Raw genomic sequence first — 197151 nt, forward strand, 5'->3', positions numbered from 1 at the left:
GAGCTGGGCGTTCTGCTCGACGACGACCACGGTGGTGCCTTCCTCCTCGTTGACGGCACGGACGATTTCGAACAGCTCACGGGTGACCAGCGGCGCGAGCCCGAGCGACGGCTCGTCCAGGAGCAGCAGCGAGGGCCTCAGCATCAGCGCCCTGCCGATGGCGACCATCTGCTGCTCCCCTCCGCTGAGGCTGCCTGCGGCCTGACCCGACCGCTGGCGCAGCTTGGGGAAGTAGCCGTAGATCCGCTCCAGGTCGGCCGCCACCGCCGCGCGGTCGGCACGGCCCCGCTGCAGGCGACCGGTGCGCAGGTGGGCGCCGATGCGCAGGTTCTCCTCGACGGTCAGGTCGTTGAAGGTGCCCCGGCCCTCGGGCACGTGTGCCACCCCGAGCCGGGCTGCCTGCTCGGGCGAGCGGCCCAGCAGCTCCGCACCGCTCAGGGTGACCGAGCCGCGGCCGCGGACCATGCCGCACAGCGCCCGCAGCGTCGTGGTCTTGCCCGCGCCGTTGGGTCCGAGGATCGCGCACACCTCACCGCGGGCGACGGAGAGGTCGAGGCCCTGGAGCACACGGGCCTGGCCGTATCCGGCGTGCAGGCCGGAGACCTTCAGGAAGCCCGGCTCCGCACTCGCCACGGCCTCGGTGCGGTCGGTGGTGGGCTCGCTCATGCGGCCACCCCCAGGTACGCCTCGATGACCGCGGGGTCGCGCTGGATGTCCTCCGGTGAGCCGTCGGCGATCTTGCGGCCGAAGTCGAGGCAGACCACCTTGTCGCACAGGCCCATCACGAACCCCATGTGGTGTTCCACGACCACGAGGGTGAGGTCGAAGTCCTGGCGCACCGACCGGACCAGATCCGCGAATTGATCGACCTCGCCGTGGCTGAGCCCGTTGACGGGTTCGTCGAGCAGCAGCAGTCGGGGCCGTACCGCGAGCGCCCGGGCGAGTTCGACCCGTTTGAGCGTGCCGAACGGCAGGCCGGAGGCGGGGTGGTCGGCGACGTCCGCCAGGTCGAGCCGCCGTAGCAGGTCGTCCGCCTGGTCACGTAGTTCCCTCTCCTCCCGCCGGACGCGGGGCAGCCGGAGCGCCGCGGCGAGGTGTCCGGTGCGCCCCCGGCTGTGGGCGCCGACCATGACGTTCTCCCGGACCGTGAGCCGCGGGAACAGGCCGAGGTTCTGGAAGGTGCGGGCGATGCCGCGCCCGGCCACGGCGTGCGGCGGAAGGGCGAGCAGGTCCTCACCCTCGAACTGCACCGTTCCCGCATCGGGGGTGCAGCGCCTGGTGAGGCAGTTGAACAAGGTGGTCTTACCGGCTCCGTTCGGACCGATGAGCCCCACGGCGGTGTCCGGCTCAACGGTGAACGCGACACCGTCCAGTGCCGTGATCCCGCCGAAGCGCACGGTGATACCGTCGACCGCGAGCATGAGTGACGCCCCTTCCGAGGTGCTGGGGGGTGGGCGAGCGTCACAGTAGGTGGGGGCGTTCCAGGCGCACATTGGGTGTGAGCACCCAACTTCTCGGTCGCCGAACTGTGCGCCGCGCACAGGTGCGGGGAGATGTCTCACGCCGAGCCTGTTGACGGAGCACGAGGCGGGCGGCGACGATCGGCGCCATGCCTCGCGGTCCCGCCTTGGGCGCTCCTCAGCTCTCCGAACCTCTCCGCCGCCAGCGGTGGCGGATCCTGCACGCCGTCCACGACCGGGTCGAGGAGGTGGCGGAGACCGCCGTCGAGGTGATGCGCGCGGAGATCCCGTCGTACGCGCTGCAGGACGAGCGGTTCTTCGACGAGGTACGGGAGCAGGTGCTCGAGCACTACCGGATGCAACTGGCGGCGCTGGCCGGCGACCGCGACATGGCTGCCGAAGACCTGGTCTTCAGCCGCGGGGCAGCCATGCGCCGAGCACGCGCGGGGTTCGCCCTGGAGGACTGGATCAGTGCCTTCCGGGTCGGCCGGCAGGTGCTGTGGGACGCGCTGCTCGACTGCGCGGGCACGTCCGCCGAGGCCCAGCAGGCCGCGCTGTCCCTCGTCACGCCCCTGATGCGGTACGTCGACTACGCCAGCACCCACGCCGCACAGGCCTACATCGAGTACCAGCAGCATGTGGTGGCGGACGCGGACCGGGAGCGCCGGGATCTCCTGGACCAGCTCCTGGCCGGCGTGGCACCGACGCGCGGTCCGCTGTGCGCCGCGGCACAGGCGTACGGCATCGGACCGCGCTCGCCGATGATGGCGGTCGTGGCGGTGTGCGTCGGCGACACGCGCACCGGGGACCTCACCTCGGCCGAGAACGGGTATGCCACCAGCGCGTCGATCAGCGTCGCCGGGCCCTGGGCCGGCAGGACCCTGGTGGTCGTGCGCCACGGCGAGGTGGTGGCCGTGCCCGTGGTCCGGGCCGGCATGAACGCGGAGGACATCTGCGCCCACTTCGAGGCCGTGCAGCAGCGGCTCGCGCGGGGCGGGACCATGCTCTCCATGGGGATCAGTACGGTCGCCCAGGGCGCATCCGAACTGCCGCGCGCCTACGCGGAGGCGCGTGCCGCCCTCGACCTGGTGCCGGGCGGGGGCGGGGTGGCGGCACTGCCGCGGCTGTCCCCGTTCGACTACCTGGCGCTGCGCGCCGACGACCTCGCCCGGCAGTTGGTCGATCCCCGCGTGCGGGTGCTGCTGGAGGAGGACCGCAGACGGGGCGACACGCTGGCCGCCACCATACGGGCCTTCGCGGAGGCGGACCTCAATCTGCGGCTGGCCGCCGACCGGCTGCGGGTGCACCACAACACGGCGCACTACCGGTTGCGCCGGATCGAGGAACGCACCGGCCGCAATCCGCGCCGGATCGCCGACCTTCTGGAACTACTGGTCGCCCTCGCCATCCGCGACGGCGCCGGAGATGGTGGGGATTGCCAGTGAGCGGCATCGTGGAGTCGGAGTCCGCCGGGACCGGGGCGGCCCGTGGGCTGCCGGGCGGGCCAGAAGGCATGGGCCTGCCGGAGGGGCACGCCGGACAGGACCGAACGGTCCGGCGTGCGCTGCTGGACGCCGCACTGGAGGTGTTCACCGAGCGCGGTTACACCGACGCCGGGCTCACCGAGATCGCGGCGCGCTCCGGCATTCCGGCAGGCGCCCTCTTCCAGCACTACGGCGGAAAACGCGGCCTCTATCTCGCCCTGTGGGAGGAGTTCCGGGAGGAGCAGGAGCACCGGACCGCGGCCACGCTGACCGCCGAGCGCAGCCGTGGCGTGGACGACCCCCTCGCCCTCTTCGTGGCGGGAGCCAGGGCGTACCTGGAGGGCGTCTGGGACAACCGGCGGCTCGGCAGGCTCCTCGCGGAGGACGACAACCCCGCGGGCTTCGACACGCTGCGCCGCCAGTGGGACCGCGCTTGGGTACGGCGCAACGCCCGGCTCCTGGAGGTGGACGAGCGGCGACGCGCCGGCCGGGTCCGGGTCAGCGTGCTGACCACCGTCATCGGAGGGGCGGCGCGCGAGCTGGGCGAATGCGAGGACGAGACGGAGGCCCGGGAGATCGTGGACGAGGTGTGCGGCATCCTGGTCCATCTGTCGGCACCGCCCGGCTGACGCACCTGGGCCGTCGCGGCCGCCGGCCGCCACGACACCGGGCTGCCGGCCGGCGGAGGCTGCGCGACTTCGACCCGGCGCACGGCAGGGTGCTGCACCACGTCGTGGGCGGAGAAATCGGTCGCGCGGGGTGAGGTGTAACCGTCAACTTCCGCCTGAGCACGGCGAGATACGAGGCGCACCGGCACATGCCGGGCGTGGACACCGAGGGCGCGCGGACCGGCCGTTTGGGCTTGCTGCTCGACCAGTTCGACCCCGCCAGGGCGATGGCCCAGGTGCGGCTGGCGGGGCTCGGTGACGAGGAGTACCTGTGGGAGCCGGTGCCCGGTTGCTGGTCGCTCCGGCGCCGGGGCGAGGCGGCGACGCCGAGTGGTTTCGGGCCGGCCTAGTGGGTGCTCGACCTGGGCGTCCCGGACCTCCCGGCGAACGAGTACGCCGAGGTCGCCCGGCAGGCCGCCGACGGCATGACCGTCGACAGGATCGCCGATGACTGGAGCGCCGGTGTCGAGCGGGTCGAGCAGATCCTCGCCCACACCGGTGCGCCGGATCCGGACGAAACGCCGGTCACGACCATCGCGTGGCGGCTGGGGCACCTGCACTTCCCCTTCGCGGGCGGATGGGAGTGGACCTGCGGTGAACGGCGGCAGGAGCCGGAGCCGCTGGTCGCCTTCACCCCCTCCGCCGCCCTGGCGCTCGAGCGGTTCTGGGCGGTGATCGACCGCCGGCGCGACACGTCGCGGCCGTCACCGTCACCGTCACCGACGAGCAACTCGACACGGTCGGCTTCTCGCGATACCCGTACAGCAACGACTCCGACCACCCCTACGTCGGCGTGCTGTCGGCGACCCACCTCGAATTCATCCACACACGGCCGAGATCGCCTTGTTCCGCGACCTGTGGCAGGCCCGCTTCCCCACGCCCGGGTAGGCCCGGCCGCGCCGCGAGGGTGCTTCACTGGGTGCTGAGCATGCCCTCGCGCAGCCGGGCCAGCAGGCGCGTGATCAGACGGGACACGTGCATCTGCGAGACCTGCAGGCGTTCGCCGATCTCCTTCTGGGTGAGTTCCTCGACGAACCGCCAGTGGATGATCTTCCGGTCGCGTTCGTCGAGTTCGGCGATCATCGGTGCGAGGGCGTGGAAGTCCTCGACCAGCCCGAGGGCGGCGTCCTCCTCGCCGACGAAGTCCGCGAGCGCGGCTTCGCCGTCCTCGCTGCCGCTGATCGCCGCGTCCAGGGAGGCCGACTTGTAGCCGTTGGAGGCCAGCCGGGCCTCGACGACCTCGTCCTCCGGCAGGCTCATCAGCTCGGCCAGTTCCCTGGTGGTCGGGGTCCGCCCCAGCCGGCTGCGCAGTTCCTCGGTGGCGCGGGCCAGCTGCACGCGGGCCTCCTGCAGCCGGCGCGGCACGTGCACGGCCCAGGAAGTGTCGCGGAAGAAACGCTTGATCTCACCGACGATGTAGGGCACGGCGAAGGAAGTGAACTCCACCTCGCGAGACAGTTCGAACCGGTCGATGGCCTTGATCAGGCCGATCATGCCGACCTGGACGATGTCCTCCATCTCCTCCGGACCGCGGCTGCGGAACCGGCCGGCCGCGAACCGGACCAGGGACATGTTCATCTCTATCAGCGTGTTGCGCGCGTACTGGTGCTCGGCCGTCCCTTCCTCGAGCACCGCCAGCTGGTCGAAGAACAGCCTGGACAACTCCCGGGCGTCCTTGGGCGCGACCTTGGACGGGTCCGCGATCTCCGGCAGGTCGGTGGCCGGCCCAGCAGCCTGCACGGTCGTCGTCGTCATGATGCGCCCCTCGCGATCGGTCAACGTAGTCTCCGTCGGCGCAGTGGCCGACGACCGGACGTCTACCCCGAGTCACAGCCGGCATGCCCGGGCATGTCCGAGTCGTGGTGACCGTGCCGGTGTTCGGCGATGCCCTGCCGACCGGTCGGCAAGGGTGGGGGGCTCTGCGCGAGGCGCTGAGGAGCCTCCGTCACAGTGGCGAGCGGCTGCGCGGCACCCGGGCCAACGGGCCGACCACCCCGTACAGTTGGTCGAAGGCGTCGCGCAACACGGGGCGGTCCGGCAGCGGGGCCGTCACCAGTGTCTGTTCCAGAAGCTGCCGGCGGCGTTGACGCGTCGCCTCCAGTACACACTTTCCGGCACCGGTGAGGCGGAACTCCCCGGACGGGACACGGCGTACCAGTGTGCGCTGCTCCAGCAGGTCGAACAATCTCGTCATCGACGCGGGGCTGACGCCGAGGTGCCTGGCAATCCTGCCCGGGCCGGCCGGCTCGTTCTCCAGGGCGAGCAGGGCGCGCATCTGCTCGTGGGAAATCGTCGGGGCGACGTCTTCGTGTGCCCGCTGCCACAACTCGATCATCGATTCGGCGACGCGTTCTGCCGCCGGCGTCGCTTCGGCAGGTTCGGGATGCACTGACATGGCTTTCCCCTTCCTTGATGCCGTTGAGTACACGGGCATACCCACCCGACGGCGCGTCAGCCCCGCCCGCTCGTTCGAAACGCCTCTGACCTGGGGCAGTGGGGGAATACAGCGCCTCGTTGGTCGGCCATCCGGGTGACGGGTCCGGGACGATCCCGTAGGGCTCCGGTGACCTTCTCCGACGGTCTGCCGGGTGCGCGCCCCTATCGGGGCGATATGCCCGGTTCGGGGCTGGTTTCAGTGAGTTCGGGTTCCAGTCCCTCACTCACCGGGGTGCGGCTTCGACCAACGTCGGCGCGCCATGCCTCGAAGGCCCAGGCGGTAAGGGCGACGACGGCCAGGCCGAGGAGCCACCCGCCCAGGACGTCGCTGAACCAGTGCACGCCGAGGGCAACCCTGGTGAAGCCGACGCCGAGTACGGAGCACACGGCGACGCACCAGCACGGCACCCGGCAGGCCCGCGGTACGAGCGGCAGCAATACCAGCAGGAGAATCGCGAAGGACGTGGTGGCCGTCATCGCGTGGCCGGACGGGAAGGAGTAGCCCGGGGCGTGCGCCACCGGGTCCTGCAGAGCGGGTCTGGCCCGCTCCACCACAGCCTTGACCAGCAGCCCGATGAGCCCGCCGGCCACAGCGGTCACCGCCGCCCAGGCCGCCAGGCGCCACGCCTTGCGGTACAACAGCCAGAGGGTCAGCACCGCGACAGCCGCGCGCAGGGTGACGGGATCCCACACCCGGTCGGACAGCAGGCGGAGCGTGCCGGTCCACGCCGGGTGGTGGAGGGCGACCGTGTGCAGGCGTTGGGCGGCCGCCGAGTCCAGCCGCCGCAAGGGCCCCCACTGGCCCTCGACCAGGATCAAGAGCAGCCCGAAGCACACCGCGGTCACGGCAGCGACGGCGGCTGAGGCGAGCAGCCGTACGCCGAATCTGCGGTCCGCCCGCAGGCGACGCTCGCGAAGGTGCCGCAGGGCGGCCCACGTGACCATTCAGACTCCTGGATCGGCTTGGACGGGGCCGGGACGCCGGCCGCGCGCTGCTTCCAGCTGTGCGGCGAAGGACAGCCCCAGGAACAGGGCGATGGATGTCAGGTAGGCCCACAGCAGCAAGGACATGAAGGCGCTCAGGGGCCCGTAGACGGTGTCGAACGAGCCGCTGATGTTCAGGTAGAGGCTGAGCAGCCAGGTCAGTGTCATCCACAGCACCAGGTACACGGCCGCGCCGAAGGCCAGCCAGGTGTAGCCGGGTTGCTTACGACGGGGTGAGCGGCGGAAGACGGCGCTCGCGGAGATGAGCGCGAGCAGCAGCCCGAAGGGCCAGCGCAGGATGTCCCAGGCCTGCTGGGCGCTGCCCCTGAGGTGGTAGACGGTCACCGCCGCCGAGGCGAGGTCGTCGCCGGCGACCATGACGACGAACCCGAGGCCGAGCGGGAGCCCTGCGCTGACGGACATCACCAGGCCGCGCAGGTACTTGAGATGGAAGGGGCGGTCGCGTTCGTTGCCGTAGATCCGGTTGGCGCCCCGCTCGATCTGGCACATGGCGGTGGTGACGTTGACCAGGGAAAAGGCGGCACCGAGCCAGAGGGCGACCGCGGCGCCGTCGCCCGCCTTGCGCCGGCTGCGGTCGAGCGCGTCGTCGACGACGTCGGCGCTGGGGCCCTGGGCGATCCGGTGGATCGTCAGTTCCGCCATTTTGCCGACGTTTTCGGTGTGCAGGCTGGTCGACAGGCCCACGAAGGCGATGGCCAGGGGCACGACGGCCAGCACCGTCTGCAGAGCGAGGGCTCGGGAGTGGCTGAAGCCATCGGCGTAACGGAAACGGATGAAGGCGTCCCGCAACAGGGACCAGCCGCCGTAGCGGCGCAGTGCTGCCCACGCCTCGTCGGCGGACAGTTCCTCTCCGCTCATGTCACGTGTCTCGGGAACCTTCGTGGCGGTACCCATTCACTTCCCCCGTGCGGGCCGTGCGGGCAGCATCACCGTCAGGGCGCCCGGCCTCACCTCTACGGTCAGGCGACGTCCGGGAGCCACTGGATCACCGTCCAGTTCCCGGGGCTGCGGGGCGTCGAAGGTGAACTCGGCACGCCGGAAGGTGAAGAACTCCATGGGCACGCCGTCCTTGCCGTCCCGCTCGCGGACGGTGTCCGCGGCCGGCCGCGGTGTCGTCGTGCGGCCTCGCAGCACCGTCCATACGGCACCGATCCAGCCACTCGGACCGCGCGGGTCCAGGATCAGCAGGTTCAGCCGACCGTCGTCCGGGCTGGCATCAGGGAGCAGCGTCGTACCCCCCTGAACGGTGCCGATGTTGCCGACGAGCACCATGCGAGCGGTGCGGCGCAGGGCGGGCGCGTCGTCGAGGCGGACACTCAGCCCCATGCGCGGGGTGCCGAGCACGCGAAGGGCGGCGATCACATAGGCGGGCCAGCCCAGCAGGGACTTGATGCGATCGCTCGCGTTGGCGCGTTGCACCATCGCGGCGTCGAGACCGGCGCCGGACATGGCGGCAAAGTGTGTGGGGGGCAGCCCGTCGCCCTCCATACGGCCGAGGTCCACGCGGTGGGCCGTGCCGCGCAGCGCGGCGTCGAGCGCGTCGGCCGGGTCCGGCGGCAGGCCAAGGTTGCGGGCGAGGAGGTTGCCGGTCCCGCAGGGCACCAGGGCGAGCGGGACCTCACTGCCGGCCAGGGCGTCGGCGGCCGCGCGGAGCGTACCGTCGCCGCCGCAGACCACCACGAGTCCCGCGCCGTCGCGGACCGCGCCGGCTGTCTGTCCGCCGCCCGGGTCGTCGGGGGTCGTCTCGATGAACGCCGATGCGGGATGGCCGTGTTGCTCCAGCACCCGACGCAGCGCGGCGAGGTCGGCCTGGTCGGTGACCGTGGGATTGAAAATCACGGCGGTGTGGCCGGGGAGCCGCGTCGAGCGGTCGGCCACGGCTGCGGAGCTGGGCCCTGTCGTGGAACTCCCGTCGTCCGCCCGGAGCGTCGCGGGGCGGACAGGAGTCTGACGGCAGCGGGCGGGGGGAGCAGTCACGAATCCGTCGGTGAGTACCGCGCGCCCCACGATCAGCAGCGACAGGCCGCCGTTCACCAGGCCGCCCACGACGTCGGTGGGGTGGTGCATCCCCCGGTAGAGGCGGGCAACGCCCACGACCAGGGGCATGACGAGGAGCAGCCCGGCCACGACGCCGCGCCAGGGCCCGCGCAGCCGCGACAGCGCCAGCACCGCCAGGCCGCCGTAGAGCGCGGTGGCCGCGCCGGTGTGGCCGGAGGTGTAACTGGACGTCGGCAAGGAGCCGTCGAGACGGTGCACGTCCGGGCGGTGGCGGTCGACCGCCACCGTGATGACGAGGAAGACCAGTGACTGCAAGGACACGGCGAGGGCGAGGAAGACGGCCTGTCGCCACATCGGAAGCCGAGGTATCAGGATCAGGCTAAGACAGCTCACGAGCGTGATGGCGATCACCGTGAGGGTGTTGCCCGCCTCCGACGCGACCGAGGACAAGGCGGTGAGGAGGCCCGTACGTGCCCGCTCGAAGCCCGTGTCGACGTGGTCCTCGACCGTCATGGGCCACGCGCCGCGGGCCGGGCCGGTGATCAGCAGGCCGAGGCCCACCATCAGCGCTGCCTGACAGACGGTCAGCGCACTGATCCACCCGGCGGACCACCCGATTCCACGCGGCATCGCGACGCGGCCGTCCCCGGCGGCGCGGGGTTCTTCTCCGGACCTCTCACCGGGCAGCTCGGCAGGTCTTTCCGGCACGGCGGTCGACATCGGTACCCCCTGAACAGCGTTTGACGGCGTTGTGGTGCCGGAGGTCGTCCGCTCCGGCTCACCGCCGTATGCCCGCTCAGCCGAGGAGCAGGCCGGGCGCGCCCGGGTGCGGATTCGGGGAGTGAGGCGGTGACGGCCGGGCATCTGCTCCTTCGGGCTCGTCCGGCAGCCCGCAACGATCCGGCTTCATTGGTCCAACGGGAGATTCGGCGTGACCCTCGACGGCATACCGGCACCCCTTGCTCGCGGCAGCGTGCCCGTGGCAGAAGCGCGCAAGCAGCGCCTGCGCCGCCGCCTGGAGCGACTGATCGGCATTGCCGCCACCGAGGGCAACGACCTGCTACCCCTGCGCAACGGCGACGAGATCTTCCCCGCGATGCTCGGGGCGATCCGCTCGGCTCAGCACACGATCGACATGATGACGTTCGTGTACTGGCGTGGTCAGGTCGCCCGCGACTTCGCCGTCGCCCTCGCCGACCGCGCCCGCGCGGGCGTGCGGGTGCGGCTGCTGCTCGACGGCTTCGGCGCCAAGAGGATCGAACAGCAGCTGCTGGCCCTCATGGAGGCAGCGGGTGTGCAGGTGGCCTGGTTCCGCAAGCCCGTCTGGCTGTCGCCGTTCAAACAGAACCACCGCTGTCATCGCAAGGCCCTCATCGTCGACGAGCAGACCGCGTTCACCGGCGGCGTCGGCATCGCGGAGGAATGGTGCGGTGACGCCCGAGACCCCGGCGAGTGGCGCGACACCCATGTCCGGGTGAGCGGCCCGGCCGTGGACGGTATCGCGGCCGCGTTCGCGCAGAACTGGGCCGAGTGCCACGACGAACTCTTCGACGACCGCGACCGCTTCACCGAGCACCCGCAGGCCGGCACGTCGGTCGTTCAGGTCGTTCGCGGCTCCGCAAGCATCGGCTGGCAGGACATGCAGACCCTCATCCGGATCATGCTCACCTCCGCCGAGGAACGATTCCGCCTCACCACCGCGTACTTCGCCCCCGACACCTACTTCATCGACCTGCTGTGCCAGACCGCCCGACGCGGCGTATGCGTGGAGATCCTGCTTCCCGGTCCCTACACCGACCAGCGTGCCTGCCAGCTGGCCGGCCAGCAGCACTACACCCGTCTGCTGCAAGCAGGCGTGCACATCCGGCAGTACCAGCCGACCATGATGCACGCCAAGATCATCACAGTGGATTCGGTTGCCACCCTCATCGGATCCACCAACTTCAACCGCCGGTCCATGGACCACGACGAAGAGGTCATGCTCGCCGTCCTGGACGAGACGTTCACCGCCTCACTCGACCGCGACTACGAAGCCGACCTGAAGCGCAGCGTGGACATCGACCTGGCCCGATGGAGACGACGGACCGTACTCCAGCGCGCCAAGGAAGCCGCCGTCACCCCGATCCGACGCTTCCTCTGACGGAACCGCCGCCGTCCGCTCCGGCCACGGAGGACTCCGCGGCCGGGAGGCGACGGGGCAGAGGGAGGTGCTCCGGACCGGCTCCGGGACGCCCTGTCCCCCGACGCCGGGCAATCTCCCCGGTGAACGCCCGCCGCCGCAGGGGCGCCCGGCCGGTTCCAGCCCGCGCGGCCGTACCGCCCGAACGGGATTCCGGCGTGCGGGAGATCCAGGACCGCCTTGGCCAGGCCGGAGGCGCGCTCCGTTGGCGTCAGGGCGGACGCTGCTGCACGTTCCCACGCATCCCGGGGTCCTCGGCGAAGGCAGCCTGTCGGGGTGCCGTCGAGAAAGTGCTTCGGGCCCAGTCGGCGAACGACGTCCAGCGCAGTTCGGGGCGGGCGGCGTGCAGCGCCGGCAGGTCGACGCCTTAGCCGACGCTGCGCAGGAACGCCCACATCGCTCGCATGTCGTCGTTGCCGATCTCGTCGAGCTGCACCTCGTTGTGCCGAACGGTCCCACCGAGCGCCGCGCTCAACACGGCGGCCATGTCACCGGGCGTGGGGGCGTGGCCGGCGAGCTCGATGCGCCGACCGACGAACGCGTCGGGTGCGGCGAGGACAGCGGCGGCGAACCGCCCAGGTCGGGGCGCGCCAGTTGCTGCAGGGGGCGGTCCGGTGGCAGAGGCAGATCGAGCATCCCCTGGCGGAGCCGCTCCTCCGCGCCGAGAGCGTTGTCGAAGAAGTAGGCGGGCCCCAGGATCGTATAGAGCACATCGCCTGCGGCCAGTTCCCGCTCGATGACCGCCTTGGTCTCGAAGTGCGGTACGCCGGTGTCCCGATCGGCGCCCGCGACGGAGCTGAAGACCAGGTGTGGCACACGGGCCTGATGCGCGGCCGCGAGAAGGGATCGGCCTTGTGAGATCTCGGCGGCCGGTCCTGACTCGGAGGGCGTGGTCATCGCAAACACACCGGCTACTCCCCGCATGGCCGTGGCCAGGGACTCTCGGTCCTCGAGGTCTCCGCCCACGACCTCGACGTCCTGGGCGGCCAGGCGCCTGGCCGAGGCGGATCGAGGGTTGCGGACCAGGCCGCGGACGGCGGCACCGCGGGACAGGCAATGCGCTGACGACGGCCCCGCCCTGTCCCCCGGTTGCCCCGAGTACCAGGGTCGGCTGGTCAAGGCTCGTGCTGAAAAGTCCTTCCGCATCGACTCCACAGGGCCTCACCGCCGCCAGTGGGACCCTGGCGCTTGATCGGTGTGCCTGCGATGCCGGGTTGCCTGATTCTTCGACCGAGGGCACCGTGGTCAGTATCTGTCATATTGTCCCGGAAGGAGCTCGCTGTGGCCGGGGCTTCCCACCAGGTGTCGCGGACGATGTGGCCGCAGCTGCGGGTCGCCGACTGGACCGAGACCCGGGACACCCTGCACATGTGGACCCAGATCGTGGGCAAGATCCGGCTGGCCCACGCACCGCTGGTCAATCACTGGTGGCAGGTCACCTTGTACGTCACCCCGCGCGGCCTGACGACGTCGGCGATCCCTTACGGCTCGGGGGTGTTCGACATCGAGTTCGACTTCCTCGACCATCTGCTGCGTGTCCGCAGCAGCAACGGCACCGACCGCAGCGTGGCTCTGGAACCCCGACCGGTGGCCGACTTCTACCGCGAGACAATGCGTGCCCTGGGCGAGCTGGGAATCGAGACAAAGATCCAGGCACATCCGAACGAGGTGGACCCGGCGATCCCCTTCGACGAAGACCGCCGGCACACTTCCTACGACCCGAGCGCCGCACAACTGTTCTGGCGTCAGTTGCTGCAGGCCAACCGGGTGCTGGGGGAGTTCCGCTCATACTTCGTCGGCAAGGTCAGCCCGGTGCACTTCTTCTGGGGCGCCATGGACATGGCCTGCACGAGGTTCTCGGGACGAACGGCCCCGCCGCATCCCGGCGGCGCCCCGCACTGCGGTGACTGGGTGATGGTGGAGGGCTACTCCCGCGAGTTGAGCAGCTGCGGGTTCTGGCCCGGCGGCGGTGAAGAAGGCGCCTTCTACTCGTACGCCTACCCCGAGCCGGATGGCTTCGCCGACCATCCGATCAGCCCGGCCGACGCGTTCTACAGCCCCGACTACGGCCAGTTCCTCCTGCCCTACGAGGCAGTGCGCACCGCTGCCGACCCGGACAGGGCGGTGGCCGACTTCCTGCACACGACCTACGAGGCTGCCGCGGAACACGGCGCCTGGGACCGACCGACCCTGGAAGAGGACCCGAACCGGTGGCAGGAGCGCAGGGCGGACCGTCACCCGCGATGAGGGCACCCCGCGGGCCAGGCGCTCGCGATGTCGGAAGCTGCGGACACGGGAGCGCACCCTCGAAGCCCACAACGGCTCGTCACAAGCGAAGATCACATGGACTCCCGGGGCACGGAGCTGTCGCGGACACCGCCACCGCCAGGCCGCCGCACTGCGGGATCCGAACAAGGCGAAGCAGGTGCGGCTGACGGGCGGGATCACCCGGCTGTCGCGCTCCCGTGACCGCCGGGGGCTGACGGCGGTGATCCGCAACCAGGGATCGGCGGTGGTCGCCATGGTCCGCCTCTGGCTGCCGGAGGACCCGCACGGCCGCCGGGTGCCGGCGACGCTGTACAGCGACGACTACCTGTGGCTGCTGCCCGGCGAGACCAGGACGGTCCGGCTGTCCTGGCCGACGGGGCCTGCTCGTCACGGCACCCGGTGCTGACGGCGGAGGCGTCCAACAGCCCGGTCGCAACGCTGGACGGCTGACACGCCCCATGCCCAGGAGCCGGCTGGTCCGGGGCCGCGGTCGATCAGGTAGGGCCGGTGGAGTCGTGACGCCGTGCGACGAGCGGTACGCGGGCGATGGCGATCGCGCACAGGACCAGGGCCACGGGCGGGAGCGCGGCCCAGGCGCGCGCCTCCTTCAGCAGCGCGGCGGAGACGGCGGCGCCGACGATGAGGCCGACCAACCGCAGCGGTACCCAGACGCCCGGGCGGCCGGTGCCGATGCCCTTGACGATGTAGGTGGCCAGCGTGCCGGTCAGATAGGTGGTGGGCGCGGCGGCCCGCCCGGCGGCCACCATGGCGGCGGACTGCGTTCCCATGGCGAGGGCGGCACCGAACTGCATGGCGTCCCGGGTCGCCTCGCCGGGCGTGCCGCCGGTGAGCCCCCAGACCAGCGCGCCCACGGCAAGGAGGGCCGCCTCGACGCCGAGGACCACCATGACGCGCCGGGGCCAGTGGGTGGCCGCCGTGAGGCAGCCGCGGGTGCACCGGGCGACGGCCAGCGCACCCACGCCGAAGCCGGCCAGCGCCAGCACGGCCGCCGTCACACCGGCGGCCTCGCCCCGGCCGCCGGCCATGCCCAGCAGCGCGAGGTTGCTCGTCACGACTCCCGCGAAGACCCGGTCAAGGCCCAGGAAGGAGACGGATTCCAGGGCTCCGGAAGCCGCCACCAGCAGCACCACGGCGATGCGCAGAGACCGTCCCGGGCTGATCTTCGACTGCTCCTGCTGCTCCACGCGTCCCCCGGGCCGGGATCGTAACGTCTGGTGGGCAATCGTAGCTCCGCACCACGGAACGTACCGGGCGGCGCGGCCTACCCGCGTCCGCGCCGGGCGGGCACAGTCGTGCTCGGCGCGTGTGGGCCTTGTCGGGGCGCGTGGTCACGGGCCACTGGCACCGGCTTCCTGCCGCCGAAGGAGGTGCAGGCCCACAGCAGGGACGGGCCGCCGCGTCGATGTCGTGGACGACGCGCTGGTTGAGCACGTGCAGCCCCGCACTCCGATGCCCAGGACCGGCACGCCCGCGATGATGCCGCCCAGGGTGCGGCCGGCGGCCGACAGCACGGCGCAGGCGACGGCGATGAGGACGACGGCGACGGCGGTGGGCATGGGATGGGTGTGCCGCTTGACGCGGCCGGTGAGGTTGGCGGCCATCGCGCCGGCGGCGCCGAGGAGTCCGAACAGGCCGATGACGGCGGGCGAGCAGTGGAACGGGTCCCGGCTGAGCTGCAGGGCGGTGGTCGACCAGAAGATGCTGAACGCGGCGAAGCTCAGGGCGCCGTACGCGGACCGGCCCCGGACCGGGGGAACGCCTGCCGGGACACCGGGCGGGCGCACGCGAGGCCCGTACCCCCACGGCGCGCCAGTGATGTCCCCTGCAGCGGGCCGCCCTTGCCTATCAGGCGTCAGAGCCCCGCCGGCGTGGGCCACTTCGCCTCGCTGGACCTGCCCGACATCGACCGCGCGCCGGCGGAACCGGCGTACGCGCTGGACCAACTCGGAAGCGCCGGGGGCCCCGTTCGCGACCAACGCCCACGGCATGTACCTGGGAGACGCTCGTCGACTCCTCGGGTAGGTGAGACCGCCCATCCAGCGTGCCGACGCCGGCGTCCGCCGTGCGGGCTCTTCAGCCCCTCGGCAGCCGCCGCTCAGCGATCCCCCCGTAGGTTCACCGACACGCCGGATCACATGGACCTAGGAACCGGTGCCGGCTCCTCGACGGAACGGGAGCGCGTCACCGAGGAGTTGCCCGCCGTCGATCACCATCGTCTCGCCGGTGATCCAACTCGCGGCGTCCGATGCGAGAAACGCGACCGCCGAGGCGATGTCGGCAGGCTCCCCTATGCGACCGAGTGCCGTCGCGTCGGACACGGCCTGCTCGTGCTCCTTCCACAGAGCCTCGGCCAGCTTCGTGCGCACCACACCCGGTGCAACCGCGTTGACGCGAACCTTCGGCGAGAGTTCCAGGGCCAGTTGTTTCGTGAGGTGGATCAGTGCGGCCTTCGACGCGTTGTACAACCCGATGTTCGCCTCGAAGGCCATGCCGCCGACCGACGCGGTGTTGACGACCACGCCGCCGTGCTCGCCCATCCAGGCCCGCGTGGCCAGACCCGTCCACAGGACGGGAGCCCACAGGTTCACGTCGAAGGTCTTGGCGAAGCGGCCGTGGTCCTGGTCGATGACGGGCCCGAAGGCCGGGTTGGTTCCCGCGTTGTTGACGAGGATGTCCAGGCTTCCGAAGCGCTCGAGCGTCAGGTCGACACAGCGCCGGGCCGCTTCTTCGTCGACCGCGTGCGCACCGACGCCGACCGCCGTGCCCCCGACCTGGGCCGCGGCGGCGTCGGCCGCCTCCTGGGACCGGGAGGTGAGGACGACGTTTCCGCCGGCGGCGGCGATGGCCTGGGCGATCGCCAGCCCGATCCCGCGCGAGGCACCCGTGACGACGGCGGTGCGACCGGTGAGATCCAGTCCTGTCATGTCAGTTCACCACTGCCTTGTGGCCGTCGGCGGTGACCGTGCCGGTGCCCCCGTCGCGGTACTGCCGCAGTTCGTGCCTGGCGATGGCCCGCTTGTGGACCTCGTCGGGACCGTCCGCGAGCCGCAGCGTCCGCAGCTGCGCGTACATCATCGCCAGCGGGAAGTCCTCGGTCACTCCTGCCGCTCCGTGCACCTGGATCGCACGGTCGATGATCTTCAACGCGATGTTCGGAGCGGCCACCTTGATGGCCGCGATCTCGGTGCGGGCCTCCTTGTTCCCGACCGTGTCCATCAGGTACGCGGCCTTGAGCGTGAGCAGGCGGATCATCTCGATGTCGATCCGCGCTTCCGCGATCCAGTCCTGGATGTTGGACCGTTCGGCAACCGGACTGCCGAAGGTCACCCGTGACTGCGCGCGCCGGCACATCAGCTCCAGCGCCCGCTCGGCCGCGCCGATGGCCCGCATGCAGTGGTGGATACGACCGGGCCCGAGCCGGGCCTGGCTGATCGCGAACCCCTCTCCCTCCCCCTTGAGAACGTCCTTGGCCGGCACCCGTACGTCGGTGAAGTCGATTTCGGCGTGTCCCTCACGGTCCTGGTAGCCGAACACCGGCAGGCCGCGCATCACCGTGACCCCGGAGGCGTCGATCGGGACGACCATCATCGACTGCTGGCGGTGCGGAGCAGCGGTGGGGTCCGTCTTCCCCATGACGATGAGCACCTTGCAGTTGCGGTGCAGGGCGTTGGACGCGAACCACTTGCGGCCGTTGAGCACGTACTCGTCGCCGTCGCGCTCCATCCGCAACTCGATGTTGGTGGCGTCGGAGCTGGCGACGCGCGGCTCGGTCATCGCGAAGGCCGAGGCCATCGTCCCGTCGAGCAGGGGCTTGAGGTACTTCTCCTTGTGCTCGTCGCTGCCGAACAGCGTGAGCACCTCCATGTTGCCGGTGTCGGGAGCGTTGCAGTTGCACGCTTCGGAGGCGATGTGACTGCGCCCCATGATCTCCGCCAGCGGCGCGTACTCGAGGTTCGTCAGCCCGGGGCCCCACTCCGGGTGCGGGTGGAAGAGGTTCCACAGTCCGCGCCCCCGCGCCTCCGCCTTGAGTTCCTCGATGATCGGCGGGTGGAAGTGCGGGTCACCCGACGCGCGCATCTGCTCGTGGTACACCGCCTCAGCGGGGTAGACATGCGCATCCATGAACTCGAGCAGCTCCGCTTGGTATTTCCTGGCGCGGTCCGACATATCGAACAGGGACATCTGAACTCCTGACGGGTGGGGAGGGAACGGTCGGCGGCCACTTGTCGAGGTGACTGGCCATGCCTTCGACGCCGTCAGACCCCGCGGAAGGCCTGGCACGAGGCCTTCCGCCCGGGCCACCAGATGGTGCGACCGTACGCTTGCCCTACTTTTATAATTGAATCCGACGTCAAGTTCAACAGGTGGCCGCGGCACAACACGGATGAAGGCCGCCCGGCCCACTGAACTCGGGACGGGGAGATCACGGTGGTGTCGCCGGATTCAAGGCGAGGAGGAAAGAAGCACCCGGGGTTACCGGGTGCGATGCGGCAGCGTTCGAGCGTGCGCTCGCGCCCGCTGGTCGTGCCGATGCGGCCCCGGGGTCGTCGAATGCCCGTGAGCGGCCGGCTTCGTCCCGGGCCAGGCTGCCGGATCAGCGGTGGCCGGGGAACCGCAGGCGGATCAGCGGTGGCCGGGGAACCGCAGGGCGTTCGCCCAGAGCCGGGTGACCGTGGAGACGAGCTCCTCGAAGTCCACCGGCGCATCCTCCGCTTGCCGTTCGCCCAGCACGAAGGCGTTGTAGGCCATGACACTGACCATGCCCGACAGTGCACGGGAGGCCATCATCGGATCGAGCTCAGGATCTGCGACACTCCGCGCCTGCAGGTCGGCGATGCCGCGGGCATTGCGCCGGATGAACGCGTCAGCGCGCTGGCTGCGGAACTTGCGGAACTCCGGCTCCACCTGTGCGACCTGCTCGAGCAGGGCCATCAGCTTCGCATTCCGTTTGTACGCCTTGAGATACGCGCGATTGCTCGCCTCGAGTACCGCATAGGGATCGTCGGTGCCCTGCACCCGGCCCATGCCGGGGTGCATCATGTCCTCCTGCGCCTCCAGGAGGACGGCGGCAAGCACCTCTTCCTTGTTGGCGAAGTACGTGTAAAAGGATCCCGCCGCGCATTGGGCCTCTTTGGTGATGTCGGTCAGGCGGGTGTCGAGGTAGCCGTCCCGTTCGAACACCTTCCGCGCGGCCTTCACCAAAGCGGCTCGTGTCCGCGCACCGCGCTTCGTCGCAGGCGGCTCGCGAAGGTGCGAGAGGGGCGCCATGGGCGGTGCCTTCTCGCCGTCGATCCCCTCGGGAGCAGTGGTGTCCATCCCGGAAACTGTACTTGAATCCGACGCCACAGTCACAAACCTGCGAGGCGCCCGGGGCCCACGGGCGGCGCCGGTTGAGTCCTGGTTCTCCGAAGTCCACGGCGGACGGATCGGATCCCGGCCGTGCGGCCGGTCAGCGCACGTGGCCACTGCCTCTCGTCCGCCTCAGCGGGGAAGTTCACTGGGAGGCGGCAATGTCGCCGGGCGCCGTGTCGCGGGTCAGAGCGGTCCGGTCGATGGACCGCTTGAGTATCTTCCCGGACGGGCCCTTGGGCAGCTCGCCGACGAACCGGACGATGCGCGGGATCTTGTAGGCGGACAGCCGCTCTCGTGCCCAGCTCGACACCTCCGCGGCACCGATTTCCGAACCGGGCCGGGCGGCGATGACCGCGGCGACCTCCTCGCCGTAGTGCTCGTCGGGAACGCCGATCACGGCTGCCTCGACGATGTCCGGATGCTCGTAGAGAACTTCCTCGACCTCACCGGGGTAGACGTTGTAACCGCCGCGGATGATCAGGTCCTTGACACGGTCGACGATGCGCAGGTCGCCCTCCGTGTCGAAGGTGCCGAGGTCGCCGGTCCGGAACCAGCCGTCGGCCGAGATTGCCGCGGCGGTGTCCTCGGGACGGTTCCAGTAACCGCGCATCACCGTGGATCCCTTGATGTGCACCTCGCCGACGGTACCCGGCGGGCACTCATGGCCGTCCTCGTCACGCACCTGAACCTGCAGCCGCGGGACTGCCCGGCCGGTGTACCCGGTCTTGCCGCCACGGTCGATGTCGTTGAAGGTGCCGAACGCGGTGGTCTCGGTGAGCCCATACCCTTCGAGGATGGTGCACCCGAAGCGGGCCTCGAAGGCTCGGGCGATCTCCCCGGGGAGCGACGCGCCGCCGGAGACGGCGACACGGAGCCCGGCGAAGTCCGACGGATTCGCATCACCCGCCGCGTGCAACAGCGCGTTCCACATGGTCGGCACGCCGGCCATGATGGTGAGCCGGTCGCGGCGCAGCATGTCCAGCATCGACGCCGGGTCGAATCGGGCCAGCAACGACATCGAGCCGCCCACGGTCAAGGTCGCCATCATGACCGATGCCTGGCCGAACACGTGGAACAACGGGAGACCGGTTCCGGTACGGTCGGAGCTCGAGGCGCGGCTGCACTCGGCGCCGATCTCCCCGGCGGACAACAGGTTCCCGACAGTGAGTTGGGCCCCCTTCGGCCGCCCCGTGGTGCCCGAGGTGTACAGGATGGCCGCGGTCTCGTCGCGGTCCCGCTCCACTACGCGGGCAGGGATTGCTCCGGTGACCGATGCGCCCGGGGACAGCGTCCAAGCGGGCACCTTAAGCGCCGCTGCCGCCTGCGCGACGGCCGGGCCGAGGGCGTGCCATGTAATCGCCAAGGAGCACCCGGCGTCGCCGAGAACGTACGCGGCCTCGGCCCGGGTGACCATCGTGTTGACCGGCACCACGACACAGCCCGCGGCCTGAATCCCTAGGTAGGCCACCACGAACTCGGGCACCGACGGCGCCGCGAGCAGCACCCGGTCCCCGGGGGACAGGCCCGCGGCGGCCAAGGCGCCCGCGTACCGCACACTCGCGTCACGCAACTGGAGGTACGTCCACTGGTCCCTGGCGCCGCGCAGCGCGATGTTGTCGGGAGTGGCGGCCGCGTGGCGGCACACAGGATCGAAAACGCTGGTCATGGATGATGCCTTCCGGGATGTGAGGAGGTGATGGCGCGGGTATCTCCCTCGCCGATCAGTTGACCTGGCCCGGCCCCGACAGGGTCCTTTGACGGTGTGGCCGGATGACCGGCGCCGCTGCCCCGGTCGGCCGATCGGTCGACCGATCGGTCAGGCGGTGATCCCGAAGCGTTCTGCGAGTTGGCGGCGGGTGTCGGCGGCGCAGGTGTGGAGTACGCCCCCGATACCGATCCGTGCCGCTCCGTCGAGATTCTGCTGCAGATCGTCGATCATGACTGCCTCCTCGGGGTCGACGCCGAGGCGTTCACATGCGATCGCGTAAATCCTCCGGGAGGGCTTGCGGATCCCGACCTCGGCGGAGATGACGACCACATCGGCAACAGCGGCGAGGTCGACGCCGTCGTAGGTGCCGGTGCCGAACGAATTGGATACGAGCGCAACGGGATGGCCGGCGGCTCGAAGGTCACCGAGCAGCGCGAGCATGTCCTGGTCGATCGACATTCCCGCTTGCATCCGGGCCGTGAGCCCCTCGGCCGGTACGTCGGCGCCGTGCGCGCGAAGGCGTTCGGCGAATCCTCGTTCGAAGGTTTCGGCGTCGATACGGCCGCACTCGTGGTCGGCCAGGAGGGTGCGTGAGGGCTGGTCCCGGCCGAGGAGGTCCAGCGGCAGGCGCGGGTCGCCGCCGAGCGAGGCGCCGAAGTCGGTGAAGGCCCGCAACACACTGGAGGTGAGGACCCCGCCGAAGTCCACCAGGACCGCGGTTCGGGTATTTTCCACCACGTTCGACACGGTATCCACGCCTCTCTCTCGCGGTCGGCTTGCCGCCGTACCATGCGGCGGCAGCCATGTTTCGTCGGCTCTCATGAAGTGCCCCTGGTACCGCGCCCCGGCCGGTCCTTGCGTCCAGCAGGGATGCGGAACTCAGCAGACCTCGAACAGTCCGGCTGCGCCCATGCCCCCGCCGACACACATCGAGATCACCACATACCGGACGCCTCGCCGCTTGCCCTCGACAAGGGCGTGCCCCACCAGCCGGGCACCGGTCATTCCGTACGGATGACCGACCGAGATCGCGCCACCATTGACGTTGAACCGCTCCGGGTCGATGTGCAGTTCGTCGCGGCAGTACACCGCCTGGGAAGCGAACGCCTCGTTGAGTTCCCAGAGGCCGATGTCGTCAATGCTGAGGTTGTGCTGCTTCAGCAGTTTCGGAATGGCGAACACCGGACCGATGCCCATCTCGTCCGGCCCACAACCGGCAACGGTCATACCCCGGTAGACGCCCAGCGGTTCCAGTCCGCGGCGCTCGGCCTCCTTCGCCTCCATCAGCACCGCCGCCGAAGCGCCGTCCGACAACTGCGAGGAGTTGCCCGCCGTCACGCTGGAAAGCTTGCTCACCTGACCGTTGGGCAGCACCGGCGCCAACCCGGCCAGGCCTTCGAGCGTCGTCGACGCGCGGTTGCCCTCGTCCCGGGTCAGGGTGACCTCCTCGTTCCGCACCTCCCCGGAGTGCTTGTCGAGCACCTTCTTGACGCTGGTGAGTGGGACGATCTCCTGGTCGAACCGGCCGGCCTCCTGCGCCGCCGCGGTGCGCTGCTGTGACACCAGCGCGAACTCGTCCTGGCGTTCCCGGCTCACGCCGTAGCGTTCGGCCACGATCTCAGCCGTCTGCAACATCGGCATGTAGATGCTCGGCTTGTGCTCGACCAGCCAGGGATCCGCCATGCGGTGGGTGTTCATGTGGTCGTTCTGCACCAAGGAGATCGACTCGACACCGCCGCCGACAGCGACGTGCATACCGTCCGTGACAATCTGCTTGGCGGCCGTCGCAATGGCCATCAGGCCCGACGAGCACTGCCGGTCGATCGACATCCCCGACACGGTGTCCGGAAGTCCGGCGCGAAGAGTGGCCTGACGTGCGACGTTGCCACCAGTGGACCCCTGCTGCAGGGAGCAGCCGAAGATCACATCCTCAACCTCACCTCCCTCGAGCCCGGCGCGCCGCACCGCGTGCGAAAGGGCATGGGCGGCGAGTTCCTGCGCCTGGGTGTCGTTGAACGCGCCGCGGTACGCCTTTCCGATCGGCGTCCGTGCCGTCGAAACGATGACTGCTTCCCTCATGTCGCCTCACTGTTCGCTGTTGGTCCGAGTGTCCGGGAGCTTCGGGGGCCGCAATTGAGGGCTCCGCGAGCCGGGATCGATGCTGATAGGCGGTGCTGAGCGCCAACTGCTGCGCGGCGCGGGCTCATGGGCGTCTCTTACGGTGACCGAGGACATGAGCCATGACCGGGGGGCGACGGGAGTCGGCCTCCCGGTCGGTTATAGTTGAATTCGGCGTCAGGTTCAACCACAGTTCACCTGATGGGCGACACCGCTCCGGGGCTTGACAGTCCGCCTCCCTCCCTGAAGGGTACCGACCAGTCGGTATGGGAGGTGGATCGTGATCCAGCTGGGCATCTCCACAGGTGCGCGGGTATTCGACGCGATCGTGGCGGGCCCGCCCGGGGGCCGCCCGGTGCTGCTGCTGCACGGCTTCCCTCAGACGGGGCTTGTGTGGCAAAGGCAGATCGCGGCGTTGGCCTCGCACGGCTACCGGGTGGTGGCGCCGAACCAGCGCGGGTACTCCCCCGGCGCCCGGCCCCAGCGGCCCGAGGACTATCGCATCAGCCTTCTCGTCGACGACGTGGTCGCGATCAGCGAGGAGCTGGGCTGGGCGGCGTTCGACCTGGTCGGCCATGACTGGGGAGGCGCGGTGGCCTGGTGGACCGCTCACACCCACCCCGGCCGCGTACGGACGTTGACGGTTGTCTCGACCCCGCACCCCGGCGCACTGGCCGGCACCCTGCGCACCGACCGGGATCAGCGCACACGCTCCCGCTACATGATCGACTGGCGCGAAGCACCCGCGACCGAAGAGCGCATGCTTGCCCACGATGCCCGAGAGCTTCGCAGCCTCTACGCCGGAAAGGTTCCGCACCACAGTGCCGAGGCCTACGTGTGCCACCTGTCCCAGCCGGGCGCTCTCACCGCGGCGCTGAACTGGTACCGGGCGGGCCGCCCCGACGGCGCGATCGGCGTCATCGACGTGCCCACGCTGTACGTCTGGAGCACGGAGGACAGCGCGTTCGGCCCGGCCGCCGCCCAGGAGACCGGTCGGTGGGTCAACGGGCCCTACCGGTTCGAGACCCTCCAGGGCGTCAGCCACTGGGTCCCCGAGGAGGCACCCGAAACGCTGAGCCGTCTGCTGCTCGAACACCTGCGAGCGCACGGCGAGTACTGAGCCCGCAGCGAATACCCCGCTCGTCCACTCTCCGTAGAGGTGACCCCATGAAGACAGCGCGCGCGGCCTGGCGCCGCCTCGAGCCCGTACACGCCATGATCTACTTCGCCCCCGAGGCAAAGCGACGGTACGCGGACCTCGGACTGAGCGGACGCGCCGGGTACTTCACCTCCCGGAGCGCCGCGTTCGGCCGGCCCTCCGCCGAGCTGGTCGTCTCGACCTTCTACAACTTCAACCCCGCTTTCGTACGGCGGGCGGTCGACGGAGCCTGGGACGCAACCACGCCGCAGCAGGTGCTGGACGCGCGGTACGCCGCTGCGGGCGAAGCCCTGCGGCGGGCGGGAATCCACGAGCTGCCCGACTTGGACGAGGTCCTGGTGCTGACCCGCCGGGCCGCCGAGGCGGCCTGCGAACACGCGCAGGGCCGCCCGCTGTTCGCCGCGCATGCCGCACTCCCTTGGCCGGAGGAGCCGGTACTGCGGTTGTGGCACGCCCAGACGCTGCTTCGGGAGTTCCGTGGAGACGGCCATGTCGCGTGCCTGCTGAGCGAGGGCATCGGGGGCCTGGAGGCCCTGGTTCTGCACGCCGCCACCGGTGAGGTTCCCGTCGACTTCCTCAAGGCGAGCCGCGCATGGCCCGAGGAGGAGTGGGCCGAGGCCCAGGAGCGCCTGCGCAAGCGAGGTCTCCTCGACGGTGACTCCCTCAGCTCGGAAGGCGTACTCCTGCGCCGGCACATCGAGGACCGCACCGACCGCCTGGCCCTTCCCGCCTACGCCGCCCTGGGCGACGCCGACTGTGAGCGTCTCGCCGAACTCGCGAGTCCCTTCGGCCGCGCCGTCGTGGAAGCCGGCCTCCTGAAGATCGGCTGACAGGGCCTCGCGCATGATCTGCTCGAACTGGTGGGTACTCCGGTACCGCGGGCCGCACGGACAACCGCGAGCACGATCGTGGAGCCGACCGCGGCTGCCCGAAGTCCAGGTCCTCGAACGCCGAACAGGAGTGGACGTCGGACACCGGCCGCCGGCTCACCCGCATCCCGGCGGACGTCACACACCGCGAGGAGTGGCGCCTTGCCCTGGACATGCTCGACACACGCGCCGGCTGGGGCATGAGGCCGCCGGTCGTGGGGGCCCGCGCCGCCCATGGCACCAACGCACCCCTGAGGACAGGTCGAGGTTTTCTGTGCGCTGAGGAGCCCGGCCAGTGACTCAGCCACCGGCTTCCCCTTTGCCGCTCGGTGAGCCACTAATGGTGGGAGAGGCGCTGATGCTGCCGGAAGGACTGGCGGAGGGCGTCGCGGAAGGGGTTGCCGTCCGCGAGGGCGGGCTGGGGCGCCTACTGGAGGCTCGGGGGGTTGGCTTCGCCTTCCCTGGTGGCGGCGCACTGGTGGTGGCGGCGGGAGGCCGGGAGGCCGGTGACTTGCTGCGAGTTGCCGTCGGCAGAGGACGCCGGATGCCGTCACTGTTTCCGTCCCGGACGCCCTTTCGGGCCGGGTGCGTGGTCACACGCTCCGGTGAAGCCGCTGAATCGGTGACGCGTGCCCCTGGCTCCTCAAGGGATGGCTGTTCCGGGATCGAGGCTGCTCGAGGGGCTGTCGGCTGGGAAAGCACCGATGCAGTGGCCACGCCTCCGAGGAGGGTGAAGGCGGCCGCGGCAAGAGACCGGACGGCGTACTTCTTCAGCCGCGACGGACGGCCGTCTGCCGACGGGTCCTGCGAGGGAGTTGGTGCCCCGGGAAGGGGGGACCCGGAGGAGCCCGGCCCCTCACTGAGGCGGATTTCCGGCATCGCGGCGTCGACGGCCGGAGCACCGTCTCTCCGCTCGCTCAACTGGGCCATGTCGGGGTCGTATGCCCCACACTCCGGGCAGGTTACGGCGCCGTTGAGCGTGCGGCTGCACGGGATGCAGTAGTCCATGAAGCGACCGATCTCAGTCCTTGAGTTGACGGGAGAGAAGGTGCCCCCAAGCCGGGCAGCAGACAGCGGCGGGGAGACGCCACTTGGTTTGTTTCGGACCGATCTTTGACATGTGTGAAGTCCCTTTCTCACCGGCCTGCAGGCGGGTCACCGGTTACCGGGGTCAACGGGGCGGATCGAAGGAGTGCTCAGCCGCCATCCGAAAAGTGGGGTAGGTAACTCCGCTGGATGCACCGTTGATGACCGGGACGGCGCGGCAGCCTCGGCGTACGAGCCGACGGTTGCGGCTCGATCCGGACCGAGTACCACTCTCTTCCCACGGCCTGACGTCTCTGCGCGCGACGACTCCCTTCGCTCCTGCAATGCCTTGGGACAGGGTTCCGCGCATCGGCGGTCCGGCCCATCCGTCCCGGTCCGCCACCGCCATGCCCGTGGGGCACAAAGGCGCACCCGGCTCACAAGCGGCTCGGCAGGCCGGCCGGGCCGCGCGGTCGCGTCCCGCGAAGTGGTGCAGCGATGTGGAGTTCACGACTCCGCAGGTCACACGCTCACGCAGGGCTGACGTCCGGACGGAGGCCGATCTGGTGGCCTGGAACAGCATCGACACCGACCGAGGAACCTCAATGGTGATCGCCGTGGAGGCGGTCGCCGGAGCGAGGCGGTCCGGATCCCTACACCACTTGGCGGGACACCATCGGCCGCCGCAGCCGCACGGCCCGGCACCCTTCGGCCATCCAGCGGTGCTCGTTGCCGCTGCCACCGTCGATCACGTCGTTGCCGGACCGCCGTTGATGACGTCGAGCCGCCGCGTCCCTCGATGGAGTCATCGCGCCCACGCCAGGGGCAGAGCGAGTTGACTGGTCTACACCCTTGACTGGTACAGACCAAAGCGGTTGAGTGTCCCTCCACACCCCCCACCACGGCCGCGCCCACGCCGTGGCCGGTCCGACCGGCACGTGCGCACAAGGCCCGGCTTCGCGCTGCCCTTGTCCGGGTGCGGCCGTGCTCCGCAAAGGAGTTGATCCTGTGTCGAAGCGCCGTATCTCCGCCGTGGTCACCGCACTCGTGCTCGGAAGCACCGTGCCTGTCCTGCTGCCGGCGGCGGACGCATCCGCCGCCGCGTGTTCGAGCTACCCGAGCTGGGTCGCCGGAAGGCCGTACTCGACCGGCGACATCGTGCGTTACACCGACGGCAAGGCCTACATCGCCGAACACGACAACCCGGGCTACGACCCGACCATCAGCACCTGGTACTGGGAGCCCTACGCCTGCGACAGCGGCTCCGGGACCCCTGTCGGCACCTTCGTGGTGAGCGAGGCCCAGTTCAACCAGATGTTCCCGAACCGGAATTCCTTCTACACGTACAGCGGCCTCACCGCCGCTCTCAGCGCCTACCCCGCCTTCGCCAACACCGGCAGCGACACCGTGAAGAAGCAGGAGGCCGCTGCCTTCCTCGCCAACGTCAGCCACGAGACCGGCGGTCTGGTGTACGTCGTCGAGCAGAACACCGCCAACTACCCGCACTACTGCGACTGGAGCCAGCCGTACGGCTGCCCCGCCGGTCAGGCGGCCTACTACGGGCGCGGCCCCATCCAGCTCAGCTGGAACTTCAACTACAAGGCCGCGGGCGACGCGCTCGGCATCGACCTCCTGGGCAACCCGTGGCTGGTGCAGAACGACGCCGCCGTGGCCTGGAAGACGGCTCTCTGGTACTGGAACACCCAGACCGGGCCCGGCACCATGACGCCCCACAATGCCATGGTCAACGGCGCCGGCTTCGGCCAGACGATCCGCAGCATCAACGGCTCCCTCGAGTGCGACGGCAAGAACCCGGCGCAGGTGCAGAGCCGCGTGGACGCCTACCAGCGGTTCGTGCAGATCCTCGGTACGTCACCCGGCGGCAATCTCTACTGCTGACCGCCGTACCCGAGTCGTCAAGTGGATACGGCGGCTCACCGGACGTGTGCCGGACTCCGCCGATGACCCCGCCGGCTCCGGCGGCGTCACACCAGTGCCCCGCGATTCCGGAAGACTAGCGGCAACCTGCGCCGCCCCCAACGATACAACCACCGCCTCCAACGGGTCTTCTGCTCCTCGGCGTTGTTCAGCATCCGGCACTGCGAGGAATCACGCCGGTTCTACGACCGCAAACGCGCCGAGGGCAAGCGCCATACCCAGGCGGTCGTCGCCCTTGCCCGCCGCCGCGTCAAGGACGTCCTCTGGGCCCTCCTCCGCGACGGGCGATGCGACGAACTCACCCCGCCCAGTGCCCTCGCGGCTTGACAGACCGCATGAGGAATCACTGAGTGGGTGTGTGAACCCGAGGTTGCTCGCAGCGAAGTGAGCGATGTCCGTACGCATGAGATCAACGGGCATACGTTGTGCACCGCAGCCGCGCGATGGTTCCTGGCCGCCACCCAGGCATTCCTGACGTCAGCGGTTTGGCGGCGTGCGCCTTAGTCTGTTACTGCGTCAGGTGGCCCCATGTCTGGGGTCCGACGATGCCGTCGACCGCTATGGCGACGCGTTGCTGGAACTCACGCACCCTGGCATCGGTGACGGGGCCGAATCGGCCGTCGACCACGAGCTGCAAGTCCGGAAGGTGATCGTTGAGCAGCCGCTGGAGCTTCCGTACGGCCGGCCCATGAGAACCCTGTTGCAGGGTGGGAGTTCCCGCGGCGGCTTCCTCCGACTGCTCTCCACCGGAGAGCATCCCCCAGGTCTGCGGGCCCACCACACCATCGACAGTGATGTCGACACGCCGCTGGTACTCACGCACCCGGGCCTCCGTCACAGGCCCGAAATCCCCATCCACGGCCAGAGAAAGCAGATCGGGCACATGCTCGTTCAGCAGCCGCTGCAGCTTCCGCACCGCTTCACCCTGAGAACCCTGAGAAAGCGTGGGAGTGCCGACACCGTCCGAGACGGTGGCGAAGACAACGTTCCAGTCGTAAAGGAGCTCGTAGTCGCCCCCGTGTTCCTTGATCCTCAGTGACTGCTGGCTGCCGACCCCGGCCTGGCCGGCGATGGACGCACGATCCGGAACGGTCAGGATCACGGGGACGGGAGTGAAGATGTCATCGGCCAGACCTTCGCGGATCAGGTCGACCAGCCCGTCCCAGGCCGCCCCGACAAGTGCGCCGACAGTGAACCCGACCAGGGTTCCGATACCGGGCACAGCCGATCCGATGGCCGCGCCGGCCGCCTCGGCCGCGGCCGAGGCGGCCGCGGTCTGGACAGCCGCCTCGATCTTGGAGCCGATCTCGTCCTGCAGTTTCTGGAAGTCGTCGGCGAGATCACCGTGGTCCTTCTCCACGAAGAAGAGGGTCACCGTGTACGTGCGAGGGAAGTCACCTGGCTGTTGCAGGTCGAAATCCATCAGGACGTGCGGATGGTCCTTCCACGCTCCGCGAATGGCATTGTCGGAGACGTCTCCAATGCGTGGTGTGCGGATGAGGTTCACGACAGGCTTCCTGTCCGGGCCGATCGTGACGGACGAGGAGTCGAGTCCGGTGGCCGACATGAAGACGCTGTCGTCGGCCCCTTCGAGAAAATCATCGGTGGAGTCGTGCTCGATGAAGTAGCGCAGTCGGAACTGAAGGCGCTGCGGTGTGTCAGCCATGGACTTCCCCTTTCGCACAGGCTGTTGCGTGCGCCACCCTGCTACCCGCATGGCTTTTTACCTGGGAACCATGCCGCTCGGTTCCCAGGGCATGACGGGCATGGCGAGCTGAGGGCCGTTTTACTGCGTCAGGTGGCCCCATGTCTGGGGTCCGACGATGCCGTCGACCGCTATGGCGACGCGTTGCTGGAACTCACGCACCCGAGCATCGGTGACGGGGCCGAATCGGCCGTCGACCACGAGCTGCAAGTCCGGAAAATGATCGTTGAGCAGCCGCTGGAGCTTCCGTACGGCCGGCCCATGAGAACCCTGTTGCAGGGTGGGAGTTCCCGCGGCGGCTTCCTCCGACTGCTCTCCACCGGAGAGCATCCCCCAGGTCTGCGAGCCCACCACACCATCGACAGTGATGTCGACACGCCGCTGGTACTCACGCACCCGGGCCTCCGTCACAGGCCCGAAATCCCCATCCACGGCCAGAGAAAGCAGATCAGGCACATGCTCGTTCAGCAGCCGCTGCAGCTTCCGCACCGCTTCACCCTGAGAACCTTGAGAAAGCGTGGGAGTGCCGACACCGTCCGGTGTACCGGGCGTGCCGCCCACATCGGGATCACTGGTCAGCATTCCGGCTGTTCGATATATCGACGCCAGATATTCCTGCCCTGCTTCGGTGAGGCTTTCAAGCAAGGGGGTGTCTTCTTCTTGCTCGAGCGCCCGATGTTCGATATAAGGAGTTGCAGTAGCCTGAGGAGCAAGAGACTCAAAGTGAAGAGATTCAAGCGCGGTGACACCTGGGCCGTGCGGATCGAACCGTCCATCAATGATTCCTGTCACGCTCTGCTGGAAAAGCGTAATCGCACCGATGGTCTTAGGACCTACCAGGCCGTCAACCTTGAGGAGGGGGGAAATTTCACTCCGCCCCCTCCAATCGTTCAGCATGAGCTGCGCGTACGCAACATCCCACTTCGAGTTACTTCCCTCACTTCCAACGGACTGCTGAAGCGGGGACTCGGCCGTCGAAGCAAAGACGCTAGCGAAAGCAGGGACAAGTACAGGCCCAGTTGTCAGAATTATGTAAACCAAGGCTGCCACAACAGCCCTGATGAGGAGCTTCTCCAGCAACTCTCCCAGAGCTCTATCCAGGCAGATCTGCCGGCCGCCGCCGAGGAGGCCGTCTTCCCCTCGTGCGGCTCTGTGGGGCTGGGGGCTGGGGGCTCAATGACGAGCGGGCTCAGCACTGCTGGACGCTGCCCGCCCGAAACTGGGGCAGGCCCGTTCGTTTGACGGACCCCCTAATACGCGCGTCCCGGGTTGAGGAGGCCCTCGGGGTCGAAGACGGCCTTGATACCGGCCATCAACCCCCGCTCGGTGGGACCGAGTTGTGCGTCGAGGTAGCGCGTCTTGAGCGAGCCCACGCCGTGCTCGCCGGTGATCGTGCCGCCGAGAGCGAGCGCCGCTGCCACGATGTCGTCGAAAGCGGCACCGGCACGGTCGGCGGCGTCACGGTCGGTGGCGTCGTAGACGAGGGTCGGATGCAGGTTGCCGTCGGCGGCGTGGCCGAAGGTGCCGACCAGCACGTCGTGGTCGGCGGCAATTCGCTCGATCGCGGCAAGCAAGTGAGGAAGGTCCTGGACCGCGACGCCGACGTCGTCGAGCAGCGTGGTGCCCAGCCTCTCCAGAGCCGGGTACACCGCTCGTCTGGCCTGCATGAACATCTCGCCTTCCGCCGGGTCGGCGGTGTGCAGCGCCTCGGTGGCGCCACCGGCCTCGGCCAGCCTGGCACAGGTCGCGGCCTCCTGATCGGCGGACGGCCCGTCGCACTGGACGAGCACGAGTGCCCCGGCCGACTCGTCCAAGCCCATACGTGTCAGGCGATTGACGGCGCGAATGCAGGTGCGGTCCATGAGCTCCACCGCCGCCGGGTCGGCGACCGCCGCGATCCGCAGCACGGTGTCGACAGCCTGTTGAGGGGTCGGGAACGCGGCCACTACGGTCGCGGTGGCCGCCGGGAAGGGTCGCAGTCGCACGGTGGCGTCCACGATCACTGCCAGGGTGCCTTCGGAGCCGACGAGGAGCCGGGTGAGGTCGAGCCCGGTGACGTTCTTGCGGGTCGGCGGACCGGTACGGATCACGCGACCATCGGCGAGTACGGCCGTCAGCGAGGCGACATGGTCGGCGGTGACCCCGTACTTGGCGCAGCACATGCCGCCTGCGTTGGTCGCCAGGTTGCCGCCCATGGTGGAGATCGCCTTGCTTCCCGGGTCCGGCGGATACCACAGACCGTGCTCGCGGGCGCGGGCGTCGAGATCGCCGGTGAGCACGCCCGGCTCGACCGTTGCCGTGCGGCCAGGCACGTCCAGGGCGAGGATCCGGTCCATCGCGGCGAGCGAGAGTACGACGCAGCCGTCGATCGCATTGGCCGCGCCGGCCAACCCGGTGCCGGCCCCCCGGGTCACCACCGGGGCGTGATGGTCGCCGGCTGTGCGCAGCGTGGTGACCACGTCATCGGTCGAGCGGGCGCGCACCACCGCCGCCGGGCGCCCCGCGGGAGCCAGCAGGCACTGGTCACGGCGGTAGGCCTCCATCGCGTCCCGGTCGGTGATGACCCGGCCCGGCAGCGCCGCGGCGAGAGCGGTGGCGACGTCCGCGACCACCTCGGTCATGGCGTCTCCGGCTCGTAGAAACCGCGGACGTGAGCCACGACCAGTTCGGCGGCACGGGCGGTCTCGCCCGCGTCCAGCGCGTCGACGATCGCCTGGTGTTCGGCCAGCAGACGGCCGAGCACCGTGCCCCGGTCGGCCACCGCGGCGAGCGCGTCGAGTAGGTAGCCTGCGATGCAGTCGCGCAGCACGCCGATGACGAATCCCAGCGCCTGATTACCGCCGGCGTAGGCGAGTTGCACGTGGAAGTCCACGTCAGCGGCGTGGAAGGTGTGAATGTCGGCGTTCTCCACCGCTGCCGCCATGGTCACCAGGCAGGTCCGCGCCGCATCCGGCACGGACGTGGTCTGCCGTACCGCCTCCGCCTCCAGCAGCGTGCGCAGCGCCACCAGGTCTGCCAGCGGGATCGCGCCGACCTGCAAAGCGGTGCTCAGCGCCAGGCCCGCCGCGTCGGCCGTGCGCTCGTGGGTGACGCGCGGACGCGCGGTGGAGACGGTATCCGCGCCGCTGATCAGACCGTGTGCCTGCAACACCCGCAGCGCCTCGCGGATGGTGGACCGTCCGACGCCGAAGGACTGCGCGAGGTCGGTTTCCGTGGGCAGCTCGGTGTCGGCGGGGAATGTGCCGTCGAGGATGGCCGCCCGCAGGCGCTGAGCCACGTCGAGGCTCAAGGGCACGCGCGATACCGGCGAGATCGTCATGCCGCACACGATAACTCCTTGTCTGTTTGTCGGACAAGCAGCTATCGTGCTTCTCGCTGCCTCAGGACACAAGGGCCTTTACCTCAAAGACGCGGAAGTCAGGTGTCGCCATGACCGAGAAGCTCGAGCTCGACCCGGCCAAGACCGCAATCGTGCTCATCGAGTACCAGAACGAGTTCACCAGCGACGGCGGCGTGCTGAACGGGGCGGTCGCCGACGTCATGCAGCGCACCGGCATGCTTGCCAACACCGTCGCCGTGGTCGACGCCGCCCGGCGGGCCGGAGTGTCGATCATGCACGCGCCGATCACGTTCGCGGAAGGCTACGGCGAGCTGACCCGTCACCCGTACGGCATCCTCAAGGGCGTCGTGGACGGGAAGGCGTTCGTCAAGGGCACGTGGGGGGCGGCCATCGTCGACGAGCTGGCTCCGGTGAACGGGGACATCGTCATCGAGGGCAAGCGCGGGCTCGACACCTTCGCCAGCACGAACCTCGATTTCATCCTGCGCAGCAAGGGCATCGACACGATCATCCTCGGCGGCTTCCTCACCAACTGTTGCGTGGAGTCGACCATGCGCACCGGCTACGAGCACGGCTTCCGGGTGATCACCCTGACCGACTGCGTCGCCGCCACCTCGCAGGAGGAGCACGACAACGCCATCTCCTACGACTTCCCGATGTTCTCGCTGCCGATGACCTCGGCCGACGTCATCGCCGCCCTGTAGTCCCGCCGTCGCCCCGCCCCGGCGACTTGGTCGGCCAGAGCTCTCTCCTTCGGCTTCGGTCGCCCCGCCGTCGGCGGCCCTGACGCGACGGCAGTTGACATCGCCTGGAGCGAACGGTGCGAGCCCCATCGGCGCTCGTGCTCCAGGCGGTGTCCGACCGTCTTCCCGGGCATGTGGGGCGGGGCGGGCGGGGGAAAGGTCACGGCAGGGTGATCAACGGCATTCCGGTGCGTCGGCGGTCCAGGTCCCGCGGCGGGGTCCGCCACCAGCGTTCGGGAAGTGGAACACCGTCCGCCGTCAGCACTGCGCAGCCTCGCCGGCCGATGTGAGGCGGCCATCGCAGGCCGACCGGCAGCCGATCCGCACAGCCGCCCACCCTTGTGCACCTCACTCACGGAGCGCGACATGCCATCTGACCGGATACGTGAGCTGATCAGGCGGGGCGCCGCGGTGGCTGCGCGCTCTCCGGAGGAGTGGCTGCGCGAGGTCGAAGACGCCACGTTGTCGGCGGAGTACCTGCAAGCCCTGACCGATGACCCGGAGCTCACCGCTCAGATCCGCCGCACCAGCCGCGCCAACGTCCTGCACTGGGCGACGTGGAACGTGCGCAGCCCAGGTGCTCCGGTGCCGGCGAACGTCGGCCCGGAAGCCTTGGCCACCGCCCGGGAACTGGTCCGCCGCGGGCTGAACGACTCGGCCCTGCAGTCCTACCGCAGCGGTCAGAACGCGGCCTGGCTGCGCTGGATGTCCATCGCCTTCGAGCTGACGTCCGACCCCACAGAGTTGCGGGAGCTGCTGGATGTCTCCAGCCGGTCGATCTCGGCGTTCGTCGACGCCACCGTCGCCGCGGTCTCCGCACAGATGCAGGCGGAGCGCGATCAGCTGACCCGCGGTACGAATGCCGAGCGACGAGAGGTGGTGACCTTGCTGGTCAACGGGGCGCCGATCCACCCGGACAGGGCCTCGGCCCGGCTCGGTTACCAGTTGGAGCAGACCCACACCGCGGCCGTCGTCTGGAGTGACGCCGCGGAGTTGGACCTGGGCGATCTGGAGCGCGCGGTCGACGCCCTGGCCAAGGACGCCGACGTGGCCCGCTTCCTCACTGTGACGGTCAGTGCGGCGATGCTGTGGGTGTGGCTGCCTTCTGCCACACCGCCGACGACGAACCGGCTGGCGCAGCACCTGGACAGCCACCCCACTGCCCGGGCGGCCCTCGGCAGTACCGGGCACGGCGTAGAGGGCTTTCGCCGCAGTCACCTCAACGCCATGACCACGCAGCGCATGATGGCGCGCCTGCACACCGTCCGCCCTGTGGCCCGCTTCGAGACGGTCGAGATCGTTGCCCTGGTGACGCAGGAACCGCAGCAGGCCGACCAGTTCGTCCGGCGTGCCCTGGGCGGACTCGCCACGGCCGCACCGGAGCTGCGTGAGGCAGTGGCCGCCTACATCCACGAGGAATGCAACGCCACCCGGGCGGCAGCCCGCCTCTTCACCCACCGAAACACCCTGCTGCGCCGGCTCGAACGAGCCCAGCACCTCCTGCCCCACCCTCTGGCGGGGAACACGGTGCGCATCGCGGTCGCCCTGGACGTCCTGCACTGGCGCGGCGACGGATGAACCGGGCTTGGGCCCGTGCCCGCCCGCTGGGACGAAGGAGCGAAGCCATGGTTCCGTCGTGCGGCACATCGCCGGGTGCACAGTGCACCACCTGTCCCGAAGACGGGTGCTGATTACACCTTCCGACGTCCTGCGTGCGGCCGCAGCATGGAAGGGCGACGACGATCAGACCACTGGAGGGCCGCTCATGTCCGTCTCCGAGGCACCGCCAGGTACCGAGCACATCGATGTGCTGATCGTCGGTGCCGGCATCTCCGGCATCGGGGCGGCCCACTACCTGCAAAGCGAGCACCCGCAGCGCAGCTACGCGATTCTGGAGACGCGTGGCGCGCTGGGCGGGACCTGGGACCTGTTCCGCTACCCGGGCGTCCGCTCGGACTCCGACCTGCACACCTTCGGCTACGCCTTCAAGCCCTGGGAGGAGGAGGCCATCGCACGCGGCGACAGGATCCTCGCCTACCTGCACGAGACCGCTGCGGAAAACGGCATCGACAAGAAGGTGCGCTTCCACCACACGGTGCGCAGCGCTGCCTGGTCGAGTACCGAGGCTCGCTGGACGGTCCAGGTCGAGCGCACCGACACCGGTGAAGGGCTGAGCCTGTTGTGCAAGTGGCTGTTCTGCGCCGGCGGTTACTACCGCTACGACCAGGGGTACACCCCGCCCTTCGAGGGCATCGAGCGGTTCGAGGGCCTGATCGTGCACCCGCAGCACTGGCCCGAGGACCTCGACTACCGCGGCAGGCGGGTCGTGGTGATCGGCAGCGGCGCCACGGCGGTCACCCTCGTGCCGGCCATGGCGGGCACGGCCGCCCATGTGACGATGCTGCAGCGCACCCCCACCTACGTCTTGCCCGTCCCTTCCACGGACAAGATCGCCGCCCTTCTGCGCAAGGTCCTGGGCCGACGCCACGGGTATGCGTGGACACGGCGCAAGAATGTCGCCCAGCAAGCCGCGGTCTGGCGGTTCTGCCGGCGCTTCCCGCGCAGCGCCCGGCGACTGATCCGCTGGGTCAACACCCGCCAACTGCCCAAGGGCTATCCGGTCGAGGAGCACTTCAACCCGCCCTACGACCCGTGGGACCAGCGTATGTGCGTGGTGCCGGACGGCGACCTGTTCGAGGCGCTGAGCAACAGCAGCGCCTCGATCGTCACCGACCGGATCGCCACCTTCACCGAACGCGGCATCCGCCTGTCCTCCGGTCGCAGGCTGGAGGCCGACATCATCGTGACCGCGACCGGGCTGAACGTGCAGGCACTCGGTGGTATCCAGCTCACCGTCGACGGAACGAAGGTGCACCTGCCGGACAAGGTCGCGTTCAAGGGCATGATGCTGTCCGGGGTACCCAACTTCTCGTTCGCGGTCGGCTACACCAACTCCTCCTGGACACTGAAGGTCGGCCTGCTGTGCGAGCACTTTTGCCGCCTGCTCGACTACATGGACGCCCACGGCCACACCATCTGCTGCCCGGAGCTGAGCGACCCCGACATGCCCACCCGCCCGCTACTCGACTTCGAAGCCGGCTACATCAAACGGGCCATCGACCACCTGCCGCGCCAAGGCACCAAGGAGCCGTGGCTGATGTCGATGGACTACCAGGCCGACGTCAAACTCCTGCGGGAAGACTCCGTAGAGGACGAAAACCTCCGCTTCTCCTCCCCTACTGCGGCCGCCCGCACGGCGCGCGGCCTGCAGGCGAGGGCACACCAGGGACCATGAAGGGTCGACGCCCGCGGCTCGGAGATGCTGTGGGCCGACTCGGCCACCGCTGCTGCCTCGCCGGGCCAGGTACGCACCGCGATGGCCACGACGAGGGCTGTTCCGGGCGGCTGGACCACCGCCCGGGCCTTGCATGAGGCGTGGGTTACACACCGGCCGCGGGATGAAGACAAAGCCGCGCGGCATACGTATGTGCCTCCGAGAGGAGAAGAAGGGGAACCCGCCACCAGGGCGCCCTGCGCAGAGGCCCTCGTCACCATCCGCCCCCCGGTACGTGGCCGCCGCTGACGAAGGAAATGGCCCGTCAGAAACGAGACAGCTGAGGAGGACCCGGTGGGTCGCAACGACGCCAACCCTGAGCGTACTCCCGCCCCAGGCCCTGACATCGCGCAAGAGATCAGGGACTCCTTCCAAGCCGTGCTGGACGCTTTGGACGCCGCACGCGCCGACCTCCTGCGCGACGAGCAGCAGGAACACGCCGAGGGCCCGTCTCAGCCCCGGAGCCGGCCCGATGACCCGACCGCGGATGCCCGCTTTCCCCAGCCGACCGCGTCCCCGTCCTCGGCCCCGGCTTCCTCCCCCTCCGGCCGGGCGCTGCCGGTCGGACGTGTGTCGTCGGGCACGCAGCCAGAGCGTCCTGGGCCGCACCGGCCAACTGCCGTTGAATCGCTGCCGACTGGCGACCTGCGCCACACCGACGCCCCGCAGGCTGTCGTGGCCGAGTCACCGGGGTTGCCCAGAGGGCTGGAGGCCGTCCCGCCCCCGTCGGCGGGAAGGCCGCCGACGGCCAGTGGACCGGGACCGGAGGCTGTCGCACCAGTCGTGGCTTCCCCAACTCCGATTCCCTGGCAGGAAAGCGCGCGGAGTCGGAGCCCCGGGCCGGGCACCGATTGGTCGGATGTCCCCCACTGCCCGGCCGTCCCGTTCGACCAACTCGCCACCGCGCCCTCGCAGGGATCTGCCCCATCCGTCCGCGCGCACAAGAGGAAGACCAGTGGCAGACGGCGGCGATCCACCAACCGCAGGAACCTGCGAGTCGCCGGCATCTCCGGGCTGGGTGCGGCGAGCGGATTGATCCTCGCCTCTTGGCTGCTGGCCTACCACAACGCCGAGCCTGCGACCTCCTCTTCGCCTCCCGGGCACGTGGAGACCCCACGGCCGGCGAGTCCCGCGCCGAAGGACCCCGCTCACCCGACTCCAGGGCAGACGAACCGTCCACAGCCCGGCACCCCGGACCCGCCGCTCCCCGAAATCCCGGGCACGGGCCTCCTGCGCCAAGGCGACAGCGGCCATGGGGTCTACGAATTGCAGGTACGTCTCCAGCAGATAGCGCACATCTACGACGGCGGCGCGATCGACGGCCATTACGACGCGGACGTCCGAGCGGCCGTGGCCCTGTTTCAGGAGCGGTACGGGGTCCGCGGCGATGAGAGCGGGGTCTACGGCGACAACACGCGTTTTGCCCTCATGCTGCGGACCAAATAATGCACGGGCGTTGGTTCTCCACACGCGGCCGGCAACCGGCGTGAGCCAGGCTGATGCCACGTGACGTATGGAACTCGGCCGGGGCCGGCAGCTCGCCGGGTGCGGTGTCACGGCGTGGCGGCCATCACCCGCAGGGCCCCACGACGGATCCGCCCTGCCATCCGCGCGACCGGGGCCGGGCCCTGTCCCGGTCCACGCTGTGGGGTCGGCGGGCCGGCGACGCCGAGCAGGCGCCGCACGCCGCGGCCTGCGTGCCGGAACGGCCCGTCACGTCAGGCTCGACGGAACGAGCCCGTAGCGGCGCATCTTGCGGTACATCGTGGCTCGGGAGATCCCGAGCCTCCCGCGCGGTCCGCTGGACGTTGGAGTTGCGGTCCCTCAACCCACGCAGCATGGCGTCGCTTTCCAGTGCCTCGATGGTGGTGAGGACCTTGTTCGACGACACGCGGCATTCCGGCGGTAGGTCCTCCGCGTCGATCATCCGGCCCGAAGGCCGCCGCGCCAGGCCCGGATCACCGACGCCGGCTGCCGGACGTTCTCCGGCCAGGGGCATCGCCGCAGCATGGTCGGCGCATCCGGGGAGGACCTGCTCTCGCCGCTCGGCCGGTACGTGCGCAGGAAGAACCGCGCCAGGTGCTCGATGTCCCCATGGCGGTGACGCAGGGCAGGCACCTCCACCGAAGCGCCACAGAGCTGGTCGAGCCGGCCGTCGGCGCTGACCATCGACGGCTGGCTGGTCATGACAGCGGTCAGTGGGTACTCCGGTCGTAACAGTCCGTCGGGCAGGCCCGCGCCACCTACCCGCTCCATCGCGGCCGGCCGCGGCGAACGAGGGGCCGCGGCCGTACGGCGGAATGCCGCGACGCGTGGGCTGTCGTGGGGTCGGCGAGCCGGCGACGGCAAACCGAGGTCGTACGATCCGCCGTACGCAACGCCCGTTCGATGCAGAACGCACACACGTCAGCGAAGGAATCCCATGATCTTCATTACCGCCAAGTTCCGAGTCCGTCCCGAGCACGCCGACCGCTGGCCCGAGATCACCGCCGACTTCACCCGGGCCACGCGCGCCGAGCCCGGCTGCCTGTGGTTCGACTGGTCACGCAGCGTGGCGGACCCGACGGAGTACGTCCTGGTCGAGGCCTTCCGCGACGACGAGGCCGGCGCCGCGCATGTGCAGTCCGCGCACTTCAAGGCTGCGCAGCAGACGCTGCCGCCCCATCTGGTCGAGACGCCGCGCATCATGAACGCGACGGTTCCGCAGGACGACTGGTCGCTTCTTGGGGAGATGGCCGTCCCCGGACAGGAGTAGCTCCCGGTCCGTACCCGCGTCAGCGAGCAGCGCGCTCACGGTGGGACCGCTGTGCCTCCCCGCTCCGTCCGCTGCGGTTGAGGGGACACGGCAGGACACGGCAGGACGAGTGCGGTCATTCCGAGCGCAAGGCCGAGCAGATTGCTTGCGATGTCCTGGGCGTCGGCGGCGCGCAGCAGCCATGGGACGGCGTACTGAGTGGCCTCGACCGCGAACGGCAGCGCGACGGCGGCCGCTGCCATCCTGCCACGCAGTTTGCGGCGGGCCCGCTGGTCCTTCGGCTCCGGGATCGTGTGTTTGCTTTGCTGCTCGGCGTCTGCGCGGACAGCGGCGGTTGCGGCCGGAGCTGTATGCCTTGTCACCGCTGACGTGGTCGGGCTGGGCGTTACGCGGAGGGCCACTGACGTCTCGGCACCCACCGTGCTTCCGCGACCGTCGGACGGACCACCGTGGGCGGGCGGTGGGCGTAAGGGAAGGGGACCCGTGGCGTGGGCGTGTCCACGAGCGCCTCAAGAGCCGGGCGCGGTGCGGCATGAAAGGAGCTCCGCCACCTGTCACGCGCTGATCGTCAACCACGAAGTCGGCCATCGCCTCGGCCACGGCCCACGGGCGGCCGGGCCGTCGGCTTCGGCAGCGAGATCCACAAACCGTCGCAACGAGGTCGAGCGGACGACCAACCGGCTCAAGAACTCTGAGCTGCCCTGGCTGCCTCGTGGGTAATATACGGACCCCGAGGCAGCCAGGTGCGCGGCCGGGCCGGTGGATCAGCCGTGGACGACGAACGTCTTCGCCTTACCGGAGCGGCTGGAGCAGGACCGCTTCTCCTCAGCGGTCATCCTCCTGGACTTGACGACCACGGCGTTGCTCTGACCGTCCGTCCCGTTCGGGGCAGGCCCGGTGATGACGTCGGGGACGAACCAGAAGTAGTGACCCCACTTCCGGTCGTCGTAATGCGTCTGCCATGTGCCGGAGACGGTCTGCATCACCTGCGCACGGGAGATCCATCCGACTTCACCGGGTTTCACCGTCATGTTGACGGAGCTGGTCTCCGAGTGTGTGCTCGACCAGGTGTGGCTGTAGGTCGCCGTAACGCTGAGGTCGATGATTCCCGCTATCTTGCCGCCGGCGGTCACGGATACGCCCGCCGAGTCCGTGGAACCGACCGTGTCGGACCAGGTCATCGACTGGGTGGCAGGCGAGGTGCTGCAGTTGTAGAGCGAGTCGGAGACCCGGTGGAAGCCTCCGAGATACGCCTGGCCCAACTGCGGTTCGTTGAAGGTGCACTTTCCTTCGCCCGAGTCACAGTCCGCTATGAGCTGTGCCCGCGCAGGCTGGTCATCGGCCGAGGCCGGAACGGCTATCGCCGCGACCATGCCCAGGGCAGCCGCTGAGAGCGCCAGCAGCCGTCCGCCGTAGCGCATCCTGCGGTTGTTCGCCATACATGTGCCTTTCGCTGTGCATGAGGGGGGTCGGCGATCACAGGAAGAGCGACTGAAGTTACCGCGATCACCGCCTGTTGCAATCCAGGAGACGCAACAACTGACTTATCTACACCACCAGTTGATGGAATCCCAGCCGTGCGCGATCTCCCGCCTGCAAGTGATCGGCGGGACCTGCTCCACCTCCGCTACGACGTGTCGCTCTCCCCGGCCGACGACCACGGCCGGCCGCCCGACCGGCCAGACGCCGTGTGCCGCGTGGATGTCGGTGTGGCACAGCCCGGAGGCCTCGACACGGATGCGGACCTGGCCGGGCCGGGCTCGGGTTGGGGCGCTCCTCGATGACCAGGGGCTCGCCGAAGGCTCGTACGACCGCTGCCCTCATGCTCTCCTCCCTGCAGTGGTGCCCAGGGGTGCGTCGGTCGTGTGCGACGACGGCCACGGGCGCGGTGGCGTGGTGCAGGAGGGCGTGGGTGAGGGTGTCGATGGGGGTGCCGAGGAGGAGCGACGCCACCGTCCAATGAGCGGAGTACCCCGGCAGACTCGCCGGCCGGTCGCCGGCCCGGTTATCGGGGCAGCTTCACGTTCGGGCGCGCCGGTCCAGCAGCGCAGCAGGTCCCGGGCTGCTTCCAGGACCCGGCAGAGGGTCAGGTCGGCTTGGGGTTCCCCTTCCTCTTCCCTGCCGAACGACGTCCACAGCAGCGGGGACCCGATCACAACGGTGGCGCTGGAGGTTCCCAAGGCCCTGCTGCCGCTGCCGCGCGACATGGCTGGCCGGATCGTCGGAGCAGCCGGCGTCGGGCCGGGAGGGAATGGGTGCCCTCCTGGCGGGGTTCCTCACCCGGCCGACCGCGGATGCCGCCGCGTTCCAGCATGCCGACCGGCCCCGGCGCATGGTCCTGGTCGACCTGGTGACCGCGCTCTTCGTTCCCACCTGCTCGGACCGGCGACAGCCTTCCCCCAAACACCCACCGACGGGCCCTCACCCTGGGCAGCCCCTTCCACCCCATACACGATGCCGTCCCTATCCGGTCATTCCCCTGCCGATCAGTAGACACGGAAGTCCGTGAATGGAACGCTCCCTACAGAGCGCGGACGGTCCACACCCCGTTCGCAGCCCACCAGCCCCTGCTCCGGCCCGCCTCGCCGCTCGAGCGCCACACCCGAAGGCGCCCGGCCGCGTTTCTCACACGAGCCGCATCCGAACCAGCAGGAAGTCCTCGCATCAGCCGAATCCTCCCCTTCTCGCCGAGAGGAGTGCACTGATGAACGTCCGGACCAGCCCGGCGGCACTCGCCGTCGTCCTCACCACGGCCGTGGCACTCGCCGCACCCACAGCCAGGGCTGCCGCGACACCCGCAGCCGTCGGACCGACGGAGTTCACTGTGGACACCACCTCCGACGCGGTCGATGCCGACCCGTCGGACGGACTCTGCCGCACCGCGTCGGGCGCCTGCAGCCTGCGCGCCGCGGTGATGGCCGCCAACGTCCGCCAGGGCAGCACCATCACACTCTCTCCGGGCCGCTACCGGCTGACCATCCCGCCCGATCCCCGCCTGATCATCGGAGACCACCCCGACCCGACCACGGGTGACCTGAACGTCACCGCGCCCACCACGATCCGCGGCTCCGGCGCACGGACCACCGTCATCGACGCCAACCACCTGGACCGCGCCTTCCGCATGCAGGCGGACACCCGGCTTTCCGATCTGACCATCACCGGGGGTGTGGCCAAGGAGCGCGAACTGCCCATCACCGACACCGGTGGTGGCGGCATCGCCAACGGACACCGCATGACGCTGCGCCGGGTCGCCGTGACCGGGAACTCCGCGGGCTACGGCGGTGGCATCTTCAACATCCCCGGCTCGCACCTGGATCTGATCGACGGCACCGTCAGCGGGAACGTCGCGGGAGAGGCCGGGGGCATCAGGTTCGACGACACCGGCACCGTGACCAACTCGACGGTCGCCGACAACCGCGTGACGAACCCGGGCGACCGCCCCGGCAGCCTTGCCGGCTACGGCGGCGGGATCGACATCCGTGGCCGGGGACCCGTGGATATCCTCAACTCGACCATTTTCGGCAACAGTTCGAGCGACGGCGGAGGCGGAATCAACATCGCCCCCGCCTACCTCGACAGCCTGCCCTCTCCGATCCCCGACGTCGTCGATCTGCCGCTGGGACGACTGACGTTGCGCAACTCCGTCGTCGCCGGCAACACGGTCGACGACAAGGCCGCCAACTGCAAGAAGGCCTTCGCCACCATCGCCTCGGAGGGCCACAACCTCGACGGCGACGGCAGTTGCCGACTCACCGCCGCGGGCGACCTGCCCAGCCGTGCGCCGCTGATCGGCCCGCTCGCCGACAACGGCGGCCCCACGGACACCGCCGCGCTGCTGCCCGGAAGCCCCGCCATGGACGCGGCGGCGGACTGCCCGGCCACCGATCAGCGCGGTGTCGCCCGCCCCCAGGGCGCCGCCTGCGACATCGGCGCCTACGAGCACACGCCATGACGACACCGCTCGCACCGGCATCAGGAGATGCGATGAGATTGCCGAGCCTGTGCAACACCCTGGCCCGCACCATGATCGCGATTTTGGCCCTGCTGCTGTCCTCCCTCGCCGTTCCCCCGCCCACGGCCCGGGCCGATGCCGCTCACGACTCCCTGGTCGTGCGCACCGACCGCGGCTGGGTGCGCGGCGCCGCCCAGCGCGACGGCGGCCGGGTCTTCCAGGGCATCCCCTTCGCCGCCCCGCCGACGGGCGAGCTGCGCTGGCGTCCCCCACGGCCGGCCGAGCGATGGCCCGGCGTGCGGGACGCCACCGTACCCGCCCGGCCCTGCCCCCAACTGCCGCTGACACTGCTCCCCGACGGCGGCCCCGTCCTGCCCGGCGAGTCCAACCACACCGGCAGCACGACGGAGGACTGCCTGTACCTCAATGTGTGGACACCCGCCCGCACGGGCGGCCGGCCCCTGCCGGTGCTGGTGTGGCTGCACGGCGGCGGCAACGCCTACGGTGCCGGCAGCGACTACGACGGCTCGATGCTGACCGCGCGCGGCGTGATCGTGGTGACCGTCAACTACCGCCTGGGAGCACTGGGGTTCCTCGCCCACCCCGCCCTGTCGGCGGAGAGCGAGGACCACGCCTCCGGCGACTACGGCTTGATGGATCAGCAGGCCGCGCTGCGCTGGGTTCGGCACAACATCGGCGCCTTCGGAGGCGACCACAACCGAGTGACCCTCGGCGGCCAGTCCGCCGGATCGGTGGACACCTGCGCCCACATCGCCTCCCCCACCGCCGAAGGCCTGTTCCAGCGGGCGATTCAGCAGAGCGGGAGCTGTGCCTCGGACGGCGGTCCGACACCGCTCACGCTCGGCGCGGCCGAGCGGGGAGGCAGCGACTTCGCGGCCTCGGTCGGCTGCGCGGACCCGACGACCGCGGCGACCTGTCTGCGCGCCCTGACCACCACCGAGCTCCTTCGCGGCACCGGGACCGGGACAGCCTCCTTGTGGGGCCCGAACACCAGGCCACGTGTCCTCCCGCGTGCTCCGCACAGGGCATGGGCCGAGGGACGAGTCAACGCCGTCCCGACACTGAACGGCAACACCCATGACGAATACCGGTACTTCACGGCGCTGTACCTGGATCTGCTCGGCGACGGCCCCCTGACCACGGCCTCTTACGCCGCCCTTATCAGGCTCCAGCACGGCGGCCGCGCAGCGGCGGTCCTGCACACCTATCCGGCCTCGGCGTATCCCTCCCCGAACCTAGCGTATTCCGCCGTCAACACCGACCAGCGGTTCGCCTGCCCGGCACGGGCCGACAGCCGACTGTACGGCACCCGGGCGCCCGTCTACGCCTACGAGTTCAACGACCCCCAGGCACCACCGTTCATCCCGGCACCGCACACGCCGCAGGGCGCATTCCACGCCTCCGAACTGGCCTATCTCTTTCCCATGGACTCCCTGCACCTGACGCCCGCCCAGCGGCGGCTGTCCGCCACGATGACCGCCTACTGGGCACGGTTCATCGCCACCGGCGACCCCAACGGCTCCCGCGTCCCCGCCTGGCCTCGCTACACGGCCGAAGGGGACCGCATCCAGGTGCTGGCGCCGGACCGGGTCGCCTCCACCACCGGCTTCGCGACCGACCACCACTGCGCGTTCTGGCTCCCCTCCCCCACTTTCCTGGGAGCCGTGCGATGACGCCGACGCACCTGCGGCCGCAATGAGCCCTCACTTCCTGGGATCGGCTGCCCGCGCGAATGGCCCTGCGATCAAGATCCATTGCTGTGCGGCCGACCTGATGTCCTTGCCGCACAGGGAACGGCGGCACGGTCCGTATGGTGCCGGAGGGCTTCGAGAACGTTGTGGTGAGCATCCCGGACATCGGCCTGTTCCCTGTCGTCCAGGCGTCGCCCACCCTGTGCACCTGAGGTTCCGGCCGGCTGGGGTCGAACGCGCCTATGAACCGCCCGATCCCGGGGCGGCACACCCGGTCGTCATTCCCTGTCCGTGACGTCAGGCGACAGGGCGCCCTCGCCCGAGGTACGGCGCACCAGAACGTCGTGGTGAGCCGCGAGCGCCAGCAAGGCGACGTGCAACGGCCCGGTCTCCAGGACGGCGCCCGGTTCGAACCAGCGGGCGACCGCGGTGCCACTCGCCATTCTGAGTGTGAAGCGCGCCATTTCGTCCGCCACCTCGGGGCGGTCACTCAGCCCGAAGACGGCGCTCAGCGCATCCTGAGCCCAGGCCACCAGCGCGTCACGGTAGTGGTGCACCTCGGCCACGGCCGCCGCGCTGGCGTCCTCCTGGACCATACCCAGCCCCAGCAGCAGTTTCAGCCCGTGCGGGTGGCGCCGGAAAGCGTCCTCGACCTCCGCGAGGAAGGCGTCCAGGCGCTGCGCGACGTCGGCGCCCGGCACCTCGGCCGGGGGCAGGGCTGCCAGCAGCGCGGTCCTGGCGCGCTCCAGCACCGCGACATAGATCCCGTCCTTGCTGCCGAAGTGCCAGTAGAGGGAGCTGGCCGGCAGGCCGCACTCGGCGGAGATCATGGAAATGGACGTAGCGGCGTAGCCGTACCGCGACATCAGTTCGCCGGCGGTGTCGAGAATCGCGTCACGGGACCGCGCGCCGCGGTCCTGGGCCGGTGCCTCCGTCATACACCGACTCTAGGCGAGAAGCTGGTGTGCGCTCGGCCTCGCACCGCTTCTCGGCATTGCGCGAGGATGCCACGGCTTGAGCCGGTGCGGGGACGGGACCCGACCGGACCGCCTGACCGCGTCACGCATCCTCGGCTGCCTGCACGTAGGTGCAGCCGCGGCGTACGTTTCCGGGTTCCCGGCAGTCGACGCGAGTCATCCGCTGCAGGTGGCGTGTCAGGCGCGACTTGGGACACCGGGCGCGTGTGGACCGACCGCACACATGAGCCACACCTCGCACCGGGCCCCTTGTCTCCGGCGGCCCGGCACCCGTACGCTCACCGTCCATACCAACTGGACGGTATGCGTCGCAGGGCGTCGGTACACGACACGACAGTCTGCCGGGCGTGCCGACCGCCGATCCAACGCGACCGTCGGAGGAGCCGCCGGGGATGAACAGAAGCAACCGCCAGGTGCGCCTGGCCGCACGTCCCGGGGGAGAGCCGCGGCCCACCGACCGGGAGCACGTCGAGGAGCCGACCGGGCAGCCGGACGGCGGGGAATTCGTGGTGCAGGTGCTCTGTCCGTCGACCGACCCGGAGGTGCGCGGCTGGATGAACGCGGGCAGGTCCTACCTCCGCCCGGTGGGGACCGGCGAGGTGATGCGCGCCGGCACGGTGGGAAGGGTGACCGCCTCCCGGCGCTCCGGGTCCTCGGTCGACAACCACGTGCCGGGCGCGTTCGGCGCGCACGAGCGCTGCGTGCCGGACCGGCGCGGCGTGACCAAGGTCGACCCGGCGGCCCCCTTGCCGACGGTTTTGAAGATCGCGGACTGACTGGACTGAGGAGAGAGAAATCCGGTGAAGGCACTGACCTACCACGGCCGTCACGACATCCGCTATGGGGATGTCCCCGACCCGGCCGTCACCAGCCCCACCGACGCGGTGGTGCAGGTGACCGCGGCCGGCATCTGCGGCAGCGACCTGCACATCTACCGCGGCAACCCGTTCAGCCCGGAACTGGGGTACACACCGGGGCACGAGTGCGTCGGCGTGGTCGTCGACACGGGCGGCCAGGTCACCCGCTTCAGGCCCGGCGACCGGGTTCTGGTGCCCGCCTCCGTCGGATGTACCCAGTGCCGGTCGTGCGCGGCCGGGTTCACCGCGCGGTGCGAGCGCGCCACGTCCAGCACGGAGCTCTGCTACGGGGTGAGCCCGCAGCGCCCGGGCAGCCAGGCCCAGTCCCTGGCGGTGCCCTACGCCGACGTCAATCTGGTGCACTTGCCCGAGGGCATCTCCGACGAGGCCGCCGTCGTCCTGACGGACAACGCCCCCACGGCCTGGTACGGCTGCCGCCGTGCCCGCATCCGGCCCGGTGAGACCGTCCTGGTCATCGGCCTCGGCCCGGTCGGCCTCATGGCCGCCCAGTCCGCCTTCGCGATGGGCGCCGCGCGGGTGCTGGGCGCGGACCTGGTCGCGGAGCGTCGCGCCTTCGCCGCCACCCTGGGTGTCGAGCCGGTCGAGGGCGAGGACGCGCGGACGGCCATACGGGACATGACCGGCGGACGCGGGCCGGACGCCGTGGTGGAGGCCGTGGGCTCGGACGCCACCATCCAGCTCGCGCTCAAGGCCGTACGACAGGCCGGCCGGGTCAGCGTCGTCGGGGTCAGCCAGAGCAAGGCATTCCCCTTCCACATGGGACTGGCGCAGGTCAAGGAGTTGGAGTTCGCCATCGGGCTGTGCTCGGTGCACTACGAACTACCTCCCCTGATCGCCCTCGCCCGTGCCGGCCGGATCAACCCCGAAGTCGTGGTCTCCCACCGCTTCCCCCTCTCCGAAGGCCCGGCGGCGTACAAACTGTTCGCAGACCGCTCCGACGGCGTCCGCAAGATCCTTCTCGACCCCACCCGCTGACCCTCCTGTGCAGGTCCGACTCTCACCGCCGCTCCGAACGCGCAGGGCCAAGCGAAGTGCCCCAAGGGTTCCTTGAGCTCCGCAGCGCCGCTCACGCCTGGCCGCTGCGGGGTGGCTGCGGGCCAGGCGTCGGCCCCCTGGGAAGAGCACGTGAGCGGCGTCGGGAATCCCTTGCCGGGTCGCGTGCGCGCGGCCGCAGTCCGAGCGCGGTCAGCGCAGGTGGCGGGGCTCGGCTGAGCCGGCTCAGCCGAGCAATTGCGCGCTGCTGACCGGTTCGCGCCGCTGTTGTCCGTTGATGCGGTGCCGTTCGATGGACGAGCGCCGGTACACCTCCTGCCGCACCCGCTGGATCTCGCCGATGGGCCGGTGTTCCTCGCGTGATCGCCACGGCGTGATCGACGTGGCGTCGGCGGCCGCCAGGTTGTCGTCCCCGCCGATGTCCTGGCGCGGGAGATCCACCCGGGCAACCGTCACCCAGGGGGACAGGTCCTCGGGCCACTTGACGGACGTGTTGTCCACCGGCATGCGGGCCAGATCGGTGTTGAGCTGGACCTGGAGCTCGAAGGAGTGGTCTCGCTCCGCGGCCTCGGCCACCAGGGTGCGGCGGAACGCCTCGTTGTCCGCGCGCACGTCGACGATCTGGTGCGTGAGCAAGGCCAGGGACGCGGCGGTCGGCACGGTACGGATCTTGGCGATGTGGTCGCCGTACCGGAAGGCGCCCATGCTGTTGTAGGTGTACGACAGCAGGTTCCTGCGCGGGACGGCAGTGAACGACAGCATGGCGAGCAGTTCGTCCCACAGCCAGCTGCCGGGATCGGTGAGCGTCTGCCGGCGGGTCAGGAACTCCGCCATCCAGGTCTTGCGGCGGGCTGGGTCCACGAGCGCCTCGGGCAGTTCGGCGAACAGATCCTCGATCACCATGTAGTCGTAGGCGGTGTTCGCGAAGAAGACGTCGTTGTTGATCAGGTTGAGGTCGAACGTCCCGGTGTCTCGTTCGTCGTCCAGCAGCGAGGGGCCGGCAACCCCGAACAGCTTGACGCCCATTCCGCATGCCGCGCCGAGCTGGTGGTCGGGGCGCTGGTGGCCCAAGCCGTTCGAGTAGCGGACGACGGCGTCGTGCACGGCCGGCCGGGCGAAGATGCCCTGTCCGTAGAAGCCACGGTTGTCACCAATCGTGACCGTGGCCCTGAGGAGGCCGTAGGTCTTTCCGTGGGCGGTGCGCACAGCGCGGCCGACGGCCTCGCGCTCGACCGAGGCACGCGTACGACGCGCCACCTGGGCGACGACTGCATCCAACTCCTCTTGGTAGCCCGGACGTTCGGTGGGGCGGTAGTCCTCGTAGCGGACGGGATCCATGGTGTTGCCTCCCCTGTGCGGTGATGTCTACCCCTGACGCTAGCGAGCAATTAAATTGTGCACAACATAACCGACTGTGGCGAATCACACGGAGACATAGTGCAACCGCGTCGGGGGCACCGCGCCCACAGGGTCGACGCATGCCGAGCCCGTAGGCGGACCGGGCTGCCGGGTCGACCCTCCCCCTGCTGAACACGGAGCCCAGCTCATCCGAGCACAAGGGCCGGAGCGAAGGAGACAATTCGCTGACCAGCACGTGGTGCACGAGACGCAGTACTTCGCCGACCCCTTCGGCGCGCCGGCCTGGCGGGCCGCGCTCGCGGAGCCGATGCCAGGCCGGACCATCGCCGGAGCCTGATTCTTGGCCTCGCTCGGTCACCGGGTGACCAGCCTGTCACTTTGTTGGAGTTCCAAGAACTCCTCTTGCGACGGCTTCAAACGCCCCCAGCAGATGAGCTGGTGCGCGACGTTGAAGACTCGCAGGAAGGCGACCTGGCCACTGTCGATGAAGCAGCGTGAAACAACCCCGGCGGCCGCCGGGCCGCCCGGCCGCCGGGAGAGATGGGCCTCGACCCATGCTGCCGTGATCGTCTTGCCGACGCCCTTCAGACGGAAACCGAGACGGCACGGCGGATGGGCTGCTCGCTCCTCACCAGGTGGAATGACGCAATCGGCGCTGTCCGCGTTGTCCACGTACTCGGCGTCATCTACGGGTGATCGGATTAGTTGACCCCTTAATGAAAGCCCGGCGCGCGGGTGCAGCTCTTCTGACGTCGTGAGCCTCGCGTCAAGGGGCAAGGCTGCTTACGACAGGACAGCGCTCGGGAAGGAGCGCAGGCTGGGAGGAGTGCAGGGGTGGCACCTGGCGATCGATCAGGCGAGGCGAGCTGTACACATGGCGTCGAGGGCCGCCGGAGGTTGCGTCGTTCCTGCCCAGAACATCCGCCGAGTTCGTCGGGTGCTGAGAGACGAAAGGTCACTCATGCCGCAATTCATGCGCGCGCTCGTCGCCAGAGAGGTCGGCGAGCCGGCCGATGTCCTGCGGCTGGAATCCCGGCCTGTTCCCACGCCACAAGCCGGCCAGGCGTTGATCCGTGTGAAGGCGAGCCCGATTCACGCCAGTGATCTGCACGTGCTGCGTGGTCGCTACGGTTTCTCCCCCGAGTTTCCCACTGTCGGGGGTCACACGGAATGCGTAGGCCGCATTGAGGCCCTGGGGCCGAAAACCGAGGGGCTGAAGATCGGCGAGCGTGTGGTGGTCGTTGCCGTCCCGGCCGTACCCGGCCCGCGGGTGGCCGGCACCTGGCAGGAATACCTTGTTGCCGATACACATAGGCTCCTGCCGGTCCCCGACCGTCTGAGCGACTCCAGCGCCTGTCAACTCGCTGTCAACCCGCTGACCGCGCTGCTCCTGGTGGCGCGCGAACTCGACGTACAGCCGGGTGAATGGTTGTTGCAGACGGCGGCGGGCTCCACCGTCGGCCGGCTCGTCGTTCAGCTGACCAGGCACCTGGCTATTCGCACGATCAGTGTGGTGCGGCGGCGCGCTGCCGTGGAGGAGATCAAGGCGCTTGGTGGTGAGGAGGTCATTTGCACTGAGGACGAGGACCTGTTGCAGCGTGTGACGGAGATCGCAGGACCGGCCGGCGTGCGCGAGGCCATCGACTGTGTCGCCGGCGACGTGGGTGCCCAGGTGTCCCAGGCATTGGCTCCGGGAGGAGAAGTTGTGGTCTACGGCGCGCTCTCTACCCATCGGCAGACTGACCCGGCGGCGCTGACGATTCCGCTCCTGGCGCGCTCGGTCATCTACGAGACCAAAGTGGTCCGTGGCTTCTGGCTGAACCGCTGGTTCGGCACGGCCACACCTGCGGATGTGCTGGACGCGCTGTCCGAGGTTCGCACTCTCGTCGCTGATGATGTGCTGACCATCCCCGAGGGCCGGCCGTTCCCGCTCGAACGCTTCGCTGAGGCCATCTCGCTCGCCGAAGCACCTGCTCATGGCGCCAAACCGCTCCTCGTCTTCGACGATGGCCGGGACAAAGACGCCGAGTAGGACGCGGTATTCGGATAGCGGTGGCCTGCGGCGGGGGTGCCGGCCTGTGCGGCCGAGGGCCGCCTCTCGGGCCCCCCTCGCTGAACGCATTTCAGCACACGTCAGGACGGGAAACCCCGTGAACACGACATAAGCGCCCGCCACGACCGCCGCGATCTCGTCAGGGCTGTGCGTCTCGCCGTAGGCGGCCTCCAGCCGCTCGTTGACGCCACGAACAGCCTCGTCCTCGCGGGGGTCGGTCGCCACGGCTCCGCCTCGCGTCACCTGGTGGTCCTGTGTGGTCCAGATCATTGTCGCGGTCCAGCACCGTGACGCGGCGGAAATTGCACACCGCGGGCGGTGCGTCCACAAACGGACGCACCGCCTGATGGGCCTGCAGCGCGATGCTGACCAGGCTTACCAGCAGGTCGACGTCGCCGTCACAGTCGAGGTGCACGGTGACCCACCGTGAACCGGGCACAAGCCGAACAGCCGTCGTCCCCTTGAGGTTCTCCGAGAAGCGCTGAATGACACGCGCCGTGAGGTGCAGGTCCACGTCATGATCCGAGTGGAAGTGCACTATCTCGTCGTACGGGGAGCGCAGTGCCCGACCCGTGCCGCAACTGGCCGACCGCCTGCGACTCTGCCACGGCAAAGGACACGCACCCGGCCGCGACGGCATCCCGGGCCAGTGCAACCGCATCCGCTACGGCAACGGCCGTTGCCCGGCCGTCACTTCACATGGTCACCAACAACGGGCACAAGCTGGCCTTCTACGTCACGCCTGGCCGTCTCCCGGCCATCGTCCTCGACGCCCATCGTCCTCGACGTCGGCGGGGGGCTCGACGCGTCGTACTGGAAGAAGATCGTGCCCGTCCTCGCGAAGAAGACTGGGTCCGAGATCATCACCTATGACCGCACCGGACAGGGCAGAAGCAGTGACGTGCGCGGGCCGTGGAGGGCGCAGAACGCCGCCTCCGATCTCGCGGCCGGCCTGACGCAGCGGGGGCCACGAAGAACGTGGTCCTCGTCTCCCACTCGCTCGCCGGGGAGATCGCCACCTATTTCGTCAGGCAGTACCCGCACTGGGTCACCGGTGCGGTCCTGGTGGATACCAGCCTCCCCGAGTTCTACACCGAGAGCGAAACGGCCAAGCTCGTCGCCGCCAACGAGCAGCAGATCGCAGCGCTCGAGACTCAGCCGCAGAGGCGGGCGACCCGTCAGCTTCTCGCCGAGGCCGACAACTACGGGTCCGTACACCTCGCTTACCACAAGCTGGCCTGGCCGCAGAGCGTTCCCGCCACCGCGATCGTGTCGTCCCGCACGCCTTTCACGACTGCCGCCGACGCACAGCTGTGGCGGCGGGCCCAGCAGGAGTTCGTGAGCGCCGTACCCGACCGGCGCCTGGTGGTGGCGCAGCACAGCTCGCACGACATCCCGATCGGCCGGCCGGGCGTGGTCATCAACGCGGTGCAGGAGATGGTGCATGGATCCGCTCTCCGCCGAGAGGATGGTCAGCCAGAGCCAGCGGCGCCGTAACGGGGCAAATGCTCCTCCAGCACGACACGGACGATCCTGTACGGGACCCAGACCGGTCCGCCCGGCGCGCACTTGGTGTGAGCGTCTGCGCGTTCCTGCAGTTCGCTGTTGGCGGCGATGACCGCTCACTCCCGCTCGCCGTACGACGGCCGCTGACACGCCGACCCGCATCGCGACACTCGCCCGGGGCAAGGCAGCCGCTTCTAACTCCGGGGCTTCGCGTGAACCACGGCCCGAGAACTGCGCACCCCGCAGGCCAACCCGACCCCGCGACGCCCGATCTGCGGCCCATGCCGGACTTCTACGCTGCGTAGTCAGCACCAAGTCAGCACGGGAGCGGCGACGACACCCCGGCACCGCCTCCATGGTGGACGCGCGCACTCCCCCGCCCGAAACTATGGGGCCCTGCCACATACGCATCCGACCTGCGCGTTCCTACGGTGTGGCGACACGCAAACGTCCCCGTTCAACGCCAGGAAGTGGTGCCGATGTCGTCGCCCGCAAGCGCTCCACCAGCCCCGTCCAGCCTCCCCCGCATCGTCGCCGCCAGCCTCATCGGCACCACCATCGAGTGGTACGACTTCTTTCTGTACGGCTCTGCCGCCGCGCTGGTGTTCAACAAGGTGTTCTTTCCGGATTCCGATCCGCTCGTCGGGACCCTGCTGTCGTTCCTGACGTACGCCGTCGGGTTCGCGGCCCGCCCGCTGGGGGCGCTCGTGTTCGGGCACTACGGTGACCGGCTGGGGCGCAAGAGGCTGCTGGTGCTGAGTCTGGTGATGATGGGCGGGGCCACCTTCGCCATCGGGCTGCTGCCGACACACGCGGCCGTCGGCTCCCTCGCTCCGGTGCTGCTGACCGCGCTGCGCCTGGTGCAGGGCTTCGCGCTCGGTGGTGAGTGGGGCGGCGCCGTGCTACTGGTCTCCGAGCACGGGGACGCGCGACGGCGTGGGTTCTGGGCGTCGTGGCCGCAGACCGGGGCGCCGGCGGGGCAGCTCCTCGCCACCGGTGTGCTGTCGCTGCTCACCGCTGTGCTCTCGGACGACGCCTTCGGCAGCTGGGGGTGGCGCGTCCCGTTCCTGCTCTCCGGTGTGCTGGTGATCGTCGGTTTGTGGATTCGTCTCTCCGTCGACGAATCGCCTGTCTTCAAGGAGGCCTTGGAGCGGTCGGAGACCCGGCGCGGGGACGGCGACGCGGAGAAGCTGCCGCTCGTGTCCGTCCTCCGGCACCACTGGCGGGACGTGCTCGTCGCGATGGGCGCCCGCATGGCGGAGAACATCAGCTACTACGTCATCACCGCCTTCATCCTCGTCTACGCCACCACGTCCGCCGGCGTCTCGAAGCAGACCGCGCTCAACGCCGTGCTGATCGGCTCCGCCGTGCACTTCGCCGTGATCCCGGCCTGGGGCGCGCTCTCCGACCGGGTCGGGCGACGGCCCGTGTACCTGCTCGGCGCCGCCGGCATCGGCCTGTGGATGTTCCCCTTCTTCTCACTCGTCGACACCGGCACGTTCGGCTGCCTGGTGCTGGCCGTGACGGTCGGACTCGTGGTGCACGGGGCCATGTACGCGCCCCAGGCGGCCTTCTTCGCCGAGATGTTCGCGACCCGGATGCGCTACTCCGGCGCCTCCATCGGCGCCCAGTTCGCCTCGGTGGCGGCCGGTGCGCCCGCCCCGCTCATCGCCACCGCGCTGCTCTCCGCCTACGACAGCTCCACACCGATCGCCCTGTACGTGATCGCGGCCGCCGTGCTGACACTGATCGCCGTGGGCGTCGCCCGGGAGACGCGGCACCGGGATCTCGCCCAGGTCGAAGCCGAGGACGGCGATCGCACCGCGGCGAGTCCGGCGGCCGAGGCGCGGACGGTCTGACCGGCGCGACGGCTCCCGTCGCTGACCGGCCCCTCGTGCGGGGGCCGGTCAGTGCCGTTCCGGTGCCGCCAACCGGTGCAGGCGCAGGGCCAGTTGGATCTCCAGGGCGCGGGCGGGGGTCTGCCAGTCCCCGCCCAGCAGGCGGCCCACGCGTTCCAGTCGCTGGGCGACCGTGTTCACGTGCACATGAAGTGCGTCCTTGGTACGAGCCGGACTCATCCCGCAGGCGAAGTACGCCTCCAGAGTGCACAGCAGCTCCGTACCGCGGCGCTCGTCGTACGTCACCACCGGGCCGATGGTGCGGTCGACGAAGCCGCTGATGTCCCGCTCGCCCGCGAGGAGCAGGCCGAGGAAGCCGAAGTCCTCGGCCGCCGCGCCGTCTCCGGGACGGCCCAGAAGGTGCAGCGCGTCCAGGCAACGGCGGCCCTCGGCGTAGGCGGCGGCCACCGTGTCGGGGTGGGTGGCGAGGTCGGTGACGGGGGCGGAGGCGCCGACGGTGACGGGCTGGTGGACGGCCGTGCCCAGGTGGCGTGCGGTGCGGCGGGCCATGTCCGTGGCGGTGTCGCCGGTGGTGAGCGGGAGCAGCAGGACCGTGCCACCGTCGCGGGCGGCGGCCAGGCCCTGCCGGGTGGCGGCCAGGTGAGAGGCGGCGGACCAGAGGCGGCGGCGGGCGACGGCTTCCTCGTCGGCGTCGGGCGCCGGGCCGTCCAGGCGGGCCGCCAGGACGACGTGAGTGGCGTCCAGGTCGGCGCGCAGGCGGGTGGCGCGTTCGCGCAGCAGGCGCGGATCCCGGTCGCGGGCGTCCAGGAGGTCGTCCAGCAGCTCGCCCCGTACGCGTTGCTCGGCCTCGGCGGCGGAGCGGCGGGCCAGCAGGAGCAGCGAGGTGACCATGGCCGCGCGCTCCAGCGTGCGCTGGTCCACCGGGTCAAGGCCCGGGTGGCCACGCAGCACCAGTGCGCCGAGGAGTTCGCCGCCCGCAGCCACCGCGGCGATCCAGTCGCCGCCGTGCCGCACCGCGTGCCCCTCGGCGCGGGAGGCCTCCAGCGCCTCTCCGGGCGCCGTACCGGCCTCGGCGAACTCCACCGTGCCGTCGAGGACTTGGGAGACGGCTGCGGCCACGTCGTGCACTCCGCCGCCACGCAGGACGAGTTCGGCGAGCCGGTCGTGCACGTCGGAGGCGCGCTCGATGACGGCACTGCGGTCCTGGATGATCTCGTTGGCGTGCTCCAGTCCGGCCAGGGCCGAGCGGGTCTCGGTGAGCAGGTTGGCGGTGTCGATGGCGGCCGCGGCGAGCGCGGCGAAGGAGCCGAGCAGGGCGATCTGCTCGCGTTCGAAGACGCGGGCCCGCCGGTCCGCGGCGAAGAGGACACCGATGACGTGCGGGCCGAGCATCAGTGGCACGCCGAGGATGGCGACCAGGCCCTCGTCGCGGACGCCCGCGTCGATGGTGAGGGTGTGCTGGAAGCGGGCGTCCTTGAAGTAGTCGTCGGTGACGTACGGCCGCGCGGTCTGGGCGACCAGTCCGCCGAGCCCCTCGCCCATGCCCAGCCGCAGTTGCTGGAAGCGGGCGGAGACGGAGCCCTCCGTCACCCGCATGTAGGTGTCGCCCCGGGCCGGGTCGTTGAGGCTGAGGTAGGCGATGTCCGTGCCGAGCAGGGAGCGGGCCCGCTGCACGATCGCCTGGAGGACGGCGTCCAGGTCCCTGAGTCCGGCCAGGTCGTGGGCGGTCTCGAAGAGCGCCGACAGTTCCGCCTCGCGGCGCCGGCGCCCTTCCAGTTCGGAACGCACCCGCAGAGCGAGGAGCTTGGCGCGCTCCAGCGCGGCGATCCGGTCGGCCGGGGCGCCCTCGGCGCGGGCGAGCAGCACCGGCTGCTCGTAGGCCTCCACTGAGGCGTCACGGGCCAGCAGTTCGAGGTACGGGGCCTCCGCGCCGCCGTCGGACACGCCAGCGGTGCCCCCGGTGGCGGGGCGCCCGGCTGACTGGACGTGATCGCGAGACATGGTCACAGGATTCCGCATCGGGCGCCCGGCCCGTCGGGCCTGTGGAAAACTCCCGGGGCAGGCGCGGCCGGGCCGCTCAGTGGGCCGTCCATCCGCCGTCGAGCACCAGCGAGGTGCCGGTGACGAAGGACGCCTGCGGGCTGCACAGGTACGCCACGGCCTCGGCGACCTCCTCCGGTTCGATGAGCCGCTGGACGGCGCTGTCCTTCAGCAGGATCTCGGACAGGACGCGCTCTTCGGGGATGCCGTGCGCCTGGGCCTGGTCGGCGATCTGCTTCTCCACCAGGGGGGTGCGCACATAGGCCGGGTTCACGCAGTTGGAGGTCACCCCGTGAGGGGCGCCCTCCAGGGCGGCCGTCTTGGAGAGGCCTTCGAGGCCGTGTTTGGCGGCCACATAGGCGGCCTTGAAGGCCGAGGCGCGCAGTCCGTGGACGGAGGAGACATTCACGATCCGGCCCCAGTCCTGGGCGTACATGTGCGGGAGGGCGCCGCGGATGAGCCGGAAGGGCGCCTCCAGCATGACGGTCAGCACGGTGTGGAAGACCTCGGGCGGAAACTCCTCCAGCGGGCGCACCAGTTGCAGTCCGGCATTGTTGACCAGGACGTCGGTGCCGGCGGCGGCGCGCTCGGCCGCGTCGAGGTCGGTGAGGTCCAGGACGTGGGGCTCGACCGTGCCCGCGAGATCCCCGGCCCGCTTGGCGAGTTCCGCCAGCTCGGCCAGGCCCGCCGCGTCCCGGTCGACGGCTCTCACCTCGGCCCCGGCGGCGGCGAGCCGCAGCGCGCAGGCGCGGCCGATGCCGCCGGCGGCGCCGGTGACGAGGGCGGTGCGGCCGCCGAGGTCGAGGGAGGAAGGTCGGGCAGGAGGGTGGGACCCGGGCAGCGGGCTGGACGAGGTCATGGTTCGACCCTAAGCGGAACCCACCCATCACCACATGTGGTGATCACCCATACTTCAGCCAAGACTCATAGGGTCAAACCATGTGGGTGCCTCGGACATGGCCTGCTTGATCCGGAACAGCCCGAACTGGTTCAGATCGGGCAGGGCGTCCACCGCGAACCAGCCCACCTCCAGCGACTCGTCGTCGTTGACCCGCGCCTCGCCGCCCACGGCACGGCAGCGGAAGGTGATGTCCATGTACTGGCAGATGTCCTGGTTGGCATAGGTGACCGGCTCCAGGGCCTGGACGAGGACGACCCGCTCGGCGACGCAGTGCACCGCCGCCTCCTCGAAGACCTCCCGCACGGCGCAGGCCGCGGGCTGCTCGCCCGGCTCCGGGATGCCGCCGAGCACCGACCACTTGCGTGTGTCGGACCGCCGGTTCAGGAGCACTCTGCCCTCGTCGTCGAAGACGATCGCGGTGACCCCCGGGAGCCACAGCCGCTGGTGACCCGCGGAAGCCCGGAGCGTGCGGATGAAATCAGGAGTAGCCATGGGCCGACCCTAATGGGTCGGCCCATGGCTCCATGCCTGTTCAGGGGGCGTACGACGGTCCTACCGCTACGCGCCGCCGACTCGCCGCCCGCGCAACCCTGATCCGATCGCCCAGCCCAGACCGCCCGCTGCGACCAGCACCAGGACCATCTCCGGCAGGATGCCCAGCTCGGTGGCGGGCGTCTTCGAGGTGCGCAGCGGCACCTTCTGGACGAGGTAGGCGGGCACGAACATGCCGGTCTTCTGGGTGATCTTCCCGTCCGGCATGATGACCGCGCTGACGCCGCTGGTGACCGGCACGGTCACGGTCCGGCTGTGCTCGACGGCGCGGATGCGGGACATGGCGAGCTGCTGATAGGTCATCTCGCTGCGGTCGAAGGTGGCGTTGTTGCTCGGCACGGAGATCATCTCCGCGCCGTGTGTGACGGTGTCCCGCACGGCCCAGTCGAACGCGGCCTCGTAGCAGGTCGCGAGGCCGACCCTGGCGCCGTCGATGTCGAACACGCCCGGCTCGCTGCCCCGGCTGAAGTCCTGGCGGACCATGCTGGTCCAGTTCTTGTTGATCGCGCCGACGAGCCCGCGCAGCGGGAGGTACTCGCCGAACGGCTGCACCTGCCGCTTGTCGTAGGTCTGGGTCGGTCCCTTGACCGGGTCCCACAGGATCTGCTCGTTGAGCAGCCTGCCGTCCTTCTCGACCACCCCGCCGACCGAGACCGGCACCCCGACCGCCTGGGCGGCGCCATTGATGACGGCGGCCGCGTCGGGGTTGGTGAAGGGATCGATGTCGGAGGAGTTCTCCGGCCACAGCACGTAGTCGGGCTTGGCGGCCCTGCCCGCCTTGATGTCGGCGGCGAGTTTGAGGGTCTCGCGCACGTGATGGTCGAGGACGGCCCGGCGCTGTGCGCTGAACTCGAGGCCGGAGCGCGGCACGTTGCCCTGGATGACCGCGACCGTCGCGGTGCCGTCCTCGGCCTTGTCGGTCACCAGCGGCCGGGCGGCGACCGCTCCCGCCACCGGCACGGCGAGGCTCAGCAGTGCGGCGGCCGCGGCCCCGCGCCGGAGGACCCGCGTGCGGCGCCGCTCGGCGATCAGGCGCCCCGCCTCGTACAGGCCGAACCCGCACAGGACGACCGCGAAGCCGAGCACCGGGGTGCCGCCCACCGCGGCGAGCGGCAGGAAGACACCGTCCGCCTGGCCGAAGGCGATCTTGCCCCAGGGGAAGCCACGGAACGGCACGCGCGCGCGTACCGCTTCTCCGGCGATCCAGACGGCGGCCGCCCACACCGGCCAGGCCGGCAGCTTGGACACGGCGGCTGTGCCCACGCCGACGAGGGCGACGAAGACCGCCTCGATGGCGACCAGCGCGAGCCAGGGACCGGGACCGACCTCCACACCGGTCCACACCAGCAGCGGCAACAGGAAGCCGAGCCCGAACAGGTAGCCGAGGCCCAGAGCCGCCTTCCAGGTGCGGCCGCGCAGCACCCAGGCGAAGCCCGCGAAAGCGGGCAGCGCCAGCCACCACAGGGGGCGCGGCGGGAAGCTGACGTAGAGCAGCACTCCGCAGAGCGCGGAGGCGACGGCCGGGACCAGACGCAGAAGCCGTCGACCACGCGCAGACGGCGCGGCGGTCGGCTGGAGCCGGTCGGACTGGTCCACGGAAGTTGCGGTGACGGTCACCCGGGGAGTGTACGGCGGCTGACGTTGATGCCGACAGCGCGGGCTGAACGGGCGCTGCCCGCACCGGACCGCGCCGGAAGCACGACGTTCCTGCGCGACTCGTCCACAAGTCGGGCATCAGCCGTTACGGTGTGTCCAGCCTCAGCGGTGCGGCCTTTCCCAGCGCGCGGCCGGGGACTGCCACAGGTCGGGGGACCGGGGTGCGAGGGGCGACGGGTGGGGTCGACGGGGACTGGGTCCGTGACCGGTACGGACGGAGCGGACGCCTACAGCGTCAGACGAAACGTTTCTGACGGGGCGGGCATGATGCTGCTGGGAGCCTGCGCCGCATGGTCGCTGGTCACGGCGGCGGCTCACGAGGGGCGCCCCGAAGGGGTGTTCTCGCGGTGCTCGCCGTGGCCGCCGGTTACGCCGCGGGCCGGATCTCCGGCGCGCTGCTTCCGGTGGCCGCGCCCTGCGCCGGCGCGTCGGCCGGCCTCGTTTTGGCTGTGGCGATGCCGGACCTCTCCCCCGGCCCCCGGTACGCCGCCCCACTCGGGCACGACGGTGCCGTCGCCGCCCTTTTGGCGCTTGCCACCGGCGCGGCGTGCTGTGCCGCCTGGGCCGCGCGCGGACCCGCGCTGCGGCTCGGGCTGCGGCTGCTCGCCGTCACGATCGCCCTGGCCGGGGCCGCCGTGGGCTCGACCGCCGGCTGTGCGGCGAGTGCCGCCGTACTGTCGTGCTCGCTCGCTGCGGGCGTGATGCGTCACCGGGGCCCCGCCATCGCGGGTCTGGCGCTCGCGGCGGCTGCGGTGGCGGCCACGATCTGGGCGGTCGCCGCGGGCACGCTGCCCGGCGGCCTCACCGAGGCGCTGGGGAGCCGGTTGGCGCCGCACCGGGTCCAGCTGTGGCAGGACGCCCTGCGGCTGGCCGACCGGAACACCGCCCTCGGCGTCGGCCCCGGCCTCTTCGGCGAGCCGAGCGGTACGCCGCCGCGGGGACCGACGGCCGACGGCAGACCGCACTCGGCCCCGCTCCAGCAGGCGGCCGAACAGGGCCTCGTCGGCGTGCTCCTGCTGGCCGCGGCGTTCGGCTGGGCCCTGTGGGCCCTGTGGCGCACCCCGCGCTCCACTCCGATCGCCCTCACCGCGGGCGCTGCCCTGACCGCGCTGGCCGTGATCGCCTCGGTCGGCAACGCGCTGAGCTTCGCCACGGTGACGGCGGGCGCGGGGCTGCTGGCGGGGTGGGCGACGGCGCGACCGTTGACCCGCGACAGCACGGAGCCGTAGGGAGACGCTCCGGCGCCTGCCGGGACCTCGGTGTCAGGAGCGTGCGAGGGAGCGACGGGCTCGGGGCGTTCCCGGTCGGAGGTGAGGGCTTCCGACGCAGCTCGGGGTCGCGGCGTCCGGGGACGCGGACCCCGTACCGCTCCGGTCGCCAGGGCGCGGCGTCCGGGGATGCGGACCCCGTACCGCTCCGGTCGCCAGAGCGCGACACCCGGGGACACGGACCCCGTACCGGTTCGGTTGCCGAGGCGGCGGCGGGACTCTTGTGGAGCGTCGCGTCGGGCACGCTCAGTTCTTCCCGGCGTCCGGCGTGGCACCTGACCGTGTCAGTTGGCGGTGCCAGAGGTGATCGTCCGCAGCCGGGCCCTGATGACCCGGACCGCCGACTCCGCGTTGTCCACGGTGATCGTGAAGGTGTGGCCGTCCCACAGGCGCAGCACGATGCCCTCGCCACGCCGCACGACGACCGCGGTCCCCTTCTCGGGGCGCCAGCGATAACCCCAGCCGCCCCAGTGGCGCGGCGTGACAACCGGCGTGAAGTCGGCGCCGACGACCTCGGAGAGCGGGATGCGGCGACGTGGCACGCCGATGTGACCGCAGCGGACCTCGAGGCACTCCTTGTCGAGCTTGAGGTCGACGTGCACGAAGGCGAGCGTGCCGAACAGGACCAGCAGGCCGGCCGCGATGCAGCCCACGACCGACATCGCCAGCGGGGCGATGCCCGAGGTCCAGGCCGAGTCCACGGCCAGGTCGATGCCGAGCGCCAAGCAGGCCGCTCCGACCAGCGCCAGCAACCACTGCACCCGGTTGGTGGCGCGTCCGGTCCAGACGTCAGGGTGCGAGGCGTCCTCGGCGCGGCGGTGCTCCCTCATGTCTACGAGGTTACTCAGGTTTCGCTTCGCGAGTACCGGCTCGCGGAGGGTGACTGCTCCGGGCGGCCCAGGCGAAGCGGCGGGCGCCCCAGGTCAGCGCCGGTCGGCGAGCGGGCCGGCGGCGGGCAGCAGCCTGCCTTCGGCGTAGTGCAGCGCGGCCGTGGGCAGCGTGCCCTCGCGCCCGCTCAGCAGCACCGTCAGCGTGCCCTCGGCCGGGGCCTCGGGGGCGGGCAGTTCGCCGAGGCGGCGCAGGGCCTGGGCGGCCACGGCCCCGGCAGAGCCGTGCAGCACGAGCGGGGCGGCGCCGGGCCGCTGGACGGCGGCGCGGATACGTTCCGCCACCAGCTCGTAATGGGTGCAGCCCAGGACGACGGTCGTTACGTCCTGCGGCGTCAGCGCGGCCGCTGCGGCGACCGCCGCGTCGATGGCCGCCTCGTCCGCGTGTTCTACGGCCTCGGCGAGCCCCCAGCAAGGCACCTCGGTGACCTGGACGCCGTCGGCGAAATCCTCGATGAGACCGCGCTGGTAAGGACTGCCGGTGGTGGCCGGCGTCGCCCAGATGGCGACGGGGCCGCCGCCCGCCGCGGCCGGCTTGATCGCCGGGACCGTTCCGATCACCGGGATGCCGGGTTCCAGGCGGGTGCGCAGGGCGGACAGGGCGTGCACGGTGGCGGTGTTGCAGCCGATGATCAGGGCGTCGGGCCGCCGGGCGGCGGCGGCCTCGGCGACGGCCAGGGCACGCCGGGTGAGGTCCTCGGGCGTGCGCGGCCCCCAGGGCATGCCGTCGGGGTCCAGCGAAAGGACGAGATCCGCGTCGGGCCGCAGGCGCCGTACCGCGGCGGTGGCCGCCAGCAGACCGATTCCGGAGTCCATGAGCGCGATCTTCACCCGGCCACGATAGACGATAGGACCTTGCGGGCCGGTCGGGTGGGGCAGACTGCGCCCGTGAGCGCGATCGTGTGGACCACCGTCGTATCCCTCGCCGCCTGGTGCTGGCTGCTGTTGTGCCAGGGCTTCTTCTGGCGCACGGACGTCCGGCTCCCCCCGCGCAGGGATCCCGGGGAATGGCCGTCCGTCTGTGTCGTGGTCCCGGCCCGTGACGAGGCCGCCGTACTGCCCGCGAGTCTGCCGTCGCTGCTCGCGCAGGACTATCCGGGCCGGGCGGAGGTGTTCCTCGTGGACGACGGGAGCACGGACGGCACCGGGGAGCTGGCCCGCGAGCTGTCCCGGCGGCACGGCGGGCTGCCGCTCACGGTGGGCTCCCCCGGCGACCCGCCCGCGGGCTGGACGGGCAAGCTGTGGGCGGTGCGGCACGGCATCGGCCTCGCACGCGCGCGGGCACCCGAATATCTGCTCCTGACGGACGCCGACATCGCGCACGCGCCGGACAGCCTGCGCGAGCTGGTGGCGGCGGCCCGTACCGGGGACTTCGACGTGGTGTCGCAGATGGCGCGGCTGAGGGTGGAGAGCCTGTGGGAACGGCTCGTGGTGCCGGCGTTCGTCTACTTCTTCGCGCAGCTGTATCCCTTCCGGTGGATCGGCCGGCGGGGATCACGGACGGCGGCAGCGGCGGGCGGCTGTGTCCTGCTGCGCGCGGAAACGGCCGACAAGGCGCGGATCCCGGACGCCATCCGGCACGCCGTCATCGACGACGTCGCGCTCGCGCGCGCGGTGAAGGACACCGGCGGTCACATCTGGCTGGGCCTGGCGGACCGGGTGGACAGCGTGCGTCCCTACCCGCGGCTGCACGACTTGTGGCGGATGGTCTCGCGCAGCGCGTACGCCCAGCTGCGGCACAACCCGCTGCTGCTGCTCGGCACGGTCGCCGGGCTCGCCCTGGTGTACCTGATGCCGCCCGCGGCCGTGGTGGCGGGCGCGGTCGCCGGCAGTACGGTGACGACGGTCGCAGGCGCGGCGGCGTGGGCGGTGATGACAGGGACGTACATGCCGATGCTCCGCTACTACCGGCAGCCGCTGTGGCTCGCACCGCTGCTGCCGTTCACGGCGGTTCTCTACCTCCTCATGACGGTCGGCTCCGCCGTGCAGCACTGCCGGGGGCGCGGGGCGTCCTGGAAGGGCCGCACGTACGCGCGTCCCGATGCCGTGCCCGACGAGGGCTGAGCCGGCTACTTGCGCCCGGGCGTCCAGTTCATGCCCCACCCGTAGGCGCGATCCACGGTCCGCTGAGGGCTCACCCCGCGCTCCGGCACCAGGTACCGCGCCTCGCGCTGGACGACGAGGTCGCCGCCGGTGTGGGTGATCAGGGCGAGTGCGCACACCGTGGAGGGGACCGTGCACTCGTCCAGGGAGAAGTCGATCTCGGCGCCGTGCCGGGGCTTCAGGGTGACCGTGGCGTGCAGATCGGCGAAGGAGGCGGCGCCCTCGTAGATGGTGACGAAGACCAGGATGCGCCGGAAGTCCTGCTTGTGGTCGAGATTGATGGTGAGGTTCTCACCGCTCGTCACGGCGCCCGTGCGGTCGTCGCCGTCGAGGTGGATGTACGGCGGCCGGTGCAGGGACCCGAAGGCGTTGCCGAGTGCCTGTACGACGCCCTTGCGGCCGTCGGCGAGTTCGTACAGGGCGCACAGGTCGAGGTCGAGGTCCCCCGGACCGGCGCCCCAACGGCTGCCCCGGCCCGGGAACCGCTTGCGCGACTGCCAGTTGAGGTTGACCCGCATGGCACCAGAGGTGCCGCCCTGCTTGGCCAGCGAGACGGAGGGGGCCGCCTTGGTGAGGGTGACCTTGGAGAGCCGCACCGGTGCGGCCGGCGGGGCTGCCGGGGGCGGCGGCAGGGGAGCGGTGGTCGGCGGCGGCATCGTGAGTGGAGGGGGGACCGGCGGCGCGGCGGCGGGCGCGGGTGACGGTGGGGTGGGGGTGAGAGGCGGTACGGCGTGCTGCGGTGCGGTGGGGGTGAGAGGCGGTACGGCGTGCTGCGGTGCGGTGGGGGTGAGAGGCGGCAGGGCGTGCTGCGGTTCGTCGACGGTGATGCCGAAGTCCGTTGCCAACCCTTCGAGTCCGCTGTTGTAGCCCTGGCCGACGGCGCGGAACTTCCAGCCGCCCTGGCGGCGGTAGAACTCGCCGAGCACGAAGGCCGTCTCCACGGTCGCGCCGGAGCTGTCGAAGCGGGCGACCACATCCCCGCCGCCGTCGGTCACTTCGATGTAGAGGCCCGGGAACTGCCCGAACGTCCCGCCGTCCGCCGAGGCCGCGAGGACGATCCGCTCGATCCCGCTCTCCACGCGCGCGAGGTTGACGAAAAGGGTGTCGGTGACGTGATCCCCGGCCGTTCGCTTGCCCTCGTGACGGACCGCGCCGGAGGCGTGCGCGGGCTGGTTGTAGAAGACGAAGTCCCCGTCGGAGCGGACCTTTCCGGCCGCCAGCAGCAGGGCCGAGGCGTCCGCGTCGGGCACCCCGGGCCCCGACCGCCAGCCCAATTCGACGCGCAGGGCCGTGGTCGGCACCGGCGCATTCGATCCTTTCGGCATTGACATGTCCGCCCCCATCTCTCGGTGCCCGGACGTCCCCGGGCTCCCCGATCATCCCTACCCGCACAACCTATTCCCGGGGCCGGCGAACTCACCTGAGCGGCTCAGGAAGATCGCCGGTCAACCGCCGGTAACCCCGCAGGAGCTCGCCTTTTACACGATCCAACCGTTGATCGACGTCCTTTTTTGCCGAGTTCGCTCGGATTAGGGATCCCCAGTCACTGAGGACACGGAAAACAACCCTCTTATCGGTCTCCCCAACCAGCACATCGTGGGCTTAACTTATGTGCCATGACCTCCCCCCGCTCCACTTATGGCGGCGGCTACTACTCCGCCTCCTTCCCGGACACTCCGATCTACGACTCGCTCGTGGCCGAGCGGGGCACCCCGCAGATCGCCCCGATCCGGGTCCCCGCCGCGTACGACACGGGCAGCAGCCTGCCCGCGCTGCCCTCGGCACTCCCCGCCCTCCCGGCGGCCCCGTCCCCGCAGGCCCCCGCCTACGGCTACGGCTACCCCCAGGCCCACCAGCCCGCCCCGCTGCAGCAGGCGCCCACGGCGTACATCCCGCAGCAGGCGAGCGCACCGCGCGGTTATCCCGGGCCGCAGGCCCCGCAGCAGCCGCGCCCGATGACGGGCGGCACGGGGTACGAGGCCATGCGCCCCGCCGCGCCGCGGCCCGCACCGGCCACCTACCAGGACCCGTACAACAACCAGCAGTACCGCGGCGGCTACTGACCGGAGGCCGGTCGGCTACTGACCGGCGTCCGGTCGGCTACTGACCGGCGTCCGGTTGTCGGTGCCGCCTGGCACGATGGCCCCATGGGGAATTCAGTACTGCGGTCGATCCACGTCCATCCGGTCAAGGCGTTCCGGGGCATCGCGCCCCAGGAAGCCGTGGTGGAGCCTTGGGGCCTGGCCGGAGACCGGCGCTGGACACTCATCGACGACGGGGGAAAGGTCGTCACGCAGCGCGAGCAGCCGCGCCTCGCACTGGCCGCCGCCGAGCCGATGCCCGGCGGCGGCATTCGTCTGTCCGCACCCGGACGGCAGCAACTGACGGTCCCCGTTCCCGAGTCCGTCCCCACGGTGCCGGCGAACATCTTCGGCACGAAGGTGGAGGCGGTCCCGGCCTCCGACGCGGCCCATGACTGGTGTTCCGCCTATCTGGGCACCGATGTCCGTCTGGTCCACATGGACGATCCGGCCACCCGCCGCCCCGTCGAACCGGACCACGCGCTCCCCGGGGAGACGGTGAGCTTCGCCGACGGCTACCCCCTGCTGGTCACCACCGTCGCCTCGCTCGACGCCCTGAACTCGCTCATAGCCCAAGGCGCTCACGCCGGCGAGGGCCCGCTGCCCATGAACCGTTTCCGGCCGAACGTGGTCGTCGCGGGCACCGAGGCATGGGCCGAGGACCACTGGACGCGGATCTCCATCGGCGAGGTGGTCTTCCGGGTCGCCAAGGCCTGCGGGCGCTGCGTCGTGACCACGACCGACCAGGACACCGCGGCACGCGGCCGTGAACCCCTGCGCACGCTGGCCCGGCACCGGAGGGTCGGCCAAAAGCTGCTCTTCGGCCAGAACCTCGTGCCCCTCGCGGCCGGCACCATCCGGGTCGGGGACCCGGTGCGGGTCCTGACGTAGCACGCGGGGACGGCACGGTCCGAGCGGCACGACGGGCCGGAGGTGAGGGCACTGGGCGGCGATCCGGACGCGGGCGGGAAGGCGACGGCCGCCCCGGCGCACCGGCGTCGGGGAATGGCTCGACGACCGGGAACCGGGCGACGGGTGCCGGTCGTTGGGGAGGACGACTGAGAAATCCGTGAGAGACCCCGGCCGGGGGTGATCTCGCTCTCTCTTGGCCCGGGCCGGAGATGAGCGACTCCGCCGGGGGCTATGACGGAGCGGAAGGGGGTGGGGGACGTGCGAGCAATCAGCGGCCTCTGGCGCTGGCGGCGCAATCCGCTGCGCCGCGCGACCGATCTGAGCGAGGCCTGGGTGGCCCTGGTGGCACTGGTGCTGGTCATCGTGGCCGCGCCGGTGCTCGGCTCCCTGGTCGGCACGGCGGCCCAGGACTCCCTGCAACAAACGGTGCGGGAGCAGCGGCACTCCCGGCACCTCGTCACGGCCACCGTGGTCCGCAGACTGGGCGGCGCCCCGTCGGAGACCGACCCCGACACCAGTGCCGCGCACGACGCCCGCAGCCGCGTCCTCGCCGACTGGACGGCACCGGACGGCACCCGGCAGCACGGACCGGCACTGACGAACCTCAAGTCTCCGCACCGAGGAGACCGCTTCAGGCTCTGGACGGATCCGCACGGCCGCATAACGACCCGCCCGCTGGACTCACCGACCGCGACGACGCACGCGGTGCTCGCCGGGTTCGGCGCGGCCCTGCTGACCGCGGGCCTGGTCGAGAGCGGTCGGCGCCTGATCGTCTGGCGCATGGTCCGCCGCCGGTACGCGCGTTGGGACCAGGCCTGGGACCGCGCGGGCCCGGACTGGGGCAAGGCGGGCACCGGCAGCTGACGGCCTTGCGGCTCTGGTCAACCCACCACCCGCGCGCACGCTACGGTGGACCGGCCGACTCGCTTTCGGCATCGACCCGCGTTCAACGAGGTGGGGGCACAGCAACGCCATGGCACAGGGCACGGTCCAGGTGACGCACACCGGTACATCGCGGTGGCGGCGCCGCACGGGCGAGTACGCATCGCTCGCCGCCGCCCTGGAGGCCGCCGCCGACGGTGACGTCCTCACCATCGCCCCCGGCACCTACCGGGAGAACCTCGTCGTCCAGCGGGCCGTGACCCTGCGCGGCCCCGAGGGCTCGCCGGGCTCGGTGCGGATCGCACCCGCGGACGGCGTTCCGCTGACCGTCCGCGCCTCCGCCGTGGTCCAGGACCTGCACGTGGAGGGCCAGGACGCGGCGGCACCCGCCCTGTTGGTGGAGGAGGGCACGCCCGAGCTGCTGGACGTACGGATCGTCACGCGGTCCGCCGCGGGCATCGAGGTACGGGGCGGGGCGCGCCCGACCGTGCGACGCTGCACCGTCGACAACCCGGCCGGCATCGGCATCGCCGTCCTCGACGGCGGTGGCGGGGTGTTCGAGGAGTGCGAGGTGGTGGCGGCCGGGCAGGCGGGCGTGGCCGTCCGCGGCGGTGCCCACCCCCGCCTGGAGCGCTGCCGCGTGCACCACGCCTCCGGCACCGGACTGTCCGCGACCGGGGAGAACTCCGCCCTGGAGGCGGTCGGTTGCGAGGTGTACGAGGTACGGGGCTCCGGGGTGCAGGTCACCCAGCGGGCCACGGCACACCTGACCGACTGCGATGTGCACCGCACCACGGCCGACGGTGTCACGCTCGACACGGACGCGGTGCTCACCCTCGCCGACTGCCGGATCCACGACATCCCGGAGAACGCGGTCGACCTGCGTTCCCGTTCGGTGCTCACGCTGACCCGGACGACGGTCCGTCAGTTCGGGCGCAACGGCCTGTCGGTGTGGGACCCGGGCACGCGGGTGGACGCCAACCAGTGCGAGATCTTCGACAGCACGGGCGACTACCCGGCGGTGTGGGTGAGCGACGGCGCCACCGCGGTGCTCGACTCCTGCCGGGTGCACGACGTGCCGGACGCGCTGTTCGTGCTGGACCGCGGCTCGCGCGCGGACGTCGTGGACAGCGACCTGTCCCAGGTGCGCAACACGGCCGTGTCGGTGAGCGACGGCGCCACCGCGCAGCTCGACGACTGCCGGATCAGGGAGGCGGCCACCGGCGCCTGGTTCCGCGACCACGGCAGCGGCGGCACGCTCAACAACTGCACGATGGACGGCACCCAGACCGGCGTGATCGTCACCAAGGGAGCCGACCCGACCATCGAGCGGTGCACGGTGGACTCCCCCGCCGAGGCGGGCTTCTACGTCTCCGCCGGCGGCCGGGGCAGCTTCCTGAACTGCCGGGTCACCGGCAGCGGCGGCTACGGCTTCCACGTGATCGACGGCTGCCGTACGACGCTCAGGAAGTGCCGTACGGAGCGGTGTGCGCGCGGCGGCTACGAGTTCGCGGACCCCGGGCCGGACGCGGGGGCCGGGACGGGCCCGGTCGTGGAGGACTGCACCAGCGACGAGAGCGGCAGCCTCAGGCCGCCGGCCGTCCACGAGACGGCCGTGCAGACGGTGTCCCACTCGCCCGGGCTGCTCGGTTCGATCCCCGGGCAGCGCACCACGGAGCAGGAGCCGCTGATCACTCCGTCCGAGCCGGACCAGCCGGCCCGGACGTCGAAGGCCGTGCTCGGTGAGCTGGACGCACTGGTGGGCCTGGAGAGCGTCAAGCACGAGGTGCGGGCGCTGACGGACATGATCGAGGTGGGCCGCCGTCGGCAGCAGGCGGGTCTGAAGGCCGCCTCGGTCAAGCGGCATCTGGTCTTCACCGGCTCCCCCGGCACCGGCAAGACGACCGTCGCCCGGCTGTACGGCGAGATCCTCGCCTCCCTCGGGGTGCTGGAGAAGGGCCACCTGGTGGAGGTGTCCCGGGTCGATCTGGTCGGCGAGCACATCGGCTCCACCGCGATCCGCACCCAGGAGGCCTTCGAACGGGCGCGCGGAGGCGTGCTGTTCATCGACGAGGCCTATGCGCTGTCGCCGCAGGACGCCGGGCGCGACTTCGGGAAGGAGGCCATCGACACGCTGGTGAAGCTGATGGAGGACCACCGGGACGCGGTGGTGGTGATCGTCGCCGGATACACGGCCGAGATGGAACGCTTCCTGTCCGTCAACCCCGGTGTCGCCTCCCGCTTCTCCCGGACCATCACCTTCAGTGACTACGGCCCCGAGGAGCTGCTCAGGATCGTGGAGCAGCAGGCCGACGAGCACGAGTACCGGCTGGCGCCGGGTGCTGCGGAGGCGTTGCTGAAGTACTTCACGGCGATCCCGAAGGGCGCCGCGTTCGGCAACGGCCGTACGGCACGCCAGACCTTCGAGGCGATGGTGGAACGGCATGCGAGCCGCGTCGCCCAGCTGGAGGATCCCAGCACCGACGACCTGACCCTGCTGTACGCGGAGGACCTGCCGGAACTGCCCTGAGGCCGCCGGCTCTCCCTCCGCCCGACGGACGACCTGGAGATCACGGATGAAGGTGCTGGCGACGCTCGCCCGGCTGTACGTGGACGACCTCGACAAGGCGCTGCCCGCGCTGCGCGCCCTCACGGGTGAGGACACCCGGACGCGGTTCGCGCACGCCGGAGTGGAGGTGGCCGTCATGGGTGGCTCCCTGCTCGTCGCGGGCAGCGAGGAGGCGCTCGCGCCGTTCCGGAGTGTTCAGAGCACCGTGCTCGTCGACGATCTCGACGGGCTGCGGGAGATCGTGGCCGAACACGGCGGCGAGATCATCGACGGTCCGAACCAGGTGCCCACCGGCCGCAACGCCACCGTGCGGCACCCCGGTGGCATCGTCCTGGAGTACGTCGAGCACACGGCGTAGGCGGTAGGCGGCGTCACACGGGCGTCCCGCCGTCCGGGCGCTGCCCCGGGAGGTCCGGGTGCAGGCGGGCCAGCAGCCGGGCTCGCTCCCGTGCGAAGGCGGGGTCCGCCTGGTAGTCGGAGTGGCCGAGGATCGGGGCCGGGAGGGGATGCTCGGGGCTGCGGCCGTAGGCGAGTGGATCCCTCAGGGGCACGTGGTCCACTTCCGGGCCGCAGTCGCCGGGAAGGCGGACCGGGCCGCCGATGGGATCGGTGGCGCGGTGGAGGTTGCGCCAGCAGGCGACGTCCCGGTGCAGGGCGGCCAGGGCCGGCGGGCCGAAGTGCGCGGGGAACCAGCGGCCGTACAGACGCTCCAGCGGGGAGCCGTACGTGAGCAGGGCGACCCGCTTGCGTACGGACGGCGTCAGTTGCCAGGCCGCGGCCGCGGCCAGGATGCTGCCCTGGGAGTGGCCGGAGAGGACCAGACGGCCGCCGGTGCGCCGGGTCCAGGTCGCCATCCGCCAGGTCAGGTCCGGCACCGCACGCTCGGCGTAGCAGGGCGGGGCGAAGGGGTGGGCGGCGCGCGGCCAGAACGTGCCGACGTCCCACAGGATGCCGATGGTGCGCCGGGCGGAGGCGTCCTTGTAGGCGCGCCTGCCCCAGGTGACGAACAGCAGGAAGCCGAGTCCGACCAGCCAGGAGCCGAGCGCCTGCGAGGTCTCGGCCATTGCCTGGACGATGTCGTACGTCCGCCGGGCCGCGCCTTTGGGGGTCTGGCCGGTGGCCAGGGCGCCCGCAAGCGCGGCGGCGCCCAGGAACAGGGTGGTGGCGGAGAGTACGGCGACGATCAGCGGTGTCCGGTCGGTGAGCGTGGCCATGGCCCGGGCGTGCGCGATGCTGCGGGTGCGGGAGGGGTCCTCGGGCTCGCCGGGATGCTCGTGGCGTACGCGTTCGCGTTCGGCGCGGGCGAGCCGAGCGGTGCGCAGGGCCAGTGCGCCGGCCAGGGCGAGGAGCACCAGCAGCAGCGCTGGGATCAGGGACGACTGCCAGGTCAGCAGTACCGGTGGCCCGTCGAGCAGGACCCGGGTGCCGTCCAGCCAGTCGGCGACACGCTGGGCGAGCCCGCCGGACATCACCCCGCCCAGCGCGCAGGCGAGCAGCGCGACCGCCGGGCCGCCGAGACCGCGCATCCCGGCGCGCGGGTCCGGGTGGCGGCGGTACAGGTCGTGGGCGACGACGGCGAGGACGACGACGAGCAGGCCCTGGGCCAGCATGAGCGCGCCGAACGCCGGGTCCCCGGGCAGCCGCCCGGCGGACCGCCAGCCGGGTCGCGACCAGCCGGCGTACAGCAGCGTGAGCAACAGCAGGCCGAGGGCGCCGAGGGGCAGGCGGCGTACGAGGTGACGGTCGAGCTTCTGGTCGAGGCGGTTCTCGCTGCGGCCCCGACTGCAGACGACGCCCACCACGGCGGCGGCGCACCCGAGCAGGGCGGCGGCTAGGAGCCGGCTGAGGGCGTCCAGGGCCGCGGGGCCGCCGGCGCGATGGTCGAAGCGGGCCGCGGGCGTGGCGACGGCGGCGGCGACGGTGAGCAGGCCCGCGGCGGTGTGGGCCGCGCGCAGCCGGGCCACCAGGCGGCGGCCGTACCAGAAGCCGGGCCGGGCGAGGGCGCTGCCGTCGGTTTCCGGCTCGGAGTCGCGGGCCATCGGCCGGTGGGACTCGTACGCACTCCAGGTGCGGTGCGAGAGGTACCAGAGCAGGGCGGTGAGCGCGGTCGGGACCGACGCGGCGAGGGCGAGCCGGCGGCCGGGCAGGCTCCACCAGGCGTCACCCGAGGCGGCCGGTGAGAGAAAGCCCAGCCAGGAGTGGCGGCGGGCGCAGGCGGTGACGCCCGCGCACTGCCAGGCCACCAGGTCGAGGGCGACTTCGCAGGCCGCGGCCACCAGCAGCACCGTGAGGGTGAGGGCGGCCAGGCGCACGAGGAGGCCGTAGAACCGGACGGTGCGTCTGCGGCCGCGGGCGGCGGGACGCATCCAGTGGGCGAGGTTGACCACCATGAAGGGCAGTAACAGCAGCCACAAGGCACGGCTGCCGTCGCCGGAGGTGAGGTTGCACCAGACGTACGCCTCCCGCACCGGTTCCTGTCCGCCCGGGGCGTCCTCGGTGTGATCGGCGCGCCGGAAGACCGCGGCCGTGTCGTCGCCGGTGATCCGGACGGTTCTCGGGTCGCCGAGCATCTTCTCCGGGGTGGTGCCGCCGACTCCGTGCACCAGGAGTTCCAGCTCGGTCCCCGGCTCCGTGGGCCGCGGGGCGGGACCGTCCGTGTCCCGCCCGGCGACGCGTTCCTGCGCACGTTCCACTGTTCTCGCACTTCCCCCGTGACGCGTCCGAAGGCCTGTGTGCGTGCGGGCATCAGGATCTCCGTTTCCGGGCCGGCGTACACCTCTCGTCACGGAATCTCCCCGATCCGTGTGACGGCGGGCCGCAGGCGCGATGCCCGTGATGCGCGGGATGGCATGTGCGCGTCGTGACAGGTAGTGGCGCAACCGGTGCCCTCCCGTGAAAAGATGGGACGCCCGCACATCGAAGACGGATGGAACGTCCAGGTCGGAGCCGGTGCGGCGGGCGTGTCGGACGACGGATTGTGGCGAAGGGACCGGAGCGTACGTGAGCGAGAATCAGAACCTCCTCGCGGAGCAGCGCCGCGCCCTGATCCTGGACGAGGTCCGGCGCCGGGGCGGCGTCCGGGTCAACGAACTGACCCGCAAGCTCGGGGTGTCCGACATGACGGTGCGCCGCGATCTCGACGCGCTGGCCCGCCAGGGCGTGCTGGAGAAGGTGCACGGCGGCGCGGTCCCGGTGGTCGAGGCGAGCACGCACGAGCCGGGCTTCGAGGCCAAGTCGGGGCTGGAGCTGACCGCCAAGGAGGACATCGCGCGAGCCGCGGCCCGGCTGGTCACCCCGGGTACGGCGATCGCCTTGTCCGGCGGTACGACGACCTACGCGCTCGCGCAGCACCTGCTGGAGGTGCCCGACCTGACCGTGGTGACGAACTCGGTGCGGGTCGCCGACGTCTTCCACTCGGCGCAGCGCACCTCGGGACAGCGGCAGGGCGCGGCCACGGTGGTGCTGACGGGCGGGGTGCGCACCCCGTCCGACTCGCTCGTGGGCCCGGTGGCCGATCAGTCGATCACCGCCCTCCACTTCGACCTGCTCTTCCTCGGCGTGCACGGGATATCGGTCGAGGCGGGCCTGTCCACCCCCAACCTCGCGGAGGCCGAGACCAACCGTCGTCTCGTGCAGTCGGCGCGCCGGGTCGTGGTGGTGGCGGACCACACCAAGTGGGGCACGGTGGGCCTCAGTTCGTTCGCCGCGCTGGAGCAGGTGGACACGCTGGTCACCGACGCGGGCCTGCCCACCGAGGCCCGCACGGAAATCTCCGAGCACCTGCGGCGTCTCGTGGTGGCGGGCGAACCGGAGGACGACGAGGACATCTGACGCGACGTCAGTTACGCTGCGGATGCAACGCCCCGATTCTCCGAGGGACGTCACGAGAGGGTTCGCCGCCATGGCTCATCGCCTGCGCCCGGTGGACATCGAGTTCGTCGGGACCGCCCCCGTACGGCTCGTGTTCACCCGGGACATCGCGGCCGCTCCGGACGCGGTCTTCCGGGCGCTCGCGGAGGACGTGTCCGGCTGGCCGGGGTGGTTCTCGGCGGTCTCGTCGGCCCGGCCGACCGAGGGCGGCCGCGAGGTACGGCTCCGGGGCGGGATCCGCTTCGAGGAGTCGGTGCTGGTGGCGAAGGCACCCGAGGTGTACGCCTACCGCGTCGACGTGACGAACACTCCCGGGGCCCGCGCATGGATCGAGGAGTGGCGGCTCACCCCGGCCGGTGCCGGGACCCGGATCCGGATGACCTTCGCCCTCGACGGTACGGCCGCGTTCCGCCTCGTGTGCCGCCTCGTCCGCCCGGGCGTGGGCCGCGCGTTCCGGGGCGCCGTGACGGCGCTGGACCGGCACCTGTGCGGATAGCGGACCCGCTCGCGCGTTTCTGCTCCACGGGCCCGGTGACCGGCACGGACGGTGACCGCTTGGCCGTGTCCTGCCCGCATGCCACGGATGCGCGTCCAGCGGGCCGGACCCATGCTGGTGAGGGGTAGGCAATCCGGACCAACGCAAGGGATGTGCTCATGACCGTCCAGCCCGCAATCGGCGAAGTCGTTCTGGAGCCGGCCTCCCAGGAACTGGCCGACGCCACCTCCCAGCCGCCGTTCCTGTACGAAATCGGTGCGGAGAAGGCCCGCCAGGTGCTCGACGACATCCAGGCGCAACCGATCGAGAAGCTCCCCGTCGACGAGGAGTGGATCACCGTGACCGCCGACGTCGGCGACGTACGGGTGCGCATCGTACGACCGCAGGGCGCGGCGCAGCCGCTGCCGGCGGTGCTGTACATGCACGGGGGCGGCTGGATCCTCGGCAACGCGGGCACCCACGACCGGCTGGTGCGCGAACTCGCCGTGGGAGCCCGGGCCGCCATCGTCTTCGTCGAGTACACGCGCTCGCCCGAGGCCCAGTACCCGGTCGCCCTGGAGCAGGGATACGCCACCGCCCGGTGGATCGTCCAGCACGGCGCCGAGCACGGGCTGGACTCCGCCCGGCTGGCGGTGGCCGGGGACTCGGTCGGCGGGAACATGGCCGCCGCCCTGGCCCTGCTGGCCAAGGAGCGCGGCGACGTCCGCTTCGTCCACCAGTCGCTCTACTACCCCGTCACCGACGCCGCGAGGGACACGCCCTCCTACCAGCAGTTCGCCCAGGGCTACTTCCTCACCGCCAAGGCGATGGAATGGTTCTGGGACGCCTACCTGCCGGACGCCTCCCAGCGCTCGGCGATCACGGTCTCCCCGCTGCGGGCGAGCCGGGAGCAGGTGGCCGGACTGCCGCCCGCGTTCGTGGTCGTCGACGAGGCCGACGTGCTGCGCGACGAGGGCGAGGCCTATGCGGCCAAGCTCCGGGCCGCGGGCGTGCCCGTCACGACGGTCCGCTACGACGGGATCACGCACGACTTCATGATGCTGAACCCGCTCAGCGGCACGAACGCGACCCGCGCGGCCGTGGCCCAGGCCAGCGCGACACTGCGCAAGGCCCTCGGCACGGAAGAGGGCTAGGACGCGGAGGGCCGGGGCCGCTCAGTCCCGCCACACGCCCGTGGCCAGCAGGGACTCGATCGCCGTCGCGTACGGGGCGATGTCCAGGCCCTGCTCCTCGAGCCAGCTGTCCGAGTAGTACTTGTCGAGGTAGCGGTCCCCGGGGTCGCACAGCAGGGTGACGACGCTGCCCGTGCGGCCCTGGGCGACCATCTCGGAGACGATCTTCAGCGCGCTCCACAGGCCGGTGCCCGTGGAACCGCCCGCCTTGCGGCCGATGGCCCGCTCCAGGGCGCGTACGGCGGCCACACTGGCCGCGTCCGGGACCTTCATCATCCGGTCGACGGCGCCGGGTACGAAGCTCGGCTCCACGCGCGGCCGGCCGATGCCCTCGATGCGGGAGCCGCAGTCGCAGGTGACGTCCGGATCGCCGGTGGTCCAGCCCTCGAAGAAACAGGAGTTCTCCGGGTCGGCCACGCAGATGCGGGTGTCGTGCTGCATGTAGTGGACGTAGCGCGCGAGGGTCGCCGAGGTGCCGCCGGTGCCGGCCGTGGCGACGATCCAGGCGGGCTCCGGGAACCGTTCCAACTCCAGCTGCCGGAAGATCGATTCGGCGATGTTGTTGTTGCCGCGCCAGTCGGTGGCCCGCTCGGCGTAGGTGAACTGGTCCATGTAGTGTCCGCCGGTCTCCACCGCGAGGCGGGCGGACTCCTCGTACATCTTCCGGGAGTCGTCCACGAAGTGGCACTGACCTCCGTGGAACTCGATCAGACGGCACTTCTCGGCGCTCGTCGTGCGCGGCATGACGGCGATGAAGGGCACGCCGATCAGCTTGGCGAAGTAGGCCTCGGAGACGGCCGTCGAGCCGCTGGACGCCTCGATCACCGGGCGGCCCGGGCGAATCCAGCCATTGCACAGGCCGTAGAGGAACAGGGAGCGGGCGAGGCGGTGTTTGAGGCTGCCGGTGGGGTGGGTCGACTCGTCCTTCAGGTACAGGTCGATGCCCCACCGCTCGGGCAGCGGGAAGCGCAGCAGGTGGGTGTCCGCCGAGCGGTTGGCGTCGGCCTGGACCTTCCGGACGGCTTCTTTCAGCCAGTCGCGGTAGGCGGCGTCACTGCGGTCGACGTCGAGGGTGGCGCCGGTCCGGGTCTGTGGGGTGGTGCTCACGGCGGGGCTCCTTACGGTGGGCGCCGACGGCGACCCGCGCGGCCGGCACCTTGAGCATAAGCATCTTCCACACCACTTCCCACCTGCATAAACGCATCTTTGAGCCACCCAAAGACACGCTGGGGCACACCCGTACGAGGCACACGGGGGCGCATGGTCGCGAGTGCTCCGCGCGCCCGTCGCACACGCCGCGTGCGCACTGGTGCTCCCGCCCGCACCGGGGCAGACTGCACCGGACGGGACGATCGTCCCGAACGGGGGCGCACGCTGGGTCACCAGAACCGGTACGACCCCGGGCGGTACGACCCGACACGGGCCGGACGCGGACCCATGCGGGCCGGGGTCCGGCGAGCGACGCAAAGGGGGCGGCGAGGGATGGCGGAGCCGGAGTTCACGGCCATGGGCGTGCGGATCGGCAAACGGCTGCGTTCACTCACCCGGGCCGGCCAGGTCCGGATCAGCGACGGCAGGCTGGAGTTGCTCACCAGTTACGGCAGTGAGATCGACAGCGCGCCGGTGCAGGCCGTGCGCGCCTCCAAGCCGTGGTTCGCCCCGGACGACCGGGCGCTCGCGGACCTCAACGGCAACCGGTACCTGCTGACACTGGGTGAACACGACCCCGCCCCCGGCGAGCCGGGGCCGCCCGCGGCACGGCGGTTCATCGAGGCGGTGCGCCGGGCGGCGGGACGCGGCGGCTGACCTGCGTCTGGCGCGGCGAGTTGCGGGAGCGCATCCGCTGCGTCACGCTGGTCTCACGTCACTCTGGGTTTACCGGCGATAACGCTGCGAACCAGCCCGCCGGCCACGACAGCAGGCGGACGTTTGGACGCAAGCACCCTGCTGGATCCGTTGTTCTCCGTGTTCTTCCGGTTCCTCCGGACCTCACATCGGGGAGTCGCAGCCGTGATCAGTCACCCAAGCAGGCACTGCACGGTGGAGCTACAAGCCCTGCCGTCGCGGATCGGCCAGGTCCGCAGAATCGTATCTGCACAGTTGCGCTACTGGCATCTGGACCCGTTGATAGACCGGGCCGCGCTCGGTGTGACCGAGTTGCTCAGCAACGTCCACCGGCACGCCCGGCCGGACAAGTTGTGCACGGTCGAACTGGAACTGCTGCTCGACCGGCTCACGGTCTCGGTGCGCGACCACGATCCGCGCCTCCCTGCGGTGGCCGATGTCGCCGACGCGGCGGACGTCGCCCCGCTGTCCACCTGTGGCCGAGGTCTGGCCATGGTGGCCGCGATGAGCGAGAGCTGGGGGGCACGCCCGGACGGCGACAACGGCAAGGTCGTGTGGTTCACGCTGCCCGCGCCCTCCACCGCGCGACTGCAGCCGGCCCGCCCGCGCCGCCGCACGGCCGAGCAGCAGCCGGCACCCCGCCTCACCGAGGTACAGCCGGCCCCGACACCGGTCGCCCTCGCTCCGACCCCTGTGGTGGCCCATGCCTCGGCCGCCGCGCCCGCTCCCGCCCGGTCGGCCGTCCCCGGCTGACCGGGCGGTGACCTCGTGGATACGGCGCACGGGCGGTGGGTCACAGCGACCCGCCGCCCGTGCGCGATATCGCCGCGCTGTCACCGCGGCGTGCCATGCGGTGGACGTGGCCCGGTCACCCTCTGGGGCGGCGTGGCGTCGTGCCGACAAAGGCGCGTGGTCGGCCGGTGTCCAGCCTGCCGGGCGCAGCCCGACGACGTCCACGAGCGCGTCGATCCCCTCCCGGTCGTCCCGCTTTCCGGCGACGTCCGGGGGCAGGGTGATGTTCTCCGCGACCGTCGGCGTCGGTACCAGGTGGAACGCCCGGGAGACGAAACCGACCCGGTCGCGGCGGAGCGGGGTCAGGCGGCGGTCGTCCAGCGCGCCCAGCCCGGTGTCACCGATGAAGGCGGCGCCCGAGGTGAGCGCGTCGAGGCCGGCCGCGCAGTGCGTCAGGATGGACTTGCCGGAGCCCGAGGGGCTCATGGACCGCGGTGAAGCGCCCGGCGGGGAAGTCGACGTCCACGCCGTCCAGGGCGCGCACGGCGGTGTCGCCACCGCCGTGCGCCTTCACCGCGCCCACCACGCGGGCCGCCGTACACAGTGCGGTCGTCGTGGTCATGCGGCACCGCCCTTGCCGATGCGACCGAACTGCTCCTCCAGGACGGAGAGACGGCGCCAGTACTCGTCCTCGTCGATCTCGCCGGAGGCGAAGCGGCGGCCGAGGACCGCGAGCGGCGAGTCGCCCGCCGGGCGGCCGCCGCCCGGCCCCCGCCAGGGGCCGCCGCGGTCGCGCCGGACGGTGCGGCGCAGGAAAGTGACGGCGCCGATCACGACGAGCGCCCAGATCAGCGGGAGGAACAGGATCCACGGGCCGGGTCCGCCGTCCCAGTTCGCCAGCGTTTGCATGTCGGTCGGTCTCCCTTGTCGGCAGGGTCTTCGGCTGATGGCACGAGGCTCCCCCCGGCAGGGGGCCGGGGCCGTCGCGCGGCCGGCGGCAGTGCGCGTACCTCCCCGGGAGTACACCCGGGCGGCACAGCTGCTCCCTGCGGACCAGCCGACTGTAACTGCTATGTCCTGTGAGGTGAGAAGAGCCCCGATTGTCCCCGGACGCTCACGGATCCCTGCTGCTGCGCGCCGCCCCATGCCCTTACGCGCTCCTTGTGCTTCCGTACCGACTAGGCCCCACTGGGGCGAGGTCTTACCTTGTCTTCAACGGAAGCGGGGACCCAACCACCCCCGGGGCGAGTCGGCGACAGGCCGCAGGAGGCGGAGAAGTCGCCGTAAGGCGAGAGTCGTCTGAGCCCGACAGCTAACCCGCCAGGCGCCCGCCAGAAGCCGAGTCCGTCAACAACGTGAGCCACACGTGTCGATGAGACTTGGAGAAGCCCACATGCTCGCGTTCCCTGGGCTGCCCCTCAGGGCAGTAGCCGCGTTGACGGCCATCCTGTGCGCTGCCGGCCTCATCTGCATGATCCTGCTGATGAGCCCTACTTGGCTTCTGTGGCCTCTGCTGTCGACAGATCGTCGCTCCGATCTCTTACGGCTGGTCACCACCTGGACCACCTGGGTGGCTGCTGTCATCGGCGGATGTCCGCAGCCCGAGGCCACGCCCCCTACGTCTTGCGAACGTCGTCGGTAACGGGTTCGGCGGTAGTCACGTGATCCTCGGGCAGCTGAACCGCTTCCCGGAGCCTGCGGGGCGGCGGCCCGCCACTTCGGGCTGCCGGCCTGCCCCGACGGGTCGTCCACCGCCCATGGCGCCACCGTGTTCGCGGTCCACTGGAGTGGACGGGCGTGGCCCGGTCCTGTGGCTCTGTGGCCCATGGGACCGTTTCGGTGGCGGCCGTTGTCCGGAGGATGGGAGACGGAGACCACCGGTACCCGACCCGAGGAGAGGAGATGGCCATGGCTCTGGAGATGCGTGACCGGTGCGAGCGTTGTGGGACCACCGAGTTGCCGGCGGACGGTCCGGTGCGCATCTGTTCGTACGAGTGCACGTTCTGCCTGGCGTGCGGAGAGGCGATGGCGCAGGTCTGTCCCCACTGCGGTGGGGAACTGGTCGCCAGGCCGCGCCGCGCGGGAGGTGGCGCGTAGGCCTTGTGGGGCCGGGGGCGGACTCGCTCCGGCGACTGACCAGAGGTGGGGACCGAAGGCTCAGGTCGAGGTGCCGGTGTAGTGCCGTACGACCGGTTCCAGGTAGTCGACCGAGGGGCCCGTCAGCCTCTTCAGATCGGCCGGTGAAGCGATCAGGTCGATCCGGTCGAACTCGGGATCGCGGCCCCGGGCGGTCTCCGTCCTCACCAGTCTCGCGTACCGCTCGCGCAACTCCTGTGCCGGGCGCGGCGGGGCGCTGAACATCACGCCGACGTTGCCGTTCGCGCCCCGGGTGGTCAGCCCCAGGGTCAGGGCGTCGGCCGCTGTGTCGGAGCCGATCTCCTCGGCCAGTTCGCGGGCCGCGTGCCGGCGCAGCCCGGCGAGGTCCAACTCGCCCTCGCCGTCGGGCGGTTCGATGGTCCCGCCGGGCAGCTGCCAGCGCCCCGGAGCCGCGGTCGAGGGCGACATCCGGCCCACCAGCAGACGGCCGTCGCCGGACGGCTGCACCACGGACACGAACAGCGAAGAGCACGCGGGCGCGTCCGGCACGCGGCGCAGCGCGCGAAAGCGGTAGCTCGCCCGTGCCCACGTCAGCACCAGACCGTCCCGCCCGTCCCGCTCCAGCCGGGTCAGCGCGGCCACCGGGCCGTCGAACAACGCCGGGTTGGCCCGTACCGCCTCCTCCCAGAGGCGGTCCATCGCCGAGCGCTGCCCCGAGGTCAGCTCGGGCGTCGCCGTCTCGACGAGCCGGATGCGCGGCGCGTGCCAGAGTCGCACCGCGGGAACCGTCACCGGAGCGCCCCCAGCGGGTCGTCCAGCACCGGCTGCCACGCCAGCTCGGCCGCGCCGACCAGGCTGTTGTGGTCCAGGGTGCAGGCCAGGATGGGGACGCCGCCGCTCTGGCCCCACAGGCTGCGGTCGGCGACGACCGCGCGCAGACGCTCGGGGTCGGCGTCGAGGAGGGTGCGGTGCAGGCCACCGAGGATGATGCGGTCGGGGTTGAGGATGTTGACCAGGCCGGCCAGGCCCAGGCCGAGGCGGTCGATCAGGGTCTGGGCGGCCGCGCGGACGGCCGGGTCGGCGTACCGGGTGCGCAGCAGGTCGTTCGCCTGCTGGAGCAGGGAGACCTCGGGGCCCGGTGCGCGGCCCGCCTCGATGAGCAGGGCCAGCGGGTCCGTCTCGATGTCCAGGCAGCCCCGGCTGCCGCAGTGGCAGGGGCGGCCCTGCGGGTTGACGGTGAGGTGGCCGACCTCCAGGGCGAGGCCCGAACTGCCCGTGTGGAGGCGGCCGTCGAGGACCAGGGCCCCGCCGACACCCCGGTGTCCGGAGGCCACGCACAGCAGGTCCCGGGCGCCCCGGCCGGCGCCGTGCCGGTGCTCGGCGAGGGCGGCGAGGTTCACGTCGTTGCCCGCGAAGGCGGGGCCGGTGATGCCCGCGGCGCGCACGCACTCCGCGAAGATCCGGCGGACCGGGGCGCCCACGGGCCAGGCCACGTGGAGGGGGTTGAGGGCGAGGCCGTCGGGTTCGGCGACGGCCGAGGGGACGGCCAGTCCGGCACCGACGCAGCGGCGGCCCGTCGTGCGCAGGAGGTCGGCGCCCGCCTCCACCACGGAGCCCAGCACCTTCGCCGGATCGGCGTCCACCGTCTCGCAGCCGGGCGCGGTCGCCACGATCCGCCCGCCGAGGCCGACCAGCGCGGCCCGGAAGCCGTCGGCGTGGACCTGCGCGGCGAGCGCCACCGGGCCGTCCTCGGCGACCTCCAGCCGGTGCGAGGGGCGCCCATGGGAACCGGCCGCCGCCCCCGGCCGGGCGTCGACCCGGATCAGCCCGAGCGCCTCCAGTTCGGCGGCCACCGCACCGGCCGTCGCCCGGGTGACCCCGAGTTCGGCGGTGAGCACGGCCCGAGTCGGCGCCCGCCCGGTGTGCACGAGCTCCAGCGCGGGTCCGAGCGCACCGCGCCCCCGATCCAGCCGCGCTCTCGAGGTGGTCCCTTCCCCCGCCTGCCGGGGGTCCGCCTTGCCGCTCATGAGGGCGAGTCTCCCATGATCCGCGGCCGTCGTGGCCTGCACCGCGATCTACAGCCCGCTCACCCGCAGGGTGATGTTCAACCGCCCGGCCAGTCCCAGCTCCGCCGGCGCCGTACCGGGCCGCACACGCGGCACACCGTGGTACGCGAGCCGGGACGGGCCGCCGAAGACGAACAGGTCCCCGCTGCACAGCTCCACATCCGTGTACGGCTTCGTACGGGTCCGTGTGTCGCCGAAGCGGAAGACGCACGTGTCGCCGAGGCTCAGCGACACCACCGGCGCGTGCGACCTCTCGTCGCTGTCACGGTGCATGCCCATGCGGGCGTCGCCGTCGTAGAAGTTGATCAGCGCGATGTCGTACGGCTCCGCCGGGACCGCCTGCGGGCCGAGCGCGTCGGCGACCGCGCTGCGGCCCAGCTCGTCCAGCCAGGCCGGAAAGGGTTTCACGGGGGCGCGGTCGCCGTCGACGACCGTGCGGGCGTAGGCGTACGGGTACCAGTGCCAGCCCAGGCAGACCTGCCGGGCGGTCATCGTGCCGCCGCCCGGGGTGCGGACGGTGCGCAGCCCGGCCGGGGGCCGCGCCCACTCCCGGCAGGCGGCGAGCAGCGCGCGCTGCCGCTCGGCGTCGAGCCAGTGCGGGACGTGCACGGCGCTCGGCGCGACCTCGGCCCGCCCCCGCGAAAACAGTTCCACGTCCATGCGCTCCATCCTGCCCGAGCCGCGTCCGACCGGCCCTGAGCTGCGGCTCGGCTAGCCTGGAGCACGATGAACGACCGTATGACGACTCCGTGGGGCGAGTTCGAGCTGTCCCGCTACCCCGAGGATCCCCGCGACCGGCTGCGTGCCTGGGACGCCTCCGACGCGTACCTGCTGCGCCACCTGGCCGAGGAGGGGGTGCCGCTCACGGGCACGGTCGTGGTGGTCGGCGACCGCTGGGGCGCGCTGGCGACGGCCCTCGCGCGGCACCGGCCGACGCAGATCACCGACTCCTTCCTGAGCCAGGAGGCGACCCGGGCGAACCTGGCGCGGGCCGGCGTCGAACCCGGTGCCGTACGCCTCCTCACCACCCAGGACCCGCCGCCGCAGCGGGTGGACGTGCTGCTCGTCCGCGTGCCGAAGAGCCTGGCGCTGCTGGAGGACCAGTTGCTGCGGCTCGCTCCCGCTGTGCACGCCGACACGGTGGTCGTCGGCGCCGGCATGGTGAAGGAGATCCACACCTCCACGCTGCAGTTGTTCGAGCGGATCCTCGGGCCGACCCGGACCTCACTGGCGCGGCAGAAGGCCCGGCTGATCTTCTGCGCCCCGGACCCGTCGCCGGCGCGGCCCGCCAACCCGTGGCCGTACAGCTACGCAGTCCCGGACGGCGTCGGCGCGGTCTCCGGGCGCACGGTCGTGAACCACGCGGGTGTCTTCTGTGCCGACCGGCTCGACATCGGCACCCGGTTCTTCCTGCAGCACCTGCCGACCGGGCCCGGCGTCGGGCGGGTGGTGGACCTCGGCTGCGGCAACGGTGTCGTCGGTACGGCGGTGGCGCTGGCCGATCCGGAGGCCGAGGTGCTGTTCGTCGACGAGTCGTTCCAGGCGGTTGCCTCGGCGGAGGCCACGTACAAGGCCAACGGGGTGCCCGGGCACGCGGAGTTCCGTGTCGGGGACGGCCTGGCCGGGGTGGCACCCGGCAGTGTGGACCTCGTCCTGAACAACCCGCCGTTCCACTCCCACCAGGCGACGACCGACACGACGGCATGGCGGATGTTCACCGGGGCGAAGCGCGCGCTGCGCCCGGGCGGCGAGCTGTGGGTGATCGGCAACCGGCACCTGGGCTACCACATCAAGCTCAAGCGGCTGTTCGGCAACAGCCGACTGGTGGCGAGCGACCCGAAGTTCGTGGTGCTGAAGGCCGTCAAGAGGGGCTGAATCACCAGCGTTGTCGACGCCGGCCGGGCTCGATCACGGCCCTGGCCCTGGCCCGGCGCGGCCGGCCGGCCGCCCGCCCGACGGCCGGCCGGCCGCGGACCGACGGCCCTGTCGAACGCTTCGACCGCACCCTGCTCGGGGAGTGGGCTGATCAGCGGCAGCACGCCGACCCGGCGCGCTCGGCTCAGGCTCGGTCGCGGCCGAGGACGCCGATGATGCGGGCCACCTCCCGGGCCATCGCCTCCCTGCCCACACTGAGGTACTTGCGCGAGTCGACGGCCTCCGGGTGGGCGGCGAGGAAGTCCCGGACGGCGCCGGTCATGGCCGCGTTGAGAGCGGTGCCGACGTTGACCTTGCCGATGCCGCCCGCGACCGCCGCGACCAGGCCGTCGTCCGGCACGCCGGAGGAGCCGTGCAGGACGAGCGGGACGGACAGCGCGGCGGACAGCCGCTTGAGCAGGCCGTGGTCGAGGGTGGCGGTGCGGGTGGTCATGGCGTGCACGCTGCCGATCGCCACGGCGAGCGCGTCGACCTCGGTGCCGGCGACGAAGTCGCGCGCCTGGTCGGGATCGGTGCGGGCGCCGGGCGCGTGGGCGTCCAGCGGAGGCCGACCGCACTTGCCGCCGACCTGTCCCAACTCGGCCTCGATCCAGAGCCCCTGGGCATGGGCCCAGTCGGCCGCGGCCCGGGTCGCGGCGAGGTTCTCGGCGTAGGGCAGGCGGGCGGCGTCGTACATCACCGAGCTGAACCCGGCCTCGGGCGCCTGGCGCAGCAGGTCGTCGCTCTGGACGTGGTCGAGGTGCAGGGCGACGGGGACGTCCGCGCTTTCGGCCGCGGCGACGGCGGCACGGGCGAGCGGCAGGAGCCGTCCGTAGCGGAATTTGACGGCGTTCTGGCTGACTTGGAGGACCACGGGTGCGTCGGCGGTCTCGGCGCCGGCGATGACGGCCTCGACGTGTTCCAGGGTGATGACGTTGAAGGCGGCGACGGCGGAGCGGGCTTCGGCGGCAAGGCCGACCAGCTCGCCAGTGGTGGCGAGGGGCACGACTTGTCTCCCTTCCGGGCGCAGGTCAAGAAGCGAGGATCACCGAGCGGGTGAGGTGACGCGGCCGGTCCGGGTCGAGTCCGCGGCGGGCGGCGACGGCGACCGCGAGGCGCTGGGCGCGGACGAGTTCGGCCAGTGGATCGAGCGTGCCCTCGATCCACAGTCCACCGGTGGCGCGCACCTGTTCGGCGAGGTCGGCGGGTGGCTCGCCGAGCATCCAGGTCGCGGTGCCCTCGGTGGTGATGCTGATCGGCCCGTGCCGGTACTCCATCGCCGGATAGGCCTCGGTCCAGGACAGCGAGGCCTCGCGCATCTTCAGGCCGGCCTCGTTCGCGAGTCCCACGGTCCAGCCTCGGCCGAGGAAGGTGAACTGCGCGCAGTCCAAGAGCCCTTCGGGCAGGGAGGCGGAGAGGGCCGTGCGGGCGTCGGCGACCACGGCGTCGGTGTGCAGGCCGAGGTGGGCGCGCAGGAGAGTGAGCGCGGTGGTGGCGAACCGGGTCTGGACGACGGATCGTTCGTCGGCGAAGTCGAGCACGACGAGGTCGTCGGCGGCCGTCGTCACGGGGGTGGCGGGGTCGGCGGTGACAGCCGTGGTCCGGGCATGCCCGCTCAACTGCCCCAGCAGGTCCAGCACTTCCGTGGTGGTGCCGGAGCGGGTGAGCGCGAGGACCCGGTCGTAGGAGCGGCCGCGCGGCAACTCGGACGCGGCGAAGGCGTCCGTCTCCCCGAGCCCGGCGGCCTCGCGCAGGGCGGCCGCCGCCTGCGCCATGAAGTACGACGTCCCGCAGCCGACGATCGCGACCCGCTCCCCCGCGCCCGGCAGCGCGTCGGCGTACCGCCCCGCCTCCTCGGCCGCTCGTATCCAGCACTCCGGCTGGCTGTTCAGCTCGTCCTCGACATGGCTCATGCCACACCCTCCCCTTGCTGATTGTTCTTGCAAGATATAGCGACTTTTCGAGCACAATCAAGCATTCGAACGCAGAGCGAGGTGCGCTAAGGTCGCCGGGAAGACGGAGAACGGAGGCTGCGGATGTCCCGGGACGCCCGCTGGAAGGCGCTGCTCGAACTGCTCGTCGACCGCGGCCGGCTGGAGGTCGAGGAGGCGGCGGCCGAGCTGGAGGTGTCGGCGGCCACGATCCGCCGGGACTTCGACCAGCTCGCCGAGCAGCAGATGCTGGTGCGCACCCGGGGCGGGGCGGTGGTGCACGGGGTGTCGTACGAACTGCCGCTGCGCTACAAGACGGCCCGCCGCGCCTCCGAGAAGCAGCGGATCGCCAAGGCGGTGGCGGATCTCGTGGCTCCGGGCGAGGCGGTCGGGCTGACCGGCGGCACGACCACCACGGAGGTGGCCCGCGCGCTGGCCGTGCGCGGCGACCTCGGCACCGGATCGCCCGCACTGACGATCGTCACCAACGCGCTCAACATCGCCAACGAGCTCGCGGTACGGCCCCAGTTCAAGATCGTGGTGACCGGCGGGGTCGCCCGCCCGCAGTCGTACGAGCTCATCGGCCCGCTCGCGGACGGCGTGCTCGGCCAGGTCACCCTCGACGTCGCCGTCCTCGGCGTGGTCGCGTTCGACGTCACGCACGGCGCGGCGGCACACGACGAGGCGGAAGCCGCCGTCAACCGGCTGTTGTGCGAGCGCGCCGAACGGGTGGTCGTGGCCGCCGATTCCAGCAAGCTGGGGCAGCGGGCGTTCGCCCGCATCTGCGCGGCGGAGCTGGTGGACACGCTCGTCACGGACACGGCGGTGGGGCAGGACACCGTGCGCCGCTTCGAGGAGGCGGGCATCCGGGTCCTCGCCGTGTGAGCCGAAGGCCCGGTGGTCGCCGGCGTTCGGCAAGCGCCGTTCGGGGGCGCGTCCGGCATGTGGCTCAGATAGCGCCGTGGTCCGCCTTCACGAACCCCGCCCCGCGCTGGTCGTTGCAGCCGAGCACCGCCCGGTCGGCCGGGTCGGGCCAGGCCTGCGGGGCCTGGAGTGCCACGCTCACCAGGGTCAGCAGCAGGTCGACGTCGCTCGCGGCGTCGAGCCGGAGGGTCACCCACTGCGAACCCGGCACGATCCGGATGGCACCCGAGCCCTTCAGGTCCTTGGCGAACCGCCGGATGGCCCGGTCGGTCATCCGCAGGTCGACATCCCGGTCCGAGTGGAAGTGGGCGATCTCACCCTGGACCGAACGCACGGCCTGCCCCAGGCCGCAGCTCGGGACGGCCTGTCTCAGGTCCGGCCAGGTCGCCAGTTGCGCGAGCGCGCGCGACGCCAACGTCATGGGCCCATCATGGCCCGCTCACCCGTCGGCAACCAGCTCGTGAGCAAGCATTAACCGACCTGTATCCGTCGGCGACGCGGCGCACCGGTACAGGTCCACACACCGAACGGGGCCGCTCCGAAGCCGGGTTGACCACCCCGGATCCGGCGGGCGAACGGAAGTAAGCACTGGTCAAAGGCGCTTCAGGCACACGTTCCGCCCAAAGAATGCCGTATGACAAACAGCCTCGTGCGTGACAAACCCGCGCAACTGTTCTAAAGCGCGGGTACGCCGAGCCTTCGCCGGGGATCCCCCGCCCATCCGCTGCCGCCTCACTGCCCCCGTCGGACCCCCTTGCCCAGTCCGGCACCCACCTCTAGCCTGACTTTGTGCCGCAAATAAACAAAACCCGAACGCACAGCGTCGTGCCGGGCAACGACCTCAGCCGGTTGCGCGCGGCGATCACCGCCTTCTTCGCCCTCGACGGCTTCGTCTTCGCGGGCTGGGTGGTCCGCATCCCCGACATCAAGCACCAGACGCACTCCTCGGTCGGCTCGCTCGGACTCGCCCTGCTCGGGGTCTCCGCCGGGGCGGTCGTGACGATGACGCTCACCGGGCGGCTGTGCCGTAGCCTCGGCAGCCACCGGGTGACCGTCGTCTGCGCGGTGCTGCTGTCGCTCAGCGTCGCCCTGCCCCCGCTCACCCACTCGGCTCTGGCACTCGGCGCCGTACTGCTCCTGTTCGGAGCGGCCTACGGAGGTATCAACGTGGCCTTCAACAGTGCCGCGGTCGACCTGGTGGCCGCTCTCGGCAGGCCCGTGATGCCTAGTTTCCACGCGGCGTTCAGCCTGGGCGGGATGCTCGGCGCGGGGCTCGGCGGGCTCGTCGCGGGCACCCTCTCCCCCGCCCGGCACCTGCTCGGCCTGACGCTCCTCGGGGTGCTGGTCACCGTGGTCGCGGGACGCGCCCTGCTGCGGCACGAGCCGCCGGCCCCGCCCGACCGCCCCCGCCCGGAACCGGGCGGTGCGCCCCGCACCGGGACCCGAGCCCGAGGACTGGTCGTCGTCTTCGGGCTGATCGCCCTGTGCACCGCCTACGGCGAAGGCGCCATGGCCGACTGGGGCGCCCTCCACCTCAAGCAGGATCTGCGGGCGTCACCCGGGACGGCTGCCGCCGGGTACGCGTGTTTCGCGCTCGCCATGACCCTCGGCCGGCTGACCGGGACGCGGCTGCTGGAACGCCTCGGGCGCGCCCGGACCGTGATCGCCGGTGGCACCACCGCGGCGACCGGCATGCTGCTCGGCTCGCTCGCACCGTCCGTGTGGGCGGCGCTGATCGGCTTCGCGGTGACCGGGCTCGGGCTGGCCAACCTGTTCCCTGTCGCCGTGGAGCGGGCAGGTGCGCTGGCGGGCCCGTCGGGCGTCGCCGTCGCCTCCACCCTGGGATACGGCGGCATGCTCCTCGGCCCGCCCACGATCGGCTTCATGGCCGCCTGGTTCTCCCTGTCCACGGCACTCGTCAGCGTCGCCGCACTGGCCGCGGTCGCCGCGCTCATCGGGGTGATGACGCGGAGGGTGATGAGCGCCTGACGCTGCGCCGGGGAAGCGGCGCGTCGCCATACCCTGCGACCGAGGCCGGAAGCAGCACCACCTCGCCTCGATGTGCGACGCCGGAGCTGCCCTCGGCAGCAGGGCACTGACCGGCACACGGCTGCCGCCGGCCGGATGACCCGCCAACTGCCCCCGCGCCGTGTCGAGGGCGTCCGCAGAGGCGCGCCGAGCGACCACCGCGGGTCCGTGCCCCGTCGTCGTCTCGCCGCGGGGCGCGGCGGCGCGCACGCGGTCGGCGGGCGGGAGGGGTTTCAGGCACCGCCGTCGACCGGGGCCGGAGCGATCCGCTCAAGATCCGCCGGGTACGGGCCCGAGAAGGTCTCGGTGAACCTCCCGGCCCCGTCCGCTCCCACCAGGACGTGCCCCGCGGGCCACTGCACACGGCGCGAAAATGCGGGGCCTTCGAGCGCGTCCATCCGGCACACTCACCCCATGGAGACTGCCGAATTCCTGACGACCCTGGACCGGGAGGGCCGCCTGCTGGCCGCGGCCGCCGCGGCGGCGGGTACGGACGCCAAGGTACCGACCTGCCCGGAGTGGCAGGTCGGGGACCTGCTGCGGCACACGGGCGCGGTGCACCGGTGGGCCGCCGCGCTCGTCGCCGAGGGGCACACCGCTCCGCGGCCCCTCAGCGATGGTCCTGACCTGGACGGCGCCGAGCTGGTGGCCTGGTACCGGGACAGCCACCGTCTGCTGGTCGACACGCTGGCCGCGGCGCCGGCCGATGTGGAGTGCTGGACCTTCCATCCGGCGCCCTGCCCCTCACCGCTGGCGTTCTGGCTTCGGCGGCAGGCGCACGAGACGGCCGTCCACCGCTACGACGCCGAGGCGGCGCGGGGCGGCACGGCGTCCTCGATCGCCGCCGACTTCGCGGCCGATGGCATCGACGAGTTGCTGCGCGGCTTCCACGCCCGCGCCAGGAGCCGGGTACGCACCGACCGGAAGCGCGTGCTACGGGTCCGGGCGGTGGACGCGGGGGCGGACGCGGTGTGGACCGTGCGGCTCTCCGAGGAACCGCCGGTGACCTCGCGGGACGCGTCCGGCGAGGCCGAGGCCGAACTGGCGGGCCCGGCTGCACAGTTGTATCTGGCGTTGTGGAATCGGGCGCCCGTGCCGAGCGTGACGGGTGATCGCTCGCTCGAGGCGCTGTGGCGGGAGAAAGCGGGGATCTGACGCCGGTCAGTCGGCCTCGGCCAGCATCCGGGCCAGCACCGCGCGCTGCAGGGGCCGCACCTCACCGTGCAGCGCGCGCCCCTTGGCCGTGAGCGCCACGCGGACCCCGCGCCGGTCCTCCGGGCACATGGCCCGCTCGACGAGCCCGTCCTTCTCCAGCCGGCCGATCAGCCGCGACAGCGCGCTCTGGCTGAGATGGACCCGCTCCGAGATCTCCTGCACGCGGTAGGCACAGCCGCCGTCCGCAGCCGTGCCCTCGGAGAGCAGGTCCAGGACCTCGAAGTCACTGGCGCACAGGCCGTGTCCGTGCAGGACCCGGTCCAACTCGCACTGGGTACGGGCGTGCAGGGACAGGATGTCCCGCCACTGCTCCACGAGCGCCTGCTCGGGCCGGTTCGACGCCATGGGCGCACCGTAGCAGAGAAGGGGTTTTGTTGCGTCGTAATTAAATGCTCTTGCATTGAATGCATACGCATGTAGTCTCATCGCCATGACCTCTCCGCTCACCACCCACGCGGCCCCGTCCGCAGCGGTTCGCTGGACTCCCCGGCTGTGGGGCACACTCCTGGTGCTGTGCGCCGCCATGTTCCTCGACGCGCTCGACGTGTCGATGGTCGGCGTCGCGCTGCCGTCCATCGGCTCCGATCTCCACCTGTCCACGTCGACGCTGCAATGGATCGTCAGCGGCTACATCCTGGGATACGGCGGGCTGCTCCTCCTCGGCGGACGCACCGCCGACCTGCTCGGCCGGCGCCAGGTGTTCCTGGTGGCGCTCGGCGTCTTCGCGCTCGCCTCGCTGCTCGGCGGACTCGTGGACTCGGGACCGCTGCTGATCGCCAGCCGTTTCGTCAAGGGCCTGAGCGCCGCGTTCACCGCGCCCGCGGGTCTGTCGATCATCACCACGACGTTCCCGGAGGGCCCACTGCGCAACCGCGCACTCTCCATCTACACCACCTGCGCCGCCACCGGCTTCTCGATGGGCCTCGTCCTCTCCGGGCTGCTCACCGAGGCCAGTTGGCGCCTCACCATGCTGCTGCCCGCACCCATCGCGCTGATCGCCCTCGCCGCCGGTCTCCGGCTGCTGCCGCGCAGCGCCCGCGAGGAGAACCACGACGGCTACGACATCCCGGGCGCCGTCCTCGGCACCGCGTCGATGCTGCTGCTGGTCTTCACCGTCGTCCAGGCTCCCGAGGCCGGCTGGGCATCGGCCCGGACGCTGCTGTCCTTCCTGGCCGTCGCCGCCCTGCTGACCGCGTTCGTCCTGGTCGAGCGGCGCTCGCCGAGCCCGCTGATCCGGCTCGGCGTCCTGCGCTCTGGCAGCCAGGTCCGCGCCCAGCTCGGCGCGGTGGCCTTCTTCGGTTCGTACGTCGGCTTCCAGTTCCTGACGACCCTGTACATGCAGTCCCTGCTCGGCTGGTCGGCGCTGCACACGGCGCTCGCCTTCCTGCCGGCGGGCGCGCTGGTGGCGGTGTCGTCGACGAAGGTCGGCGCGATCGTCGACCGGTTCGGCACCCCGCGGCTGATCGCGACCGGCTTCGCGCTGATGGTCGCCGGATACGCGCTGTTCCTGCGAGTCGACCTCGACCCGGTGTACGCGGCCGTGATCCTGCCGTCGATGCTGCTGATCGGCGCGGCCTGCGCGCTGGTCTTCCCCTCCCTCAACATCCAGGCCACCAACGGGGTCGAGGATCACGAGCAGGGCATGGTCTCCGGGCTGCTCAACACCTCGGTGCAGGTGGGCGGGGCGATCTTCCTGGCCGTCGTGACCGCCGTGGTGACCGCGGCCACCCCGGCGCACGCCACCGCGCAGGCCGTCCTCGACAGTTACCGGCCGGGCTTCACCGTGGTCACGGGCATCGCCGTGGCCGGCCTGCTGATCACCCTCACCGGCCTGCGCAGCGGTCGTACCCGGCCGTCGATCGTGGTTGCCAGGTCCACCGTGGCGGAGGCGGAACGCGTGGCGGTCCGCGACTAGAAGACTCGTAAAGGTCTTGGGGTTCTGGCCCCGCCGCGCGAGCGGCGGGGCCAGGCTCGTTTCGTGGTGACGGGGGAATGGGCCCGGGAGACGGTCGGGCCGGAGGTGCAGGAAACCTGCCGGGAGTTGATCCCGGCAGGGAGTGTGTTGGCGTTTCTGGCCGAGCACCGTGGTGCGCTGTTCCCGGCGGAGATGTTCGCGGACATGTACCCGTCTGCGAACGGACGACCGAGCATGCCGCCGCAGATCCTGGCCGCGGCGATCACGCTGCAGGCCCTGCACGGACTGTCGGACTTCGAGACGGTCCAGGAACTGCGGTGTGACCTGCGGTGGACGGCCGCGTGCGGGCTGGGCCTGCACGATATGGCGTTCGATGCGTCACTGCTGGCCCACTTCCGTCGCCGTCTGTCGCGCTCGGCGCGCCCGGACCGCGTGGTCGAGGTCGTGCAGGCCACCGGCGTCCTCAAGGGCAAGCACCGGCGGCGCTGGACTCCACGGTGCTGGACGACGCGGTCGCCACCCAGGACACCGTCACCCAGATCATCGCTGCCGCCCGCGCGGTGATCCGCGAGGTCCCCGGCGCGGCCGAGGTGGTGCCGTGAAAGTCCCGCCTTGCGTCCGGCGGGGGTTACTTGCCCCGCCGGACACACGCCTGTGACACTGACGGAATGTGTGAATACGGGGGACGGCGCACCAAGGCCGAGCAGGACGCCGCGACGGTGGAGATCGGGTACGCGCTGGTCAGCGCCGCCTTCGCGGCGGCCGTGGTGTTCGGGGCCGTCGCCGGGCCGGCGCTCCTCTTCCACCTGCCGCATCTGCTGTCGGCGGCGCTGCTGCGGCTCGGCCTGGTGCTCGCTCCGGTGGTCTTCATGGCCCGGGTGATCAGTGTGCTGGTCCGCTTCCGGCGCGAGGCTCAGCCCAGCCAGCCCGGTCGCACCAACCCCGACTCGTAGGCCAGGACCACGAGTTGGGCGCGGTCCCGGGCGCCCAGTTTCACCATCGTACGGCTCACACGGGTCTTGGCCGTGAGCGGGCTGACCACCAGGCGGCGGGCGACCTCCTCGTTGGACAGGCCGATGCCGACCAGCGCCATCACCTCCCGCTCCCGCTCGGTGAGCCGGGCGAGGGCGCCGGCGGCCACGGGCTCCTTTGAGCGGGCCGCGAACTCGGCGATGAGACGGCGCGTGACGCCCGGGGACAGCAGCGCGTCGCCCTCGACCACCGCCCTTACCGCGCGCACGAGTTCGTCGGGGCTCGGTGTCCTTCACCAGGAACCCGGAGGCGCCGGCACGGATCGCCTCGAAGACGTACTCGTCGAGTTCGAAGGTGGTGAGCATGACCACCTTCACGTCCTTCAGCTCCGCGTCCTCGGTGATGCGCCGGGTAGCGGCCAGGCCGTCCAGCCGTGGCATGCGGATGTCCATCAGGACGACGTCGGGGGGGCAGTCCCGAACGCGCGTCGGCCGCGGCGCGGAAGGTGTCCGCCAGGCTGCGGTAGGCGTCCCTGACCAGCTCGGTGATCAGGTCGTCCCGACCGCCGAAGTACCGGTACAGGGCCGGGGCGCTCATGCCCGGTTCCTTGGCGATGGCGTTGAAGGAGAGCCCCGAAGCCCCGGCCGTGGCGATCTGCTCCCAGGCCCGCGCCTGGGGACGCACCAGGTCTCGGGCCGTCAGGGAAGGACCAGCCCGACGCCGTGGGCGAGTCGGACGGCCGCATGCCGGAAGAACGTCTCACGGTCCTCCACCACCCGGTGGAACTGCCCGAACAGCTCGAATCCGACCAGCCCGAACAGCTCGGCCCAGGCCGCCACGAGGGCCGCCGCCGCCTCGGGCGGCAGGTCGGGGGCCAGGTCGGCCGCCATGCGCTCGGCCTCGGGGCGCAACTCGGCGGGCAGCGGCAGGTCGGCGAGGCCCGGACCCCGGTGAGCGTCGCGGAGGACGCCGATGAGGAGCAGGCCGACGCGGGAGGCGGCCGGCACGGTGGTCTGGGGGGCGGCGTAGCCGGGCACGGGGGAGCCGTAGATCAGCGCGTACTCGTGCGGATGGGCGAGCGCCCAGCCGCGCACCGCCTCGCACACCACCCTCCAGCGCTGGACGAAGTCCCCCTGGGCGACGTCCGCATGTGCCGTTTCCGCCGCCTCGCCGAGGGAGTTGTAGGCGTCGATGATCAGCGCGGTCAGCAGCTCGTCGCGGCTCGGGAAGTAGCGGTAGAGCGCGGAGGAGACCATGCCCAGTTCGCGGGCGACGGCCCGCAGGGAGAGCTTGGCGGCACCCTCCGCCGCGAGTTGTCTGCGCGCCGCCTCCTTGATGGCCGCGGTCACTTCGATCCTGGCTCGCGCGCGGGCGCCCTGTGCGGTGCTCATGGCAGCAGTGTGCCACGCGTGCAGAGCAGTGCACTCGAACAAGAGCGGCGAACAAAAACGAGAGCAGCGCTCTTGCCTGGAGCGTCCGTCTCCCTCACACTGAAGTCGAGCGAGAGCACCGCTCTCCAAAAAATTGTGGGGGTCACCATGGCGTCGTCTTCGCCGTACTACTACAAGGGCAGCGCGATGACCGTGCGCATGAACAGCATCGTCGGCTGGCTCGCCCGGCACGGACTCAGCCTCGCGGGAAGCGCCGAGCTGTCCGTGCGCGGCCGCAAGAGCGGTCGGATGCAGCGCGTCCCCGTCAACCCGCACACCCACGAGGGCGAGCAGTACCTCGTCTCGGCGCGCGGCCACTCCCAGTGGGTGCGCAACATGCGCGCAGCGGGCGGTGGCGAGCTGCGGGTGGGCAGGAAGGTGCGCGTGTTCACCGCGGTGGAGCTTCCCGACGAGGAGAAGCTCCCGCTCCTGCGGGCCTACCTGGAGAAGTGGGGCTGGGAGGTCAAGCAGTACTTCGAGGGCGTCACGGCCAAGTCCTCCGACGAGGAGATCCTCGCGGCCGCCCCCGACCACCCGGTCTTCCGGATCACCGTCACGAAGTGACGGGGTCCTCCGCGGCGCCGGCCGGCCCCCGGTCCAGCGCGGTCAGGGCGCGCTGGGCGATCGGGTGGGACCGGACCAGTTCGCCCAGGGAGGTCGAGCCCTGCGTGATGTCCCTGAAGGCCCTCCAGGCGGGACGGAAGCCGGTGAGGGCCGCGTGGAAGAGACCGGGACGGCGTTCGAACGCGGCCAGCATGCGCTTGCCGACGCTCATCTCCACGCCGAGCCCCGCCTTGACCGCGAACGCGTAGTTCAGGGCCTGGCGCCGGGTGTCGACGGCGTCGTGCGCCTCGGCGATCCGGACGGCCCACTCCCCCGCCAGCCGGCCCGAGCGCAGCGCGAAGGAGATGCCCTCGCGGGTCCACGGCTCCAGCAGCCCCGCCGCGTCACCGCAGACCAGCACCCGGCCGCGGGAGAGCGGGGAGTCGTCGGCGCGGCAGCGGGTCAGGTGCCCGGAGGAGATGCTCGGTTCGAAGCCGGCCAGCCCGAGCCGGGCGATGAAGTCCTCCAGGTACCGCTTGGTGGCGGCGCCTTCACCGCGGGCCGAGATCACGCCCACCGTGAGGGTGTCGCCCTTCGGGAACACCCAGCCGTAACTGCCGGGCATCGGGCCCCAGTCGATGAGCACCCGCCCCTTCCAGTCATCGGCGACCGTTTCCGGGACCGGGATCTCCGCCTCCAGGCCGAGGTCGACCTGGTCCAGCTTCACACCGACGTGGGCTCCTATCCGGCCGGCGCTGCCGTCGGCGCCGACGACCGCGCGGGCCAGCACCGTCTCCCGGCCCTGGAGCACCACGGCGACCGTACGGCGGTCCGGCACCGCGGAGCCGTGCTGCTCGACGCGCTGCACGGTGACGCCCGTCCGCAGCTCGGCGCCCGCCTTCTGGGCGTGCTCGACCAGCTGCTGGTCGAACTCTGGCCGGTTGATCAGCCCGAAGAGCATCTGCTTGGAGCGGCGGGTGCGCGTGAAGCGTCCGTTGTTCGAGAACGTGACCGCGTGCACGCGGTCCCGGAAGGGCAGCTCGAAGCCGGGCGGCAGCGCGTCGCGCGAGGGGCCGATGATGCCGCCGCCGCACGTCTTGTAACGAGGCAGCTCGGCCTTCTCCAGCAACAGCACACGTCGCCCCGCGACCGCCGCCGCGTAGGCGGCCGAGGCTCCTGCGGGTCCCGCGCCCACCACGACGACGTCCCACACCCGCTGCACGTCGTCCGCCGAAGAGTTCTCGCTGCTCACGATGGCTACTGCTCCGATCAAGCCGCTGCCGCACCTGTCCCTCGCATCCTACGGCGGCGATCGTCGCAGGCCCCTGTGGGAGGATCGGTGCACTCAGCTGTACAACGTCGCACCCACGAGGAGCGTGCCCATGTCGTCGAATCCGGTCGCCGAGACCGTCGCCTCGCTGCTGCCCCGGGCGAAGGCGGAGCTGACCGAACTGGTCGCCTTCAAGTCGGTGGCGGACTTCGCGCAGTTCCCGAGGAGCGAGAGCGAGGGCGCCGCGAACTGGATCGCCGACGCGCTGCGCGCCGAGGGCTTCGTGGACGTGGCCCTCCTCGACACCCCCGACGACACGCAGTCGGTGTACGGCTATCTGCCGGGCCCGGAGGGCGCCAAAACGGTTCTGCTGTATGCGCACTACGATGTGCAGCCGCCGCTGGACGAGGCCCGCTGGACCACCCCGCCGTTCGAGCTGACCGAGCGGGACGGCCGCTGGTACGGCCGCGGGACCGCCGACTGCAAGGGCGGCCTGGTCATGCACCTGCTCGCGCTGCGCGCGCTGAAGGCGAACGGCGGCGTCCCCGTGCATGTGAAGGTGATCGTCGAGGGCTCCGAGGAGCAGGGCACCGGCGGCCTGGAGCGGTACGCCGAGCAGCACCCCGACCTGCTGGAGGCGGACACCATCGTGATCGGCGACGCGGGCAACTTCCGCGTGGGCCTGCCGACGGTGACCACCACCCTGCGGGGCATGACACTCGTCCGGGTCCAGGTCGACACCCTCGCCGGCAACCTGCACTCGGGCCAGTTCGGCGGTGCCGCCCCGGACGCGCTCGCCGCGCTGATCCGCGTCCTGGACTCGCTGCGCGCCGAGGACGGCTCCACCACGGTCGACGGGCTGGACGCCTCGGCGCGGTGGGAGGGTCTCGAGTACGCCGAGGAGCAGTTCCGCAAGGACGCCAAGGTGCTGGACGGGGTCGGTCTGATCGGTGACGGCTCGGTTGCCGACCGCATCTGGGCCCGTCCGGCGGTCACCGTGCTCGGCATCGACTGCCCGCCGGTGGTGGGTGCCACCCCGTCGGTCCAGTCGAGCGCCCGGGCCCTGATCAGCCTGCGGGTGCCGCCGGGCGTGGACGCGGCCGGGGCCACCAAGCTGCTCCAGGCCCACATCGAGGCCCACACGCCATGGGGCGCCCGGGTGACCACCGAGCAGATCGGTCAGGGCCAGGCGTTCCGCGCCGACACCTCCAGCCCGGCCTACCAGGCGATGGCCGACGCGATGGCGGTCGCCTACCCGGGCGAGACCATGCAGTACGCCGGCCAGGGCGGCTCCATCCCGCTGTGCAACACCCTCGCCGGTCTCTACCCCCGGGCGGAGATCCTGCTGATCGGCCTGAGCGAGCCGGAGGCGCAGATCCACGCGGTCAACGAGAGCGTGTCCCCCGAGGAGCTGGAGCGGCTGTCGGTTGCCGAGGCGCTGTTCCTGCGCAACTACGCGGCGGGCTGAACCCTTCTGCCGACGGCAGAGCGCCCTCGCCCACGGGCGGGGGCGCCGCCTAGCGTCGGCGCATGGACGTCGTCGAACTGCTCCCCCGCCTCCACCTGCTGCGCTTCGCCGTCGGGCAGGCCTACCTCTGGCACGACGGCGAGGAGTCGACGCTGATCGACGCGGGCGCGATCGGCTCGGGCCGCGCGATCGCCGACGCGATCACGGCGCTGGGCCGCGCACCCCGGGACGTGCGGCGGATCGTGCTGACCCACTTCCACGAGGACCACGCGGGCGGGGCGGGGGAGTTCGCCGCGCTCAGCGGCGCCGAGGTACTGGCCCACCACCTGGACGCGCCGTTCGTCCGGGGTGACCGCCCGGGCCCGTCGCCGCGGTTCGAGGACTGGGAGCTGCCGATCCACGCGGAGGTTTCACAGCGCCTTCCCAAGGGCGAGCCGGTACGCCCGCCCGGCGTCACGCCCGTGTCCGGCGGTGACGTGCTCGACTTCGGCGGCGGTGCGCGGGTGGTGCACGTCCCCGGTCACACGGACGGCAGCATCGCCCTGTTCCTTCCCGGCGAGGGCGTGCTGTTCACGGGCGACACGGTGGCGGCCTCGCCGGTCGACGGGGCAGTGATGCCGGGCGTGTTCAACCTCGACCGGCCCCGACTCCTGGCCGCCTTCCACCGGTTGGCGACCCTCGACGTCGAGGTGGCGTGCTTCGGGCACGGTGCCCCGGTGGTGGGCGGGGCCTCGGTGGCACTTCGGCGAGCGGCGGACAGCCATCCGGCCACCGGCTGATCCACTGGCACGCACCGCACGACGATTCCCGGCGCGTCCTGGACCGACTGCCCGACGCGGCACGGGATGCGGCGGCCCACGCCCGGAGCCGTCCCCGGCCCGTCCCGGACGAACTGGCCGACGCGGCACGGGACGCGGCGGCTCACGCCCGGAGCGACTCGATGCTCCCAGCTGCTCAGGCAGCCTGTCCCGCCACCGGCACGCCCGCCTCCAGATAGAGCGCGGCACCGCGCTCCCGGGCCCGCAGCGCCCAGCGCAGCCGCTCGTAGCGGACCGGCGGCAGCATGTCTGCGGCCTCCTGCTCGGTCGCGAAGCGCCACTCGCGCAGCTCCGGCCCCGGCAGCAGCACATGGGCGGCCTCGGCGGAGTCCAGCCGGCCGCCGTCGAATAGCAGGCGCAGCCCGCCGAAGCCGGGGGGTGCGGGCCGCTCCCAGTCGACGACGAGCAGTTGGGGCACCGCCCGCAGCCGTATCCCGGTCTCCTCGGCGACCTCCCGCATACCGGCGCGGGCGGGAGCCTCGCCCCGCTCGACCACACCGCCGGGGAACTCCCAGCCGGGCTTGTACGTGGGGTCCACGAGCAGCACCCGGTCCTGCTCGTCGAAGAGAAGCACTCCGGCGGCGAGGGTCTCGGCGGTGGGCTCGGGGGTCTGCACGATGTCGCACGGGGGTACGGCGCCGCTGCCGACGGCGCCGGCGATGCGGACGGCGGTGTCGTACGGGGTGAGGGCGCTGGTGTCCATGAGGTGGGCGTCGCCGGTGAGCCAGGAGGCCAGGGCGGCCCGGTAGGCCTCGATGTGGTCGTACGCCCACTGTCGTACCCGCATCTCGCCGTCCGGCAGGTCGGGCGGGATCTCCCGCCCGGCTATCCGCTCGCGCAGGATCGTTTCCGCCGGGGCGAGGAGCACGTGCCGTACGGGGATCCGGCGGGCGGCGAGGCCGCCGAAGATCTCGTCGCGATACTCCTGGCGCAGCAGGGTCATGGGAACCACCAGGGTCCCGCCCAGCTCGGCGAGCATCGCGGCCGCCGTGTCGATGACGAGTCGGCGCCAGATCGGCAGGTCCTGGAAGTCGCCGACGTCGGCGAGGCGTTTGGGCGGCAGCAGGTGCGAGAGCGCTCCACCGATGACCTCGGGGTCGAAGAGCGCGCTGTTCGGGATCAGTTCGATCAATTCCCGTGCGGTCGTGGTCTTTCCCGCACCGAACGCGCCGTTGATCCAGACGACGGTCACGGACTCCCCCTCTTCTGTTGGCCCCCTGTGGCTTGCCCGTTCCACCCTGCCACGGAAACCACATCCCGTTGAGGGCGCCCACACGGCAGTGCCGGTGCCCCCTGGCGAAGGGGACACCGGCACGGCCGCTCCGGGCTACTCCTGCCCCAGCGCGTGGTCGTCCGCGGCGAGGCTGTCCTGGCTGACGAGGTGGTCGACGTTGTCGAGGGTGCCGGAGACGTTGAGATCCTTCAGGGGTCCCTTGTCCGCGGCGTGGGACGGGGTGAGGGCTGCCACGACGAATCCGGTGGCGAGGGTGGCGATGGCGAGCATGCTGCGCTTCTTCATGCCCTGATCAACTGCGCAGCCGTCCGGGGGTCACGCGGTTCACGGCGATTGCGTTCCTCACCCTCGGGCCGGCCACGGGGAAACCTCGTGGCCGCTGTGATCAACAGGCCGGTATGGTCCGGGTTCCGGCCTGCCGGAACCCGGCGGACCACGACGAGGAGAGCCACCGGCATGACCAGCCACCGCCCGACCACCACCCTTTGGCGCCCCACCGGCCCCATGGAGCTGGACCTGGTCCGGGAGCTGGACTGGAGGGCATGGCCGCCGCGGCTGCCCGAACAGCCGATCTTCTACCCGGTCCTCAACGAGGACTACGCGCTCAGGATCGCCCGCGACTGGAACGTGAAGCACGACGGCGCCGGTTTCGTGACGCGCTTCGAGGTCGACACGGAGTTCCTCGGGCGCCATCCCGTCCGCCGCGCCGGCGGCGAGACGATCCTCGAACTGTGGGTCCCGGCCGAGGAGCTGGACGAGTTCAACGCCCACATCGTCGGCCGGATCGAGAGCGTGCACGAGTTCCGGTGAGACCACGGGAGGCCGGGCGAACCAACACAACCGAACGCCCGGCACCTCCGTCATCCGGCATATGGCCCAGCCGGCAAGGGCGGTGACGGTGTATCGACGAACCCGGACCCTTCCCTTCCAACACAGTCCGACACGTCCTACCGTAAACGCGCACCGGTGACACGTACATGCCGTCATGCCGTCATTCCCGCTTTCGCGAGTCGGAGGAACGTCAACGATGCGTCACCCTCACACCCGCACCACCCGCACCACCTGCCGAAGAGTGGCCGGAGCGCTCACCGCAGGCCTGCTGTGCACGGCAGGCCTGGCCGCCCCCGCCGTCGCGGCCCCCGCCCCACACCCCCTTGCCGCGCCCTCCCTGGCCGACGGCCTCGCCCTCACCCCGCCCATGGGCTTCAACAACTGGAACTCCACGCACTGCCGCGCGGACTTCAACGAGGCCATGGTCGAAGGGATCGCGGATCTCTTCGTGGACAAGGGCCTGAAGGACGCCGGCTACCAGTACGTGAACCTCGACGACTGCTGGGCCCTGCCGAGCCGGGACGCCAACGGCAAGCTGGTGCCCGACCCGGCCCGCTTCCCGAACGGGATCAAGGCCGTCGCGGACTACGTCCACTCCAAGGGCCTCAAACTCGGCATCTACACCAGTGCCGGCACCAAGACCTGCAACAGCGCGGGCTTCCCGGGCGCGCTCGGGCACGAGTACAGCGACGCCCAGCAGTTCGCCGACTGGGGTGTGGACTACCTCAAGTACGACAACTGCAACAACCTCGGAGTCGACGCAAAGACGCGGTACAGGACGATGCGCGACGCGCTGCAGGCCGCCTCCGAGAAGACGGGCCGGCCCCTCGTCTACAGCATCTGCGAATGGGGCGAGAACAGGCCCTGGGAGTGGGCCGCGGACGTCGGCCACCTGTGGCGGACCACCGGTGACATCAGCGACAGCTGGAGTTCGATGCTGTCGATCCTCAAGCAGAACCTCCCGCTCGCACCGTACGCCGGACCTGGCCACTGGAACGACCCCGACATGCTGGAGGTCGGCAACGGCGGGATGACGGACACCGAGTACCGCTCCCACTTCTCCCTCTGGTCGGTCATGGCCGCACCCCTGCTCATCGGCACCGATCTGCGCAAGGCATCCCGGGCGACCTTCGACATCCTGGACAACAAGGAGGTCGTCGCCGTCGACCAGGACCCGCTGGGCAAACAGGGGACCGTCGTGTCCTCCGCGGGCGGGCGCTGGGTCATCGCCAAGGAGATGAAGGACGGCAGCCGCGCGGTCGCCCTGTTCAACGAGTCCGGCACCGCCCAGCGGATCGCCACCACCGCGGGTGCCGTGGGTCTGCCCGATGCCCCCGCCTACACCCTGCGCGACCTGTGGCAGCACCGCGTCTACAACACCGCCGGCACCCTCGCGGCCACCGTCCCGGCCCACGGCACGGTCCTGCTGCGGGTCTCCGCCGACCCGGACTGGGCCGCCAACCCTCCGGCCGCCGAACTGGGCCTGGAAGGGAGCCCGTTCGTACAGGCGGGCGTCCCGGCCACGCTGACCACCGCCGTCACCGACCTGGGCCGCACGGCGGCGCGCCGGGTGTCGGTGTCGCTGACCGGCCCGGACGGATGGACCGTGCGCGCGACCTCGGCGACCACGGCCGCCACCCTCTCCACGGGCAGGTCCCTGCGTACCGGCTGGACGGTGACCGCTCCGGCCGGGACGCCGACGGGATCGTACGGCCTTTCTCTGCAGGCGAGTTACCGTTCGCCCACCGGAGAGAGCGTGACCAGCAGCCTTCCGCTCACCGCGACCGTCGTAGTGCCGCCGCCCACCGGGACGTCGTACCTCGGCGATCTGCCGTGGCTGTCGGCGACCAGCGGCTGGGGGCCGGTCGAGCGCGACACCAGCAACGGGGAGAGCGCCGCGGGCGACGGCCGGCCGATCACCCTGGGCGGTGTGGTGTACGCCAAGGGGCTCGGTGTCCACGCGGAGAGCGAGGTCTCCCTCTACACCGGCAGGGCCTGCGAGAAGGTGACCGCGGAGGTCGGCGTGGACGACGAGAAGGGCACGAAGGGCACCGTCGCCTTCGAGATCTGGGCGGACGGCGCCAAGGCCGCCTCGACCGGCGTGCTGACCAACGCGGAGCCCGCCCGGCCGCTCACCGCCGACATCACCGGCGCCCAGGTGGTCCGCCTGGTCGTCACCGACGGCGGGGACGGCATCGACTCGGACCACGCGGACTGGGCGGACGCGCGGATCAGCTGCTGAAACGATTCTGAGGGGCTTGCGGGCGCCCGCTCGGTGTCCTCAGACCCCCGCCGCGGTCGCATCCGGCCTCCGGGCCAGCGCGGCCGCGGCGGCGCCTACCAGTCCGGCGTCCGTGCCCATCTGCGCCGACGTGACGGTCAGCCGCTGGACGAAGGAGAGGGTCGCGTAGTCGGCGAGGGCCTTGCGCAGAGGCGTGAAGAGGATGTCGCCGGCCTTGCCGACGCCCCCGCCGATCACCGCGATGTCGATCTCCACCAGGGTGGCGGTGGCCGCGATCCCGGCGGCCAGAGCCTGCGCGGCCCGCTCGAAGGAGGCCACGGCGACCGGGTCGCCCTGGCGGGCGGCGGCGGCGACCGCTGCGGCGGAGGTGTCGCCGTCCGGGCCCGACCGCCAGCCCCGCTCCAGGGCGCGGCGGGCGATGTTGGGGCCGCTGGCGATGCGCTCGACGCAGCCGCGTGAGCCGCAAGGGCACGGGTCGCCGTCGAGGTCGACGCTGATGTGCCCGATGTGCCCGGCGTTGCCGGTCGGGCCGGGATGCAGCTGCCCGCCCAGGACCAGGCCGCCCCCGACGCCCGTCGAGACCACCATGCACAGCGCGTTGTCGTGACCGCGGGCAGCGCCCTGCCAGTGCTCGGCCGCGGTGATCGCCACCCCGTCGCCGATCAGCTCGACCGGCAGGCCCCCGGTGGCCGCGCGCACCCGCTCGACCAGTGGGAAGTCGCGCCAGCCGGGCACGTTCACGGGGCTCACCGTGCCCGCCGAGGCGTCCACCGGGCCCGCGCTGCCGATGCCGATCGAGCCGGCGCGTCCCCACAGGGGTGACCCGGCGAGGTCGCCGAGCACCTCCTCGACGGCCCGCATGACCGTTTCGCCGTCCTGCCGCGCGGGCGTCGCGCGCTGGGCGCGGGCCTGGATCCGTCCATGAGCGTCCACCAGTGCGCCGGCAATCTTGGTGCCGCCGATGTCCAGGGCCGCCACGAGGTCGGTGTGCATCAGAGTCAGATCTCCCCGTTGAACCTTGAGAACCAGAAAAAAGCGGGCCGGTCGAGCGGTGGGGGCGCAGGCCGGAGACAGCGGTGGACAGTCTCTCGCGCTTCTGACAACGTTGTCCAGGCTCTATGCTCGACGCCACATCCTCATACAACCCGATGGATCGCCGCACCACCCCAGTGGACAACACGGACGACAGGACAGGACGCCGCATCGTGCCCGAGACCACCCGCCGCGCAGAGCACCTCCCCGGGAACCGTTACGGCAACCGCCCGACGATGAAGGACGTGGCGGCGCGGGCCGGGGTGGGCCTGAAGACGGTGTCCCGGGTGGTCAACGGAGAGCCCGGTGTCACCCCGGACACCGAGCGCCGCGTCCAGGAGGCGATCGACGCGCTCGGCTTCCGCCGCAACGACAGCGCGCGCGTCCTGCGCAAGGGCCGTACCGCCAGCATCGGCCTGGTCCTGGAGGACCTCGCGGACCCCTTCTACGGCCCGCTGAGCCGCGCGGTGGAGGAGGTGGCCCGCGCGCACGGCGCCCTGCTGATCAACGGCTCCAGCGCCGAGGACCCGGAGCGGGAGCAGGAGCTCGCGCTGGCGCTGTGCGCACGGCGGGTGGACGGTCTGGTGGTGATCCCGGCCGGCGACGACCACCGGTACCTGGAGCCGGAGATCAGGGCGGGCGTGGCCACGGTGTTCGTGGACCGCCCCGCCGGGAAGATCGAGGCCGATGTCGTCCTGTCCGACAACTACGGTGGTGCGCGCGACGGCGTCACCCACCTGATCGCGCACGGCCACCGCCGGATCGGGTTCATCGGCGACATGCCCCGCATCCACACCACGGCCGAGCGGCTGCGCGGCTACCGGGCCGCCATGGAGGACGCCGGGATACCCGTCGAGGAGCAGTGGATGTCCCTCGGCGCGACGGATCCGGTGCGCGTGCGCCGGGCGGCCGAGGAGATGCTCTCGAGCTCCTCCCCCGTCACCGCGATCTTCGCGGGCAACAACCGGGTGACGGTCACCGTGATCCGGGTGCTCGCCGAGCAGTCCCGCCCGGTCGCCCTCGTCGGCTTCGACGACATCGAGCTGGCCGATCTGCTCCAGCCGGGCGTCACGGTCGTCGCCCAGGACGCCGCCGCTCTCGGCCGCACCGCCGCCGAGCGTCTCTTCCGCCAGCTGGACGGCAGTCTCGTCGCGCCGGAGCGCATCGAGCTGCCGACCCGCCTGATCACCCGCGGCTCCGGCGAGCTGCCGCCCGCCGGATGAGGCGCCCATGACCGGCCGCACGCTGGAGGAGCTGGGCCTCGCCGGGGCTCCGAGCGAGCATCCCCTGTTCTATCCGGGTGCCTGGCCCGCCGACTCCGGGCTGTTGCACGGCGACCGCATGCTTCCCCTCGACCGCCTGGTGTACGACGACCGGGTGCCGGTTATCGCGGTCGGCTCCAACGCCAGCCCCGCCCAGCTGCGCCACAAGATGACGGAGTGCGGGATCTCTTCCCCGCTGCCGATGGTGCGGGCACGGGTGCGCGGGGTCGACACGGGCGTCTCGGCGCACGTCAGCCGTCTGGGCTACGTCTCCGCCTCGCCCGTCAAGTATCCGAGCGGGCTGCGTGAGTTGTTCGTCATCTGGCTGGACCCCTGGCAACTGGCCGTGATCGACGCCAGCGAGGGTGCGCCACTGCCCGACGGCAACTTCCGCAGGGCCTGGCTGCCCGCGCCGGACGTCCACATCGAGCTGGCGGACGGACAAGTGCTGCCCGGGGCCTACGCGTACGTCAACCGGCACGGGGTGCTGCACAACGGCGCCCGCGCACCGCGTCGGCACCCCGGCGACCAGCACACCCTCATCACCGAACTCCTGGTGGCGTCGGCTCCGTTGAGGGAGTTGTTCGGCCTCACCCCGGAGGAGTTCTGCGCGCGGGCCCGCGTGGACGTCGCTCTGTGCGCGCGGGGCACCCGGCTGTTCGCCGAGCAGAAGTGGGTGACCGCGTCCGGGCTCGAGCCTTACGCCGCCGGGTCGGCAGACGAGTAGACGAGGAGACGAGTGGTCCGGGGCACCGGTGCGCCCGGCGACACCGCCGCCCAGTCCCCCGTACGCCGTGTCGGTGAAGGGCGTTGGGGGTAGGGGGCGGCGGTGCGGGCCGGGTCGTCGGTTACTTGGCCGAGGCCGTCAGGCCGCCGCGCCGCGGGGCCGCGAAGCCCTCCAGGTCGGCCCGGGTCAGACCGGTGAGCCGGGCGACCTCGGCGATGTCGAGGGCGCCGCAGTCCAGGCCGCGCAGCAGGTAACCGCCGAGGGCCTTGGCGGTGGCGGGCTCGTCCATGACGTCGCCGCCCGCGCGGTTGGCGTAGCGGGCGAGCCGGGCCGCCGCCTGCTCGAAGCCCTCGCGGTAGAAGGCGAAGACGGCGGCGTAGCGGGTCGGGATGTGACCGGGATGCATGTCCCAGCCCTGGTAGTAGGCCCGGGCGAGGGCGCGGCGGGTGAGGCCGTAGTGCAGGCGCCAGGCGTCGTGGACCTTCGCGGTCGGGCCGACCGGGAGGACGTTGGTCGAGCCGTCCGAGACGCGTACGCCGGTGCCCGCGGCCGCGACCTGCATGATGGCCTTGGCGTGGTCGGCGGCGGGGTGGTCGCCGGCCTGGTAGGCGGCGGAGACGCCGAGGCAGGCGCTGTAGTCGAAGGTGCCGTAGTGCAGGCCGGTGGCCCGGCCCTCGGCGGCCTGGATCATGCGGGCGACGGTGGCGGTGCCGTCGGTGGCCAGGATGGACTGGCTGGTCTCGATCTGGATCTCGAAGCCGAGCCGGCCCGCCTCCAGGCCGTGGACCTTCTCGAAGGCTTCCAGGAGCCGTACGAACGCGGTGACCTGCTCGGCGTACGTCACCTTCGGCAGGGTCAGTACCAGCCCCTCGGGCAGGCCGCCCGCCTCGATCAGGCCGGTGAGGAAGACGTCGAGGGTACGGATGCCCCGGTCGCGCACGGCGGCCTCCATGCACTTCATGCGGATGCCCATGTACGGGGCCGCCGTGCCGTTCCTGTGGGCCTCGGCGATCAGGCGGGCCGCGCGGGCGGCCGCCTCGTCCTCCTCGGCGTCCGGGCGGGGGCCGTAGCCGTCCTCGAAGTCGACGCGCAGGTCCTCGATCGGCTCGCGCTCCAGTTTGGCGCGGACGCGGGAGTGGACGGGCTCGGCGAGGTCGTCGGACAGACCGAGGACGGCCGCGAACGAGGCCGCGTCCGGGGCGTGCTCGTCGAGGGCCGCGAGGGCCTGGTCGCCCCAGGAGCGGAGGGTGTCGGCGGCGAAGGCGTCACCGGGGACGTACACGGTGTGGACGGGCTGCCGGGTGCCGGGGTCTCCGGGGTAGCGGTGCTCCAGTTCCGCGTCGACCGGCGCGAGGGAGGCGCTGATCTCCTCGCTGACGGCACCCGCAAGGCTCGTCGCCACCATCTGCTGCTGACCCATCCCACACCCTCCATTTTCCGCTATACGGAATCAACAATCCGTAGAATGAAGTTATCCGGGGTGGTTCCCGCCGGTCAACACCCTCCGGTGCCGCGGTCACGGCCCATCGGGGACGCATCCAGGATGCACCGAGGCCCCTGTGACCGCGCCGGTCACAGGGGCCTCGTACCGCTCCGAGGGGGTTCAGCCCTTGCGGGTCTTGATCTCCTCGGTCAGCTGCGGGACGACGTCGAAGAGGTCGCCGACCACGCCGTAGTCGACCAGGTCGAAGATCGGGGCCTCGGCGTCCTTGTTGACGGCCACGATGGTCTTGGACGTCTGCATACCGGCGCGGTGCTGGATCGCACCGGAGATGCCGTTGGCGATGTACAGCTGCGGGGAGACCGACTTACCGGTCTGGCCGACCTGGTTGGTGTGCGGGTACCAGCCGGCGTCCACCGCGGCACGCGAGGCGCCGACGGCCGCGCCGAGGGAGTCGGCGAGCGCCTCGATGATCGAGAAGTTCTCCGCGCCGTTGACGCCACGGCCACCGGAGACCACGATCGCGGCCTCGGTCAGCTCCGGGCGGCCCGTCGACTCACGCGGCGTACGGCCGGTGATCTTCGTGCCGGTCGCCTTGTCCGAGAAGGACACGGACAGGGCCTCGACCGCGCCCGCGGCCGGGGCGGCCTCGACGGCGGCGCTGTTGGGCTTGACGGTGATGACCGGGGTGCCCTTGATGACGCGGGACTTGGTGGTGAAGGACGCGGCGAACACCGACTGGGTGGCCACCGGGCCCTCGTCGCCGGCCTCGAGGTCGACGGCGTCGGTGATGATGCCGGAGCCGATGCGCAGCGCCAGACGGGCGGCGATCTCCTTGGCCTCGGCGGAGGACGGGACCAGCACGGCGGCCGGGGAGACGGCCTCGTAGGCGGCCTGCAGCGCGTCGACCTTCGGCACGACCAGGTACTCGGCGTACTCGGACGCGTCGTGGGTGAGGACCTTCACCGCGCCGTGCTCGGCGAGCGTGGCGGCGGTGTCGGCGGCGCCGTTGCCCAGCGCGACGGCGACGGGCTCGCCGATGCGGCGGGCCAGGGTCAGCAGCTCCAGGGTGGGCTTGCGGACGGCACCGTCCACGTGGTCGACGTAGACGAGGACTTCAGCCATGGGATTGCTCTCCTGCGTAACGAAGTTGAGGGGCGGTCAGCGGGGGCGAGCCCTTAGATGAACTTCTGGCTCGCGAGGAACTCAGCGAGCTGCTTGCCGCCCTCGCCCTCGTCCTTGACGATGGTGCCGGCCGTACGGGCCGGACGCTCGGCCACGGCGTCGACCTTGGTGAACGCGCCGTCCAGGCCGACCTCCTCGGCCTCGATGTCCAGGTCGGACAGGTCCCAGGACTCCACCGGCTTCTTCTTGGCCGCCATGATGCCCTTGAAGGACGGGTAGCGGGCCTCACCCGACTGGTCGGTCACGGAGACGACGGCCGGGAGCTGCGCCTCGAGCTGCTCGGAGGCGGCGTCGCCGTCGCGGCGGCCCTTGACCGTGCCGTCCTCGACCGAGACCTCGGACAGCAGGGTGACCTGCGGGACGCCCAGACGCTCGGCGACCAGCGCCGGTACGACACCCATGGTGCCGTCGGTGGAGGCCATGCCGGAGATGACCAGGTCGTAGCCGGCCTTCTCGATCGCCTTGGCGAGCACCAGGGAGGTGCCGATGGCGTCGGTGCCGTGCAGGTCGTCGTCCTCGATGTGGATGGCCTTGTCGGCACCCATGGACAGGGCCTTGCGGAGCGCGTCCTTGGCGTCCTCCGGGCCGATCGTCAGGACGGTGACCTCGGCGTCGTCCGCGTCCTCCGAGATCTGCAGCGCCTGCTCGACCGCGTACTCGTCCAGCTCGGAGAGCAGACCGTCCACGTCGTCGCGGTCGACGGTCAGGTCATCGGCGAAGTGCCGGTCGCCAGTGGCGTCGGGCACGTACTTCACAGTGACAACGATCCTCAAGCTCACGCCGGCTCTCCTACTGCATCGTCATTTCCGGGCTGCCTCTTGCAGGCAGCATAGGCGCCTGAAGCGGCCGATCCCGGTCGGGGCGTCCGCGCGCTCCGACCGAAACATTACTCGGCAGTACACCCAGTTCCTGCCCGCTAAGCAAGCGCTTTGAACTGTGACCTTCGCAACGCAGCGTAACCGGAACTCGACGGCTTCGCAGAAGGGGCGGGCGTGATCAATCCCGCAGGCCGTTGAAGCGGCCCTGGTGGTAAAGGAGGGGGCGGCCGGCGCCCGTGGAGTCGCCGAGGAGCACCTCGGCGAGCACGATGCGGTGATCCCCGGCCGGCACACGCCCGACGATCCGGCAGACCAGCCAGGCCAGTACGTCGTCCAGGACCGGTACGCCGTTCGGGCCCTCGCGCCAGGCCGTGGGCGCCCCGAAGCGGTCGGCGCCGCTGCGGGCGAAGGTGGCGGCCAGATCGCTCTGGTGCTCACCGAGTATGTGGATGCCGACGTGCTCGGTCTCGGCCACTGCGGGCCAGCTGGAGGCGCCCGTGCCGATGCCGAACGAGACGAGCGGGGGTTCGGCCGACACGGAGGTGAGGGAGGTGGCGGTGAAGCCGACCGGGCCACGGGCGCCGCGCGCGGTGATCACCGCGACACCGGCGGCATGCCGACGGAAGGTGGAGCGCAACAGGTCCGGGGAGGCGAGCTGGAAGGTACCGAGGTCGGGCGTGGCCGTCATGGAGTTGTCCTTCTGCGAGGGGCGGGGCACAGGTCCGTGGCTGCTCAACGGCCCGGACAGCGCGCGCTCGCGGTGCGGGCCAGGTCGACGTGGACCCGCCCGAAGAGAAGGAGTTGGATCGGCATACGGTCAGGCTGACGATAGGTGGCCCGCGCAGTCAAGTTGGGTCCGGCATCTGGGAGATGCCTCACCGTGCCCCCAAGTGTCCTCACACCGCCTCCCCCAGGGCCGCGATGACGTCGGCCTTGCGCGGCTGCCCGGTGGCGCGCCGCACCACCCGGCCGTCCGCGTCGAGGACCAGCACGGTGGGCGTCTTGAGGACTTCCAGCTCGCGTACGAGGTCCAGACGGGCCTCGGCGTCGATCTCGACGTGGGCCACGCCCGGGACCATTCCGGCGACCTCGCCGAGGACGCGCCGGGTGGCCCGGCAGGGCGCGCAGAAGGCACTGGAGAACTGCACGAGCGTGGCCCGCTCCCCGAGTTCGCCGCCCAACTCGGCCGCACCGAGCCGCTTGCCTTCGTCCCGCACGCGCACCCGTACTCTCCCGCTCCGCCGCTGGTGCAGCACTCCGTAGGCGCTCGCCATGACGAGCACCGCCACGCACACCACCACTCCGGTCATCATCTGCACAAGCTTTCATGAGACTGCAAAGATTCCCGTCTCCCGGATCAGGGTCCGCCGCGGAATGCTTGATTCATGGACATCGATGTGAGGGGGCCGCGCTTCGGGGCGGCCGTGACGACCGTCGTGCTGGCGGTGGCGCTCATCACGCAGAACGCCTGGCTACTCGCCTGGCAGACCGTGGTGTTCGCGCTCGGCGCGGCGGGCGGGGTGGCCCGGTCGCCGTACGGCCTGTTCTTCCGGACGCTGGTACGGCCGAGGCTGGGGCCGCCCACGGAGTTCGAGCCGCCGGAACCGCCGCGGTTCGCGCAGGCCGTGGGGCTGGTGTTCGCCGGGCTCGGGCTCGTCGGATTCTCGGTGGGGCCCGCCTGGCTCGGGCTCGCGGCGACCGGGGCGGCACTCGCGGCAGCCTTCCTCAACGCGGTGTTCGGGTACTGCCTGGGGTGCGAGATGTACCTGCTCCTGAAGAGGGTCACGGTACGGGTGGAGTAAGGGGTAAAGGGAGCACGGAGGCGGGGCACTAGGCCGACGTGACGAGGATCTCGCCGCCGCGGGGCACCAGGACTGGCTACCCGTCCGTTCTTCGGGCACGATCTGCGAGACGCCGTAAACCTACGGCTGCGTAACCTCCCGCCGGGAGCCCGCTTTCCCGAGCAGAGCAGAAAGGGCTCACCCCGCCCATGGCAGAGCTGGTCTACCGTCCCGTCATCGGTCTCGCCAAGACGCTGTTCAAGGCCTGGGACCTGAAGATCGACTGTCAGGGGTCGGAGAACATCCCGCGCTCGGGCGGCGCCGTGCTGGTGAGCAATCACATCAGCTACCTGGACTTCATCTTCAACGGCCTGGCGGCCCTGCCGCAGAAGCGTCTGGTGCGCTTCATGGCGAAGGAGGCGGTCTTCCGGCACAAGGTGTCCGGACCGCTGATGCGCGGGATGAAGCACATCCCGGTCGACCGCACGCGGGGCGAGGCGGCCTTCGCGCACGCGCTGGACTCGCTGCGCTCCGGCGAGGTCATCGGGGTGTTCCCGGAGGCCACGATCTCGCAGTCCTTCACCCTGAAGAGCTTCAAGTCGGGCGCGGCCCGCCTCGCCCAGGAGGCGGGCGTCCCGCTCGTCCCGATGGCGGTGTGGGGCACGCAGCGGCTGTGGACCAAGGGCCAGCCCCGCAACTTCAAGCGCAGCCACACCCCCATCACCATCCGGGTCGGCGAGCCGGTCGAGGCCCCGAGCGACCAGTACGCGGGCGCCATCACCCGCCGCTTGCGCGAGCGCGTCCAGGAACTGCTGGAGGCCGCCCAGCGCGCCTACCCCACGCGCCCCAAGGGACCGGAGGACACCTGGTGGCTGCCGGCCCACCTCGGGGGCACGGCCCCCACGGCGGAACAGCTGCGGACGGCCGAGGCCCACTGACACCCGACGACGACCGGACGTCCGCCGTGACCCGGCGACCGTCTCCTTGGAGAGCCGGGTACGGGGCCTTGGCGCCGGTACCAGCGGCAAAGGTCATGCCGGCGTCGTCGAGCCACATCACCTCGCCCGCATTGGGGTGTTCGACCACCTCCTCGCCGCCCCCGACCGTCACGAAGTCGTCCTTGCCCGTGACGCGCACCGGCCGCATCCCCCGCCTGGCTGCCGCCGTCGGGGAGGAGGGGGGCCGACGCCGAGGGCGTCGTAGAGGTCCACAAGCAGGTTGATCGGGGGCAGCCCCGCGTCGGAGAGGGCCCGCTTGCCGGCGCCCCGGCCGAGTCAAGAGTGCGCGACGCCCCCCAGACGTACGGGCGAGACGGCGGGCCGCCCCGTCCAGCCCGAACTCGCTTCCATACTGGGCCCATTGGCGAGGTCGTGCTCCCGATCGCCACATGGGTGAAGCCGGGCGCGAGCGCGCGCACCTCGGCAGACACGGTGAGTGCAAGCGCCCCGCCTCGTGTCAGAGGGTGCTGGGGAGCGTCTTCCACAGGTGCGGCCGGTTCGGGGCGGCCTTCAGTGCGCCGAGGACGGCCGGGTGCGGTTCCGCGTAGAGGGCCGGATGGTCCAGCTCATCGGCCGCGGGATCGGGGATCCAGGCCAGCCGCTCGCCGTTCAGGGAGAACTGCGCGTCCACGCCCGGCTTGTTGCCCCGCGGGTCCTGCCGGTGCCATGCCCCATGGAAGCGCACGGCTACCAGGCCGTGCAGAGCGTGGCCGCTGCCGTCGTCGTGCATCAGCCGTTGGTAGCACAGGGCGGTGGGGATGTCCTCGGCGCGCAGCAGGGCCGCCAGGGCGTGGGCCTTGGCATGGCAGATGCCCGTGCGCCGCTCCAGCACGTCCGAGGCGCGCCAGGTGACGCGGAGGTCGCCGACGTCCGCGGAGTGCGGGATGGAGTCACGCACGAATTCGTAGGCGGCTCGCGCATAGGCATACGAGTCCGCGACCCCGTCGGCCAGCCGGGCGGCCGTCTCCCGCACCACCGAGTGGTGGTGGTTGATGGCCTCGTCGGCGGCCAGGTACGCGGACAGATCGGCGGTGTTCTGGATCAGCTCCATGCCCGCAGAGCATAGGAATGCGATCACCCGAACGTCAATGACTTTTCAAGCGATCGCATATCTATGCACGGCTGGGGACTAGCGGGCCATCTCCTCCTTGAGCGCCGCCACGAACGTGTCGACGTCCTCCTCCGTGGTGTCGAAGGAGCACATCCAGCGCACCACCCCGGCGCCCTCGTCCCAGAAGTAGAACCGGAACCGCTTCTGCAGCCGCTCGCTCACGTCGTGCGGCAGCTTCGCGAAGACGCCGTTGGCCTGCACGGGATGGAGGATCTCCACACCGTGCACCGCGCGCACGCCCTCGGCCAGCCGCTGGGCCATCTCGTTGGCATGCCGGGCGTTGCGCAGCCACAGGTCCTTGGCGAGCAGCGCCTCCAGCTGCACCGACACGAAGCGCATCTTGGAGGCGAGCTGCATGGACAGCTTGCGCAGGTGCTTCATCCGCCGCACCGCGTCCGGGTTGATGACCACGACGGCCTCGCCGAACAGGGCGCCGTTCTTCGTCCCGCCGAGCGAGAGGATGTCGACGCCGACCGCGTTGGTGAACGTCCGCATGGGCACGTTCAGGGTCGCGGCCGCGTTGGCTATCCGGGAGCCGTCCAGGTGCACCTTCATGCCGTGCGCGTGGGCGTGCTCGCAGATCGCCCGGATCTCCTCGGGCGTGTAGAGCGTGCCCAGCTCCGTGCTCTGGGTGATCGAGACGACCTGCGGCATCGCGCGGTGCTCGTCCTCCCAGCCCCAGGCCTGCCGGTCGATCAGCTCGGGCGTGAGCTTGCCGTCGGGGGTGGGCACGGTGAGCAGCTTCAGGCCGCCCATGCGCTCGGGCGCCCCGCCCTCGTCCACGTTGATGTGCGCGCTCTCGGCGCAGATCACCGCGCCCCAGCGGTCGGTGACCGCCTGGAGCGCGACGACGTTCGCGCCCGTGCCGTTGAAGACCGGGAAGGCCTCCGCGGTGGAGCCGAAGTGGCTGCGAATGATCCGCTGGAGGTTCTCGGTGTAGTCGTCCTCGCCGTACGCCACCTGGTGGCCGCCGTTGGCCAGGGCCAGGGCGGCCATCACCTCCGGATGCGCCCCGGCGTAGTTGTCACTGGCGAAACCGCGGACCTCCGGGTCGTGATGGCGACGCGCGTCGGTCCTGGGAGGGTTCACGGCTTCTCGGTCAGCCACAGACGGTTTCCGTTCACTTCGGCGGCGGGCTTGTTCCAGACACCCTCGATGGCCTCGGCCAGGTCCTTGACGTCCGTGAAGCCCGCGAACTTCGCGTTGGGGCGTTCGGCGCGCATCGCCTCGTGCACCAGCGCCTTCACCACCAGAATCGTAGCCGCGGACGTCGGCCCCTCGGGGCCCCCCGCCTTCCGGAAGAAGTCCGCCATGGCCAGCGTCCACGCCTCGGCGGCGGCCTTGGCCGCGGCATAGGCGGCGTTGCCCGCGGTGGGGTTGCTCGCGCCGGCGGCGCTGATCAGGACGTAGCGGCCGCGGTCGCTGCGCTGCAGCGCCTCGTGGAAGGCGAGGGAGGTGTGCTGCACGGTCTTGACGAGCAGCATCTCCAGGAAGTCCCAGTCGTCGAGGCTGGTCTTCGTGAAGGTCTCGCTGCCGCGCCAGCCGCCGACCAGATGCACAAGGCCGTCGACCCGGCCGAAGTCCTTCTCGATGTGCGTGGCCCAGTCGCGGGTGGACTGCAGATCGAGCAGGTCCACCGTGTCGCCGGTGACGGTGGCGCCGCCGGCGGCGTACCGGGCGGCGTCCACGGCGTCCGAGAGCCGCTCGGGGTCGTTGTCGGCCCCTACGACGGTCGCCCCTGCCTCGGCCAGGCGCAGCAGCGCGGCCCGTCCGGCGGGTCCGCCCGCGCCGGCCACCGCGATCACCGCACCGCTGAGAGACCCGTTCCCCATGTTCTTCCCCTCTGAAGCAGTGTTCTGGACGCGGTCGCTCACGCGGCGAGCCGCTCGGCGCTGTCCGCCGTGATGCCCTTGGTGGAGGCGATCACATTCTTCAGCTTCTTGGACAGGGCCTCATAGAACATGCTCAGCGGAAACTCGTCCGGAAGCACGTCGTCCACGAGCTTGCGCGGCGGCTGGGTCAGGTCCAGGGCGTCGGGGCCCTTGGCCCACTTCGAGCCGGGGTGCGGGGCGAGGTAGGTGGAGACCAGCTCGTAGCCGGCGAACCAGTGGACGAGCTTGGGGCGGTCGATGCCGTCCTTGTACAGCTTCTCGATCTCGGCGCACAGCTGGTTGGTGACCTGCGGGGCGCGCTCCCAGTCGATGGAGAGCTTGTTGTCGGTCCAGCGGACGACGTCGTGCTTGTGCAGGTAGGCGAAGAGCAGCTGACCGCCGAGGCCGTCGTAGTTGCGGTTGCGGTCGCCGGTGACCGGGAAGCGGAACATGCGGTCGAAGAGCACCGCGTACTGCACGTCACGGGCCTGCGGGACGCCGTCCGCCTGCAGCTTCACGGCCTCCTTGAAGGCGGTGAGGTCGCAGCGCAGCTCCTCCAGGCCGTACATCCAGAACGGCTGGCGCTGCTTGATCATGAATGGGTCGAACGGCAGGTCGCCGTGGCTGTGGGTGCGGTCGTGGACCATGTCCCACAGCACGAACGCCTCTTCGCAGCGCTTCTGGTCGTGGACCATCGCGGCGATGTCCTCGGGCAGCTCCAGGCCCAGGATGTCGACGGCGGCGTCGGTCACACGGCGGAAGCGCGCGGCCTCGCGGTCGCAGAAGATGCCACCCCAGGAGAATCGTTCCGGCGCCTCGCGCACGGCGATGGTCTCCGGGAAGAGGACGGCCGAGTTGGTGTCGTAGCCGGAGGTGAAGTCCTCGAACGTGATGCCGCAGAAGAGCGGGTTGTCGTAACGGGTGCGCTCGAGCTCGGCCAGCCAGTCCGGCCAGACCATGCACAGCACGACCGCCTCCAGATTGCGGTCCGGGTTGCCGTTCTGCGTGTACATCGGGAAGACGACCAGGTGCTGCAGGCCGTCGGCGCGGCCCGCCGCGGGCTGGAAGGCCAGCAGGGAGTCCAGGAAGTCCGGCACCTGGAAGCCGCCTTCGGCCCAGCGACGCAGGTCCTTGACGAGTGCCTCGTGGTAGGCGGTGTCGTGCGGCAGGAGCGGGGAGAGCTGCTCGACCGCCTCGGCGACACGGCCCACGGCGGCCTCGGCAGCGGCACGCTCCGGTGCGCCCTCGGCCTCGAAGTCGATCGATCCGTCCTTGGACTGCCATGGCCGGATCTGCTCCACGGCATCCTTGAGCACGGGCCAGGCCGGGTGCTCAACCACCCTGGTCAGCGAAGGAACCTGCTCCTCCGAACCCGCCTGCACAAGAATTTCCGTCATGTCCCATCCTTCACGGGAGAACCTCGCGTATGGACACCGTATGCATACCCGGTTTCTCTCAGCAAGAGGCAGTTCGGGAAATCTTTCTGCCGACCCGCATGGTCACCGCTGTTTTTCCTGTAGCAAACCGTGACGACGGTCACTTTCGCCGCAGTGGCGGGGTCGTACGGAGGCAGGTAGGAACCCATCGGATCCGGCCGGTCAATGTCGGGGGGACGCGCCCACGTCCGGGTGACCGAGGGGGTGGATACGAGCCAGGTTTCGCGCGCGCCGCGCCCCGATCCCTCGCGCAGGTGCGGGTCCATAGCGGGACCAGGCCATTAGGCTGCGAGCCTGCCGCGCGGACGACGACGTCCGGTCGGGTCCGCCGGCGCCGAGCCGCCGTCGACGGAAGCGAGTTGAACCTTGAACTTCCTTACCATCGGTCACCGCGGGGTCATGGGTGTCGAGCCCGAGAACACCCTTCGTTCCTTCGTCGCCGCGCAGCAGGCCGGCCTCGACCTGATCGAACTCGATCTCCATCTGAGCAAGGACGGCGCCCTGGTCGTCATGCACGACGCGGAGGTGGACCGCACGACCGACGGCTCCGGCCCGATCGCCGAGAAGACCCTCGCGGAGCTGCGTACCCTGGACGCGGGCCGCGGGGAGCGGGTGCCGCTCTTCGAGGAGGTCCTGGACGCGGTGAAGACGCCCTTGCAGGCGGAGATCAAGGACGTGGCGGCGGCCAGGGCGCTGGCCGAGGTCATGCACCGGCGGGACCTGGTCTCGCGGGTGGAGGTGTCCTCCTTCCACGACGAGGCGGTCGCCGAGATCGCCCGGCTGGTGCCGGGCGTGCGCACCGCGCTGATCGCGAGCCGCTACGGCACCGACGTGGTGGAGCGCGCCACGGCGGTGGGAGCCGCGACCGTCTGTCTCAACATCCGGCGGCTGACCCTGGAGATCGTCGAGCACGCGCGCGCGGCAGATCTGAAGATCATCGGCTGGGTGGTCAACACTCAGGACCACCTGCGGCTCGTCCGCGCGCTCCAGCTGGACGGCGCGACGACCGACTACCCGGAGATCAAGCGCACCGGCCGCTTCACGGCGTGAGGCCGCGTGGGCCGGCGCGTGATCTCCCGTACGAAAGTCGTACCGGTGAGCGTCACACCAGCGGCTTGACCAGCAGCTCGAACTGAAGGTCGTCGCGCTGCGGGATGCCGAAGCGCTCGTCGCCGTACGGGAAGGGCGTCATCTGTCCCGTACGGCGGTAACCGCGGCGCTCGTACCAGGCGATCAGGTCGTTCCGGGCCGAGATCACGGTCATGTGCATCTCGGTGGCGCCCCAGGTCTCGCGGGCCTGTCGCTCCGCCTCCGCCATGACCACCTTGCCGAGGCCCCCGCCCTGCAGGGCGGGGCTGACCGCGAACATGCCGAAGTAGGCGTGGTCGCCGCGGTGTTCGAGCTGGCAGCAGGCGACGATCCGGCCGTCCTGCTCGACCGTCAGCAGCCGGCTGCCGGGCGACTTGAGGACCTGCAGGACACCCTCCGGATCGGTCCGCTGCCCCTCGAGGATGTCCGCCTCGGTGGTCCACCCGGCCCGGCTGGCGTCGCCCCGGTACGCCGACTCGATCAGAGCGACCAGCGCGTCGACGTCGGCGTCGGTGGCGTCTCGGAAGGTCGGTTCGGTAGTGGTGGTGGTGTCCATGAGGCGGTCTCCGATCTCGGGCGCGGCTGAGCCAGGGACGAGGGTAACTGTGCCACTAGGCTCCGGATGCATGGTGCACGTACTCAGCAGCCGGACACTTCTCCACCCCACGGACCCCGAGCGCTCCCGCGTCTTCTACGGGGAGCGACTGGGCCTGCCCGTCTACCGGGAGTTCGGCACGGGCCCGGAGCGCGGGACCGTCTACTTCCTCGGCGGCGGCTTCCTGGAGGTCTCCGGCCGCTCCGAGACCCCGCCGTCACCGGCGGTACAGCTCTGGTTGCAGGTCGCGGACGTGGCCGGCGCGCATGAGGAACTGCGGGCCGGGGGCGTCGAGATCGTGCGGCCTCCGGTGAAGGAGCCGTGGGGCCTGATCGAGATGTGGATCGCCGATCCGGACGGCACCCGGATCGTCCTGGTGGAGGTCCCGCCGGACCATCCGCTGCGGTACCGTCCCGGCATCTGACGGGCGTCTCCCACGCCCCCCACCTGTTCCGGAACTCCCACGCCCCCCACCTCTTCCGGAAAAGGTGCTCTCAGCTCCTGCTGCCCGCAGTGAGCGGGTGGCCGCTGACGCCGAGCAGCGACGGCACGGACTCCGTCTGCCGCAGTACGCGCAGGACCGGCTCCCGGCGCTCGGGGCGTCGAGCCGACGGCACGCGTCCGGGGTGGAAAGACCGGGGACACCTCGCAGGGACACACGGGCCGGCCACCGAGGCACGGCACCGCGCACGCCCGGCGCCTTCGCCGCCAGGGCATCGGTCTCCGGATGGCCCGTGCGGGCGGCCGGGGCTAGCGTGCCAGGAGGGGGCCCGCCCGCGCGCGGAGATCCCCTGCTCGCCGCGGCCACGCCGGAAGGAGCCCTCATGAAGTTCGACAAGCCGGTGATCGGCGGCCCCTGCTGGACCGAGCTGGGGACCAGCGATCTGGAGGGGGCGAAGCGGTTCTACGCGGAGCTGTTCGGCTGGCGGCCGGAGACGGATCCGCGGCAGGAGGCGGGCGGATACACGATGGCGCACCTGGGGGACGCGGCGGTCGCCGCGCTCAGCCCGCTGTACCAGGAGTCCCAACCGGTGGCCTGGAACGTGTCGTTCGCCGTGGGCGACGCGGATGACTCTGCGCGGCGGGTGGAGGAGGCAGGAGGGACGGTGGTCCTCGGCCCGATGGACGTTTTCGACGTGGGACGCTTCGCGGTGGCCCTCGACCCGACGGGCGCCGCGTTCCAGCTGTGGCAGGCGCGGGCCTTCCCGGGTGCCGGTCTGTTCAACGCGCCCGGCACGCTCGGCTGGGTGGAGCTGGCGACCCGCGACCCCGACCGGGCCCGGGACTTCTACACCACCGTTTTCGGCTGGAGCGTCAACGCCTCGCAGTGGTACACGCAGTGGGGCATCGGCGGGGAGGACTTCGGCGGCATGGCCGACATGGGCGACCGGTTCCCGCCGGAGGTGCCGCCGCACTGGCTGCCGTACTTCGCGGTGGACGACGTGGACGCGACGGCGGAGGTCGCCGAGCGGGCGGGCGGCGCCGTCGTCATGCCGCCCACGTCCGTACCGGACGGGCCGCGCATCGCGGTGCTGCGGGACCCGCAGGGAGCGGCGTTCGGCGTGCACAAGGCAGGCGAGGAGGGCTGAACGGCCGGCTGTGGGCGGCGGCGGGAAGACGGCCGCATGTTCTACGGGGTCTCAGCCCTTACATGTACGGGGACGGAGGCGATCACTTCGGCGACCTCATGGACGACATGCGTTCGTCGGCTTCCAGCCGCGGCGGCGAGGCGTGACGCCCCAACCCGGTGGGCCCGACGCAGTCCGGCGCTCAGGCGCGCAGTGCGCCCATCCGGCCCTCCAGGCGGCTGAGCAGGTCGGCGAGCAGGGCGGCCAGCTCGGTCTGGCCCTCGGGGGCGAGGACGGACAGCACGGCGGTCTCGTAAGCGAGTTGGTCGGGGAGGACGCCGTCCACGAGATCGCGGCCGGCTTCGGTGAGGCGGAGGTGGGCGACACGGCGGTCACGGGGGTCGCCGCGCCGCTCGACCAGTCCGCGTTCGGTCAGCTGCTTGAGCCGCTTGGTGACGGCGGCCCCGGACGAGAAGGTCTCCCGGGCCAGCTCCCCCGGGGTCAGCTCGTGACCGGTACGGCGCAGCGCGCCGAGCAGGTCGAACTCCGGGCGGCTGAGACCGGCCCGGCGCAGCGGCGCGTCCTCGGCCTGCTGGAGGAGCGCGGCACAGCGGTTGATCCGGCCGATGACCTCCATGGGCCCGGTGTCCAGCTCGGGGTGCACGGCCCGCCACTGCCGGACGACGGACGCGACGGTGTCGGTCCGCGCCGCATCGCTCCCGGCCTCGGGCCGCCCGTTCCCCGCCCCATCCCCGGCCTCCGGCCGCCCGCTCCCCGCAGCACCGCCGGCCTCGGTACCCCTGGCCGGCGGTCGTCCGTTCGTCGGCGTCATGGCCGTGCGTCCTCCGTCGTCCTGCCCGTGTCCTGCGTCAGGGGTGCGAGCCCCTGGCGTCGTACCGTCGCGGCGAGCGTACGGTGTCCGGACTGCTCGGCGAGCACGACCCGCTCCTCGGGCAGGGCGCGCTGCCACCACTCGCCGGCGGCCGCTTCCGCCGTGGCGCGCAGGTCGACCAGGGCGGCGGCGAGGGAGCGGCGGGCGGTCTCCACGGCGCGGGGTTCCGGCTGCGGCTCGGCGAGCAGCCGGACGGAGTGCTCGCGGGCGCGTTCGACCGTGGTCAGCGCGTGCTCGATCCGGTCCCCCGCGCGCCGGTTGGTGACGGCCACGGCCGCGACGAAGCCGACCAGCGCGCCGACGAGGGTGTCGGCGACCCGCTCGGTGATGAGCCGGCCGGGGTCCTGGGTGCGCGCGAACTCGGTGATGAGCAGGGCCATCGGCGTGACGCACACGCTGCCGAGCCAGTAGTTGCGGCCGATCAGCGCCTCGGCGCCGAAGTTGAAGGCGAGGCAGCACAGCACCAGGGCCGCCGGGTGGAGATGCGCCAGGGGCGCGACCGCGGCGAAGACCAGGACGCCGACCAGGTTGCCGACGACGCGCTGGATGCCCCGGCTCCAGGTGAGGGTGACGTTGGCCTGGTAGAGGGAGGCCGCGGTGACCAGGGCCCAGTAGGGGCGGCCGACGCCGAGGGCCAGGGAGGCGTAGCCGGCGAGGGCGCAGCCGATCGCGGTGCGGGCGGCGAGCGGGGCGAGCCGGTGCCGCAGCGGGCGGTCGGGAAAGGCGAGTTCGGTGTCCACACCAAGCAGTTCGTCGGCCGACTCGCCCGGGGACCCGGCGCGCGGGATGCGGCCGGTGCCGCGCAGCTCGCGGGCCCAGGCCCGCAGCCGCTCGGCTTCGGTGTCGGCCGGGGCGGCGAGGGCGACCTCGGCACGGACCAGGAGTTGTTCGAGGGCGCGTCGGGTGCGGTCGGGGCGGGCGCCGGCGGCCAGCAGGGACTGCCAGGCGGCGTGGATGGCGGCGGCGCTCGTGACGCGGGCCTTGGCGTGGCCGTCGGCGGTGCCGCGCGTGTCGGCGTACACGGCGGCCGCGTTCAGGGCCTGCGCGGTGGCGCGGCGCTCGGGACCGTGCGGGCGGAGCAGACCGGGCGCCATGCCGACGAGCCAGGCCCAGGCGCCCGCCGTCAGGGCCAGTCCGACGTGGCCGGGGACCTGGCCGAGGCTTTGTGGCGCGAACAGGGAGGCGGAGCTGATGAAGGTGAGCACCACGTTGCCGGGCGGCCCGATGCGGGTGGCGTCGCACACCGTCTTCTGCACGGCCGCCATGAGGGCGCCGACGGTGACCAGCACAGCGGCGTCGGTGGTGAGCGAAGCCGCGACGAGGGCGACGGCGAGGCCGCCGACCATGCCGAGCACCACCAGGACGAGAGCCCGGGCCCGTGCGGCATAGGGCCGGTTGTGGCCGTAGAGCGCGCACAGGGAACCAGCCATCGTGTACATGGCGAGATCGAGGCGGTCGAGCGCCAGCAGAGTGAGGTTGGGCGGAGCGACCGCGGCCACCACGCTCAGTGCGGGCTTGAACCAGATGTCGGAGGGCCGCCCGAGGCGGAGCACACCGGTGAGGGGGAGACGGAGACGGGTGGCACTGCTCATAAAATTAATTTAGCATGTATTTTACTCGTAAAGCATATTGCTGGACCCTCCCTCACCTGCCGTGCTCCCGTGAATGCTCCCCGTGCACCCCCTTGCGCTCGCGTGTGCCCCGAGCCCCGTGGGCATCGCATCCTCGACCGACCGTCGGGAGGGGGTGGCACGCGTGCATGGTCCGGCCTGGCCGGCCTGGCTGCTGGTCGCGCTCTGCGCGGCGACCGGGGCCTACTGCCTGCTGCGCATGCGCAGCGGTGTCGAGGAGCAGCGCCGGGCCGCCGGCGGCGAAGCGCTCATGGGATTCGGTATGGCCGCGATGGCGGTGCCCGCCACGGTGTTCACTCCGCCGGGATGGGCGTGGCCCCTGTACGCGGCCGTGTTCGGCGCGGCGGCGCTGCGCGCCCTGTGGGCCGCACGCGGCGAACCCCACCATCTGCACCATCTGGTGGGGACGGCGGCGATGGTCTACATGTCCCTCGTCATGGCGGCCTCCCCCACCGCCCACCACCACCCGCGCGTCGGCGGCGGAGTGCCGCTGGTGACGGGCGTGCTCCTGCTCTACTTCACCGGCTATGTGCTGATCTCCGGCGCCCGCCTGGTGCCCGCCGCGGTGGCGGCGGGCGGCACGGCGGCGGTGCGCTGGGGCGACCGTCCGGAACTCGCCCGGGCGTGCCGGTTGTCGATGGGGATCGGCATGGTGGCGATGCTGCTGACGATGTGAACCGCCGGGCCCGGCAGGGAAGCGGGCGTTGCCTGCGTCACTTGGGCACCGGGGACCGTACCGGTGGGCGGCTCGCCGCTCGTAGGGTGCTGCCCATGATGGTCCCCGTGGCACTGCTGCTGCTCGGCGCTCTGACCGCCGTCGTCGCCCCGCGGCTGCTCGCCCGGGCCGACTGGGCGGACCGTGAGCCGGTGGTCGCCCTGTGGGTGTGGCAGTGCGCGGTGGCGGCCGTGCTGCTGTGCTGTGCACTGTCGATGACGCTCAGCGCGGCCGCGGCCTGGCACGCGGTACGCGGGCATGTGTTCGGTACGGCTCCTCGCGCGGTGGTGGACGCCTACGCCCTCGGCGCGGCCGGACCGTGGGCGCCGACGACCGCGGTGACGCTCGCCTGCGGCGGACTGTGGAGCCTGGCAATGCTGGTGCGCGAGGTCGTACAGGCCCGGGCGCTACGGCACCTGCGGCGGACCGAACTCCTCGTGCGCGCCCCCTTGTTGCCGGGCGAGGAGCCGGCCGGCGGCCGGATGCTGGCGCTGGAGGGCGAGCGTCCGGACGCCTGGTGGCTGTCCGGTTCGACGCCCCGGCTCGTCATCACCACCGCCGCCCTGCGTCGGCTGAAAGGGCGGCAGCTGGACGCCCTGCTCGCACATGAGCAGGGACACGACCGGGCCCGGCACGACTGGCTGCTGCGCTGCTCGGCCGCCCTGGCCGGCGGGTTCCCTCGGGTGCCCGTGTTCGCCGCCTTCCGCGCCGAGATGCACCGGCTGGTCGAGTTGGCCGCCGACGACATGGCCTCCCGGCGCTTCGGCCGGCTGACGACCGCCCTGGCACTGGTCGAACTCAACAAGGACCGGGGCGTGTTCGGTCCCTGCCCCACCCCCGAGGCGCATGTCCCCCAGCGCGTGCGCAGGCTGCTGACACCCCCGGACCGCCTCCCGGCACTGCACCGGCTGCGCCTGACGGCGACCGCCGCTCTGATGCCGCTGATCCCGGTCCTGGTGGCGCTGGTACCCGGGCTTCGGGCTCTGGGGTGACGAAGCCCGCCCTCGGGGGCTCGACGAGACCGCGGGTCCCGCGCCGATGGGCGCCGATGCCCCCGTACCGGTGGGGCTCGCTCCCGGCCCAGGCCCTCGGGCTGGCGAGAGCGGCAGTCCGCGGCCGGTGGCGGCAGTGCTGAGGCAAGGGCCTTGGCCGACGAAAGTCCAGGTCATGGGCCAGTACCGCCGCGCCAGTAGCGCCGACGCCGGGCCCCATGGCGCTGGCCCCCCCGCCCAAGGACTCGGGCGCAGACGAAGGCGCAGGTCCGAGGCCAGTAGCGTCGGTGCCAGAGCCAGGGCCTTGAGGCAGTGAGAGCGCCAGTCCCGGGAACAGTACCGCCAGTGACGGTGGCGTCGATGCCAGGGCCAACGGCGCTCGCGCCCCGCCCAAAGGACTCGGGCGAGCGAGTGCGGGAGTCCGTGTCAGCGGCAGGGCGACGGTGTTCCCGCGCTTCGGGCCCGCGACCGGCTGCACCCGGAGCCCAGGGTGCTGGCCCTCGGCCCGTTCCCTCGACGAAGATCGCCGCATGCACCACCGGCCCGCCGAGTCCCCGCCCCGCGCGCCGGCCCACCGCACGGCGGCCGTCGTGGCCGCCGTACTCGCCGTCTGTTCCGCGCTGCTGCTGACGCTCGTGGCGACCAGGTGGCGTCCTCTGCTCGTCGTGGACGGCGACATCTCCCGCCGCACCCACCGCTCGGCCGTCCGGGAGCAGGCCCTCACGCACGCCGTCCGCATCCTGACGGACTGGGTGTGGGGTCCGCTGACCATGCGTCTGGTGTGCGCGGCGGCCACGGTCTGGCTGATGTGGCGCCGCGCGGACCGGTGGACGGCGGTGTGGGTGGCGGTCACCATCGCCCTGGCCACGATCGTGCAGCAGTCGCTGAAGGCGGCCGTCGCCCGGCCCCGCCCGATCTGGCCGGATCCCGTCGACAGCGCGCGCTACGCCGCCTTCCCCTCCGGGCACGCGATGACGGCGACCGTGGTCTGCGGGCTCCTGCTGTGGCTGCTGCACCGCTACGGCGCCGGCCGCGCCCTGTGGGGTCCGGCCGTTGCCGTGGCCGCCGTCTCCGTGGTGGGCGTGGGCCTGACCCGGGTGTGGCTGGGCGTCCATTGGCCCTCGGACGTGGTGGGCGGCTGGCTGTTCGGGGCGCTGGTGGTGGCGGTGGCCGTCGTGGTGCACGAGTGTCGGCGGGGCCGTCGGCCGCACCCGGAGCCCGGGTAGAGTCCCGCGCATGGCTGCCGTGCTCTTCGATTTCTCGGGAACCCTGTTCCGCGTCGAGTCCACCGAGTCCTGGCTGCGTGACGTACTGAAGGAGGCGGGTCTGACCCTGCCGGAGTCCGAACTGGCCGACAACGCGAGGGCCTTGGAGGTGGCCGGGGCGCTGGCCGGCGGGGCGGCTCCGGTCGAGCTGCCGGAGGACCTCGCCGAGCTGTGGGCGGTGCGGGACGAGAGCGCCGAGCTGCACCGGGCCGCCTACACCGGGCTGTCGCGGCGCGTCCCGTTGCCCGACCCGGCTCTGCACGACGCGTTGTACGAGCGGCAGATGTCCCCGGCCGCCTGGGCGCCGTACCCGGACACCGCCGAGGTGCTGCGCACGTTGCGCGAGCGCGGGATCGGCGTCGGCGTGGTCAGCAACATCGGCTGGGACCTGCGCCCCGTCTTCCGCGAGCACGGTCTCGACGCGTACGTGGACGTCTACACGCTCTCCTACGAACACGGCGTGCGGAAGCCGGACCCACGGTTGTTCTCGGCCGCCTGTGCGGAACTGGGCGCCGATCCACGGCAGGTGGTGATGGTCGGTGACAGCAGGACTGCGGACGGCGGTGCGGCCGCGCTGGGCTGCCGTGTGCACTTCGTGGACCATCTGCCGGTGGCACAGCGGCCGGACGCGCTGCGGCCGGTGCTGGCCATGGTGAGCTGAGCGGAACTCCGCCCGCTTCAGCCCCGGTAGTCCTCGACCTGGGCCGACGGTCGCGCCCGCGCCTCGTCCGGGTTCTCCCCGAACTCGGCCTTGGCGCGGCGCTGCCGCAGCAGGACCCAGCACTGGTCGAGTTCGCGTTCCAGCTGTCCGAGCCGCTGCTGTTCGGTGTCGCTGTCGATGGCGCCGGAGGCGACCGCCTCACGCAGCCTGCGCTCGTCCTCGATCATCTCCGTGATCCTGGTCAGGATCCGCCGGTCCTGTTCCATGTCGCAGGCCTCCTCGGCTGGGCACCCGTGTCCACTCCAGGGACGCGACGACCGGTGTACGACAGCAGCGTCGCAGGTGCCCCGGCGCCGTCCGTCTGAGACGATCCCCCGCGTCGCCCCAGACGAACGGCAGCTTTGAACGGGCCCGCGCACAGCGGAGCCACTGCGTTGAGTATAGTTGGCTGGCAGCCAGTCAACGCAGGAGTTACAGGATGTCCCCGCGCAGCGCCTCGGTCAATGAAGAGTTGCGCCGGCGTTCCCGGGAGCGGCTGCTCCAGGCCGCGGTCGAGCTGGTCGACGAGCACGGGTTCGAGGCCACCACGCTGGCCGACATCGCGGACCGGGCGGGTTCGGCGCGCGGCTTGGTGTCGTATTACTTCCCCGGCAAGCGCCAGTTGGTCCAGTCCGCCGTGCACCGGCTGATGCACCGCACGCTGGAGGAGGCGCTGGAGCGGGAGCCGCACAGCGAGGACGGCCGGGAGCGGCTGGCCCGTGCCATCGACGCGATCCTGGGACTCGCCCGGGACCGGCCGGTCCTCATGCGGCAGCACATGGCGGGGCTGCTCCAGGCCGAGGGTTTCGTGCAGTGCCCGGAGCAGCGGCGCCTGTCGGAACTGCTGAGTGACACGGTCGCCCGGTACGGCTCCGATGACGTGACGGCCGCCTATCCCCTGCTGCGCGCCCTGCTGATGGGGGCGGTGTACGCGGCACTGGTGCCGGGGGTGCCGATGCCCGTTCCGGCGCTGCGGGCCGAGCTTTTCAAGCGGTACGGGCTCGAGTGGGACATGGGCGCGCCGCCGGGGAGCGAGGCGGACGCCGAGGCGGGGCGGGAAGACGATCTGTCGCGGTTCTTCGCGACCGAGGAGCGGGCCGAGTAGCGACCACCGGGCCGCTCGTCACCCAACTCGGCTGCTGGGCACTTTGCTGGCGAGGTGTCAGGAATCCGGTGTCCCGTGGCCCGCGCGGTCCCCCTCGCACCTCCCCTTCACCACTACCCCGCAGGACCCCACCGCAACTGCCCCGCCCGATCCCTCCGCCACTACCCCGCACGCCTCGAACAGCGACCCGGCGTGCAGTGTGATCGCATGATCACACTTCATGCGTACAGGTATGCGTCCACGTCACCCCACCGGCCCCTGCCGTCGGAGGCCCGGCAGTGCCATGCTGGAGCCGTCCGCACACTCTCCTCCTTCGGGCAAGGAGTACCGCCGTGCTGCGTGTCGCCGTCGTCGGATCCGGGCCGAGCGGGTGTTACACCGCCCAGACCCTGGTCCAGCTGGATCCCGAGGTACGCGTGGACGTGCTGGACCGGCTGCCGTGCCCCTACGGTCTGGTGCGCTACGGCGTGGCCCCCGACCACGAGAAGATCAAGTCCTTGCAGGGCAGCCTGCGGACGGTGCTGGAGCACGAGCGGGTGCGCTTCCTCGGCGGGGTCCGGGTGAACGGGCCCGGCGGCCTGTCCGTGGAGCGGCTGCGGGCGCTGTACCACGCGGTCGTGTACTGCGTGGGCGCGGCCGCCGACCGCCACCTCGGGATCCCCGGCGAGGAATTGCCGGGCAGCTGGTCGGCCACCGAGTTCGTGTCCTGGTACAGCGCGCATCCGGACGCCGTCGACGCCGGATTCGTGCACGGTGTCCGGTCGGCGGTGGTGATCGGCGTGGGCAATGTGGCCGTGGACGTCACCCGGATGCTGGCGCGGGGCGCCGGGGAGCTGCGTCCGACGGACATGCCGCAGGCGGCGCTGGACACGCTGGCGGCCAGCGGGGTCGCCGAGGTCCACATGGTCGGCCGGCGCGGCCCCTCGCAGGCCCGTTTCACCACCAAGGAGCTGCGCGAGCTGGGTGGCCTGCCCGGCACCGAAGTGAGCGTGGATCCCGCCGAGCTGGCGCTGGACCCGGGATACGCCGACCCCTCGGCGCTGCCCGCTGTGCAACGGCGCAACGTGGAGGCGCTGCGCGGCTGGGCGGCCGCCGCGCCCCGGCAGACGGAGCGCCGGATCCGGCTGCGGTTCTTCCTGCGGCCCGTGGAGGTGCTCGCGGAGGGCGGCCGCGTGGGTGCCGTGCGCTTCGAGCGGACGGCACCGGACGGACTCGGCGGTGTGAAGGGCACCGGACAGTACGAGGACCTGCCGGCCCAGCTGGTGCTGCGCTCGGTGGGCTATCGCGGAGTGCCGCTGGAGGGGCTGCCGTTCGACGCGGGGAGCGGCACCGTGCCGCACCGGGAGGGCCGCGTCCTGCGCGACGGCGCCGTGTCTCCGGGCGAGTACGTCGCCGGCTGGATCAAGCGCGGCCCGACGGGTGTCATCGGCACCAACCGGCCGTGCGCCAAGGAGACGGCGACCTCCCTGCTCGTGGACGCGCCCGCGCTCGTACGCGAGGGGGTACCGGACGACGCGCTCCCGGCGCTGCGGGCGGCGGGCGTCGAACCGGTGCCGTGGGCCGGCTGGCAGGCGATCGAGCGCGCCGAGGCCGAGCTGGGAGCGCGGCTGGGCCGGGGCGTGGTCAAGCTGGCCGACTGGGGCGCGCTGCTGGGGGCGGCGCGGACGGGGTAGCCGAGTCGACGGCTTCCAGGTGGGCATGACACACACCGGCAACACACCGGACATCAACAAACTGTTCAAGGCGCTTACGGTCACGTGCTGTTCGGATGCCACTCCCCCACCGCCGCTCTGGAGTCCCCATGCCCACGACCGCACAGGTTCACCCCGTCGACGAGACACCACCGCTACGGCAGCTGGCGGCCTTCGGTCTGCAGCATGTGCTCGCGATGTACGCGGGCGCCGTCGCGGTACCGCTGATCGTGGGCGGTGCGATGAAGCTGTCGCCCGCCGACCTGGCCTATCTGATCACCGCCGATCTGCTGGTGTGCGGCATAGCCACGCTGATCCAGTGCGTCGGGTTCTGGCGGTTCGGCGTACGGCTGCCGATCATGCAGGGCTGTACGTTCGCGGCCGTGTCACCGATGGTGCTCATCGGGACGACCGGCGGCGGGCTGCCCGCGATCTACGGCTCGGTGATCGTCGCCGGGCTCGCCATCGTGCTGCTCGCACCGGTCTTCGGCCGGCTGCTGCGCTTCTTCCCGCCGCTGGTCACCGGCACGGTGATCCTGATCATCGGTGTCTCGTTGCTGCCGGTCGCGGGCAACTGGGCCGCGGGCGGCGCCGGCGCGAAGGGCTTCGGGGAGCCGAAGAACCTGGCGCTGGCGGCCTTCGTGCTGGCGGTCGTACTCGGCGTGCAGCGGTTCGCACCGGCCTTCGTCAGCCGGATCGCCGTGCTGATCGGCATCGCGGTGGGTCTGGCGGTCGCCGTGCCGTTCGGGTTCACCGATTTCAGCGGGGTCGGGAACGCGGACTGGGTCGGGATCAGCACGCCGTTCCACTTCGGCGCGCCGGAGTTCAAGGTGTCCGCGATCGTCTCCATGCTGGTGGTGGCGCTGGTGACGATGACGGAGACCACGGGTGACCTGATCGCGGTCGGGGAGATGACGGGGCGGCGGGTGGAGCCGCGCTCGCTGGCCGACGGCCTGCGCGCGGACGGTCTGTCGAGCGTCCTCGGCGGCGTGTTCAACACCTTCCCGTACACGGCGTACGCGCAGAACGTCGGCCTGGTCGGGATGACCCGGGTGCGCAGCCGCTGGGTGGTCGCGGCGGCCGGCGGCATCCTCGTCCTGCTCGGCTTGCTGCCCAAGCTGGGCGCGGTGGTCGCGGCGATCCCCGCGCCGGTGCTCGGCGGGGCGGGCCTGGTCATGTTCGGGACGGTCGCGGCGAGCGGGCTGCGGACGCTGGCCCGGGTCGACTTCAGGGGCAACAACAACCTGACCGTGCTGGCCGTTTCGGTGGCGGCCGGCATGCTGCCGGTGGGCGTGCCCACGGTCTACGCGAAGTTCCCGGACTGGTTCCAGACGGTGATGGACAGCGGTATCAGCGCGGGCTGCCTGACGGCGATCGCCCTGAACCTGCTGTTCAACCACCCTCCCGCCAGGACGGGTTCGGCCCCGGACGCCGAGCCGGAGGGCCGGCCGGCCGACGGTGTCGAGGCTGTCGGGACATCCCGGAACGAGATCGCCTAGACCGGCCGCTCACGTCCTGTGGTACAGGTCCGCGGGAACCGCCCCGGCCGGCACCCCGTACCCCTTCGGGTTGAGGTCCAGCCAGTCCCCGTCCCGCAGGTCGGGCAGCAGCCGGCCGGGCCGGCCCGGATCCCGTACCGCCCGGTGGTCCGGCCGGCGGTCGTTGCCGGTGGCCGATGTCACGCTCCACGCCCCTGCCGCCCCAGGGAGGTCCCCAGCTCTCGCCGGTACCCGGCATAGGCCGTGCGCAGTGCCTCCCCGGGCCAGTCGGCGGGCAGGAGTTCGGGCGGCAGCACCGGGTCGGTGAGCAGGTGGCGTACGGCCGCGGCGAAGGCGGTGAGGCGGTCGGCCGGGTGCTGGGCGCCGGTCGCGTGGGTCAGCAGGGTCCGGGCGGTGGCCGCCCAGTCGTCCAGCGGCCACAGACGGGCGACCTGCCCGTGCGCGGATCCGCCGGGGCGGGCGGTGTAGGACAGGGCCACGCGCGCGAGGTCGGCCGGCAGGGACCGGGCGAGGTTGGCCGGCCGCAGCCACACGCCCTCGCGGAGTTCGGCCAGGCGCAGGACGGTCAACCGGGCGCGCAGGTCGGCTCGTTCTGCGGGGCCGCGGCCGGTCGCGGTGATCACCACCATCTCCCAGTCGCCGTCCCACGCGCGCGTTCGGGGATGCAGCGCCTCGTCCTGGCGGCGCTGGCGGGCCAGCAGCCGGTCGCTGAGCCCGTAGACGGCGTCCGTGCGGCGCAGGTCCCCGGCGGCCACCATCCGGCTCAGCGCGGCCCGGAGCGTGGAGCCGCCGACGCCGAAGGGCTCCACCAGCCGGACGAGGTCCTTCACCGGCAACTCGGGCGGGTGCACGCCCAGCAGCAGGCTGAGCACGACCGACCGCGCGGACAGCGGCCGCAGCCCTGTCCGGCCCGGCTCGACCGACACGTTCATGCGCATGGGCACGTACTGTACGTGCGCCTCCTTGTTGCATCATTGCGACAGTCGCTGGAAGAGTGCAACATGGCCGCATGGTCTCGATACCCGCGCAGTCGGCGCAGCCGTCGCAGTACGCCACCCACGACGTCACCAACCAGGCCCCACCTCTCGCCCCGTACGACGCCTCCGCCGACCAGGCCCTGCTGGAGGGGCTGCGCCGGGAGGGTGCCGGATGGGCCGAGGACGGCGTTCGCCGGCTGGGGCTGCGCGCCGGCAGCGAGGAGGCCCAGGAGTGGGGCGAGCAGGCGAACCGGCACGAGCCGGAACTGCGCACCCACGACCGCCACGGCCATCGGATCGACGAGGTCGAGTTCCATCCCAGCTGGCACCACCTGATGCGGACCGCGGTCGCGGAGGGCCTGGCCGGGGCCCCGTGGGCGGACGACCGGCCCGGCGCCCATGTGGCCCGTACGGCGGGCGGGCTCGTGTGGGGGCACACCGAGGCCGGGCACGGCTGCCCGACGTCGATGACGTACGCCGCCGTCCCCGCCCTGCGCGCCCAGCCGGAGCTAGCCAAGGTCTACGAACCGCTGCTGACCAGCCGTGAGTACGAGCCCGGGCTGCGCGTCCCGGCCGAGAAGCCCGGACTGCTCGCCGGGATGGGCATGACCGAGAAGCAGGGCGGCTCCGACGTCCGTACGAACACCACCACGGCGACGCCCACCGGCGAGCCCGGCGTGTACACGCTCCGCGGGCACAAGTGGTTCACGTCGGCGCCGATGTGCGATGTCTTCCTGGTACTGGCGCAGGCCCCGGGCGGTCTGTCGTGCTTCCTGGTGCCACGGATCCTGCCGGACGGCAGCCGCAACACCTTCCGCATCCAGCGGCTGAAGGACAAGCTCGGCAACCGGTCAAACGCCTCCTCCGAGCCGGAGTTCGACCGGACGGTGGCCTGGCTGGTCGGACCGGAGGGGCGGGGCGTGAAGACCATCATCGAGATGGTCAACTGCACCCGCCTGGACTGCGTGATGTCCTCGGCCACCCTGATGCGCAAGACGCTCGTCGAGGCGGGCCACCACGCACGCCACCGCAGCGCGTTCGGCGCCCGGCTCATCGACCAGCCGCTGATGCGCAACGTCCTGGCCGACCTGGCGCTGGAGTCGGAGGCAGCGACGACGCTCACGCTGCGGCTGGCCGGGGCCGCGGACCGGGCCGTGCGCGGGGACGCAGGAGAGCGTGCCTTCCGGCGGATCGCCACCGCCGTCGGCAAGTACTGGGTCACCAAGCGGGGCCCGGCGTTCACCGCGGAGGCCCTGGAGTGCCTGGGCGGCAACGGGTACGTCGAGGAGTCCGGCATGCCCCGCCACTATCGGGAGGCTCCCCTGCTGTCCATCTGGGAGGGCTCCGGGAACGTCAACGCGCTCGACGTGCTGCGCGCCCTCGGCCGGGAACCCGGGGCCGCCGACGCCCTGTTCGCCGAACTCGCCCTCGCGCGCGGGGCGGACGGCCGCCTGGATGCGGCCGTGGCCGCGCTGAAGGACCAGCTGGCCGAAACCGATCAGGTCGGCGCCCGCCGGCTGGTCGAACGGATGGCCCTCGCCCTCCAGGCCTCGCTCCTGGTCCGGCACGCCCCGCACCCGGTCGCGGACGCCTTCTGCGCATCCCGGCTGGGCGGCGACTGGGGGCACGCCTTCGGCACCCTGCCCGCCGGGACGGAGCTGGACGCGATCCTGGAGCGTGCCCTCCCGGCCTGAACCCATCCCTCCCCCCGCCGCTCCGGTGGCCGGTGAGAGCCGACGGATCGCACACAGTCAGCGCGCGGTTCCGCTTCGTTGTCAGTGCCGTGGTGCAGACTCGCGATCAGGTGGCACTCGTCTGGGGAGGACAACGTGTTCACGGGGATCGACGAGGTCGACTGGGCCTCGCTGCGGCACGCGTACGGCAGCGCGGAGGACGTACCCGGCTGGTTGCGGGGACTGGCCTCCGCCGACGCCGCCGAGCGACAGACCGCGCTCGACGGCATGTACGGCGCGGTGCACCACCAGGGGAACGTGTACGACTCGACGCTGGCGTGCGTTCCCTTCCTGTGCTCCCTCGCGGCCCGCGAGGCGGTGCCGGACCGGGGCTGCATCGTCGAACTGCTGGTCAGCATCGGGGCGGAGAGCGGGGACGCACGCGCGCGTGAGGCGGTGGGCGCGGACGCCGAAGTGTTCGTGTCCCTCCTCGGGGATCCGGACGCGGGAGTGCGCCGGGCGGCGGCCGGGGCCGCCGTACGGTTCCTCGACGGTCCGGCTCGTGTCCTGGACCTCTTACGCCTGCGGATCCCGGTCGAGCGGGACGACCGGGTCCTGCTCGCGCTCACGGAGGCCCTCGGCCTGTTCGTGCGCAGGCACCCGGCGCACGCTGCCGCGGTGGACCTCCTGACCGCACTGAGCGCCCCGCCCCACGACCCCGGGCTGCGGCTGGCCGCGCTCGGCCAACTCGCGCTCGGCGCCCCCGACCGGCTCCCGGCCGACCTGGTGCCGACGGCCGTCCGGCTGCTGCGGGACAGGTCTGCGCGCCGCACCCCTGTGCCGGACCAGCCTCGCAACGACACCTTGGTGGGGCGGATACGGCGGCTGCGCCCCTCGGACGAGGAGGGCGCCCATCTGCTGCGCACCCTGCACACCGCGCTCGGTGACCGGACCGGTGACCGGATCGCCCTGCTCACCGGGCAGTTGAGCAGCCCGGACCCGATGGACCGGTGCAATGCCGTGTGCATGTCGGCGGTGCTGTTCCGCGGCTGGCGGGCCGACTGCAGCGGGCCGGTGGCCCTGATCGCTGCCCAACTCGGCACGGAGCAGGACCGGTTACGGGACGTGGCGGTGTCGGTCCTGTCGGAGCTGTTCGGCCTGGCCGCGCCCGCCGCGGACGACCTCCACGCGCTGGTGACCGCTCGGCCCGACCTGTGGACGCACCGCTGGGAGCGCGGCTCGCCCACGCTCGGCGGCCCGCTGAAAGCCCTCGCCAGGAGCGGCGATCCGCGGGCGGTCGCGGTCCTGGCCCAGGTCCTGGCGGGCCCGGTCGTGCCCGTCGGCCTGGGCCACGAGATCGCACACCTGGGCCCGGCCGCGGCTCCCCTCGCCCCCGCGTTACAGCACCGGCTCGGCCGGATCCCCCTGGACTCCCCCGCCGCCGACACCCTGGCCGCCCCTTTCCTGGCGGCGCTCAGGGCCATCGGCGACAGGGACGCGGTACCCGAGGTTCTGCGCCTGCTGTCCGGTGCGCCCTCCGGCCTGGGGGCACGGGGCGCGGTCGCCGGACAGGTCATCGAGACACTGGACGCCCTCGGGGCCGCCGCGCAGGCGGCACCCGTGCTGCGGGCGCTGCTGCACTCCCGGCACGGGGCCGCCGCCGCGGGCGCGCTGTGGTCGGCGGACGGTGACGCCTCCGTCGTCCTGCCGGTCCTGCTGCGTGAGCTGACGCAGGGCGAGCCGGGGAGCCGTCGCCTGGCCGCCCGGCAGCTGGGCAGGCTCGGTCCGGCCGGCCGCCCGGCCCTGCCGGAGCTGCGCCGGGCGGCCGGTTCGGGACAGGTGCGGCAGCGGACGGCGGCCGCGTGCGCGCTGTGGCACATCGGCCGGGACCCGGAACCCGTGCTGCCGGTGCTCCGGGCCGCCTGGTCGGAACACCCCCGCAGCCGTGGCCCGATCGCCCGGTGCCTGGTGGCCATGGGCCCGGCGGCCGCACCCCTGAGCGACCTGGTGGCCGCGGAACTGACCGCCCCCCGGCGCCACATGGCGCGCGAGGACGGGTACGGCAGCCATGACATCCCCGAGGACGAGGCCCTCCTCAGGACCTGCGGAGAGGTCATGGCGGGGCTGTAGGCGCCCACCGGGCGGCAGGTACGGTCATCCGGTCATCCGGCCCCACTGCGGCCCGAGCCGGGCCCACTCCGCGTCCCAGCGATTCATGCGGCGGCGTTCCAGGCGGCCGCGGAGGACGAGGCCTCCGACGAAAGGAACGGCGGCGGCGCTCAACCCCACCAGGCCGCCCGTCAAAGTGGCGCGGAAGGCGGCTTCGGAGGCGGTGGCGGGCCGGGTGACCAGGTGCCCCTGCGGGTCCGTCCAGACGGTGACCGGGGCCCCGGCCTTGCTGCCCGGCGCAACCCGGGCCTGACCGGTGTGGGCCGAACCGTCCGCGACGGTCCAGCGCACCTCGGTCCAGACCCGCTCGGCGCCGGCGCCCTCTGGCGTGGGCCGGCCGGGTGCCTTCGCGACGACGCGGGCGACGGCGGGATGCCAGGCGGCGCGTTCCCGGGCCAGTCCGTGCTCCACCGACCGGGCCGCCGCGAGGCCCGCCAGCACGCCGGCCAGGACGGTCAGCAGCCAGGCGGCGAGCACCACCCAGGCCTCCACCACGTCGGCCCGGCGCCTGAGCGGATTGCGCCGCCAGCGCCACAGCCACACCTTCGGACCACGGAACGCCATCAAAGGCATCCTCCTCACGAGCGCACCGACAGGCCGGACCGACCTCCCATACGGGCAGGGCCGCCCCGTTGCTCACGACGAGCCGTCTCCTCGACGGTCGCACGAGACACCCCTTTCGCGCAGGCGCATCCCGCAACGGACCTCGCCGCTCTCTACGACAGGCCGGAGGCACCGCCTTGACCTGCGACGACGCGGTCCCTGGGGCTGACTGTCAGTGGCGGGGTGCAGACTGGCCGGTATTGGACGACTACCTGGACAAAGACGTCCCGGAGGTGATCGGCATGACCGAGGTTCTGCTCGCCGTGGGTACCCGCAAAGGCCTCTTCATCGGGCGGCGCCGTGCCGGCGCCTGGGAGTTCGACGACAGCCCCTACTTCAACGCGCAGGCGATCTACTCGGTCGCCATCGACACCCGCGGCGGCTCACCCCGGCTGCTCGCGGGCGGCGACAGCTCGCACTGGGGCCCGTCGGTGTTCCACTCCGACGACCTGGGCCGCACCTGGACCGAACCGGCCCGGCCCGCCGTCAAGTTTCCCAAGGACACCGGAGCTTCGCTGGAGCGGGTCTGGCAGCTGCACCCGGCCGCCGCCGAGCCGGACGTGGTGTACGCGGGCACGGAACCGGCCGCGCTGTACCGCTCGGAGGACCGTGGGGAGAGCTTCGAGCTGGTGCGCCCCCTGTGGGAGCACCCGACCCGCTCCCAGTGGGTGCCGGGCGGCGGCGGCGAGGGCCTGCACACGGTGCTCACCGACGCGCGCGACTCGCGGTCCGTGACCGTGGCCGTCTCCACCGCAGGGGTGTTCCGCAGCACGGACGGCGGGGCGAGCTGGACGCCGTCCAACTCCGGTGTCTCCGCGGTGTTCCTGCCGGATCCCAACCCGGAGTTCGGCCAGTGCGTGCACAAGGTCGCCAGGGACGCGGGCAACCCGGACCGGCTGTACCTGCAGAACCACTGGGGCGTGTACCGCAGTGACGACGCAGGCGCGCACTGGACCGACATCGGCGCGGGCCTGCCGTCGACGTTCGGCTTCGCGGTGGCCGCCCATCCGCACCGCGCCGACACCGCCTACGTCTTCCCGATCAACGCCGACGCCGACCGGGTGCCTGCGGGCCACCGCTGCCGGGTCTTCCGTACGGCCGACGCCGGCAAGAGCTGGGAGCCGCTGACGAAGGGGCTGCCGGCCGAGGACCACTACGGCACCGTGCTGCGCGACGCGCTCTGTACGGACGACGCGGACAGTGCCGCGCCGGCCGGGGTCTACTTCGGCAACCGCAACGGCGAGGTGTTCGGCTCGGCCGACGACGGTGACAGCTGGCAGCAGCTGGCCTCGCACCTGCCGGACGTGCTGTGCGTGCGGGCCGCGCTGATCGGCTGACGCGCGGGCCCACGGGAAGGAGGTGAGGGCGGCAACGGTCATCCGAGTCGACGGTCCGGTCATCCTCGGCCGGCACCCGGTCGCAGCTTGCTCGCCGAATCCGGCGGCTTCCCCGGCGGCGTCAACCAGGTCAGCAGCGGCAGCGCGCGCCCAGCTCTATACCGGCCGTTGCCCGACAGACACCGTATTCGGGCTCTTCGCCGGCATCCGCACCGCGAAGAACGGTCCATCCGGCAAGGAACGCTGCGGACGCGCCGGAATCAACAGCAAGCAGAACCAGGGCGCCTTCCACGACCTGCCTGTAAAGAACCGGCGGCTCCTCGACGGTGACGGCTGCTTCGTCACCAACCCCGGATACGGACACTGCGAGGGCGTCGCCCAGATCTGCGTCTGGCGCAAAATCAGCTGACGCCTGAAAATCGAAGAGGGGGTCCGCAACAGAGCCCCTCTCCCCTATCCACGTACTACCCCAACAGCTGGAACCGTCGTTGCTCGTCCTCGTTCATCCGCTGCCCGAGCCACACAAGGTGGCCGTCCAGGAGGCCCGGACGGAACACCGCCGCCAGGGCCGGCGTCTCAAGGCTGTCGGCGATCTCCTCCAGCAGCTTCAAGATCGACGAGCAGCATGGTTCCCGCATGCAAGCGCAAAAGCTCAGTCAATCGCTTTCTTTCGGTCGAATGTTATGGGTGAACCGGAACAGGTTGTGCGGGTCGTACAGCGTCTTCACGTGTCGCAGCCGCTCGTAATCCTCGGCCGCGAAGAGTTCCCGCACCCGCTCCTGGGAGACCGGAGCGCCGTCGTTGTAGACGGAGTTGAGGCTGCGGCCGACTGTCCAGGGCTTCAGGGCGTCGTAGACGCGCTGATGGACCGGCCGGGCGGACGTGGATGGCGCGGCCGTTCCGCCGGTCATCACGCGCAGCATGTAAGCGGCGTCCCGTCCGCCGACCGCGCCCGGGTCGGGGGGCCGGCGGGCGAAGGCCCCGCCAAGGTGACGGATCTCGACGATGCAGGGCACGGTCGCATCGGGTCCGGCCACGTCCACGACGGTCCACAGGGCCGTGGGATCGAGTTCGCGCAGCAGGACGTTTCCGCCGAAGTAGGCGTGCGGGACGTGCGGGTCCTGGTAGATGGTGCCGACCTCCGTGTACGGCATCTCCCGGACGGTGTCGACCAGCCGCGGGCCGAGCGCCCGCAGGGGCGTCACGAGCCGTTCGCCCTCCTCGGCGGAGCCCGTGAAGGCGATCCGGACGTGTGCGACGTAGCGTCCGCGCAGCGGCTCGGGGACGGACGGCCACGGCGGGCAGGTCATGAGGCAGATCGAGGAGGTGAGCTCCTCGGGCAGCGTCAAGGTCCATGCCCAATAGGCGTGCAGCAGGTCGACGGGGTGGTCCGCGGCGAAGTGGATGCCGCCGCCATAGAGCCGCGTCACCGGCACGAGGGCGGTTTCGACGGCGGTGACGGCGCCGAAGTTGCCGCCGCCACCGCGCAGCGCCCAGAACAGGTCGGGGTCGGAGCCGGCCGTGACGTGGCGCAGCGCACCGTCCGCGGTGACGATGTCGATGGCGCGGACGTAGTCGCTGGCGTAACCGGTCCGGCGGCCGAGCAGGCCGATACCGCCGCCGAGGAGGTAGCCGACGACGCCGATGTGCGGAGCTGAGCCGTTGACAGGGGCCAGACCGTGCGGGGCGGCCTGCTCGATGACCTCTCCCCACAGCACGCCGGCCTGGGCTGTAACGGTTCCGGCGCCCGCGTCCACCGCGACGGCCTTCATCCGGCGGGTGGTGATGAGAACGCCCTCGCCGTTCAGGGCGGTGACGATGCCGTGTCCGGTGGACTGCACGGCGACGGGCAGCCTCCGCTCGGCGGCGAAGCGGACCGCGGCGCACACGTCCTCGGGGCGGGTGGCGCCGACGACGACGGCGGGGCGGTGCCGAAAGCCGGCCTGGAAACCGACCCGTTCCTCGTCGTACTCCCGGCTGCCGGGCAGGAGGACGGGGCCTCGCACCTCGGCAGCCAGCGTCTCCACGTCCACGCTCATCCGTTGTTCTCCTTCCGTGGACGGCATGGCCACCGCCCCGCGAGTGCCGCTCGGCCCACCGGTCCGCTAGCGCAGGGACGAGTTCTCCTGCACCCAGTGGAAGCCACGGCTGACGAGCGGGAAGGTACCGAGGTCGCGGCGGCGCAGGTGCAGACGGAGGTGGTAGCCGTCGGCGTCGCCCTCCAGGATCAGGCGATCGTCGGCCGGGCGCTCGAAGGCGAACGTCACCTGCCACTTCGGGTCGGCCATCTTGGTCAGTGCGACCGAACGGGCATTCATGTCGATCGCCGCCATGCAGGGGTCGAGCGAGTCGTCCATGTGCTGGATGGCCACGGCGTCGACGGAGTCCACGACGACTCGGCGCCAGCGCCGGCCGTCGGTCGTCACAGGCGGGTGCTGCTCGCCGTCGAGGGAGAAGTCGGTCACATCCCAGACGCCGTACAACTCGGGCTTCTCCCGTCCACCCCCGTGGTTCTTCCAGAACGTCCAGTCGTTGCGCAGTTGCGCGCCGAGCAGCCAGAGTCCGGCCCCGGCCTGGAGGGCGGTGGCGATCCGGTTCGCCCGGCGGGAACGGAAGAGGTCCGCGGGGGCGGCCGCGGGGAGCGGGCGCTCCGTGAGCATGGCCTCGGCCAGGCGAGGCGTCTGCGGGGCCAGCAGAAGCAGGCTGAGCAGGAGCAGTTGGAAGGAGTGGACCTTGACGGGGACGTCGAAGGTCATGTTGAGCAGGAGCACCTGGGCCATCTCCGCCGCCGACAGCAGCGCCCCCAGCGACGCCGTGCGCGGCACGATGAGCAGCAGCCCGCCCGCGATCTCCGCACAGCCGAGCAGCACCTGATACGGCTTCGAGGATCCCGTCTGCGCCCACAGCAGGCCCATCGGGCTGAGGTCGCCGAGCGGCTCGACGAGCTTGGAGGGCGGCAGCTGGAACTGGAGCGGGACAGCCTTGGCCGCGCCGTAGGAGAACATCTGTCCCGCGAGACAGAAACGGGCGGCCAGGCGGAACCACTCGTCCAGCGTCGCGTGGTCCGTCCGGTGCCGGTCCAGCACGGACCAGACCGGGGTGGCCGCGGCGGCGCCCGCGAGCCAGCAGAGCTGCCCCGCCCAGGTGTGCGGGTCGTCGCCGCCGTCGAAGCGGTCACCCATCTCCCTGCCTAGGACCCGGACGGACATCCAGTTCCGCACCGGGCGTACCGCCCAGAGCTTCGCCCAGGCGTCGGCCGCTTCCTGCAGACGCCCCATTCCGCCCCCGCGCAGGGCCAGATAGACCTGCGGGCTGGTCAGGCAGTACAGGCCGGCGTAGACGCAGCCGAACCGGTAGGCGGTGCGGGCGGCCCCGGCCCAGTTCGGCAGGGCCGGGGAGGTGCCGGCCGACGGGGACGCGCGTCTGGCCGCCCGGCCGGCCGGTGAAGACGCGACGGTCCGCAGCCACTTGCCTACTCGCACCTTCATCGTTCATCACCTTCTCAGGGGCCGTCTTCGGTGGTCGCGGTCAACTACGGCGGAAACGTCCGAGCCAGGCGTGCACGTCGAGGAGTTCCGACGTGGTCGGGATGATGCCGCGCAGGTGGGCCTCGTCGATCGACTCGACCGTCCAGCCGTCGGCGAAGCCGTCGCGCAAGTGGTCGGCGGAGCGCTTGAGGGCGGAAGGCGCTTCGTCGTCCGGGAGCGGCGCCGGTATCTCCTCGATGGCCTCGGCGAGCCGCGCCTGCATATCCGCGGATCCCCGGTCGCTGATCGAGAGGATGTACGCCACCGCCCCCGGGCGGCAGGCGCGGTGCAGGGCCGCCGCGTAGGCGCGCAGCCTGTCGCCCTCGAAAGTGTGGGCAAGGCCGGAGTCGATCACGGTGTCGAAACGCCCTTCGTAGCTTGTGAGGTCGAGGGCGTCGGCGACTTCGAAGACGGCGCCGAGTCCGCGTGCGGCGGCCTTGTCCCGGGCGAGGGAGATCGCTGTCGGGGACAGGTCCAGCCCCGTCACCGCGTAGCCCCTGCCCGCCAGGTGGAGGGCGTCCTCACCGGTGCCGCAGCCCGCGTCGAGCACCGTGCCCCGGATGAGGCCCGCTTTCTCCAGGGCGACGTAGGCGGGCTGAGGCGCCCCGATGTCCCACGGCGGGCGTTTGCCGAACGGGCTCTCCCCGCGGTAGACGGCGTCGAATACCTCGGTCATCACCGCGGGTCCGTCGGGTGCGCCGGCAGGTTCAGTCATGGCTGCCATGATTGCGTCGCCCCCCGGCGCATCCTCGGTGTCTTGCGGACTTCTGTCACGGAGGTGTCGTCCGCCGGTCAGCGGGAGCCGTACTTGCGGACCGCGAGCGGGGCGAACACCGCGATCAGGCCGACCGACCAGGCCACGGTCTGCAGGACGTAGCTGGTCGCCGGGCCCCCGGTGAACAGTGCGCGCAGCGCGTTCACGGCCGCCGTCATGGGGCTGTGGGCGGCGTACGCCTCCAGCCAGCCCGGCATCGTGCCGGTCGGTACGAACGCCGAGGAGATCAGGGTGAACGGGAAGATCCACACACCGCCGACCGCCTGGGCAGCTTCCGCGTTGCGCACCGACAGCCCGAGGTAAGCGGCGAACCACGACACCGCGTAGCCGAACAGCAGCAACAGCAGCAGGCCGGCCAGCGCGGGCACGAGGCCGTTGCGGAACCGGAAGCCGACCAGCAGGCCCACTCCCACGGTCACGCCGGCCACGCCGACGTTGCGGAAGATCTCCGACAGCGTGCGTCCGATCAGCACGGCGGTACGGCTCATCGGCATCGACCGGAAGCGGTCCATGAGGCCCTCGTGCATCTCGGCGGCGACCCCGATGGTGGTACCGGCGGCGGAGCCGTACAGCGCCATCTGGACGAGGATGCCGGGCAGCAGGAACTGGGCGTAGCGTTCGCCGCCGACGTCGATGGCGCCGCCGAAGACGTACGTGAACAGCAGGATGAACATCACCGGCTGGACCAGCGAGAACATCACCAGCTCGGGGCTGCGCAGTACGTGCCGTACGTTGCGCAGGGTCATTTGCCACACGTCGGAGAACCACCATGCGAGGGCGTTGCCCGACGACGTGTACGACGTGCCGCTCTCCCGCGTCAGAGTAGTGGAGGTCATGGCCGCTCGATTTCCTTCCCACTGCTGCGCCGGTCGGTGCCGTGAACGGCGGATCGGCCCGTCACGGCCAGGAAGACGTCGTCGAGAGTGGGCCGGCGGAGCGCCACGTCACCGATCGCGATCCCCGACTCCCTGAGCAGGTGAAGCAGGTCGGGCAGGGTGCCGCCGTCGGGCAGCGGCGCGTGGACCTGCATCTTCTCGGCGTCGGCGACCGGGTCGGTGCCCAGCCGCTCCCGCAGGATCCGGACCGTCCGCTCCATGGCCCCGGTATCGAGGAGCGTGATGCCGACCCGGTCCGGGCCCACCTGGGCCTTCAGCTCGTCCGGGGTACCGCTGACGATGACTTCGCCCCGGTCGATCACGGACAGGGAGTCGGCGAGCTGGTCCGCCTCCTCCAGGTACTGCGTGGTGAGCAGTACGGTGGTTCCGTCCGCGACCAGTTCACGCACGAGCCGCCACACCTCCATACGGCTGCGCGGATCGAGGCCGGTGGTCGGCTCGTCGAGGAAGACGAGCCCGGGCCGCGCCATGAGGCTGGCCGCGACGTCGAGCCGGCGCCGCATCCCGCCCGAGTACGTCTTGGGCTGCCGGTCGGCCGCGTCCTCCAGACCGAAGCGTTCCAGCAGTTCGCTCGCGCGTGCCCGGCACTCGGACTTCGACAGCCGGAACAGCCTCCCGATCATGTGCAGGTTCTCGCGCCCGGTGAGCAGTTCATCGACAGCGGCGTACTGGCCGGTGAGCCCGATCATCGACCGGACCCGCCGGGGGTCGCGGCGCACGTCCACACCGAACACCTCGGCCACTCCGTCGTCCGGCGCGATGAGGGTGGCCAGGATCCGGACGGTGGTGGTCTTGCCGGCGCCGTTGGGGCCGAGCAGGCCGTGCACCGTGCCCTCGGGCACCGTGAGTTCGAGGCGGTCGAGTGCGGTGAGCGAGCCGAAACGCTTGCACAGTCCGGCCGTTCTGATCGCTGCTGGCATCTGCCGTGGTTCCTTTCCTGGTCCGACGCGCCCTGGGGTGCAGGGTGGCGGGGCGGCGACCCGGTTCAGTGGTGCACGGCACCGAGCAAGGCCGACATGTGGATGGCGTCGGCGGCCGCCGCGCCCGCCGCGGTCGACGCGGTGACCGACTGCTTCCAGCGACTGGTCAGGTCCCCGGCCGCGTACAGGCCCGGCACGCTGGTGCACTGGGAGGCGTCGACGCCGACGAAGCCGGCGTCGTCGACTGTCAGCTTCAGTTCGTCGGCCGCCCGCTGCACGACGGGCTGCTGCCGTTGTCGCGGCGTCCACACCAGGGTCTGCCGCTCCAGGACCCTGCCGTCGGCCAACTCGATGCCGTAGAGGGCCCCTTCCCGGTGGTGCAGGCGGCGGACCGTTCCCGTGACGACGTCCCCTCCCCTGGTTCGCGCGGTCGCACGAGCGGTCTCCAGGCCGGGCATCGACTCCTGGCAGATCGCGATCGTGTCCTCGCTCCAGGCGCGGAAGGCCACGGCCGACAGTCCCGCGAGGTCCGCGTTGTCGGCGACCGTCGCCCAGCGCCGACCGGCGTTCTCCTCACCGAGGCAGAACGGGCAGTGGATCACGCTGCGGCCCCAGCACTCCGCGAAGCCGTCCACGTCGGCCGGATGGACGTCGACGACACCGGTCGCGAGCAGGACGGTTCGGGCCTCGACGGTCTCACCGCCGCCGAGGGCGACCCGGAAGCCCCCGCCGGGAGCGGGGGACACGCTGTCGGCGTCGTCCTCCAGCCGCTCCACGGTCGTGTACCGGGAGAGTTCCCGCCAGGCGCGCTCCCGGAGCTCGGCGGGAGTGACGCCGTCCATTCCGATGTGGCCGTGAACGCCCGCCGATGCGCTGTTGCGCGGTGCCCGGGGGCTGTCCACGACGATCACCGGGTGCCGGTATCTGGCCAGGCCGAGCGCCGCGGTGAGCCCGGCGGGGCCGGCTCCCACGATCACGGTGGTGTGGTCGGTGTGCGAGGACATCGGTCTGATCCCTTCCGTCGGGCTGAGCGGGGTCCGTCCACCGCGGTGGCGGTCCGGCAGGTGCACGGTCTGGGAACGCCGGAACGGGCTGTCGGCGGGCGGAAGCCGTCGGCCCGCATTCTGGTCGCCGCCGCGGTGCTGGAAAGGTGCGGGCGAAAGAGGTGAGCCAGACAGTCGTGCGCCTGCACGGCACGGGCGGTGCCGGCTTTCCGCCCGGGCACGAGCCGGCCGCGGTCGACGCCCCCGCCCCGAGTCACCGGGCGGGGGCAGGCGCATGGCCGCGTCGCGTCAGGCGCCGACGTACTGGGCGAGGTGCTCGCCCGTGAGGGTGGAGCGCGCGGCGACCAGATCGGCGGGCGTGCCCTCGAAGACGATCCGGCCGCCGTCGTGGCCGGCGCCGGGTCCGAGGTCGATGATCCAGTCGGCGTGCGCCATGACGGCCTGGTGGTGCTCCACGACGATGACCGTCTTGCCGGCGTCCACCAACCGGTCGAGCAGGGCGAGCAGTTGCTCGACGTCGGCCAGGTGCAGGCCGCTGGTCGGCTCGTCGAGGATGTAGACGCTGCCCGTTCCGGCCATGTGGCCGGCGAGCTTCAGCCGTTGCCGCTCGCCGCCGGAGAGGGTGGTGAGCGGCTGGCCGAGGCTGAGGTAGCCCAGGCCGACCTCGGCGAGCCGGTCGAGGACGGTGTACGCGGCCGGCGTCCGTGCCTCACCGCTGCGGAAGAACTCGGCGGCCTCGGCCACCGGCATCGCGAACACCTCGCTGATGTCCCGGCCGCCGAGCCGGTACTGGAGCACCGACGCCTGGAACCGCTTGCCCTCGCAGTCCTCGCAGGTGGTGGCGACGCCGGCCATGATCGCCAGGTCGGTGTAGATGACACCGGCGCCCTTGCAGGTGGGACAGGCGCCCTCGGAGTTGGGGCTGAACAGGGCGGGCTTGACCCCGTTGACCTTGGCGAACGTCTTGCGGATCGGTTCGAGCATGCCCGTGTAAGTGGCCGGGTTGCTGCGCCGGGAGCCCTTGATGGGCGACTGGTCCACCGTGACAACGCCGTCGCGGCCCGCTACCGAGCCGTGGATCAGGGAACTCTTGCCGGAGCCCGCGACCCCGGTGACCACGGTGAGCACGCCGAGCGGGATGTCCACGTCGACGTCGCGCAGGTTGTGGGCGTTGGCGCCGCGCACCTCCACTACACCGGACCGCTCGCGTACGGACGGCTTCAGCGAGGCCCGGTCGTCCAGATGCCGTCCGGTGACGGTGCCGCTGGCCCGCAGACCCTCGACGGTGCCCTCGAAGACCACCTCGCCGCCCTTGGTGCCGGCGAGCGGTCCCAGGTCGACGACGTGGTCGGCGATCACGATCGTCTCCGGCTTGTGCTCCACGACCAGCACGGTGTTGCCCTTGTCACGCAGTCGCAGCAGCAGGTCGTTCATCCGCTGGATGTCGTGCGGGTGCAGGCCGACGGTGGGCTCGTCGAAGACGTAGGTGACGTCGGTGAGCGCGGAGCCCAGGTGGCGGACCATCTTGACGCGCTGGGCCTCACCGCCCGAGAGCGTGCTCGAGGACCGGTCGAGCGAGAGGTAGCCGAGGCCGATCTGGACGAACGAGTCGAGGGTCTGGCCGAGCACCGTGAGCAGTGTGGTGACCGACGGATCGGTCAGACCGCGGATCCAGGCCGCGAGGTCGCTGATCTGCATGGCGCAGACGTCGGCGATGCTGAGGCCGTCGATCTTCGCGGACCGGGCGGTCTCGCTGAGCCGGGTGCCGTGGCACTCGGGGCAGGCGGAGAACGCCACCGCCCGTTCCACGAAGGCACGGATGTGCGGCTGGAGCGTCTCCTTGTCCTTGGACAGGAACGACTTGCGCACCCGCGCGAGGAGGCCCTCGTAGGTGGTGTTGACGCCCTTCACCTTGATCTTGACCGGGTCCCGGTGCAGGAAGTCGTGCCGTTCCTGCTCGGTGTAGCCGCGGATCGGCTTGTGCGGGTCAAGGAAGCCCGACTCGGTGAACGACTGCACCACCCAGCCGTCGGGCTTCCAGCCGGGGACTGTGATCGCGCCGTCGGCGAGCGACTTGGAGTCGTCGAACAGCTGGGCGGGATCGATGTCCGAGACGGTGCCCATGCCCTCGCACCGCAGGCACATGCCGCCGACGACGCTGAAGCCCTTCTCGATCTTCTTGCCGTTCACCACGAGGACACCCGACGCGTCGGCCGAGGCGACGTTGAAGGCGAATGCCTTCTGCGAGCCGATGTACGGCTTGGCGAGCCGGCTGAAGAGGATGCGCAGCAGTGTGCCCGCGTCGGTGGCGGTGCCGACCGTGGAGCGCAGGCTGGTGCCCATAGGCTGCTGGTCGACCAGGATCGCGGTGGTCAGCCCGTCGAGCACGTCGACCTCGGGCCGCGCCAGGGTGGGCATGAAGCCCTGGATGAAGGCGCTGTAGGTCTCGTTGATCAGCCGTTGCGACTCCGCGGCGATCGTGTCGAATACCAGGGAGCTCTTGCCCGAGCCGGAGACCCCGGTGAACACGGTCAGCCGCCGTTTGGGGATCTCCACATGCACGTTCTTGAGGTTGTTCTCACGTGCTCCGTGCACACGGATCAGATCATGGCTGTCGGCGGCACACAGCGCAGCGGGCTGGGTGTCCGTCTCCGTGCCGGCCGTCATGGTGTCCCTCCCGTTGGTCGGACGCGGCACGCCTTCGTCCTGCGACGTGGTGACGAGTTCCTGAACGTCCCGGTTCATGAGCTCAAGCGTATACCTGCAAAGTCGGTTGAGGGTTTGGGAGAAACCACGCGGAGTTATTCGGATAAAGTCTCAAACCGTGAAGTACCTGCGCCCTTACGACCTGGCCCGTGAGCACGGCATTTCCACCCAGGCGGTCCGCAACTACGAGCGGGACGGGTTCATCCCGCTCGCCCGGCGCACCCCGTCCGGCTACCGCACCTACACCGAGATCCACGCGGCGGCCCTGCGCGCCTATCTGGCGCTCGTCCAGGCATACGGATACGCCACGGGCGGCGAGATCATGCGGTCGCTCAACACCGGCGACCTCGACGCCGCGCTGACGGCCGTCGACCGCGGCCACGCCCAACTGCTGCGCGACCGAAGCACGCTGGACGCGGTGGGGCGGGCGGTGGAGCACCTCACCCGCGGCCCCGGCCTCGCCGAGCACACCTCCGCCGGCAGCGAGCCGCTCAGCATCGGCGAACTCGCGCGCCGTCTGGGGGTGACCGCGGCGACCCTGCGGAACTGGGAGGCGGTGGGCATCCTCGCCCCCGCCCGGGAGCCGGTCACCGGCCACCGTTCGTTCGGCGCCACGGACGTGCGCGACGCCGAGCTGACCCATCTCCTGCGACGCGGGGGCTACCCGCTGGAGCACATCCGCACGGTGGTTCGGCAGATCCGTACGGCCGGCGGCACCGAGGCGCTGTCCGCCGCCCTCGACGACTGGCGGCGACGGCTCACGGCCCGCGGGGTGTCCATGCTCGACGCGGCGGCCCGTCTCGGCGGGTACGTGGCCCTCCTGGGCGTCGCCCCGGCCGGACCGCCGGCCGCCGCGGAACCCGCTCCCGCGCCGGAGTCCCCACCGACGGTTTGAGACCTCGCGGCCCGGCGAGTCCGCCCGCGGCGCCGATGGCATCGCCGTAAGCCTCAACAGGTCTTTCAATGATTCGATTGACAGACATGAGAAAGGACTTCCACGACCTTCCCGTGGCCTCGTGCGCCGTGCTGGCGCTCGGCGAACCCACCCACCGGGAACCCGCCTTCGGGTGGGTACGCAACGAGCTGTTCGCCCGGCTGGCCCGCCTCGGCTTCCGCTCGATCGCCCTGGAGACCGACCGCGTGGCCGCGCTGCGCGTCGACGACTTCGTCAAGGGCGGCGACGGGGATCTCGACGAGGTGGCGCGGGAGGGCTTCTCCCACGGCTTCGGGAACCTGGAGACCAACCGGCGCCTCGTCGCCTGGATGCGCGACCACAACGCGAGCCTGCCGCCAGAGGAGCAGCTGACCTTCCACGGCTTCGACGTCCCGACGGAGACGACCAGCGCCCCCAGCCCGCGGCGCTGTCTCGAGCACGCCCGGAACTATCTGGGGCTCGACCTCGACCTGACCGGGCTGTTCGGCGCGGACGAGCAGTGGAGCCGTACGGAGGCGGTGATGGACCCGGCCATGTCGGTCGGCGCCACGCCCGAGGCCGAGCGGCTGCGGTCCCTCGCCGACGACATGCTCACCCTGCTCCACTCCAACGCCGCCGAGCGGATCGCGCAGACCTCGCGCGCGGAGTGGCTCCGGGCCAGGACCCACCTCACCGCCGGCCTCGGTCTGCTGCGCTACCACTGGCAGGCAGCCCAGCGCCTGGAGAACAACACCCGGCTGTCCCTGCTGTTCGCCACCCGAGACGCACTCATGGCGCAGAACCTCCTCGACATCCGCAGCATCGAGGGCCGCCGGGGCGCGACGCTGGTCTTCGCCCACAACGTGCACCTCCAGCGGACCCCGAGCACCTGGAGCCTGGGAGACCTGCGCGTCGGCTGGCCCGGGGCCGGCACCGTCGTGGCACCGCTGCTGGGCGAGCAGTACCTCTTCGTCATCGGCAGCCTGGGCCGCAGTGAGACCATCGGGCTGGGCGACCCCGAGCCGGGCACCTACGAGAGCGTTCTGCAGGACCGTGTCACCGACTGGGCCGTGGCCCCCACCGGCACGGTCACCGCCGCCCGGACCCGGACGGACACCACCCCGCAGCAGGGCTACTTTCCGCTCGACCAGGCCCTCCTGGACACCGCCGACGCGGTCCTGCACGTCCGCGACGGCGCCGCCGTCACCCGGTCGGGGGACCTCCTGCGCACCCCCGCCGGTGCCGGGAGCGAGCACTGACGGAAAGGGGAAGGATTCGCCGGGCTCCCCGCACGCCGGAGATTAGATTCGCCGTCGAATAGGGAGCCTTCCGAAGGAGCTGACCGCGCTTGAACACGGTTCCTGCACTGTTCGAGTCAATCGTCGCCCGACGGGGCGATGAGCCAGCCCTCGTCGACGGGGAGGGCACCCTCGGGTACGCGGAGCTGAACACCCGGATCAACCGGCTCGCCCGCAGGCTCATCGCGCACGGTGTCGGTCCCGACTCGCTCGTCGCGATCGCGATGCCGAAGTCGCGGGAACTGATCGTGGCGATCATGGCGGTGCTCAAGGCCGGCGGCGCCTACCTCCCGCTCGACCCGGACTACCCGGCGGAACGCCTGTCGTTCATGCTGTCCGACGCGCGGCCGGTGCTGCTGCTGCGGTCCTCCTCGGTGGCGCCCCTCGGCGCGGGTCCGGAGGAACTCGTCCTCGACGACCCGGCGTTCCGTGCCGCGTGCGCGGCTCTGCCGGGGCACGACGTCGCCCAGCACGAGCGCCGCGCCGCACTGCGCCCCGAGCACCTGATGTACGTCATCTACACCTCGGGGTCGACCGGAACGCCCAAGGGTGTCGCCGTGCCGCACAGCGGTGTGCGCGACATGGCCGCCACCCAGGCGGCCGTCCTGCGGGCGGGCCCGGGCGACCGCGTGCTCCAGTGGGCGTCCATCAGTTTCGACGCCGCCTTCTGGGACGTGTGCCTGGCGCTGCTGTCCGGGGCGGCCCTCGTGATGGTGCCCGCCGACGACCTGCTGCCGGGCCATCCGCTGTGGCACACCTTGCTCAAGTACGGCATCACGCACGCCACACTGCCTCCGGTGGCGCTGAGCGAGACCGACGCCGAGGACGTCCTGCCCGGCGGGACCGTCATGTCCACGGGGGACAGCTGTACGCCGACGCTGGTGCGCAAGTGGTCGCGGGCACGGCGGATGTTCAACGGTTACGGTCCGACCGAGGTGACCGTCGGGGCGACGATCGCCGGGCCGGTGCGCGACGCCGGTGACATCGGGATCGGCACTCCGTGGGTCGGCAAGGAGGTGCACGTGCTCGACGAGCTCCTGCGCCCGGTGCCGCCCGACACGGAGGGCGAGCTGTACATCGCGGGCAGCGGGCTGGCGCGCGGCTATCTCAACCGGTCCCCGGCGACCGCGGCGAAGTTCGTGGCCGACCCGTTCGGGCCGCCGGGCACCCGGATGTACCGCACGGGCGACCGGGGCCGCAGAGGGCCGGACGGTGAGCTGTTCTTCGCGGGCCGCGCCGACGGCCAGGTAAAGCTGCGCGGTTTCCGCGTCGAACTCGGTGAGATCGAAGCCCGGCTCGCCGCCCATCCGGCAGTGGACGTCGCCGTGGCCGTGGTGCGGGGTGAGCTGGCCGACGCGCATGTCGTCGGCTACGTCACCACCACGGCGCCGGTCGAGCCGGGTGATCTGCGCGCCCATGTCGCCGAGTCGCTGCCCGCGCACATGGTGCCCGCACGGGTCACGGTGCTGGAGCGGTTCCCGACGCTGGCCAACGGCAAGATCGACCGGGGTGCCCTGCCGCAGCCGGACGCGGGCGCAGAGGCACTCCCGGACGGCGGGCGGGCGCCGGAGGCCGTCGAGGCGGATGACTACGCGGCCGTGGTCTGCGCGATCGTGCGGAACATCCTCGGGATCCCGGAGGCGACGGTCGCCGACAACTTCTTCCAGCTCGGCGGGCACTCCGTGCAGGCGACCAGGCTGGTCGCCCGGCTCCGGGAGCGGTTCGAGGTCGCGCTGTCGATCCGGACCGTGCTGGAGGCGGCGACGATCGGCGAGCTGGCCGCGGCCGTCGAGAGCCGGCTCCGGGCTGACGGCCGTCAGCGGAAGGCGACCGGCAGACTGGCGTAGCCGTTCAGGAAGTTGGAGTAGATCGGGGCGGGCTTGCCGCACAACTCGATCTCGGTAACCGACTCGGTGAGCGCGCTCAGCAGGGCGCGTAGCTCCGCCCGGCCGAGGAACGCGCCGACGCAGAAGTGCGGGCCGTGGCCGAACGAGAGGTGCTTGTTGGGCGAGCGGGCCGGGTCGAACCGGCGCGGCTGGTCGAACACCTCCTCGTCGTTGTTGGCGGAGGTATTCCACAGCGTCACGATGTCGCCTGCGCGCACCCGCCGGCCGCCTATCCTCATGTCCCGTGTCGCGGTGCGGGCGAAGTGCATGGCCGGCGTGGCCCAGCGCAGCACCTCCTCGACCGCCGTGTCGATCGCGGCCGACCCTTCGCGCAACGCCCGCCACTGGGCGGGGTGCTCGGCGAACGTCTTCACCGCGCAGATCGCGGACACACGGGAGGACTCATCGCCGCCGAGCACGAGGCTGTAGCAGTTGAGAGCGACCTCCTCCAGCGTCAGCGGGCGGCCTCCCACCTCCGCCGTCGCGATCAGGCTGATCACGTCGTCGCCGGGGTCGCCGCGGCGGTACCGGGCGAGGTCCATGAAATAGCCGATGATCTCGTTCCGGGCCTCCAGGGAGTCCAGCCGGTCGGACTCGGCGTCATCCGAGGAGAGGGCCAGCTTGTTCCAGCGCAGCAGCTTCTCGCGGTCCGCCTCCGGAATGGAGAGCAGATCGCAGATCGTGTTCATCGGGATGTGCTCGGCGACCTCCGCCGCGAAGTCGAGCCCGCCTTGCCGGATGACGGACTTGATGAGCCGTGACGTCCGTTCCCGTACCTTCTGTTCGACCGCGCCGAGGACACGCGGGGAGAAGGCGCGCAGCATGAGGTTGCGCAGCTCGCGGTGGCGGGGCCGGTCGGTGACCGCGAGCATCTTGCCGCCTGCCGAGTCACCGCCGCTCAGAAGGACGTCCAGTACGGTCCCGCGAGCGGAACTCAGGGAGCGTACGTCGGCGTAGCAGGACAGCACGTCGGCGTGGCGGGCGACGACCCAGAAACCGGGATTCCCCTCGTGCCAGTACACGGGCCGGTGCTTGCGCACCTCGCGCCAGAACTCGTATGCGTCGTGCCGTACGAAGGCGGTCGCGTCGGTCAGGTCCAGCTCGGTCGGCGTGTCCGTCATGCCGAAATCGTCACATCGGCGGCGCCGACGCCGGGAAGCTCTTGCGCAGGTCTTTCTTCTTGAATGAGAGACGAAAGATTGCAGATCAGCTGGTCCTTCCCGTGTCACGCTCAGGAATATGGGTCGTTGGACGCGCCGGATCGTCCGGCTGCGGCCGGCAGATCACCTATGACGAGGAGGCGGCGTCCTGAGTACTCTGACGTATGGGGACTATCTCCACATGGAGACCCTGCTTTCGCTCCAAGAGCCGCAGGCCCCACACACAGCCGGCCGCGCGGTCGTCCTGGCCGAACAGTTCTTCATCATCACCCACCAGTCCTGCGAGCTGTGGCTGAAGCAACTCGGGGCTGATCTGGATGCCGCTGCCGAGGCGCTCCTGCCGCCCTGTCACCCGCACGATCTCGAGCTGGGGCTGGAATTCCTGCTGCGGTCCGTCGAGTTGATACGGGTGCTTCAGCAGCAGTTGCTGGTGCTGGAGAAACTGCCACTGCGTTACTTCGCCGAGTTCCGGACCTATCTGGACACGGCGAGCGGCGCGCAGTCCGCGCAGTTCCGGCGGCTGACGGCACTGCTGGGCAACAGCCACCACCAGGGCAGTCTCTACGAGGCGTTCGCGGCGGCGGTCGAGTACCACGGGCAGTCCGTGCACGACGTCTGCCGACGTGGCGTGGAGTCCGGCGTGCTGCACCGCCTGGCGGAAGCGCTGGTGGACTTGGGGAACGGGTACTGGCATTGGAAAGTGGCACACCTGGCGCTGGTGTCGAAGATGCTCGGGGAGCAGGGCGGAACCGGCGGCTCAAGCGGTGTCGACTTCCTTGCCCGCCGAGTCACCCGGCCCTTCCCCGAACTTCGCCGGCTGCGCGGGAGGGTGCACCACTCATAGCCCTTCGGCCGCCGATTGGTACCCATGCATGAGGGCCTCCTGTGGTCGGGCGTGGATGTCGCAGTCCACACCGAACCCAGAAGGCCCTCAGTTGATCAAGCATCCGTACACGTGTCACCAACATCGCGGGGCAGTCACCTAGAGGTTGTCCCGTATGGGGGCGTGGGTTATCCGGTGAGGGCCAGGTTGTGGAGCCGGGCGATGCCGAGCATGGCCTGGTGGACGCCGTTGCCCTTGAGCCGGCAGTCCCGCAGGATTTTCCAGTTCTTCAGCCGCGACAGGGCGTGTTCCACGCGCGCTCGCGCCCGGCGATGGACGGCATTCTCCGCTTCCTGCTGCGGGCTGAGGTACGTCTGACCTCCGACTTCGAGACCCCAAACAACGGCGCCACCTGGCGCAACGTGAGGTTCGTGCGCCAGTACGTCGCCACCAGCAACACTCGATCCTCCAACGGCAGCCGCCACGGCCGGCCGCGCTGCACGTCACCGCCCCGACGCCGCACCAACGTCACCAACCTGGCGAACTGCGACTCGGTCAGCCCAGAGAACGGCTCGATCCACTTCGGATCATCTGCTGAGATCACCCCCCATACCCAGCCAACGCACCAACTGCCCCAGCGGTTACGGGACAACCTCTAGCCGGCTTCGATCTCCAGCGCGTAGCCGCGGCCCCAGGCCGTGCGGATGACCAGGTCGGTCGGTGACAGACGGCGGCGGAGCCGCATGATGTGGAGGTCGAGCGAATTCCTCGTCGGCCTCTGCACGCGTTCCGCGAGCCGTTGTGAGAGTTCATGCCGGTACACCACCTCCCCGAAGTGCTCGATGAGCAGTTCCATCAATTCGGTCTGGACATTCGAGATGGTGATCGAATGCGAACCGAAGGTGAGTGTTCCCGCGGAGTCGAGGGTCGGTATCTGCCGGCTGTCGAGCCGGTTCTGGAGAGCCCTGACCCGGGCGTCGAGATCGTCCCGGGAGATGGGCGCCCGGACCCAGTCCTCGAAAGGGTCGTTGCAGACCGGCGGACGGGCACCCGCCTCCACCACGAGGAGACGTGGTACGCCGTCCCTCCTACATCGGTTCCGAAGGTCTGTTTGTGCCGGCCATCGGACGAACATGACACCGCTGGTCGTGCATTTCACAGCAGTGCGCCTCCCCGTCGACGCAAAGAGATGGTCACAGTCATCGTCGGCCGACGGCGTTTCTCACGTCGGCCGAGCAGGCGTAACAGGCCGCAGGCCGTGGTGGTGTGGTTCGGTCGCCACGGCCTCGCCCCGCAGCGGCGCCGCGTTTCCTCGGGCCGGCACCCAAAGCCGCGCCTCACGGCACAGCGCTAGCCGTTCATCGCCTCCCGGAGACTGCGCGGCCGCATGTCGGTCCAGTGCTCCTCCACGTAGGCGACGCTCTCCGCCCTTCCGGCGGGGCCGAAGACGCTGCGCCATCCGGCGGGAACCTCGGTGAAGGCTGGCCACAGGGAGTGCTGGTCCTCGTCGTTGACCAGCACGTGGAACTGGCCGTTCTCGTCGTCGAACGGGTTGGTGCTCACCTTGTGTCCTCCAGATCTCGTTTCAGCACGTGCGGGTTCGAACAGGGTCACTGCGCTGCCCGCAGAATCCGGTTGATGGTGCGGCTGATCTCAGCCGCGTTCCGCGGCCAGTACATCTCGTTGTGAGCGCAGGCGATGTCGATACGCTGCACACGACCGTCGACGTGTTCCTGCCAGAGCACGTCCAGGTCCTCGTCCAGTTCCCGCTTGTCGTGGGTCTCCGGGTCGAGGAGTGCGTTGAAGAAGACGACGTCACCGCGGTACCGCGGTGAGGTGAACCGCCGCATCTGCTCCATCTGTCCGATGAAGATCGAGGAGGCGGTGCTGACGAGCGACGGGTATTCCTCCATCCCTGCCAGGTGTCCCATGTAGTTGGCGAGGTAGCGGCGGACCATGGACTCGTCCAGCGCTTCCAGGTCGGCGAAGTGGCTGGAGGGCGCGGCGTCCAGCAGCGCCAGGAGTGCCACCTCGTGCCCGCGGCGCTGGAGTTCGGCCGCCATGGCCTGCGCGAGGGTGCCGCCGAAGGACCAGCCCAGCAGGTGATAGGGGCCGCTCGGCTGGACCTGGAGCACCTGCCCGAGGTAGTCCTCGACCATCTCCTCGATGGAGCCGGCCGGCGCAGTGGTCCCGTCGAAGCCGCGTGCCTGAATGCCGTACAGCGGCCAGGCCGGGTCCAGGTGGCGGGCGAAGCCGAGGTAGGGCCAGCTCAGCCCGCCGCCCGGGTGCAGCCACCACAAAGGTGGCTGTTGCCCCTCGGTGCGGATCGGCAGCAAGACAGCGAACGGGTCCTCGAAGTCGGCGTCGGCGTCGGTGGTCAGCTGTGCCGCCAGTTCGGCGACGGTCGGATACTGGAACACCGTGCGGATCGGGACGTCCACGCCCAGCTTCTCATGGATCCGCCAGACCAGACGCGTCAGCCGCAGGGAGTGGCCACCGCAGGCGAAGAAGTCGTCGTCGATGCCGATCCGGTCCAGGCCCAGCACCTCGGCGAACAGCGCGGCGAGTTCCTCCTCGCGCGGGGTGCGCGGGGCCCGGTGTTCCCCGCCGACCGGGTCCGGCTCGGGGAGCGCGGCCCGGTCCACCTTGCCGTTCTCGGTGAGCGGCAGTCGGTCGAGGACGACGATCTCGGCGGGCATCATGAATTCCGGGAGCCGGTCGGCGAGCCGCTCGCGCAGCAGGGAGGGCAGCCGGGAGGCACGGCGGGAGACCGCGGGGACGTTCGCCAGCCGTGCCGAGGGGGCGCCGGCGGGCCGGTACAGGCCGTCGCAGCAGACGGCGTCGACGTCGGGCACGACGGCCGCCTCGAAGCAGTCACCCGCCTGGGCCGACCACGTGCAGTACACCGCGAGCCCACGCCGGGCGCCCCACGCCTCCAGTTCGGCGGGGTCGAGGGTGCCGCCCAGTTCGGCGGGAGCGCCCCATTCGGCGGCCTCGCCGGCCAGGCGGGCGTTGGGGACGCGGGTCAGGCGGAGCCGGCCGCCGTGCCGGGCCAGCGCGGTCTGCAGGTCGGCCAGTTCACGGACCTCCGACGCCCAGACCGCCTCGGGCAGGTCGCCGAGGTCCAGCGGCTTCGCCGGCGCCTTGTGCAGTACGACCTCGTAGCGGTGGCGGGTCAGCTCGTTGTGGTGGGCGCCCTGCTTGAGGCGGATGTCGGCGGCGACGGCGTCCGGGCGGGCCTCGGCCCAGCGGGTGAAGAAGCCCGGGTCGACGACGAGTTCCTTCTCGGCGAGCACCGCGCGTTCGACGGCGGCCTGCACGGCGGCCGGGCCGTCGGCGGGCTGCCGGCAGCGGTGCACCGCCGCGGCGAACGTGCGCAGGGTGCGGTAGTTGCGGACGTCGCCGAGCACCACGCGCCCGCCGGGTGCGAGCCGGTCCATCGCGAGGTCGAGCACCTGGGTGAGGTAGTCGGCGTCCGGGAAGTACTGCACGACCGAGTTGAGGATGACCGTGTCGAAGTACCCGGCGGGCAGGCCGTCGGCGTCGTCGGCGGGCTGGCAGCGCAGGGTCACCTTGCCCGACAGCCGCCGGTCGGCGCTGGTCTGGGCGCGCAGTCGTTCGATGACGGGCGCCGAGAAGTCGGTGCCCCAGTACTCCTCGGCCTCCGGTGCGAGCGGGCCGAGCAGCAGGCCGGAGCCGACGCCGATCTCCAGCACCCGGCGCGGGCGCAGGGACCGCACCCGCCGCAGCACCGCCTCGCGCCAGGACCGCATCTGCGCCAGCGGGATGGGGCGGCCGGTGTAGGAGCTGTTCCAGCCGGTGAAGTCCTCGCCGACGGTGTCGGTGGCGGCCTCTGTCCCGCCGTACATGGTGTCGTAGATCTCGCGCCACTCGCCGACCTGTTCGGCCGCGTCGCGGCCGGTGGACGCGGTGCTGTCGGGCACCACGTACGCGACCATGCGGCGTTCGCCGAGCCGGTCCCGGCGCACGGCGACCACCGCGTTCGCCACGTCGTCCTGTTCGCGCAGCACCGCCTCCAGCTCGCCCGGCTCGACGCGGAAGCCGCGCAGCTTGAGCTGGTCGTCGCTGCGGCTAACGTAGTGAAGGCGACCGGCGGTGTCCCAGCGCACCAGGTCGCCGGTGCGGTACGCGCGCGCTCCGGGCTGTACGGACGGGTCGGGCACGAACCGGGTCGCGGTCAGGCCCGGGCGGCCGGCGTAACCGCGCGCCACGCCGTCGCCGCCGATGTACAGCTCGCCCACCACGCCGGCCGGCACCGGCCGCAGTCGGTCGTCCAGGACGAGGAGCCGGCTGCCGTCCATCGGGGTGCCGATGGGCAGCGGGTCGGTGCACTGCGCCGCGGAGGCGATCCGGTGCCGGGAGGCGAACGTGGTGGTCTCGGTCGGGCCGTAGCCGTTGACCACGGTGATGCCGGGGCAGGCGTCGAGGACCGCGCGGACGGCGGTCGGCGACAGGACGTCCCCGCCGGCCCACACCTCCTGGACGGCGCGGAAGCACTCGGCGTGCTGTTCGGCCATCACGGCGAACAGTCCGGCGGTCAGCCACAGCGCCGTCACCTCCCGCTCGGTGATCACCCGGGCGAGTTCCGCGGTGTCCGGCCGACCGGCGCGGGCCACCACGGCCGTGCCGCCGCAGAGCAGCGGCACCCACATCTCGTAGGTCGACGCGTCGAAGGTGTGCGGCGAGTGGACGAGGACGCGGCGATGGGCGCCGGTGCGGAAGCAGCCGTCGAGCGCGAGGTCGACGACGTTGCGGTGGGTCACCTCCACGCCCTTGGGGCGGCCGGTGGAACCCGAGGTGTACATCACGTAGGCGATGGCGTGCTCGCCGACGCCCTCGACCTCGGGCGGCGAGTCGGGCAGCCCGTCGAGATCCTCCTCGGCGAGTCCCTCGTCCACGGTGACCGCCGGATCAAGGTCCGCGAGCAGGAAGTCGATGCGCTCCGGCGGGTAGGTCGGGTCGACCGGCGCGTAGGCGGCACCGGCCTTGAGGACACCGAGGATGGCGGCGACCAGCAGCGGCGAGCGTTCCATCACGAGCGCGACGCGGTCGGCCGGGCGGGCGCCGCGGGCCCGGAAGTGGTGCGCGAGGCGGTTGGCCCAGCGGTCCAGTTCGGCGTAGGTCCAGGTGAGCCTGGAGTCCGCGGAGACCAGCGCGGTCGCGTCCGGCGTCGCGGCGACCGCGGCGGCGAACCGCTCGGGAAGGGTGCCGGCCTCGAACCCGGCGCCTCGAGCCGGGCCGCCCCAGGCACTCAGCGCCGCGCGCTCGTGTTCGGTCAGGACACCGACGGATCCGATGGGGGTGTCGGGCGCCGCGACCGCCTGGCGCAGGAAGTGCAGCCAGCGGCCGAGCAGGGTCCTGACCGTCCCGGCGTCGAAGAGTTCGGTGGCGTACTCCGCGAAGCCCTCGATGCGGGCCGGTGCGCCTTCCTCGTCCCGTTCGGTGACGCTGATGAACAGGTCGAAGCGCGCGGTGCCCAGGGAGAACGGCTCCTCGGTCACGGTCAGGCCGGCCAGGTGGAACTCCGGCCGCGTGTTGTTCTGGAGGGCCAGGCACACCTGGAAGAGCGGGTGGTGGGCGGGCGAGCGGACCGGGTTGAGCACCTCGACCAGGTGCTCGAACGGGATGTCCTGGTGGTCGTAGGCGGCGAGGCTGCTCTCGCGGACCCGGCCGACGAGTTCGGCGAAGGAGGGGTCACCGGAGGTGTCCGCGCGCAGCACCCACGTGTTGACGAAGAAGCCGACCAGTCGGTTGAGCGCCTCGTCGGTGCGTCCGGCGATGGGTGAGCCGATCGGCACGTCCGTGCCCGCGCCGAGCCTGGTGAGCAGCGCAGCGAGGGCCGCCTGGAGCACCATCGACACCGTGGCGCCGGACTCCCGGGCCATCCGGCGCACGCCGTCGGTCAGCTGGGGGTCGAGTGCGAGCGGCTCCAGATCGCCGGCGTACGACGCGACGGCGGGCCGGGGCCGGTCGGTGGGGGGCGTGACGGTCTCGGGCAGGCCGGCCAGCTGGGTCGTCCAGTAGTCCAGCTGCCGCCGGTAGAGGCTGCCCGGGTTCTCGCTGTCGCCCAGCAGTTCCCGCTGCCAGAGCGTGTAGTCGGCGTACTGCACGGGAAGCGGTTCCCACTCGGGCGCCCGGCCCGCGCGGCGGGCTTCGTAGGCGGTGGTGAGGTCCTCGGCGAGCGGGAGGGCGGACCAGCCGTCGGCGGCGATGTGGTGCGCGCCGATGAGGAACACCGCCTCGCGTTCGCCGGTCCGCAGCAGCCAGGAGCGGAACGGGATCTCGGCCGCCAGGTCGAACGGGCGGCGCGCCGCCGCCCGCAGGACGCTGGGCAGTTCGGCCTCGGTGACCTCGCGTTCCTCCCAGGGGACCTCGACCGCGGCCGGTGGCAGGATCCGCTGGTACGGCTGCCCGTCCGCCTCGCCGAAGACGGTGCGCAGCGATTCGTGCCGCACGACGACGTCGTGCACGGCGCGGCGCAGGGCGGCCGCGTCGAGCGCGCCGCGCATCCGCAGGGCCAGCGCGATGTTGTAGGTCGCCGAGGGTCCCTCGAAGCGGTGGATGAACCACAGCCGTTGCTGGGCGTAGGACAGGGGCAGCCGTTCGGGCCGGACCTGAGGCCGCAGCGGCGCGCGGAGGTGGTTCAGGGTGGTCAGGTGGGCCGCCAGTTCGGCGACGGTGGGCGACTGGAAGACGGCCCGGATGGGGATCTCCACGCCGTGCTCGGCCCGGATGCGGCTGACCAGCCGGGTGGCCAGGAGCGAGTGGCCGCCGACGGTGAAGAAGTTGTCGTCCACGCCGACCCGGTCGAGACCGAGGACCGCGGCGAACAGCGCGCACAGCGACTCCTCCTCCGGTGTGGCGGGGGCCCGGCCGCCACCGGCCGTGTAGTCGGGCGCGGGCAGGGCGCGCCGGTCGGGCTTGCCGTTGTCGGTCAGCGGCACGGCGGCGATGGGCACGATGGCGGCCGGGAGCATGTACTCGGGCAGAGTCTCCCGCAGATGGCCGCGCAGGGCGGGCAGCAGTGCCGTCACGGCGGCGGCGGCCGCGGGATCGTTCGCCGGGGTGCGTCCGTCGGTGGCCGGCAGGTACGTGCCGGTGAGGGGGGTGCCGGCCGCCGGGCCGTCGCGCAGCACGACGACGTCGAGCAGGTCGACCGCGTCGGCCGACCAGGTCGGCACCGCGTCCCAGCCGTGCCGGGCGGCCCAGGCGCGGATCTCTGCGGGGTCGAGCGGCGGCAGTTCGGGCGCGGCGGAGCCGTCGAGGCCGAGGGCGCGGGCCGCTGCGGCCTCCTCGGTGAGGCGGGCGTTCGGGATTCCGGTGATCCGCACCGCCGGCTCGGGCCGCTCGCTCATGCGATCGGTGAGGCGGCCCAGGTCGCCTTCCCAGGCCAGGGTGGGGACGCCGTCGAGCCGCCGCGGGGCGCCCGCCGGTTCCGTGCCCGGCTTGTGCAGCACGACCTCGTAGCGGTGCCGGGTCAGCTCGTTGTGGTGGATGCCGTCCTTGGCGCGGATGTCGGCTCCGGCCGCCCCGGCCCGGTGGGCCCAGCGCAGGAACCACTCGGGGTCGACCACCAGCTCCTTCTCCAGCAGGACGGCCTGGTCGACCGTGGTGCGCAGGACGGCCGGTGCCGCATCGGGGTGCTTCGCCCGCTGGACGCCCGTCTGGAGCGTGCGCAGGGAGGCCGCCCGCCGGACGTCGCCGAGGACGATCCGGCCGCCCGGCGCGAGCAGTTCCCAGACGCCGTCCAGCACCCGGGCGAGGTAGCGCTCGTCGGGGAAGTACTGCACGACCGAGTTGAGCACCACGGTGTCGAATCCGCCACGGGGCAGTCCGGTGAGATCGTCGGCGGCCTGGTGGCGCAACCGGACCCGGTCGGCCAGCCCGGCCCGGGTCACCTGGTCGCCGAGCCGGTCGGTCACGGTCCGGGAGAAGTCGGTGGCCCAGTACTCCTCCACCCGGCTGGCGATGTGCGCGAGCAGGAGTCCGGTGCCGACGCCGAGTTCGAGGACGCGCTCGGGTGACCAGCGCAGGACGCCTTCCACGGCGGCGTCGCGCCAGGCCCGCATCTCGTCGAGCGGGATCGGCTCACCGGTGCAGGAGTTGTTCCAGCCGGTGAAGTCCTCACCGAATCCGTGTCCGCTGTCGTCGGAGTAGGTCTGGTCGTAGACCTCCTGCCACTCCCCCACCTGGTCGTCGGTGCCGCCGGAGGGCGGCAGGGCGCCGGTGTCAGGGACAACGTAGGCGACCAGGCGCAGGTCGCCGGGCTGGTCCTCGCGGGCGGTGACGATGGCCTGGCGGACGGCCGGGTGCCGGACCAGGGCGTGCTCGATCTCGCCGGGCTCGACGCGGAACCCGCGCAGCTTGACCTGGTTGTCGGCGCGGCCGAGGAAGCAGATGTTGCCGTCCGGGAAGAAGCTGGCGCGGTCGCCGGTGCGGTACAGCCTGTCGCCCTCACGCGCGCTGAACGGGTCACGGACGAATCGTTCCGCTGTCAGCTCGGGCCGGTTGACGTAGCCGACGCAGAGACAGTCCCCGCCGATGTACAGGTCGCCCTCGACGCCGACGGGGCACGGCTCCATGTTCTCGTCGAGCACGTAGTAGCGGGCGTTGTCGATGGGACGGCCGTAGGGGATGCTGCGCCAGGACGGGTCGATCTCCCGGACCCGGAAGTAGTTGGACCACACCGTCGCCTCGGTGGCGCCGCCGAGGCTGACGATCTCCGCGCCGGTGAACACCCGGCGGACCTCGTCGGGCAGCGACAGCGGGGTGTAGTCGCCGGAGAGGAACACCAGGCGCAGGTCGTCGGTGCCCTCGTACCCGCCGTCCTCGGTGAGCAGGGATGCCACCTGGTTGAGGGTGGTGGGCACCGAGTCCCAGAACGTGATCGGCTCCGTGAGCAGGACATCCAGGAGCAGCCGCGGATCACGCTGCTGGACGGCGTCCGCGATGTAGACGCCGCCGCCGCAGCCGAGCAGGCCGAAGATGTCGAAGACGGAGAGGTCGAAGCCGAGCGAGGTGACACACAGGACGACGTCGTCGGGGCCGAACGCGAACGTGCGGTAACACCAGTCGAGCAGGTTGTGCACCGGGCGGTGGGTGACCGCGACGCCCTTCGGCTTCCCGGTGCTGCCGGAGGTGAAGATGATGTACGCCGTGTTGTCCGGTCCCGCGGCCGGTTCCGGATCGTGGTCGGCGCCGGGCGAGCGGGCGTCGGCGAGTTCGGCGAGCCGGACGCCGTCCGGCAGGGCCCAGCGTTCGGTGTCCGGCGTGGAAAGCACGAGGGAACACCCGGCGTCGGCGAGCATGCCGGCCACGCGGTCGGCGGGCAGCGCCGGTTCGAGCGGCAGATAGGCGCCGCCCGCCTTGAGCACGCCGAGGACGGCGGCGATCATGGCCGGCCCACGGGGGACGCCAACGCCGACGACGGTCTCCGGGCCGACGCCGCGTACTTTGAGGTCCCAGGCGATGCGGTTCGCCCACCGGTTCAGCTCGCCGTAGGTCATGGTGCCGCCGGCCCAGCGCAGGGCGGTGGCGTCCGGGCGCCGTGCGGCCTGCTCCTCGAAGAGCAGATGGACCGGTCCCGGGCAGTGGACGGGGCGGGCGGTGTCGTTCCACTCGACGAGGATCTTGTGGCGCTCGGCTGCGTCGAGAGTGTCGCCGGACCGGCCGGGCCCGGCCTCGGCCACTGCGCCGACGGTGGTCCTCGGGTCGGCCACCACCTCTTCGACAACGGCCACGAACCGTGCCGCGATGTCCTCCACGGTGGTGCGGTCGAAGAGGTCGGTGGCGTACTCGATCTCACCGACGACGGAGCCGGTGGAGTCGTCCGGCGCCAGGTTGAAGAACAGGTCGAACTTGGCGCTGCCGGTGGGCAGCGGTTCCATCGTCACGGTGAGACCCGGCAGGTCCAGGTGCGGTGGGGTGTTGTTCTGCCACGCCAGCACCACCTGGAACAGAGGGTGATGCGCGGTCGACCGCTCCGGCCGCAACAGCTCCACGAGCCGCTCGAACGGCACATCCTGGTGATCGTAGGCGGCAAGCGCCTTCTTCCGTACCTGTTCAAGCACCCACTCGAAAGTCCGCTCCGCAGTCACCTGCACGCGCAGCGTCCAGGTATTGACGAAGAAGCCCACCAGTTCGCTCAGTGCCTCCTCCGTACGGCCCGCGATCGGCGAGCCGACGGTCACATCCTTGCCTCCTCCCAGCCGATGCAGCAATACCACCAAGGCTGCCTGGAGCACTATCGCCGTCGTGACACCATTGGTTTGCGCCAACTTCTCCGCAGCAGCGCGCAGTTCGGCGGGCAACCCGACCGGAACCGATCCGCCCCGAAAACTCGCCACCTCGGGACGGGGCCGGTCCAAGGGCAAGGGAAGAGGCTTCGACACACCGGCCAGTTCCTCGCGCCAATAAGCGCTCTGTACCGAGACGACGCTGTCCGGATCCTTTTCGTCACCCAGCATTTCCTGTTGCCACAGCGCGTAGTCCGAGTACTGCACGGGCAGTTCGGGCCAGTCCGGTGCCGTGCCGGTCACCCGGGCCCGGTAGGCCGTCGACACGTCACGTGCCAGCGGGGCCAGCGAGCCGCCGTCGCCGGCGATGTGGTGGATCACCAGGACGACCAGGAACTCCTCGTCGCCGCTCTGGAGGACGCAGCCGCGCAGCGGCACGTCCCTCGACAGGTCGAACCAACTGCCGCTCACCGACGCCACCACGCCGGGCACCCGCTCGGGGGCCACCCGGCCCCAGTCCTGCCAGGGCAGGTCGATCTCGGCAGGGTCGAGAACACGCTGGTACGGCTGGCCGTCGGTCTCCACGAAGACCGTGCGCAGGACTTCGTGGCGCACCATCACGTCACGGAACGCCGCCCGCAGTGCGACAGTGTCGAGCGGGCCGTGGCAGCGCAGGAGCAGCGGAATGTTGTAGGTGGAGGAAGGGCCTTCGAAGCGGTTGATGAACCACATGCGCCGCTGCGCGTACGACAGGGGGGGCATGGTTTCTCCTACCTTTCGGTCATTCTCCGCAGCGGCTTTCGAGTGGAGGCCGACATCTCGTTCCAGCGGGCGGTCAGTTCGGCGACGGTCGGGGCGGTGAAGAGGATGCGCATCGGGATTTCCACGCCCATTTCCGCGCGCACCCGGGCCACCAGCCGGGTGGCCAACAGGGAATGGCCGCCCAGCAGGAAGAAATCGTCGTCGAGACCGATCCGCGCGGCGCCCAGAACCTCGGCGAACAGCGCGCACAGCGTCTCTTCCCGGGGTGTGCGGGGAGCCCGGTACTCGTCCCCGGCGAACTCCGGGCGGGGCAGGGCGGACCGGTCGAGCTTGCCGTTGGGCGTCAGTGGCAGTTCCGTGAGGGTCACGAACGCGGCCGGGATCATGTAGGCCGGCAGCCGCTCCCCGACCGCCTCCCGCAGGAGCTCCGTGGTGGGCTCGGCGCCGGTCTCCGGGACCACGTACGCCACCAGCCGGTGGTCCCCCGGCCGGTCCTCGCGGGCGATGACGACAGCCCGGCGGACCGCGGGGTGGCGGGCCAGGGTGTGCTCGATCTCGGCGGGCTCGATCCGGTAGCCGCGCAGTTTGATCTGATGGTCGGAGCGGCCGAGGTACTCCACCTCACCCGTGTCCGTCCAGCGGGCGAGATCCCCGCTGCGGTACATCCGGGCGCCCGGTGGCCCGAACGGGCAGGCCACGAACCGCTCCGCGGTCATGCCCGGCCTGTCGTGGTAGCCGCGGGCCAGGCCCTCGCCGGCGATCCAGAGGTCACCGGTGGCGCCGGGCGGTACCGGGCGCAGCGCCTGGTCCAGCACGAGGATCCGGGTGCCGGCGACCGGGCCGCCGACGGAGGGAGGCATGCCGGAGCGGGCGGGGAGCAGACGGGCTGCGGTGGCGTAGACGGTGGTCTCGGTCGGGCCGTAGAGGTTGGTGACCTCGGCGGCGTGCCGACACAGGGTTTCGGCGAGCGCCAGAGGCAGGGCCTCGCCAGTGGAGATCACCCGCAGCCCGGTCAGACAGGCCGGCGCGTGGGTGACCAGGCTCTGCCAGAGCGCGGGGGTGGCCTGCATAACGGTGACGCCGGACCGTTCAAGGAGGTCCAGCAGTGCCGGCGGCTGGGTGATGTCGTCCTTTCCGGCCAGTACCACCCGGCCGCCGGCGAGCAGGGGCAAGAAGAGTTCCAGCGCGGCGATGTCGAACGCGACGGTGGCGCAGGCCAGCAACCGGTCGTCCGGCGTCAGGGCGAACCGATCCTGCATGCCGGTCAACAGGATCGCCAGCGCACCGTGCCGGACCACCACGCCCTTGGGCGTCCCCGTGGAGCCGGAGGTGTAGATGACGTAGGCGGCGTGGTCGGCGCCGACCGGAACGCGCGGGCCGTGGGCAGGGTGAGGGGACCGGTCGGACAGGTCCACCCCGGCCAGCCGCTTCTCGTCGAGGACCAGCACCGGTGCGCTGTCCTCGACCACGGCCCGGACCCGGGCGGCCGGGTACTCCGGGTCCACCGGCACATAGGTGCCGCCGGCCTTCCACACGGCCAGCAGGGCCACCACCAGGTCGGCCGAGCGGGGCAGCAGCACCACGACCCTGGACTCCGGGCCCACGCCCTGCCCGGCCAGCCAGTGCGCCAGCCGGCCGGCCCGCTCGTCCAGCTCCCGGTAGGTCAGCCGGTGCCCGCGGAACTCGACACAGACCGTGTCCGGCGTCCGGGCCGCCCGCGCCGCGAGCAGGTCGGGGACGGTCCGCTCGGGGGGCGGGACCGCGGTGTCGTTCCAGGCGTGCAGCACCTGTTCGCGCTCGGCGTCGGACAGCACGTCGAGCGCGCCGACGGTGGCCCGCGCATCGGCGGCGAACTGCCGCAGCACCCGCACCAGCCGGTCGGCGAGCGCCTCCACGGCAGTCGGCTCGAAGACGTTGCGGCGGTACTGGAAGGAGATCCGCAACAGCGGGTCGGCCGCCGCGATCACGGTCAGCGGATAGTGCGGCGGGGCGTACGGGCGGATACCGGTCACCACCGGGTGCGCCGACGCGCCTGCCGCCGTGTGTCCGGAGCGGTCGACGGGGAACGACTCGAACACCACCAGCGTGTCGAACAGTTCGTTCAGCCCGGTCGCCCGCTGGATGTCGGCGAGCCCCACATGGTGGTGGTCCAGCAGTCTCGCCTGGGCGTCCTGGAGCCGGCCGAGCACCTCCGCGACCGGGTCGGCCGGCGTGCATCGCACCCGCACCGGGACCGTGTTGATGAACAGGCCGATCGTGGTGTCCGCGCCCGGCAGCCCGGAGGGCCGGCCCGCTACCGTGGCGCCGAACAGCACCTCCTGGCCGCCGGTGAGCTGCGCCAGCACCATGGCCCACGCGCCCTGCACCAGGGTGTTGGTGGTGACGCCCCACTCCGCGGCGCGGCGCGCCAACCTGGTGGAGTCCTCGCCGGTGAGCGGCACGTCGATCTGCCCGCTGCCGCTGCCGGTCGGCCGGGCCCCGGGCGTCATGGGCGCCAGCAGGGTCGGCTCCGCCACACCGGCGAGTTCCTCAGCCCACGCGCGGGCGGAACGTGCCGTGTCCTGCCGTGACAACCAACCCAGGAAGTCCCGGTAGCCGTGCGGGCGCACCGGTGCGGTGCCGGCGTCGCCGACCATGTACAGGTCCATCAGCTCGCGCTCGATGAGCGGCACCGACCAGCCGTCGAGCAGCACGTGGTGGGCGGTGAGGGCCAGTTCGGCGTGCTGGGGACCGATCGTGACGAGGGTCAGGCGCAGCAGCGGTGGGCTGTCCGGGCGGAAGCGGGCGTCCCGCTCCTCGACGAGGATCTCCTCCAGCCGCGTGGCGGCGTCGTCCTCGCCGGTGAGGTCGAGGTGCCGCCAGGGCAGCGGGACGTCGTCCACGACGGCCTGCACGGGCTCACCGGTGGCGCTCGGCTGGAACGCGACCCGCAGGTTCGGGTGCCGGTCGAGCAGGGCCTGGCCCGCCGCCCGCAGGCGCGCCGGGTTCACCGGGCCTTCGAGCCGGAACACGAACTGCGTCTGGTATGCCTCGGACGCGCTCTGCGCGAGCATCGTGTGGTACAGCAGCCCGTCCTGCAACGGCGTGAGCGGCCATACGTCGCTGACGCGTCCGAAGCGCCGTTGCCAGTCGTCCAGTTCTTCGTGGCTGACGGTGACCAGCGGGACGTCGGACGGGGTCAGCCCCCGCCCGCCGGACTCGACCAGGTTCCGCAGGCCGCGCAGGGCGGCGCACCAGGTGCGGGACAGGGCGCGGACCTCGTCGGCGGTCAGAGCTCCGGTGGCGAAGGTGAACAGGGCCGTCAGGCGCGCGTCGTCGCCGGTGCCGGTCACCAGGGCGTTCAGCTCGAGCGCGCTGGGCGTCGGCATGTCCGCGGCGGGCGCGGCGACCAACTCGGCGCATTCGGGCGCCGGGGTCCATCCGGAGCCACGGGTGAGGTCCTGGCCGGGCGCCGGCTCCGGGCGTTCGAAGGAGAAACGGCCCAGGAAGTTGAATCCGATGTCGTCCGCCGGATACGGGCGCAGCAGCGCCGCGGTGTCGTCGTTGACGTAGCGCAGCAGGGTGTAGCCGATGCCCTGGTCGGGCAGGGCCCGCCGCTGCTCCTTCACTCGCTTCAGGGCGTCACCGGCGGCGGCTCCTCCGGTGATCGCGGCGTCGACGTCGATCCCCGAGACGTCGAGGCGTACGGGGGTGACCGTGGTGAACCAGCCGACCGTGCGGGACAGGTCCGCACCGGGCACCAGCTCATCCTGTCGGCCGTGCCCTTCAATCCGTACGACCGCCGTGCCGTCGCTGAGACCCTCCCGTTCCCGGGCCAGCGCGAGGACGAGGGCGGTGAGCAGGACGTCGTCCGCGCCACTGCGGTAGGCCGCGGGGACGCAGGTCAGGATCGCGTTCGTGAGGTCGGCCGGGAGCTCCACCCGGACGGTGTCGGTGGTGGAGGTGAGGTCCCGGCCGGGGTCGAGCGGCCGGGAGCCCACGGGTGCGACGGGGGCCGCGAGCAGGTCGCGCCACAACGCCACCTCCGCCACCCGTTCCGGGCGGGCCGCCTCGTCGGCCAGGGCGTGCAGCCATCGGCGCAGAGAGGTGCCCACCCGCGGCAGAGCGGGGATCCGGCCTTCCTGGACCTGGCGCCAGGCCGCGGCCAGGTCGGGCAGCAGCACCCGCCACGACATGCCGTCGACGACCAGGTGGTGGACCGCGACCAGTAGCCGCCCGGGCCCGCCCGTGGCCCCCCGGAACCAGACCAGCCGGAGCATCTGCCCGGCCCGGGCGTCGATGTGCCGCACGGCCTCGCCGGCCTCGGCGCGCAGCAGGGTCTGCCACGCCTCGCCGTCCCAGTCCCCCGGGCAGTCGACCCGGCCGACGAGCGCGCCGGCGTCCACAGTGCCGGGTGGCTGCACCAGCAGGCCGTCGTCCGTCAGCCGTGAGCGCAGGACGTCGTGCCGGTCCAGGACGCAGCGCAGGGCCGCGGTGAGGCCGGGGAGGCCGACGGCTGCGGGCAGCTCCAGCACCAGCCACTGGGCGAGGCGGTCCAGGCCGGGGCCCCGCTCGGCGTACAGCCGGGCCATGGGGGGCAGCGGCAGCAGGCCGACGCCCCCGCCCTCGAGTTCGGCGAGGGCGGCCGGGGCGGTGTCGCGGGTCGCGGCCTGTGCAAGCGCGGCGACGGTGCGGCACTCGAACACGGTGCGCGGGCTGAACGCGAGACCACCGGCGCGGGCGCGGGCCACCACCTGGATCGCCCGGATGCTGTCGCCGCCCAGAGCGAAGAAGTCGTCGTCCACCCCGATGTCGCTCAGGCCCAGTACCTCGGCGAACGCGGCGGCCAGGAGGCTCTCGTCACCGGTCCGGGGCGGCCGGTGGGCACGGCCGGTGATCTCCGGCTCGGGCAGCCCGGCCCGGTCCAGCTTGCCGTTCGCGGTCACCGGCATGCGGTCCAGCGCGACGAAGACGGCGGGCACCAGGTGAGCGGGCAGCCGGGCCGCGACGAAGCCCCGCAGTTCGGCGAGGTCCAGACCGGCGTGCAGGTCCCAGTCGGTGCCGGTCGGGCCGCTGCCGCCGGAGGTGGCCGGGACGACGTAGGCGACGAGCTGCGCGGCTCTGTCCGCGCCTCGGCCGGGCCGGGCGACGACGGCCGCCCTGAGCACTCCGGGGTGGTCGGTCAGCGTGTCTTCGATCTCCTGGGGCTCGGCCCGGAAGCCGCGGATCTTCACCTGGTGGTCGGCGCGGCCGGCGAACTCCAGCTCGCCGTCGGCGTTCCAGCGCGCCAGGTCGCCGGTCCGGTACATGCGCCGCCCGGGTTCCCCGAAGGGACAGGCCACGAAGCGCTCCGCGGTCAAGCCCCGGCGGTCGTGGTAGCCCCGGGCGAGTCCGGCGCCCGCGATGTAGAGGTCGCCGAAGACGCCGGGCGGCAGCGGTCGCAGCCGGCTGTCGAGGACGTAGAGCGCAGTGTTCCAGATCGGGGTGCCGATCGGTATCGTGCGCGCCCCGGGCCGGTACTGCCACGCGGTGACGTCCACGGCCGCCTCGGTCGGCCCGTACAGGTTGTGCAGCGGCACGCCGAAAGTCCGGTGGAATCGCGCGGCCAGCTCGGCCGGCAGCGCCTCTCCGCTGCACACGACGCGGCGCAGACCGGTGCACGCGGCGGCCGTCTCCTCGGTGACGAACTCGGCCAGCATCGACGGGACGAAGTGCGCCGTCGTGACACCGGCCCGCCTGATCACCCCGGCGAGGTAGTCCGGGTCCCGGTGCCCGTCCGGCCGGGCGACCACCAGGGTGGCGCCGGTGATCAGCGGCCAGAAGAACTCCCAGACGGACACGTCGAACGAGGCGGACGTCTTCTGCAGGACCCGGTCGGTGCCGTCGAGCCGGAAGCGGTCCTGCATCCAGAGCAACCGATTGACGATCGCGGCGTGCGTGACGACGACGCCCTTGGGCCGCCCGGTCGATCCCGACGTGTAGATCATGTACGCGGGATGGTCGACACCGTGCGGGGCGGAGGTGACGGGCCGTTCGGTGAGCGGGGCGTCGTCGACCATGACCACGGGGACATCCGTCCGGGGCAGCCGGTCCGCGGTGTCCTTGACCGTCAGCACCAGCGCGGGCTTGGCGTCGGCGAGCATGAACTCGACCCGCGCGGCCGGGTAGTCCGGATCGACGGGGACGTAGGCGGCGCCCGCCCTGAGGACCGCGACCAGCGCGACGACCAGTTCCGGGGAACGGGGCACCGCCACCGCGACGAACCGCTCGGGCCCGGCGCCGCGCTCGGTCAGCAGGCGGGCGAGCCGGCCGGACTTCTCGGCCAGTTCCCGGTAGGTCGTCCGGGAATCCTCGAAGGTCAGCGCGACGGCGTCCAGGGTGGCGTGGGCCTGCCGGTCCAGCAGTTCGGTCAGGGTCGCCGGCGGCAGGGTCACCTTGAGTCCGGCGTACTCGGTGAGCAGCGCGCGGCGTTCGGAGGGGTGCAGCGCGGTGACGGTCCCGACCGGGGCGTGCGGGTCGGCCAGGGCCGTCCGCAGGAACGTCACGAACCGCTCGGCGAGCCCGGCGATGTCCTGGTCGTCGTACTCGGCCCGCGGCGCGTCGAACCGGACGTACAGGTCGCTGTCGGCCCTTCCGTCGGTGTAGACACAGACCATCACCTCGTCGATCACGCCGAAGGTGCCACCGGCGAAGTGGGCTGAGGCGCCCGCCAGGTCGAGCGCTTCAACGGAAGGGAGCACGTTGACGACGGCACCGAACGGGCTGCGCGCGTCGCCGGCGTGGCCGGTGGCCCGTTTGATCAGGGATATGTCGTGCCGGGCGTGCCGCAGGACACGGCGCCGCTCCCGGCCGAGCGCCTCGGCCAGTTCCACGAAGTCGGCCGCGGGGTCCACCCTCGAGCGCAGCGGCACCCGGTTGGAGAGCAGGCCGAGGGAGCGGCGCAGTGCGCCGACGCGGTGATTGACGGTGATGGTCAGCAGCGGCTCGGACAGACCGCACATGTGCCCAAGAAACGCGGTGGCGGACGCGGCGATCAGGTCGGGCACCGAGGTCCCGGCCGCGGTGGAGGCGTGTTCCCAGGCGGCGAGTTCGGCGGCCGGGACCGTCACGGTGCGGGTGGACATCGCCTGCGAAGCGGTGAGGCCGTCCCAGTACCCGGGCTCGCCGGCGGGAGCGCCGGCGCCCGGACGGACACCGGCGGGCAGACGGGCGGCGGGCAGGTCTCCGGCGAGGTAGTCGGGCCAGAACCGCTCGGCGTCGGCGAACCGCTTCGACGTCCGGTAGGCGGCGTCCTTCGCCGCCGCGTCCTCCGGCGGGTTCGGGGCGCCCTCCGGCAACGCGGAGCCGGCGCGCAGCGCGCGGTAGATCTCGGCGATCCGCCGGGACAGCAGGGTGAGAACGCCGAACGCATCGGTGAGGATGTGGTGGAAGACGAGCACGAGCAGGTGACGGCCGGGGCGCAGCCGGATGGAGCCGATCCGCAGCAGCGCGTCCTCGGTCAGGTCGAAGGGCCGGCGCACGAGATCGGCGACGACGGCGCGGGCCGCGTCGGCGGGGTCGGCGGCGTCGCCGACGTCGAGGCGGAACGGCTCCCACGCCCCGAGGTCCCGGGCGACCGGCCGCAGTCCGTCGTCGTCGCGACGGAAGTTCACCCTGAGCGCGTCGGCTTCCGCCACCGCCGCCCGCAGGGCCGCAGCGAGCAGGGCGGTGTCCAGGTCACCGTGGATGTCCCAGAGAGTCGCGACGTTGTTCGGTACGTCAGGGGTGAACTCCTGCGCGAGCCACATGGCTTCCTGCGCGGATGTGACGCCGGTGCAACCCATCAAAATGCCCCCAGCAAAAAGTGGTTTCCCGGTCAGCGGCCCCTCGCCGTGCCGATGCTTGTCGCGGTCCATGTGGTTGAACAACTGCGATGAAAGATGTTGGCCAGAGATCGAAAAGGAATTGGCCATCACCCGAAAGAAGTCCGCCACCCCGCGCGGGCAGGCGTCCGTCCGGCGCCCGCAACCGCCCTCGAAGAACGTCTCCCGACTGCGGATCTGGGCGTTACCACGGCCGTCCTCCGCCTGCTAGCGCGGCTCCTCGGCCGTTGCGGCCGGGCTCCGGTTGTGGTGCGCGCTGGTCCGGATCACCTGGGCGACGGTCAACTCGTAGGCGGAGTACCAGTGCTTCCTGCCCATGCGCTGCGCCACCTGGTGCTCGGGGTCGCAACGCCACTTGTCCAACGTCTCCTCGTCGCGCCACATCATGACGGCGAGACGTTCACCGTCCTCCCCGGTGTAGTGCTTGACCTCCACCGGGTCGGACCCGGCGATGGCGCGCACCCGCTCCTGCATCCGCTCCTCGGTGGCGTAGTACTCCTCGCCGGCCTGCTCGGACAGGTGCGACTTGAACAGGATCACGAACATCCGGAGTCCTCCAGGGTGGCTGTGGTCGGGGCGGGGGGAGGGGTGCAGGCGCGCAGCCGGTCGTCGGGCGCCGAGACCAGTTCGGTGCCGTACCGGGCCAGCAGATCCGCCACGAGCCGGTCCAGACGCCGGTCGTCGCGCAGTACGGAGGCGTAGCTCTCCTCGCTGAAGGCGCACCGCTCGTACAGCGGCAAGAACCGGTCGGGGAAGAGGGCCGTCAGCCGCCCGCGCAGCACGTCCGCGGCGGTCTCCTCGCGAGGTGGGTTGGCCATGGTGAAGTAGTGCCGGTAGGAGAGCCCGGAGATCGCGTCGGCGTCCTCGGTCCGCGACTTCTCGTAGGCGGCCAGGCCCGCCGCCCAGTCGGCGGAGGCGTCGAGGCAGTCGACGAGGACCCGGGCGTCCTCGAAGCCGCAGTTCATGCCCTGCCCCATGAAGGGCGCCATCGCGTGACAGGAGTCACCGAGCAGCGCGAAGGTGTCTCGCCAGACCCATCGGTCGCAGCGGACGGCCGTGAGGGTCGAGACGGCCTTGGTGGCTAGCTGGTCCGCGATGTCGGGGATGATCGCGGTCGGCTCGGGAAAGTGGGCGGCGAACATCTCGGACAGGTCCTGGCCGCCGCGGGCCGCCGCGTAGGACGGGGCGGGGCCGTCCAGACGCATGAACAAGGAGCCGGAGAGCTTTCCCGACGGCAGAGGGTGCGCGGCGAACATCGCCTTCCCGGTGGGCCAGTAGTGCGTGATGGTCGGGTCCAGTCGGCCGCCCGGTACGTCGATCTCCTGGTAGGCCAGGTCCAGCTTGCGCACTTCGACCCGGGCGCCACGCGCCTCCAGGGCGGCCCGGGCCGCGGAGTGCGCGCCGTCGCAGCCGAGGACCCGGCGGCACGTCAGCCGGCGCGAGCCGTGCCGGTCCTCCACCAGCACCGCGGGTTCGTCCAGGTCCACCGAGCGCACCCGCTGCCCGAAGCGGATACGCACACCGGGGGTCGCCTCGACGGCGTCCAGCAGGATCTGGTGCAGCCGCCGGCGCTCCACCGCCCAGATGGGCTGTCCGTCCCGGCTGTAGGGAGTCGACCGCGTCCGGCCGTCGGGCAGGTGCCCGCAGCGTCCGTGCAGGGGGACGCATATCCGGCGCACGGCGTCCGCGACGCCCAGGTCCGACAGGGCGCGCCAGCCGCGCGCCGACAGCATCACGACGAGTGACCGGCGTTCTGGACCGGGCTCCAGTCTGGGGTCCGCCCGCTTCTCCAGCAGGGTGACCGGTCCGAAGCGGGGGGCGAGGTAGCAAGCCGTGACCGCGCCCACCAGACCGGCCCCCACGATGACGGTCTCCGGGTTCGCGTCCGTGCGGTTCGTGCCGTTGCCGTTCATGCTGTCCCCGCCCCTCGTCCGTTGTTCCGCCCGCAGTTCCGCGGTCGTATCCGCGTCCGCACCTCGCTACGGCCGCCGCAGTTCCGTCAGGACCACGGTGCCCACCTCCTTCGTGCTGAGGGATCCGCCGAGATCGGGGGTGACGCGGCCGGTCGCCACGGCCGCGGCGACCGCACGGCGGACCGCATCCGCCGCCTCGGTCCGGCCCAGGTGCTCGGCCAGCAGGGCCACGGAGAGGATCGCGCCGAACGGATTGGCGGTGCCGGTACCCGCGATGTCCGGGGCGCTGCCGTGCACTGGCTCGAAGAGCCCTTGTCCGGTCACGGGGTTGAGATTCGCCGACGCCGCGACGCCCAGGCCGCCGGCGAGCGCGGCCGTGAGATCGCTGAGGATGTCGCCGTAGGAGTTGTTGGTGACGATGACGTCGAAGGCGGTCGGATCGGTGGCCAGCCGCAGGGCGGCGGTGTCCACGTAGAGGTGGGACGTCTCGACATGCGGGTGCCGTGCGACCGCCTCGCTCCAGCACCGCTGCCACAGCTGCCCGCCGTTGCGGACGGCGTTGGCCTTGTCGACGAGGCACACCGACCTGCGCGCCACGGAGAAGGCGAAATCCAGGACGCGTGACACGCCTTGGCGGGTGCTGAGGTCCACGTCGATGGCGATCTCATGGGGAGTCCCGGTGCGCGTACCGCCGCCGATGCCGCTGTAGAGCCCCTCGGTGTTCTCCCTGACGATCACGCAGTCGATCGCCCGGCGGGCCGGGTCGCGCAGCGGACTGAGCGTGTCGTGCCAGAGTCTGGCGGGCCGGTAGTTGACGTAGAGGTCGAGTTCGAGGCGCAGAGTGGTGAGGACAGCGCGCACGTACGCGGTGTCGCTGAGCCGCGGATCGCCGACCGCGCCGAGGAGAGCCGCCTCGCTGGACCTGATGCGGTCGAGGTCGGCTCCGGTCAGGGCCGTTCCGGTGCGCAGGTAGGTTTCCGCGTTGACGTGGTCCAGGACGTCCGTCCGCGCCCCGAGGCCGAGGGCGTCGAGGACGTCCAAGGCCGGCTCGATCACCTCGGGACCGATGCCGTCACCGGGGATCACGGCGATGGTGGTCAAGGCCGCCTCACTTCCGGCCCTGGCTCAGCACGTCCGCGACGAGTTCCGCGACGTCGGCCGTCACATGGAAATGCCCGCCCGGCCGCGCGGTTTCCGTGAAGCCACCGGAGGTGACGCCCGCCCACCCCGCCAGTTGGGCCTGCTCCACCAACGGGTCGCCCTCGCCGTGGTAGCAGCGCACGGGACAGGACAGCGGACGAGTGCCGGGACGGGGCCGATAGGTCGCGTGGGCCCGCAGGTCCGAGCGGATGACGGGCAAGAGGAGGTCGCGCAGCTCGGCGTTCTCGGCGATCGCGGGTTCGATGCCGCCCAGCGCGCACAGCGTCGTCCAGAACTCGTCGTCGGGTGCCAGGTGGATGCTTCTGTTGTTCATCCGTCCGGGCGGCAGAGCGGCGGACACACAGAGCGCCAGGGGTTCCTCGCCGGCGTCCCGCAGCAGCAGGGCGGTCTCGTAGGCGACCAGCGCGCCCAAGCTGTGCCCGAACAGTACGTGGTCGCCCGGCGGCAACCGCAGCAGCTCCGCCGCCACGCAGCCGGCCATCGCGACCACGTCGTCCACGGGCGGCTCTCCGAAGCGGTCGCCGCGGCCCGGGTACTGGACGGCCATCAGCGACACACCGGGCGGCACCGCGGCCGACCACTCGCCGAAGGCGATCCCCGAGCCCCCCGAGTGCGGGAAGCACACCACCCGCACGCCGAGCGGGTCACCGGCGGTCATCGACCGCACCCATCCGCGTTCCCGTATCCGGCTCATCCTCTTCGCCCTCCTGGCCGGCCGTCGTTCCGTCCGCACCATGTTTTCCACTCGCCGCGGATTCGCGCGGCCCGCGACAGATGTCGGCAAGAGATCGGGGGGCGGCGGACCGCGGCGCTGACGATGCCAAGGGACAGGACAGCAAGGACCGCGGGCACGCCGCCGCACGGCACCAGGCTCACGTCGCGCGCGGACGTCGCGCACCACCACACCGGACACCGCCCGCCACCGCGTGGAGGCACCCGCCCTCCGGCCGCATTGCCGCCGGAGGGCGGCCGGGACGGACCGAGCGCACCCGCGGCTCCACCCGGACCTCCGCGCCCCCTCGATCCAGGCCTCGACCGACCGCTGAAAGGGAACGCGATCATGCTTGACGGTTTTGTGCACTGGCCCGGACAGCTCGCGGCGGAGTTGCGCCGGACAGGGGTCTGGCTCGGCCGGCCGATCGGTGACTTGTTGCACGAGTCGTGCGAACGGAACGCCGAGCGGGTGGCCGTGGTGTGCGGTGAACGCCGGATGACCTACGCTGAGCTGTCCCGGCGCGCGGACGGGTTGGCGAACGGCCTGATCGGACTGGGCATCAGGCCCCTGGACCGGGTGGTGGTGCACCTCCCCAACATCCCGGAGTTCGTCGTCCTGGTCTTCGCGCTGCTACGGGCCGGAGCCATCCCGGTGCTGGCGCTGCCCGGTCACCGCAGGGCCGAGATCACGCATCTGTGCGCTCACTCCGGCGCTGTTGCCTATGTGGTGAAGGACGAGTTCGGCGGGTTCGACTACCGCACGATCGCCCGGGAGATCCCGTCGGTCCCGCACGTGATCGTCAGCGGCGACGCCCAGGAGTTCACACAGCTGGAGTCGCTGGACGCCCAGGACGTCGCGCTACCCCGGGTGGACGCGTCCGCCCCCGCGCTGTTCCTGCTCTCCGGTGGCACCACCGGACTGCCGAAGCTGATTCCCCGGACCCACGACGACTACGAGTACGTCATGCGGGCCTGCGCGGAGGCGATGGAGGTGGGCCCGGAGGTGGTGTACCTGGCCGTCAACCCGGTCGCGCACCAGGCGGCCCTCGCCTGTCCGGGCGTGTTCGGCAGTCTCCTGCTGGGCGGGAAGGCGGTCCTCACGTCGAGCGTGCGGCCCGATGACGTCTTCTCGCTGATCCGCCGCGAGGGGGTCACCGTGACCACGGTCGTGCCCTCGGTGCTGCGGCTGTGGGCCGATTCCGGACGACCGCCCGGCGAACTGTCCCGCCTGCTGATCCAGGTGGGCAGCGCGCCGCTCGACCCGGCCCTGGCGCGCCGTGCGGCCCAGGTGCTGGGCTGCCGGATCCAGCGGTGGTACGGCATCAGCGAGGGGCTGCTGACCCACACCCGGCTCGACGACCCGCAGGAGGTGGCTGTCAACACGGACGGCCGCCCGATGTCACCGGGTGACGAGGTCCGGATCGTGGACGAGTCGGGGAACCCCGTGCCCGATGGGGAGACGGGCGAGATGCAGGTGCGGGGGCCGTACACCATCCGCGGGTATTACCGTGCCCCCGAGGAGAACGCCCGCTCGTTCACGCCGGACGGTTTCTTCCGCACCGGCGACCTCGTCCGGCGCAGGCCGGACGGCAACATCATGATCGTCGGCAGGATCAAGGACGTCATCAACCGGGCCGGCGAGAAGGTCTCCGCGGAGGAGGTGGAGCGACAGTTGCGCACTCACCCCGCCGTGCAGGACGCGGCCGTGATCGGCGTGGCGGACACCGTGCTCGGCGAACGGACTTACGCGTTCGTCGTCCTCAACGAGGCGGACGTCCGCCCGTCCGCCATGAAGGAGTTCCTCAGGAGCCGCGGCCTGGCCGCCTACAAGATCCCCGACCGGCTGATCTCGATGCCGCAGCTTCCGCGCACACCGATGGGGAAGGTCGACAAGAAGGCACTGCGCGCAGGGATCGCCGCCCCGGAACGCTGACGATGCCCGCGCGCGGGGCGGATGCTGCGTCCGTTCCGCGCCTGCCTCGATCGGTTGGCCACCACATCCCGGCTGGGATCCCACCGGGCACCGGGACCTGCCCGACCCTGCTGGCGGCCATGCTGCACACCGGCCCGTGACCGGCGGACGAGCAGTTCGCACGGCGCCGCCGGGCGACCTCCGAGTGCGGCAATGGGCGCCCGCATCAAGGAGGTGAACGGCGGTCCGGGCACGAACCACATCACCCAGCCCTGGCATACACAACCTGACGATCCATCAAGGCGGGCGTCACATCAGTGTCAGAACGGCCCGGCACAGCCCCAGCGAAGACCCGGGGGCACCACGCGTCCGCCTTCCCGTCACCTACCGAAACCGCAGGTCAGCCAGCGTCCGTCCGGCATGCGGCCTGCTCCACGGCGTGCGCCCGTGAAAACAGGTCGGCTCGATCCGCTCGGAACCTCTGGAAGTCGAGAACTCGCCAGTCAGAGGCTCTTCGTGGCGGGCTCCAGGACCGCCACGCACTCCACGTGCGACGTCATCGAGAACATGTCGACGGCCCTCTGAGGCACGGTCGGTGAAGACTCTCGCTCAACCAGAAGCTCATCCGGCGAGAGTCCGGCACCCCCGGCAGGAGGCCGCCGCCCTGCAAGCCATCGCCACGCAACATGCGCTACGGCAGTCGCCAGTCCACCGGCTGTCCGCCCTGCTGGATCAGCAGGTCGTTGGCCCGGCTGAACGGACGCGAGCCGAAGAACCCGCGGTCGGCCGACATGGGCGACGGATGCGCCGACTCCACGGCCGGCAGACGTCCCAGCAGCGGACGCAGATTGCGGGCGTCACGCCCCCACAGGATGGACACCAGCGGCTTGCCGCGCCCGGCGAGGGCCCGGATCGCCTGCTCGGTGACCTCCTCCCAGCCCTTGCCCCGGTGGGCGCCCGGGCTCCGCGGTGCCGTGGTGAGCGCCCGGTTGAGCAACAGCACGCCCTGCTGCGTCCACGGGGTGAGGTCGCCGTTCGACGGCTGGGGCAACCCGAGGTCGGAGTGCATCTCCCGGAAGATGTTCTCCAGACTCCCCGGCAACGAACGCACTTCCGGCGAGACCGCGAAACTCAGTCCGATGGCCATCCCGGGTGTGGGGTAGGGATCCTGCCCCACGATCAGGACACGGACGTCATCGAAAGGCTGCTGGAAAGCCCGCAGGACATTCGCCCCCGACGGAACATAAGTCCGGCCCGCCGCTATCTCGGCGCGGAGGAAATCCCCCATGGCCGCGATGCGTTCAGCCACAGGTTCTAGAGCCTTCGCCCAGCCTGCTTCAACAAGTTCATGCAAGGGTCGTGGTGCCACGGCGCCTCACTCTACTGGTGGGCGCGGTGCCCCGGCACAACACAGAAGCCCTCACGCACAACCGCCGCTCCTGGCGCTACTCTTCCTCCTCGTCGAGATCTTCGAACCGGTCGAGCAGCTCACGCAACCGGTGACCGGGGAGGAGGGGAGCCTGTTGCATCCAGTGATCAAGCCACTCCGCCACCGTCATCACGTCCGGTCAGCCCCTCACGCTCGATACGCAGATCCCGGAACTCCCGCACACGCGGTCGGCCTGTCGTTGCCGGTCGCGCCAGAGGTACGTCCGCTGCCGCCGAGCCTGATCAACCTCTTCCGCGAGCTGAACAGCGACCTGGGGCTGCCCCAGCCGTCGACCGGCGACCTCATCCCGTGGGCGCAGCAGGGCGTGCTGCTGCTCGACAGGGCGCCGACCACGGCACCCCGCAGTCCGGCCGCCCACCGGGGCAAGGGCTGGGAGGAGGTCACCGAGCAGGCGATCCGGGCCCTCGCCGGGCGCGGCAAGCCGCTGGTGTCCATCCTGTGGGGGCGTGACGCCCGCAATCTGCGTCCGCTGCTGGGACGTCTGCCGGCCGTGGAGTCGGCGCATCCGTCGCCCATGTCGGCCGACCGCGGGTTCTTCGGCTCGCGTCCGTTCAGCCGGGCCAACGACCTGCTGATCCAGCAGGTCGGACAGCCGGTGGACCGGCGACTGCCGTGACCGTCCCCGGTTACCTGGCCGTGGACTCCGGAGGCTCCGGTCTGCGGGTCGCCGTGGGCGTGCCGGGGCAGCCGCCGGCGGCGCAGCGGGAGTCGCGGGAGCCGGTCCGTACCGGTGCGCGGGGGATCGATCCCGCCCATCTGATGGCGCAACTTGTGCCCTTGGTCCGCGACTTGACGGCTGAGGCCGGGGTCGGGGAGCTGGGCACGGCCGTCGTCGGCGCCGCCGGGTTCGCCAGCCTGGGCGACGCGCTGCGCGCCGAATTGCCGGGCGCGTTCACCCGGGAGCTGGGTGTGCGTTCCGTGGCGCTCGCCGCCGACGCCGTGGCCGCCTACGTAGGCGCCCTTGGACCGCGTCCGGGTGCCGTCGTCGCCGCGGGCACTGGCCTCGTCGCCGTCGGCACCGACCTGAGTGGCTGGCGGCGCGCGGACGGCTGGGGGCATCTGCTGGGCGACTGCGGTGGCGGTGCCTGGATCGGACGGGCCGGGCTGGAGGCGGCGCTGCGCGCCCACGACGGCCGGGACGGCGGCTCCGCTCCCCTGCTGGCGTGCGCCGAGAAGCAGTTCGGCCCGGTGCGGGGGCTGCCCGGCCTGCTCTACCCCCGCACCGACCGCCCAGCGATGCTGGCCTCCTTCGCACCTGAGGTGGCCACCTGCGCCCCGCACGACCCGGTCGCGGCCGGCATCCTGCGCGCGGCGGCGCGGAACATGGCCGAGTCCGCCGCGGCGGTGTGCCCGGCCTCCGGTGCGCCCGAAGTGTCGTTCACCGGCGGCCTCTTCCACCTGGGCGACCCGCTCCTCGTACCGCTGCGCGAGGAGCTGGCCCGTCGGCTGCCGCACGCCCGGCCGGTTCCGGCCGAGGGCGATCCGCTGCACGGCTGTGTGCGGATCGCGACCGAGCTGGCGGCCGGCCGGCTCACCCTGCCGGGTGAACCGTCGCTGCTCTACGTGGTCTCCGCAAAAGGGGATTGACGCTCTTCATAGCGCATGTGTCCGGCAAGTGCCCGGAAAATGTGCCAAGCGGACGTAACTCATCAGACAAAACCGGACGGATACCGCTCACCTGCACCCTCCCCGAACAGAGGAGCCCTGGAAGCCAGTAACATGCGGCGCCATGAGCTCCCCCACTGGGCCCGCGTCCGGCCTGCCAGTACGAATGCCGCGACCCCGCCAGCCCGGACGGCACCGCCGACCGGAACCGCTGGTGGCTCCCGAGGGCGCGCCCGCGCTCGTCCTCGCGGTCCCCGGCGCGCCCAGCGCCGCCACGCGCAGCCTCGCCGAGGATGTCGTGAGCATCGCCCGCTCCGAGCTGCCCGGCCTGGATGCGCGGATCGGGTTCGTGGAAGGGGACGACACCGAGTTCCCCACCCTCCGCTCCGTGCTGACCCGCGCCGCCGAGGAGCGCACCGCCCGCTACGAGCGGGCCGTTGCCGCCGGTGCCGAGGTCAAGGAGCCCGACGGCCCGGTCGCGGTCGTCGTCCCGCTGCTGGCGGGTCCGGACAGTGCGCTGCTGCGCCAGGTCCGCCAGTCCGTGATGGACAGCCGGGTCGCCGCCGAGCTGACCGATGTCCTCGGCCCGCACCCGCTGCTCGCCGAGGCGCTGCACGTGCGCCTGTCCGAGGCCGGCCTGGCCCGCGCCGACCGCGCCCGGCTGTTCACCGTGGCCACCGCCGCCGACGGCATCGTCCTGGCCTCCGTGGGCGGCGAGGAGGCCGTGCAGGCGGCCGGGATCACCGGCATGCTGCTGGCCGCGCGCCTGGCCGTGCCGGTGATGGCGGCGGCCCTGGACCAGGAGGGCTCGATCTCCTCCGTCGCCGAGCAGCTGCGCTCCTCGGGCTCGCAGCAGCTGGCCCTCGCGCCCTATCTGATCGGCCCGGAGATCGACCCCGGGCTGCTGGCCGCGGCCGCCGAGGAGGCGGGCTGCGCCACGGCCGAGCCGCTGGGCGCCTACCCGGCGATCGGCAAGCTCGCCCTCGCCAAGTACACGACCGCCCTGGGCATCGCCCCGCAGCCGCAGGGCACGCCGGTCCGCTGACGCAGCCGGCACCCGACGACACAGGGCGAAGGGCCCGCTCCAGTGGCTGGAGCGGGCCCTTCGCCCTGTGTCGTCGGGGCTCAGCCGAAGACGACGCAGGAGGCCGCGGCGACCTCGACGGATCCGTCGTAGCGGGGCACTCCCGTGCTCTCGTCGACGGCGAACCAGGTCACGTCGCCGGAGCGTTCGTTGGCCGCGTAGAGGAAGCCGTCGTGCTCGGCCAGCGCGCGCGGCCAGTGCCCGCCGCACGGCACCGTGCCGGCCAGCCGGAGCCCGTCCCCCTGGACCGCGAACACGGACAGCACGTCCTCACCGCGGGTCGCGGTCCACACGAAGCGGCCGTCGGGCGAGACCACGATGCCCGAGGGGTGGGCGTCGCCCGCGGGGGCGCCCGGCAGGACCGGGACCTCGGTCAGCGGCTTCAGGGAGCCGCCGGCGGCGTCCCAGAGGCAGACGGTGACGGTCGGGGTGAGTTCGTTGACCACGTAGGCGTGCTCGCCGTCCGGGTGGAAGGCCAGATGGCGTGGGCCCGAGCCGGGCCGCACCGCGATCTCGCGGTGCAGGGCCGGGACGCCGCCGTCCAGGGTGCACACGCGTACCGAGTCCGTGCCGAGGTCGACGCTGACGGCCCACCTGCCGCTGGGGTCCGGCTGGACCTGGTGGGCGTGCGGGCCGCGCTGGCGCCGGTCGTGCGGGCCGGAGCCGGTGTGCTGCAGCTGCCCCGAGGGCACCGGTGCGAGGGTGCCGTCCGGGCGCACCGGTACGGCGCTGACGCTGCCGGAGCCGTAGTTGGCGGTCAGGACGTGCCCGGCGTACAGGCTGAGGTGCGTGGGGCCGCTGCCGTCGACCGGCACGGGGGGCCCGGCGGGCTCCGGCTTGTCACCGCCGACGCGGAACGCGGCGACCGCGCCCTCGGCCGTCTCGCTGACCGCGTAGAGCATGTCCCCGTCCGGTGACAGGGCCAGGTAGGAGGGGTCGGGGACGGTGCCGAGGCCGCCGGTGAGGCTCAGTGCACCGCTGCCCGGGTGGACCTCCGCGATCACCAGCCCGGGACCTCCCGCCGCCGTGAACGACCCGATGAACGCCCTGTGCCGCCTGCCGCCTTCTGCCACGGCTGTCCCCTCTCGGTCTGAGCCAGTGCCGACGGTAGCAGTCGATCACGTTCGGTCTAGACCAACAGCGGGGGTGTTCCCTCAGGCGCCCACCAGCGGCGACCCGGACGGCGCCCGCAGGGGCTCGGCCAGCTCGGCCAGCGCCCGTTCCAGGCCGTGGAGGTGGGCCAGGGCCGGCTCGGCCGGGGTCTCGGCAGGCCGGTGGACATGCTCGGAGCCGCCCTCGGTGAGCGCCTCGACCGCCGTCTCCACCCGCCAGCAGGCGGCGGCCAGGCGGGCGTCGTGGGAGGCCTCGGGGTCGGCGGCGACGACGACCAGGCCGCGGATCTCGCGGGCGCAGTCGTCGAGGAGGGCGAGGACCCGGCGGGCGCGCCGCTTGCGGCCGAGCACCGGGTTCAGCGGGTGCACCAGCGGAGCGACCGACAGCCGGACCCGGCCGAGCAGCTGCTCCAGTTCGGCCACGCGGGGCGCCGGGTCGGCCGTGGCCGAGCCCGCGAGCCGGGCGGCGGCCTCCGCGGTGCAGGCGTGCACGCAGCGCAGGGCGCGCTGGATCCAGGCGTCGGTGGTGGCGTGCGTGGTGACGGGCAGCACGAACAGCACGGCGAGCACCGCGCCGAGGGCGCCGACACCGGTCTCGGCCAGGCGCAGGGCGAGCAGGCCGGGGCTGAGGACGCCGAGGAGGCCGTAGAGCAGTTCGGCGAGCAGGGTCACCCAGAGCATCATCCAGGTGTAGGAGACGGCGGCCGTGTAGAAGATGCCGAAGACGGCGACGGCCACGAGGACGGCCGTGGGGACGGGGGCGCCGTGCACAGGGACGGCGACGAGCAGGCCGAGGCCGATGCCGATGACGGTCCCGAGGACCCGTCGGAAGCCGCGTACCAGCGTCTCGCCGCGCGAGGCGGTGTTGACGAAGACCCACCACGTGGCGCCCACGGCCCAGTACCAGCGCTGCCCGGACACCAGCTGTCCCACGACCAGCGCGAACCCGGCGCCGACGACCGCCTGGACCGCCTGCCGGGTGGTCGCGCGGGCCAGTCCGGTCCCGGCGGGCGGTGCGGGTACGACGGCCGCGGGCAGCCGGCGCTCGTAGCACCACAGACCGAAGCGCACCGTGGCCGCGCTGAGCACGGACAGCAGGACGGCGGCGTACAGCTCGGGCAGCTGTCCGGGCGTGGCGTGCAGGAACTGGGCGACGAAGAAGGTCATGAAGGCGAAGACGCCGAGGCTGTGCCCGCGCGGGCCCCAGCGACGGGCGTAGACGCCGGCGCCGACCACGGCGAGGAAGGCCAGGTCCCGCGCCACCGGGTGGTCGTGCAGCTCGGCCGCGGCGGCGAGCACCGGCACGCCGACGGCGGGCAGCAGCGCTGTGGTGACCGCCTGCCCACGCACGGTGGCGTCGGCGACGGTGAACAGGGCGAGCAGCGCGGCGAGGCCGCCGGTGACGCCACCGGGCAGCGAGTGTCCCGCGAGCCCGCACACCACGACCGCCAGCCCGATGCCGAGGACGGCCCGCGCGGCGAAGCGCAACCGCGTCCGCCCCGGGTCCGGCGCCACGAACATCCTCTTCAGCACTGCTGTCCGCCCCCTTGTGACCGCCTGCACGAAAAAGGCGCCGCGGGATCCGCAGCGCCATCGACGCGTCCATGAGAGCATCACCGGGGTCACTGGCTCAAGTGTCACCTGAATTACTGGACCATCGGTCCAGCCCCGTCGGCCCATCCCCCTCTGCCGTAGCGCCAACGGCCCAGGTCGGGCGGCACACCGGGTCCGCCCAGGTGTGAGCCATTGGTACAGTCGTGCATCATGAGCGTGGACGAACTCGACACCCGCATCCTGCGGCTGCTGCTGGAACAGCCGCGCACCAGCGTGCGCGAGTACGCCCGCATCCTCGGCGTCGCCCGCGGCACGCTCCAGGCCCGCCTGGACCGCATGGAGCGGGACGGCGTGATCACCGGTACGGGCCCTTCACTCTCCCCCTCCGCCCTCGGCCATCCGGTCCTGGCGTTCGTGCACATCGAGGTGACCCAGGGCCATCTGGACGATGTCGGGGACGCACTGGCCGCCGTACCGGAGATCGTCGAGGCGTTCTCGATCACGGGTGGCGGGGATCTGCTGGCCCGGGTGGTCGGGCGGGACAACGCCCACCTGGAGGACGTGATCCAGAAGCTGATCAGCCTGCCGGGCGTGGTGCGCACCCGCACCGAGGTGGCGCTGCGCGAGCGCGTGCCGTACCGGCTGCTGCCCCTGGTGGAGTCGGTCGGCCGGGCGGCCCGCGTCTGACGCTTGCATGCTGGACGGCATGAGCAAGCTCGGCGCCCTCTCGGTCATCTTCGATCTCGACGGAACGCTCGTGGACAGCGAGCCGAACTACTACGAGGCGAGCCGGCAGACCCTGGCCGAGCACGGCGTCCCGGACTTCACCTGGGCGGAGCATGAAGGCTACGTCGGCATCAGCACCCTGGAGTCGGTCGCGATCTGGCGGGACCGCTACGACCTGTGCGCCCCGGTGGGCGAACTGCTCGAGGCGACGAACCGGCGCTATCTGGAGCTGGCCCGGGCGCACACTCGGCCCTACCCCGAGATGCGGAAGCTCGTGGAGCTGCTGGCCGCCGAAGGCGTCCCGATGGCGGTGGCCTCCGGCTCCTCTCCCGAGGCGATCGAGGCGATCCTCGCCGGGACCGGTCTGGACGCCTTCCTGCACACCGTGGTCTCGGCCGACGAGGTCGCCCACGGCAAGCCCGCCCCCGACGTCTTCCTGGAGGCCGCCCGGCGGCTCGGGGCGAACCCTGCCGACTGCGTGGTCCTGGAGGACGCGGCGCCGGGTGCGGCCGCCGCGCACGCGGCCGGGATGCGCTGCATCGCCGTCCCGTACGTGGCCGCCCAGGCCGACGCGCCCGAGTTCGCCACGGCGTCGCTGCTGCTGCGGGGCGGCCAGACGGAGTTCACGGCCCAGTCGGCCTACGCGTGGCTGAGGGATTCGGCCGCGTCCCGCTGAACGGCACCCGAGGGGCTCCGACGCGCGCGGAAGCGCTCCCGGCGTGCGCTGGGCGGGCTGGCTGCTTAGCGTGACCCCATGACCACAGTCCAGGCCCGGCCCACCCCCGACGACCGGCGGTGGAAGGCGCTCGGGGTCTGTCTGACAGCGGGCTTCATCTCGCTGCTCGACACCTCGATCGTGAATGTGGCGCTCCCCTCGATGGAGCGCGGGCTGGGCGCCTCCGAGGCTGCCCAGTCATGGGTGGTCTCCGGGTACGCCCTGACCTTCGGGCTCGCGCTCGTCCCGGCGGGCCGACTGGGCGACATGCGCGGGCGGCGCCAGGCCTTCCTGGTCGGGCTCGCCCTGTTCACGGTGGCCTCGGCGGCCTGCGGGCTCGCTCCCGGCGCCTCCTGGCTGGTGCTGTTCCGGCTGATCCAGGGCACGGCGGCCGGCATGGTCGCGCCGCAGACCTCCGGGCTGATCCAGCAGATGTTCCAGGGCGCCGAGCGGGCCAAGGCATTCGGCCTGCTGGGCAGCGTCATCGGGGTCTCGACGGCGGTGGGCCCGCTGGCGGGCGGTCTGCTGATCGATGCCGTCGGCACCGACGACGGCTGGCGCTGGGTGTTCTTCGTCAACCTGCCCATCGGAGTGGCCGCCTTCACCGCGGGGCTGCGGCTGCTGCCCCGTTTCCCGGGGTCGGGGGAGAAGCGGGAGGACTTCGACCTGTTCGGGGTGCTGCTTCTAGGCTCGGCAGTGCTGGCGCTGATGCTGCCCCTCGTGCAGGAGCAGCAGTGGACCGGGCGGGAGAAGTGGGCGCTGCTGCCGGTGGCCGCGCTGCTGCTGGCCGCGTTCTGGGCGTGGGAGAGGCGGCAGGGGCAGCAGGGGCGGGCACCCCTGGTCGATCTGAACCTGTTCTCCCTGCGGTCCTTCACCCTCGGCGCCCTGATCAGCCTGACGTACTTCGCGGGCTTCACCACGGTCTTCTTCGTCTACACGCTGTTCCTGCAGAACACGGTCGGATACAGCGCCCTGGCGGCGGGTCTCTCGGTCCTCCCCTTCGCGGCCGCCTCGGCGGTCGGCGCCGCCGCCGGGGGCCGGCTGGTGGTGCGCTTCGGGCGCAAGCTGGTCGTCATCGGTCTGGTCGGGGTGGCGCTGGGGCTGCTCGGGGTGGTCGTGGCGGTGGAGCTGGTGCCCGGACGGGGCGTCGGGTGGGCCACGGCGTTGCCCATGCTCGTCGGCGGAATCGGTTCCGGGCTGACGGTCTCCCCGAACACGACCCTCACCCTCACCCGGGTTCCCGTCCACCGTGCCGGTGCGGCCGGCGGGGTCCTCCAGACGGGCCAGCGTGTCGGCTCGGCGGCCGGTATCGCGGTGGTGGGCGCGGTGTACTTCGCACACCTGGCCAACCACGGGCATTCCACCACGGCCATTCAGCTCGGACTGCTCACCGCCGTGGGGATCATCATGATCGCGCTGGTGCTGGCGGTCGCGGATCTTCGGGAGCGCCAGGTGCGTCCGGAACCGGAGAAAAGCGGGACGGCGGTCCGCTGGAATGCCGAGGAGGGCGGTGCCGGGGAAACGGTCCGCCGCGGTGCCTGAGAGGTCGCGGCATCCGGCACGGCCGACACCGGCCACCCGCCGACGCACGGCCCCGGACGCCGCAACATCAGCGCCCGGCCCCGCGGCCTCGGGCGTCCCGAGTACCGGCCGCCCTGCGGCTCGACGCCCCGGGTGCCGGTCGGTCGGTGTGCCCGGGGCTCAGGACTTCCGGCGTGGCTTTCCCCGCTTTGCCGGGCGGCCGGCCGCCGAGACCGTGCGGCCCCGTGCGGTTCGCCCTGCGGGCTTGCCACCCGTCGTCTTCGCGCCCGCGGGCTTCTGCCGGGTGCCCCCCTGCTCCGGTTGCTTCCGCTTCTGCTCGGTATCGGTCTTCGCCGCCGTACGGCCCCGCGTGCTGTTGACCGTGCGGCCGCGGACGATGCCGATGAAGTCCTCCACCAGATCGGTGGTGGCCTCCTCCGGCCAGGACAGGGCGACGCTCGACTGGGGGGCGTCGACGACCGGGCGGTAGGTGAGGTCTTTGCGGTGGTGGAGGCGGGCCAGGGACTGCGGGACGATCAGGAGGCCGACGTTCGCCGCCACCAGCTCGATGGCGTCCGACGTCGTGGCGGGGCGCTCGAAGGCGGGCTCACCGGGCGGGCTGTCCCACTCGAAGACGTCGTCCAGGGGGTGGAGGAGCACCTCGTCGGCGAGGTCGGCCAGGGTCACCTCGTCCGCCGCCGTGACCAGGTGGTCCTTGGGGACGACGACGACCGTGGCCTCGGTGTAGAGGGGGATCGCGCTGAAGAACGTACGGTCGACGGGCAACCGCACGAGGCCGGCGTCGGCCTCCCCCGCCCGCAGGACGTGCGATGCCTCGGTGGAGGGGACCTGGACGAGGGTGAGCGGGACCTCCGGCAGGCGCTCGTTCCAGATCCGCACCCATTTGGCGGGCGTCGCTCCGGGGACGTACGCGAGCCGGAACGACGGTGTTTCCTGCGAGCCTGTCACCAGGCCAGGTTACCGGCCGTGGTCGGCCGGCCCGCACACGGCCGATACCCTGGCCTCATGAGTTCGCAGCAGAGCACCCAGACGATGAAGCCCGCGACCGCGGCGAAGAAGCTGGGTGTGTACCTCCCCGCCACCCCCGCCGAGTTCCAGGAGGGTGTGGTCTCGCGCGCCGAGCTGAACGAGCTGCAGGCCAATCCGCCCGAGTGGCTGCGCGAGCTGCGACAGAACGGTCCGCACCCGCGCCCGGTGGTCGCCGCGCGGCTCGGTGTGTCCATCTCCGGCCTCGCGCGCGGTGGGGTCACCGAACCGCTGACCACCGAGCAGATCGAGGCGCTCAGGCAGGAGCGGCCCGAGTGGCTGGAGAAGGAGCAGGCCACCCAGGCCGAGGTCCGCAGGGAAGCCGTACGGATCAAGAACCTGAAGAACGAGAAGGACGCCTGAGGGACCGGCGCCCTTCTTCCTGTTCAGTCGTCCGACGGCACCTTCGGCCGGTCCCAGCCGGCCCTGCCCGGGATGCCGTCGGCGTCCCCGCCCTTGAAGCCGGGCTTGTGCTGCCAGGCGGCGTAGGACCTGCGGTCGGCCTCGGTCCACTCCGGGCTCGGGCTCTCCGCGTAGTGCCCGCAGCCCTCGGCGACCGGACGACGGCCCATGGCGGTGATGACGGGCGACTTCTGCCCGATGCGGAAGAAGCCGCTGCCCGGGAACGGCGCGTACTCGGCTTCGGCCCGGGTCTGGGGTCCGACGGCTTCCCCGGCCCGGTCCCGCCGCCCTTTCCGGCCAGCCGGGCGCCCATCCGCTTGCGCAATCGCCGTCGACGAAAGCACCGACGTCGAAGTCCACGCCCCGAAGGCCGGGTGACCAGCACGGACGCCATGCGCCGCGGCTGCCCGCCGGCCCCTGACTGTATGCACCGCCTCGTCCGTGAACCTCCGCTGGGGGGATTCCGCCCCTCCGGTGTCTTCGGGGCCACGCCGACCGCAGGGGTGAGTCACTCACGGTGCGGGACCGGCTCAAGGCGCAGCCGGAGACGCATAGGCTCTGAGTGGGCTCCGGGGAGGCCGGAATGCCAAGGATCGGGAACAGGGGGCGGCTTCCATGGTGACAGCGCGCCGGTTTCCGCTCGGCTCCGCGACCACGCTCACGGAGCTGGAGGACGACCCCCACCCCCGGCTCGCCCTGCTCCGCGCCCGCGAGCCGGTTTCCTGGCTTCCCGCGCTGGGCGGCTGGCTGGTGACCCGGCGTGATCTCGCACTGCGCGTGATGCGCGACGCCGCGACGTTCACGGTGGACGACCCCCGCTTCTCCACCGCCCAGGTGGTCGGTCCGAGCATGCTCTCCCTGGATGCCGCCGAGCACAAGCGGCACCGCGCCCCCTTCACGGACCCGTTCCGCGCGCAAGATGTGCATGACCGGTTCACCGGGTTCGTGGAACAGGAAGCCACCCGGCTCGTGGAAAGCATCCGGCCGCGAGGCAGCGCCGAACTGCGCCGGGAGGTGGCCGGGCCTCTGGCCGTCGCCGTCGTCGCCGAGTCGCTGGGCTTGGTCGACGCGGACGCCGAGGCGGTGCTGACCTGGTACGACGCCATCGTGAACGCGGTCTCCGACATCACCGCAGGGCGGTCGGCGAACCCCGCCGGAGCGGCGGCGTTCGACCGGCTACGAGGAAGCGTCGAGGCGACGGTAGCGGCAGGAAGCGACGCGTCGCTGCTGGTCGCGGCGGCCGAGAGCGGGCGCCTGAAGCTGCCTGAGGTCGTCGCCAACGCCGCGGTGCTGATGTTCGGCGGTATCGAGACCACCGAGGGCATGATCGCCAACGCCGTACTGCACTTGCTGGCCCACCCTGGTCAACTCGCCCTCGTGCGTGACGATCCAGACCTGGCCGACGCGGCGATCGAGGAATCGCTCCGCCTGGAACCCGCCGCGGCGGTCGTGGACCGCTACGCCACCGCCGACGTGACGATCGGCGGGGCCGACGTGCGGCGCGGTGATCTGGTGGTCGTCTCCCTCGCCGGCGCGAACCGCGACCCCGAGATCTTCCAGGACCCCGACACTTTCGAGCTGCGCCGGGGCAACTCCCGCCTCCAACTGGCCTTCGCCCACGGCCCGCACTTCTGTCTGGGCGCCCACCTTGCCCGCCTGGAAACCCGCGCCTGCCTCCTCACGATCCTCGACCGCCTCCCCGGCCTGCGGCTCGGCCCCGACTCGCCCACCGCGCCCAGAGGCCTGGTCTTTCGCAAGCCCCCGGCTCTGCGCGTCCGCTGGGACATGCCGGAGCAGCGCTGACACTGGAGCGACCGCGCCGCCGACGGCCGCGGTCTGCACGGCACGGTGAACGGCGGGCTCAGGGTTCGCGGTTGTACGCGGGGACCGTTGCCGGCCTATGCGCCACGACGGACCCGGGCGGCCTTGCGGGCCTCGGCGATCTGGCGGGCCTCAGCAGACCGGCGTGACTCGCCACCGCCGCCGGCCCGCCCCGGGCTGGTGCCCAGACCGCGGAAGGGGGCACCGCCGCGCTTCGGGCGCTCCGCGACCGGCCCGCTGCCGCCGACGGGGACACCGGAGGGAGCCTGGGCGCCGGTGATGCGGCTCAGCTCGGCCTCACCGGAGCGGACCTGCGTGATCTGCGGCCTGATGCCGGCGTCGGACATGAGACGGGCCATCTCCCGGCGCTGGCCGGGCAGGACCAGCGTGACGACACTGCCGGACTCGCCGGCCCGGGCGGTACGGCCACCGCGGTGCAGGTAGTCCTTGTGGTCGCTGGGCGGGTCGACGTTGACGACGAGATCGAGGTCGTCGACGTGGATACCTCGAGCCGCGACATTGGTGGCCACCAGCGTCGTGACGTCACCGGTCTTGAACTGTGCCAGGGTGCGGGTGCGTTGGGGCTGCGACTTGCCGCCGTGCAGCGCCGCGGCCCTCACCCCGCTGCTCAGCAGATGCTTGGTGAACTGGTCGACCGCGTGCTTGGTGTCCAGAAACATGATCACGCGCCCGTCGCGGGCAGCGATCTCGGTGGCGGTGGCGTACTTGTCGGCGCCGTGCACCTGCAGCACGTGATGCTCCATCGTGGTGACCGCGGCGGCCGACGGGTCGACCGAATGGACCACCGGGTCATGGAGGTAACGACGGACCAGCAGGTCGATGTTGCGGTCCAGCGTGGCCGAGAACAGCATGCGCTGGCCGTCGGGACGCACCTGGTCCAGCAGCTCGGTGACCTGCGGCATGAAGCCCATGTCCGCCATCTGGTCGGCCTCGTCCAGGACGGTGATGTTCACTCGGTCCAGGCGGCAGTCCTTGCGCTCGATGAGATCCGCGAGGCGGCCAGGAGTGGCGACGACCACCTCGGCCCCGGCACGCAGGGCGCCGGCCTGCCTGCCGATGGACATACCTCCCACGACGGTGGCCAGCCGCAGCTTCAGCAACTGGGCGTAGGGGGTGAGCACATCGGTGACCTGCTGGGCCAGTTCGCGCGTGGGCACGAGGATCAGGGCCAGCGGCTTGCGCGACTCGGCACGCTGCCCTGCCGTGCGTACGAGGAGCGCCAGACCGAAGGCGAGCGTCTTGCCCGATCCGGTGCGCCCGCGGCCCAGGACGTCGCGCCCTGCGAGGGAGTTCGGCAACGTGGCGGCCTGGATCGGGAACGGCTCGTTCAGGCCGAGACGGGTGAGCATCTTCAGCAACTCGACCGGCATGTCCAGTTCAGCGAAGGTCGCAGCCGCGGGGAGGGCCGGGGTGACGGTGGCCGGCAGCGCGAACTCCCCCTGTGGTGCGGAGGGACGGCGCCCGGTGTCGCCTGGGCCGGCGCCGGGGCGCCCCTGCCCCCGTGGACGGAAACGGTCGTTCGTGCGTGCTGAACGGCTCATGGAGAACCTTCCTCGGCAGGGCGCGCCCCGAGGAATTCCCGACAGGAATGAGCCGGATGAATTGCAAGAACGAGCCGAATGTGAGACTAAATGAATTCCACCGGAATGCAAAAAAGCAGCGATCCGGGGCCCCGCCACAAGGCGGGACCCCGGATATGTCACACGCGCCGACGTCAGACGGGAACGATGTTCTCCGCCTGCAGACCCTTCTGGCCCTGCGTGACGTCGAAGCTCACCTTCTGGCCTTCCTGGAGCTCACGGAAGCCCTGGGCAGCGATGTTCGAGTAGTGGGCGAAGACGTCCGGGCCGCCCCCGTCCTGCTCGATGAAGCCGAAGCCCTTTTCCGCGTTGAACCACTTGACGGTGCCAGTAGCCATGTCACATCTCCTTGGGGGCAGTGCCCGCGGGCCCACACCGTGTGAACCCTTGCGTTGCCACAATGAACCCCGTCCGGATAAGCACCGGAGATACAAAAATGCCCGACGACATCCAGCCGCCAAAGCACTTGAAGTTTCGGGAACCACAACTGCAACTGCAGACAAGTTTAGCACGGGACAGCGCCAACCTCAGCACGACCCTTTCGTTGCCCGAGGAAATTCAATCGCACCACTCGGCTCGGACCGTCCCGATACCTTTCCCGGACATCCGGTCTGCAGGCGCCGCACTTCACCGCCCAGCCCAGGAACGACAGGCGGACCTTGCCGTTCGGATCACCCCTGTCCGTATCCGCCAACCGCCGTTGAGGCAACCCTCAGCACAGGCGCGCACTTGCCCGGCGAGTGAGCGGTTCCTGGAGATCGTTGGGGAGAAATCCGGGAGAAGATCTTGGTCGGCTTCTCCAAGCCAGGACAGGCCTCTGCCCCGCGGCGGGGCTCACGCCCGGCGCCTCACGGCTGCAGGTTCGCGAATCCGCGGCTCACTGCGTCGCCGCTTCTGGTTCGTCCGCCGCATACGGATGGACGTGCCTACCTCTGTCGAACGGGGTGAACCACGTCTTGAACCCCATGGGCGCGACTCCTGGCACGCCTCCGACGGGATCTTGGTCGATCCCGTCCACGGAATCGTCGTACAGCCCCTCGTGGTCCATGTCCTCGCAGACTGCAGGACATCGCGGACATCCCCGAATTCGACCGCCTGGAGATCACCCACTTCTTCGAGGTCTACAAGGATCTCGAACCCGGCAAAAGCGTCGAGGGCTCCCACTGGGAGGGCCGGGACGTGGCCTACGCGGAGATCGAGGCCTCGCGCGCCCGCGCCGGCGGAAGGGAGCACGGGTGAACGGCCGGGACGGCGCGTCGATCCTTGTCTTCATCGCCGACCTCGTCGCAGGCGCCGGCTGCGGGCAGATCAGGTCCGGCGCCCCCGCGCGCGGCTGGGGGCACCCCCGGACGGAGTCGGTGGAGTGTCGCCAAGTACAACCGCCTGCTCGAGCTCGCCGCGGCCGATCCGTCCCTGCCGCCTGAGCCGAGGACGACGACAGGTTTCCGCAGGCGTGTCAGCGCCGACCGACACGTGTGACGGCCAGCAACGCCACAGCCAGCACCTGGATGGCGATGACCACCGTGATCAGCAAGGGGATCGAGTAGCCGTACAGTCCGCCCGTCAGTGCACCGCCCGCCAGGCTCGCCGCGCCGACAACGCCCGCGAACAAGCCGTACGCGGTCGCCCGCCGACCGCTGGGCACCAGATCCGCGACCGTGGCGCGCAGGGTGGACTCCTGGATGCCCATGGCCGCACCCCACAGCAGCGACCCGGCCACCGCGATCGCGACCGTGTCGGTGAACGCCAGCACCACCACGGCCGTGGTCAGCACCGGCAGAGCAACCAGCACACGCGGGCCGATCCGGTCGTAGAGCCAGCCCGTGGCCAGCGCCGCGACCGCGTCCACGGCCATCGCCGCCGCGTACACCACCGGCACCCACGCGGCGGTCAGCAGATGCCGCTCGACCAGGTGGTAGGAGAGCACGCCGAAGGTCGCGAAGCCGGTCGTGGTGGCCGCCGTAAAGCCGGCGTAGGGCCAGAATGCCCTCGGCATCCGCCCGCCCTGCACCCGCGGTGTTGCGGGCGTAGGCGCTGCGGCTTTCAGGTCGCGTTCGTAGGCTTCCGGGTCGGGCACCCGGGCCCGCAGCCAGAACAGCAGCAGCAGTACGGCTATACCGGGGGCGGCGAGGACGCCGAGCGCGGGGCCGTAGTCGTTCCCAGTGAGCGCGAGCACGCCTGCCACCAGCAGCGGGCCGGCGACAGCGCCGATCTGGTCCAGCGCCTCATGGACGGCGAAGCCAAGACCCCGCCCGGTCGCGGCGGTGGCGTGCGACAACAGGGTGTCCTTCGCAGGCGAGCGCACCGCCTTCCCCACCCGCTCCGCGATCACCAGCACGCACGCGGCCCACAACACCCCGGCCACACCCAGCAGCGGCACCGAGACCACCGTCAACGCATAACCGGCGATCGCCAGCCCCCAGAAGCGGCGGGTCCGGTCCGCCATCGGGCCGGAGGCCAGCCGCAGCCCCAGCGCCGCCGCCTCACCCGCCCCCGTCACCACACCGACGACCAGGGAGGAGGCGCCCAGGGAGGCCAGCAGCGGGCCGGTGATCGAGCGGGCGCCCTCGTAGACGCAATCCGCGAGCAGGCTGATCGTGCCGAACCAGACCACGAACCGCCATGGCGTCATCCGCGCCGCCGGCCGATCCGCCTCCCCCTCCTCGGACTCCGCCGGGTTCATGCCCACAGCCCCTCCGCGAACGACATCCCGACGAACGCCGCCCCCAGGCCGGCCACCACGCCGACGGCGGCGTTGGCGGCGGCGTTGGCGGCGGCGTTGGCGGCGGCGTTGGCGGCGGCGTTGGCGGCGGCGAAGAACTTCGCCCCGTCCTCCGCCAGCCGGAGCGTCTCGTACGAGAACGTCGAGTACGTCGTCAAAGCCCCGCACAGGCCGGTGCCGAGCAGCAACTGCCCCCGCGGCGACGCGGCCCCGGCCGCCACGGACCCCGAGGGAGCGCCGATCCCCTCCACACCGCGGAACACCGAGGCGCCGGCCGGCCCGGAGTTGTGCGCCCGGTGCACGATTTCGCTGTACAGCGGCTTGTGGCGCCAGACGCCGTTCTCGCCGACGAAGATCGTCACTCCCAGGGCACTGCCCGTCAGCCTTGTCACCGCTGCCTCCATGCCACCAGGCGGCGCGTCCCCGTCGCCGCAAGCCACACCGCCGCCAGCGCCGCACCTGGCGTCGCGGCCAGGTACGCGAGCCGCGTCCGGGGATGAACGCCGTTCACGAGCCTCTGAGTGTCCACGGCATCCGAAGTCCAGCTCAGGGATGGCGAGTTCCACTCGGTCGCGGGTGTTCTCCGTACACGCTCCGGGTGGTTGAGGACGCAGGAGGCCGTGCCGGTGGAGACTCCCGCCCTACGGGTGACATCGACGAGCTTGGCGCCCTGGTGTCCGCAGGTGCGGGCGGTGCCCTGCCCGCGGAAGACGTACCGCTTGCCATGGCAGGGGCACGGCGGCGGCTTCGTACGGGCGATGTGGTCGGCGACCAGGGCGGACAACCAATCCATTGCGTCGATGGTGCGGTAGCTGTCGTCCTTGGGCGGCCGGCGGACCAGCTCGCCCGAGTCCAGTTCGTACAGCTGATGTTCAGCGAGTATGGCCCCGGGCCGGGCGAACTCGGTCTCCGGGCCGACGGTGCCCCACCGCATCCCTGTGTAGCCCTTGAGGGTCACGCCGACGAACTCGTCGCCGCGGGCCGCCAGCAGCGCCGCTCACTCGGCGATGTGCACCGTGCCTGGCCGGGCTGGGCGTCTGTCCCTCCGCCCGTGGCCCCTCGGGGGAGCCAGGTGCGGTCGGCCGGTGTCATCACTGGCTCCTCCGCCTTCCTGGCTCCCCCGCGACCTGGCGCTCAGTACTGCTCGGTCTCCATGAAACCCGTGTTCCCGTTGTCGTCCGCGTCGAAGGCGGCGGCGGTCGGGTCGAATCCGGGCGGGCTGTCCTTGAGGGCCAGGCCCAGGCCGGCCAGCTTCGCCTTGACCTCGTCGATGGACTTCGCACCGAAGTTGCGGATGTCGAGAAGGTCCGCCTCGGAGCGCGCCAGGAGCTCACCCACCGAGTGGACGCCCTCACGCTTGAGGCAGTTGTAGGAGCGGACCGTGAGCTCGAGCTCCTCGATCGGCAGCGCGAGGTCGGCGGCCAGGGCGGCGTCCGTGGGGG

General features: G+C 71.6%; 165 protein-coding genes, 17 pseudogenes and 1 riboswitch (1 of these 183 cut by a window edge). Of the genes and pseudogenes, 80 read left to right on the forward strand and 102 right to left on the reverse strand.

Annotated features, from left to right (window positions below):
* Positions 1–666, reverse strand: the 5' portion of a protein-coding gene (locus ACFZDC_RS14790; RefSeq protein WP_391323747.1) for an ATP-binding cassette domain-containing protein. It extends 141 nt beyond the left edge of the window; the window shows 666 of its 807 coding nt (coding positions 1–666); it begins with the start codon at positions 664–666; the stop codon falls past the left edge of the window.
* Complete coding sequence (locus ACFZDC_RS14795; RefSeq protein ID WP_361786561.1) at positions 663–1421, reverse strand: ABC transporter ATP-binding protein; 759 nt, start codon at positions 1419–1421, stop codon at positions 663–665. The genes ACFZDC_RS14790 and ACFZDC_RS14795 overlap by 4 nt, the downstream gene beginning before the upstream one ends.
* A gap of 188 nt (positions 1422–1609) precedes the next feature.
* Between ACFZDC_RS14795 and ACFZDC_RS14800 the strand changes: the two genes are divergently transcribed.
* The 3 genes and pseudogenes from ACFZDC_RS14800 (at position 1610) to ACFZDC_RS14810 (ending at position 4500) form a co-directional block, all read left to right on the forward strand.
* A complete protein-coding gene (locus ACFZDC_RS14800; protein WP_391323748.1) occupies positions 1610–2905 on the forward strand; it encodes a helix-turn-helix domain-containing protein in 1296 nt (431 codons plus the stop codon).
* Positions 2902–3573 (forward strand): TetR family transcriptional regulator, encoded by a 672-nt coding sequence (locus ACFZDC_RS14805; protein ID WP_391323750.1) that lies wholly within the window; start codon positions 2902–2904, stop codon positions 3571–3573. Before ACFZDC_RS14800 ends, ACFZDC_RS14805 begins: the two co-directional genes overlap by 4 nt.
* A 197-nt stretch (positions 3574–3770) precedes the next feature.
* A pseudogene (locus ACFZDC_RS14810) lies at positions 3771–4500 on the forward strand (DinB family protein).
* Positions 4501–4524: 24 nt separating this feature from the next.
* On the opposite strand, the gene ACFZDC_RS14815 reads toward ACFZDC_RS14810, so the two are convergent.
* From ACFZDC_RS14815 to ACFZDC_RS14835, 5 genes are all read right to left on the reverse strand, one after another.
* Positions 4525–5367, reverse strand: coding sequence for a SigB/SigF/SigG family RNA polymerase sigma factor (locus ACFZDC_RS14815; protein WP_391323752.1), 843 nt, complete (start codon positions 5365–5367; stop codon positions 4525–4527).
* A 190-nt stretch (positions 5368–5557) separates the two neighbouring features.
* Positions 5558–6007, reverse strand: coding sequence for a MarR family transcriptional regulator (locus ACFZDC_RS14820; protein WP_391323754.1), 450 nt, complete (start codon positions 6005–6007; stop codon positions 5558–5560).
* A 203-nt stretch (positions 6008–6210) separates the two neighbouring features.
* A complete protein-coding gene (locus ACFZDC_RS14825; protein ID WP_391323756.1) occupies positions 6211–6993 on the reverse strand; it encodes a phosphatase PAP2 family protein in 783 nt (260 codons plus the stop codon).
* Complete coding sequence (locus tag ACFZDC_RS14830) at positions 6994–7947, reverse strand: YhjD/YihY/BrkB family envelope integrity protein (RefSeq protein WP_391323758.1); 954 nt, start codon at positions 7945–7947, stop codon at positions 6994–6996.
* Positions 7948–9771, reverse strand: a complete 1824-nt coding sequence (locus ACFZDC_RS14835) for a diacylglycerol kinase family protein (RefSeq protein ID WP_391323760.1) — start codon at positions 9769–9771, stop codon at positions 7948–7950. It lies immediately after the preceding gene.
* A 211-nt stretch (positions 9772–9982) separates the two neighbouring features.
* Between ACFZDC_RS14835 and ACFZDC_RS14840 the strand changes: the two genes are divergently transcribed.
* Complete coding sequence (locus ACFZDC_RS14840) at positions 9983–11191, forward strand: phospholipase D-like domain-containing protein (protein WP_391323762.1); 1209 nt, start codon at positions 9983–9985, stop codon at positions 11189–11191.
* Positions 11192–11701: 510 nt separating this feature from the next.
* Here the strand turns inward: ACFZDC_RS14840 and ACFZDC_RS14845 are convergent.
* Positions 11702–12376, reverse strand: coding sequence for an NmrA family NAD(P)-binding protein (locus ACFZDC_RS14845; protein ID WP_391323764.1), 675 nt, complete (start codon positions 12374–12376; stop codon positions 11702–11704).
* Between the two features lie 168 nt (positions 12377–12544).
* Between ACFZDC_RS14845 and ACFZDC_RS14850 the strand changes: the two genes are divergently transcribed.
* Both ACFZDC_RS14850 and ACFZDC_RS14855 read left to right on the forward strand, forming a co-directional pair.
* Positions 12545–13477, forward strand: coding sequence for a DUF5996 family protein (locus ACFZDC_RS14850; RefSeq protein WP_391324048.1), 933 nt, complete (start codon positions 12545–12547; stop codon positions 13475–13477).
* A gap of 178 nt (positions 13478–13655) precedes the next feature.
* On the forward strand, positions 13656–13904 hold the full coding sequence (locus ACFZDC_RS14855) for a hypothetical protein (protein ID WP_391323766.1): 249 nt from the start codon (positions 13656–13658) through the stop codon (positions 13902–13904).
* An 88-nt stretch (positions 13905–13992) separates the two neighbouring features.
* Here ACFZDC_RS14855 and ACFZDC_RS14860 read toward each other — a convergent pair whose 3' ends face one another.
* From ACFZDC_RS14860 to ACFZDC_RS14895, 8 genes are all read right to left on the reverse strand, one after another.
* On the reverse strand, positions 13993–14703 hold the full coding sequence (locus ACFZDC_RS14860; RefSeq protein WP_391323768.1) for a DUF1275 family protein: 711 nt from the start codon (positions 14701–14703) through the stop codon (positions 13993–13995).
* A gap of 144 nt (positions 14704–14847) precedes the next feature.
* On the reverse strand, positions 14848–15303 hold the full coding sequence (locus ACFZDC_RS14865; RefSeq protein ID WP_391323770.1) for a hypothetical protein: 456 nt from the start codon (positions 15301–15303) through the stop codon (positions 14848–14850).
* Between the two features lie 357 nt (positions 15304–15660).
* Entirely contained in the window at positions 15661–16443 is a 783-nt protein-coding gene (locus tag ACFZDC_RS14870; RefSeq protein WP_391323772.1) for a glucose 1-dehydrogenase, read from the reverse strand.
* Between the two features lies 1 nt (position 16444).
* Positions 16445–17701, reverse strand: coding sequence for an acyl-CoA dehydrogenase family protein (locus tag ACFZDC_RS14875; RefSeq protein ID WP_391323774.1), 1257 nt, complete (start codon positions 17699–17701; stop codon positions 16445–16447).
* A 441-nt stretch (positions 17702–18142) separates the two neighbouring features.
* Positions 18143–18835 carry a TetR family transcriptional regulator gene (locus ACFZDC_RS14880; protein WP_391323776.1) on the reverse strand — a complete coding sequence of 231 codons (693 nt, stop codon included), beginning with the start codon at positions 18833–18835 and terminating at the stop codon, positions 18143–18145.
* Between the two features lie 178 nt (positions 18836–19013).
* Positions 19014–20537, reverse strand: a complete 1524-nt coding sequence (locus ACFZDC_RS14885; protein ID WP_391323777.1) for an AMP-binding protein — start codon at positions 20535–20537, stop codon at positions 19014–19016.
* 150 nt (positions 20538–20687) lie between these two features.
* A complete protein-coding gene (locus ACFZDC_RS14890; RefSeq protein ID WP_391323779.1) occupies positions 20688–21314 on the reverse strand; it encodes an HAD-IA family hydrolase in 627 nt (208 codons plus the stop codon).
* Between the two features lie 144 nt (positions 21315–21458).
* Entirely contained in the window at positions 21459–22658 is a 1200-nt protein-coding gene (locus ACFZDC_RS14895; RefSeq protein ID WP_391323780.1) for an acetyl-CoA C-acyltransferase, read from the reverse strand.
* Between the two features lie 319 nt (positions 22659–22977).
* Between ACFZDC_RS14895 and ACFZDC_RS14900 the strand changes: the two genes are divergently transcribed.
* The 5 genes and pseudogenes from ACFZDC_RS14900 to ACFZDC_RS14920 form a co-directional block, all read left to right on the forward strand.
* Positions 22978–23817 carry an alpha/beta fold hydrolase gene (locus ACFZDC_RS14900; RefSeq protein ID WP_391323781.1) on the forward strand — a complete coding sequence of 280 codons (840 nt, stop codon included), beginning with the start codon at positions 22978–22980 and terminating at the stop codon, positions 23815–23817.
* Positions 23818–23864: 47 nt separating this feature from the next.
* Positions 23865–24686, forward strand: a complete 822-nt coding sequence (locus ACFZDC_RS14905; protein ID WP_391323783.1) for a hypothetical protein — start codon at positions 23865–23867, stop codon at positions 24684–24686.
* Positions 24687–24820: 134 nt separating this feature from the next.
* Positions 24821–25024 (forward strand): annotated as a pseudogene (locus ACFZDC_RS14910) (transposase); the annotation flags it as partial.
* A gap of 1735 nt (positions 25025–26759) precedes the next feature.
* A complete protein-coding gene (locus ACFZDC_RS14915) occupies positions 26760–27650 on the forward strand; it encodes a glycoside hydrolase family 19 protein (RefSeq protein ID WP_391323785.1) in 891 nt (296 codons plus the stop codon).
* A 70-nt stretch (positions 27651–27720) separates the two neighbouring features.
* Positions 27721–28016, forward strand: a pseudogene (locus ACFZDC_RS14920) (transposase); the annotation flags it as partial.
* 181 nt (positions 28017–28197) lie between these two features.
* Here ACFZDC_RS14920 and ACFZDC_RS14925 read toward each other — a convergent pair.
* The 4 genes from ACFZDC_RS14925 to ACFZDC_RS14940 all read right to left on the reverse strand — a co-directional run bounded on the left by ACFZDC_RS14925 (position 28198) and on the right by ACFZDC_RS14940 (position 32713).
* A complete protein-coding gene (locus ACFZDC_RS14925) occupies positions 28198–29355 on the reverse strand; it encodes a peptidoglycan-binding protein (RefSeq protein ID WP_391323787.1) in 1158 nt (385 codons plus the stop codon).
* 120 nt (positions 29356–29475) lie between these two features.
* Positions 29476–30291 carry a peptidoglycan-binding protein gene (locus ACFZDC_RS14930; RefSeq protein WP_391323789.1) on the reverse strand — a complete coding sequence of 272 codons (816 nt, stop codon included), beginning with the start codon at positions 30289–30291 and terminating at the stop codon, positions 29476–29478.
* Positions 30292–30644: 353 nt separating this feature from the next.
* Positions 30645–32015, reverse strand: a complete 1371-nt coding sequence (locus ACFZDC_RS14935) for an FAD-linked oxidase C-terminal domain-containing protein (RefSeq protein WP_391323791.1) — start codon at positions 32013–32015, stop codon at positions 30645–30647.
* Entirely contained in the window at positions 32012–32713 is a 702-nt protein-coding gene (locus ACFZDC_RS14940; protein ID WP_391323793.1) for an FCD domain-containing protein, read from the reverse strand. Before ACFZDC_RS14940 ends, ACFZDC_RS14935 begins: the two co-directional genes overlap by 4 nt.
* 110 nt (positions 32714–32823) lie before the next feature.
* Here ACFZDC_RS14940 and ACFZDC_RS14945 point away from each other — a divergent pair, with 110 nt between their 5' ends.
* The 4 genes from ACFZDC_RS14945 (at position 32824) to ACFZDC_RS14960 (ending at position 38257) form a co-directional block, all read left to right on the forward strand.
* Positions 32824–33438 (forward strand): isochorismatase family protein, encoded by a 615-nt coding sequence (locus tag ACFZDC_RS14945; RefSeq protein ID WP_391323795.1) that lies wholly within the window; start codon positions 32824–32826, stop codon positions 33436–33438.
* Positions 33439–33843: 405 nt separating this feature from the next.
* Positions 33844–35055 (forward strand): helix-turn-helix domain-containing protein, encoded by a 1212-nt coding sequence (locus tag ACFZDC_RS14950; RefSeq protein WP_391323797.1) that lies wholly within the window; start codon positions 33844–33846, stop codon positions 35053–35055.
* Positions 35056–35242: 187 nt separating this feature from the next.
* On the forward strand, positions 35243–36772 hold the full coding sequence (locus ACFZDC_RS14955) for an FAD-dependent oxidoreductase (RefSeq protein ID WP_391323798.1): 1530 nt from the start codon (positions 35243–35245) through the stop codon (positions 36770–36772).
* Positions 36773–37915: 1143 nt separating this feature from the next.
* Positions 37916–38257, forward strand: coding sequence for a peptidoglycan-binding protein (locus ACFZDC_RS14960; RefSeq protein WP_391324050.1), 342 nt, complete (start codon positions 37916–37918; stop codon positions 38255–38257).
* A 267-nt stretch (positions 38258–38524) separates the two neighbouring features.
* Here the strand turns inward: ACFZDC_RS14960 and ACFZDC_RS14965 are convergent.
* Together ACFZDC_RS14965 and ACFZDC_RS14970 are read right to left on the reverse strand one after the other, a co-directional pair.
* Positions 38525–38599, reverse strand: a pseudogene (locus ACFZDC_RS14965) (helix-turn-helix domain-containing protein); the annotation flags it as partial.
* 135 nt (positions 38600–38734) lie between these two features.
* Positions 38735–38998: a hypothetical protein gene (locus tag ACFZDC_RS14970; RefSeq protein WP_391323800.1), complete on the reverse strand. Its 264-nt coding sequence runs from the start codon at positions 38996–38998 to the stop codon at positions 38735–38737.
* Between the two features lie 235 nt (positions 38999–39233).
* On the opposite strand from ACFZDC_RS14970, the gene ACFZDC_RS14975 reads away from it, so the two are divergent.
* Entirely contained in the window at positions 39234–39566 is a 333-nt protein-coding gene (locus ACFZDC_RS14975) for an antibiotic biosynthesis monooxygenase (protein ID WP_391323802.1), read from the forward strand.
* 35 nt (positions 39567–39601) lie between these two features.
* Here the strand turns inward: ACFZDC_RS14975 and ACFZDC_RS14980 are convergent, their stop codons facing one another.
* The 4 genes and pseudogenes from ACFZDC_RS14980 to ACFZDC_RS14995 all read right to left on the reverse strand — a co-directional run.
* Positions 39602–39808, reverse strand: a complete 207-nt coding sequence (locus tag ACFZDC_RS14980) for a hypothetical protein (protein ID WP_391324061.1) — start codon at positions 39806–39808, stop codon at positions 39602–39604.
* Positions 39809–39977 (reverse strand): annotated as a pseudogene (locus tag ACFZDC_RS14985) (IS5/IS1182 family transposase); the annotation flags it as partial. It lies immediately after the preceding gene.
* A gap of 353 nt (positions 39978–40330) precedes the next feature.
* Positions 40331–41005 carry a hypothetical protein gene (locus ACFZDC_RS14990; RefSeq protein WP_391323804.1) on the reverse strand — a complete coding sequence of 225 codons (675 nt, stop codon included), beginning with the start codon at positions 41003–41005 and terminating at the stop codon, positions 40331–40333.
* Between the two features lie 230 nt (positions 41006–41235).
* Positions 41236–41390, reverse strand: a pseudogene (locus tag ACFZDC_RS14995) (zinc-dependent alcohol dehydrogenase); the annotation flags it as partial.
* A gap of 880 nt (positions 41391–42270) precedes the next feature.
* Between ACFZDC_RS14995 and ACFZDC_RS15000 the strand changes: the two are divergent.
* Positions 42271–43518: a choice-of-anchor Q domain-containing protein gene (locus tag ACFZDC_RS15000; protein WP_391323806.1), complete on the forward strand. Its 1248-nt coding sequence runs from the start codon at positions 42271–42273 to the stop codon at positions 43516–43518.
* Between the two features lie 32 nt (positions 43519–43550).
* Complete coding sequence (locus tag ACFZDC_RS15005; RefSeq protein WP_391323808.1) at positions 43551–45212, forward strand: carboxylesterase family protein; 1662 nt, start codon at positions 43551–43553, stop codon at positions 45210–45212.
* 296 nt (positions 45213–45508) lie between these two features.
* Here the strand turns inward: ACFZDC_RS15005 and ACFZDC_RS15010 are convergent, their stop codons facing one another.
* Positions 45509–46168, reverse strand: coding sequence for a TetR family transcriptional regulator (locus tag ACFZDC_RS15010; RefSeq protein WP_391323810.1), 660 nt, complete (start codon positions 46166–46168; stop codon positions 45509–45511).
* A 431-nt stretch (positions 46169–46599) separates the two neighbouring features.
* Between ACFZDC_RS15010 and ACFZDC_RS15015 the strand changes: the two genes are divergently transcribed.
* Together ACFZDC_RS15015 and ACFZDC_RS15020 are read left to right on the forward strand one after the other, a co-directional pair.
* A complete protein-coding gene (locus tag ACFZDC_RS15015) occupies positions 46600–46983 on the forward strand; it encodes a hypothetical protein (RefSeq protein ID WP_391323812.1) in 384 nt (127 codons plus the stop codon).
* Between the two features lie 24 nt (positions 46984–47007).
* Entirely contained in the window at positions 47008–48060 is a 1053-nt protein-coding gene (locus ACFZDC_RS15020) for an alcohol dehydrogenase catalytic domain-containing protein (RefSeq protein ID WP_391323813.1), read from the forward strand.
* Between the two features lie 243 nt (positions 48061–48303).
* On the opposite strand, the gene ACFZDC_RS15025 is transcribed toward ACFZDC_RS15020, so the two are convergent.
* Positions 48304–49416, reverse strand: coding sequence for a catalase family protein (locus tag ACFZDC_RS15025; protein WP_391323815.1), 1113 nt, complete (start codon positions 49414–49416; stop codon positions 48304–48306).
* Between the two features lie 375 nt (positions 49417–49791).
* The gene (locus ACFZDC_RS15030) at positions 49792–50109 is read right to left on the reverse strand and encodes a hypothetical protein (RefSeq protein WP_391323817.1); all 318 of its coding nucleotides are present in this window, start codon (positions 50107–50109) and stop codon (positions 49792–49794) included.
* Between the two features lie 301 nt (positions 50110–50410).
* Here ACFZDC_RS15030 and ACFZDC_RS15035 point away from each other — a divergent pair, with 301 nt between their 5' ends.
* Positions 50411–51469 (forward strand): alcohol dehydrogenase catalytic domain-containing protein, encoded by a 1059-nt coding sequence (locus ACFZDC_RS15035; protein ID WP_391323819.1) that lies wholly within the window; start codon positions 50411–50413, stop codon positions 51467–51469.
* A gap of 292 nt (positions 51470–51761) precedes the next feature.
* Here the strand turns inward: ACFZDC_RS15035 and ACFZDC_RS15040 are convergent.
* A pseudogene (locus tag ACFZDC_RS15040) lies at positions 51762–52130 on the reverse strand (luciferase family protein); the annotation flags it as partial.
* A 338-nt stretch (positions 52131–52468) separates the two neighbouring features.
* On the opposite strand from ACFZDC_RS15040, the gene ACFZDC_RS15045 reads away from it, so the two are divergent.
* Together ACFZDC_RS15045 and ACFZDC_RS15050 are read left to right on the forward strand one after the other, a co-directional pair.
* Positions 52469–52987, forward strand: a complete 519-nt coding sequence (locus ACFZDC_RS15045; protein WP_391323821.1) for an alpha/beta fold hydrolase — start codon at positions 52469–52471, stop codon at positions 52985–52987.
* 488 nt (positions 52988–53475) lie between these two features.
* Positions 53476–54855: an MFS transporter gene (locus ACFZDC_RS15050; RefSeq protein ID WP_391323823.1), complete on the forward strand. Its 1380-nt coding sequence runs from the start codon at positions 53476–53478 to the stop codon at positions 54853–54855.
* 48 nt (positions 54856–54903) lie between these two features.
* Here the strand turns inward: ACFZDC_RS15050 and ACFZDC_RS15055 are convergent, their stop codons facing one another.
* From ACFZDC_RS15055 to lnt, 4 genes are all read right to left on the reverse strand, one after another.
* Positions 54904–56856 (reverse strand): GAF domain-containing protein, encoded by a 1953-nt coding sequence (locus tag ACFZDC_RS15055; RefSeq protein ID WP_391323825.1) that lies wholly within the window; start codon positions 56854–56856, stop codon positions 54904–54906.
* 76 nt (positions 56857–56932) lie between these two features.
* Positions 56933–57754, reverse strand: a complete 822-nt coding sequence (locus tag ACFZDC_RS15060) for a 3-hydroxybutyrate dehydrogenase (protein ID WP_391323827.1) — start codon at positions 57752–57754, stop codon at positions 56933–56935.
* Positions 57755–57808: 54 nt separating this feature from the next.
* A complete protein-coding gene (locus ACFZDC_RS15065) occupies positions 57809–58288 on the reverse strand; it encodes an NUDIX domain-containing protein (protein WP_391323829.1) in 480 nt (159 codons plus the stop codon).
* Positions 58289–58354: 66 nt separating this feature from the next.
* On the reverse strand, positions 58355–59965 hold the full coding sequence (gene lnt / locus ACFZDC_RS15070; protein WP_391323830.1) for an apolipoprotein N-acyltransferase: 1611 nt from the start codon (positions 59963–59965) through the stop codon (positions 58355–58357).
* A gap of 303 nt (positions 59966–60268) precedes the next feature.
* Between lnt and ACFZDC_RS15075 the strand changes: the two are divergent.
* A pseudogene (locus tag ACFZDC_RS15075) lies at positions 60269–61233 on the forward strand (O-antigen ligase family protein).
* A 323-nt stretch (positions 61234–61556) separates the two neighbouring features.
* Here the strand turns inward: ACFZDC_RS15075 and ACFZDC_RS15080 are convergent.
* Complete coding sequence (locus tag ACFZDC_RS15080; protein WP_391323833.1) at positions 61557–62102, reverse strand: hypothetical protein; 546 nt, start codon at positions 62100–62102, stop codon at positions 61557–61559.
* 93 nt (positions 62103–62195) lie between these two features.
* Positions 62196–62990: an aspartate/glutamate racemase family protein gene (locus tag ACFZDC_RS15085; RefSeq protein WP_391323835.1), complete on the reverse strand. Its 795-nt coding sequence runs from the start codon at positions 62988–62990 to the stop codon at positions 62196–62198.
* 57 nt (positions 62991–63047) lie between these two features.
* Here ACFZDC_RS15085 and ACFZDC_RS15090 point away from each other — a divergent pair, with 57 nt between their 5' ends.
* Positions 63048–64223: a glycosyltransferase gene (locus tag ACFZDC_RS15090; protein WP_391323837.1), complete on the forward strand. Its 1176-nt coding sequence runs from the start codon at positions 63048–63050 to the stop codon at positions 64221–64223.
* 5 nt (positions 64224–64228) lie between these two features.
* On the opposite strand, the gene ACFZDC_RS15095 is transcribed toward ACFZDC_RS15090, so the two are convergent.
* Positions 64229–65605 carry a TerD family protein gene (locus ACFZDC_RS15095; protein WP_391323839.1) on the reverse strand — a complete coding sequence of 459 codons (1377 nt, stop codon included), beginning with the start codon at positions 65603–65605 and terminating at the stop codon, positions 64229–64231.
* 273 nt (positions 65606–65878) lie between these two features.
* Between ACFZDC_RS15095 and ACFZDC_RS15100 the strand changes: the two genes are divergently transcribed.
* The 5 genes from ACFZDC_RS15100 to ACFZDC_RS15120 all read left to right on the forward strand — a co-directional run bounded on the left by ACFZDC_RS15100 (position 65879) and on the right by ACFZDC_RS15120 (position 71064).
* The gene (locus tag ACFZDC_RS15100) at positions 65879–66325 is read left to right on the forward strand and encodes a DUF6643 family protein (RefSeq protein ID WP_391323841.1); all 447 of its coding nucleotides are present in this window, start codon (positions 65879–65881) and stop codon (positions 66323–66325) included.
* A gap of 84 nt (positions 66326–66409) precedes the next feature.
* On the forward strand, positions 66410–67234 hold the full coding sequence (locus ACFZDC_RS15105) for an MOSC N-terminal beta barrel domain-containing protein (RefSeq protein WP_391323842.1): 825 nt from the start codon (positions 66410–66412) through the stop codon (positions 67232–67234).
* Positions 67235–67513: 279 nt separating this feature from the next.
* Complete coding sequence (locus ACFZDC_RS15110; protein WP_391323845.1) at positions 67514–68119, forward strand: hypothetical protein; 606 nt, start codon at positions 67514–67516, stop codon at positions 68117–68119.
* A 109-nt stretch (positions 68120–68228) separates the two neighbouring features.
* Positions 68229–70667 carry a right-handed parallel beta-helix repeat-containing protein gene (locus ACFZDC_RS15115; protein WP_391323846.1) on the forward strand — a complete coding sequence of 813 codons (2439 nt, stop codon included), beginning with the start codon at positions 68229–68231 and terminating at the stop codon, positions 70665–70667.
* A gap of 46 nt (positions 70668–70713) precedes the next feature.
* Positions 70714–71064, forward strand: coding sequence for a VOC family protein (locus ACFZDC_RS15120; RefSeq protein WP_391323848.1), 351 nt, complete (start codon positions 70714–70716; stop codon positions 71062–71064).
* 13 nt (positions 71065–71077) lie between these two features.
* Here the strand turns inward: ACFZDC_RS15120 and ACFZDC_RS15125 are convergent, their stop codons facing one another.
* A complete protein-coding gene (locus ACFZDC_RS15125) occupies positions 71078–73399 on the reverse strand; it encodes a hypothetical protein (protein WP_391323850.1) in 2322 nt (773 codons plus the stop codon).
* A gap of 307 nt (positions 73400–73706) precedes the next feature.
* Here ACFZDC_RS15125 and ACFZDC_RS15130 point away from each other — a divergent pair, with 307 nt between their 5' ends.
* From ACFZDC_RS15130 to ACFZDC_RS15140, 3 genes are all read left to right on the forward strand, one after another.
* Positions 73707–74537, forward strand: coding sequence for a DeoR family transcriptional regulator (locus ACFZDC_RS15130; RefSeq protein ID WP_391323852.1), 831 nt, complete (start codon positions 73707–73709; stop codon positions 74535–74537).
* A 70-nt stretch (positions 74538–74607) separates the two neighbouring features.
* Positions 74608–75072: an SRPBCC family protein gene (locus tag ACFZDC_RS15135; protein WP_391323854.1), complete on the forward strand. Its 465-nt coding sequence runs from the start codon at positions 74608–74610 to the stop codon at positions 75070–75072.
* Positions 75073–75248: 176 nt separating this feature from the next.
* Complete coding sequence (locus ACFZDC_RS15140; protein ID WP_391324052.1) at positions 75249–76205, forward strand: alpha/beta hydrolase fold domain-containing protein; 957 nt, start codon at positions 75249–75251, stop codon at positions 76203–76205.
* Positions 76206–76226: 21 nt separating this feature from the next.
* Here the strand turns inward: ACFZDC_RS15140 and ACFZDC_RS15145 are convergent, their stop codons facing one another.
* Positions 76227–77351: a pyridoxal-phosphate dependent enzyme gene (locus ACFZDC_RS15145; protein WP_391323856.1), complete on the reverse strand. Its 1125-nt coding sequence runs from the start codon at positions 77349–77351 to the stop codon at positions 76227–76229.
* Positions 77352–77726: 375 nt separating this feature from the next.
* Between ACFZDC_RS15145 and ACFZDC_RS15150 the strand changes: the two genes are divergently transcribed.
* Both ACFZDC_RS15150 and ACFZDC_RS15155 read left to right on the forward strand, forming a co-directional pair.
* Positions 77727–78050: a hypothetical protein gene (locus ACFZDC_RS15150; protein WP_391323858.1), complete on the forward strand. Its 324-nt coding sequence runs from the start codon at positions 77727–77729 to the stop codon at positions 78048–78050.
* 204 nt (positions 78051–78254) lie between these two features.
* The gene (locus ACFZDC_RS15155) at positions 78255–78842 is read left to right on the forward strand and encodes an ATP-binding protein (protein WP_391323859.1); all 588 of its coding nucleotides are present in this window, start codon (positions 78255–78257) and stop codon (positions 78840–78842) included.
* Positions 78843–79025: 183 nt separating this feature from the next.
* Here the strand turns inward: ACFZDC_RS15155 and ACFZDC_RS15160 are convergent.
* Together ACFZDC_RS15160 and ACFZDC_RS15165 are read right to left on the reverse strand one after the other, a co-directional pair.
* Positions 79026–79443, reverse strand: a pseudogene (locus tag ACFZDC_RS15160) (ATP-binding cassette domain-containing protein); the annotation flags it as partial.
* On the reverse strand, positions 79440–79730 hold the full coding sequence (locus tag ACFZDC_RS15165) for an SHOCT domain-containing protein (protein WP_391323860.1): 291 nt from the start codon (positions 79728–79730) through the stop codon (positions 79440–79442). The gene ACFZDC_RS15165 and the pseudogene ACFZDC_RS15160, both read right to left, overlap by 4 nt.
* A gap of 283 nt (positions 79731–80013) precedes the next feature.
* Positions 80014–80163: riboswitch (cyclic di-AMP (ydaO/yuaA leader) on the forward strand.
* Between the two features lie 566 nt (positions 80164–80729).
* Here ACFZDC_RS15165 and ACFZDC_RS15170 point away from each other — a divergent pair.
* Positions 80730–80918, forward strand: a complete 189-nt coding sequence (locus ACFZDC_RS15170) for a DUF1272 domain-containing protein (protein WP_391323861.1) — start codon at positions 80730–80732, stop codon at positions 80916–80918.
* A 60-nt stretch (positions 80919–80978) separates the two neighbouring features.
* Here the strand turns inward: ACFZDC_RS15170 and ACFZDC_RS15175 are convergent, their stop codons facing one another.
* From ACFZDC_RS15175 to ACFZDC_RS15185, 3 genes are read right to left on the reverse strand one after another with little or no spacing between them, the layout of a single operon-like run.
* Positions 80979–81695: an NUDIX domain-containing protein gene (locus ACFZDC_RS15175; protein ID WP_391323863.1), complete on the reverse strand. Its 717-nt coding sequence runs from the start codon at positions 81693–81695 to the stop codon at positions 80979–80981.
* Between the two features lie 11 nt (positions 81696–81706).
* Positions 81707–82945, reverse strand: coding sequence for an ROK family protein (locus ACFZDC_RS15180; protein ID WP_391323865.1), 1239 nt, complete (start codon positions 82943–82945; stop codon positions 81707–81709).
* A gap of 48 nt (positions 82946–82993) precedes the next feature.
* On the reverse strand, positions 82994–83644 hold the full coding sequence (locus ACFZDC_RS15185; protein WP_391323867.1) for an alpha-ketoglutarate-dependent dioxygenase AlkB: 651 nt from the start codon (positions 83642–83644) through the stop codon (positions 82994–82996).
* 78 nt (positions 83645–83722) lie between these two features.
* Here ACFZDC_RS15185 and ACFZDC_RS15190 point away from each other — a divergent pair, with 78 nt between their 5' ends.
* Positions 83723–84859 (forward strand): methyltransferase, encoded by a 1137-nt coding sequence (locus ACFZDC_RS15190; RefSeq protein WP_391324054.1) that lies wholly within the window; start codon positions 83723–83725, stop codon positions 84857–84859.
* 184 nt (positions 84860–85043) lie between these two features.
* Here the strand turns inward: ACFZDC_RS15190 and ACFZDC_RS15195 are convergent, their stop codons facing one another.
* Together ACFZDC_RS15195 and ACFZDC_RS15200 are read right to left on the reverse strand one after the other, a co-directional pair.
* Positions 85044–85904 carry a ketose-bisphosphate aldolase gene (locus ACFZDC_RS15195; protein ID WP_391323869.1) on the reverse strand — a complete coding sequence of 287 codons (861 nt, stop codon included), beginning with the start codon at positions 85902–85904 and terminating at the stop codon, positions 85044–85046.
* Between the two features lie 25 nt (positions 85905–85929).
* On the reverse strand, positions 85930–86811 hold the full coding sequence (locus tag ACFZDC_RS15200) for an SIS domain-containing protein (RefSeq protein WP_391323871.1): 882 nt from the start codon (positions 86809–86811) through the stop codon (positions 85930–85932).
* Between the two features lie 123 nt (positions 86812–86934).
* On the opposite strand from ACFZDC_RS15200, the gene ACFZDC_RS15205 reads away from it, so the two are divergent.
* Positions 86935–87714, forward strand: a complete 780-nt coding sequence (locus ACFZDC_RS15205) for a DeoR family transcriptional regulator (protein ID WP_391323873.1) — start codon at positions 86935–86937, stop codon at positions 87712–87714.
* Positions 87715–87778: 64 nt separating this feature from the next.
* Here the strand turns inward: ACFZDC_RS15205 and ACFZDC_RS15210 are convergent, their stop codons facing one another.
* On the reverse strand, positions 87779–88174 hold the full coding sequence (locus ACFZDC_RS15210; RefSeq protein ID WP_391323875.1) for a luciferase family protein: 396 nt from the start codon (positions 88172–88174) through the stop codon (positions 87779–87781).
* Positions 88175–88578: 404 nt separating this feature from the next.
* Here ACFZDC_RS15210 and ACFZDC_RS15215 point away from each other — a divergent pair, with 404 nt between their 5' ends.
* Both ACFZDC_RS15215 and ACFZDC_RS15220 read left to right on the forward strand, forming a co-directional pair.
* Positions 88579–89742, forward strand: a complete 1164-nt coding sequence (locus ACFZDC_RS15215; protein ID WP_391323877.1) for an MFS transporter — start codon at positions 88579–88581, stop codon at positions 89740–89742.
* A 453-nt stretch (positions 89743–90195) separates the two neighbouring features.
* A complete protein-coding gene (locus ACFZDC_RS15220; RefSeq protein WP_391323879.1) occupies positions 90196–90936 on the forward strand; it encodes a maleylpyruvate isomerase family mycothiol-dependent enzyme in 741 nt (246 codons plus the stop codon).
* Positions 90937–90942: 6 nt separating this feature from the next.
* Here ACFZDC_RS15220 and ACFZDC_RS15225 read toward each other — a convergent pair whose 3' ends face one another.
* On the reverse strand, positions 90943–91341 hold the full coding sequence (locus ACFZDC_RS15225) for a MarR family transcriptional regulator (protein WP_391323880.1): 399 nt from the start codon (positions 91339–91341) through the stop codon (positions 90943–90945).
* 85 nt (positions 91342–91426) lie between these two features.
* Between ACFZDC_RS15225 and ACFZDC_RS15230 the strand changes: the two genes are divergently transcribed.
* From ACFZDC_RS15230 to ACFZDC_RS15240, 3 genes and pseudogenes are all read left to right on the forward strand, one after another.
* The gene (locus ACFZDC_RS15230; protein WP_391323881.1) at positions 91427–92911 is read left to right on the forward strand and encodes an MFS transporter; all 1485 of its coding nucleotides are present in this window, start codon (positions 91427–91429) and stop codon (positions 92909–92911) included.
* Between the two features lie 66 nt (positions 92912–92977).
* A pseudogene (locus tag ACFZDC_RS15235) lies at positions 92978–93507 on the forward strand (transposase); the annotation flags it as partial.
* A 72-nt stretch (positions 93508–93579) separates the two neighbouring features.
* Complete coding sequence (locus tag ACFZDC_RS15240; protein ID WP_391323883.1) at positions 93580–93864, forward strand: DUF6332 family protein; 285 nt, start codon at positions 93580–93582, stop codon at positions 93862–93864.
* On the opposite strand, the pseudogene ACFZDC_RS15245 reads toward ACFZDC_RS15240, so the two are convergent.
* The 3 genes and pseudogenes from ACFZDC_RS15245 to ACFZDC_RS15255 form a co-directional block, all read right to left on the reverse strand.
* A pseudogene (locus tag ACFZDC_RS15245) lies at positions 93825–94365 on the reverse strand (response regulator); the annotation flags it as partial. The gene ACFZDC_RS15240 and the pseudogene ACFZDC_RS15245 sit on opposite strands and share 40 nt — an antisense overlap.
* A pseudogene (locus ACFZDC_RS15250) lies at positions 94355–94585 on the reverse strand (TetR/AcrR family transcriptional regulator); the annotation flags it as partial. The pseudogenes ACFZDC_RS15245 and ACFZDC_RS15250, both read right to left, overlap by 11 nt.
* The gene (locus ACFZDC_RS15255; RefSeq protein ID WP_391323885.1) at positions 94582–95274 is read right to left on the reverse strand and encodes a WHG domain-containing protein; all 693 of its coding nucleotides are present in this window, start codon (positions 95272–95274) and stop codon (positions 94582–94584) included. The gene ACFZDC_RS15255 and the pseudogene ACFZDC_RS15250, both read right to left, overlap by 4 nt.
* A 147-nt stretch (positions 95275–95421) precedes the next feature.
* Here ACFZDC_RS15255 and ACFZDC_RS15260 point away from each other — a divergent pair, with 147 nt between their 5' ends.
* Complete coding sequence (locus tag ACFZDC_RS15260; protein ID WP_391323888.1) at positions 95422–95877, forward strand: nitroreductase family deazaflavin-dependent oxidoreductase; 456 nt, start codon at positions 95422–95424, stop codon at positions 95875–95877.
* Here the strand turns inward: ACFZDC_RS15260 and ACFZDC_RS15265 are convergent.
* Complete coding sequence (locus ACFZDC_RS15265) at positions 95867–97108, reverse strand: geranylgeranyl reductase family protein (protein ID WP_391323890.1); 1242 nt, start codon at positions 97106–97108, stop codon at positions 95867–95869. The genes ACFZDC_RS15260 and ACFZDC_RS15265 overlap by 11 nt on opposite strands.
* A 130-nt stretch (positions 97109–97238) precedes the next feature.
* Here ACFZDC_RS15265 and ACFZDC_RS15270 point away from each other — a divergent pair, with 130 nt between their 5' ends.
* Positions 97239–98594 carry a M20/M25/M40 family metallo-hydrolase gene (locus tag ACFZDC_RS15270; RefSeq protein ID WP_391323892.1) on the forward strand — a complete coding sequence of 452 codons (1356 nt, stop codon included), beginning with the start codon at positions 97239–97241 and terminating at the stop codon, positions 98592–98594.
* 62 nt (positions 98595–98656) lie between these two features.
* Complete coding sequence (locus ACFZDC_RS15275) at positions 98657–99373, forward strand: MBL fold metallo-hydrolase (protein WP_391323894.1); 717 nt, start codon at positions 98657–98659, stop codon at positions 99371–99373.
* Positions 99374–99548: 175 nt separating this feature from the next.
* Here ACFZDC_RS15275 and ACFZDC_RS15280 read toward each other — a convergent pair whose 3' ends face one another.
* On the reverse strand, positions 99549–100604 hold the full coding sequence (locus tag ACFZDC_RS15280) for an NUDIX domain-containing protein (RefSeq protein WP_391323896.1): 1056 nt from the start codon (positions 100602–100604) through the stop codon (positions 99549–99551).
* A gap of 135 nt (positions 100605–100739) precedes the next feature.
* Positions 100740–100931: a hypothetical protein gene (locus ACFZDC_RS15285; protein ID WP_391323898.1), complete on the reverse strand. Its 192-nt coding sequence runs from the start codon at positions 100929–100931 to the stop codon at positions 100740–100742.
* A 171-nt stretch (positions 100932–101102) separates the two neighbouring features.
* Here ACFZDC_RS15285 and ACFZDC_RS15290 point away from each other — a divergent pair, with 171 nt between their 5' ends.
* Together ACFZDC_RS15290 and ACFZDC_RS15295 are read left to right on the forward strand one after the other, a co-directional pair.
* Positions 101103–101456 (forward strand): hypothetical protein, encoded by a 354-nt coding sequence (locus ACFZDC_RS15290; RefSeq protein WP_391323900.1) that lies wholly within the window; start codon positions 101103–101105, stop codon positions 101454–101456.
* 217 nt (positions 101457–101673) lie between these two features.
* Positions 101674–103719: an NPCBM/NEW2 domain-containing protein gene (locus tag ACFZDC_RS15295; protein WP_391323902.1), complete on the forward strand. Its 2046-nt coding sequence runs from the start codon at positions 101674–101676 to the stop codon at positions 103717–103719.
* A gap of 39 nt (positions 103720–103758) precedes the next feature.
* Here ACFZDC_RS15295 and ACFZDC_RS15300 read toward each other — a convergent pair whose 3' ends face one another.
* Positions 103759–104712, reverse strand: a complete 954-nt coding sequence (locus ACFZDC_RS15300) for an ROK family protein (protein ID WP_391323904.1) — start codon at positions 104710–104712, stop codon at positions 103759–103761.
* Positions 104713–104924: 212 nt separating this feature from the next.
* Between ACFZDC_RS15300 and ACFZDC_RS15305 the strand changes: the two genes are divergently transcribed.
* Both ACFZDC_RS15305 and ACFZDC_RS15310 read left to right on the forward strand, forming a co-directional pair.
* Complete coding sequence (locus ACFZDC_RS15305) at positions 104925–105974, forward strand: substrate-binding domain-containing protein (RefSeq protein ID WP_391323906.1); 1050 nt, start codon at positions 104925–104927, stop codon at positions 105972–105974.
* A gap of 7 nt (positions 105975–105981) precedes the next feature.
* On the forward strand, positions 105982–106740 hold the full coding sequence (locus ACFZDC_RS15310; RefSeq protein WP_391323908.1) for a hypothetical protein: 759 nt from the start codon (positions 105982–105984) through the stop codon (positions 106738–106740).
* 121 nt (positions 106741–106861) lie between these two features.
* Here ACFZDC_RS15310 and ACFZDC_RS15315 read toward each other — a convergent pair whose 3' ends face one another.
* The 5 genes from ACFZDC_RS15315 to ACFZDC_RS15335 all read right to left on the reverse strand — a co-directional run bounded on the left by ACFZDC_RS15315 (position 106862) and on the right by ACFZDC_RS15335 (position 111494).
* Positions 106862–108160, reverse strand: a complete 1299-nt coding sequence (locus ACFZDC_RS15315) for a DUF6986 family protein (protein WP_391323910.1) — start codon at positions 108158–108160, stop codon at positions 106862–106864.
* A 183-nt stretch (positions 108161–108343) separates the two neighbouring features.
* Positions 108344–109306, reverse strand: a complete 963-nt coding sequence (locus ACFZDC_RS15320; RefSeq protein ID WP_391323912.1) for an FAD-binding protein — start codon at positions 109304–109306, stop codon at positions 108344–108346.
* Between the two features lie 53 nt (positions 109307–109359).
* The gene (locus ACFZDC_RS15325; protein ID WP_391323913.1) at positions 109360–110145 is read right to left on the reverse strand and encodes an electron transfer flavoprotein subunit beta/FixA family protein; all 786 of its coding nucleotides are present in this window, start codon (positions 110143–110145) and stop codon (positions 109360–109362) included.
* Between the two features lie 217 nt (positions 110146–110362).
* Positions 110363–110872, reverse strand: coding sequence for a flavin reductase (locus ACFZDC_RS15330; protein ID WP_391323915.1), 510 nt, complete (start codon positions 110870–110872; stop codon positions 110363–110365).
* Positions 110873–111080: 208 nt separating this feature from the next.
* Positions 111081–111494 (reverse strand): thioredoxin domain-containing protein, encoded by a 414-nt coding sequence (locus ACFZDC_RS15335; protein WP_391324056.1) that lies wholly within the window; start codon positions 111492–111494, stop codon positions 111081–111083.
* A 75-nt stretch (positions 111495–111569) separates the two neighbouring features.
* On the opposite strand from ACFZDC_RS15335, the gene ACFZDC_RS15340 reads away from it, so the two are divergent.
* Both ACFZDC_RS15340 and ACFZDC_RS15345 read left to right on the forward strand, forming a co-directional pair.
* Complete coding sequence (locus tag ACFZDC_RS15340) at positions 111570–111986, forward strand: DUF4395 family protein (RefSeq protein ID WP_391323917.1); 417 nt, start codon at positions 111570–111572, stop codon at positions 111984–111986.
* Positions 111987–112174: 188 nt separating this feature from the next.
* Positions 112175–112903, forward strand: a complete 729-nt coding sequence (locus ACFZDC_RS15345; RefSeq protein WP_391323918.1) for a 1-acyl-sn-glycerol-3-phosphate acyltransferase — start codon at positions 112175–112177, stop codon at positions 112901–112903.
* A 30-nt stretch (positions 112904–112933) separates the two neighbouring features.
* On the opposite strand, the pseudogene ACFZDC_RS15350 reads toward ACFZDC_RS15345, so the two are convergent.
* From ACFZDC_RS15350 to ACFZDC_RS15370, 5 genes and pseudogenes are all read right to left on the reverse strand, one after another.
* Positions 112934–113424, reverse strand: a pseudogene (locus ACFZDC_RS15350) (cytoplasmic protein); the annotation flags it as partial.
* Positions 113421–114014, reverse strand: a complete 594-nt coding sequence (locus ACFZDC_RS15355) for a transglutaminase domain-containing protein (protein ID WP_391323920.1) — start codon at positions 114012–114014, stop codon at positions 113421–113423. The pseudogene ACFZDC_RS15350 and the gene ACFZDC_RS15355, both read right to left, overlap by 4 nt.
* A 78-nt stretch (positions 114015–114092) precedes the next feature.
* A complete protein-coding gene (locus ACFZDC_RS15360; RefSeq protein ID WP_391323921.1) occupies positions 114093–115163 on the reverse strand; it encodes a beta-eliminating lyase-related protein in 1071 nt (356 codons plus the stop codon).
* Entirely contained in the window at positions 115160–115906 is a 747-nt protein-coding gene (locus tag ACFZDC_RS15365; RefSeq protein WP_391323923.1) for an SDR family NAD(P)-dependent oxidoreductase, read from the reverse strand. Before ACFZDC_RS15365 ends, ACFZDC_RS15360 begins: the two co-directional genes overlap by 4 nt.
* 38 nt (positions 115907–115944) lie before the next feature.
* A complete protein-coding gene (locus ACFZDC_RS15370; RefSeq protein ID WP_391323925.1) occupies positions 115945–117342 on the reverse strand; it encodes a DUF6421 family protein in 1398 nt (465 codons plus the stop codon).
* Positions 117343–117747: 405 nt separating this feature from the next.
* Here ACFZDC_RS15370 and ACFZDC_RS15375 point away from each other — a divergent pair, with 405 nt between their 5' ends.
* On the forward strand, positions 117748–118431 hold the full coding sequence (locus ACFZDC_RS15375; protein WP_391323927.1) for a glycerophosphodiester phosphodiesterase family protein: 684 nt from the start codon (positions 117748–117750) through the stop codon (positions 118429–118431).
* Between the two features lie 52 nt (positions 118432–118483).
* On the opposite strand, the gene ACFZDC_RS15380 is transcribed toward ACFZDC_RS15375, so the two are convergent.
* Positions 118484–119026: a GNAT family N-acetyltransferase gene (locus ACFZDC_RS15380; protein ID WP_391323929.1), complete on the reverse strand. Its 543-nt coding sequence runs from the start codon at positions 119024–119026 to the stop codon at positions 118484–118486.
* A gap of 70 nt (positions 119027–119096) precedes the next feature.
* Here ACFZDC_RS15380 and ACFZDC_RS15385 point away from each other — a divergent pair, with 70 nt between their 5' ends.
* Positions 119097–119489: a VOC family protein gene (locus ACFZDC_RS15385; protein WP_391323930.1), complete on the forward strand. Its 393-nt coding sequence runs from the start codon at positions 119097–119099 to the stop codon at positions 119487–119489.
* 70 nt (positions 119490–119559) lie between these two features.
* On the opposite strand, the gene ACFZDC_RS15390 is transcribed toward ACFZDC_RS15385, so the two are convergent.
* Positions 119560–119682 (reverse strand): hypothetical protein, encoded by a 123-nt coding sequence (locus ACFZDC_RS15390; protein ID WP_391323932.1) that lies wholly within the window; start codon positions 119680–119682, stop codon positions 119560–119562.
* A 207-nt stretch (positions 119683–119889) separates the two neighbouring features.
* Here ACFZDC_RS15390 and ACFZDC_RS15395 point away from each other — a divergent pair, with 207 nt between their 5' ends.
* Positions 119890–120654, forward strand: coding sequence for a VOC family protein (locus ACFZDC_RS15395; protein WP_391323933.1), 765 nt, complete (start codon positions 119890–119892; stop codon positions 120652–120654).
* Positions 120655–120835: 181 nt separating this feature from the next.
* Here the strand turns inward: ACFZDC_RS15395 and ACFZDC_RS15400 are convergent, their stop codons facing one another.
* Positions 120836–121465 (reverse strand): MarR family transcriptional regulator, encoded by a 630-nt coding sequence (locus ACFZDC_RS15400; protein ID WP_391323935.1) that lies wholly within the window; start codon positions 121463–121465, stop codon positions 120836–120838.
* Positions 121462–123117, reverse strand: coding sequence for an FUSC family protein (locus ACFZDC_RS15405; protein WP_391323937.1), 1656 nt, complete (start codon positions 123115–123117; stop codon positions 121462–121464). The genes ACFZDC_RS15400 and ACFZDC_RS15405 overlap by 4 nt, the downstream gene beginning before the upstream one ends.
* A 163-nt stretch (positions 123118–123280) precedes the next feature.
* Between ACFZDC_RS15405 and ACFZDC_RS15410 the strand changes: the two genes are divergently transcribed.
* The 4 genes from ACFZDC_RS15410 (at position 123281) to ACFZDC_RS15425 (ending at position 126789) form a co-directional block, all read left to right on the forward strand.
* Positions 123281–123832: a DUF5134 domain-containing protein gene (locus tag ACFZDC_RS15410; protein WP_391323939.1), complete on the forward strand. Its 552-nt coding sequence runs from the start codon at positions 123281–123283 to the stop codon at positions 123830–123832.
* A gap of 95 nt (positions 123833–123927) precedes the next feature.
* Positions 123928–124863, forward strand: a complete 936-nt coding sequence (locus ACFZDC_RS15415; RefSeq protein ID WP_391323940.1) for a M56 family metallopeptidase — start codon at positions 123928–123930, stop codon at positions 124861–124863.
* A gap of 530 nt (positions 124864–125393) precedes the next feature.
* Positions 125394–126089 (forward strand): phosphatase PAP2 family protein, encoded by a 696-nt coding sequence (locus ACFZDC_RS15420; protein ID WP_391323942.1) that lies wholly within the window; start codon positions 125394–125396, stop codon positions 126087–126089.
* A 10-nt stretch (positions 126090–126099) separates the two neighbouring features.
* Positions 126100–126789 (forward strand): HAD-IA family hydrolase, encoded by a 690-nt coding sequence (locus ACFZDC_RS15425; RefSeq protein WP_391323944.1) that lies wholly within the window; start codon positions 126100–126102, stop codon positions 126787–126789.
* 17 nt (positions 126790–126806) lie between these two features.
* On the opposite strand, the gene ACFZDC_RS15430 is transcribed toward ACFZDC_RS15425, so the two are convergent.
* Positions 126807–127055, reverse strand: coding sequence for a DUF2630 family protein (locus ACFZDC_RS15430; RefSeq protein ID WP_391323946.1), 249 nt, complete (start codon positions 127053–127055; stop codon positions 126807–126809).
* 212 nt (positions 127056–127267) lie between these two features.
* Between ACFZDC_RS15430 and ACFZDC_RS15435 the strand changes: the two genes are divergently transcribed.
* The 3 genes from ACFZDC_RS15435 to ACFZDC_RS15445 all read left to right on the forward strand — a co-directional run bounded on the left by ACFZDC_RS15435 (position 127268) and on the right by ACFZDC_RS15445 (position 131123).
* On the forward strand, positions 127268–127933 hold the full coding sequence (locus tag ACFZDC_RS15435; RefSeq protein WP_391323947.1) for a TetR family transcriptional regulator: 666 nt from the start codon (positions 127268–127270) through the stop codon (positions 127931–127933).
* A 332-nt stretch (positions 127934–128265) separates the two neighbouring features.
* Positions 128266–129606, forward strand: coding sequence for an FAD-dependent oxidoreductase (locus ACFZDC_RS15440; RefSeq protein ID WP_391323949.1), 1341 nt, complete (start codon positions 128266–128268; stop codon positions 129604–129606).
* Between the two features lie 128 nt (positions 129607–129734).
* The gene (locus tag ACFZDC_RS15445) at positions 129735–131123 is read left to right on the forward strand and encodes a solute carrier family 23 protein (RefSeq protein WP_391323951.1); all 1389 of its coding nucleotides are present in this window, start codon (positions 129735–129737) and stop codon (positions 131121–131123) included.
* Between the two features lie 9 nt (positions 131124–131132).
* On the opposite strand, the gene ACFZDC_RS15450 is transcribed toward ACFZDC_RS15445, so the two are convergent.
* Together ACFZDC_RS15450 and ACFZDC_RS15455 are read right to left on the reverse strand one after the other, a co-directional pair.
* Entirely contained in the window at positions 131133–131306 is a 174-nt protein-coding gene (locus ACFZDC_RS15450) for a hypothetical protein (RefSeq protein WP_391323953.1), read from the reverse strand.
* Positions 131303–132061 carry a PaaX family transcriptional regulator C-terminal domain-containing protein gene (locus ACFZDC_RS15455; protein WP_391323954.1) on the reverse strand — a complete coding sequence of 253 codons (759 nt, stop codon included), beginning with the start codon at positions 132059–132061 and terminating at the stop codon, positions 131303–131305. The genes ACFZDC_RS15450 and ACFZDC_RS15455 overlap by 4 nt, the downstream gene beginning before the upstream one ends.
* 71 nt (positions 132062–132132) lie before the next feature.
* On the opposite strand from ACFZDC_RS15455, the gene ACFZDC_RS15460 reads away from it, so the two are divergent.
* The gene (locus tag ACFZDC_RS15460) at positions 132133–133794 is read left to right on the forward strand and encodes an acyl-CoA dehydrogenase family protein (protein ID WP_391323956.1); all 1662 of its coding nucleotides are present in this window, start codon (positions 132133–132135) and stop codon (positions 133792–133794) included.
* A gap of 135 nt (positions 133795–133929) precedes the next feature.
* Positions 133930–135903 carry a HEAT repeat domain-containing protein gene (locus tag ACFZDC_RS15465; protein WP_391323958.1) on the forward strand — a complete coding sequence of 658 codons (1974 nt, stop codon included), beginning with the start codon at positions 133930–133932 and terminating at the stop codon, positions 135901–135903.
* 24 nt (positions 135904–135927) lie between these two features.
* Here ACFZDC_RS15465 and ACFZDC_RS15470 read toward each other — a convergent pair whose 3' ends face one another.
* On the reverse strand, positions 135928–136506 hold the full coding sequence (locus ACFZDC_RS15470; RefSeq protein WP_391323959.1) for a hypothetical protein: 579 nt from the start codon (positions 136504–136506) through the stop codon (positions 135928–135930).
* Positions 136507–136787: 281 nt separating this feature from the next.
* On the opposite strand from ACFZDC_RS15470, the gene ACFZDC_RS15475 reads away from it, so the two are divergent.
* Both ACFZDC_RS15475 and ACFZDC_RS15480 read left to right on the forward strand, forming a co-directional pair.
* Positions 136788–137882 (forward strand): WD40/YVTN/BNR-like repeat-containing protein, encoded by a 1095-nt coding sequence (locus ACFZDC_RS15475; RefSeq protein ID WP_391323961.1) that lies wholly within the window; start codon positions 136788–136790, stop codon positions 137880–137882.
* A 22-nt stretch (positions 137883–137904) separates the two neighbouring features.
* Positions 137905–138291, forward strand: coding sequence for a hypothetical protein (locus ACFZDC_RS15480; protein ID WP_391323963.1), 387 nt, complete (start codon positions 137905–137907; stop codon positions 138289–138291).
* Between the two features lie 55 nt (positions 138292–138346).
* On the opposite strand, the gene ACFZDC_RS15485 is transcribed toward ACFZDC_RS15480, so the two are convergent.
* The 8 genes from ACFZDC_RS15485 to ACFZDC_RS15520 form a co-directional block, all read right to left on the reverse strand.
* Positions 138347–138493 carry a hypothetical protein gene (locus ACFZDC_RS15485; protein WP_391323965.1) on the reverse strand — a complete coding sequence of 49 codons (147 nt, stop codon included), beginning with the start codon at positions 138491–138493 and terminating at the stop codon, positions 138347–138349.
* A 45-nt stretch (positions 138494–138538) separates the two neighbouring features.
* Entirely contained in the window at positions 138539–139921 is a 1383-nt protein-coding gene (locus ACFZDC_RS15490) for an FAD-binding protein (protein WP_391323967.1), read from the reverse strand.
* A gap of 66 nt (positions 139922–139987) precedes the next feature.
* On the reverse strand, positions 139988–141370 hold the full coding sequence (locus ACFZDC_RS15495; RefSeq protein WP_391323969.1) for a DoxX family protein: 1383 nt from the start codon (positions 141368–141370) through the stop codon (positions 139988–139990).
* Between the two features lie 40 nt (positions 141371–141410).
* Positions 141411–142124 (reverse strand): methyltransferase domain-containing protein, encoded by a 714-nt coding sequence (locus ACFZDC_RS15500; RefSeq protein ID WP_391323971.1) that lies wholly within the window; start codon positions 142122–142124, stop codon positions 141411–141413.
* A gap of 77 nt (positions 142125–142201) precedes the next feature.
* Entirely contained in the window at positions 142202–143020 is an 819-nt protein-coding gene (locus ACFZDC_RS15505; protein WP_391323973.1) for an ABC transporter permease, read from the reverse strand.
* On the reverse strand, positions 143017–144000 hold the full coding sequence (locus tag ACFZDC_RS15510; protein ID WP_391323975.1) for an ATP-binding cassette domain-containing protein: 984 nt from the start codon (positions 143998–144000) through the stop codon (positions 143017–143019). The genes ACFZDC_RS15505 and ACFZDC_RS15510 overlap by 4 nt, the downstream gene beginning before the upstream one ends.
* A gap of 65 nt (positions 144001–144065) precedes the next feature.
* Positions 144066–145004, reverse strand: a complete 939-nt coding sequence (locus ACFZDC_RS15515; RefSeq protein WP_391323977.1) for an FAD-dependent oxidoreductase — start codon at positions 145002–145004, stop codon at positions 144066–144068.
* A 288-nt stretch (positions 145005–145292) separates the two neighbouring features.
* Positions 145293–147671, reverse strand: a complete 2379-nt coding sequence (locus tag ACFZDC_RS15520) for an ATP-binding cassette domain-containing protein (RefSeq protein ID WP_391324057.1) — start codon at positions 147669–147671, stop codon at positions 145293–145295.
* A gap of 157 nt (positions 147672–147828) precedes the next feature.
* Between ACFZDC_RS15520 and ACFZDC_RS15525 the strand changes: the two genes are divergently transcribed.
* The 3 genes from ACFZDC_RS15525 to ACFZDC_RS15535 all read left to right on the forward strand — a co-directional run bounded on the left by ACFZDC_RS15525 (position 147829) and on the right by ACFZDC_RS15535 (position 151768).
* Positions 147829–148605 (forward strand): MerR family transcriptional regulator, encoded by a 777-nt coding sequence (locus ACFZDC_RS15525; protein ID WP_391323978.1) that lies wholly within the window; start codon positions 147829–147831, stop codon positions 148603–148605.
* Between the two features lie 68 nt (positions 148606–148673).
* A complete protein-coding gene (locus ACFZDC_RS15530; protein ID WP_391323979.1) occupies positions 148674–149882 on the forward strand; it encodes an erythromycin esterase family protein in 1209 nt (402 codons plus the stop codon).
* An 89-nt stretch (positions 149883–149971) separates the two neighbouring features.
* Positions 149972–151768 carry an amino acid adenylation domain-containing protein gene (locus tag ACFZDC_RS15535; protein ID WP_391323981.1) on the forward strand — a complete coding sequence of 599 codons (1797 nt, stop codon included), beginning with the start codon at positions 149972–149974 and terminating at the stop codon, positions 151766–151768.
* Here ACFZDC_RS15535 and ACFZDC_RS15540 read toward each other — a convergent pair.
* Positions 151738–152928 carry a cytochrome P450 gene (locus ACFZDC_RS15540; protein ID WP_391323983.1) on the reverse strand — a complete coding sequence of 397 codons (1191 nt, stop codon included), beginning with the start codon at positions 152926–152928 and terminating at the stop codon, positions 151738–151740. The genes ACFZDC_RS15535 and ACFZDC_RS15540 overlap by 31 nt on opposite strands.
* Positions 152929–153124: 196 nt before the next feature.
* Between ACFZDC_RS15540 and ACFZDC_RS15545 the strand changes: the two genes are divergently transcribed.
* Positions 153125–153811, forward strand: a complete 687-nt coding sequence (locus ACFZDC_RS15545; RefSeq protein ID WP_391324059.1) for a tryptophan 2,3-dioxygenase family protein — start codon at positions 153125–153127, stop codon at positions 153809–153811.
* A 167-nt stretch (positions 153812–153978) separates the two neighbouring features.
* On the opposite strand, the pseudogene ACFZDC_RS15550 reads toward ACFZDC_RS15545, so the two are convergent.
* The 9 genes and pseudogenes from ACFZDC_RS15550 to ACFZDC_RS15590 form a co-directional block, all read right to left on the reverse strand.
* A pseudogene (locus ACFZDC_RS15550) lies at positions 153979–154442 on the reverse strand (transposase family protein).
* Between the two features lie 3 nt (positions 154443–154445).
* Positions 154446–154853 (reverse strand): winged helix-turn-helix domain-containing protein, encoded by a 408-nt coding sequence (locus tag ACFZDC_RS15555; RefSeq protein WP_391323985.1) that lies wholly within the window; start codon positions 154851–154853, stop codon positions 154446–154448.
* Positions 154854–155140: 287 nt separating this feature from the next.
* On the reverse strand, positions 155141–155353 hold the full coding sequence (locus tag ACFZDC_RS15560) for an MbtH family NRPS accessory protein (protein WP_391323987.1): 213 nt from the start codon (positions 155351–155353) through the stop codon (positions 155141–155143).
* A gap of 47 nt (positions 155354–155400) precedes the next feature.
* Complete coding sequence (locus ACFZDC_RS15565; protein ID WP_391323989.1) at positions 155401–164808, reverse strand: amino acid adenylation domain-containing protein; 9408 nt, start codon at positions 164806–164808, stop codon at positions 155401–155403.
* 8 nt (positions 164809–164816) lie between these two features.
* Complete coding sequence (locus tag ACFZDC_RS15570) at positions 164817–172739, reverse strand: amino acid adenylation domain-containing protein (RefSeq protein WP_391323991.1); 7923 nt, start codon at positions 172737–172739, stop codon at positions 164817–164819.
* Between the two features lie 117 nt (positions 172740–172856).
* Positions 172857–173195, reverse strand: a complete 339-nt coding sequence (locus tag ACFZDC_RS15575; RefSeq protein WP_391323993.1) for an antibiotic biosynthesis monooxygenase family protein — start codon at positions 173193–173195, stop codon at positions 172857–172859.
* Positions 173186–174562 (reverse strand): FAD-dependent monooxygenase, encoded by a 1377-nt coding sequence (locus ACFZDC_RS15580; RefSeq protein ID WP_391323995.1) that lies wholly within the window; start codon positions 174560–174562, stop codon positions 173186–173188. Before ACFZDC_RS15580 ends, ACFZDC_RS15575 begins: the two co-directional genes overlap by 10 nt.
* Positions 174563–174628: 66 nt before the next feature.
* Positions 174629–175663, reverse strand: coding sequence for an isocitrate/isopropylmalate family dehydrogenase (locus ACFZDC_RS15585; RefSeq protein ID WP_391323997.1), 1035 nt, complete (start codon positions 175661–175663; stop codon positions 174629–174631).
* Between the two features lie 7 nt (positions 175664–175670).
* Positions 175671–176417 carry an alpha/beta fold hydrolase gene (locus tag ACFZDC_RS15590; protein WP_391323999.1) on the reverse strand — a complete coding sequence of 249 codons (747 nt, stop codon included), beginning with the start codon at positions 176415–176417 and terminating at the stop codon, positions 175671–175673.
* A gap of 366 nt (positions 176418–176783) precedes the next feature.
* On the opposite strand from ACFZDC_RS15590, the gene ACFZDC_RS15595 reads away from it, so the two are divergent.
* Positions 176784–178370, forward strand: a complete 1587-nt coding sequence (locus ACFZDC_RS15595) for an AMP-binding protein (RefSeq protein ID WP_391324001.1) — start codon at positions 176784–176786, stop codon at positions 178368–178370.
* A gap of 670 nt (positions 178371–179040) precedes the next feature.
* Here the strand turns inward: ACFZDC_RS15595 and ACFZDC_RS15600 are convergent.
* Positions 179041–179718: a uracil-DNA glycosylase gene (locus ACFZDC_RS15600; RefSeq protein WP_391324003.1), complete on the reverse strand. Its 678-nt coding sequence runs from the start codon at positions 179716–179718 to the stop codon at positions 179041–179043.
* A gap of 232 nt (positions 179719–179950) precedes the next feature.
* Here ACFZDC_RS15600 and ACFZDC_RS15605 point away from each other — a divergent pair.
* From ACFZDC_RS15605 to ACFZDC_RS15615, 3 genes and pseudogenes are all read left to right on the forward strand, one after another.
* A pseudogene (locus tag ACFZDC_RS15605) lies at positions 179951–180415 on the forward strand (uracil-DNA glycosylase); the annotation flags it as partial.
* Positions 180412–181386, forward strand: coding sequence for a BadF/BadG/BcrA/BcrD ATPase family protein (locus tag ACFZDC_RS15610; protein ID WP_391324004.1), 975 nt, complete (start codon positions 180412–180414; stop codon positions 181384–181386). The pseudogene ACFZDC_RS15605 and the gene ACFZDC_RS15610, both read left to right, overlap by 4 nt.
* Positions 181387–181528: 142 nt before the next feature.
* Positions 181529–182449 (forward strand): sirohydrochlorin chelatase, encoded by a 921-nt coding sequence (locus tag ACFZDC_RS15615; protein WP_391324006.1) that lies wholly within the window; start codon positions 181529–181531, stop codon positions 182447–182449.
* Positions 182450–182529: 80 nt separating this feature from the next.
* On the opposite strand, the gene ACFZDC_RS15620 is transcribed toward ACFZDC_RS15615, so the two are convergent.
* On the reverse strand, positions 182530–183561 hold the full coding sequence (locus ACFZDC_RS15620; RefSeq protein ID WP_391324008.1) for a beta-propeller fold lactonase family protein: 1032 nt from the start codon (positions 183559–183561) through the stop codon (positions 182530–182532).
* Between the two features lie 81 nt (positions 183562–183642).
* Entirely contained in the window at positions 183643–185133 is a 1491-nt protein-coding gene (locus ACFZDC_RS15625; RefSeq protein ID WP_391324010.1) for an FUSC family protein, read from the reverse strand.
* A 231-nt stretch (positions 185134–185364) separates the two neighbouring features.
* Between ACFZDC_RS15625 and ACFZDC_RS15630 the strand changes: the two genes are divergently transcribed.
* The 3 genes from ACFZDC_RS15630 to ACFZDC_RS15640 all read left to right on the forward strand — a co-directional run bounded on the left by ACFZDC_RS15630 (position 185365) and on the right by ACFZDC_RS15640 (position 188137).
* Positions 185365–185841 carry an Lrp/AsnC ligand binding domain-containing protein gene (locus ACFZDC_RS15630; RefSeq protein ID WP_391324012.1) on the forward strand — a complete coding sequence of 159 codons (477 nt, stop codon included), beginning with the start codon at positions 185365–185367 and terminating at the stop codon, positions 185839–185841.
* 19 nt (positions 185842–185860) lie between these two features.
* Positions 185861–186556, forward strand: a complete 696-nt coding sequence (locus ACFZDC_RS15635) for an HAD-IA family hydrolase (protein WP_391324014.1) — start codon at positions 185861–185863, stop codon at positions 186554–186556.
* Between the two features lie 78 nt (positions 186557–186634).
* Positions 186635–188137: an MFS transporter gene (locus tag ACFZDC_RS15640; RefSeq protein WP_391324016.1), complete on the forward strand. Its 1503-nt coding sequence runs from the start codon at positions 186635–186637 to the stop codon at positions 188135–188137.
* Between the two features lie 159 nt (positions 188138–188296).
* Here the strand turns inward: ACFZDC_RS15640 and ACFZDC_RS15645 are convergent, their stop codons facing one another.
* The gene (locus ACFZDC_RS15645) at positions 188297–189085 is read right to left on the reverse strand and encodes a LysR substrate-binding domain-containing protein (protein ID WP_391324018.1); all 789 of its coding nucleotides are present in this window, start codon (positions 189083–189085) and stop codon (positions 188297–188299) included.
* A gap of 57 nt (positions 189086–189142) precedes the next feature.
* Between ACFZDC_RS15645 and ACFZDC_RS15650 the strand changes: the two genes are divergently transcribed.
* Positions 189143–189526, forward strand: coding sequence for a DUF5997 family protein (locus ACFZDC_RS15650; protein WP_391324020.1), 384 nt, complete (start codon positions 189143–189145; stop codon positions 189524–189526).
* 23 nt (positions 189527–189549) lie between these two features.
* On the opposite strand, the pseudogene ACFZDC_RS15655 reads toward ACFZDC_RS15650, so the two are convergent.
* Positions 189550–189911, reverse strand: a pseudogene (locus ACFZDC_RS15655) (peptidoglycan-binding protein); the annotation flags it as partial.
* Between the two features lie 269 nt (positions 189912–190180).
* Between ACFZDC_RS15655 and ACFZDC_RS15660 the strand changes: the two are divergent.
* A complete protein-coding gene (locus tag ACFZDC_RS15660; RefSeq protein WP_391324022.1) occupies positions 190181–191368 on the forward strand; it encodes a cytochrome P450 in 1188 nt (395 codons plus the stop codon).
* A 95-nt stretch (positions 191369–191463) separates the two neighbouring features.
* Here ACFZDC_RS15660 and ACFZDC_RS15665 read toward each other — a convergent pair whose 3' ends face one another.
* Positions 191464–192948, reverse strand: coding sequence for a DEAD/DEAH box helicase (locus tag ACFZDC_RS15665; protein WP_391324024.1), 1485 nt, complete (start codon positions 192946–192948; stop codon positions 191464–191466).
* Positions 192949–193121: 173 nt separating this feature from the next.
* Positions 193122–193325, reverse strand: a complete 204-nt coding sequence (locus tag ACFZDC_RS15670; protein ID WP_391324026.1) for a cold shock domain-containing protein — start codon at positions 193323–193325, stop codon at positions 193122–193124.
* 721 nt (positions 193326–194046) lie between these two features.
* Here ACFZDC_RS15670 and ACFZDC_RS15675 point away from each other — a divergent pair.
* Positions 194047–194226: pseudogene (locus tag ACFZDC_RS15675) on the forward strand (inorganic diphosphatase); the annotation flags it as partial.
* A 217-nt stretch (positions 194227–194443) separates the two neighbouring features.
* On the opposite strand, the gene ACFZDC_RS15680 reads toward ACFZDC_RS15675, so the two are convergent.
* The 4 genes from ACFZDC_RS15680 to ACFZDC_RS15695 all read right to left on the reverse strand — a co-directional run.
* Complete coding sequence (locus ACFZDC_RS15680; protein WP_391324028.1) at positions 194444–195670, reverse strand: MFS transporter; 1227 nt, start codon at positions 195668–195670, stop codon at positions 194444–194446.
* Positions 195667–196101, reverse strand: coding sequence for a DUF190 domain-containing protein (locus ACFZDC_RS15685; protein ID WP_391324030.1), 435 nt, complete (start codon positions 196099–196101; stop codon positions 195667–195669). The genes ACFZDC_RS15680 and ACFZDC_RS15685 overlap by 4 nt, the downstream gene beginning before the upstream one ends.
* Positions 196098–196667 (reverse strand): hypothetical protein, encoded by a 570-nt coding sequence (locus ACFZDC_RS15690; protein ID WP_391324032.1) that lies wholly within the window; start codon positions 196665–196667, stop codon positions 196098–196100. Before ACFZDC_RS15690 ends, ACFZDC_RS15685 begins: the two co-directional genes overlap by 4 nt.
* A 176-nt stretch (positions 196668–196843) precedes the next feature.
* Positions 196844–197151, reverse strand: a 308-nt coding sequence (locus tag ACFZDC_RS15695) for a DNA-directed RNA polymerase subunit alpha C-terminal domain-containing protein (protein WP_391324034.1), incomplete at its 5' end; no start/stop codon positions are given.

It is taken from the genome of Streptomyces sp. NPDC007905, from assembly GCF_042959345.1.
GTDB lineage: Bacteria > Actinomycetota > Actinomycetes > Streptomycetales > Streptomycetaceae > Streptomyces.

Excerpts from the sequence above, each read along its gene's own strand:
- ACFZDC_RS14795 (WP_361786561.1), bottom strand. The coding sequence starts at position 1,421 with ATGCTCGCGGTCGACGGTATCACCGTGCGCTTCGGCGGGATCACGGCA.
- ACFZDC_RS14800 (WP_391323748.1), top strand. The coding sequence starts at position 1,610 with ATGCCTCGCGGTCCCGCCTTGGGCGCTCCTCAGCTCTCCGAACCTCTC.
- ACFZDC_RS14815 (WP_391323752.1), bottom strand. The coding sequence starts at position 5,367 with ATGACGACGACGACCGTGCAGGCTGCTGGGCCGGCCACCGACCTGCCG.
- ACFZDC_RS14820 (WP_391323754.1), bottom strand. The coding sequence starts at position 6,007 with ATGTCAGTGCATCCCGAACCTGCCGAAGCGACGCCGGCGGCAGAACGC.
- ACFZDC_RS14825 (WP_391323756.1), bottom strand. The coding sequence starts at position 6,993 with ATGGTCACGTGGGCCGCCCTGCGGCACCTTCGCGAGCGTCGCCTGCGG.
- ACFZDC_RS14830 (WP_391323758.1), bottom strand. The coding sequence starts at position 7,947 with ATGGGTACCGCCACGAAGGTTCCCGAGACACGTGACATGAGCGGAGAG.
- ACFZDC_RS14835 (WP_391323760.1), bottom strand. The coding sequence starts at position 9,771 with ATGTCGACCGCCGTGCCGGAAAGACCTGCCGAGCTGCCCGGTGAGAGG.
- ACFZDC_RS14845 (WP_391323764.1), bottom strand. The coding sequence starts at position 12,376 with ATGCGGAAGGACTTTTCAGCACGAGCCTTGACCAGCCGACCCTGGTAC.
- ACFZDC_RS14850 (WP_391324048.1), top strand. The coding sequence starts at position 12,545 with ATGTGGCCGCAGCTGCGGGTCGCCGACTGGACCGAGACCCGGGACACC.
- ACFZDC_RS14870 (WP_391323772.1), bottom strand. The coding sequence starts at position 16,443 with ATGACAGGACTGGATCTCACCGGTCGCACCGCCGTCGTCACGGGTGCC.
- ACFZDC_RS14875 (WP_391323774.1), bottom strand. The coding sequence starts at position 17,701 with ATGTCCCTGTTCGATATGTCGGACCGCGCCAGGAAATACCAAGCGGAG.
- ACFZDC_RS14880 (WP_391323776.1), bottom strand. The coding sequence starts at position 18,835 with ATGGACACCACTGCTCCCGAGGGGATCGACGGCGAGAAGGCACCGCCC.
- ACFZDC_RS14885 (WP_391323777.1), bottom strand. The coding sequence starts at position 20,537 with ATGACCAGCGTTTTCGATCCTGTGTGCCGCCACGCGGCCGCCACTCCC.
- ACFZDC_RS14895 (WP_391323780.1), bottom strand. The coding sequence starts at position 22,658 with ATGAGGGAAGCAGTCATCGTTTCGACGGCACGGACGCCGATCGGAAAG.
- ACFZDC_RS14905 (WP_391323783.1), top strand. The coding sequence starts at position 23,865 with ATGAAGACAGCGCGCGCGGCCTGGCGCCGCCTCGAGCCCGTACACGCC.
- ACFZDC_RS14925 (WP_391323787.1), bottom strand. The coding sequence starts at position 29,355 with ATGGCTGACACACCGCAGCGCCTTCAGTTCCGACTGCGCTACTTCATC.
- ACFZDC_RS14930 (WP_391323789.1), bottom strand. The coding sequence starts at position 30,291 with ATGCTGAACGATTGGAGGGGGCGGAGTGAAATTTCCCCCCTCCTCAAG.
- ACFZDC_RS14935 (WP_391323791.1), bottom strand. The coding sequence starts at position 32,015 with ATGACCGAGGTGGTCGCGGACGTCGCCACCGCTCTCGCCGCGGCGCTG.
- ACFZDC_RS14940 (WP_391323793.1), bottom strand. The coding sequence starts at position 32,713 with ATGACGATCTCGCCGGTATCGCGCGTGCCCTTGAGCCTCGACGTGGCT.
- ACFZDC_RS14945 (WP_391323795.1), top strand. The coding sequence starts at position 32,824 with ATGACCGAGAAGCTCGAGCTCGACCCGGCCAAGACCGCAATCGTGCTC.
- ACFZDC_RS14950 (WP_391323797.1), top strand. The coding sequence starts at position 33,844 with ATGCCATCTGACCGGATACGTGAGCTGATCAGGCGGGGCGCCGCGGTG.
- ACFZDC_RS14955 (WP_391323798.1), top strand. The coding sequence starts at position 35,243 with ATGTCCGTCTCCGAGGCACCGCCAGGTACCGAGCACATCGATGTGCTG.
- ACFZDC_RS14970 (WP_391323800.1), bottom strand. The coding sequence starts at position 38,998 with ATGACCAGCCAGCCGTCGATGGTCAGCGCCGACGGCCGGCTCGACCAG.
- ACFZDC_RS14975 (WP_391323802.1), top strand. The coding sequence starts at position 39,234 with ATGATCTTCATTACCGCCAAGTTCCGAGTCCGTCCCGAGCACGCCGAC.
- ACFZDC_RS14980 (WP_391324061.1), bottom strand. The coding sequence starts at position 39,808 with ATGGCAGCGGCCGCCGTCGCGCTGCCGTTCGCGGTCGAGGCCACTCAG.
- ACFZDC_RS14990 (WP_391323804.1), bottom strand. The coding sequence starts at position 41,005 with ATGGCGAACAACCGCAGGATGCGCTACGGCGGACGGCTGCTGGCGCTC.
- ACFZDC_RS15000 (WP_391323806.1), top strand. The coding sequence starts at position 42,271 with ATGAACGTCCGGACCAGCCCGGCGGCACTCGCCGTCGTCCTCACCACG.
- ACFZDC_RS15005 (WP_391323808.1), top strand. The coding sequence starts at position 43,551 with ATGAGATTGCCGAGCCTGTGCAACACCCTGGCCCGCACCATGATCGCG.
- ACFZDC_RS15010 (WP_391323810.1), bottom strand. The coding sequence starts at position 46,168 with ATGACGGAGGCACCGGCCCAGGACCGCGGCGCGCGGTCCCGTGACGCG.
- ACFZDC_RS15015 (WP_391323812.1), top strand. The coding sequence starts at position 46,600 with ATGAACAGAAGCAACCGCCAGGTGCGCCTGGCCGCACGTCCCGGGGGA.
- ACFZDC_RS15025 (WP_391323815.1), bottom strand. The coding sequence starts at position 49,416 with ATGGATCCCGTCCGCTACGAGGACTACCGCCCCACCGAACGTCCGGGC.
- ACFZDC_RS15035 (WP_391323819.1), top strand. The coding sequence starts at position 50,411 with ATGCGCGCGCTCGTCGCCAGAGAGGTCGGCGAGCCGGCCGATGTCCTG.
- ACFZDC_RS15050 (WP_391323823.1), top strand. The coding sequence starts at position 53,476 with ATGTCGTCGCCCGCAAGCGCTCCACCAGCCCCGTCCAGCCTCCCCCGC.
- ACFZDC_RS15055 (WP_391323825.1), bottom strand. The coding sequence starts at position 56,856 with ATGTCTCGCGATCACGTCCAGTCAGCCGGGCGCCCCGCCACCGGGGGC.
- ACFZDC_RS15060 (WP_391323827.1), bottom strand. The coding sequence starts at position 57,754 with ATGACCTCGTCCAGCCCGCTGCCCGGGTCCCACCCTCCTGCCCGACCT.
- ACFZDC_RS15065 (WP_391323829.1), bottom strand. The coding sequence starts at position 58,288 with ATGGCTACTCCTGATTTCATCCGCACGCTCCGGGCTTCCGCGGGTCAC.
- ACFZDC_RS15080 (WP_391323833.1), bottom strand. The coding sequence starts at position 62,102 with ATGAGGGAGCACCGCCGCGCCGAGGACGCCTCGCACCCTGACGTCTGG.
- ACFZDC_RS15095 (WP_391323839.1), bottom strand. The coding sequence starts at position 65,605 with ATGGGGGCGGACATGTCAATGCCGAAAGGATCGAATGCGCCGGTGCCG.
- ACFZDC_RS15100 (WP_391323841.1), top strand. The coding sequence starts at position 65,879 with ATGACCTCCCCCCGCTCCACTTATGGCGGCGGCTACTACTCCGCCTCC.
- ACFZDC_RS15105 (WP_391323842.1), top strand. The coding sequence starts at position 66,410 with ATGGGGAATTCAGTACTGCGGTCGATCCACGTCCATCCGGTCAAGGCG.
- ACFZDC_RS15115 (WP_391323846.1), top strand. The coding sequence starts at position 68,229 with ATGGCACAGGGCACGGTCCAGGTGACGCACACCGGTACATCGCGGTGG.
- ACFZDC_RS15120 (WP_391323848.1), top strand. The coding sequence starts at position 70,714 with ATGAAGGTGCTGGCGACGCTCGCCCGGCTGTACGTGGACGACCTCGAC.
- ACFZDC_RS15135 (WP_391323854.1), top strand. The coding sequence starts at position 74,608 with ATGGCTCATCGCCTGCGCCCGGTGGACATCGAGTTCGTCGGGACCGCC.
- ACFZDC_RS15150 (WP_391323858.1), top strand. The coding sequence starts at position 77,727 with ATGGCGGAGCCGGAGTTCACGGCCATGGGCGTGCGGATCGGCAAACGG.
- ACFZDC_RS15165 (WP_391323860.1), bottom strand. The coding sequence starts at position 79,730 with ATGCAAACGCTGGCGAACTGGGACGGCGGACCCGGCCCGTGGATCCTG.
- ACFZDC_RS15170 (WP_391323861.1), top strand. The coding sequence starts at position 80,730 with ATGGCTCTGGAGATGCGTGACCGGTGCGAGCGTTGTGGGACCACCGAG.
- ACFZDC_RS15180 (WP_391323865.1), bottom strand. The coding sequence starts at position 82,945 with ATGAGCGGCAAGGCGGACCCCCGGCAGGCGGGGGAAGGGACCACCTCG.
- ACFZDC_RS15185 (WP_391323867.1), bottom strand. The coding sequence starts at position 83,644 with ATGGACGTGGAACTGTTTTCGCGGGGGCGGGCCGAGGTCGCGCCGAGC.
- ACFZDC_RS15190 (WP_391324054.1), top strand. The coding sequence starts at position 83,723 with ATGACGACTCCGTGGGGCGAGTTCGAGCTGTCCCGCTACCCCGAGGAT.
- ACFZDC_RS15200 (WP_391323871.1), bottom strand. The coding sequence starts at position 86,811 with ATGAGCCATGTCGAGGACGAGCTGAACAGCCAGCCGGAGTGCTGGATA.
- ACFZDC_RS15205 (WP_391323873.1), top strand. The coding sequence starts at position 86,935 with ATGTCCCGGGACGCCCGCTGGAAGGCGCTGCTCGAACTGCTCGTCGAC.
- ACFZDC_RS15210 (WP_391323875.1), bottom strand. The coding sequence starts at position 88,174 with ATGACGTTGGCGTCGCGCGCGCTCGCGCAACTGGCGACCTGGCCGGAC.
- ACFZDC_RS15220 (WP_391323879.1), top strand. The coding sequence starts at position 90,196 with ATGGAGACTGCCGAATTCCTGACGACCCTGGACCGGGAGGGCCGCCTG.
- ACFZDC_RS15225 (WP_391323880.1), bottom strand. The coding sequence starts at position 91,341 with ATGGCGTCGAACCGGCCCGAGCAGGCGCTCGTGGAGCAGTGGCGGGAC.
- ACFZDC_RS15230 (WP_391323881.1), top strand. The coding sequence starts at position 91,427 with ATGACCTCTCCGCTCACCACCCACGCGGCCCCGTCCGCAGCGGTTCGC.
- ACFZDC_RS15240 (WP_391323883.1), top strand. The coding sequence starts at position 93,580 with ATGTGTGAATACGGGGGACGGCGCACCAAGGCCGAGCAGGACGCCGCG.
- ACFZDC_RS15255 (WP_391323885.1), bottom strand. The coding sequence starts at position 95,274 with ATGAGCACCGCACAGGGCGCCCGCGCGCGAGCCAGGATCGAAGTGACC.
- ACFZDC_RS15260 (WP_391323888.1), top strand. The coding sequence starts at position 95,422 with ATGGCGTCGTCTTCGCCGTACTACTACAAGGGCAGCGCGATGACCGTG.
- ACFZDC_RS15270 (WP_391323892.1), top strand. The coding sequence starts at position 97,239 with ATGTCGTCGAATCCGGTCGCCGAGACCGTCGCCTCGCTGCTGCCCCGG.
- ACFZDC_RS15275 (WP_391323894.1), top strand. The coding sequence starts at position 98,657 with ATGGACGTCGTCGAACTGCTCCCCCGCCTCCACCTGCTGCGCTTCGCC.
- ACFZDC_RS15285 (WP_391323898.1), bottom strand. The coding sequence starts at position 100,931 with ATGAAGAAGCGCAGCATGCTCGCCATCGCCACCCTCGCCACCGGATTC.
- ACFZDC_RS15290 (WP_391323900.1), top strand. The coding sequence starts at position 101,103 with ATGACCAGCCACCGCCCGACCACCACCCTTTGGCGCCCCACCGGCCCC.
- ACFZDC_RS15295 (WP_391323902.1), top strand. The coding sequence starts at position 101,674 with ATGCGTCACCCTCACACCCGCACCACCCGCACCACCTGCCGAAGAGTG.
- ACFZDC_RS15300 (WP_391323904.1), bottom strand. The coding sequence starts at position 104,712 with ATGCACACCGACCTCGTGGCGGCCCTGGACATCGGCGGCACCAAGATT.
- ACFZDC_RS15310 (WP_391323908.1), top strand. The coding sequence starts at position 105,982 with ATGACCGGCCGCACGCTGGAGGAGCTGGGCCTCGCCGGGGCTCCGAGC.
- ACFZDC_RS15315 (WP_391323910.1), bottom strand. The coding sequence starts at position 108,160 with ATGGGTCAGCAGCAGATGGTGGCGACGAGCCTTGCGGGTGCCGTCAGC.
- ACFZDC_RS15320 (WP_391323912.1), bottom strand. The coding sequence starts at position 109,306 with ATGGCTGAAGTCCTCGTCTACGTCGACCACGTGGACGGTGCCGTCCGC.
- ACFZDC_RS15330 (WP_391323915.1), bottom strand. The coding sequence starts at position 110,872 with ATGACGGCCACGCCCGACCTCGGTACCTTCCAGCTCGCCTCCCCGGAC.
- ACFZDC_RS15335 (WP_391324056.1), bottom strand. The coding sequence starts at position 111,494 with ATGACCGGAGTGGTGGTGTGCGTGGCGGTGCTCGTCATGGCGAGCGCC.
- ACFZDC_RS15340 (WP_391323917.1), top strand. The coding sequence starts at position 111,570 with ATGGACATCGATGTGAGGGGGCCGCGCTTCGGGGCGGCCGTGACGACC.
- ACFZDC_RS15345 (WP_391323918.1), top strand. The coding sequence starts at position 112,175 with ATGGCAGAGCTGGTCTACCGTCCCGTCATCGGTCTCGCCAAGACGCTG.
- ACFZDC_RS15355 (WP_391323920.1), bottom strand. The coding sequence starts at position 114,014 with ATGGAGCTGATCCAGAACACCGCCGATCTGTCCGCGTACCTGGCCGCC.
- ACFZDC_RS15365 (WP_391323923.1), bottom strand. The coding sequence starts at position 115,906 with ATGGGGAACGGGTCTCTCAGCGGTGCGGTGATCGCGGTGGCCGGCGCG.
- ACFZDC_RS15370 (WP_391323925.1), bottom strand. The coding sequence starts at position 117,342 with ATGACGGAAATTCTTGTGCAGGCGGGTTCGGAGGAGCAGGTTCCTTCG.
- ACFZDC_RS15380 (WP_391323929.1), bottom strand. The coding sequence starts at position 119,026 with ATGGACACCACCACCACTACCGAACCGACCTTCCGAGACGCCACCGAC.
- ACFZDC_RS15385 (WP_391323930.1), top strand. The coding sequence starts at position 119,097 with ATGGTGCACGTACTCAGCAGCCGGACACTTCTCCACCCCACGGACCCC.
- ACFZDC_RS15395 (WP_391323933.1), top strand. The coding sequence starts at position 119,890 with ATGAAGTTCGACAAGCCGGTGATCGGCGGCCCCTGCTGGACCGAGCTG.
- ACFZDC_RS15400 (WP_391323935.1), bottom strand. The coding sequence starts at position 121,465 with ATGACGCCGACGAACGGACGACCGCCGGCCAGGGGTACCGAGGCCGGC.
- ACFZDC_RS15405 (WP_391323937.1), bottom strand. The coding sequence starts at position 123,117 with ATGAGCAGTGCCACCCGTCTCCGTCTCCCCCTCACCGGTGTGCTCCGC.
- ACFZDC_RS15415 (WP_391323940.1), top strand. The coding sequence starts at position 123,928 with ATGATGGTCCCCGTGGCACTGCTGCTGCTCGGCGCTCTGACCGCCGTC.
- ACFZDC_RS15420 (WP_391323942.1), top strand. The coding sequence starts at position 125,394 with ATGCACCACCGGCCCGCCGAGTCCCCGCCCCGCGCGCCGGCCCACCGC.
- ACFZDC_RS15425 (WP_391323944.1), top strand. The coding sequence starts at position 126,100 with ATGGCTGCCGTGCTCTTCGATTTCTCGGGAACCCTGTTCCGCGTCGAG.
- ACFZDC_RS15430 (WP_391323946.1), bottom strand. The coding sequence starts at position 127,055 with ATGGAACAGGACCGGCGGATCCTGACCAGGATCACGGAGATGATCGAG.
- ACFZDC_RS15435 (WP_391323947.1), top strand. The coding sequence starts at position 127,268 with ATGTCCCCGCGCAGCGCCTCGGTCAATGAAGAGTTGCGCCGGCGTTCC.
- ACFZDC_RS15445 (WP_391323951.1), top strand. The coding sequence starts at position 129,735 with ATGCCCACGACCGCACAGGTTCACCCCGTCGACGAGACACCACCGCTA.
- ACFZDC_RS15455 (WP_391323954.1), bottom strand. The coding sequence starts at position 132,061 with ATGCGCATGAACGTGTCGGTCGAGCCGGGCCGGACAGGGCTGCGGCCG.
- ACFZDC_RS15460 (WP_391323956.1), top strand. The coding sequence starts at position 132,133 with ATGGTCTCGATACCCGCGCAGTCGGCGCAGCCGTCGCAGTACGCCACC.
- ACFZDC_RS15470 (WP_391323959.1), bottom strand. The coding sequence starts at position 136,506 with ATGGCGTTCCGTGGTCCGAAGGTGTGGCTGTGGCGCTGGCGGCGCAAT.
- ACFZDC_RS15475 (WP_391323961.1), top strand. The coding sequence starts at position 136,788 with ATGACCGAGGTTCTGCTCGCCGTGGGTACCCGCAAAGGCCTCTTCATC.
- ACFZDC_RS15490 (WP_391323967.1), bottom strand. The coding sequence starts at position 139,921 with ATGAGCGTGGACGTGGAGACGCTGGCTGCCGAGGTGCGAGGCCCCGTC.
- ACFZDC_RS15495 (WP_391323969.1), bottom strand. The coding sequence starts at position 141,370 with ATGAAGGTGCGAGTAGGCAAGTGGCTGCGGACCGTCGCGTCTTCACCG.
- ACFZDC_RS15500 (WP_391323971.1), bottom strand. The coding sequence starts at position 142,124 with ATGACTGAACCTGCCGGCGCACCCGACGGACCCGCGGTGATGACCGAG.
- ACFZDC_RS15505 (WP_391323973.1), bottom strand. The coding sequence starts at position 143,020 with ATGACCTCCACTACTCTGACGCGGGAGAGCGGCACGTCGTACACGTCG.
- ACFZDC_RS15510 (WP_391323975.1), bottom strand. The coding sequence starts at position 144,000 with ATGCCAGCAGCGATCAGAACGGCCGGACTGTGCAAGCGTTTCGGCTCG.
- ACFZDC_RS15515 (WP_391323977.1), bottom strand. The coding sequence starts at position 145,004 with ATGTCCTCGCACACCGACCACACCACCGTGATCGTGGGAGCCGGCCCC.
- ACFZDC_RS15520 (WP_391324057.1), bottom strand. The coding sequence starts at position 147,671 with ATGACGGCCGGCACGGAGACGGACACCCAGCCCGCTGCGCTGTGTGCC.
- ACFZDC_RS15530 (WP_391323979.1), top strand. The coding sequence starts at position 148,674 with ATGATTCGATTGACAGACATGAGAAAGGACTTCCACGACCTTCCCGTG.
- ACFZDC_RS15540 (WP_391323983.1), bottom strand. The coding sequence starts at position 152,928 with ATGACGGACACGCCGACCGAGCTGGACCTGACCGACGCGACCGCCTTC.
- ACFZDC_RS15565 (WP_391323989.1), bottom strand. The coding sequence starts at position 164,808 with ATGCCCCCCCTGTCGTACGCGCAGCGGCGCATGTGGTTCATCAACCGC.
- ACFZDC_RS15570 (WP_391323991.1), bottom strand. The coding sequence starts at position 172,739 with ATGGCCAATTCCTTTTCGATCTCTGGCCAACATCTTTCATCGCAGTTG.
- ACFZDC_RS15575 (WP_391323993.1), bottom strand. The coding sequence starts at position 173,195 with ATGTTCGTGATCCTGTTCAAGTCGCACCTGTCCGAGCAGGCCGGCGAG.
- ACFZDC_RS15580 (WP_391323995.1), bottom strand. The coding sequence starts at position 174,562 with ATGAACGGCAACGGCACGAACCGCACGGACGCGAACCCGGAGACCGTC.
- ACFZDC_RS15590 (WP_391323999.1), bottom strand. The coding sequence starts at position 176,417 with ATGAGCCGGATACGGGAACGCGGATGGGTGCGGTCGATGACCGCCGGT.
- ACFZDC_RS15595 (WP_391324001.1), top strand. The coding sequence starts at position 176,784 with ATGCTTGACGGTTTTGTGCACTGGCCCGGACAGCTCGCGGCGGAGTTG.
- ACFZDC_RS15615 (WP_391324006.1), top strand. The coding sequence starts at position 181,529 with ATGAGCTCCCCCACTGGGCCCGCGTCCGGCCTGCCAGTACGAATGCCG.
- ACFZDC_RS15630 (WP_391324012.1), top strand. The coding sequence starts at position 185,365 with ATGAGCGTGGACGAACTCGACACCCGCATCCTGCGGCTGCTGCTGGAA.
- ACFZDC_RS15635 (WP_391324014.1), top strand. The coding sequence starts at position 185,861 with ATGAGCAAGCTCGGCGCCCTCTCGGTCATCTTCGATCTCGACGGAACG.
- ACFZDC_RS15640 (WP_391324016.1), top strand. The coding sequence starts at position 186,635 with ATGACCACAGTCCAGGCCCGGCCCACCCCCGACGACCGGCGGTGGAAG.
- ACFZDC_RS15650 (WP_391324020.1), top strand. The coding sequence starts at position 189,143 with ATGAGTTCGCAGCAGAGCACCCAGACGATGAAGCCCGCGACCGCGGCG.
- ACFZDC_RS15660 (WP_391324022.1), top strand. The coding sequence starts at position 190,181 with ATGGTGACAGCGCGCCGGTTTCCGCTCGGCTCCGCGACCACGCTCACG.
- ACFZDC_RS15665 (WP_391324024.1), bottom strand. The coding sequence starts at position 192,948 with ATGAGCCGTTCAGCACGCACGAACGACCGTTTCCGTCCACGGGGGCAG.
- ACFZDC_RS15670 (WP_391324026.1), bottom strand. The coding sequence starts at position 193,325 with ATGGCTACTGGCACCGTCAAGTGGTTCAACGCGGAAAAGGGCTTCGGC.
- ACFZDC_RS15680 (WP_391324028.1), bottom strand. The coding sequence starts at position 195,670 with ATGAACCCGGCGGAGTCCGAGGAGGGGGAGGCGGATCGGCCGGCGGCG.